General features: G+C 61.8%; 234 protein-coding genes, 2 tRNA genes and 3 pseudogenes (2 of these 239 cut by a window edge). 111 read left to right on the plus strand and 128 right to left on the minus strand.

The annotated features are described in order from the left end of the window. The 4 genes from AC1XDK_RS06415 to AC1XDK_RS06430 all read left to right on the plus strand — a co-directional run. A protein-coding gene (locus AC1XDK_RS06415) for an OBG GTPase family GTP-binding protein (protein ID WP_483348980.1) crosses the window boundary here: on the plus strand, positions 1–535 show its 3' end. The gene continues 575 nt to the left of window position 1, outside the view; the window shows 535 of its 1,110 coding nt (coding positions 576–1,110); the start codon falls outside the window, past its left edge; the stop codon is at positions 533–535. Beyond that, entirely contained in the window at positions 532–981 is a 450-nt protein-coding gene (locus tag AC1XDK_RS06420) for a TIGR04206 family protein (RefSeq protein WP_483348981.1), read from the plus strand. Before AC1XDK_RS06415 ends, AC1XDK_RS06420 begins: the two co-directional genes overlap by 4 nt. Before the next feature lie 100 nt (positions 982–1,081). Next, positions 1,082–1,846, plus strand: a complete 765-nt coding sequence (locus AC1XDK_RS06425; RefSeq protein WP_483348982.1) for a VOC family protein — start codon at positions 1,082–1,084, stop codon at positions 1,844–1,846. A gap of 479 nt (positions 1,847–2,325) precedes the next feature. Next, the gene (locus AC1XDK_RS06430; RefSeq protein ID WP_483348983.1) at positions 2,326–4,341 is read left to right on the plus strand and encodes a DUF7827 domain-containing protein; all 2,016 of its coding nucleotides are present in this window, start codon (positions 2,326–2,328) and stop codon (positions 4,339–4,341) included. A gap of 111 nt (positions 4,342–4,452) precedes the next feature. On the opposite strand, the gene dph5 is transcribed toward AC1XDK_RS06430, so the two are convergent. Beyond that, the gene (dph5, locus tag AC1XDK_RS06435) at positions 4,453–5,256 is read right to left on the minus strand and encodes a diphthine synthase (RefSeq protein WP_483348984.1); all 804 of its coding nucleotides are present in this window, start codon (positions 5,254–5,256) and stop codon (positions 4,453–4,455) included. Positions 5,257–5,337: 81 nt separating this feature from the next. Between dph5 and AC1XDK_RS06440 the strand changes: the two genes are divergently transcribed. Together AC1XDK_RS06440 and AC1XDK_RS06445 are read left to right on the plus strand one after the other, a co-directional pair. Continuing rightward, entirely contained in the window at positions 5,338–6,318 is a 981-nt protein-coding gene (locus AC1XDK_RS06440) for a class I SAM-dependent methyltransferase (RefSeq protein ID WP_483348985.1), read from the plus strand. A 94-nt stretch (positions 6,319–6,412) separates the two neighbouring features. After that, positions 6,413–6,487, plus strand: a tRNA-Thr gene (locus AC1XDK_RS06445). A 73-nt stretch (positions 6,488–6,560) separates the two neighbouring features. Here AC1XDK_RS06445 and AC1XDK_RS06450 read toward each other — a convergent pair. Next, on the minus strand, positions 6,561–7,688 hold the full coding sequence (locus tag AC1XDK_RS06450) for a GNAT family N-acetyltransferase (protein WP_483348986.1): 1,128 nt from the start codon (positions 7,686–7,688) through the stop codon (positions 6,561–6,563). A 189-nt stretch (positions 7,689–7,877) separates the two neighbouring features. Between AC1XDK_RS06450 and AC1XDK_RS06455 the strand changes: the two genes are divergently transcribed. Then, the gene (locus AC1XDK_RS06455; protein WP_483348987.1) at positions 7,878–9,443 is read left to right on the plus strand and encodes a class I adenylate-forming enzyme family protein; all 1,566 of its coding nucleotides are present in this window, start codon (positions 7,878–7,880) and stop codon (positions 9,441–9,443) included. 349 nt (positions 9,444–9,792) lie between these two features. Continuing rightward, positions 9,793–10,161: a hypothetical protein gene (locus AC1XDK_RS06460; RefSeq protein WP_483348988.1), complete on the plus strand. Its 369-nt coding sequence runs from the start codon at positions 9,793–9,795 to the stop codon at positions 10,159–10,161. Positions 10,162–10,183: 22 nt separating this feature from the next. Here AC1XDK_RS06460 and coxB (AC1XDK_RS06465) read toward each other — a convergent pair whose 3' ends face one another. After that, positions 10,184–10,978 (minus strand): cytochrome c oxidase subunit II, encoded by a 795-nt coding sequence (coxB, locus tag AC1XDK_RS06465; protein WP_483348990.1) that lies wholly within the window; start codon positions 10,976–10,978, stop codon positions 10,184–10,186. A 172-nt stretch (positions 10,979–11,150) separates the two neighbouring features. On the opposite strand from coxB (AC1XDK_RS06465), the gene AC1XDK_RS06470 reads away from it, so the two are divergent. From AC1XDK_RS06470 to AC1XDK_RS06480, 3 genes are all read left to right on the plus strand, one after another. After that, entirely contained in the window at positions 11,151–13,412 is a 2,262-nt protein-coding gene (locus AC1XDK_RS06470) for a DUF6789 family protein (RefSeq protein ID WP_483348991.1), read from the plus strand. Continuing rightward, positions 13,412–13,972, plus strand: coding sequence for a DUF7979 domain-containing protein (locus AC1XDK_RS06475; RefSeq protein ID WP_483348992.1), 561 nt, complete (start codon positions 13,412–13,414; stop codon positions 13,970–13,972). The genes AC1XDK_RS06470 and AC1XDK_RS06475 overlap by 1 nt, the downstream gene beginning before the upstream one ends. A gap of 70 nt (positions 13,973–14,042) precedes the next feature. Beyond that, on the plus strand, positions 14,043–14,462 hold the full coding sequence (locus AC1XDK_RS06480; RefSeq protein ID WP_483348993.1) for a VOC family protein: 420 nt from the start codon (positions 14,043–14,045) through the stop codon (positions 14,460–14,462). A gap of 1 nt (position 14,463) precedes the next feature. Here the strand turns inward: AC1XDK_RS06480 and AC1XDK_RS06485 are convergent, their stop codons facing one another. From AC1XDK_RS06485 to AC1XDK_RS06495, 3 genes are all read right to left on the minus strand, one after another. Then, the gene (locus AC1XDK_RS06485; RefSeq protein ID WP_483348994.1) at positions 14,464–15,297 is read right to left on the minus strand and encodes a cytochrome c oxidase subunit 3; all 834 of its coding nucleotides are present in this window, start codon (positions 15,295–15,297) and stop codon (positions 14,464–14,466) included. Positions 15,298–15,343: 46 nt separating this feature from the next. Next, positions 15,344–16,123, minus strand: a complete 780-nt coding sequence (locus AC1XDK_RS06490) for a GHMP family kinase ATP-binding protein (RefSeq protein WP_483348996.1) — start codon at positions 16,121–16,123, stop codon at positions 15,344–15,346. Positions 16,124–16,233: 110 nt separating this feature from the next. Continuing rightward, a complete protein-coding gene (locus AC1XDK_RS06495; RefSeq protein ID WP_483348997.1) occupies positions 16,234–16,575 on the minus strand; it encodes a DUF7344 domain-containing protein in 342 nt (113 codons plus the stop codon). 100 nt (positions 16,576–16,675) lie between these two features. Between AC1XDK_RS06495 and AC1XDK_RS06500 the strand changes: the two genes are divergently transcribed. The 3 genes from AC1XDK_RS06500 to AC1XDK_RS06510 all read left to right on the plus strand — a co-directional run bounded on the left by AC1XDK_RS06500 (position 16,676) and on the right by AC1XDK_RS06510 (position 18,383). Further along, positions 16,676–17,476, plus strand: a complete 801-nt coding sequence (locus AC1XDK_RS06500) for an ArsR/SmtB family transcription factor (protein WP_483348998.1) — start codon at positions 16,676–16,678, stop codon at positions 17,474–17,476. Positions 17,477–17,544: 68 nt separating this feature from the next. Then, positions 17,545–17,844: a hypothetical protein gene (locus AC1XDK_RS06505; protein WP_483348999.1), complete on the plus strand. Its 300-nt coding sequence runs from the start codon at positions 17,545–17,547 to the stop codon at positions 17,842–17,844. Between the two features lie 224 nt (positions 17,845–18,068). Next, positions 18,069–18,383, plus strand: coding sequence for a GerW family sporulation protein (locus AC1XDK_RS06510; RefSeq protein WP_483349000.1), 315 nt, complete (start codon positions 18,069–18,071; stop codon positions 18,381–18,383). Positions 18,384–18,418: 35 nt separating this feature from the next. On the opposite strand, the gene cruF is transcribed toward AC1XDK_RS06510, so the two are convergent. From cruF to AC1XDK_RS06525, 3 genes are read right to left on the minus strand one after another with little or no spacing between them, the layout of a single operon-like run. Next, positions 18,419–19,246 carry a bisanhydrobacterioruberin hydratase gene (cruF, locus tag AC1XDK_RS06515; protein WP_483349001.1) on the minus strand — a complete coding sequence of 276 codons (828 nt, stop codon included), beginning with the start codon at positions 19,244–19,246 and terminating at the stop codon, positions 18,419–18,421. Next, the gene (locus tag AC1XDK_RS06520) at positions 19,239–20,066 is read right to left on the minus strand and encodes a prenyltransferase (RefSeq protein ID WP_483349002.1); all 828 of its coding nucleotides are present in this window, start codon (positions 20,064–20,066) and stop codon (positions 19,239–19,241) included. Before AC1XDK_RS06520 ends, cruF begins: the two co-directional genes overlap by 8 nt. 8 nt (positions 20,067–20,074) lie before the next feature. Further along, entirely contained in the window at positions 20,075–21,562 is a 1,488-nt protein-coding gene (locus AC1XDK_RS06525; RefSeq protein WP_483349003.1) for a phytoene desaturase family protein, read from the minus strand. Between the two features lie 364 nt (positions 21,563–21,926). Between AC1XDK_RS06525 and AC1XDK_RS06530 the strand changes: the two genes are divergently transcribed. Then, positions 21,927–22,235, plus strand: a complete 309-nt coding sequence (locus AC1XDK_RS06530) for a hypothetical protein (protein WP_483349004.1) — start codon at positions 21,927–21,929, stop codon at positions 22,233–22,235. A 35-nt stretch (positions 22,236–22,270) separates the two neighbouring features. Here the strand turns inward: AC1XDK_RS06530 and AC1XDK_RS06535 are convergent, their stop codons facing one another. Together AC1XDK_RS06535 and btuC are read right to left on the minus strand one after the other, a co-directional pair. Next, positions 22,271–23,572 carry an ATP-binding cassette domain-containing protein gene (locus AC1XDK_RS06535; RefSeq protein ID WP_483349005.1) on the minus strand — a complete coding sequence of 434 codons (1,302 nt, stop codon included), beginning with the start codon at positions 23,570–23,572 and terminating at the stop codon, positions 22,271–22,273. After that, positions 23,569–24,678: a vitamin B12 ABC transporter permease BtuC gene (gene btuC, locus AC1XDK_RS06540; RefSeq protein ID WP_483349006.1), complete on the minus strand. Its 1,110-nt coding sequence runs from the start codon at positions 24,676–24,678 to the stop codon at positions 23,569–23,571. Before btuC ends, AC1XDK_RS06535 begins: the two co-directional genes overlap by 4 nt. Before the next feature lie 60 nt (positions 24,679–24,738). Here btuC and AC1XDK_RS06545 point away from each other — a divergent pair, with 60 nt between their 5' ends. From AC1XDK_RS06545 to AC1XDK_RS06575, 7 genes are all read left to right on the plus strand, one after another. Beyond that, complete coding sequence (locus tag AC1XDK_RS06545) at positions 24,739–25,821, plus strand: PGF-CTERM-anchored ABC transporter substrate-binding protein (protein WP_483349007.1); 1,083 nt, start codon at positions 24,739–24,741, stop codon at positions 25,819–25,821. Between the two features lie 618 nt (positions 25,822–26,439). Continuing rightward, a complete protein-coding gene (srp19, locus tag AC1XDK_RS06550) occupies positions 26,440–26,721 on the plus strand; it encodes a signal recognition particle subunit SRP19 (RefSeq protein ID WP_483349008.1) in 282 nt (93 codons plus the stop codon). Next, on the plus strand, positions 26,721–26,948 hold the full coding sequence (locus AC1XDK_RS06555; RefSeq protein WP_483349010.1) for an H/ACA ribonucleoprotein complex subunit GAR1: 228 nt from the start codon (positions 26,721–26,723) through the stop codon (positions 26,946–26,948). The genes srp19 and AC1XDK_RS06555 overlap by 1 nt, the downstream gene beginning before the upstream one ends. An 80-nt stretch (positions 26,949–27,028) precedes the next feature. Then, complete coding sequence (locus AC1XDK_RS06560) at positions 27,029–28,054, plus strand: presenilin family intramembrane aspartyl protease PSH (RefSeq protein WP_483349011.1); 1,026 nt, start codon at positions 27,029–27,031, stop codon at positions 28,052–28,054. A 73-nt stretch (positions 28,055–28,127) separates the two neighbouring features. Further along, positions 28,128–29,444 (plus strand): ATP-grasp domain-containing protein, encoded by a 1,317-nt coding sequence (locus AC1XDK_RS06565; protein WP_483349013.1) that lies wholly within the window; start codon positions 28,128–28,130, stop codon positions 29,442–29,444. A 51-nt stretch (positions 29,445–29,495) separates the two neighbouring features. Next, positions 29,496–29,756 (plus strand): hypothetical protein, encoded by a 261-nt coding sequence (locus AC1XDK_RS06570; protein WP_483349014.1) that lies wholly within the window; start codon positions 29,496–29,498, stop codon positions 29,754–29,756. Positions 29,757–29,802: 46 nt separating this feature from the next. Continuing rightward, positions 29,803–30,225, plus strand: coding sequence for a hypothetical protein (locus tag AC1XDK_RS06575; RefSeq protein ID WP_483349015.1), 423 nt, complete (start codon positions 29,803–29,805; stop codon positions 30,223–30,225). Between the two features lie 14 nt (positions 30,226–30,239). Here the strand turns inward: AC1XDK_RS06575 and AC1XDK_RS06580 are convergent, their stop codons facing one another. The 3 genes from AC1XDK_RS06580 to AC1XDK_RS06590 form a co-directional block, all read right to left on the minus strand. Continuing rightward, on the minus strand, positions 30,240–31,238 hold the full coding sequence (locus tag AC1XDK_RS06580) for an ornithine cyclodeaminase family protein (RefSeq protein WP_483349016.1): 999 nt from the start codon (positions 31,236–31,238) through the stop codon (positions 30,240–30,242). A 167-nt stretch (positions 31,239–31,405) separates the two neighbouring features. Further along, on the minus strand, positions 31,406–31,627 hold the full coding sequence (locus AC1XDK_RS06585; protein WP_483349017.1) for a DUF8015 family protein: 222 nt from the start codon (positions 31,625–31,627) through the stop codon (positions 31,406–31,408). Between the two features lie 276 nt (positions 31,628–31,903). Then, entirely contained in the window at positions 31,904–33,163 is a 1,260-nt protein-coding gene (locus tag AC1XDK_RS06590) for an OFA family MFS transporter (RefSeq protein WP_483349018.1), read from the minus strand. Between the two features lie 87 nt (positions 33,164–33,250). On the opposite strand from AC1XDK_RS06590, the gene AC1XDK_RS06595 reads away from it, so the two are divergent. Next, positions 33,251–33,892, plus strand: a complete 642-nt coding sequence (locus tag AC1XDK_RS06595; RefSeq protein ID WP_483349019.1) for an SdpI family protein — start codon at positions 33,251–33,253, stop codon at positions 33,890–33,892. 10 nt (positions 33,893–33,902) lie between these two features. On the opposite strand, the gene AC1XDK_RS06600 is transcribed toward AC1XDK_RS06595, so the two are convergent. The 3 genes from AC1XDK_RS06600 to AC1XDK_RS06610 form a co-directional block, all read right to left on the minus strand. Then, on the minus strand, positions 33,903–34,304 hold the full coding sequence (locus tag AC1XDK_RS06600) for a pyridoxamine 5'-phosphate oxidase family protein (RefSeq protein WP_483349020.1): 402 nt from the start codon (positions 34,302–34,304) through the stop codon (positions 33,903–33,905). Between the two features lie 79 nt (positions 34,305–34,383). Continuing rightward, positions 34,384–34,803: a DUF3054 domain-containing protein gene (locus AC1XDK_RS06605; RefSeq protein WP_483349021.1), complete on the minus strand. Its 420-nt coding sequence runs from the start codon at positions 34,801–34,803 to the stop codon at positions 34,384–34,386. A 23-nt stretch (positions 34,804–34,826) separates the two neighbouring features. Next, entirely contained in the window at positions 34,827–35,417 is a 591-nt protein-coding gene (locus tag AC1XDK_RS06610) for a class I SAM-dependent methyltransferase (protein WP_483349022.1), read from the minus strand. A gap of 105 nt (positions 35,418–35,522) precedes the next feature. On the opposite strand from AC1XDK_RS06610, the gene AC1XDK_RS06615 reads away from it, so the two are divergent. The 5 genes from AC1XDK_RS06615 (at position 35,523) to AC1XDK_RS06635 (ending at position 38,996) form a co-directional block, all read left to right on the plus strand. After that, positions 35,523–36,068 (plus strand): GNAT family N-acetyltransferase, encoded by a 546-nt coding sequence (locus tag AC1XDK_RS06615; RefSeq protein WP_483349023.1) that lies wholly within the window; start codon positions 35,523–35,525, stop codon positions 36,066–36,068. 112 nt (positions 36,069–36,180) lie between these two features. Next, entirely contained in the window at positions 36,181–37,263 is a 1,083-nt protein-coding gene (locus AC1XDK_RS06620; protein WP_483349024.1) for a DsbA family protein, read from the plus strand. Between the two features lie 108 nt (positions 37,264–37,371). Next, a complete protein-coding gene (gene fen, locus AC1XDK_RS06625; protein WP_483349025.1) occupies positions 37,372–38,352 on the plus strand; it encodes a flap endonuclease-1 in 981 nt (326 codons plus the stop codon). 37 nt (positions 38,353–38,389) lie between these two features. Continuing rightward, entirely contained in the window at positions 38,390–38,686 is a 297-nt protein-coding gene (locus AC1XDK_RS06630; RefSeq protein WP_483349026.1) for a hypothetical protein, read from the plus strand. Positions 38,687–38,747: 61 nt separating this feature from the next. After that, on the plus strand, positions 38,748–38,996 hold the full coding sequence (locus tag AC1XDK_RS06635) for a BolA family protein (RefSeq protein WP_483349027.1): 249 nt from the start codon (positions 38,748–38,750) through the stop codon (positions 38,994–38,996). Between the two features lie 27 nt (positions 38,997–39,023). On the opposite strand, the gene AC1XDK_RS06640 is transcribed toward AC1XDK_RS06635, so the two are convergent. From AC1XDK_RS06640 to AC1XDK_RS06655, 4 genes are all read right to left on the minus strand, one after another. Next, a complete protein-coding gene (locus tag AC1XDK_RS06640) occupies positions 39,024–40,184 on the minus strand; it encodes an ABC transporter ATP-binding protein (RefSeq protein ID WP_483349028.1) in 1,161 nt (386 codons plus the stop codon). 70 nt (positions 40,185–40,254) lie between these two features. Next, entirely contained in the window at positions 40,255–41,133 is an 879-nt protein-coding gene (locus tag AC1XDK_RS06645) for a carbohydrate ABC transporter permease (RefSeq protein WP_483349029.1), read from the minus strand. Between the two features lies 1 nt (position 41,134). Then, positions 41,135–42,121, minus strand: coding sequence for a carbohydrate ABC transporter permease (locus tag AC1XDK_RS06650; RefSeq protein ID WP_483349030.1), 987 nt, complete (start codon positions 42,119–42,121; stop codon positions 41,135–41,137). 30 nt (positions 42,122–42,151) lie between these two features. Then, complete coding sequence (locus AC1XDK_RS06655; protein ID WP_483349031.1) at positions 42,152–43,426, minus strand: ABC transporter substrate-binding protein; 1,275 nt, start codon at positions 43,424–43,426, stop codon at positions 42,152–42,154. 229 nt (positions 43,427–43,655) lie between these two features. On the opposite strand from AC1XDK_RS06655, the gene AC1XDK_RS06660 reads away from it, so the two are divergent. Then, complete coding sequence (locus AC1XDK_RS06660; protein ID WP_483349032.1) at positions 43,656–45,068, plus strand: class II fumarate hydratase; 1,413 nt, start codon at positions 43,656–43,658, stop codon at positions 45,066–45,068. A 153-nt stretch (positions 45,069–45,221) separates the two neighbouring features. On the opposite strand, the gene AC1XDK_RS06665 is transcribed toward AC1XDK_RS06660, so the two are convergent. Next, complete coding sequence (locus AC1XDK_RS06665; protein WP_483349034.1) at positions 45,222–46,145, minus strand: hypothetical protein; 924 nt, start codon at positions 46,143–46,145, stop codon at positions 45,222–45,224. A 237-nt stretch (positions 46,146–46,382) separates the two neighbouring features. Between AC1XDK_RS06665 and AC1XDK_RS06670 the strand changes: the two genes are divergently transcribed. Continuing rightward, positions 46,383–46,844 (plus strand): PH domain-containing protein, encoded by a 462-nt coding sequence (locus AC1XDK_RS06670; protein WP_483349035.1) that lies wholly within the window; start codon positions 46,383–46,385, stop codon positions 46,842–46,844. Further along, entirely contained in the window at positions 46,841–48,355 is a 1,515-nt protein-coding gene (locus tag AC1XDK_RS06675) for a PH domain-containing protein (RefSeq protein ID WP_483349036.1), read from the plus strand. The genes AC1XDK_RS06670 and AC1XDK_RS06675 overlap by 4 nt, the downstream gene beginning before the upstream one ends. Before the next feature lie 10 nt (positions 48,356–48,365). Here the strand turns inward: AC1XDK_RS06675 and AC1XDK_RS06680 are convergent, their stop codons facing one another. Further along, the gene (locus AC1XDK_RS06680; RefSeq protein ID WP_483349037.1) at positions 48,366–49,547 is read right to left on the minus strand and encodes a PAS domain-containing protein; all 1,182 of its coding nucleotides are present in this window, start codon (positions 49,545–49,547) and stop codon (positions 48,366–48,368) included. Positions 49,548–49,715: 168 nt separating this feature from the next. Between AC1XDK_RS06680 and gatE the strand changes: the two genes are divergently transcribed. Continuing rightward, a complete protein-coding gene (gatE, locus tag AC1XDK_RS06685) occupies positions 49,716–51,584 on the plus strand; it encodes a Glu-tRNA(Gln) amidotransferase subunit GatE (RefSeq protein WP_483349038.1) in 1,869 nt (622 codons plus the stop codon). 17 nt (positions 51,585–51,601) lie between these two features. Here the strand turns inward: gatE and AC1XDK_RS06690 are convergent, their stop codons facing one another. From AC1XDK_RS06690 to AC1XDK_RS06700, 3 genes are read right to left on the minus strand one after another with little or no spacing between them, the layout of a single operon-like run. Then, positions 51,602–52,492 (minus strand): ABC transporter permease, encoded by an 891-nt coding sequence (locus tag AC1XDK_RS06690; protein WP_483349039.1) that lies wholly within the window; start codon positions 52,490–52,492, stop codon positions 51,602–51,604. Position 52,493: 1 nt separating this feature from the next. Continuing rightward, positions 52,494–53,417, minus strand: a complete 924-nt coding sequence (locus tag AC1XDK_RS06695) for an ABC transporter permease (protein WP_483349040.1) — start codon at positions 53,415–53,417, stop codon at positions 52,494–52,496. 6 nt (positions 53,418–53,423) lie between these two features. Next, positions 53,424–54,593 (minus strand): ABC transporter substrate-binding protein, encoded by a 1,170-nt coding sequence (locus AC1XDK_RS06700; RefSeq protein WP_483349041.1) that lies wholly within the window; start codon positions 54,591–54,593, stop codon positions 53,424–53,426. 141 nt (positions 54,594–54,734) lie between these two features. On the opposite strand from AC1XDK_RS06700, the gene AC1XDK_RS06705 reads away from it, so the two are divergent. Further along, positions 54,735–55,799 carry an ABC transporter ATP-binding protein gene (locus AC1XDK_RS06705; RefSeq protein WP_483349043.1) on the plus strand — a complete coding sequence of 355 codons (1,065 nt, stop codon included), beginning with the start codon at positions 54,735–54,737 and terminating at the stop codon, positions 55,797–55,799. Positions 55,800–55,862: 63 nt separating this feature from the next. Here AC1XDK_RS06705 and AC1XDK_RS06710 read toward each other — a convergent pair whose 3' ends face one another. The 4 genes from AC1XDK_RS06710 to AC1XDK_RS06725 form a co-directional block, all read right to left on the minus strand. Continuing rightward, the gene (locus tag AC1XDK_RS06710; RefSeq protein ID WP_483349044.1) at positions 55,863–57,092 is read right to left on the minus strand and encodes a chloride channel protein; all 1,230 of its coding nucleotides are present in this window, start codon (positions 57,090–57,092) and stop codon (positions 55,863–55,865) included. Between the two features lie 161 nt (positions 57,093–57,253). Continuing rightward, positions 57,254–58,090: a phosphatase PAP2 family protein gene (locus AC1XDK_RS06715; RefSeq protein WP_483349046.1), complete on the minus strand. Its 837-nt coding sequence runs from the start codon at positions 58,088–58,090 to the stop codon at positions 57,254–57,256. A gap of 36 nt (positions 58,091–58,126) precedes the next feature. Then, positions 58,127–58,876, minus strand: coding sequence for an RNA methyltransferase (locus AC1XDK_RS06720; protein ID WP_483349047.1), 750 nt, complete (start codon positions 58,874–58,876; stop codon positions 58,127–58,129). After that, positions 58,873–59,397 carry a DUF8114 family protein gene (locus AC1XDK_RS06725; protein WP_483349048.1) on the minus strand — a complete coding sequence of 175 codons (525 nt, stop codon included), beginning with the start codon at positions 59,395–59,397 and terminating at the stop codon, positions 58,873–58,875. The genes AC1XDK_RS06720 and AC1XDK_RS06725 overlap by 4 nt, the downstream gene beginning before the upstream one ends. 160 nt (positions 59,398–59,557) lie before the next feature. Between AC1XDK_RS06725 and AC1XDK_RS06730 the strand changes: the two genes are divergently transcribed. The 7 genes and pseudogenes from AC1XDK_RS06730 to AC1XDK_RS06760 all read left to right on the plus strand — a co-directional run bounded on the left by AC1XDK_RS06730 (position 59,558) and on the right by AC1XDK_RS06760 (position 66,819). After that, positions 59,558–60,484 (plus strand): methyl-accepting chemotaxis protein, encoded by a 927-nt coding sequence (locus tag AC1XDK_RS06730; protein WP_483349049.1) that lies wholly within the window; start codon positions 59,558–59,560, stop codon positions 60,482–60,484. A 58-nt stretch (positions 60,485–60,542) separates the two neighbouring features. After that, entirely contained in the window at positions 60,543–61,244 is a 702-nt protein-coding gene (locus AC1XDK_RS06735; RefSeq protein ID WP_483349050.1) for a DUF7504 family protein, read from the plus strand. Between the two features lie 157 nt (positions 61,245–61,401). Further along, positions 61,402–63,498, plus strand: a complete 2,097-nt coding sequence (locus tag AC1XDK_RS06740; RefSeq protein WP_483349051.1) for a hypothetical protein — start codon at positions 61,402–61,404, stop codon at positions 63,496–63,498. Positions 63,499–63,538: 40 nt separating this feature from the next. Beyond that, positions 63,539–64,351 (plus strand): annotated as a pseudogene (gene folP, locus AC1XDK_RS06745) (dihydropteroate synthase); the annotation flags it as partial. A gap of 34 nt (positions 64,352–64,385) precedes the next feature. Further along, positions 64,386–65,078 (plus strand): 6-hydroxymethylpterin diphosphokinase MptE-like protein, encoded by a 693-nt coding sequence (locus tag AC1XDK_RS06750; RefSeq protein WP_483349053.1) that lies wholly within the window; start codon positions 64,386–64,388, stop codon positions 65,076–65,078. Between the two features lie 48 nt (positions 65,079–65,126). Beyond that, the gene (locus tag AC1XDK_RS06755; protein ID WP_483349054.1) at positions 65,127–65,456 is read left to right on the plus strand and encodes a maltose acetyltransferase domain-containing protein; all 330 of its coding nucleotides are present in this window, start codon (positions 65,127–65,129) and stop codon (positions 65,454–65,456) included. Next, on the plus strand, positions 65,410–66,819 hold the full coding sequence (locus AC1XDK_RS06760) for an FAD-binding oxidoreductase (RefSeq protein WP_483349055.1): 1,410 nt from the start codon (positions 65,410–65,412) through the stop codon (positions 66,817–66,819). Before AC1XDK_RS06755 ends, AC1XDK_RS06760 begins: the two co-directional genes overlap by 47 nt. 8 nt (positions 66,820–66,827) lie before the next feature. On the opposite strand, the gene AC1XDK_RS06765 is transcribed toward AC1XDK_RS06760, so the two are convergent. Further along, the gene (locus AC1XDK_RS06765; RefSeq protein ID WP_483349056.1) at positions 66,828–67,094 is read right to left on the minus strand and encodes a hypothetical protein; all 267 of its coding nucleotides are present in this window, start codon (positions 67,092–67,094) and stop codon (positions 66,828–66,830) included. A 111-nt stretch (positions 67,095–67,205) separates the two neighbouring features. Here AC1XDK_RS06765 and AC1XDK_RS06770 point away from each other — a divergent pair, with 111 nt between their 5' ends. Then, positions 67,206–67,919, plus strand: coding sequence for a class I SAM-dependent methyltransferase (locus AC1XDK_RS06770; protein ID WP_483349057.1), 714 nt, complete (start codon positions 67,206–67,208; stop codon positions 67,917–67,919). On the opposite strand, the gene AC1XDK_RS06775 is transcribed toward AC1XDK_RS06770, so the two are convergent. Beyond that, a complete protein-coding gene (locus tag AC1XDK_RS06775; protein ID WP_483349058.1) occupies positions 67,910–69,598 on the minus strand; it encodes a thiamine pyrophosphate-binding protein in 1,689 nt (562 codons plus the stop codon). The two genes, AC1XDK_RS06770 and AC1XDK_RS06775, sit on opposite strands and share 10 nt — an antisense overlap. A 168-nt stretch (positions 69,599–69,766) precedes the next feature. Here AC1XDK_RS06775 and AC1XDK_RS06780 point away from each other — a divergent pair, with 168 nt between their 5' ends. From AC1XDK_RS06780 to AC1XDK_RS06790, 3 genes are all read left to right on the plus strand, one after another. Further along, positions 69,767–70,756 carry a DMT family transporter gene (locus AC1XDK_RS06780; protein WP_483349060.1) on the plus strand — a complete coding sequence of 330 codons (990 nt, stop codon included), beginning with the start codon at positions 69,767–69,769 and terminating at the stop codon, positions 70,754–70,756. Between the two features lie 236 nt (positions 70,757–70,992). Continuing rightward, complete coding sequence (locus AC1XDK_RS06785) at positions 70,993–71,136, plus strand: hypothetical protein (protein ID WP_395282177.1); 144 nt, start codon at positions 70,993–70,995, stop codon at positions 71,134–71,136. Beyond that, a complete protein-coding gene (locus tag AC1XDK_RS06790; protein WP_483349061.1) occupies positions 71,136–71,366 on the plus strand; it encodes a hypothetical protein in 231 nt (76 codons plus the stop codon). Before AC1XDK_RS06785 ends, AC1XDK_RS06790 begins: the two co-directional genes overlap by 1 nt. Here the strand turns inward: AC1XDK_RS06790 and AC1XDK_RS06795 are convergent. The 4 genes from AC1XDK_RS06795 to AC1XDK_RS06810 form a co-directional block, all read right to left on the minus strand. Next, positions 71,363–71,770 (minus strand): luciferase domain-containing protein, encoded by a 408-nt coding sequence (locus AC1XDK_RS06795; RefSeq protein ID WP_483349062.1) that lies wholly within the window; start codon positions 71,768–71,770, stop codon positions 71,363–71,365. The two genes, AC1XDK_RS06790 and AC1XDK_RS06795, sit on opposite strands and share 4 nt — an antisense overlap. A 276-nt stretch (positions 71,771–72,046) precedes the next feature. Next, entirely contained in the window at positions 72,047–73,048 is a 1,002-nt protein-coding gene (locus AC1XDK_RS06800) for a TIGR04024 family LLM class F420-dependent oxidoreductase (RefSeq protein WP_483349063.1), read from the minus strand. 118 nt (positions 73,049–73,166) lie between these two features. After that, positions 73,167–73,907 carry an MFS transporter gene (locus tag AC1XDK_RS06805; RefSeq protein ID WP_483349065.1) on the minus strand — a complete coding sequence of 247 codons (741 nt, stop codon included), beginning with the start codon at positions 73,905–73,907 and terminating at the stop codon, positions 73,167–73,169. A gap of 32 nt (positions 73,908–73,939) precedes the next feature. Continuing rightward, positions 73,940–74,455, minus strand: a complete 516-nt coding sequence (locus AC1XDK_RS06810) for an MFS transporter (RefSeq protein ID WP_483349066.1) — start codon at positions 74,453–74,455, stop codon at positions 73,940–73,942. A 109-nt stretch (positions 74,456–74,564) separates the two neighbouring features. On the opposite strand from AC1XDK_RS06810, the gene AC1XDK_RS06815 reads away from it, so the two are divergent. The 5 genes and pseudogenes from AC1XDK_RS06815 to AC1XDK_RS06835 form a co-directional block, all read left to right on the plus strand. Next, a complete protein-coding gene (locus AC1XDK_RS06815; RefSeq protein WP_483349067.1) occupies positions 74,565–74,930 on the plus strand; it encodes a winged helix-turn-helix domain-containing protein in 366 nt (121 codons plus the stop codon). 107 nt (positions 74,931–75,037) lie between these two features. Continuing rightward, positions 75,038–76,222, plus strand: coding sequence for a lactate 2-monooxygenase (locus AC1XDK_RS06820; protein ID WP_483349068.1), 1,185 nt, complete (start codon positions 75,038–75,040; stop codon positions 76,220–76,222). Positions 76,223–76,276: 54 nt separating this feature from the next. Then, positions 76,277–77,260, plus strand: coding sequence for a PrsW family intramembrane metalloprotease (locus AC1XDK_RS06825; protein ID WP_483349069.1), 984 nt, complete (start codon positions 76,277–76,279; stop codon positions 77,258–77,260). Positions 77,261–77,315: 55 nt separating this feature from the next. After that, complete coding sequence (locus AC1XDK_RS06830; RefSeq protein WP_483349070.1) at positions 77,316–78,389, plus strand: YhjD/YihY/BrkB family envelope integrity protein; 1,074 nt, start codon at positions 77,316–77,318, stop codon at positions 78,387–78,389. Positions 78,390–78,436: 47 nt separating this feature from the next. Beyond that, a pseudogene (locus AC1XDK_RS06835) lies at positions 78,437–78,502 on the plus strand (plastocyanin/azurin family copper-binding protein); the annotation flags it as partial. Between the two features lie 162 nt (positions 78,503–78,664). On the opposite strand, the gene AC1XDK_RS06840 reads toward AC1XDK_RS06835, so the two are convergent. Then, a complete protein-coding gene (locus AC1XDK_RS06840; protein ID WP_483349071.1) occupies positions 78,665–80,224 on the minus strand; it encodes a long-chain-fatty-acid--CoA ligase in 1,560 nt (519 codons plus the stop codon). 139 nt (positions 80,225–80,363) lie between these two features. Here AC1XDK_RS06840 and AC1XDK_RS06845 point away from each other — a divergent pair, with 139 nt between their 5' ends. The 4 genes from AC1XDK_RS06845 to sod all read left to right on the plus strand — a co-directional run bounded on the left by AC1XDK_RS06845 (position 80,364) and on the right by sod (position 83,984). Next, positions 80,364–81,758: a cryptochrome/photolyase family protein gene (locus AC1XDK_RS06845; protein WP_483349072.1), complete on the plus strand. Its 1,395-nt coding sequence runs from the start codon at positions 80,364–80,366 to the stop codon at positions 81,756–81,758. Positions 81,759–82,074: 316 nt separating this feature from the next. Further along, on the plus strand, positions 82,075–82,440 hold the full coding sequence (locus AC1XDK_RS06850; RefSeq protein WP_483349073.1) for a hypothetical protein: 366 nt from the start codon (positions 82,075–82,077) through the stop codon (positions 82,438–82,440). Between the two features lie 212 nt (positions 82,441–82,652). Beyond that, entirely contained in the window at positions 82,653–83,252 is a 600-nt protein-coding gene (locus AC1XDK_RS06855; RefSeq protein ID WP_483349074.1) for a superoxide dismutase, read from the plus strand. 120 nt (positions 83,253–83,372) lie between these two features. Then, the gene (sod, locus tag AC1XDK_RS06860; RefSeq protein WP_483349075.1) at positions 83,373–83,984 is read left to right on the plus strand and encodes a superoxide dismutase; all 612 of its coding nucleotides are present in this window, start codon (positions 83,373–83,375) and stop codon (positions 83,982–83,984) included. Positions 83,985–84,033: 49 nt separating this feature from the next. Here sod and AC1XDK_RS06865 read toward each other — a convergent pair whose 3' ends face one another. Continuing rightward, a complete protein-coding gene (locus AC1XDK_RS06865) occupies positions 84,034–84,462 on the minus strand; it encodes a DUF7522 family protein (protein ID WP_483349076.1) in 429 nt (142 codons plus the stop codon). Positions 84,463–84,606: 144 nt separating this feature from the next. On the opposite strand from AC1XDK_RS06865, the gene AC1XDK_RS06870 reads away from it, so the two are divergent. Then, on the plus strand, positions 84,607–84,873 hold the full coding sequence (locus AC1XDK_RS06870) for a DUF5827 family protein (protein WP_483349077.1): 267 nt from the start codon (positions 84,607–84,609) through the stop codon (positions 84,871–84,873). Then, positions 84,870–85,658 (plus strand): ATPase, encoded by a 789-nt coding sequence (locus AC1XDK_RS06875; protein WP_483349078.1) that lies wholly within the window; start codon positions 84,870–84,872, stop codon positions 85,656–85,658. Before AC1XDK_RS06870 ends, AC1XDK_RS06875 begins: the two co-directional genes overlap by 4 nt. A 9-nt stretch (positions 85,659–85,667) precedes the next feature. Here AC1XDK_RS06875 and AC1XDK_RS06880 read toward each other — a convergent pair whose 3' ends face one another. Both AC1XDK_RS06880 and AC1XDK_RS06885 read right to left on the minus strand, forming a co-directional pair. After that, positions 85,668–86,246 (minus strand): MBL fold metallo-hydrolase, encoded by a 579-nt coding sequence (locus AC1XDK_RS06880; protein WP_483349079.1) that lies wholly within the window; start codon positions 86,244–86,246, stop codon positions 85,668–85,670. A gap of 67 nt (positions 86,247–86,313) precedes the next feature. After that, positions 86,314–86,799: an Lrp/AsnC family transcriptional regulator gene (locus AC1XDK_RS06885; RefSeq protein ID WP_231183929.1), complete on the minus strand. Its 486-nt coding sequence runs from the start codon at positions 86,797–86,799 to the stop codon at positions 86,314–86,316. A gap of 253 nt (positions 86,800–87,052) precedes the next feature. Here AC1XDK_RS06885 and AC1XDK_RS06890 point away from each other — a divergent pair, with 253 nt between their 5' ends. From AC1XDK_RS06890 to queC, 9 genes are all read left to right on the plus strand, one after another. Further along, the gene (locus AC1XDK_RS06890) at positions 87,053–87,952 is read left to right on the plus strand and encodes a DMT family transporter (protein ID WP_483349080.1); all 900 of its coding nucleotides are present in this window, start codon (positions 87,053–87,055) and stop codon (positions 87,950–87,952) included. Positions 87,953–88,060: 108 nt separating this feature from the next. After that, positions 88,061–91,087 carry an FAD-binding and (Fe-S)-binding domain-containing protein gene (locus AC1XDK_RS06895; RefSeq protein WP_483349081.1) on the plus strand — a complete coding sequence of 1,009 codons (3,027 nt, stop codon included), beginning with the start codon at positions 88,061–88,063 and terminating at the stop codon, positions 91,085–91,087. A gap of 79 nt (positions 91,088–91,166) precedes the next feature. Beyond that, positions 91,167–92,276 carry a ferredoxin--NADP reductase gene (locus AC1XDK_RS06900; RefSeq protein WP_483349082.1) on the plus strand — a complete coding sequence of 370 codons (1,110 nt, stop codon included), beginning with the start codon at positions 91,167–91,169 and terminating at the stop codon, positions 92,274–92,276. A 180-nt stretch (positions 92,277–92,456) separates the two neighbouring features. Further along, positions 92,457–93,608, plus strand: a complete 1,152-nt coding sequence (locus tag AC1XDK_RS06905; RefSeq protein WP_483349084.1) for a metal-dependent hydrolase family protein — start codon at positions 92,457–92,459, stop codon at positions 93,606–93,608. A 50-nt stretch (positions 93,609–93,658) separates the two neighbouring features. Beyond that, positions 93,659–94,846 (plus strand): helix-turn-helix transcriptional regulator, encoded by a 1,188-nt coding sequence (locus AC1XDK_RS06910; protein WP_483349085.1) that lies wholly within the window; start codon positions 93,659–93,661, stop codon positions 94,844–94,846. Between the two features lie 133 nt (positions 94,847–94,979). After that, a tRNA-Glu gene (locus tag AC1XDK_RS06915) sits at positions 94,980–95,054 on the plus strand. Positions 95,055–95,385: 331 nt separating this feature from the next. Further along, entirely contained in the window at positions 95,386–95,823 is a 438-nt protein-coding gene (locus tag AC1XDK_RS06920; RefSeq protein ID WP_483349086.1) for a 6-pyruvoyl trahydropterin synthase family protein, read from the plus strand. Between the two features lie 2 nt (positions 95,824–95,825). After that, entirely contained in the window at positions 95,826–96,614 is a 789-nt protein-coding gene (locus tag AC1XDK_RS06925; protein WP_483349088.1) for a 7-carboxy-7-deazaguanine synthase QueE, read from the plus strand. A 25-nt stretch (positions 96,615–96,639) separates the two neighbouring features. Further along, complete coding sequence (queC, locus tag AC1XDK_RS06930; protein ID WP_483349089.1) at positions 96,640–97,380, plus strand: 7-cyano-7-deazaguanine synthase QueC; 741 nt, start codon at positions 96,640–96,642, stop codon at positions 97,378–97,380. A 31-nt stretch (positions 97,381–97,411) separates the two neighbouring features. Here queC and AC1XDK_RS06935 read toward each other — a convergent pair whose 3' ends face one another. From AC1XDK_RS06935 to AC1XDK_RS06945, 3 genes are read right to left on the minus strand one after another with little or no spacing between them, the layout of a single operon-like run. Next, positions 97,412–98,323, minus strand: a complete 912-nt coding sequence (locus AC1XDK_RS06935) for a DMT family transporter (RefSeq protein WP_483349845.1) — start codon at positions 98,321–98,323, stop codon at positions 97,412–97,414. Next, positions 98,323–99,009: a CPBP family intramembrane glutamic endopeptidase gene (locus AC1XDK_RS06940; protein ID WP_483349090.1), complete on the minus strand. Its 687-nt coding sequence runs from the start codon at positions 99,007–99,009 to the stop codon at positions 98,323–98,325. Before AC1XDK_RS06940 ends, AC1XDK_RS06935 begins: the two co-directional genes overlap by 1 nt. Then, positions 99,006–99,296 (minus strand): DUF5789 family protein, encoded by a 291-nt coding sequence (locus AC1XDK_RS06945; protein ID WP_483349091.1) that lies wholly within the window; start codon positions 99,294–99,296, stop codon positions 99,006–99,008. The genes AC1XDK_RS06940 and AC1XDK_RS06945 overlap by 4 nt, the downstream gene beginning before the upstream one ends. A 519-nt stretch (positions 99,297–99,815) precedes the next feature. Here AC1XDK_RS06945 and AC1XDK_RS06950 point away from each other — a divergent pair. Beyond that, positions 99,816–100,628: a cell division protein CdpA domain-containing protein gene (locus AC1XDK_RS06950; protein WP_483349092.1), complete on the plus strand. Its 813-nt coding sequence runs from the start codon at positions 99,816–99,818 to the stop codon at positions 100,626–100,628. 14 nt (positions 100,629–100,642) lie between these two features. Here the strand turns inward: AC1XDK_RS06950 and AC1XDK_RS06955 are convergent, their stop codons facing one another. From AC1XDK_RS06955 to AC1XDK_RS06965, 3 genes are read right to left on the minus strand one after another with little or no spacing between them, the layout of a single operon-like run. Further along, positions 100,643–101,077, minus strand: a complete 435-nt coding sequence (locus AC1XDK_RS06955) for a Mut7-C RNAse domain-containing protein (protein ID WP_483349093.1) — start codon at positions 101,075–101,077, stop codon at positions 100,643–100,645. Further along, a complete protein-coding gene (polX, locus tag AC1XDK_RS06960) occupies positions 101,077–102,816 on the minus strand; it encodes a DNA polymerase/3'-5' exonuclease PolX (RefSeq protein ID WP_483349094.1) in 1,740 nt (579 codons plus the stop codon). The genes AC1XDK_RS06955 and polX overlap by 1 nt, the downstream gene beginning before the upstream one ends. Next, complete coding sequence (locus AC1XDK_RS06965; RefSeq protein WP_483349095.1) at positions 102,813–103,250, minus strand: DUF5788 family protein; 438 nt, start codon at positions 103,248–103,250, stop codon at positions 102,813–102,815. The genes polX and AC1XDK_RS06965 overlap by 4 nt, the downstream gene beginning before the upstream one ends. Before the next feature lie 117 nt (positions 103,251–103,367). On the opposite strand from AC1XDK_RS06965, the gene AC1XDK_RS06970 reads away from it, so the two are divergent. The 4 genes from AC1XDK_RS06970 to AC1XDK_RS06985 all read left to right on the plus strand — a co-directional run bounded on the left by AC1XDK_RS06970 (position 103,368) and on the right by AC1XDK_RS06985 (position 106,754). After that, the gene (locus AC1XDK_RS06970) at positions 103,368–104,057 is read left to right on the plus strand and encodes a class I SAM-dependent methyltransferase (RefSeq protein WP_483349096.1); all 690 of its coding nucleotides are present in this window, start codon (positions 103,368–103,370) and stop codon (positions 104,055–104,057) included. Positions 104,058–104,148: 91 nt separating this feature from the next. Beyond that, the gene (locus tag AC1XDK_RS06975) at positions 104,149–105,042 is read left to right on the plus strand and encodes a rhomboid family intramembrane serine protease (protein WP_483349097.1); all 894 of its coding nucleotides are present in this window, start codon (positions 104,149–104,151) and stop codon (positions 105,040–105,042) included. Then, complete coding sequence (locus AC1XDK_RS06980; protein ID WP_483349098.1) at positions 105,042–105,878, plus strand: endonuclease V; 837 nt, start codon at positions 105,042–105,044, stop codon at positions 105,876–105,878. Before AC1XDK_RS06975 ends, AC1XDK_RS06980 begins: the two co-directional genes overlap by 1 nt. Before the next feature lie 24 nt (positions 105,879–105,902). Further along, entirely contained in the window at positions 105,903–106,754 is an 852-nt protein-coding gene (locus tag AC1XDK_RS06985; RefSeq protein WP_483349099.1) for an SDR family oxidoreductase, read from the plus strand. 43 nt (positions 106,755–106,797) lie between these two features. Here the strand turns inward: AC1XDK_RS06985 and AC1XDK_RS06990 are convergent, their stop codons facing one another. After that, positions 106,798–107,838 carry an ArsA family ATPase gene (locus AC1XDK_RS06990; RefSeq protein ID WP_483349101.1) on the minus strand — a complete coding sequence of 347 codons (1,041 nt, stop codon included), beginning with the start codon at positions 107,836–107,838 and terminating at the stop codon, positions 106,798–106,800. A gap of 193 nt (positions 107,839–108,031) precedes the next feature. Beyond that, a complete protein-coding gene (locus tag AC1XDK_RS06995) occupies positions 108,032–109,138 on the minus strand; it encodes a pyridoxal phosphate-dependent aminotransferase (protein ID WP_483349102.1) in 1,107 nt (368 codons plus the stop codon). Positions 109,139–109,363: 225 nt separating this feature from the next. On the opposite strand from AC1XDK_RS06995, the gene AC1XDK_RS07000 reads away from it, so the two are divergent. Next, a complete protein-coding gene (locus AC1XDK_RS07000; RefSeq protein ID WP_483349103.1) occupies positions 109,364–109,867 on the plus strand; it encodes a CinA family protein in 504 nt (167 codons plus the stop codon). A gap of 52 nt (positions 109,868–109,919) precedes the next feature. Further along, positions 109,920–110,399 (plus strand): metal-dependent hydrolase, encoded by a 480-nt coding sequence (locus AC1XDK_RS07005; protein WP_483349104.1) that lies wholly within the window; start codon positions 109,920–109,922, stop codon positions 110,397–110,399. Here AC1XDK_RS07005 and AC1XDK_RS07010 read toward each other — a convergent pair. Beyond that, entirely contained in the window at positions 110,393–111,127 is a 735-nt protein-coding gene (locus tag AC1XDK_RS07010) for a PHP-associated domain-containing protein (RefSeq protein WP_483349846.1), read from the minus strand. The genes AC1XDK_RS07005 and AC1XDK_RS07010 overlap by 7 nt on opposite strands. Before the next feature lie 256 nt (positions 111,128–111,383). Here AC1XDK_RS07010 and AC1XDK_RS07015 point away from each other — a divergent pair, with 256 nt between their 5' ends. From AC1XDK_RS07015 to AC1XDK_RS07035, 5 genes are all read left to right on the plus strand, one after another. Further along, on the plus strand, positions 111,384–111,692 hold the full coding sequence (locus AC1XDK_RS07015) for a DUF7565 family protein (RefSeq protein WP_483349105.1): 309 nt from the start codon (positions 111,384–111,386) through the stop codon (positions 111,690–111,692). 58 nt (positions 111,693–111,750) lie between these two features. Next, positions 111,751–113,763: an AMP-binding protein gene (locus tag AC1XDK_RS07020; RefSeq protein WP_483349106.1), complete on the plus strand. Its 2,013-nt coding sequence runs from the start codon at positions 111,751–111,753 to the stop codon at positions 113,761–113,763. Positions 113,764–113,876: 113 nt separating this feature from the next. After that, a complete protein-coding gene (locus tag AC1XDK_RS07025; RefSeq protein WP_483349107.1) occupies positions 113,877–114,773 on the plus strand; it encodes an FAD:protein FMN transferase in 897 nt (298 codons plus the stop codon). Then, on the plus strand, positions 114,757–115,068 hold the full coding sequence (locus AC1XDK_RS07030; RefSeq protein ID WP_483349108.1) for a hypothetical protein: 312 nt from the start codon (positions 114,757–114,759) through the stop codon (positions 115,066–115,068). Before AC1XDK_RS07025 ends, AC1XDK_RS07030 begins: the two co-directional genes overlap by 17 nt. Then, the gene (locus AC1XDK_RS07035) at positions 115,065–115,604 is read left to right on the plus strand and encodes a hypothetical protein (RefSeq protein ID WP_483349109.1); all 540 of its coding nucleotides are present in this window, start codon (positions 115,065–115,067) and stop codon (positions 115,602–115,604) included. Before AC1XDK_RS07030 ends, AC1XDK_RS07035 begins: the two co-directional genes overlap by 4 nt. On the opposite strand, the gene AC1XDK_RS07040 is transcribed toward AC1XDK_RS07035, so the two are convergent. From AC1XDK_RS07040 to AC1XDK_RS07055, 4 genes are all read right to left on the minus strand, one after another. Then, positions 115,598–116,113 (minus strand): winged helix-turn-helix transcriptional regulator, encoded by a 516-nt coding sequence (locus AC1XDK_RS07040; RefSeq protein WP_483349110.1) that lies wholly within the window; start codon positions 116,111–116,113, stop codon positions 115,598–115,600. The two genes, AC1XDK_RS07035 and AC1XDK_RS07040, sit on opposite strands and share 7 nt — an antisense overlap. 1 nt (position 116,114) lies before the next feature. Beyond that, positions 116,115–116,396, minus strand: a complete 282-nt coding sequence (locus tag AC1XDK_RS07045; protein ID WP_483349111.1) for a hypothetical protein — start codon at positions 116,394–116,396, stop codon at positions 116,115–116,117. Between the two features lie 104 nt (positions 116,397–116,500). Further along, the gene (locus AC1XDK_RS07050) at positions 116,501–117,265 is read right to left on the minus strand and encodes an aldo/keto reductase (protein WP_483349112.1); all 765 of its coding nucleotides are present in this window, start codon (positions 117,263–117,265) and stop codon (positions 116,501–116,503) included. Between the two features lie 78 nt (positions 117,266–117,343). Then, positions 117,344–118,051, minus strand: coding sequence for a hypothetical protein (locus tag AC1XDK_RS07055; protein ID WP_483349113.1), 708 nt, complete (start codon positions 118,049–118,051; stop codon positions 117,344–117,346). 165 nt (positions 118,052–118,216) lie between these two features. Between AC1XDK_RS07055 and AC1XDK_RS07060 the strand changes: the two genes are divergently transcribed. Next, positions 118,217–119,659 carry a short-chain fatty acid transporter gene (locus AC1XDK_RS07060; RefSeq protein ID WP_483349115.1) on the plus strand — a complete coding sequence of 481 codons (1,443 nt, stop codon included), beginning with the start codon at positions 118,217–118,219 and terminating at the stop codon, positions 119,657–119,659. A gap of 342 nt (positions 119,660–120,001) precedes the next feature. Here the strand turns inward: AC1XDK_RS07060 and AC1XDK_RS07065 are convergent, their stop codons facing one another. From AC1XDK_RS07065 to AC1XDK_RS07085, 5 genes are all read right to left on the minus strand, one after another. Next, positions 120,002–120,676: a hypothetical protein gene (locus AC1XDK_RS07065; protein ID WP_483349116.1), complete on the minus strand. Its 675-nt coding sequence runs from the start codon at positions 120,674–120,676 to the stop codon at positions 120,002–120,004. A gap of 58 nt (positions 120,677–120,734) precedes the next feature. Then, a complete protein-coding gene (dnaJ, locus tag AC1XDK_RS07070; protein WP_483349117.1) occupies positions 120,735–121,898 on the minus strand; it encodes a molecular chaperone DnaJ in 1,164 nt (387 codons plus the stop codon). Positions 121,899–121,995: 97 nt separating this feature from the next. Continuing rightward, positions 121,996–123,900, minus strand: coding sequence for a molecular chaperone DnaK (gene dnaK / locus AC1XDK_RS07075; RefSeq protein ID WP_483349118.1), 1,905 nt, complete (start codon positions 123,898–123,900; stop codon positions 121,996–121,998). 269 nt (positions 123,901–124,169) lie between these two features. Next, positions 124,170–124,823, minus strand: a complete 654-nt coding sequence (locus AC1XDK_RS07080; protein WP_483349120.1) for a nucleotide exchange factor GrpE — start codon at positions 124,821–124,823, stop codon at positions 124,170–124,172. 33 nt (positions 124,824–124,856) lie between these two features. Further along, positions 124,857–125,204, minus strand: a complete 348-nt coding sequence (locus AC1XDK_RS07085) for a DUF7344 domain-containing protein (RefSeq protein ID WP_483349121.1) — start codon at positions 125,202–125,204, stop codon at positions 124,857–124,859. 311 nt (positions 125,205–125,515) lie between these two features. Here AC1XDK_RS07085 and AC1XDK_RS07090 point away from each other — a divergent pair, with 311 nt between their 5' ends. From AC1XDK_RS07090 to AC1XDK_RS07120, 7 genes are all read left to right on the plus strand, one after another. Further along, on the plus strand, positions 125,516–125,869 hold the full coding sequence (locus tag AC1XDK_RS07090; protein WP_483349122.1) for a hypothetical protein: 354 nt from the start codon (positions 125,516–125,518) through the stop codon (positions 125,867–125,869). 78 nt (positions 125,870–125,947) lie between these two features. Continuing rightward, positions 125,948–127,249 carry an MFS transporter gene (locus AC1XDK_RS07095; RefSeq protein WP_483349123.1) on the plus strand — a complete coding sequence of 434 codons (1,302 nt, stop codon included), beginning with the start codon at positions 125,948–125,950 and terminating at the stop codon, positions 127,247–127,249. After that, complete coding sequence (locus AC1XDK_RS07100) at positions 127,230–127,661, plus strand: DUF7541 family protein (RefSeq protein WP_483349124.1); 432 nt, start codon at positions 127,230–127,232, stop codon at positions 127,659–127,661. The genes AC1XDK_RS07095 and AC1XDK_RS07100 overlap by 20 nt, the downstream gene beginning before the upstream one ends. Before the next feature lie 66 nt (positions 127,662–127,727). Continuing rightward, positions 127,728–127,955: a DUF6684 family protein gene (locus tag AC1XDK_RS07105; RefSeq protein ID WP_483349125.1), complete on the plus strand. Its 228-nt coding sequence runs from the start codon at positions 127,728–127,730 to the stop codon at positions 127,953–127,955. A 33-nt stretch (positions 127,956–127,988) separates the two neighbouring features. Then, positions 127,989–129,767, plus strand: a complete 1,779-nt coding sequence (locus AC1XDK_RS07110; protein ID WP_483349126.1) for a cbb3-type cytochrome c oxidase subunit I — start codon at positions 127,989–127,991, stop codon at positions 129,765–129,767. A 253-nt stretch (positions 129,768–130,020) separates the two neighbouring features. Beyond that, positions 130,021–130,287, plus strand: a complete 267-nt coding sequence (locus AC1XDK_RS07115) for a DUF7520 family protein (RefSeq protein WP_483349127.1) — start codon at positions 130,021–130,023, stop codon at positions 130,285–130,287. A 24-nt stretch (positions 130,288–130,311) separates the two neighbouring features. Next, positions 130,312–130,710, plus strand: a complete 399-nt coding sequence (locus AC1XDK_RS07120) for a universal stress protein (RefSeq protein ID WP_483349128.1) — start codon at positions 130,312–130,314, stop codon at positions 130,708–130,710. Positions 130,711–130,791: 81 nt separating this feature from the next. Here the strand turns inward: AC1XDK_RS07120 and AC1XDK_RS07125 are convergent, their stop codons facing one another. The 15 genes from AC1XDK_RS07125 to AC1XDK_RS07195 form a co-directional block, all read right to left on the minus strand. Then, a complete protein-coding gene (locus tag AC1XDK_RS07125) occupies positions 130,792–131,451 on the minus strand; it encodes a thioredoxin family protein (protein ID WP_483349129.1) in 660 nt (219 codons plus the stop codon). After that, positions 131,441–132,187, minus strand: a complete 747-nt coding sequence (locus tag AC1XDK_RS07130) for an ABC transporter ATP-binding protein (protein ID WP_483349130.1) — start codon at positions 132,185–132,187, stop codon at positions 131,441–131,443. The genes AC1XDK_RS07125 and AC1XDK_RS07130 overlap by 11 nt, the downstream gene beginning before the upstream one ends. After that, positions 132,184–132,942, minus strand: a complete 759-nt coding sequence (locus AC1XDK_RS07135) for an ABC transporter ATP-binding protein (protein ID WP_483349131.1) — start codon at positions 132,940–132,942, stop codon at positions 132,184–132,186. The genes AC1XDK_RS07130 and AC1XDK_RS07135 overlap by 4 nt, the downstream gene beginning before the upstream one ends. Continuing rightward, on the minus strand, positions 132,942–134,075 hold the full coding sequence (locus AC1XDK_RS07140) for a branched-chain amino acid ABC transporter permease (RefSeq protein WP_483349132.1): 1,134 nt from the start codon (positions 134,073–134,075) through the stop codon (positions 132,942–132,944). Before AC1XDK_RS07140 ends, AC1XDK_RS07135 begins: the two co-directional genes overlap by 1 nt. Next, positions 134,072–135,034: a branched-chain amino acid ABC transporter permease gene (locus AC1XDK_RS07145; protein ID WP_483349133.1), complete on the minus strand. Its 963-nt coding sequence runs from the start codon at positions 135,032–135,034 to the stop codon at positions 134,072–134,074. The genes AC1XDK_RS07140 and AC1XDK_RS07145 overlap by 4 nt, the downstream gene beginning before the upstream one ends. A gap of 128 nt (positions 135,035–135,162) precedes the next feature. After that, positions 135,163–136,554 carry a substrate-binding protein gene (locus tag AC1XDK_RS07150; protein WP_483349134.1) on the minus strand — a complete coding sequence of 464 codons (1,392 nt, stop codon included), beginning with the start codon at positions 136,552–136,554 and terminating at the stop codon, positions 135,163–135,165. A gap of 216 nt (positions 136,555–136,770) precedes the next feature. Next, the gene (locus AC1XDK_RS07155) at positions 136,771–137,460 is read right to left on the minus strand and encodes an acetate uptake transporter (RefSeq protein WP_483349135.1); all 690 of its coding nucleotides are present in this window, start codon (positions 137,458–137,460) and stop codon (positions 136,771–136,773) included. Positions 137,461–137,604: 144 nt separating this feature from the next. After that, on the minus strand, positions 137,605–138,222 hold the full coding sequence (locus tag AC1XDK_RS07160; protein ID WP_483349136.1) for an acetate uptake transporter: 618 nt from the start codon (positions 138,220–138,222) through the stop codon (positions 137,605–137,607). A gap of 198 nt (positions 138,223–138,420) precedes the next feature. Continuing rightward, positions 138,421–140,391, minus strand: coding sequence for an acetate--CoA ligase (gene acs / locus AC1XDK_RS07165; protein WP_483349137.1), 1,971 nt, complete (start codon positions 140,389–140,391; stop codon positions 138,421–138,423). 104 nt (positions 140,392–140,495) lie between these two features. Then, on the minus strand, positions 140,496–141,323 hold the full coding sequence (locus tag AC1XDK_RS07170; protein WP_483349138.1) for a competence/damage-inducible protein A: 828 nt from the start codon (positions 141,321–141,323) through the stop codon (positions 140,496–140,498). A 60-nt stretch (positions 141,324–141,383) separates the two neighbouring features. Further along, positions 141,384–141,560, minus strand: coding sequence for a hypothetical protein (locus AC1XDK_RS07175; RefSeq protein ID WP_483349140.1), 177 nt, complete (start codon positions 141,558–141,560; stop codon positions 141,384–141,386). Between the two features lie 61 nt (positions 141,561–141,621). Then, on the minus strand, positions 141,622–143,322 hold the full coding sequence (locus tag AC1XDK_RS07180) for an acyl-CoA mutase large subunit family protein (protein WP_483349141.1): 1,701 nt from the start codon (positions 143,320–143,322) through the stop codon (positions 141,622–141,624). Between the two features lie 60 nt (positions 143,323–143,382). Beyond that, a complete protein-coding gene (locus AC1XDK_RS07185; RefSeq protein WP_483349142.1) occupies positions 143,383–143,823 on the minus strand; it encodes a DUF8009 family protein in 441 nt (146 codons plus the stop codon). A gap of 59 nt (positions 143,824–143,882) precedes the next feature. Next, on the minus strand, positions 143,883–144,710 hold the full coding sequence (locus tag AC1XDK_RS07190) for an ABC transporter permease (protein ID WP_483349143.1): 828 nt from the start codon (positions 144,708–144,710) through the stop codon (positions 143,883–143,885). Next, on the minus strand, positions 144,707–145,771 hold the full coding sequence (locus AC1XDK_RS07195; RefSeq protein WP_483349144.1) for an ABC transporter ATP-binding protein: 1,065 nt from the start codon (positions 145,769–145,771) through the stop codon (positions 144,707–144,709). Before AC1XDK_RS07195 ends, AC1XDK_RS07190 begins: the two co-directional genes overlap by 4 nt. A 102-nt stretch (positions 145,772–145,873) precedes the next feature. Here AC1XDK_RS07195 and AC1XDK_RS07200 point away from each other — a divergent pair, with 102 nt between their 5' ends. Further along, entirely contained in the window at positions 145,874–146,731 is an 858-nt protein-coding gene (locus tag AC1XDK_RS07200) for a winged helix-turn-helix domain-containing protein (RefSeq protein WP_483349145.1), read from the plus strand. A gap of 19 nt (positions 146,732–146,750) precedes the next feature. Here the strand turns inward: AC1XDK_RS07200 and AC1XDK_RS07205 are convergent, their stop codons facing one another. The 17 genes from AC1XDK_RS07205 to AC1XDK_RS07285 all read right to left on the minus strand — a co-directional run bounded on the left by AC1XDK_RS07205 (position 146,751) and on the right by AC1XDK_RS07285 (position 164,844). Next, positions 146,751–147,503, minus strand: coding sequence for a CBS pair associated ParBc domain-containing protein (locus tag AC1XDK_RS07205; protein ID WP_483349847.1), 753 nt, complete (start codon positions 147,501–147,503; stop codon positions 146,751–146,753). 144 nt (positions 147,504–147,647) lie between these two features. Continuing rightward, positions 147,648–149,129, minus strand: coding sequence for a DHH family phosphoesterase (locus AC1XDK_RS07210; RefSeq protein WP_483349146.1), 1,482 nt, complete (start codon positions 149,127–149,129; stop codon positions 147,648–147,650). A 155-nt stretch (positions 149,130–149,284) separates the two neighbouring features. After that, a complete protein-coding gene (locus tag AC1XDK_RS07215; protein WP_483349147.1) occupies positions 149,285–150,499 on the minus strand; it encodes an MFS transporter in 1,215 nt (404 codons plus the stop codon). A gap of 162 nt (positions 150,500–150,661) precedes the next feature. After that, positions 150,662–152,152, minus strand: a complete 1,491-nt coding sequence (locus AC1XDK_RS07220; protein WP_483349148.1) for an NADH-quinone oxidoreductase subunit N — start codon at positions 152,150–152,152, stop codon at positions 150,662–150,664. Continuing rightward, positions 152,152–153,693 (minus strand): complex I subunit 4 family protein, encoded by a 1,542-nt coding sequence (locus AC1XDK_RS07225; RefSeq protein ID WP_483349149.1) that lies wholly within the window; start codon positions 153,691–153,693, stop codon positions 152,152–152,154. The genes AC1XDK_RS07220 and AC1XDK_RS07225 overlap by 1 nt, the downstream gene beginning before the upstream one ends. Further along, entirely contained in the window at positions 153,694–155,739 is a 2,046-nt protein-coding gene (nuoL, locus tag AC1XDK_RS07230) for an NADH-quinone oxidoreductase subunit L (RefSeq protein ID WP_483349150.1), read from the minus strand. Positions 155,740–155,741: 2 nt separating this feature from the next. After that, entirely contained in the window at positions 155,742–156,044 is a 303-nt protein-coding gene (nuoK, locus tag AC1XDK_RS07235; protein ID WP_483349151.1) for an NADH-quinone oxidoreductase subunit NuoK, read from the minus strand. Next, positions 156,044–156,409: a proton-conducting membrane transporter gene (locus tag AC1XDK_RS07240; RefSeq protein WP_483349152.1), complete on the minus strand. Its 366-nt coding sequence runs from the start codon at positions 156,407–156,409 to the stop codon at positions 156,044–156,046. The genes nuoK and AC1XDK_RS07240 overlap by 1 nt, the downstream gene beginning before the upstream one ends. Next, entirely contained in the window at positions 156,406–156,672 is a 267-nt protein-coding gene (locus tag AC1XDK_RS07245; RefSeq protein WP_483349153.1) for an NADH-quinone oxidoreductase subunit J, read from the minus strand. Before AC1XDK_RS07245 ends, AC1XDK_RS07240 begins: the two co-directional genes overlap by 4 nt. 56 nt (positions 156,673–156,728) lie before the next feature. Continuing rightward, complete coding sequence (locus AC1XDK_RS07250; RefSeq protein WP_483349154.1) at positions 156,729–157,190, minus strand: NuoI/complex I 23 kDa subunit family protein; 462 nt, start codon at positions 157,188–157,190, stop codon at positions 156,729–156,731. Further along, positions 157,187–158,281 (minus strand): complex I subunit 1/NuoH family protein, encoded by a 1,095-nt coding sequence (locus AC1XDK_RS07255; RefSeq protein ID WP_483349155.1) that lies wholly within the window; start codon positions 158,279–158,281, stop codon positions 157,187–157,189. Before AC1XDK_RS07255 ends, AC1XDK_RS07250 begins: the two co-directional genes overlap by 4 nt. Continuing rightward, complete coding sequence (locus AC1XDK_RS07260; protein WP_483349156.1) at positions 158,278–159,933, minus strand: NADH-quinone oxidoreductase subunit D; 1,656 nt, start codon at positions 159,931–159,933, stop codon at positions 158,278–158,280. Before AC1XDK_RS07260 ends, AC1XDK_RS07255 begins: the two co-directional genes overlap by 4 nt. Then, positions 159,930–160,634 carry an NADH-quinone oxidoreductase subunit B gene (locus AC1XDK_RS07265; protein WP_483349157.1) on the minus strand — a complete coding sequence of 235 codons (705 nt, stop codon included), beginning with the start codon at positions 160,632–160,634 and terminating at the stop codon, positions 159,930–159,932. The genes AC1XDK_RS07260 and AC1XDK_RS07265 overlap by 4 nt, the downstream gene beginning before the upstream one ends. After that, positions 160,631–161,038, minus strand: a complete 408-nt coding sequence (locus AC1XDK_RS07270) for an NADH-quinone oxidoreductase subunit A (RefSeq protein WP_007978281.1) — start codon at positions 161,036–161,038, stop codon at positions 160,631–160,633. Before AC1XDK_RS07270 ends, AC1XDK_RS07265 begins: the two co-directional genes overlap by 4 nt. Positions 161,039–161,225: 187 nt before the next feature. Further along, complete coding sequence (purE, locus tag AC1XDK_RS07275) at positions 161,226–161,846, minus strand: 5-(carboxyamino)imidazole ribonucleotide mutase (RefSeq protein ID WP_483349158.1); 621 nt, start codon at positions 161,844–161,846, stop codon at positions 161,226–161,228. Further along, positions 161,843–163,009 (minus strand): 5-(carboxyamino)imidazole ribonucleotide synthase, encoded by a 1,167-nt coding sequence (locus tag AC1XDK_RS07280; RefSeq protein ID WP_483349159.1) that lies wholly within the window; start codon positions 163,007–163,009, stop codon positions 161,843–161,845. The genes purE and AC1XDK_RS07280 overlap by 4 nt, the downstream gene beginning before the upstream one ends. Before the next feature lie 71 nt (positions 163,010–163,080). Further along, positions 163,081–164,844: a flippase activity-associated protein Agl23 gene (locus AC1XDK_RS07285; RefSeq protein WP_483349160.1), complete on the minus strand. Its 1,764-nt coding sequence runs from the start codon at positions 164,842–164,844 to the stop codon at positions 163,081–163,083. Between the two features lie 81 nt (positions 164,845–164,925). On the opposite strand from AC1XDK_RS07285, the gene ribH reads away from it, so the two are divergent. Beyond that, complete coding sequence (ribH, locus tag AC1XDK_RS07290) at positions 164,926–165,330, plus strand: 6,7-dimethyl-8-ribityllumazine synthase (RefSeq protein ID WP_007978272.1); 405 nt, start codon at positions 164,926–164,928, stop codon at positions 165,328–165,330. After that, entirely contained in the window at positions 165,330–166,520 is a 1,191-nt protein-coding gene (locus AC1XDK_RS07295; RefSeq protein WP_483349848.1) for a pyridoxal phosphate-dependent aminotransferase, read from the plus strand. The genes ribH and AC1XDK_RS07295 overlap by 1 nt, the downstream gene beginning before the upstream one ends. A gap of 136 nt (positions 166,521–166,656) precedes the next feature. Here AC1XDK_RS07295 and AC1XDK_RS07300 read toward each other — a convergent pair whose 3' ends face one another. Continuing rightward, on the minus strand, positions 166,657–167,847 hold the full coding sequence (locus AC1XDK_RS07300; protein WP_483349161.1) for a threonine synthase: 1,191 nt from the start codon (positions 167,845–167,847) through the stop codon (positions 166,657–166,659). Between the two features lie 77 nt (positions 167,848–167,924). On the opposite strand from AC1XDK_RS07300, the gene AC1XDK_RS07305 reads away from it, so the two are divergent. Both AC1XDK_RS07305 and AC1XDK_RS07310 read left to right on the plus strand, forming a co-directional pair. Continuing rightward, entirely contained in the window at positions 167,925–168,560 is a 636-nt protein-coding gene (locus AC1XDK_RS07305; protein WP_483349162.1) for an NUDIX hydrolase, read from the plus strand. Between the two features lie 60 nt (positions 168,561–168,620). Then, positions 168,621–169,175 (plus strand): annotated as a pseudogene (locus tag AC1XDK_RS07310) (FAD-dependent oxidoreductase); the annotation flags it as partial. Positions 169,176–170,417: 1,242 nt separating this feature from the next. On the opposite strand, the gene AC1XDK_RS07315 reads toward AC1XDK_RS07310, so the two are convergent. From AC1XDK_RS07315 to AC1XDK_RS07350, 8 genes are all read right to left on the minus strand, one after another. After that, positions 170,418–171,530, minus strand: a complete 1,113-nt coding sequence (locus AC1XDK_RS07315) for a hypothetical protein (protein WP_483349163.1) — start codon at positions 171,528–171,530, stop codon at positions 170,418–170,420. A gap of 3 nt (positions 171,531–171,533) precedes the next feature. Further along, positions 171,534–171,827 (minus strand): hypothetical protein, encoded by a 294-nt coding sequence (locus AC1XDK_RS07320; protein WP_483349165.1) that lies wholly within the window; start codon positions 171,825–171,827, stop codon positions 171,534–171,536. 1 nt (position 171,828) lies between these two features. After that, on the minus strand, positions 171,829–172,128 hold the full coding sequence (locus tag AC1XDK_RS07325) for a hypothetical protein (protein WP_483349166.1): 300 nt from the start codon (positions 172,126–172,128) through the stop codon (positions 171,829–171,831). Positions 172,129–172,132: 4 nt separating this feature from the next. Next, positions 172,133–172,297, minus strand: a complete 165-nt coding sequence (locus tag AC1XDK_RS07330) for a hypothetical protein (RefSeq protein ID WP_483349167.1) — start codon at positions 172,295–172,297, stop codon at positions 172,133–172,135. Positions 172,298–172,508: 211 nt separating this feature from the next. Then, a complete protein-coding gene (locus AC1XDK_RS07335) occupies positions 172,509–172,715 on the minus strand; it encodes a hypothetical protein (protein ID WP_483349168.1) in 207 nt (68 codons plus the stop codon). A 915-nt stretch (positions 172,716–173,630) separates the two neighbouring features. After that, positions 173,631–173,951, minus strand: coding sequence for a hypothetical protein (locus tag AC1XDK_RS07340; protein ID WP_483349169.1), 321 nt, complete (start codon positions 173,949–173,951; stop codon positions 173,631–173,633). Between the two features lie 1,721 nt (positions 173,952–175,672). Next, positions 175,673–176,689, minus strand: coding sequence for a tyrosine-type recombinase/integrase (locus AC1XDK_RS07345; RefSeq protein WP_483349170.1), 1,017 nt, complete (start codon positions 176,687–176,689; stop codon positions 175,673–175,675). Then, on the minus strand, positions 176,686–177,177 hold the full coding sequence (locus AC1XDK_RS07350) for a hypothetical protein (RefSeq protein WP_483349171.1): 492 nt from the start codon (positions 177,175–177,177) through the stop codon (positions 176,686–176,688). Before AC1XDK_RS07350 ends, AC1XDK_RS07345 begins: the two co-directional genes overlap by 4 nt. Before the next feature lie 50 nt (positions 177,178–177,227). On the opposite strand from AC1XDK_RS07350, the gene AC1XDK_RS07355 reads away from it, so the two are divergent. After that, entirely contained in the window at positions 177,228–177,950 is a 723-nt protein-coding gene (locus tag AC1XDK_RS07355) for an FAD-dependent oxidoreductase (RefSeq protein WP_483349172.1), read from the plus strand. Positions 177,951–178,033: 83 nt separating this feature from the next. Continuing rightward, entirely contained in the window at positions 178,034–178,945 is a 912-nt protein-coding gene (locus AC1XDK_RS07360) for a diacylglycerol/lipid kinase family protein (protein ID WP_483349173.1), read from the plus strand. 111 nt (positions 178,946–179,056) lie between these two features. Here AC1XDK_RS07360 and AC1XDK_RS07365 read toward each other — a convergent pair whose 3' ends face one another. Next, complete coding sequence (locus AC1XDK_RS07365) at positions 179,057–180,271, minus strand: FAD-dependent oxidoreductase (protein WP_483349174.1); 1,215 nt, start codon at positions 180,269–180,271, stop codon at positions 179,057–179,059. 149 nt (positions 180,272–180,420) lie between these two features. Between AC1XDK_RS07365 and AC1XDK_RS07370 the strand changes: the two genes are divergently transcribed. After that, the gene (locus AC1XDK_RS07370; RefSeq protein WP_483349175.1) at positions 180,421–180,939 is read left to right on the plus strand and encodes a GbsR/MarR family transcriptional regulator; all 519 of its coding nucleotides are present in this window, start codon (positions 180,421–180,423) and stop codon (positions 180,937–180,939) included. A 120-nt stretch (positions 180,940–181,059) separates the two neighbouring features. Here AC1XDK_RS07370 and AC1XDK_RS07375 read toward each other — a convergent pair whose 3' ends face one another. Then, the gene (locus AC1XDK_RS07375) at positions 181,060–181,746 is read right to left on the minus strand and encodes a metallophosphoesterase (protein ID WP_483349176.1); all 687 of its coding nucleotides are present in this window, start codon (positions 181,744–181,746) and stop codon (positions 181,060–181,062) included. Continuing rightward, on the minus strand, positions 181,733–182,674 hold the full coding sequence (gene artA / locus AC1XDK_RS07380; protein WP_483349849.1) for an archaeosortase A: 942 nt from the start codon (positions 182,672–182,674) through the stop codon (positions 181,733–181,735). The genes AC1XDK_RS07375 and artA overlap by 14 nt, the downstream gene beginning before the upstream one ends. A 244-nt stretch (positions 182,675–182,918) precedes the next feature. Here artA and AC1XDK_RS07385 point away from each other — a divergent pair, with 244 nt between their 5' ends. Next, a complete protein-coding gene (locus AC1XDK_RS07385) occupies positions 182,919–183,701 on the plus strand; it encodes a DUF7839 domain-containing protein (protein WP_483349177.1) in 783 nt (260 codons plus the stop codon). 1 nt (position 183,702) lies between these two features. Here the strand turns inward: AC1XDK_RS07385 and AC1XDK_RS07390 are convergent, their stop codons facing one another. Then, on the minus strand, positions 183,703–184,269 hold the full coding sequence (locus tag AC1XDK_RS07390; RefSeq protein ID WP_483349178.1) for a J domain-containing protein: 567 nt from the start codon (positions 184,267–184,269) through the stop codon (positions 183,703–183,705). Between the two features lie 249 nt (positions 184,270–184,518). Here AC1XDK_RS07390 and AC1XDK_RS07395 point away from each other — a divergent pair, with 249 nt between their 5' ends. Continuing rightward, a complete protein-coding gene (locus AC1XDK_RS07395) occupies positions 184,519–185,046 on the plus strand; it encodes a DUF7344 domain-containing protein (RefSeq protein ID WP_483349179.1) in 528 nt (175 codons plus the stop codon). Between the two features lie 18 nt (positions 185,047–185,064). Here AC1XDK_RS07395 and AC1XDK_RS07400 read toward each other — a convergent pair whose 3' ends face one another. From AC1XDK_RS07400 to AC1XDK_RS07420, 5 genes are read right to left on the minus strand one after another with little or no spacing between them, the layout of a single operon-like run. Further along, positions 185,065–185,823, minus strand: coding sequence for a proteasome assembly chaperone family protein (locus tag AC1XDK_RS07400; RefSeq protein ID WP_483349180.1), 759 nt, complete (start codon positions 185,821–185,823; stop codon positions 185,065–185,067). A gap of 5 nt (positions 185,824–185,828) precedes the next feature. Next, a complete protein-coding gene (locus tag AC1XDK_RS07405; RefSeq protein ID WP_231184037.1) occupies positions 185,829–186,011 on the minus strand; it encodes an RNA-protein complex protein Nop10 in 183 nt (60 codons plus the stop codon). Next, positions 186,008–186,808, minus strand: coding sequence for a translation initiation factor IF-2 subunit alpha (locus tag AC1XDK_RS07410; RefSeq protein WP_483349181.1), 801 nt, complete (start codon positions 186,806–186,808; stop codon positions 186,008–186,010). Before AC1XDK_RS07410 ends, AC1XDK_RS07405 begins: the two co-directional genes overlap by 4 nt. After that, the gene (locus AC1XDK_RS07415) at positions 186,805–186,978 is read right to left on the minus strand and encodes a 30S ribosomal protein S27e (RefSeq protein ID WP_231184039.1); all 174 of its coding nucleotides are present in this window, start codon (positions 186,976–186,978) and stop codon (positions 186,805–186,807) included. The genes AC1XDK_RS07410 and AC1XDK_RS07415 overlap by 4 nt, the downstream gene beginning before the upstream one ends. Positions 186,979–186,982: 4 nt before the next feature. Continuing rightward, the gene (locus AC1XDK_RS07420) at positions 186,983–187,264 is read right to left on the minus strand and encodes a 50S ribosomal protein L44e (RefSeq protein ID WP_066143248.1); all 282 of its coding nucleotides are present in this window, start codon (positions 187,262–187,264) and stop codon (positions 186,983–186,985) included. A 168-nt stretch (positions 187,265–187,432) separates the two neighbouring features. Between AC1XDK_RS07420 and AC1XDK_RS07425 the strand changes: the two genes are divergently transcribed. From AC1XDK_RS07425 to AC1XDK_RS07440, 4 genes are all read left to right on the plus strand, one after another. Continuing rightward, a complete protein-coding gene (locus AC1XDK_RS07425; RefSeq protein WP_483349183.1) occupies positions 187,433–188,335 on the plus strand; it encodes a hypothetical protein in 903 nt (300 codons plus the stop codon). 73 nt (positions 188,336–188,408) lie between these two features. Beyond that, positions 188,409–188,675 carry an HAH_0734 family protein gene (locus AC1XDK_RS07430; protein WP_483349185.1) on the plus strand — a complete coding sequence of 89 codons (267 nt, stop codon included), beginning with the start codon at positions 188,409–188,411 and terminating at the stop codon, positions 188,673–188,675. Between the two features lie 348 nt (positions 188,676–189,023). Continuing rightward, positions 189,024–190,190, plus strand: a complete 1,167-nt coding sequence (locus tag AC1XDK_RS07435; protein WP_483349186.1) for a thiolase C-terminal domain-containing protein — start codon at positions 189,024–189,026, stop codon at positions 190,188–190,190. Continuing rightward, a complete protein-coding gene (locus AC1XDK_RS07440) occupies positions 190,187–190,564 on the plus strand; it encodes a Zn-ribbon domain-containing OB-fold protein (RefSeq protein WP_483349187.1) in 378 nt (125 codons plus the stop codon). The genes AC1XDK_RS07435 and AC1XDK_RS07440 overlap by 4 nt, the downstream gene beginning before the upstream one ends. Here AC1XDK_RS07440 and AC1XDK_RS07445 read toward each other — a convergent pair. The 4 genes from AC1XDK_RS07445 to AC1XDK_RS07460 all read right to left on the minus strand — a co-directional run bounded on the left by AC1XDK_RS07445 (position 190,541) and on the right by AC1XDK_RS07460 (position 193,650). Then, entirely contained in the window at positions 190,541–191,479 is a 939-nt protein-coding gene (locus AC1XDK_RS07445; RefSeq protein WP_483349188.1) for an alpha/beta fold hydrolase, read from the minus strand. The genes AC1XDK_RS07440 and AC1XDK_RS07445 overlap by 24 nt on opposite strands. 44 nt (positions 191,480–191,523) lie before the next feature. Further along, entirely contained in the window at positions 191,524–192,519 is a 996-nt protein-coding gene (gene meaB, locus AC1XDK_RS07450) for a methylmalonyl Co-A mutase-associated GTPase MeaB (protein WP_483349189.1), read from the minus strand. Then, positions 192,516–192,932, minus strand: coding sequence for a cobalamin B12-binding domain-containing protein (locus AC1XDK_RS07455; protein WP_483349190.1), 417 nt, complete (start codon positions 192,930–192,932; stop codon positions 192,516–192,518). Before AC1XDK_RS07455 ends, meaB begins: the two co-directional genes overlap by 4 nt. A gap of 124 nt (positions 192,933–193,056) precedes the next feature. Continuing rightward, on the minus strand, positions 193,057–193,650 hold the full coding sequence (locus AC1XDK_RS07460) for a hypothetical protein (RefSeq protein WP_483349191.1): 594 nt from the start codon (positions 193,648–193,650) through the stop codon (positions 193,057–193,059). Between the two features lie 166 nt (positions 193,651–193,816). Here AC1XDK_RS07460 and AC1XDK_RS07465 point away from each other — a divergent pair, with 166 nt between their 5' ends. Beyond that, entirely contained in the window at positions 193,817–194,404 is a 588-nt protein-coding gene (locus tag AC1XDK_RS07465; protein WP_483349192.1) for a DUF420 domain-containing protein, read from the plus strand. A 101-nt stretch (positions 194,405–194,505) separates the two neighbouring features. Here AC1XDK_RS07465 and AC1XDK_RS07470 read toward each other — a convergent pair whose 3' ends face one another. The 4 genes from AC1XDK_RS07470 to AC1XDK_RS07485 all read right to left on the minus strand — a co-directional run bounded on the left by AC1XDK_RS07470 (position 194,506) and on the right by AC1XDK_RS07485 (position 198,433). Continuing rightward, positions 194,506–195,267: an ABC transporter permease gene (locus AC1XDK_RS07470; protein WP_483349193.1), complete on the minus strand. Its 762-nt coding sequence runs from the start codon at positions 195,265–195,267 to the stop codon at positions 194,506–194,508. Beyond that, positions 195,264–196,202, minus strand: a complete 939-nt coding sequence (locus AC1XDK_RS07475) for an ABC transporter ATP-binding protein (RefSeq protein WP_483349194.1) — start codon at positions 196,200–196,202, stop codon at positions 195,264–195,266. Before AC1XDK_RS07475 ends, AC1XDK_RS07470 begins: the two co-directional genes overlap by 4 nt. Before the next feature lie 189 nt (positions 196,203–196,391). After that, a complete protein-coding gene (locus AC1XDK_RS07480; RefSeq protein ID WP_483349195.1) occupies positions 196,392–197,054 on the minus strand; it encodes a DUF7546 family protein in 663 nt (220 codons plus the stop codon). Next, the gene (locus AC1XDK_RS07485; RefSeq protein ID WP_483349850.1) at positions 197,051–198,433 is read right to left on the minus strand and encodes a heme o synthase; all 1,383 of its coding nucleotides are present in this window, start codon (positions 198,431–198,433) and stop codon (positions 197,051–197,053) included. Before AC1XDK_RS07485 ends, AC1XDK_RS07480 begins: the two co-directional genes overlap by 4 nt. A gap of 108 nt (positions 198,434–198,541) precedes the next feature. On the opposite strand from AC1XDK_RS07485, the gene coxB (AC1XDK_RS07490) reads away from it, so the two are divergent. The 3 genes from coxB (AC1XDK_RS07490) (at position 198,542) to AC1XDK_RS07500 (ending at position 200,690) form a co-directional block, all read left to right on the plus strand. Next, positions 198,542–199,318: a cytochrome c oxidase subunit II gene (coxB, locus tag AC1XDK_RS07490; RefSeq protein ID WP_483349196.1), complete on the plus strand. Its 777-nt coding sequence runs from the start codon at positions 198,542–198,544 to the stop codon at positions 199,316–199,318. A 106-nt stretch (positions 199,319–199,424) separates the two neighbouring features. Next, positions 199,425–200,288 carry a cytochrome c oxidase subunit 3 gene (locus AC1XDK_RS07495; protein ID WP_483349197.1) on the plus strand — a complete coding sequence of 288 codons (864 nt, stop codon included), beginning with the start codon at positions 199,425–199,427 and terminating at the stop codon, positions 200,286–200,288. A gap of 120 nt (positions 200,289–200,408) precedes the next feature. Beyond that, on the plus strand, positions 200,409–200,690 hold the full coding sequence (locus tag AC1XDK_RS07500; protein ID WP_483349198.1) for a DNA-directed RNA polymerase subunit L: 282 nt from the start codon (positions 200,409–200,411) through the stop codon (positions 200,688–200,690). A 39-nt stretch (positions 200,691–200,729) separates the two neighbouring features. On the opposite strand, the gene hisF is transcribed toward AC1XDK_RS07500, so the two are convergent. Further along, positions 200,730–201,545 (minus strand): imidazole glycerol phosphate synthase subunit HisF, encoded by an 816-nt coding sequence (hisF, locus tag AC1XDK_RS07505; protein WP_483349199.1) that lies wholly within the window; start codon positions 201,543–201,545, stop codon positions 200,730–200,732. Between hisF and AC1XDK_RS07510 the strand changes: the two genes are divergently transcribed. After that, the gene (locus tag AC1XDK_RS07510; RefSeq protein ID WP_483349200.1) at positions 201,535–201,825 is read left to right on the plus strand and encodes a hypothetical protein; all 291 of its coding nucleotides are present in this window, start codon (positions 201,535–201,537) and stop codon (positions 201,823–201,825) included. The two genes, hisF and AC1XDK_RS07510, sit on opposite strands and share 11 nt — an antisense overlap. A 157-nt stretch (positions 201,826–201,982) precedes the next feature. Then, positions 201,983–202,135: a DUF7550 family protein gene (locus AC1XDK_RS07515; RefSeq protein ID WP_231184059.1), complete on the plus strand. Its 153-nt coding sequence runs from the start codon at positions 201,983–201,985 to the stop codon at positions 202,133–202,135. Positions 202,136–202,267: 132 nt separating this feature from the next. On the opposite strand, the gene purL is transcribed toward AC1XDK_RS07515, so the two are convergent. Beyond that, on the minus strand, positions 202,268–204,385 hold the full coding sequence (gene purL / locus AC1XDK_RS07520; protein ID WP_483349201.1) for a phosphoribosylformylglycinamidine synthase subunit PurL: 2,118 nt from the start codon (positions 204,383–204,385) through the stop codon (positions 202,268–202,270). A gap of 1,048 nt (positions 204,386–205,433) precedes the next feature. After that, the gene (locus AC1XDK_RS07525; protein WP_483349202.1) at positions 205,434–205,604 is read right to left on the minus strand and encodes a hypothetical protein; all 171 of its coding nucleotides are present in this window, start codon (positions 205,602–205,604) and stop codon (positions 205,434–205,436) included. Between the two features lie 943 nt (positions 205,605–206,547). On the opposite strand from AC1XDK_RS07525, the gene AC1XDK_RS07530 reads away from it, so the two are divergent. Next, positions 206,548–207,234 carry a PHP domain-containing protein gene (locus AC1XDK_RS07530; protein ID WP_483349851.1) on the plus strand — a complete coding sequence of 229 codons (687 nt, stop codon included), beginning with the start codon at positions 206,548–206,550 and terminating at the stop codon, positions 207,232–207,234. Continuing rightward, positions 207,234–208,301 (plus strand): asparagine synthase C-terminal domain-containing protein, encoded by a 1,068-nt coding sequence (locus tag AC1XDK_RS07535; RefSeq protein ID WP_483349203.1) that lies wholly within the window; start codon positions 207,234–207,236, stop codon positions 208,299–208,301. The genes AC1XDK_RS07530 and AC1XDK_RS07535 overlap by 1 nt, the downstream gene beginning before the upstream one ends. Positions 208,302–208,676: 375 nt before the next feature. Here the strand turns inward: AC1XDK_RS07535 and AC1XDK_RS07540 are convergent, their stop codons facing one another. The 4 genes from AC1XDK_RS07540 to AC1XDK_RS07555 form a co-directional block, all read right to left on the minus strand. Continuing rightward, on the minus strand, positions 208,677–208,826 hold the full coding sequence (locus AC1XDK_RS07540; protein WP_483349204.1) for a hypothetical protein: 150 nt from the start codon (positions 208,824–208,826) through the stop codon (positions 208,677–208,679). A 40-nt stretch (positions 208,827–208,866) separates the two neighbouring features. Next, positions 208,867–209,352: an NUDIX hydrolase gene (locus AC1XDK_RS07545; RefSeq protein WP_483349205.1), complete on the minus strand. Its 486-nt coding sequence runs from the start codon at positions 209,350–209,352 to the stop codon at positions 208,867–208,869. 25 nt (positions 209,353–209,377) lie between these two features. Further along, positions 209,378–210,142 carry an SAM hydrolase/SAM-dependent halogenase family protein gene (locus AC1XDK_RS07550; RefSeq protein WP_483349206.1) on the minus strand — a complete coding sequence of 255 codons (765 nt, stop codon included), beginning with the start codon at positions 210,140–210,142 and terminating at the stop codon, positions 209,378–209,380. Between the two features lie 163 nt (positions 210,143–210,305). Next, the gene (locus AC1XDK_RS07555) at positions 210,306–210,824 is read right to left on the minus strand and encodes a nicotinamide-nucleotide adenylyltransferase (protein ID WP_483349207.1); all 519 of its coding nucleotides are present in this window, start codon (positions 210,822–210,824) and stop codon (positions 210,306–210,308) included. A gap of 236 nt (positions 210,825–211,060) precedes the next feature. Between AC1XDK_RS07555 and lonB the strand changes: the two genes are divergently transcribed. Next, positions 211,061–213,061, plus strand: a complete 2,001-nt coding sequence (gene lonB, locus AC1XDK_RS07560; protein ID WP_483349209.1) for an ATP-dependent protease LonB — start codon at positions 211,061–211,063, stop codon at positions 213,059–213,061. 122 nt (positions 213,062–213,183) lie between these two features. Continuing rightward, positions 213,184–214,158 (plus strand): CPBP family intramembrane glutamic endopeptidase, encoded by a 975-nt coding sequence (locus tag AC1XDK_RS07565; protein WP_483349210.1) that lies wholly within the window; start codon positions 213,184–213,186, stop codon positions 214,156–214,158. Here the strand turns inward: AC1XDK_RS07565 and AC1XDK_RS07570 are convergent. The 5 genes from AC1XDK_RS07570 to AC1XDK_RS07590 form a co-directional block, all read right to left on the minus strand. Then, complete coding sequence (locus AC1XDK_RS07570; RefSeq protein ID WP_483349211.1) at positions 214,131–215,924, minus strand: M3 family oligoendopeptidase; 1,794 nt, start codon at positions 215,922–215,924, stop codon at positions 214,131–214,133. The genes AC1XDK_RS07565 and AC1XDK_RS07570 overlap by 28 nt on opposite strands. A gap of 354 nt (positions 215,925–216,278) precedes the next feature. Beyond that, entirely contained in the window at positions 216,279–216,716 is a 438-nt protein-coding gene (locus AC1XDK_RS07575) for a transcription elongation factor Spt5 (RefSeq protein ID WP_007981573.1), read from the minus strand. A gap of 10 nt (positions 216,717–216,726) precedes the next feature. Further along, complete coding sequence (locus tag AC1XDK_RS07580; protein WP_483349212.1) at positions 216,727–216,903, minus strand: protein translocase SEC61 complex subunit gamma; 177 nt, start codon at positions 216,901–216,903, stop codon at positions 216,727–216,729. 67 nt (positions 216,904–216,970) lie between these two features. Further along, positions 216,971–218,116 carry a cell division protein FtsZ gene (gene ftsZ / locus AC1XDK_RS07585; protein ID WP_231184072.1) on the minus strand — a complete coding sequence of 382 codons (1,146 nt, stop codon included), beginning with the start codon at positions 218,114–218,116 and terminating at the stop codon, positions 216,971–216,973. A 116-nt stretch (positions 218,117–218,232) separates the two neighbouring features. Continuing rightward, the gene (locus tag AC1XDK_RS07590; RefSeq protein ID WP_483349213.1) at positions 218,233–219,576 is read right to left on the minus strand and encodes a D-aminoacyl-tRNA deacylase; all 1,344 of its coding nucleotides are present in this window, start codon (positions 219,574–219,576) and stop codon (positions 218,233–218,235) included. 80 nt (positions 219,577–219,656) lie between these two features. Here AC1XDK_RS07590 and AC1XDK_RS07595 point away from each other — a divergent pair, with 80 nt between their 5' ends. The 3 genes from AC1XDK_RS07595 to AC1XDK_RS07605 all read left to right on the plus strand — a co-directional run. Then, positions 219,657–220,052, plus strand: coding sequence for a universal stress protein (locus tag AC1XDK_RS07595; protein ID WP_483349214.1), 396 nt, complete (start codon positions 219,657–219,659; stop codon positions 220,050–220,052). A 78-nt stretch (positions 220,053–220,130) separates the two neighbouring features. Beyond that, positions 220,131–221,291, plus strand: a complete 1,161-nt coding sequence (locus tag AC1XDK_RS07600) for a sodium:calcium antiporter (RefSeq protein WP_483349215.1) — start codon at positions 220,131–220,133, stop codon at positions 221,289–221,291. A 52-nt stretch (positions 221,292–221,343) separates the two neighbouring features. Further along, positions 221,344–221,853 carry the 5' end (the start) of a sodium:calcium antiporter gene (locus AC1XDK_RS07605; RefSeq protein ID WP_483349216.1) on the plus strand. It continues 639 nt past the right edge of the window, so the window shows 510 of its 1,149 coding nt (coding positions 1–510); the start codon lies at positions 221,344–221,346; the stop codon falls past the right edge of the window.

Here is a 221,853-nt window from a genome sequence, read left to right on the forward strand (position 1 = left end):
GGACATCTCCGAGAACGTCATCAAGGAAGTCCTCCGCGAGCGCGGGTACGTGAACGCGAACGTCACCCTCCGCGAGAAGGTGGACATCGACCGTCTCATCGACGGTATCATGGACAACCGGGTCTACATCCCCTCGATGGTCACGGTGAACAAGGTGGACCTCATCGAACACGACTACGCGGAAACCGTCCGCGAACAACTGCGTGACCACGGCGTCGACCCCGACGAGGCCGTGTTCATCAGCGCGGAGAAGGAGAAGGGACTCGACGTGCTGAAGGAGAAGATTTGGGACGAACTCGGCCTGATGCGGATTTACATGGACAAGCCGGGGCGCGGCGTCGATTACGATGAACCGCTCGTCCTTCCGAAGGGAAGCACCATCGAGGACGCCTGTCGCTACCTCGGCGGCGAGATGCAACAGCGGTTCCGGTTCGCCCGCGTCAGCGGACCGAGCGCGAAACACGACGAACAGCAGGTCGGCGTGGGACACGAACTCGCGGACGAAGACGTACTCCGACTCATCCTTCGAAAGTGAGCCGCTCCGTTCCGCCCACACTGCTCGCTCCGGAATGGCGTCGTCGACTCGTCCTCCTCGCGCTGTTTTTCCTCCCGTGGACGGTTCTCGTCGCGTCCGGCGGCACGACGCTCGTCTTTCCGTGGGGGCTGTTGAATCCGACGACCCACCACGTCACGACGCTGCCCGACTACCTGTTCGTCCTCACATCCGGCCTCCCGCAGCAACTCCTCGCGTGGCCGTTGAGCGTGTGTCTGTACCTCCTCGCCGTCCTGAGTTCGTTCGCCGGACGGTTCGAAGACCGACGAGTGACCGGTTGGTTGCTCGTGTTCGCGGGAATCACGCACGTGAGTTTTTCGCTCCGGTTCGTTCATCGGACCGGTTACGTCGTCCCGTTCGGGCCGGTCTGTCTCTGGTCGTGTGCGTGGTGGTTCCACCGGTCCGACCTCGGAAAAATTATAGAGTAGTTCGCACGCGTGCATGCGTGAAACGCGCAAGATGACAGATTCAGTATCGAAGTTCCGCGAGCGGTACCCTTTTCGCTTCGGAGCGGGTGGTGTCGGACGTATGAGCGGGACTTTCGACCACGTGATGATGCGTGTAGAGGACTTGGACGAATCGCTCGACTGGTACGAAACACACCTCGATTACGAGGAGAAGGGCCGCTGGGAGGCGGACACATTCACGAACGTCTTTCTCGGCCCGGTGGACGTCCACGACGACGGTGCCGTCCTCGAACTCACGTACAACCACGACGACCGGTCGTACGAGACGGGCGACGCGTGGGGCCACATCGCGGTGCGCGTCCCGGAAGACGAACTCGAATCGTCGTACCAGCAACTGATGGACGAGGGCGTCGAGGACTACCGCGACCCGGAGTCCTGTGGCGGCCGGTACGCCTTCGTCAAGGACCCCGACGGACACGAGATCGAGATCGTAAAGCGCGACTACGGCGAGAAGTGGAGCATCGACCACACGATGATTCGTGTGGAAGACGCCGACGAAGCGCTCGGCTTCTGGACGCGGAAGTTCGAGTACGAACACACCGGTCGTTGGGAATCGGATTCGTTCGCGAACTACTTCATGAAGCCCGAAGGCGCCGCACAAGAGACGATGGCGGTCGAACTCACGTACAACTACGACGGCCGGTCCTACGAGATGGGAGACGCGTGGGGTCACCTCGCAGTGCGTTCGGATGACCTCCACGAGACGTGGGAGTCCCTGATGGAGCGCGAGGCGGACGACTACCGCGACCCAGAATCGTGCGACGACAGGTACGCGTTTACGAAGGACCAGGACGGCCACGAAATCGAGATAGTCGAGCAAGAGTAGGCCGTTTACCGACGATTACTGTTTCTCGTAAACTCCTGTTCTTGAGGAGAAATGACCTTGTTATCTGAAAATATAATTTGTGTTTCAATCACTGTTAGATTTCATGAACGTGCGGACTCTCCCGATTCCCCTCGATGCGGTCCGTTCTGCATACTTAAAGACTGGAATGTTGAATCGTTCCATTAATGGGGTCTTGTTTTCGTTCGGTTACAGCCGAAGCGCCAGCAACAGTCTATTCTCTTACCATTCATCGAAACCCCATTAAGGCCGCTATTGTCCGAATTCTGGACTATGAGTGGTTGTGGTTCGATTTTATACCACAAAGCATTTATAACAAGGGACTAACGTTCTTCCTGTACCCCTACCCATGGTGGCAAACGGAGTACCACTTCCTCCCGAGTCGGTTCGGGTCGGACGGAATGTCTACACGGTCGTGGGAAAGAAAATGTCGCCATACGAGAAACAACCAACGAGAAAGCATGACAGAAAATAATAACAAGATTCGCAGCATCGCGCTGACCGCGATGCTCGTGCTGTCGGTCTTCGCCGGCACCATGGCGTTCGCAGGATCGGCCGCCGCAGCGTCGCCGGACACCACCATTTCGTCTGGCACCGTTGTCTACCAAGGCCAGGTCGGGAACGTGTCTGCGAACAGTAGTAGTACAGTCACCCTCAGCAAGGGTAAAGATGGAAACGACGGGTTCGTAGACAGCTACAGTACGGGAAGCGGTTCCTTCAACATCAGCACGGACGAGCTCTCCCCCGGCTTCTACAACCTCAGTGGAGCGAGCACGGACTTCAGCTTCCAAGTCGTCGAGCAGACGTTCTCGGTCGAGGCTGACTCGACCTCCGTCAAGAACGCTGGCGACGACAGCAAGCTCACGTTCTCCATCGCGGACTCGAACCGCGAGAACTTCAACGTCTCCGTCACCTCGGACGAAATCGACGAAGACTGGTCCAAGAGCTACACGAACCTTTACGAAGAGGGCGACGGCACGCACGAATTCGTAGTTGACTTCGGTGCCATCAGCGACCTCGAGCCGGGTACCTACAACCTCACCGTCAGCGTCGACGACACGACCGCATCCCAGACCTTCGAAATCACGGTCGAAGATGCTGGTGACGTCTCGGCTCAGTTCCAGGACAGCGTCTACAGCGTCCCGCGCGGTGACATCGTCCCGATTACGGTGTCCCTCGAGAACACGAAGAACGCTCACGTCGTCATCGGTGACAAGGAAAAGGACAACTTCGAGATCAACGCAACCGTCACCGACGGTGACGACGACGGTCTCGTCACGCTCTACCTGAACACCTACCGCACGACGAACGCCACGGCCAACAACGTCCTGTACGTTTCGTCCTCGAGCGACGACTCCGCGACGGCGCACTGGAACAGCTCTGAACTCAGCTCGCCACTCGCAGTCACCTCCGGTGACTACGCGTACGAGATGACGGTCAACACGACGTCGTCCAACCCCGACGACGTTTCGTCGCTCTCGGTCAACGACCGTTCCACGGACGGTATCAACTCGTGGGTCGCACCCGAAAACGCCGACCTCGGCGACGTCTCGGAACTGACTGACGCAGTCACCCAGCGCAACAGCGTTGCAAAGGGCGACCAGCTCGTCTTCCAAGTCGACGCCACCGGTATCTACGGCGCTCTCGAGAACGAATCGAACATGGCGGAGAACGTCAGCGACGTTCCCGGCCTCTCGTTCGAAGTCACGGAGAAGAACCCCGAACCGAACAGTGTCGCGGACTCGTTCAACACCACCCAGAGCGGCGTCTCGCTGCTCTCGGACGGTGCAAACGAAACGTTCTACGTCATCGTTGACACGAAGGACGTCGACGCTGCCATCAGCAACGACGACCTCTACGGCGAGTGGACGGCCAAGTTCACGGTCGACGACGACTACCGCGTCGCACCCGACAACAGCCAGTCCGTCTCGACGACTGTTTCGGTCAACGAACCGACGCTCGAGCTGAACGAGGGCAACGACATCAGTGCCGCGCCATCGGACAACCAGTCCATCGCAGGCACGACCAACCTCGCGCCCGGCACCACGGTGACGATCCAGTCCCGTGCATCGGGTGTCTTCTTCATGGACCAGGACGTCACGGTCAACCAGGACGGCACGTTCTCGGGCATGTTCGACTTCAGCGGCTACGACAACGGAACCGAATTCAGCGTGAAAGCGATGGTGAACGGTCACACCGATTCGGTCAGCGGCACGCTGAACCAGAACTCCGACGAGCCGACCACGACCACGACGACCACGACGACGACCACGACGACGACCACGACGACTACGTCGTCCTCTGAAGAGACGACCACGTCATCCTCGGAAGAGACCACGACGTCCTCGTCCAAGACGACCACCTCGTCCTCGGAAGAGACCACGACGAACGATGAGGGTCAGCCCGGATTCGGCGTCGCTATCTCCGTCGTTGCACTCCTCGCGGCCGCGCTCCTCGCGCTCCGCCGAGAGAACTAAATCGGACACCGAGTCTGATTTCGACTGACGAAAACTACTTCATTTTTCGAGCACTCGACCCGTGAGCGGTGGCGCTATCGAACGCGTCGAAATTGAGGAAAAAGAGCCGTTCTATGCGACGTCGAGCAAGTCGCTCGGTGCGTCCGCGAGCGATTCCAACGCGTCCGCTTCGATGTGATGGAGGTCACCCGGAACGACGAGGAGGTGCAACGGGTCGCCGAAATCGCCGGTTGCGAGGTCCGAGAGTCGGTCGGCGTGAACCTGCGGGTCGGGGCTTCCCGCACGCGCGACGACGACGGCGAGTACGTCATCGTAGCCGTCGGCGAGCAGTTCCGCCGCGTGACTTGCCGTCATGTATTCGTCCTCCTGGGTTTCGTCTCCCGCTCTCGGGTTCCAGCCGACTTTGATGTCCAGGTAGACGAGCGTGTGCAGGCCCCGTTCGCGGTTGTCGTCCAGCACGTCGATCACGCTCGCCGGGAGGCCGTCCGCGCCGTGTGCGTACTCGAACGGCAGCGTGGTGGCTTTTCCGAAGCGATAGTTTTGTAGGCCGGTGAGGCCGCTGGCCGCGGATTCGGCGGTCGGCGCGTGAATCACGCGGGTGTCGATGCCGCGGTCCTCGGCGCGGAGTCTGAGGTCGACGTGCGTGGTGGAAATCATCGTGTCGCCGGCGGTGAGGAAGGCGGCGTGACCCGACTCGGCGGCGGCGAGGATGTCCTCGGGGTCCTGTTCGACGCCGGCGCGGTCTCGAACCTCGATGTCTATGTCGTGGAACGCTTCGAGGTCGGTCACGTCGGCACCGATGAGTTTGCTGGTGTAGAATTCGGCGAAGACGCCGTCGGCGTCCTCGACTGCTTCGCGGCCCTCGACGGTTATCGAACGCTCGTCGTACAGGCCGAGTCCGATGAAAGTGAGCATGCAGGGTGTTGGAATGAGGGACGTTTAAGCGGTGCGACCCGAAGCGTCAGCGTTAACGCCCGCTTCCGGCAACCATGACGTATGGAAGTACCGTGCGTGCGCGTCGAACGGAAACGGGGGGAGGAGGCGCGCCGTGAACTCGCGGAGGCAGATTTGATAGTGGACGAGGTGGAAATCGTCGTGGAAGACGGGTTGCTTTACATCCCAGTCACCGACCGCGATGCGGTTCCGGAGAAGTTCGAGGTCGTCAGTCACGACCTTCCCACGCGGACGACACAGCAGATGCCCGCCGACATCCTCGGCTTCGAACCGAGCTACGAGCGATTAGGCGAGATCGTCCTCATCGACGAGGAGGACTCCGAACGGGCGAACGAAATCGCGGCGGCGATGGTCTCCTCCGCGCTCCCGGTCGAGACGGTCCTCAACCGTGCATCGAAGGTGAAAGGCGAAACCCGCGTGCGTGACTGGGACGTGCTGGCCGGGAACGGCACCGAAACCGTCCACCGCGAGTACGGCAGTGAGTTCCTGTTGGACGTCGCGCGGGTGTACTTCTCCCCCCGACTCGCCACGGAGCGCCACCGCGTCGCCGAGCAGGTCGAACCGGACGAACGCGCTTTCGACATGTTCGCGGGCGTGGGGCCGTTCGTGGTTCCGTTCGCGAAGCGCGACGCGACGGTCGTCGGCGCGGACGTGAACGACGTCGCCATCGACTACCTCCGCGAGAATGCCCGTCGAAACGGCGTGGAAGACCGCGTGACGGCGATTTGCGGCGACGTTCGTGAGACGGCGGCGGAGTACGAAAACTGGGCTGACCGCCTCGTCATGAACCTCCCGCACAGCGCGAACGAGTTCCTCGACACGGCGGTTCGCCTCGCCGGTGACGATTGCGTCGTTCACTACTACGACATTCAGCACGAGGACGACCCGTTCGGGCCGGGCGAGGAGGCGATTCGCGCAGTGGCAGAGCCGGAGTACGACGTCTCGGTCGAGACGCGTCGATCGGTGCGGTCGTACGCGCCACACGAACTCAACGTCTGTCTGGACGTGCGATTGACGCGGTAGCGGGATGAATTAACGCCATACGGCGCGGGCGTTTCGCAACCCTTATGCACACCGTGGTGTCTACGTTGTAATGCAGTTGGAAGCCCTGTACTGCGCCGGTGTAGCTCAGACTGGCTAGAGCGATTCCTTCGTAAGGAATAGGCCGAGGGTTCAAATCCCTCCACCGGCTTACTTTTCGACGAACTACTTCGTGAGTGGCGGACTCGTTTTGGAGGAACTGAACAACGGTATGGACTCTACTTTCACCCCACTTCCAACTCACAGAACGACAAGTTCCAACTCTCCTCGTCGGCCAGTCGTCGTCCGTTGACCGTCCACTCCTCGCCCGACCCACCGACTGGACGGGCCGAGAACCAGTAGGCGGAGGTCAACCGCGAGAGCGGGAACCGGTCGGTCGGGAGAAATCCGTGCTCCGACAGTACGGTTCGGGGCAGCGTGGTCCCCGCCGCGACGATGACATCGGCGTCGCGGTACTCCGAGAGGACGTGTCCGAGGAGCGCGGTGAGAGCTCGGTCTCGCGGCGTTCCTCCGGAAACCGGGAGCACGTCAGAGATGTGAACGATGGTTTGGTCCGTCCCCTGTTGTTCGCCGACGACGATGGCGACCGGGGCGTCCTCCCCGCGATAGACGTAGGTCGTGTACTCGTAGCGGGGGTTTCGGAAGCGCCACGCGAAGAACTCCTCGTCGCGGACGGCATGGGCGAGCGCGGTTCGTTGCGTGGCGGCGATATCGGCGAGCATAGCCGGATGGTGGTCGTCGTAGCGGTCGATGACGTCGTCCGATGTGGACGAAACCAACCGGTCGCGGGCGGCGAGGTAGCCTCGAATCGCGGGGAGCGCGGCGCTCGCAACCGGTGAATTGGTCAGAGACTTGGGGTTCTGCACGCGGTAGTGTTCGGTGAAGTCCGTGAGAACGCCGTCTCGGAGGGCGAGTTTGTCGGCCAACTTCTCCAATCCCGATTTCACGGCTTCGTTCGGAAACCCGACGACGATGGATGGCTCTCGCGGGCCGTAGTGGTCGTAGACGTGTTTCGCCATCCGGGTGAACAACCCCTGTCGGCGGTGGTCCGGGTGAACCATCGGGTCCACCTGTACCAGCGCGAGTTCCCGCGTTCCGCCGACCGAGAGGGGAATCGGAAGGCTCGGTCGGGCACCGACGATGTCGCCGTTCCGCTCCGCGACGCAAATCGGGACGTGTGACAGATACGGGTTGTCCCGGAACTTCCAGTCGAACCATTCGCCGCGGCCTCGGCGGTCACCGAACACCGTCTCGTACAGCGCCAACACCTCCGAGCGGTCACCCGACTCGTACTGCCGGACGACGTACGACCCGTCGGTTCCAGTCTCGGTTGTTGCCATCTCGTCGACCATCGAGGAATGGACGACCACGGCCGACGTAAATCGAGCCGGTCGTTCAGGTATGTAGGTTCCCGCTTCGGCAACGAACGGGGGATACGGGGTTCCTGCTTTGACGGAAGAGGTAGCGTAAGTCGCCCCGCAATTGGCTCCTCGAATGAACGATACTCCGCGCTTTTCACGTGGTGTACCGGGTGTGTTCGCATGAAGGCCGACGCGTTTTCAGTCGCGGCCCGAACGGGGAACGTCGCGCGACTGTACGACGAAACCGCGGAGCGCCACCCGGAAAAGCTCGCGCTCGAAACGGACGGTGAACGGTACACGCACGCCGAACTTCGGGACCGTTCCGCGCGCTTTGCGGGTGGATTGCGCGCTCGTGGGTTTCGTCCCGGCGACCGAATCGCGCTCTTTCTCCCCAACTGCCCGGGGTTCGTCGTCGCGGCCCTCGGCGCGCTAAAGGCGGGGATGCCGTTCGTCCCGATGAATCCCCAATATCGAACGCGGGAAGTCGCGTACCGATTGGAGGACAGCGATGCGAAGGCTATCGTGGTGGACGAATCGCTCCGCGAGACTGCCTCCGACGCGATACGGCGAATCGATACCGACCCGCTCGTCATCGGGCGGCGAGCGACGGGGAACGGAGGGGATGAGAGCGAGGACATCCCCTTCGAGAAGGTGGACGACGACCCGTTCGTCGCCGAACGAACGGACGAGGACGTGGCGATGCAACCGTACACCAGCGGCACGACGGGGAGGCCGAAGGGGGTCCTACTGACCCATCGAAACCTTCGGGCGCAGTCGTTCATGGGCTTCGAGCGGACGGCCCTCGACGCCGACGAGGAGCGGTTTCTGTCGGTGCTGCCGCTGTCGCACATCGCGGGGTTCGTCAACCGGACGTGGCAACCCCTCGTGAGAGGTGCCAGCGTGTTCCTCCGCGATTCCGAGTCGTGGGACCCCGAGGATGCGATGGCGACCATCGAGGCGGAGCGAATCACGAAGTTCGGTGCCGTCGCCGCGATGTACGTCGATATCGTCCAACACGAGTCCTTCGGCGAGTACGACCTGTCTAGTTTGGCCGAGTCGATGGAGGGCGGTGCGACGATGCCGACGCCGGTACAGGAGGCGTTCGAGGACGGTGTCGGCGTAGAACTGTTCGAAGCGTACGGATTGACCGAGACGGGCGGCGGCACTCACGCCGGAATCAACGCGACGTTCGGGCCGCGTCCGGGAACCATCGGCCAGCCGTTTCGCGCGACGGACTGCCTGATAGTCGATACGGATGATGAGGAGGTTCCGCCGGGCGAGGCAGGTGAACTGCTCGTGCGGGGGCCACACGTCATGGCCGAGTATCACGAGCGCCCGGAGGCGACCGAGAAAGCGTTCACCGACGGCGGCTACTTCAAAACCGGCGATATCGTGCGCCGTGACAAGGACAACTACTACGAGGTACTCGGGCGGAAATCGGACCGCATCGTCACCGCGGGCTACAACGTCTATCCGCAGGAGGTGGAGGAGGTACTCTACGACCATCCCGGCGTGTCCGAGGTGGCCGTGGTCGGGAAACCGGACGACCGCCGCGTCGAAACCGTCGTGGCGTACGTGGTTCCGACGACAGGTGTGACGCCGGACGCGGACCGACTGCGCGAACACTGTCTGGAGACGATGGCCGCGTACAAACATCCGCGCGAAATCGAGTTCGTCGGGACGCTCCCGCGGACGACGAGCGGGAAAGTACAGCGGTTCGAACTCGGTGGACAGGCGGACGATTGAGTTCCGCGACGCCCTACCGGAAGACGGAGTGGGACGATGAACCGTCGTCGGTCAAGCGGGGTGAACGAGGGGTCGGTGACGACCCACCGGCGACAGTGAGTGCACTCCGACTTGCAGGTATCCGCTGCTTTTCGGGTAGGGCGGCCCTATACTCGGAGAACGACCTCGCTACGCCAGCACGATTTTCGCTCGTTCGAAATCGAACGCTAAAACGCTTAAAAGCCCACTACAAGGCGTTTTGACTGTTCTTTCAAACGTTTTGGCGTGTCAATGAACGACCGTGTACTCGACAGAACCGTCGCAACTATCTACGCTGTTTTTTCGGCTTGGCGACGGAGGAGGGAGTACCATGAGAGTCACACCACGGAGACTCCTCGCAACCATGTCGATAGTCGCCCTCCTCCTCAGTGCAAGCGCGGGCGTCGCACTCGCTGATGGTCAGGCTACCGACAGCACCGTCACGAAAGTAGGTGGACAGGACATCACCATCAGCGACGCCACGATAACCGTCGCGGACACGACCCTGTCCGGGCCGGGATTCCCGAACCTCGACGTCGACCAGCAACAGTACACGCTCGAGTGCTCCACGATGTCCATCGACGGCCTCCACGTCACCTTCGACGGGAAGACCTACGAAATCGGCCACGTGAACGTGACGCTGAAGAACATCGGTCTGACGCTCGAAAACGTTCACGTCTCGGACAGCGACCAAGCGTAAATCCGACCACTACGAACCCTTTTTATCCGGTCGCGTTGCCGTTCGCCGTCGCGTTGTCGTTCCGCGTCGAATTCTCGAGCCACTGGCGATACTCGTCCTTCGGGAGGACGCGGACCGTCGTTCGCATGCGGGCGTGACCGGTCCCACAGAACTCGGCGCAGTAGCCTCGGTACGTTCCGGGTTCGAAGACGCGGGTGTGAATCACCGTCGTTCGACTGGGAAACACGTCCTGTTTGACCCCGAGTTGCGGGACGAACAGGGAATGAATCACGTCCGCCGAGGTCATCCGAACGTAGACCTCGGTGTGTGCCGGAAGGACGAGTTCGTCGTGCGTCGTGACGTTCGTTCCCGGATAGCTGAACTGCCATCCCCACTGGTAGGCGAGGCCGCGGACCGTCACGGTGTCGTTCCCGTTTGCGGCGTCGGCGAGACCCACCCTCGCACCGCCGTTCGCCCCCGCGCCGCCCGACGGTTGGGTCGGCGTGATGTACGGACTCGTCAGCACGGTGAACGCGGCGACGCCGACGAACAGCAGGATGATGGCGGTCGCGATGGTCCACGTGATTTCGAGCGGCGGGTCTTCCGCCGTGGGCAACGGGTCGTCGTTGTTCCGAAACCTGAAGACGGCGTAAACCAGAATGATTTCGACGAAGAGCGTCAGCGGCAGCGCCACGTAGGCGAGTTGAAAGTTGAGTGAGTCGATGAGGCGTTTGTTGACCGACTGTGCGGCCGCTGGTTCGATGGCGGCGATTCCGGCGACGACGAACAGGCACACCAGCGTCCCCCACCGAGATGCCCCCCTGCGACGAACTCGCATCGTTCCCGAGTCAACAGACGCGTGCATATAGCTATCGTGCGTTCGATGAACTGTACGGTATGTGTCAGAAATGACGAATGCGCCCTGCGCCTTTATCGTGTTCGCCATTGACACGAGTGAGTATGCACGAGGGGAGGGGGACGAGCGAACGCTACGGGGAGTGGCTCTCACGATGAATCGGGCGCTGGTCGAGTTCACCGCGCTTTTCTTCGTCGTCGCCGGTTGTTGGCTGCTCGCGCGACGGTCACACCGACAGGCCGCGGAACCGGACGGCGGCTATCCGGCGCGGCGCGAGTTCGATTTCGACCTCGGTTCGGTGTGGCGGGCCATCACCCACTGGACGACGACGACGAACCACCGCGAAATCGGGACGCTGTACATCATCTTCGGCACGTTCGCGGCACTTTGGGGCGGCATCGAAGCCATGATGATGCGGACGGAACTGTTGACGCCCAACGCGAGCATCTGGTCCACCGAGACGTACAACGCGCTGTTCACCTCACACGGTCTCACGATGCTGTTTTTCTTCGTCACGCCGGTGTTCTTCGGCATCGCCAACTACTTTCTCCCGCTGCTCATCGGCGCGGACGACATGGCGTTCCCGCGCCTGAACGCCATCGGGTTCTGGCTCCTGCCGCCCGCGCTGCTTCTCGTTCGCGGCGGCCTTCCCGCACAGGTCGTCGGCCAGTTCCTCCGCCTGTTCGGCGTCCACGGGAACCTCTTCGATTTCTTCTGGACGCTCCGCGACCCGGAACTCGGGTGGACGCTGTACACGCCGCTTTCCACCCAGAGTACGAACCCGCAGGTCGATTTCCTGCTCCTCGGCCTGCACCTGTCCGGCATCGCCACCACCCTCGGAGCCATCAACTTCATCGTCACCATCTTCTACGAACGCGCCGACGACATCGGGTTCGACTCCCTCGACATCTTCGTCTGGAACATCCTCGTGACGAGCGGGATAATCATCTTCGCCTTCCCGCTGCTCGGCAGCGCCGCCATCATGCTCCTGTTCGACCGGGTGTTGGGAACCACGTTCTACGCGCCACAGGGCGGCGGGCCGCTCCTCTGGCAACACCTGTTCTGGTTCTTCGGCCACCCCGAAGTGTACATCATCTTCCTCCCGGCGGCGGGCCTGATGAGCTTCATCCTCCCGAAGTTCGCGGGCCGAAAACTGTTCGGGTTCAAGTTCATCGTCTACTCCACGATGGGAATCGGCGTCCTCTCGTTCGGCGTCTGGGCCCATCACATGTTCACGACGGGCATCGACCCGCGCCTTCGCGCGAGTTTCATGGCCGTCTCCATCGCCATCGCGGTGCCGAGCGCCATCAAGACGTTCAACTGGATAACGACGATTTGGTCGGGGCGGGTTCGGCTCACGGCACCGATGGTGCTCTGTATCAGCAGCATCGGCACCTTCGTCGTCGGCGGCGTGACGGGCGTCTTCCTCGCCGCCATCCCCGTCGATATCGTCTTCCACGGCACCTACTACGTCGTCGGCCACTTCCACATGATTCTCATGGGAATCATCCCGTTCATGATGGTCGCCGCGAGCTACTTCTGGTATCCCATCCTGACAGGGCGGATGTACGACCGACAACTCGCGCTGTTTCAGTCCCTGTTGCTCGTCGTCGGGTCCGTCGTCACATTTGGGACGCTCATCGTCATGGGCCTTTTGAGCCTCCCGCGACGCTACGCCGTCTATCCTCCCGAGTTCGCGCCGTTTCAGCGGATTGCCACAATCGGGGCGTATCTCATCGGCATCTCGGTGCTGTTGTGGCTCTACAACATGCTCTGGTCCTACTGGAACGGCAGGCCGGTCCAAACCGCCGACGTGTGGGGCCTGAAACGCACCCACCAGTTCACCCGCGAGTGGCAGTGGTTCGAACGCCGATTGGAGACAAAATACGGCATCGAACCGACGGAACCCGAGACGACGCGGCCCTCCTCGACGAACGTTCCCGGCGAAGGGAGTCCGAACATTCTGGTCGGCGTCGAACCGCTGGTCAACACGCTCCCGCGTATCGCCGGCGCAGCGGCCATCGGCGGGTTCGTCGGGACCATGCTCATGTCGGGCGTGTTGTTCACCGCGACGATTCTCGGCGTCTTCGACCTCTCCTCGTTTTCCGACCTCGCGGGATTCGTCGGCGAGCAGAGCGTCGTGGTCGGCTACCTCCTCTTCCTCGTCGGCGGGATGACGACGTGGGCGCTCCTGTTCGCCGTCTTTGCCGAGTACCTTCCGGGCGGTCCGCGCATCATCACCGGGTTGGCGTTCGCCACCATCATCTCCGCCGGGTTCGGACTGGCCTTCTACACCGGCCAGACCGGGCTTCACCTCCTCGCCTACGGCGTGTTCGTCCTCATCGCCCACTGGTTCTACGGCTTCGGACTGTCCGCCACGTTCGAGTACCTCGCCGAACGCTGGGGGGTAGCCTGATGAGCGACGGCGAGCGCCACGTGGAACCCATCGACGACGAGAGTCCGCTCTCCGAGACGTTGTTGACCTACGGCGCGCCGTTCTTCGGAACGCTTCTCGTCGCCGTCGGCATCGCCGGGGGGACGCTTGGAGGCTACGCAGTCGTCCAATCCCAGTTGAACCTCTGTGGGAGTCCGTCCATCGTCGTCTACTCGCCCGGCGCGACGGAACAATTGACGGCGGCGACGCAAACCGACCCGCTCCGACGGTTCGGAATCGAGGAGCTTTCGCCCGCTGAACGTCGGGCGTTCGAGGACGCGCTCGAAAATCCGCGGGACATCGGCGAGGTTCGCGGCCAATTCGTCCATCGGCAAGCGTTCGAGCGGGGCGTTCTGGTCACGTCCGGCGGGACGACCCGGTACGTGACCATCTCCTCCGCGAACCCGTGTCTCGCCGTGGACCCGCTCCTGTTCCCGCTCGGCGTGGTGTCCATCCTCCTCGGCGCGCTCGGGATTCTCACGCCGCCGCTGTACCGAAAGCTCCTCGAACGAGAGGAGCGAGCACGCGGGACCGACCAGTGATTTTCGGTCAGTTTCGGTCGGTGGTACGTGTATATCGTGGTCCCCGACGTTCGTTCACTGGGGGAGAACCATGACACAGGAATCGACCGGCCACGTTTCCCGAGTGACGCATTTCGCGCTGATAGTCGGAAATCAGGAAGAAGCCCTCGACTTCTACACCGAGACGCTCGGCTTCGAGAAGAAGGAGGACAGCGAGATGGGCGAGGACAGATGGCTCACCGTCGCGCCCGCGGGACGCGAGGGGGTCCACATCATCCTCCGGTCGCCGGAGTGGTTCGACGGACGGGACGCCGACCGATACGAACGCGTGGTCGGCCACAATCCGATGATCGGCTTGGAGGTGGACGACTGTCACGCGACCTACGAGGAGCTACGCGCTCGCGGCGTCGAGTTCGCATCGGAACCGCAGGAACGAGAGTACGGCGTCGAAGTCATCGCGCTCGACCCGGAGGGGAACGAACTCCTCTTCGTCGAACCGGCGCGGGAGTGACTCACCCGGTCACGCTCGACCCGACGTACAGCACGACGACGAGGAATATCCAGACGGCGTCCACGAAGTGCCAGTACATCGAGACGGTGCTGACCGACGTGTCTCGCTCCGAATCGTACTGGCCGCGTAACGCCCGCCCGAGGAGGACGAACAACAGAATTACCCCGAGCGTGACGTGGAGGCCGTGCAGTCCGGTCAGGCCGAAGAACGCGCTGCCGAACAACCCCGAGGTCAGGGTGAAGCCCTCGCGGACGATGAAGTCGTAGTACTCGTAGGCCTGTCCGGCGACGAACCCGACTCCGAGGACGACGGTGACGCCGAGGAGCGCGAGGAAGCGGTTTCGCTTCCCCTTTCGAAGCGCGATGTGCGAGAAGTGGAGCGTGAAACTGCTCAGGACGAGAATCGTCGTGTTGACGAGGAGGAGCGAGGTCAGCACGTCGGGAAGTTCCGTCGGCGGCCACGTTCCGGCGCGAACGAAGAAGTAGTAGGTGAACACCGCGCCGAACGTTCCGAGGTCGGTCAACAGGAACGACACCATCGTCGCCTCGTAGGAGTACTTCTTCTCCTTGCTCGTTCCCCGTTGCCAGTAGTTCCGTAGGTACGCTTGGTCGAGCCACCCCGCTAGTCCGACGACGAGGATGACGAATCCGACGATTGCGAGGGCAACACCGGCGATTTGCGGGAACACGTCCGAAACGGAACCGAGTATGGCGAGCGCGATGCCGAGGTACAGGGCACCCGCACCTGCCGCGCCGACGATGGGCCATCGACTCCGCTCGTGATGCGCGGATTCGTCGTCGTTCGCGGACGCATCGGACGCCACTGTGTCGGCCATAGCCGATAGAGACACGCCGCCGACCGGCAAAAAATCGACGGCGATTTTACAGCAGGTGTGCGCCGTCGAAGGAGACGTTCGTTCGGTTCGGAAGGGCGTCCTCGACGCCGACGGCGAAGACGGTTTCTCCGAGCATCGCCATGCTCGCCGCGCCGCCCGCCGCCTCCACGTCGGCCACGGTGTCCCGAACTCGTTCCGTCGGCAGTTCGATTGCCAGTGCGAACGACCACGCGTCCCGCGTGAGGCGTTCCAAGGACGGTTCGTGGGGAAGCGCGTTGAGCGTCTTTCCCCCGACGCGTCCGATTCGCGCCATCAGGTCGGCGTCGCCTAACGTCTCGCTGGTCGCCATTCCGCCGAACGAAACGTACTCGATGGCGTCGGTCGGTTCCCAGCGTCGGCGGCCCGACCCCTTGTTCATCAACGCGCCGCCCGCCGTCTGGATGAACACGTCGCCCAGTCCGGTTCCGGCGTTCACCTCGGCGACGTGCGACGCCTGCACGAGGTCCTCCCGCGACAGTCCGAGGTCGAACTCCTCGTTCGCCGCCAGCGCGGTGGCGAGCGTGGCCGCCCCGCTCGCGCCGAACCCACACCCGATGGGAACTTCGGGTTCGAGGTCCACGCGTGCAGTGAGTCCCAACCCGTCGAGAACGCCGCTAACGGGTTCGAACTGCGTCTTCGCGCCGTCGAGTCGTATCTCGGTTTCGTCCGCGGGTCGTACCGCCGCGACGACGCCGTCCTCGATGGCCATGCTCGCGCCTCTCGATTCGTCGGCGGACTCGGCCGGTGCGAACACCGCCGTCACGCTTCCGGGAGCGAACGCTCTCATATCCCTATCGAGGTGAAAACGGCCCTTCAATCTCCCGCCTACGGACGGTCGTGTTCGAACGTTCTTCCTCAGCGACCGAATTAGACTGCGTATAAAACGGGGGACGACGCTCACATCGCGCCGTCGTCGAATTCGAGCGTCACGTCGAGGAGGTCGGAGAGAACGTCGGGGAACGACACGACTTCCACCCGTTCTTCCTCCTCGTGAAGACGGACGATTCCGGCGTCGATGAGCCGTGGAATGTCCGTGTGGTGGAGTTCCGTGTAGATGTAGACGTGTTCCTGTCCCGAAAGGGGTTCGCCCCGTTCCGCGTCCATCCACCCCGCAACGTTGTCCGCGAGGCGGGTGACGGTGGTCTCTTCGTGTCGTCGGAGATGGTACAACGCGTACCGTCGGCGAGGTTCCGAGAGTATCTGCAACAGTACTCGTAACGAGTTATCGTCGCCGTCCATTTCTTCGCCTACCGACGCATGCGTTTTCAGCGGGCCGTAATAAAATACGTGGAACGGCTTCGTCGGGCAAAGTTATAATCCCCGCTTGGGATGGTAGGGTATGGTCGACTTCCTGCCCTCCACCGTCGATTCCGTCGCGGACGAGGACCGCGACCCGCGAGTCGTCGGCGTCGACAGCGACGAGGCGGACGCGCTGGTCGCGGCGCTCTCCTCACAGACAGGACGCGACATCCTCGCCGAACTGTACGAAGAGCCGGCGACGCCCGCGACCATCGCGGACCGCGTCGAGACGTCGCTCCAGAACGTCCAGTACCACCTCGGAAAGTTGGAAGAAGGGAACCTCGTGGAAGTCGCGGACACGGCCTACTCCAGCAAAGGTCGAGAGATGAAGATGTACGCGCCGACGGCGGAACCGCTCGTCCTCTTCGCCGGAAACGAATCGGACACTGTCGGACTGAAATCCGCCCTCTCGAACCTGTTCGGCGGCCTCGGAATCCTCGGACTGGCGAGCCTCGTCGTGCAGCGACTCGCCACGAACAAGCCGGTCATCGGCCCCATATTCCCGGATTTCGGTGGGGCCTCCAACAACGGGGACAAGGCGGCGACGACGGCCGCGCCGGATGCCGGTGCTGGCTCCGGCAACGCCGGGAACGCGGCGACAACGACCCACGCGGCGGGTGGGGACGGGGGAACGACCCACGAAGCGGCCCGGACGACCGCGGAAGCCGCGACGACGACGGCACACGACGTGTCGACGACGGCGATGCACACGACCACGACGACGACGCGAGCCATCGCCGAAAGCGCGTCGGGTGCCGGAATCCCGCCCGGTGTGCTCTTTTTCGCGGGCGGCGCGCTGATTCTAGTCCTCGCCGTCCTCGTCTGGTATCGGCGACAGTGAACGCGCGGGCAACGCTACGGACCTGGCGTCGTATCTAAGGGAATCGGCGTCGTCTCCAGGAACGGCCGATGCTCGACCGAGAAATGAGCCGCCGGGTCGGAACGGTCGCCATCGTGTTCGGAGCGGCGACGGTGGTCGTCTCGCTCCCGCTCGTCATCGTCGGCGTCGCCGGCGTTCTCGGGCGCACAGCGTCCGTTGCGGCGGCAGTGGACGTGCTGGTTCACATCGTACCGGTCGAGGCGGCACTTGGAAACCCGCGGGAGCGACTCTCGGTGGGACTTCTCGGTCTCGGAGTCGGATGCTCGTTACTCGGCGTCGGACTGTGGGTGCAGGGTCGTGCCGAACAGCATCAAAAAGCCGATGGATAGGAAGCAAGGAGATGGTGTGGCGCGGAGTGCTGGCTGTTGTGGTTGTGGTGGATGATGTTCGATATGTTACGACGACGGTAGACGCGCCACGGTTGGTGGCTGGTATCGACGGTAGAAAAGCGTCGCTATGTGTGCTATATACGACACAGTAGGTAGATGGCGGTCGAGACCGGCCGCCCGTCGACACCCGAAATCATTTGTCCCTCCTTCGTTTTCGAGGGGATATGGACGCATACGAGCGACTCGAAGCCCTGCTCCGCCAACTCCGCCGAAACGTCGGGGTCGAAGCGGTGTACGGAACCCCGATACAGGTCGGCAATCGAACCATCATCCCCATAGCGAAGATCGGCTACGGATTCGGAGGTGTCGGCAGAACGGACGGCAGTCGAGTCGGTGGCGGCGCGGGGGCAGGTCCGGTCGGCGCGCTCGAAGTTTCGCCCGACGGAACGCGATTCGTACGGTTCTCCGACTCGCGGCGAACGCTCGCGACCCTCGGCGTCGGAATCGCCCTCGGCCTCCTCGCCGGCTATCGAAACTGAACGCCTTCCCCTTCCTTCTCCCGTATCTCTCGCGCTCAGCGGGACGTTCCCGTTGGCCGGAAGACTGCGAAGTCGAACCGGTCTGTCTTCCTGAGACCGACGAACAGCAGGACGGCGATTCCCACCGGAATCCAGTTTCCGAAGTAGGCGTTCATCGCGCCCCAGAGGATGACGAAGCTCACCATGTCGTCCAGCATGAACTCACAGTCGTCGAGTCTGTCACGGAGCGCCCGCCAGTCGAAGCCGAGTTCGACCAATCCGACAGCAATCGCGCCGCTGACGACCCAGCCGAGATAGTTCATGAGCGGGACGCCGTAGTACGCGCCGCCGTCGTACGTCCAGAAACCGAGCGAGACGGCCGCCGGGTCCAACACGAGGTCGATTACCACGACGACGGAGAGTGAGGCCGCGAAGCGGGCGAACCGCGAGTCCGCTCGCGGACCGAGAAGGAGGAGACAGAGCAGGTAGCCGTTCAGCACGAGCGGGAAGAAGAACACCGGCAGGCCCGCCGGAACCGTCCCGAACAGCATCGGCCCGAGTTCGAGTACGTAGTGGAAATCGCCGTAGGGGTAGCCCGTCGTCACGCCGACGAACTCGACGAGGTAGGTGTACGCCGTGAGCAGGAGGAGTGCGATACCCGCCCGCCGGTCCACGAGCGGTGCGAACCCGGCGACGAGCGGCGAGCGCATGACGAGGGTCCCGAAGATGATGAGGAAGGGGTTTCGCGCCAGCCACGCGGGGACCCACGCCTCGTAGCCCACGACGAACAGCAGGGCACCGATGAGCGGGAAGACGACGGCGATGGTAAAGCGATTCTCGCGGACGAGCGCGGAAAACCGCGCCTCCGCCTCGCGTCTATCCACGGAGGACACCCCACAGGCCGCCCACGGTCAGCACGGCCCCGACGGCGGTGTTGATGGCCGGATACCACCAGTAGGCGCGCGCGATGTTCACGTCGCGGGCGACCCACACGACGACGAGGAGGGGATAGGCCAGCAGAAGCGCTCCGGCGCGAACGTCGAGGAGCGCGAACAGACCCGCGGCGAGAAGCCAGCAAATCGCACAGTAGGCGAGGGTTCGGGATTCGCCCAACACCGTCGCAGTCGTCCGAATTCCGGCACGACGGTCGGGGTCGATGTCGGGAATCGCGGAGAAGGTGTGCATTCCCATCGCCCAGAGCCATCCGCCGGTCACGGCGAGGAGCGGCGGTTGGCTCCCGGACAGCGCGGCGTAGGCCGCCGCACCGGGAAGGACGTACAGTCCGTTCGAGAGCGAATCGAGGAACGGCGTCGTCTTGAACCGGAGCGGCGGGGCGGAGTACTCCGCGCCGAGGAGGAGAAAGCCGACGAGCCACGGCCACGCCGCCGACGGCGTGACGAACAGGAATCCGACGCCGAGAGCGGCACAGACCGTGACCGCAATCGGAACCACCCTGTCGCCTCGATACCGCGATTCCCGCTCCGCTTTCTTCGGGTTCTCCTCGTCGATGTCGGCGTCGAACACGTCGTTGATGCCGTAGAGGAAGACGTTGGCCGGGAGGAGGAAGTAGACGAAGAGGGCGATGGAGAGGGGAGAGAGCAAATCCCCGACGGTGGACGCGCCGTAGGCGAGGCCTACTAATACCGGCCCGGCGAGATAGAGCCAGAAGCGCGGCCGCGACAGCGTGAGGAGGGAACGAATCACGGTGGGAGTTAGTAATCCTCGACTATGGCGTCTGCGGTGTGCTGGCCGCCGATGAGACACATCGGGACGCCGATGCCGGGCGTCGTGTACGACCCGGTAAAGTACAGGCCGTCGACCCTCGGCGAGCGATGGCCGGGACGCATCGGCCCGGTTTGCAGGAGCGTGTGGGCGAGTCCGAGCGCGGTTCCCTTCGTGCTGTTGTAGCGGTCGGCGAACTCCGAGACGGAGAAGGACTTCTCGAAGACGATGCGGTCGTGAAGCGAGACGCCCGTGTTCGTCTCGATGTCGTCCAACAGCTTTTCGCGGAACTTCTCGCGTATCGCCGGGCCGTCGGGGAGTCCGGGTGCGATGGGAACGAGCGCGAACAGGTTGCTATGGCCGTCGGGCGCGACCGTTTCGTCGGTTTTACTCGGCACGCAGAGGTAGTAGGCGGGGTCGTCCGGCCACGACGGGTCGTCGAATATCTCCTCGAAGTGGGCGTTCCAGTCCTCGGGCAGGACGAGCGTGTGGTGAGCGAGCGGTTCCACGTCGCCCTCGACGCCGAGATACAGGAGGAACGCCGACGGCGCGTACGTCCGTGACTCCCAGTAGTCGGCGTCGTACTGGCGGGACTCCGGCGGGAGGAGTTCCTGTTCCGTGTGAGCGTAATCCGCGTCGCTCACCACGAGGTCGGCGGCGAGTCGTTCGTCGCCGCTGTGGACGAAGAAGTCGCCCTCGTTGCCCGTGATGTCCGTCACCTCGTAGTCGGTCCGAAACTCGACGCCCAACTCCTCGGCGAGTTCGACGATGCCGTCCACGACGCCGCCGAGGCCGTCTTCGGGGTAGTAGACGCCGAGGTTGAAATCGACGTGGCTCATCAGGTTGTAAATCGCGGGCGTGTTGTTCGGCGACCCGCCGAGGAAGACCAGCGTGTACTGCATTATCTGCTGGAGTCGCGGGTTCTCGAAGTACTTCTCGACGTGGTCCTGCATCGACCCGAGGAGGTTCAGTCCGCGGGCGTTTTTCGCCACGTCCATCGAGACGTAATCCCGGAACCGTGAGCGGTCGGTGTAGACGAAGTGTTCCATCCCGACGCCGTAGTTCCGTTCGGATTGGTCGAGATACCGTTGCAACGCCTCGCCAGCGCCCGGTTCGATGGACTCGAACACCGCCTTGTTCTTCTCTAGCTCGGGGAGAATATCGACGGCGTCGGTTCCCTCATCGTCGGTTTTGAAGAAAATGCGATAGTACGGGTCGAGTCGTTCGAGTCGGTAGTAGTCGCCCGGCGTGCGGTCGAAGTGCCCGAAAAACCGCTCGAACACGTCGGGCATGAGGTACCACGAGGGTCCCATGTCGAACCGAAACCCGTCCGCTTCCAACCTGCTCGCGCGCCCGCCTAACTGTTCGTTCTTTTCGAGGACCGTCACGTCCGCCCCCGAATCGGCGAGATAACACGCAGTCGAAAGCCCACCGAAGCCACTCCCGACGACGACCACGGTGCTGTCCGCGAGATTCATACCGGATGTCCGGGTTCGAGTCAGATAAAAACGACTCCCGTACGTGTTGGGTTTCACGCGAATATAGTCGGATTTTCGGCCGTTTAGCCGGCGTATAACAAAGGTGGCGTGTGTCCTACGGTAGGATGCGCCCCTTCCTGACTCGGGCGCGTTCAGTGTGTCAGTGTGAACGTGAATCTCGGCGGCGCCGGAGGCTCTGGCGGGAGGTTGGCTTCCTCCCAAAGTGTCACCAATCCTCCCACGAAAGTTCTCATCCCGAGAGAACGTAGACCCACACGGCACTCTCTCCCTTGCTTTCTATGAAAACCTTCGATAGGCTTATGTGTCGACGGCCCGCCATGAGTATCAACAGGGTCAATCCCACGTGGAGTTAGACGCATTCTTTCTGTTGCTGGGTGTCGCCGCGCTCTCGTTTCTCGCCGTCGTTTCGCTGTACGTCGTCTGGTCACGAATCGTCGGTTTGGACCCGACGGTCGCACAGTCGTTCGCCTCGCTCAGCGGCGTCAAGCGGTTTTTCACGGCGCTCCTCTCGGGTGCCCTCCTCGGAACCGCGGCGGTCGTCGCGCCGTCCGTTCCGGTCGGCATCGCGGCCATCGTCATGCTTGCCGCGAGCGTCTTCGCCGCCCTGATGCTGTTCGAACTGGTGCAGCGACGCCACGCGAATCGGACCTGACTCCCGACGCGAGCGTCCCGTTCGGCCACAGCGGGTCACATCGCGTCGGAAACCGCGGAGAGCAAATCGTCCGGGGAGACGACCGTTCCCCGTTCACGGAGCGCCCGGTATCGCACCGCCGCGTCGCTCCCGGCGTAGTTTCGCTCCTCGAAGGGACGTTCCTCCACGACGACGACGGACTCGGCGTCGGCAACGGCTTCCAGATTCGCCACGTTGCCCGCCCCGATTTCCACGTCTGCGAGGACGGTCACGTCGGCCGAACGAATCCGTCGTTCGACGGCGGCCCGCGCGTCCGTTCCGATGGGTGCGAAAGGCTCTTCCGTCACCGCATCGAGGCCGAGTAATCGTGCGGTTTCGAGGTCCGAATCGCCCTCGTTCAGCACGCCGACGGACACGTCGTATCCCGCCGCGAAAAGCAGATAGAGGAGACGCGAGACAGTTCCGCCGCCCCCGACGACGTGAACTCGGCCGTTGCCGACGCCCGTGCCGTCGTCACCGTTGCTTCCGGCCGGTCGCTCGGGCAGTGCCGTCACGTACGTCGAACCGGTGACGGGGTGTCGGGAGACGACTGCGCGGGCGTCGAACGCTTCGCGGAGGGTTTCCTCTTCGAGGACGGTTGTAGGTGGCCCATTAGCGAGTACCGACCCGCTCGAGAGGAGCAGGAGTTCGTCGCAGTAGTGGGCGGCGAGGTTCAAATCGTGAATCGCGACGACGACGGTTTTTCCGTCCGCGACGAGTTCGCGGACGAGTTCGAACGTCCGGACTTGGTGGTTGATGTCGAGACTGGCCGTCGGTTCGTCCAACAGGAGGACCGGGGTGTCCTGTGCGAGCGCTCGCGCCAGCAACACGCGCTGGCGCTCGCCGCCGCTGACCTCGGTGATGGACCGGTCGGCGAACGAGGACACCTCGGTTCGGTCCATCGCGCGTTTCACGATGTCCGTCTCCGTTTCCCCGTCCGTTCCCGTTTCCCTGTCCGTTCCGTCGTTTCGGGTCCCCTCTACCCTGATTTCGCTTCCGAAGCGCGTTCGGTACGGGTTTCGACCCATTGCCACCACGTCGCGTACGTCGAAGTCGAACGAGAGCGAGGTGTCCTGTGGCACCGTCGCCACGCGGCGACTTGCGGCCTTCGAGGAGAGGGAACCGATGGCCTCGCCGTCCACGAGGACGCGTCCCGAGTCGGGGGACAGAACGCCGTTCATGGCGCGGAGGAGCGTCGTTTTTCCAGCACCGTTCGGTCCGACGAGGCCGACGAACCGTCCGTCGTCGACGTCGGACGACACGCCGTCGAGGATTTCGGTGCCGCCGAGCGTTATCGAGAGGTCCTCGATTCGAATCACAGCGAGCGCACCTCGCGTTTTCGGAGCAGATAGAGGAAGAAGGGCGCGCCGAGGAAGGCGGTGACGATGCCGACGGGGAGTTCCGCCGCGCCGACGGCCGACCGGGCGACGGTGTCGGTCGCGACGAGAAAGACGGCCCCGGCGAGCGCGCTGGTGGGGAGCAGGATTCGGTGGTCCGGGCCGACCAACAGGCGCATGACGTGCGGGACGACGAGGCCGACGAAGCCGATTACGCCCGACACCGCGACGGCGGCGGCGGTGACGACGCTGGCGACGGTCAACAGCAGGCGCTTCGTCCGCTCGACTTCGACGCCGAGGTTGTGGGCGTCCTCCTCGCCGAGTAGGAGGACGTTGAGGTCGCTGGCGAACGCGAGGAGGACGACGAAGCCGAGGACGGCGACGGGGAGTGCTATCCAGACTTTCGTCCACGAGGCGTTGTGGAGGTGGCCCATCAGCCACAACACGGCTTCGCGGAGGCTTCGACCGCTTCGCAGGAGGAGGAAGGAGACGACGGCACCGAGGAGGGTTTGTACGGCGATACCGGCGAGGAGCAGGGTGGCGACTGGCGTTCGCCCGTTCTGCGTCGCCAGCAGGTACACTGCGAAGGCGGCGACGATTGCGCCGCCGAACGAGAACAGGGGGAGCGCGAAGGGTATCGAAATCGAGAGCGCGATGGTCGCAACCGCACCGACGGCCGCTCCGGAGGAGACGCCGATAATCGACGGGTCGGCCATGGGATTGCGGAAGAACCCCTGCATCACGACGCCCGCGGTAGCGAGGGCGAACCCGACGACACCGGCGAGGGCGATTCGTGGCAGTCGAAGCCGAACGACGATAATTTCGGCGGTGTGTGGGGCCGCAAAGGAGAAGAGGTGACTGTATCGGAAGTCGAACGTGGGGACGCCGATGGTCAACCCACCGGGCACGACGAGCGCCCGCGTTCCGAATCGAAGACCGGTCGGTACCGCGACTGCATTGAGAATGGCCTTCCCGACGACGACGGGCGAGAGCGACGTCGGACCGATGGCCGCGCTCACTAACACGACGGCGACGAGCGTCGCCGCCAATCCCGCACACCACGTCGTCACGCGCGTCCCGTATCGCATCTGTTTGAAAGTGAAGTTGCTTTAGGTAAATATTTATTGAATACGCTCGACGCCCGATGTATGCGACACCTACTGCTGTCCGCACTGGTGCTCCTCGCCGCGACCGTCGGCTCCCTCGGAGTCGGCGTCGGCGCGGGCGTCGCCGGTGCGCAGGAAACCTGCTCGTTCCCGGTCACGAAGACCGACGCGATGGGCACGAAAGTCACGATAGAGGAGGAACCGAACCGAATCGTCACGCTCTCGCCGAGCGCGGCCCAGACGATGTGGAAGATCGGCGGGAAGGACAAGGTCGTCGGCGTCTCGAAATACTCCGCGTACCTCGACGGGGCGAGCGCGAAAGCGAACGTCTCGGGTGCAGGGATGACGGCGGTCGTTCCCGAGAAGGTCGTCTCGCTGAACCCTGACCTCGTTCTCGCGCCGAACGTCATCTCCGACGAGACGGTGAAAAAGCTCCGGAGTGCCGGGCTGACGGTGTACAAGTTCCGCGAGTCGAAGTCCATCGACGACATCTACGCGAAGACCGAACGCATCGGCCGACTCACCGGCGAGTGCGGCGGTGCGAAGGAAACCGTCTCGTGGATGAAAAACCGCATCGACACCGTCCATCAGGCCGTCGAGGGCGAGGACAGCCCCAAAGTCATGTACGTGATGAGTGGCGGATTCACCGCCGGGAAGGGCACGTTCATGGACACCATCATCACGCAGGCAGGCGGGACTAACGTCGCCGCGGAAGCCGGAATCGAGGGATATCAGCAGATAAGTAGCGAAGTCGTCGTCGAACAGCAACCCGAGTGGTTCATCGTTTCGGCTGGTGCGAAGGTTCCCGAGGATTACAGCGACACCCCGGCCGCGAAGGGGAACGACACAATCGCGCTGAACCCGAACTACGTGAGCCAACCCGCCCCGCAAATCGTCACGCCGATTACGAAATTGGCGAAGACGCTCCACCCGGAAGCGTACGCACAGGCCAACGTCACCACGACGACGGCGGACACGTCGGAGACGTCCACGGACGCGGACTCGAAGACGACCACGACCACGAACGCCGCCACGACGACGCAGTCCTCCGGTCAACCCGGTTTCGGCGTTCCCGTGGCAATCGTCGCCGTCGCGCTGGTCGGACTGCTGACGCGGCGCGACTGAGGATTAGGGTTCGTCTAAATTTTCGACGTCGGTTTTGCACGCCCCAACGATGCCCTCGAAAGCCCGTTTCTCGAACCACTACTCGTTGGCTACCTTGCACTCGGTTTATCGAACCACATGGCGCGCGCTGGCACAACCCCGAGGACACGCCGTCCGAAGGGTTGTGCTGACAGCGTGTGAGGGATGACCGAGCGAATGCGAAGGAATCGGTTGGGGAGGATGTGGCGTGCGAGGTTTCTTCGAAACCTCGAAAGCGAGCGGTGAAATTGCCGAGCAACGCTCGGCAGTCAGCCAGACGGAGTCTGGCGAAACCGCGAGCACGCGGTGTGGTGCCGGGAGGACTTCTGAAAGACTTCGTCTTTCAACCCCCCGCTCGTTCCTCGCGGGGACGAAAGGGGCCGACCGCTTGCGCTTTCGTGGTTGCTTCAGCGGCCTCTCTCGATGAGGCGCGCGGTTTTGGGCCGAATCGAGATGTCTCTGAACAGCCACAAGAATGTCGGGGGCTTTCTGGGAATTCATCGTAGAAAAACCATCAACACCAAAACCGTCTCGTCGCGTCGATTTCCGAGTCGGCGTGACACGAAAAGGCGTTTAACGCGGGACTGTGGAGAGGTAGGTATGGTCGAGATAGTCATCTGGCCCGCCTACATCGACGCGGCGTTGACCCGCAGCGAAGGGCGGCGGGTGCCCCAGCGGTCCGCCGTCGAGGACCCGACGGTGGACGAGATTGCCCGAGCGGTGCAACAAGTCGGTTACGACACGGTCATCGAACGCGACAAGGCCTACTCCCGCGAGGGGTGGGAAGCGCGTGGTCGCGTCTTGGTGCAGAACGCCGACGACTCCTCCAAGAACGACCTCATTCAGGCCGTCGCCGCGTACGTCACGGCCATGCGCAACTGATGCAGCGACTTGGACAGGTCGTTCGGACGTCACAGGGACTCGCCATCGTACAGTCGCCGAGCGAGGAGTATCCGAACATCGGAACGACGGTGGTGGACGAGGGACTGTCGACGGTCGGCCGGGTCGTCGACGTGTTCGGCCCCGTTTCGCGGCCGTACGTGGCGGTGTCGCCGGACGAGGAGACGCAACTCGCGACCCTCGTCGGGTCGAAACTCTACGCCCGCTAGCGGTTTCGTGTACGGTTCGTGACCTACCAGTCGTCCGACGAACCCAAAACCGCAAAGAGGGGGCACTTCCTTCTCCGCGTATGGATACTCGAACGCGGGAGTTCGTCGCCTCCGGATTCACCGTCGCCATCTTTTTGACGGTGCAACTCGGCGCGTTGGCGCTGGTAGAGCCGTTCAAATCGGCCGGCTACCAGACGGTGGAGGACCCGTCGAACCCGACGAACAGCCTCGTCTACATCGGCGTTATCCTCGTCTTCACGGCGGGGATGTTGCTGGTCATCAAACTCGGCGTGGAGTGGATTCTCCGAGCCATCATCATCGTCACGAGCGGGATGCTCTCGCTCTACGTGTTCAGCGTGGTGATTCCGGACGTCGTGACCGTAACGCTCGGCGGAACGGCGTTCAACGTCCTCGCTTGGGGCGTCGCCGCGCTCGTTTCGGTCGCCCTTCTGTTCTATCCGGAGTGGTACGTCATCGACTCGGCGGGCGTCGTGATGGGGGCCGGGTCGGCAGGCCTGTTCGGCATCAGTTTCGGTTTGCTCCCTGCGATTCTCCTGCTCGCGGTACTCGCGGTGTACGACGCCATCAGCGTCTACGGGACGGAACACATGTTGACGCTCGCCTCGGGCGTGATGGACCTGAAGATACCCGTCATCCTCGTGATTCCCCTGTCGCTTTCCTACTCCTTTATCGAAGACACGGTACAGGCCACGAGCGAAGGAGCGGTGAACGAGGACGAACTGGACGAATCGGCCGACGAACAGGCGGTGAGCGGCGGCGAGAACGCCGAGGGCGGAGCGGTCGCCGAAGACCACAGTCGGGACGCCTTCTTCATCGGACTCGGCGACGCCGTCATGCCGACGGTGATGGTCGCCAGCGCGGCCTTCTTCTCCCCCGCCAAATCGCTCGTTTCGGGTGTCGCGCTCAACCTGCCCGCCCTGACCGCGATGGTCGGGACGCTCCTCGGACTGGTCGTCCTCCTCTGGATGGTGATGAAAGGCCGGGCACACGCCGGACTGCCCCTCCTGAACGGCGGCGCTATCGGCGGCTACCTCCTCGGCGCGCTGGCGAGCGGAATTCCGCTGTTGAAAGCGCTCGGGCTATAATAGGACCGTTTTCGGACTTCTCACGTTTTCCGACCGACGAAACGGACAGGCTCACACCGTTCCTAGGTCGTCTATGACACGCACGCTCGACACCACGGTTCGGGTCGGCGTCCTGAGTTTTCACAACAGCAAGGAGACGAAGGCGATTTTGAACGCGGTGGAGGACCTCGGACACAGCCCCGTCTGGCTTCGAAAGCGAAACACCCGGATTCAGGTAATCGACGACGAGCCGCGACTCGACCCGGACGTGGACGTCGTCGTCAATCGACTGCTGTTGACGACCGCGGAGCACCCGCTCGAACACCTCGAAATCGCCAACGCGGTCGCCGGACTTCGCCCGATGGTCAATCGACCGGACGCCGTGCTGACCGCGATTCACAAATACGCGACCGCGGTCAGACTGTCGAACTACGGCGTCAAAACGCCGGATTCGTACCTCGGCCTGTCCGCGGCCACGTTCGCTGAGGGGAGTCGCTACGTCGACGGACCGATGCTACAGAAGGCCGGTATCGGCACACACGGCGAAACCGCGTGGAAGATGGAGAGGAGCAAGCACCCGACGCCCGTAGTCGGCAACAGACACACGTTCCTCCAGCGCTTTCTCGACCAGGATGGGAGACAGTCCGACGTTCGGGTGTACGTCATCGGCGACGAAATCGTCGGCGCGATGCGTCGGTCGGCCCCGAACGGCGACTGGCGAACGAACGTCGCGCGAGGCGGGACGCCCGAGGACGTGACGAACGACATTCCGGAGAAAGTTCGGTCCATCGCTCGGGACGCGACGCGCATCCTCGACCTCGACGTCGCCGGCGTTGACGTGATGGAGTGGAACGGGGACTGGTACGTCCTCGAGGTCAACCCGACAGCGGGGTTTACCGGACTCTTCCGCGCGACCGGTAAAAGCGCGGCCCCGTTCATCGCCCGCTACGCAATCGAGTGGGCCGGCGGTGACGTTTCGTCCGAGCGGGTCGACGAGGTTTCGCGGACGCTGGACGACTCGATTCCCGGTTGCAAGCCCGACGATTCGAACGCGTCCGACGGACGGCGGACGGTCGGCTACACGGAGTGGGTGACGGTCAACGGAACCCGCGATGCGGAGTCTACCATCGCCAAGGCGGACACCGGCGCGACCCGAACGAGCATCGGCATCGACCTCGCGTCGCGGGTCGGCGCGGGTCCCATCAAGAGCAGCGCCGCCGTGAAGTTCGGAAGCGCGAAGACGCGCCGAACGCGGCCGTTGGTCGACGTCGACATCGGAATCGGCGGGCACTGGCACCGGGTCACGGCCAGCGTCGAGGACCGAAGTCACATGCGACACCACCTCATTCTCGGGCGTGACGTGCTCGCCGACTATCGCGTCGATATCCGTCGCCGCGCGAAGGAGGAGTGAGTTCGTTTCCGGCCAAAGGAGGTTTCCGTTCACTCGCCTCACGAACGAACGATGCCAGACACAGGGACGGCGACCATCGTTTACGACGACCCGAACGGTGAGGTAATCGAACGAGAAGTCGAGAACGACGACATCGTCTACTTCGACGACCATTGGCTCCTCAAGGTCGGCGAAAACGACGAGGGCGACGACGTCGTTCGACGGGTTCCGCGCGAGCGGGTCCACTACGTCGAACGCTCCATCGACGAACTCGAAAAGAAGGTCGAAAGCGCGGTCGAGAAGGCGAAAGAGCAGTTCGGGTGGTCGGTCTAACCCCCTGCCACCACAGCTATCCACGCGGCCCTCGTGGGTTTGTAGTATGCTTCCGAGCGTAAAAAACGGGTTCGTAGGTGGACTTTTCAGCACCGTCGTCATGACGGCGTTTCGGGAATCGATTTCCCTGTCGTATCCACCGACGGGGAAGTTCCTCGCGAACTATCTCGGCGGCGAACCGAAGGACCACACGACCGGCGCGATAGCGCTCCACCTGCTGTACGGTGGTCTCGCCGGATGTCTCTTCTCGATACCGTTCGGCGAAGGGTCGAACTCGGCACTCGACACCGAGACGGAGGGACTCATAGCTGGCCTCGGCTACGGACTCCTTCTCTCGGTGTTCGGCGAGCGAGTCATGCTCGGCCGGTTGGTGGGCATCTCGCTCGAAGAGGACGAGTCCACGATATTTCACGCCGGGCACGCGATGTACGGCCTCGCGCTCGGTGCGTGGGTCGGCTCACGGTCGTGAACTGAACCGTTCCACTACTCACCGGTCAGTGCTTCGCTCGCGGGTGAGAGCGAAATCGTCGAACCGAGTCCCTTCTCGCGGGCTTTTTCGTAGAGCATGTAGGCGGACGCGACGGTTTCGATGCCGGTTCCGCCGCTGTCGAAGACGGTGATATCGTCTTCGGATTCTCGGCCCGGTTTCTCCCCCGCGACCACCTCCCCGAGTTCGGCGTGAATGTGGTCTTCGTCCACCGCGCCGTCTTCCACCGCGGCGAGGAACGACCCGGCGTCCTGCGTCGCTCGCTCGCGGAGGTCGGGGACGTACGTGGCGCGTTCGATAGTCTTCGCGTCGAGTTCGCGCTTTTCCGGGTGATATTGGCCCATCGCGGTGACGTGCGTTCCGTCTTCGAGGATGTCCCCGTCGAACACCGGTTCGCTGGCCGTGGTCGCGGTGATGACGATGTCGGAATCCTCGACGGCCGCGGCGCTGCTGGCGACGGCGGCGACGGACGCCGAGAGCGCCTCGTTCATCTCGGCCGCGAACGATTCGCGGTTTTCCTTCGTCGGCGAGAAGACGGAGACTGTTTCGACGTCGCGGACGGTCACGGCGGCCTTGAGTTGTCCGCGTGCCTGTGCGCCGCTGCCGATGATGGCGAGGGACGTCGCGTCCTCGCGGGCGAGGGCGTCGAGTCCGACTGCCCCCGCCGCGCCCGTCTTGAAGGGGTTCATGCTCGCCCCGTCGATGAGCGCGAGTGGCCGGCCGCTCTCGGAGTCGAACAGCGGTGTCATGAACCACGCGTCGCCCGCACCGAACCCGGCGGAGTACATGTAACCGCCCATCGCACCGGTTTCCGGGAGAATCGCGGAGTAGCCGGTCAACATCCCTGCCGGGTCGTCGTTCACTAACGTCGTCCGGGGCTTCGCGGGTGCGCCTACTCCTCGCTGGCGATAGCCGTCACGGACGGCATCGACGAATTCGTCCATTTCGGCCAATCCAGCGACGTCGTCGCTCGTCAGAACCAGCGTCTCGGTCATGGCTCCCACAACGAATGCCAGCGACAAAACCGTTGAGGGAAACGGAACGGAATGGAGAGTAAGTGAAGGTCGGAAGTAATAAACGGACCGGACGGTAGCGAGGGAAGTATCGAAAGAAGGGAAAGAAGAGGAAAGGGAGAGAGGGATAAAACTGAGAGGAAGCCGAATTAGTCAGCGGAGTTGACTGGCGTGGACGACTGTGGGTTCGGTGCGGGCGCTTTATCGACGGGGCCGTTAACGAACAGTGCGTGTCCGATGAGGAGGACCGAAACGGTCGCTCCGAGCGGAACTGCGGTGGTCAGTGCGAGTCCGGCCACGCTGAACGCTCCGGTTACGCCGACGAGTGCGAGTGGGATCAGTCCAAGAATGAGGTCGTAGTATCCAGTCATAATGTATTCTATAATATGCGGGGTAGGTATATAACTGTTTCCCATAGGAAAAGCAGCTGTTTCCTGTATGACTTGGGAATGCTCTCAGGAATCTACGGATAAAGCATCCATAACTTATAAGGATTCATTCGGAATACAGAGGCTGAAACGCACGAATACGCCACAGTAATCGGCCAACGAAATGCTCAGTAGTAATCATCCACTCCGGCAAAATCGTGTTAACCGTAACCACGATGTCGATTGGTTGAATATTTCGGAGCAAACCGTCTTGAATAATTAGGCGCTCGCGTCCGACGGCGGGCGGAGGAACAGCGCGCCGACGGCTGCCACGATAGCGAGAACGCCGCCGACGAGGAAGGCGAGCGTCCAACTCGTCGCCGTGATGAGAAAGCCCGCCACCGCCCCACCGAACAGCCCTCCCCACATCTTGCCGGAGTAGAGAAGCGCGTAGTTCGCCGAGGAGTGTTCCCGGCCGTAGTAGTCGCCCACGACGCTCGGGAACAGCGTGTACTGCGGACTCCAGAAGAAGGTGGCGACGATTACGGCGAAGATGAACCCGACGTTCGACCGCGCGCGTGCGAACCAGACGACCGCGAACAGGCCGATTCCACAGAGGAAAAAGGACGCCGCCATCGCCTTCTCGCGGTCGAGGCGGTCGGAGGCGTCCCCGACGAGCAGGCGACCGACGCCACCCGCGACCGGCAACACCGTCGCGGAGACCGTCGCAATTATCGCGGCCAAACCGAGGTTTTCGGCGAACGAGACGACCTTCGCGGTCAACATCAGTCCCGCCCCGCTGGCGCAGACGAACATGACGTACATCACCCAGAACTGCCACGTCCCGGCCATCTCGCGCCACGTGTACTGCTTTCCGGCGGTCACGTCCGACTTCGAATCCTCGTCGCCGCCGTCAGTGGTTGCTTCGAGCCATCCCTTCGGCGGGTCCCGAAGCACCACCGCGCCGACGAGAATCCCGATGCCGATGAGCAGGCCCATGTTCCGGAGGACGCCGGAGTAACTCGACGCAGTCGCGTTCGCTCGGACGTACGGAACGACCAACGCGCTCCCGCCCGCGAAGGCCATCGTTCCGAGTCCGGTCGTCAGACCGCGGCGGTCCGGAAACCACTTGAGTGCCGTGTTGACCGCGACGGTGTAGACGATGCCGACGCCTATCGCGCCCAACGAATAGAGGACGTACAACTGCCAGACGCTCGTCGCACGCGACAGGCCGAGATACCCCCCACCGGCGAGGATACCGGCGAGCAACGTCAACGCGCGCGGCCCGTGTCTATCGCGCCACCACCCGACCGGGAACTGTGACCCCGCCTGAAAGATGACGAAGAGGGTGAACACCGCGCCGAGCGCCCCCGGGTCGATGGCGAGGTGGTCTGCCATCGGCGAGCGGATGGACGACCAGACGTACTGGTAGGGACTGACGAGTCCCATCATCACGACGGCGGCGGCGACCTGCCACCATCTGGAGAACCCGAGCACGTCCTTTGCACGTGCAGAATAATCGATATCGGTAGTACTCATGGCGAAACGGACCGACCGGAGGTCAATCAGGGTTGTGTTTGAGGAAACCCGCGTAGGTTTATAATAGAATACGAACAATTATCGAATATGGAGGCGAGAAAATCGTATTTCGTGGCAGTCGCGCTCGTCCTCGTTTCGTTCTGCCTCAGCGCGTACTACTACCCTCGGATGCCCGGACAGATGGCGACCCACTGGAACGCGAACGGCGTCGCCGACGGGACGATGCCGAAACTGTGGGGCCTGCTGTTTCTCCCGACGTTGACCGCGGGCCTCCTCGTCCTGTTCGCCGCGATTCCGCGAATCGACCCGCTCCGAGAGAACGTCGCGGCGTTCCGTGAGTACTACGACCTGTTCGTCGTCCTGTTCACGGCCTTCATGCTGTACGTCCACCTGTTGGTCATCCTGTGGAACCTCGGCTACCGGTTCGACTTCACGATGGTCCTCTCGCCAGCCATCGGCGTGCTGTTTTACTTCGTCGGCGCGCTGATGAGTCGCGTCGAACGCAACTGGTTCATCGGCGTCAAAACTCCGTGGACGCTCTCGAACGACGACGTGTGGAAGAGAACCCACAGGCGTGCTGGACCGCTGTTCAAACTGGCGGGCGTCATCGCCGTCCTCGCCGTCTTCGTCCCGCGCTACGCCATCTACCTGATGGTCGGGCCGGTTCTCCTCATTTCCGTCTACCTCACGCTGTACTCCTACGTCGAGTATCGGCGCGTCACCGCCTGAACGCGACTCCTCAGTCCCCGCCGTGAGCGATGACCTCGTCGGGCCGGATTTTGAGGAGGACACGCGCCGTTTGAATTTCGGGTTGATACTCCTCGCCGGTGTATCGTTGCGAGAGTTCGTCGATGTGTTCGCGGGCACCGTCCTCGGTTATCTCGTCCACCTCGCCGAGAACGGAGAGCGCCCGGTAGCGGTTGTCGGGGTCCGTCATCCCCATTCCGACCTTCGGATTCTCCTGCACGTTTCGCTCCTTCCGCCGACCGCGCTCGGTGTTGACCAACACCCTGTCCTCGTCGGCGTCGTAATCGACCCACACTGGAGTCACGTGCGGAAGGCCCTCCGCCGTGAGCGTGGCGAAGTACGCGAACACCGGTTTCTCGAACAACTCCCGAAACTCCGCTGGGATGGATGACATCACGGAATCCACAGTCGGGAGTCACTTCACGCTACGGGCCACGGGGGGAGGGTTCGCTCGCAGAACAGCGGAGTCCGGGTTACAGCGCGTTCGACGCGACGCCCGCCACGAGTCGCCAGACGGTCATAAAGACGAGTCCGAAGCCGAGCATGACGAGGACGAAGGTGAGCGGCGAATCGCCGTGGAAGAACGACGTCGCGCGAAGGCCCGCCCCGATGAGGGCGGCGATGACCCACGTTCCGTCCGCGAACAGCACCGAACTGCGAACGGACCGGCGCGCACGCGAACTGTACAGTCCGACGACGAGCGACGCGATTATCCACCCGATGAGGAACGGAGCGACGGTCCCAACGAAGTGGACCGGACTCGCGAGGATGTTCTCGTTGTGTCGCATCGCTCCGATTCCGAGGAGGACCACCAACACGACCACGTCGCCGATGACCAGTCCTGCCGTGGTTGACGAGCGGTCGAACCGCCGGGTGCCGAAGGCACTGCTCATGCCCCCGAGTTGGACCGCCGGGGTTATGGCGTTCCCGATGTGCGCTTCACGCCGGCCACGGTGTAATCGAATCCGCGGTTCCGGACTCGAGGGACGAGGCCTGCCGCGTCCAACTTTCGTACCAGCGTCTCGGGCATGAAGAACGTCGAATCCATTCCCAGCAAGTGTTCACCGCGGACGACGAACCACCCGCGAACCGTCGCTGGATTGTATTCGCGGACGACGACCACGCCGCCCGGACGGAGGATTCGCTCGACTTCCGCGAACGTCGCGTCCGGGTCGCTGATGTGATGCAGGGCGTCGGAGACGACGGCGGCATCGACGGACTCGCTCGCCAGCGGCAGTCGCGTTGCGTCGCCGCGTACGCAGGTCAGACCGCGCGCATGGGCCTGTGCGAGCATGCCCGCCGACGCATCGACCACGAACCCCTCGTCCACGTCGAACGCTCGAACGGCGCGCCCCGTGCCACCCGCGATATCGGCGACTCGCTCTATCGGACGTTCCGCCTGTTCGAGACCCTCGCGGAGAACGTCGGAGTCGGAGTCCGGCGAGAAGTAGTCGTAAAACCGTGCTATTCGGTCGAAGTGTTCGATGTCGCCGTCGGTGGAGGACATACCGGACGGACGCGCGCTACCGCATAAAATCCGGCGGAGGACCGACACCTGTTCACCCGCGACCGGCCCGATGGATGGATGTGTGTCGCGTCGAAACGACGGGACATGGAGTACGCGGTACTGGGCTGGCCGGCCGACGGGCCGAAACTGCGCCTCGATTACGAACGGTTCAGCTACGCTGGTAAGTTCGTGATGTCGAACACGGGAAAGGCCGTCGCCCGCGCGTCCCGGGAGGAGGAACGCCTGTCGGTCGGCTTCGGCGACGAATCGGTCGTCGCCGCCATCGCGTTCAACGAGGACCGCACCGACGACGGGACGGTGTGGCTTCGCTACGTGACGGTCCATGCCGACCGACGCGGCGAAGGAATCGGGTCCGAACTCGCCCGATTCACGACGGAGCGCGTTCACGACCGGGGGTTTTCTCGGGTGAAGATAGCGGTAAACAATCCCTACGCGTATCAGGCGCTCTATCGTGCGGGGTTCGGCTTTACCGGCGAGGAAACCGGATTGGCAGAACTCGTCTTGGAACATCCGAAACCGGACGAAGAGCGCTATCAAGACGGGTTGGACCGCTACCGGGAACGTGACCTCTCGCCGGGAGAAGAGGCGTTTTTAGCGTCGAAGGAAAACGACCGTCCACCACGGGCCTGAATTCGGTAGACTGTGCCTGATTCGACCGTTCTCAGTTCTCACGCCCCTTGGCGCGTTCATTCAGTCGTTAACGACCAATTAACGAAGATAGTGTATCCCTTCTCGTATCGCAGTGAGAGACGATAGAAGACGAGTGCTCGGCGTCATCGGGGCGGGTCTGTCGGTCGGAATCGCCGGCTGTTCGGCGTTCTCCAAGGACGACGGTTCCCCGAAGTCGACGAGTGAACGAAACGGTGGTGAACAGGGGACGACTACGGACACCTTTGCCCCGACGACTTCGACCGAAGACGAGGGTGAAAACGGGACGGAGACCGAGAAGAGTCCCCCCGAGAAGGTAGAACCGTCGCCCGAGGCGTATCGGTCCGTTCCGCTTCCGAGCAAGCCGAGCGAACACGCGTACGCGACGATGGGGACCGACGACGCCCCGGTGACGGCGAAGTTTTACGGCGCGTGGAAATGCCCGTACACGCACGATTTCGTCCTGCACATCCTGCCGACCCTCATCGAGGAGTACGTCGAACCCGGCGACGTCGCCATCGAGTTCCGCGCCGTCGCATACGAGGACGGCGAGGGATTCCACGGCCCGGACGAACCGCGCGCCGCGCGCGCCGGACTGGCCATCTGGAACGAGGACCCGAAGGCGTACTGGGCGTTCTTCGGCACCATGTTCGAAAACCAGAACAGTTCGCCGGGATGGGCGACGATGGAGACGCTCGCCCGTATCGCAAAGAAGTCGGATGTGAGCAATCTCTCCGAAATCGCCTCGAAGGTCGAGGCGGGAGACTACCAGTCCCAAATCGAGAAGACGATGGAGCAGGTCCACGACATCCCGATTTCACGCGTCCCGCGCATCGTCGTCGGCGACACGGTGACGGCACCGACCGTCGAACCGAAGAAGACGAAATCACAACTCGACGACGCGCTCGGAAAGGGGTCGGATTCGGACTCCGGAACGACCACGACGACCACTGAGACGACGGACGGCGAGTCCGAAACCACGACGGGCAAGTCCGGAACGACTTCCACAACGAGCGACGACGGCGGTTCCGATACGACGACCAGTACAACGACAGACGGAACCACCTCGACGACTACGAGCGACGGTGGAAGTACGACGACGAGCAACGAGACAACCACGACAAGCGACGGAACGACGAACGACACAACGACCACGACGACGGGTTCTGACAGCTAGTCGAAACGGATTCCGTCCCACCGATTTCATCACGTTCGTCCCGTTTTATCCGCGCTCCACGGCGTCGAAGACGGGAGCTTAAACCCTCTCCTCCCGTAGCATCGGCAAATGGGAAACTCCGCACTTCGACAGCTGGCATCCCTCGAAGAGATCAGCTTCGACGACATCGAGGGGTCGCTCGTTGCCATCGACGCGCACAACTGGCTCTATCGGTACCTCACGACGACGGTCAAATGGACCCGCGACGAGGTGTACACCACCGAGGACGGCACCGAAGTCGCCAACTTGGTCGGCGTCGTCCAAGGCCTTCCGAAGTTCTTCGAACACGATTTGACGCCGGTGTTCGTTTTCGACGGACACGTCACCGACCTCAAGAGCGACGAAATCGAGGACCGGCGCGAACAGCGAGAGAAGTTAGAGGAGCGATTGGAGGAGGCGCGCGAGGAGGGCGACGCCGTCGAAGTCGCACGTCTCGACGCACACACCCAGCGACTCACGCCGGTCATTCAGGAGACGACGCGGGAACTCCTCGACCTGCTCGACGTCCCGGTCATCGAGGCACCGGCGGAGGGTGAGGCGCAGGCGGCACACATGGCTCGGACGGGGGCCGTCGATTACGCCGGAACGGAGGATTACGACGCGCTCCTACTGGGCGCACCGCTCACGCTCCGGCAACTGACCAGCAAGGGCGACCCCGAACTGATGGACTTCGAGGCGACGCTCGAAGGACACGACGTCACGTGGGAGCAGTTGGTCGACATCGCCATCCTCTGTGGCACCGACTTCAACGAGGGCGTCTCGGGCGTCGGCCCGAAGACAGCGCTCAAAGGCGTCAAGGAACATGGGGACCTCTTCGGCGTCCTCGAAGAGCGGGACGCGTACATCGAGAACGTGGACGTCATCCGCGGCATGTTCCTCGACCCCGACGTGACCGACGAGTACGAGTTCGACCCGGAGATGGACCCGGACATCGACGCGGCGCGCGAGTACGTCACCGAGGAGTGGAAGGTCCACGAGGAGGAGGTAGAACGCGGATTCGAACGAATCGAGGAGAGCATCACCCAGACCGGCCTCGACCAGTGGACGTAGGGCCAGTACGTTCAGGGAGTTCGAGAGGGTACGGTCGATGATGGCCGACAGGACGCTCGAACCGAACGAGATAGCGGAAGGAATGGTAGTCACGTTCGACTGGTCTCCGGAAAAATTGGGAAGCGGTGGGACCGTCGAAGGGGAGATAACGCGCGTGTGGCGACCGGAAGACGACGTTCAGGAGTTCACGGTCGAGGAAGACGACGAAACGGTGTGGAACGTCTACACGGAATACCGCCGGCCGCCGGTCGAACGCATCGACCTATCGGGCGACGGCGACACGGAACCGGACGCCGAGACGGTCGGACGACTGGACGAAATCGTCCGCGCCTGAGTCGAACTCCGGTCGCCCTCGAACCCCTCGTCTTTTGGTCGCGCACGGGAAACGGGTTCCCATGAACGCGAACGAAGTCGCCGAACTCATCGAATCCGGACTGGACGACGCCGACGTGACTGTGAGCCATCCGCGCGGCGTTCACGACGAGGACCACCTCGCCGCGACCGTCGTCTCGCCCGCGTTCGACGGCAAGACGCTGGTCGAACAACACCAGATGGTGTACGACACGCTCGGCGATCACATGACGACGGACATCCACGCGCTCGAACTGAAGACCTACACGCCGGAAGAGTACGACGAGCGGTAGGTCACTCGTTCACGAATCGGTTCGAACTCACCGATTCGGAATCGTCGCCTCTTGGTCCAGACGCCGGTTACGAAGCGCCGCTCCCGTGTCGGTATCGAACAGATGTATCGCCTCCTCGGGAATCCGGGCGACGACTTCCTGTCCTTCCTCGATGGTCCGCATCCCGCTGAGCGTGGCGACGAAGGTTTCACGCTCCTCCATCGTCTTCGACTCGTCGCCGCCCGCGAACCGAAGGTACACGTTGTTCTCGTTGCCCATCGGTTCGACGACGTCCACGACGGTTTCGAACTCGTGTTCGCCACCGCCGGTGGCGACGAGTTCCACGTCTTCGGGGCGGACGCCGAGCGTCACGCGCTCCGCGTCGCCGAGTTGGTCCGCCGTCTCCGGCGACAGTGAATAGTCGAACCACTCGCCGAGAAGCGAGTCGCCGTCCCGCTGCATCTCGAAGAAGTTCATCGACGGTTCGCCGATGAACCCCGCGACGAATCGGTTTGCCGGTTGGTGGTATGCCTCTATCGGCGTGGCGACCTGCTGGAGTTTTCCGTCGTCGAGGATGGCGATTTTGTCGCCCATCGTCATCGCCTCCGTCTGGTCGTGGGTGACGTACACCGTTGTCACGCCGAGGTCCTCCTGCAACCGCTGGAGTTCGGTGCGCATCTGCGACCGAAGCTTCGCGTCGAGGTTCGACAGCGGTTCGTCCATCAGGAATACCTCCGGGTCGCGGACGATGGCCCGGCCGAGCGCGACGCGCTGTTGTTGCCCGCCGGAGAGTTCGCCGGGTTTGCGCTCGAGGAGGTCAGACATTCCGAGCATCTCGGCCGTCTCCTCGACTATCGAGTTCATCTCCCCCTTGTCCATGCTGGTGGACTCCTCCAAACCGAAGCGCATGTTCTCGCGCACGGTCATGTGGGGGTAGAGTGCGTAGGACTGAAACACCATGGCGATGTCCCGTTCGCCCGGTTTCTTGTCGTTGAGGGATTCCTCTCCGAGCCGAATCTCGCCGCTGGTTATCGACTCCAATCCGGCGATGGTTCGAAGCGTCGTCGATTTCCCGCAGCCGGATGGCCCGACGAGGACCAGAAATTCGCCGTCGTCTATACTCACCGTGAAATCGGAAACCGCGACGATCTCGCCGCCGCCACCCTCACGGAACACCTTGGTTACGCCGTCCATTTCGAGTTGCGTCATTGTGTTGTCACCCTGTTGTGTGAATCGTCGTTTGTCGGTCGAACGTTCGAAACTCCCGGTCGTGGGGCGCTCATGTCGCAACCCCCTCGGCGAACTGGTCGCCGAACATGACGTACACCAGCAACGTCGGGAAGGCGGCGATGAACGCGCCCGCCATTCGGATGCCGAACCCGACGTTCGAGAGGCTTGCACCGAGTTGTGCCAACGGAATCGTCACCGGCGCACCCGGTCCGGGACCCATCACGACCAGCGCGAACAGGAGGTCGTTCCAGACCTGCGTGAACTGGTAGATGAGTGTCACCGCGAACATGGGGCCGGACAGTGGCAGGATGATACGACGGTAGATGCCAAAAGCGCTCGCGCCGTCGAGTTCCGCCGCCTCCAACATTTCCGTCGGGATGTCCTTGTAGTAGGTCCTGAACAGGAGTACCGTGATGGGAATCCCGTACGCGACGTGCGAGATTATCAGTTCGAGCAACTGCCCGTACGTCCCGAACAGCTGGTGAATCGGGAAGTAGACCGCCCAGAACTTCGAAAGCGGAATCAACACCGCCTGATACGGGATGAAAATCCCGGCGATGAACAGCGCGAGAATCAGCGTCTTACGCCGCCACGACAGGTTCGTCAACCCGTATGCCGCGACGCTGCCGATGAACGCCGATATCACCGTCGCGGGAATCGCCAGAATGAAGCTGTTGATGAGCCCCGAGACGAGTTGGGAGAACGCGCCCTGCCAGTGGACGAGCGTGAATCCCGACGGCCCCGGCGGGAAGTACGGAAGCGACCCGAGCGGACTCGATTTGAGCGACGTCACGAGTCCGGTTTCTATCGGGATGAGATAGAGCACCACCAGCGCGAGAATCGACGCGTAGAGGAGGAGACGGGAGTATCCCATGCTCGATAGGTTGCTGACGTCGAACACCGAACTATCGCTTGAATCGGTTGCCATCTTAGAGTTCACCTCGTTTGTACTGGAACGTGAGATATGGTGCGATGACGACGAGGGCGAGCAGGAACAGCATGATACCGATGGACGCCGCGTATGCGGTGTTGTTCGGCGAGCCGAACGCCTGCCGTACCATCATCGTTGCCAGAATGTCCGACCCCTTCGGCGGATAGTACGACCCCGTCAGCGAGTAGAGGAAGTCGAACGCTTTCAGCGCGAACACCATCAGCACGACGGACGCGCTGATGGTCGCACCCTTCAGTTGCGGGACGATGACTCGTCGATAGAGTCGGTACGTCGAAGCGCCATCGACTCGCGCGGCTTCGAAGTGGTCGTTCGGAATCGCGCGCAATCCGGCGAGATAGACGACCATCGCGTAGCCGCTGAACTGCCAGATGAGCGCCAAAATCACCGACCCGAGAACGATGCTCGGGTCGCTGATCCAGTGTGGCGGGTTCTTCACGCCCAATCCGCGTATGATGACGTTGATGGGGCCGTCGGTGTAGTTGTACATCCACAGCCAGAACTGCGCGGTGACGACGAACGACAGACTCATCGGGAGGAGATAGATGGTTCGGAACGTGTTCTCGAACCGTATCTTCTGGTCGATGAGTAACGCGAGCACGAGTCCGACGAGGAGGCAAACGACGGTGAACACGATGAGCAGGACGAACGTGTTCCGCGCCGCCATGATGAACGTCGAGTCGCCGAACGCCCGCGTGTACATCTCGAAGTCGAGGTTCGTGTAGCTCGGCGGGACAAAGCTGTTGTAGTCCGTCAACGAGACGAGGAAGTTCCAGCCGATGGCTCCGTATACGAAAAATCCCATCACCAGAAACGGCGGGAGCCAGAACGGGAGCGATCGGAGGAAATCCGGCCCCATATCGAACCGACTGGACGAACCTCCGGTCGTGGTGGTCCCACCGTCCGTCCGAACGTCGTCGCTCGTTCCGGTGAGTGTTTGGTACGTATCTCTTATCCTTTCTATCATAATAACAACATCAATGGGGAAGGTCGGTTTTCAGTTCGACGAGGACGAAACCGCGTCCTTCCACTTCTGTGCGACTTGTTCGGCCGCCTTGTCACTGTACGACGAGAAGTTCTGTGAGACGGCGGTCTCCAGTTTCGCCTGTGTCTCCGGCTTGACCGCGAGTCCGTGTGCGATGGATGGCGGTTGTGCCTCCGAATTTTTGAAGTCGTTGAACTGGTCCGTTTGGAACTGCGGGAACTCCTTCATCGACACGTCGGTTCGTGGCGGAATCGACCCTTTCTTGGTGTTGAACCGGATCTGTGCGTCCTTCGTTCCGGCGTACCGCAGCCACTTCTTCGCGGCGTCAGGGGCGGGCGTGTTCTTCGGGTACACCCACGAGTCCATGTTCAGGGAGTAGTACTTCTCGGTTCCTGGGAAGGCGATGTAGTCCCAGTCCTTCTTGTACTCGAAGCCGTCGTCGGCGGCGTACATGCCGGCCACCCAATCACCTTGCTGGATGAACGCCGCATTCCCGTTCATCACCTTCTTGTTGCCCTCCTTGAAACCGATGGTGCCCGCGTCGTCCGTGAAGTGCTTGCTGTAAGCGGCGAGGGTCTTGAACGCCTTCGCGATGGGTTCCGTGCCGATGGAGCCGTCCATGAACTTCTGGTAGCCGTCCCAGCCCTGCTGGCCGAGGAAAACCGCTCCCCAGAGTTGAAGGGTCGTCCACGGACTCTTGGTCGATTGGGCCATCCCGGTGGCGTTCGTGTTCTTCTCGACTTTCGCCATCGCGTCGGTCAGGTCCTTCGGACTGGAGATGCTGCTCGGGTCCACGTTCGCCTGCTTGAGGACCTTCTTGTTGTAGAAGACGTTGTTCATCCGGTGGATGTTCGTCGGAACGCAGATGAACGTGCCATCCGGCTTTCCGGCCTGTTTAGGTCCCTCCGCATAGGCCTTCTTCATGTTGTTCTTGCTCCACACGGAGTCGCCGATGTCGCCGAGAATCTTGCCTCCCTCGGACTGGAACTGGAGCAGGTTCTTGCCCGGCCAGTCGGCCCAACTTCCCGGTGGGTTCTGGTTCTTCAGCCGCTTGTTGAGGACCGAGTTGAGCGTCGTGTTCCCGCCGCCGCCGATGCCTCGGAGTTTCGAATCCACGTCCGGGTACTCCTCTTTGAACCCGTCGTACATGTTTTGGATAGCGTCGCCTCCGTCTCCGGGACTCCAACCGTGCATCAGCACCAGTTGGCTACTGCCGCCACCCATGAAGCTCGAGCAGCCCGAAAGGCTGGCCAGACCGGCCGCACCGGTCACTCCGGCCGCTTTCATATAACTACGCCGCGACAGATTATTTGATTCTGAACCTTTCATACTTAACTATCATCCACGCCTACAATTACCATTTGTCACGGGGTACTTAACCATTTTTCTATTACTTCTTTACCGAGTGAATATTCCAGAGTGTGAGTGTCTACATTAATCTCGCTTCGATGAAACGAGGCGAAATCAGCCCCGTTTCGATGGGTTTTACGCCCGCCCACATCCACCCTCCACACGCATGAGCGACGAGGATTATCGAGTCGAGGAGGACAGCCTCGGGGAGATGCAAGTACCGGCCGACGCCTACTGGGGCGCACAGACCCAGCGCGCGGTCGAGAACTTCCCCATCTCGGGGATCACGTTCGGGCGGCGGTTCATCCGCGCGCTCGGAATCGTGAAGAAGGCCGCCGCGCAGGCGAACGAGGAACTCGGGATGATAGAGGAGGACGAGGCAGCGGCCATCGTCGAGGCGGCGGACGAGGTCATCGCGGGCGAACACGACGACCAGTTCCCGGTGGACATCTTCCAAACGGGGTCCGGCACCTCCTCGAACATGAACGCGAACGAGGTCATCGCCAACCGTGCCGCCGAGATTTACGGGGCAGAAATCGGGGACCGCGTCATCCACCCGAACGACCACGTCAACTTCGGGCAGTCGAGCAACGACGTGATTCCGACCGCGATGCACGTCTCGGCGCTCGAAGCAGTCGAGAAGGACGTACTCCCCGCGCTCGACACCCTCCGCGAAGCGCTCGCGGAGAAAGAAGAGGAGTACGACGGCGTGGTGAAGACGGGTCGCACGCACCTACAGGACGCGACCCCCGTCCGCGTCGGGCAGGAGTTCGGCGGCTACCGCTCCCAAGTCGAGAAGGGTCTCGCGCGCGTCGATTACGTCCGAGAACACCTGAGCGAACTCGCGCTGGGCGGCACGGCAGTCGGAACGGGACTGAACACCCATCCCGACTTCCCCGCGCTCGCCGCCGACTACATCAGCGATGAGACGGGCATCGAGTTCCGCGAGGCGGACAATCACTTCGAGGCGCAGGCCGCCCACGACGCGATGGCGGAAGCACACGGCGCGCTCCGCACCATCGCGGGGTCGCTCAACAAGATTGCGAACGACCTTCGCCTGTTAGCGTCGGGGCCGCGTAACGGACTCGGAGAAATCGACCAACCCGAAAACCAGCCCGGCAGTTCCATCATGCCCGGCAAAATCAATCCCGTCGTCGCCGAAGCCGTCAATCAGGTCCACAAGCAGGTCGTCGGCAACGACACCACCGTGGAGTACGGCGCGGCCGAAGGTCAAATCGATCTCAACCTGTACAAACCCGTCCTCGCGCACAACTTCCTCGAATCGGCGGAACTCATCTCGAACGTCAGCGAGACGTTCGCGAACAAGTTCGTGCGGAAACTCGACGTGGACGCGGAACACTGCGAGGAGCAGGTCGAACAGAGCATGGCGCTCGCCACGGCGCTCAACCCGCACATCGGCTACGACAAGGCGTCGAAAGCGGCGAAGGAAGCGCTCAAGGAGGGCAAAACCGTTCGACAGGTCGTCATCGAGAAGGGCTATCTCGACGAGGAAGAAGCGAACGAAATCATCGACCCCGAAGCGATGACGCACCGCGGTATCCTCGGACAAGACGAGTAAGCCTTCGACCGTTTTTATTCCGACGTAAACGACGATTCCGAGGACGGTTACGTGGCGTGGCCGACGGCACCGACGACGTCCGAACGACGCGAGTGCAGTCGCTCGGTGTGGACTCACGCGACGAATCCTCGGTCCGAAAAACGTCGAACCGCGTTAGAACAGACTGGTGAAAAAGGACACGACGCCTTCGATGAGGGAGATGAACCCGCTCCAGAGCTTTCCGAAGAAGCCTTGGCTCCCGCTGGAAGGTGGAGTCGTCGTCGTCGTTTCCTTCATCGAGGTGGTCGTTTGCCCCTTCCCTTCGGTCGTCTGCTGGGTGGTCTGTGTCGTCGTCTCCGGTTGGCACCCTTTCGAGGTGATGGTGACGGCCTTGTTCATGTTCAGTTTCGTCCGCGTCGGGTTGTTCACGTCACCCGACAACACCTCCCATTTCTCGATCTTGCCGTCGTACACGCCACCTTCACCCGACAACACCGCTTGTTCGTTGAACTGCGGGTTGATATTGATCTTGAAATCCTTTCCTAGACCGCGATAGACGGCACCGTCGGCGCGTCCCTCCTGCCACGTCCAACTGACGTTCGCGCTAGCGGTTTCCTTGCCGTTCCAGTTGCGGTGTTTCGAGTAGTCGAACGTGTCCCGGTTCGTGGAGGCGTCGTACGAGTCGTCCTTGATGACGAACTTCCCATTGACGGGGAGGCTGGTCATCCGGAACGTCACCGCGCCACCCGCACCAGCGTCGATCTTGTCGTGAATCATCACGAGACTCAGCCCCTGCGGTCCCTGATAGAGGAAGAGGATGCTGGTGTCCTTTCGCTGGAGGTTTTGGGTCCCGAAGGAGGCGTACTTGTACGACGACGGGTCCGTCTCGGGCGTTCGGTAGTCGTAGAACTCCTCGACAGGGAGTCCCGACATCGAGAGCGGTTCGATGGGGATGCACTTGCCGTCCTGTTCGATAGAGAACTGGGCGTTGCTCCCGGATTGTGCATCTGCCGACGAGACGCCTCCGAGTATGGCGGTCGAGGCGACGGTCGCCTGAACGAATCGGCGACGGTTGATAGTGGGCGAGTTCTCGGTCATGCTGTCCACGAAAGGTACGATTTCCCGGCACCTTTGTTCCACGCCGACTGACTGAAATCAGCGCCAACCGAACGAAACGGTAGGACGACCATACTTCCCCAGTAAGGGTGTTATTCGGACACAGTAGGGTAGTCATTCTCTGACGAGGGGCGAACCCAGTCGGGGCGTGCGTTCGTCCGGCAAGTCGGCCGATACCCCACGCCTACTTTTATACCACGTCCTCCCCGTCGTGTACGTATGGAGACACTCAACCCCCGAGTTCGCGTCGTCTGGTTCGTGAGCGTCCTCGTCGTCGCGGCACTCGTCGGCGGCACACTCGCCGGGGTTCGTCGGTTTCTCGTCGAGTTCGCGCTCGCCTTCGTCGTCGTCGGCATCCTCGTCGCCGTACTCCTCGGTATCGTGTACGTCGCGTTCAGATTCCGAGCGTGGCGGTTCGAAATCCGGGACGACGACCTCTACCTCGAACGCGGCGTCTTCACCCGTGTCACGACTGTCGTCCCCTTCGTTCGGGTGCAGCACGTCGATACTCAACGCGGCCCCATCGAGCGACTCCTCGGCCTCGGAAGCGTCGTCGTCTACACCGCGGGGTCACGCGGGGCGGACGTGACGATTCCCGGACTCACGCCGGAACGGGCGAGCGAACTACAGGGTCGTCTTCGGAACCTCGCGGTCGAAAGCGAGTACGAGGACGCGGTATGAAGTTACACCCGCTCTCGCTCCCGTATCGAATGGTGGTTCGCGGGGGACGCGTCGTTTCCACCGTCCTGTTCGCCGGGTTCGCGGCCGTCGGCGCGATAGAGTGGTTGACGCTCGAAGTCTTCGCGGTCCTTCTCCTCGTCGTTCTGCTCGCCGTGATAGGATGGGAGTTCGCCTACCACCGACGGTTCGAGTACGAACTCACCGATTCGTCGCTCGACATCGAGTCGGGGGTCGTCTCGCGGCGACGGCGGGAGATTCCGCTCCGGCGGATTCAGAACGTGGACATCCACCGGAATCTCGTCCAACGCGTCGCCGGTATCGCCTCCCTCGGACTGGAGACGGCGGGCGGCGGCGAAACCGAAGCGAATCTCGAATACGTCGCCTACGAGGAGGCGCGACGACTCCAACGGGAGATTCAACGCCGAAAGAACGGTGGGTCGGCATCGACGGAAACGGAAGACGAGTCCGAAACGCTCGACGAAGAGGTGTTGTACGAGATCGGTTCGGAGGAACTGCTGTTGCTTTCGGCCGTTTCGGTCGAACCGCGTGCCATCGGGTTGGTGTTCCTCGTCGTCCCGTTCGTCATGGGCACGACGGACCTCGCCAGCGCGACGTTCCTCATCGGGCTTACGCGCGTCGTGTTCTCCGCCCTCGTCCTCTGGGTGAGCAGCGGGATGATAACCTTCGCGCGCCACTACGGATTTCGGCTGACGCGCGTCGGCGACGAACTGCGGTACGAACGCGGTCTGCTCCAGCGCTACGACGGGAGCATCCCCCTCGACAAGATACAGACGCTCACGGTCCGGGAGAACCCCGCCATGCGATTCGCGGGCTACGCCTCGCTCTCCGTCGAGACGGCGGGCTATGCCCCCGGACAGGGTCCTTCGGGCGGGTCTGAGGCGGCGGTTCCCCTCGCGGTTCGAAGCCGCGTCCGCTCGCTCGCCCACTCGCTCGAACCGTTCGACGACCCGACGTTCGAGCGTCCGCCCCGGCGAGCGCGACGCCGCTACGTCATCCGCTACGCTCTCGTGGTCGTCGTTCTCACGGGCGTCGCCTACGGCGTGGACCGGTTCACGGGATTCGTCGATTTCTGGTACGCGCCGCTCGCGCTCTTGCTCCTCGCGCCCGTGGCGGGACAGTATCGGTGGAAACACCGCGGCTATCACGTCGGCGACGACCACGTCACGACGCGAAACGGGTTTTGGCGACGGACGACACGCATCGTCCCTTACTACCGAGTCCAGACGGTCATCCACCGCGAAACGCTCTTCCAACGTCGGTGGTCGTTGGCGACGGTCATCGTCGATACCGCGAGCTCTACTGGCCTTCGAAGTACGGACGGCCACGCCGCGGACGTGGACGGGAAGGACGCGGACGAACTCCGGGAACTGGTGGCCCGTCGGCTCGGCAGGCAGGTCAAACGCAGACGGAGCGAGCGGCGTCGAGGAACCGAACGAGGACGAGCAGAATCGACGGCGGACGGCATGGAATCGCGTTCCGAAAACGACTGAAGACGGTTCGCTATCGGTCGATGTCTCCCCCCGAGTCGGTCAAGTCTTCGACGATGAAGACGATACGTTCCACGTCACCGTCCGCGGCGTTGACGGGTGCTCCGTTGACCGAGAGACGACGCCACTCACCCGTCGGTGTTCGGTACCGCATTCGAACACCTCGAACGGTCGTTTCGTCCTCGAAGACGGCCGTCAGCGGGTGTCCGTTCTCTCCAAGAGGAGTGCCGTTCTCGTCCGTCACCGTCCATTCTCGGGAATCGTAGCTTCGTCCCGTGATTTCTTCCTCCGAAAGTCCCAACATATCGACCATCCGCTCGTTGACCCGTTCGATGTTCCCGCCGGTGTCGAGGATGAGGACGCCGACGGGACTCGTTTCAAACACGCGTTCGAGCAGTTCGTGCTCGCGACGGTGTTCTTCCCGAAGCCGGTTTTCGTCGGTGACGTCGCGGAAGTACACCGACAGGCCTTCGGTCGAGGGGTAGGCGTGTACTTCGAACAGCGTTTCGAGCGGGTCGAAGTAGGCTTCGAACGTCGTCGGCTCCTGTTTCTCCATCGCTTCCCGATACTCCGATTCGAACGTCGAGTTGACCGATTCGGGGAACTCCTCCCAGACGACGTTTCCGAGGAGGTCCGCTTCCGGGCGGTCGAGGAGTTCCTCGCCCCGAGCGTTGACGAACGTGAACCGCCAGTCGGTGTCTAGCGCGAAAAACGCGTCCGTCACTCGGTCGTAAACGGCGCTCATGTGTTGCCGATACGCTTCCGTCTCCCGCTCGGCGCGATAGCGGTCGACGACGTTCTCGATGCGGTTAGCCAGTACGGCGTACCTGTCGGGTCCGCCTTTCTGGAGGTATTCGGTCACGCCCGCGGAGATGGCTTCGCTCGCTATCTCCTCGCTTCCCTTTCCGGTGAAGAGGATGAACGGCAACTCCGGCGAGCGGTCCCGGACCGCTTCGAGGAATTCGAGTCCGTCCATCGAACCCATGTCGAAGTCGCTGACGATACAATCGACCGTGATGTCATCGAGACGCTCGATGGCATCCGTGGGTGCCGTCTCGGTATGGATGACGATATCGGGAATGTGTTCGGACAACAACGGGTCCGACAGGCGCAACCGTGCCGGGTCGTCATCGACGTGGAGGATACGGATCGGTGTGTCCTCTCCGGAATTCCTCGACGCGAGGAAATCGTTCATACAGTCGATACTGTCATTATCATTTTTATATCTATGGACCAGCGAACCGTGTTGGATTACACGTTCGCAAAACCCGTCGGTGAAACCGAACGACGGACCCCTCTGCCGGAGGGGCAAACTCGCCCGAACTGGTCGGTTTTTTACCCCTCCACCTCCCATGTCCGACCAATGAGTGAGTACGACTACGAGGACCTCGGTCTCGTGGCGGGGCTGGAGATACACCAGCAACTCGACACCGAGGAGAAGTTGTTCTGTGGCTGTCCGACCGAACTGCGCGACCCCGAGGAGTCGTCCCGAACGTTCACCCGCTATCTCCATCCGACGCGAAGCGAACTCGGCGAAATCGACGACGCGGCGCTCGAAGAGAGCCAAATCGACCGCGAGTTCGAGTATCTCGCCTACGACACCACCTGTCTCGTGGAGGCCGACGACGAACCGCCGCACCGACTCGACACGGGGGCCAAACAGGTCGTCCTCGAAATCGCACAACTCCTCGACATGACCGTCGTGGACCAAGCCAACGTCATGCGGAAAATCGTCGTGGACGGGTCGAACACGTCGGGTTTCCAGCGTTCCACGCTCGTTGCAACCAGCGGGGAAATCCAAACTAGCGACGGTCCGGTCGGCGTCGAGGACCTGATGCTCGAAGAGGAGAGCGCCCAACGTGTCGAGGAGCGCGAGGACGGCGTCACCTTCAGCCTCGACCGTCTCGGCATCCCGTTGGTCGAAATCGGCACCAGCCCGGACATCAGTTCGCCGGAACAGGCCCGCGAGGCCGCCGAACGCATCGGGATGCTCCTCCGTTCGACCGGCCACGTCAAACGCGGTCTCGGTACCATCCGACAGGACGTGAACGTCTCCATCGCGGACGGCGCACGCGTGGAGATGAAGGGCGTTCAGAGCTTGGACGACATCGACGACCTCGTTCGGTTCGAGGTCGGTCGGCAGGTCGAACTCCTCGACATCCGCGACGAACTCCAGTCGCGCGACGCGGACGTCGGCGAGGTACAGGACGTGACGGACGTGTTCGAGGGAACCGAGAGCGGCGTCATCGAGGGCGCGCTCGACAGCGGTGGGAAAGTCACCGCCGTCCCGCTGTTCGGCTTCGACGGCCTCGTCGGCCGGGAGATTCAACCCGATCGTCGCCTCGGCACGGAACTCTCCGACCACGCCAAGCGCCACGGCGCGGGCGGCATCTTTCACACCGACGAACTGCCCGCATACGGCGTCACCGAGGAGGAAGTCGATACGCTCCGGGACGCGGTCGAGGCGGGCGACGAGGACGCGGTCGCCATCGTCGCCGCTGATCCCGAAGTCGCGGACGGGGCCATCGAGGCCGCCGCGAAACGTGCGGCGGTCGCAATCGAGGAGGTCCCCGAGGAGACCCGCGGTGCGAACGAGGACGGTACCTCCGGCTACCTCCGTCCGCTCCCGGGTGCGGCGCGGATGTATCCCGAAACCGACGTGCCGCCGGTCGATTTGGACCCGACGGAGGTCGAAACGCCCGAACTGCTGACTGAGAAGGTCGAACGCTACCAGTCCGAGTTCTCGCTCGGCGCGGGACTCGCCGAACAGGTCGCCTACGGCCGCCGGATGCCGTTGTTCGAGCGCGCCGTCGAAACCGGTGCCGACCCGACGTTCGTCGCCGGATTGGTCGAGAGCACGGTGACGGAACTCCGCCGCGACGACGTGCCGGTCGGAAATATCGACGACGAACACTTCCTCGGTGTCATCGCGCTCGTCACCGACGGGGAGTTGGCGAAGGAGGGAGTCAACGACGTGATGACCCTGCTCGCCGAGAATCCCGACCTGTCCGCCGAGGAGGCCGTCGAAGAGGCGGGACTGTCCGGTGTGGACGACGAGGAGGTCCGCGAAGCGGTGGTCGAAGTCGTCGAACGGAACGACGAACAGGTCGAGGAGGAGGGCATGGGTGCCTTCTCCGGCCTGATGGGCGAGTGCATGGGAAGCCTTCGCGGGAAGGCCGACGGTGACCTCGTGAGTCAGCTTCTACGCGAGGAAATCCAAAAGCGCGCCTGAAAAAAGAAATCGGGTGGCTACTCCTCTTCTTCTCCGCCGCCCGTCCCGGCCACGTAGCCGGTGACGTTGCCGACGTTCATCGCCACCGCCAGCGCGACGGCGATGACGAAGACGATGAACGTCGAGATGGCGTTCATCTTCGGCGCGGTTCCGTACTTTATCATCGAGTACATCGACACGGTTATCACGTTCATCGTTCCGCCGACGAAGTGCGCCCGGATGAAGTCCTCGAACGACCGAATCCACGCGAACAGGAATCCGGCACCGATGGCGGGTGCGACGATGGGGAGCGTCACGTCCCAGAACGTCGTGAGCGGGTCGGCCCCCAAATCGCGGGCCGCGTCCTCCAGCGACCTGTCGAAGGTGTAGAGGCGGGCCGACACCATCAGCAGGACGAACGGGAAGCCGTAGATGCTGTGGGTGAGGATGAGCGTGACGGGTCCCATGGTCATCCCGAGGACCGTCTGGAAGTAGATGATGAGCGCGATGCCCAACACCACGCCCGGAATGACCATCGGGAGGATGCCGAACGTCCGGTACAGTTCCTTGAACGGGAAGTCGTAGCGGGCGAGCGCGAAACTCGCCAATACGCCGAGAACCGTCGCGATGAGCGCCGAGAACGTCGCCACTTGGACGCTGTTCAACAGCGCGGTCATCAGCGACCCGTCGGCGAACGTCGCCGAGTAGTGGGCGAACGTGAATCCCTGAAACGGGAAGAACGTGCTGGAGTTGACCGCGAACGAGAGGAACATCATGGCGACCAGCGGTATCCAGAGGAACACCAACAACACCCCCACGATGACGTACAGGCCGCGGCGGAGCAGTTGCTGTCTCTGCTCGTGTCCGAACGTCGGCGACTCGCTCGGTTCGTCCGCTCGCTCCGTCGTGGTTCCGGTTTCGGTCGCCATCTCAGACACCTCCCAACTCTTCGATGCTGACGTAACGGAACGCGAGCGCGAAGGCGATAACGATGGAGACGACGATGAACATCGACGCCGCACTTCCGTAGTCGATGGCGTACTGTCCCGTGATTCGTCCCTCGATGAGCTGTCCGACCATCAACACCTTCCCCTGTCCGAGGAACCGCGGCGTGATGAACGCGCCGAGTGCGGGAACGAACACGAACAATCCGCCGCTGATGATTCCCGGCAGGGTCATCGGCAGGATGACGTCACGAAGGGTTCCCGTCCGGGACGCTCCCAAATCGCGCGCCGCCTCGACGAGCGAGAAGTCCAACCCCTCCATGCTCGCGTACAGCGAGAGGAGCATGTAGGGGAAATAGGCGTGTGTAAGCCCGACGATGATGGCCGGAACGCCGTAACTGAACAGGCCCACCGGGCCGTTCACGATACCGATTTTCATCAACGTTCGGTTGATGACGCCGCTGGGGCCGAACATGAGGTACCACGAGTAGGCCCGCACGAGGTACATCGTGAAGAACGGCAACAGCACGAGGAAGATGACCACTTTGAACGTCCGGCCGCCGCGCCGGGCGAGGAAGTACGCGAGCGGGAACGCCATCGCCAAACAGAGGATAGTGGTGACGCCCGCAATCGCGTACGAGAGCAGGAGCGAGTGGAAGAACGGCGTCTCCCAGAACGGACCGGGACCGGCGAACAGCCCCGAGTAGTTGGTCATCGTCGGTTTCCAGACGATTTCGTAGGCGTCGTTGACGCTCATGAAGCTGATGACGACCATGAACGTCAGCGGTGCCATCAGCAGGAGCAACAGCCAGAGGAGGCTGGGAGTGAGCGTGAAGCCGAGCGTGGCCCCACGCGATGCGAACGCACCCACGATGGCTCGCCGAGTCGACCCTGAGGTATCGGAAGACATCGTGAATCAGGCCGTTTTCACTTGGTCCCACGCGTTCTGCCAGGCGTCCTCGTTCTCGACTGCCTTGAACGGGATGAAGTCCTGCAGGCGCGACGGTTTGATGGACCCGTACATGTCGTTTTGCTCCTTCGAGAGGTGTTTCTGGGTCTTCGGGTTACAACTGGGCGAATAGCCCGCCTTGGCGAGGTCCGCGCCGAGTTTCGGCGCGATGAACTCGTTTACCACCTTCCACGCGAGGTCCTTGTTCTCGGACTTCTTCGAGACGACGGCGGACTCGAACCACGCGAGCGAACCCTCCTTCGGCGTCGCCATCTTCGGCCAGTCGGTGCCGTTCGCCCACATCTCGACGATTTCGTTGCGGCCGGACTGCCCGACGAGGAAGTTGCCCTGTTTGAACGACTTGATGTACGTCGGGTCGGCGGCGATGTATCCCTGAAGGTTCGGCTTCTGCTTGATGAGCGTCTCCTTCACCTTCTTGATCTGTTTCTCCGAGAGCGAGACTTTGTCGCCCTCGAAGGCCTTCTCGTACCCGAGATACAACGCCGTCGCGCTCATCGCTTTGAAGTGGTTGTCGTACATGATGACCTTCCCCTTCAGGTTGGTTCCCTTGTACTTGTCGCTGAACAGTATCTCGTAGCTCTGCTCGTGGTTCTCCGGAATCTTGCGCGAATCGTAGGAGTAGCCGTACCAGCCGAACCGGATGGGGACGCCGTACTGCTTGCCGTCCTTCGTGAACTGGTTCTTGCTGAACTGTTTGAACGTGTCGTAGATGTCGCTCTGGTTCGTCACGATGTCGTCGGGCACCGGCTCCACGAGACCCGCGTCCATCATCTTCGGAACGTAGTTGTTGTTCGGAATGGCGATGTCGAACTGCTTGTCCTTGCCGGATTTCCACCCGGTGAACATGTTCGAGGAGGACGTGGACTTGGTGAATTTGACGGTCACGTCCAGTCGCTTCTCTATCTGCTTTTTCAGGTCGGCGTATTCCTCCCACGTGAGGATGTTGATGGTCTTGCTCCCGCCGCCGCTGCCGCCGCCACCGCCGCTGAACAGACATCCCGAAAACCCCGTCATTCCGACCGCACCGGCGGTTCCGGCGGCCTTCAGAAACGTTCTGCGACTGTCTCCCGTGCGATATTTACTCATGTCTCCGCTACCCATGTCTTTGTCATCCATACACATGAGAAAGTCACGAAGCCATATGATATTAAATCTTTGGCGGAATACCGTTACTCCGTCGGCACTAATTAATACTACTCCTGAAAATACCTAAATTTCTCCAGTACATTTATACTAAGTGCTGAGAGTACGTATCTCATGGTAGACGATAGCGATGTTCTCATCGATTTACACGGGGTCAGAAAGGAGTACGACGAGGTGACGGCGGTCGATAGCGTCGACTTTTCCATCCGGCGCGGGGAGTTCTTTTCGCTCGTCGGCCCGTCGGGATGTGGCAAGACGACGACGCTCCGCATGATTAGCGGGTTCGAGACGCCGACGAAGGGAACCGTCTCGCTCAACGGCGAGAACATGGCCGGCGTCCCGCCGAACGCGCGCGACACCAACCTGGTCTTCCAGCACCTCTCGCTGTTTCCCCACATGACCGTCGGGGAGAACGTGGCGTACGGCTTGAAGAAGTCGGGCGTCGATTCGTCGACGCGGGAACGGAAAGTGAGCGAGTACCTCGAATTAGTGGATTTGGGTGGCTACGAGGAGCGCCGTCCGGACGAACTGTCCGGCGGGCAGCAACAGCGCGTCGCCCTCGCCCGCGCGCTGGTCAACGAACCCAGCGTCCTCCTGTTCGACGAACCCCTGTCGAGTCTCGACCGAAAGCTTCGCAAGCAGATGCAGGTCGAACTCAGGAAGATTCACGAGAAGACCCAAGGCTCGTTTTTCTACGTCACTCACGACCAGGAAGTCGCCATGACCCTCTCCGACCGGATGGCCGTGATGAACGACGGCCACATCGAACAGGTCGGCAAACCCGAGGACATCTATCGCAATCCGGCGAGTCCCTTCGTCGCCGACTTCATCGGCGACACCAACCTCTTCAACGGACAGGCGCGAACGGAAAACGGCGCGACGACGGTCGATATCGACCGGACCTTCTCGTTCGTGGCCGACGGAGAGGTCCGCGATGGGTCCGTCACTGTCTCCATTCGCCCCGAGGAGTTCGTCCTCGCGAACGGGAGCGGGTCCGTCGAGGGTGAAATAGTCGAACGCTACTTCCAGGGCGACCAGACGAACTACATCGTCGAACCCGACTCGGACTCCCTGTCGGACGTTCGCGTCGTGATGCAGGGCCGCGAATCGCCGGTGTCTCGCGGTGAACGAGTGTCCTTCGACGTTCGGGACGGCGCGCCGGTCGTCTTCGAAGCCTAACCGCGGTCGTTTCTCCATCCTTTTCGTCATCGAAGGTTTCGACGCGTCGTGACGAGGTTCGTTTCAGTCCCGAACGTGGAACGACGGCGGTTCGGTCCGCGCGGCGGTTGTCTCGATGAAACGTATCAGTGGACTGGCGACGAAGGCAGTCAGACTCGCTAAGAAGACGGGAACGATGCTGGCTCCATCGGTCAACGCGATGGCGATGAGCGCCGAAGAGAGGGGCGTTCCGGTCACCGCGGCGTTGAACGCCGCCATCCCGGTGAGCATGGCGAGAACGGGACCGACGCCGGGAATCACCGTTGCGACGGCCCGCCCGACGAGCGCGCCCATGAACATCTGGGGGACGATGAGTCCCCCCTGCCAGTTGCCGTTTATCGTGATGGCTGCGGCGAGCATCTTCCCGAACAGTGCGAGGATGAGAACCCAGAACGGGAACGAACCGGTCAACACGTCGTTGATGTGTTTTCCGCCGTAGAAGTAGGTGAGCGGGAGCGCGTAGCCGAGGAGGCCGATTCCCAGTCCCGCGACGGTCGTTCGGACGTACACCCGTGGAGACCAACGATTGAACAGCGCACCGACGAGAGCGAACAACCGCGTGTACACGGCGGCAAAAAGGACACAAACGAGACCGACCCCCAGTGCGATGACGAGATGTCGGGTGGTGAACTCACCGATGGCGCTCGCGTGCCACGCCGGGAAGAAGGATATTCCGCCGAGACTCACCATCGTGAGATAGCCGGCAAAGCTGGCGACGAGGGTCGGAACGATGGCTTCGTAGTACTCCATCCCTCGTTCGTGCGGCAGTTCTAGCCAGAGCAGACCGCCGCCGATGGGCGCGCCGAGTATCGCACCGAATCCCGCCCCCATCCCCGCCAGCGTGAGGATTTTCTCCGCGTTCCGTTCGCCGGATGCGTGGGCGATTCTCGTCCCGAGGGACCCTCCGACGGCGCTCATCACCCCTTCCGGCCCGGCGCTCTGCCCCGCGAGCAGGCCGATGAATCCGGACGGAATGATGGGGAGGTTCTCGGACAACGGAACCGACCCGTCACGATGAAACCGTCGAATCAGCGTCGAGAGCGTACCGGGGTAGAAGGTCAAGTAGAGAATCGTCCCGATAGCGACGCCTGCCGCTGTGCTGATGACGATTCGGTGATACCCGGCGGTGAAGGTTCCCCAGAGGTGGTGGAAAGCGAACTTCCACGCGACACGAAACCCCGCCGCGAAGAGACCGACTGTCGCCCCGAGAAAGACGGCGACGACCAGCAACCGGTTGAACCGTCGTTGTTCCATGACTGCTGGGCGCTAGGAGCGCCCACGAGGTGATGATTTTCGTTTCGCGCCGTCCCTTTCAGCCGTCACCGGTCACGTCTTCGAACTACCTATCGTGTACGTCTCTCCCGATTCCGCCGTTCTCCCGGAGGTCAGTCGACGATAGTGGCCCGCGTGAGTCGTTATCGGTTGGACGCTCGGCGAACCGCCGCCATCGCTTCCTTCGAGACGACCGACCAGCGCGGTTCGCTGAACTGGCGCGAAAGCGTGTATGCACAGGCGACGAGGACGAGGGCGAACGCCGCGTCGGTCAACCAGTGGACGCCCAGATAGAGCGTGGACACGACGATTGCGCCCGAGAGGACCGCCATGGTGTACGCGTAAGCCGTGTCCGCTTTTCGGGCATAGAGCGCCGCGAGTACCGACAGGCCGGTGTGGAGACTTGGGAAGGCCTTCACCAGCGTGTCCGTCGAGAAGATGCCGTACTGGATGGCGGGGCTGAGTTGGTACATCAGCGGTTGGACGGAGGTGAGATACAGCGACGACACCTTCACCGGGAAGAGGACGAAGAACGGAACCGCCAGCGTGACGAGGATGACGTACGCCAGCGCGTAGCGATGGGCCTCCTCCTCGTCGTGTGCCTTCAGTTTGAAGTACGTGAACAGCACGGCGAACGGGAACCCGACGAGGTAGACCGCGGTAAACGCGAGCGTCAACGGTTGCGAAGCGACCCCTTGGAACGTGGCGACGGTCGCGCCTTCGATGGCGTAGACGAACCCGGTGAAGGTCCGGCCGACGTGGAAGTGGAGGGCGACGCTGTTGACGACTTGGGTGACGACCCACGCGACGCCGAGGTACTTCCAATCAGTCTTGAGGAAATCCTTGAGGAGTGCCGTGAGTCGCTCCTCCGGCAGGAACACCTGCTTTCCGACGAACATCACGAAGACGCTCGGGACGGCGACGAGGAGGGTAAACTGCGTCCCAAGCGGGAGGGAATGAAATTGGAGGGCAGGAAGCATCGCTACACCGTAGTTAAGCAACAGAATATAAAGAAGTTACTTATCGTTTCGCGCAGGTTCGCACGTGTTCGACCGCGACGCGCGTTCGTTCGCCCGTCGAACGATACCTCGCAACGTTGCGATTTCCCGTCCGGTGGGATGTGCACGGCCGAACACCCGTCGAACCATTCGCATGTTCTTGTCGTGTTTCTCGGACGGTTGGCCGACGGTATCGAGCAGGTCGGCGAACGCGCCGTAGAACCCCTCGATTTCCGTTTCGTCCGCACGCTCGCGCGAGACGTCCGGCAGTTGGGACTCCTCGACCGTGAGCGTCCGGAGTTCGTAGAGGGTGACGGTCGCCGCCTGTCCGAGATTCAGCGCCGGGTACGCCGCGCTGGCGGGAATCGAACACACCTCGTCGATACGGGAGAGCTCTTCGTTCGTCAATCCGTTCGCCTCGCGTCCGAAGATGAGGACCGTCTCGGTCTTCACGTCCCGCAAGCTCTCCGCGAGTTCTCGCGGCGTCGTGAACGGAAACCGGACGTGATGGCTCGCGTCCTCGTTCGTCGTCGCCGTCATCCCGACGGTGTGGTAGTTCTCGACCAACTCCTCGAACGTCACCTCGTCGTAGTTCGGCAGCACGTCCTTGCGGGCCTGTCCAGCGAAGCCGTAGGCCTCGCTGTCCCGGTCGAAATCCGGGGGGTCGACGAGTTTCAGGTCGTCCATCCCGAAGTTCTTCATCGCCCGCGCGATGGTCCCGATGTTGCCGGGCGTCTTCGGTTCGACGATGGCGACGGCGGGTTTCATGAAGGGTACTCTCGGGACATATCGACGTCCCGCAAGTCGATGCGGTCCTGTTCGTCCTCGGGGAGTTCCACGTTCAGTTCGCTCGGGTCGGACTCGGGTGGTTTCGGGAGGTCGTCCGGGTCGGTATCGACGTGTTCCATTCCGGCGTAGCCCTCGGGAGCGCGCCCGCCGTCGGCGAACCATTCGAGGAACTCGTCCTGTAGTCGCTCCTCGCCGCGGAATCGGTCGCCGCCTTCCTCGAAATACCAGTAGAGAAAGTCCGTCTCGTGCTCCGAACAGATGCCGACCTCCGCCAGCGGTTCGCCGTACACGACGTCCATCTCGTTGCACATGACGATGTTCTCGTCGCCGTGAATCAACCAGCAGGCGTGACACGGGGACCCGACGAGCGCCGACAGGCGAAAGAGCCGCGTTTGCGTGTCGTCGTCCATCTCGTCCATCGGTCGGTACTCACCGTCGTCGGTGAACACCTCCTCTTCGTCGAATCGCCACCCGCGAAGTCCGATGCTCACTTTTCCCATCACGTTCCCGTAGCGACCGGAAGGACAAAAAGAGCGTGTCTGCGGTCGTGTGTGAGAAGTAGTCTCCCCAACTACACTATCCGTAGTTATTTATATCTTATATGACTATATCGATAATATATCTGATAACTTATATATGTGTTTGGTCATATGGTCGACCATGGAAAAGGTAGCGGGGAACGAAGCGGACGTCAGTTTGGACGAAGACATCGAAGAGGAGCTCCTCGAAACGGCGGACGAAGAGGGAGCGAACGAGGCACGGGAGGGGCTGTTGGAACTGTACGAATCGTCCGAGGAAATCGCCGAAAGTATCGGTGAAATCGCGGCGCTTTCGGACGAACAGTCGAGCGGAATGCGAACCGTTGCGACGGAAGTGTCGGAACTGAGCGCCGCGATTCAGGAGGTCGCCGCGTCGGCGGAACAGGTATCCGCAGCGAGCGCACAGGCGCGACAGCAGGCGAACGACGGCCAATCCTCGGCGGGCGAGGTCGTCGCGGCGATGGAGTCGATACAGGAACTGACCACGAACATCACCGACGATATGTACACGATTCGGAGGGAAATCGAGGAGATTGGCGAAGTGACCGAAATCATCAACAACATCGCCGACCAGACGAACCTGTTGGCGCTGAACGCGTCCATCGAGGCCGCTCGGGCCGGTGAGGCCGGAAGCGGGTTCGCGGTAGTCGCCGACGAAATCAAGGAGTTGGCGACGCAGTCACAGAAGCAAGCGGGGGACATCGAGGGGATGGTGTCCGACATCCAGGCGGACGCCGAAAACGCCGTCGAGCGCTTGGACGAGGGCGAAGAGCGGATTGAGTCCGGTCTCGAACGGGTCGGAACCGCGATGGAGAGCCTAGACGAGATCAGCGAAGCGGTCGAGGAAGCGACGTTCGGCATCGAGGAGGTCGCGGACGCGACCGACGAGCAAGCGGCGACCGCCGAGGAGGTGGCGTCGATGGTCGACCAGACCGCACAGAACGCAAGTACCATTGGGGACGAAACGGGGGAGGTCGCTGCGGCCGTCGAGGAGCAAACGATGGCGATTCGAGACGTAAGCGAGGCGATGGACGAAATGGCCGAGTGACCTGACCACAGAGCCATCAGAATTTTTATCATCATTCGCAGAAATCATGCATCAAACAATGCGTTCTGCAGGGATTTCGTTCCGGGGCGGGGGGTGCTCGCCGACGTTCCACGACGTTCTCTCCGATTTCAAGCGGCGAGGCTGTAACATCCTCGTCACGGGGCGAGTCTCCGAGACGACGACGAACAGAACGACGATGCAGCTTTTGGGTGCGTCCACCGAGGAGCGAAAGCGCATCCTCGTCCTCAGCGATACGATAGCCAGATACGCGAACTCGAAACTACCCGGCGGGACGAACGCCGACGACCCGGACGTGTGGGTCATCGACTGGGGCGACGACGAGCGTGCCGTTTCACGCTCGGCGGCAGCGCCATCGAAACCGGGCGAATTCGCTTCCCCCGAGGGGTCGCTTCGAGCGCTCCGAAGCGATATCGTCACCGCCGTCAGTTTCTTCGACGAATGGGCGGACGGGCTTTCCCCGTCGGAACTGCGTCTGTCGTTCGACTCGCTCATCAAGCCGCTCGAACACTGTGAACGGGAAGCCGTCGAACGATTTCTCAGAAGCGTTCTCGCACTCGTTCGCGGTGTGTCCGGGATGGCACACTACCACCTTCCGGTTCCGGACTCGACCCCCGTCGTACAAGAGTTGACGTCGCTGTTCGACGCGCGCGTCGAACTTCGACAGACGAACGGGTTGGTCCCGGAACAGCGCTGGCACGTCCCGGAGTACGAGCAGACGACGAACTGGGTTCGGCTATGAGAACGCACATATCGCGGCGGCATATTTCGACTACGTACGGTCGTTTTTTGTACTCCACTTCGTAGCGCCTGTATGCAATCTCTTTCGCCAATGGAATCCGATGTACGTCCCGTGATACACTTTCGATTCGACTCCTCCGTCGCGAGCGGGGTATTAAATGCCCCGTAACGACACCATCCCGGACGAGAAACCGTCCGTCCCGACGTTCGAACGACTCCCCGACGGGCGCGGCGTTCGAATCTGGGACCCCATCGAGAAGGTCAGCTTTACGTTTCGGACGCCGTCGCGAGTCGAACCGCGACGGAGTTCGACGGAGGGGTTTCCCTTCCCCATCGATACGGCGGTCGAATTTCGAACGGACCGGCTGGAAATCCCGTGTGGGACCGTGTTCAATGCCTGGGACGACGCGGGGACGGTCCTCGAATCGATTCACCTGGACGAGGGGGAGTGGACATCGCCGCAGTCGGTCGGATTTCTCGAAGTCGCAAGCGCGCCGATACGATTGTATATCGCCATCGGTCGTCCCGTAACGACCCGTACCGACGGGGTATCGGCGAGCGTCCAGTTGGCCGGTGAGACCGCGGTCCGTCTCGGTGTCCGGTCGCATCACGAAGCCCCTCCGGGGTCGATTACGGTTACGGACGGCATCGAAGATGTGATGCGCGCCGTCTCCGTGTTCGGATCCGCGTTGAAGACGTTCTCCCCGGAGCGGTCGTTTCCCACCCTTCGTGGTCATCCGCCGCTGATCGAACGCGGCGAGGAGTTCTCCCTGCCATCCACCCTCGAACGCCCGGACACCGACGTTCGGTTGGTGGTGCCTCCCGAACGAAAATACGTCTACCCCGTGGCACCGCTAGCGTACTATCTCGGTGCCGAGGTGGTTCCGGGACGCACACCACGGCTCGAAACGCCGAACTCCGAACACTCGCTCGACGGGTCTGCCGGGTTCGAGCGGACCGTCTCCGAACACCTCCAGCACGTGTTCTTCTGTGACTGTTTACTTCGCGAGGAGGGATTTTACCCTGCGCCGCTCCACGTCCGTTCCGAAGTCGAACCGCTGGTCGATTTCGACTTCGCCACCCTCTACGACCGGACGTTGTCGGAGCAACTCGAAGCCTATCTCTCGGTCCCGTTCGACCGCCTCGAACCCTACCGTCCCGTATGGTATCTCATGGCGGACATCGACCCCACGAGACGGAACGCCGAAGCGCTTCCGTACGTTTCGAGCGACCTCGCGCTCGTTCGATGTCCCGAGGTCAGCGTACGGACGCCGACGAGCGGGCCGCCGCAGGAAATCGCCGATTTCTGTCGTAGTGGGGCGGTTTCGGCGCGGAACCCTCCGGAAACGTTCGTGAGTCCCGAGGAGTCGGAGACGCTCCATCACGAGTGGCTGGGCGACGGCGTTCCGGTCGGTAGCAACAAGGTGACGCTCGACTCGTATCGCCGCCGTATCGAAGATACCGGGTCGGAGTCCTCGACCATCGACGTCAGAATCGTCTGCAACGACCCCAAAATGGCGGCCGAGGGGCGTGTGACGGAGTTGTACGAGTTCCGCGAAACGACTGACCACGACATCGACATCCGCTACGACCTCTCGGTCGATGAACTCCGGTCCTTGTTCGCGGCGGATATCGATTTCCTCCACTACATCGGACACGTCGACGGCCACGGTATCGAATGTCGTGACGGTGTCTTGGATACGACTACGCTGGACGAGGTTCGCGTGAGGTCGTTTCTCCTCAACGCCTGCCGGTCGTACCACCAGAGTATGGCCCTCATCGAGAAGGGGAGCAGGGGCGGAATCGCGACCTTGTCCGACGTCTCGAACGGTCCCGCGACCGAGATCGGGTCGTGGCTCGCTCGGCTACTCGGACGGGGATACTCGCTTCGAAACGCGCTTTCGGTCGCACGCACGTCCACGCTCGGCGGTGACCAGTACGTCGTTCTCGGGGACGGGGAGACGACCCTCTGCCAGACGTTCGTCATCACCAACATCGCAATCAAAGTGGGCCAACCCGTCGAGGGGACGTATCCGGTCAGCATCAGGATAAACATCAACAAGTCACAGGTCGGGTCGTGCGCACAACCGACGCAGGACGAAAGCGGTTATCATTACTTGGTTCCGGGAACCGATGCGACGCTCCACCTGACGGCGGACGAACTCGACGAACTGTTCGAACTGGAACCCGCCCCGGTCGAATACGAGGGTGAACTGTACTGGAATACTGAAATTACCGCCGCGGACCTGCACTGAAAGGGCCGATTTTTATCCCTTCGCTCTCCCAGTTTCGGATATGCAGAACGTTGTCGCCGCGGGACTTGGCATCGGGCCGGAACACCCACCACGAATCATGGGTGTGTTGAACGTCAGCGAGGAGTCGCCGTACAACCCGAGCGTGTACGATGACCCCACGGACGCCGCGGAATACGTGGACGAAGAACTCGTCGCCGAAGGTGCGGACATCGTGGATATCGGGCTGGAATCGGCGAACAAACGCTTCGACGTCCTCTCCGCCGAGGAGGAACTCGACCGATTAGGCACCGCCCTCGAAACGATAGAGCACGTCGAAGGGGACCCCGTGTTCTCCATCGAAACGCGCTATGCCGACGTGGCGGACGAAGCGCTGTCGGGGGGTTTCGACATGGTAAACGACATCTGTGGCTTCGCGGACCCGAAGATGGCCGCGGTCTGTGAGCGCCACGACGCCGCCGTCGTGAAGATGGCGAGTCCGCCGGATTTGACCCGTCCCGGCGCGATAGAACGCGTGGGCGATATCTACGACGCGCTGGCGTCCGAACCGTTGACGGACAAGACCATCCTCGACCCGGCGTTCGGCGGGTGGAGCGAGGAGAAGACGCTCGCGGACGACCGTGAGACGTTCCACCGGCTCGGCGAGTTCCGGGAATTAGAGCGGCCCATCCTGGTCTCCATCAACCGGAAGAACTTCCTCGGCGACGTGGTGGGACGCGACACCGAGGACCGCCTTCCCGCCAGTCTCGCCGCGACGTCGCTGGCGGTCGAACGCGGAGCGGACGTGATTCGAACGCACGACGTGGCGGAGACGCGCGACGCCGCCATCATCGGCCACGCCTTCGAGCGGGAGCGGCAATGACGGGACGGCTTCCGTTCGGAGGGTCCTCGTGAACTTCGACGAGTGGGAACCCGCCTACTGCGCCATCCTCTCGGATTTCGGATTTCCGCGGGAAGACGACGAGCGCGCCCGCGACGTGCTCGCCGACATCGCCGTTCCGTTCGACCACGCTCGTCTCGACCCGATTGCGGGAAGCACAGTCGCCATCGCGGGTGCAGGTCCGTCACTTTCGGAGGAACTGGACCTCGCACGAGAGGCGGAGTTCGTCCTCGCCGCCTCGATGGCCGCCGACGTCCTCCTCGACGCCGGAATCGACGTGGACTGCATGGTCACCGACCTCGACAAGAACCCGGAAACGGCCCGCGAGTTGAGCAAGCGGGGAACCCCGGTTGTGGCACACGCACACGGGGACAACATCCCGGCGATTCGGGCGTACGTCGCCACGTTCGACGCGGAGTACGTGTTAGCGACGACGCAAGCGGAACCCCGCGGAGCGGTCGAGAACTTCGGCGGATTCACCGACGGCGACCGGGCGGCGTTCCTCGCGGACCACTTCGGCGCGAACGAACTGGTCTTCCCCGGATGGGACTTCGACGACACGACTGTCGGTTCGATGAAGGCGAAGAAACTCGACTGGGCCGAGCGCCTCCTCCACTGGTTGGAACGGCGGCGCGACGAGCGGTTTTCGGTTCTCGACGGTCGGCGAGATAGTTTCGACACCGACGCGTCGTGGTTCGGATAACCGCTCCGTCCGATGCTTTTTGCCTTCTGCCGGGAAACCGAACCCACGATGGTTTCCGAGAAGGAGAACATGCTGGCCGGTGAACTGTACGACCCATCCGACCCGGAACTCGCGGAGGAGCGACGGCGGGCGAGGGAGTACACCCGACGGTTCAACCGGACGGACGAAACGGGACCGAAGGTGCGACGGTCGCTGCTGGACGAACTGTTCGGTTCGACGGGTGAAGACCCGCACGTCGAACGACCGTCATCAAAGAATTGGACGACTGAACACGCCTTTCCCTCGCGGCGACTCGAACAGGTTTATTTCACAGTACGACGAGTGCTACCGCATGACGCACGATTGTTCGTTTCTCCGCGACCTGTCGCTCCCCGATGATCGATACTCCTTCGGTGATTCCCACCGTGCCGGGCACGCGGGCGATTGGGGGACACGGGAAGCGGAGGAAGTGGAACCGGACGCCGTCGTCTGGCCGGAATCGACGGACGAAGTGTCGGCAGTGCTCGCGGCGGCGGACGAGCGCGGGGTCCCGGTAACGCCCTACGCCGCCGGGACGGGATTGGAGGGCAACGCGGCACCGACTCGCGGCGGCATCAGCCTCGATATGACGCGGATGGACGGCGTGCTCGACGTTCGACCCGACGACTTTCAGGTCGACGTCGAACCGGGAATACTGGGGGCGGCAGTGGACGAAGCGGTCGCCAAACACGGGTTGTTCTTCCCGCCGCTCCCGTCGTCGGGCGACATCTCCACTGTCGGCGGGATGATAGCCAACGACGCGAGCGGGATGCAGACAGTGAAGTACGGCGAGATTCGCGACTGGGTTCTCGAACTGGAAGCCGTCCTCGCGGACGGGTCGGTCATCACGGCGGGGAGCAAGGCGGTCAAGACGTCGAGCGGGTACAACCTGAAGGACCTCATCGTGGGGAGCGAAGGAACCCTCGCGGTCGTCACCCGTGCGACCCTCGAACTCGCCGGGCGGCCCGAACAGATTCGCGGCGGGCGCGCCATATTCGACTCCCTCTCCGACGCGGTGGACGCGATTTCCGACGCGGTTCGGTCGGGCGTGGACGTAGCAAAGATAGAACTCGTGGACGAGACGAGCGCGACGATGGCGAACGCGTACACGGGGTCGTCGTTGCCCGACGTACCCATGGTGTTCCTCGAATTCCACGCGAATCACGGCATCGAGGACGAAATCGAGTTCTGCCGCTCGGTGTTCGAGGCACACGACGTGACTCGGTTCGAGGTCGCCGACGGAAACGAGATGGACGAACTCTGGCGAATCCGGCGGGAGATGGCCTTCGCGGTGGACGCCTACGACCCCGACCTCTCGCCGCTCCACCTCGGCGACGTGACGATTCCCATCAGCACGTATCCCGACATGGTTCGCCTCGTCCGACGACTCGCCGACGAACTCGACCTGCTGATTCCCTGCTTCGGTCACGCCGGGGACGGAAACCTCCACTACTCCGTGTTAGTGGACGAATCCGACGAGGAACACATCGAACGCGCACGTGAGGCACAGACCGAAATCGTCCACACCGCTATCGAGTGGGGTGGTACCTGCACGGGCGAACACGGAATCGGACGGGGAAAACGGGAGTATCTCGAATTGGAACACGGAACCGAAAGCGTCGAAACGATGCGGCGGATAAAGCGTGCGCTCGACCCGAACGACACGCTCAATCCGGGAAAGATGTTCCCCGAAACGGTCGGTGGCGGGCGAATCGATGACTGAACGTCGGATTAGGGTTCGAGGTCGAGGTCGCGTTTCGGCACTTCGCGGTAGCGTTCACGCCCCACGGGCGTTCGCGTTCGCACGAGGTACGTCTCCTCGGTGAGGTCGTACACCGTCTCCGTACGTTCCGCCGCGCTTCGCTCCGTCACGCGCGAAACGTCGGTAGAGTTCGAGAGGTGGTCGCCGAGATGCCAACTGATTGCAGTTCCGCGCGCCGCGGAGGAGGACGCTTCGGGTGAGTGTGCGCCGTTGTGCCATTCCCCACGCAAATCCATATCACATCGAATGATAGTAGGTGATAAAACGATATCGGCATCGAATCGGTAAAAGAGTCGAGCGCATTCGGAACGACAGGGAGTTTATGGGTGGACCACATAGGGAGATAGATGGACCCAAACAGCGTCCGAAAACAGTGGGAAGAACGGTCGGGAGAGTACTCGCCGGACTACTACGCCTACTACGGACCCAACGAGACGAGCGAACTGCTCCGCGCTCGCCTCGATTCCGCCGTCGCGTCGGACGCGTCGATTCTCGAACTCGGATGTAGTTCGGGTCGGCATCTCGCCCACCTCCACGAGGCAGGCTACGAGAACCTCCACGGCATCGAAATCAACGACGAAGCGCTCTCCGTGATGGAGGAGACGTACCCGGACCTCGCCGAGGAGGGAACGTTCCACATGGACGCCATCGAGGAGACCGTTCCCGAATTCGACGACGGTCAGTTCGACGTGGTGTTTTCGGTCGAAACGCTCCAGCACCTCCACCCGGACGACGGGCGGGTGTTCGACGAGTTGGCCCGGATAACCGGCGAACGCCTGATAACCGTCGAAAACGAGCGAAGTGGCGACGGGGGAGCCGATGTCGACGGGGAAGTCGATGAAGAACGCGACGAGACGGAGGGAGGCACGACTGGGGAGGTAGACGGGTCGGACGTGAACTACGTCCGCGACGAGTTCCCGCTGTACTACCGAAACTGGAACAGAATCTTCACCGAACGGGGGTTCGCCGAAATCGACTCGGAAGCGCTCGACCGGGATACGTTTCGGGTGTTTCGACCGGTCGAGTCCGCTGAGGCCGCCGATTCCGCGTCTCAGTCGTGAACCAACACGTCCACGACGCTCGGCCCGTCCTCCGTCAAGGCCCCCTCTAACGTCTCTGCGATGCCGTCGGGTGACTCCACGAGATAGCCGGACGCGCCGTGACTCTCCGCGTTCTTCGGAATGTCGACCGGCGGTTCGAAGTCCATTCCGACGTACTCGTGGTCCTCGTCCTCGCCGCCGAACAGTTTCAGCGTGTTGTCCTTCAGGATTCGGTAGTTGCGGTTGTCCGGAACGACGACGGTCACGTCCACGTCGTACCGCGCCGCCGAGTAGAGCGTGTGGGGATAGTAGAGATACGACCCGTCGCCGACGAATCCGACGACCTGTCGCGGGTCGTCCGTCTCCGCTTCGGCCATCGCGGCACCGACCGCGGCGGGGAGGCCGTAGCCGAGGCCGCCGCCCTTGTTCGAGATGTAGGACTCGCGTTCGAAGGGCCAGCGCAGGAGCATGACGTACTTCGAGGTGATGCCCTCGTCGACGATGTACGGCGCGGACAGCGTCTCGCGGAGGGTATCCACGAGTTCGGCTTTCGACACCCGCGGGTCCTCATCGTCCCCTTCGCCCATCGACGCCATCTGCTGTCGGGCGAACTCCTTGAACTGCCGGACCCGTTCCAACCGCCCCGCGAGTTCGTCGTCTTCGATTTCGACTGCATCGGCGAGTCCGTCCATCACGAGGCCCAAATCACCGGTCACGGCCACGTCGGCGGGCGTGTTCTTGCCGACCTGCCACGGTTCGTCGTTCAGGTCGATGACCGTGGCGGAATCGGGCACGAGGTCACGGTCGTGACGCATGAGCGTCGTATTGGTCGAACAGCCCGCAAATACGACGGTATCGCTGTTCATCGTCGCGGCGGCGATGTCCTCGTCCGGCGGGACGTGCGACACCCATTGGTCGTGACTGCCGGGGAAGGGCACCTCACAGGACAGGATTTCGGCGTGGACGCGCACACCGGTCGCCTCTGCCAGTCTCACCGCCGCGTCCAGCGAGTCGACGTCGGAGTACGCGTTGTGTCGTGGGACGTGGTCGCCGATGACGAGAACCGGGTCGTCGGCCTCGGCGAGCAGGTCCGCGGCACGGTCGATTGCCGCCGGGTCGCCCGCACCTGGATTCTGAATATGGCCGAGTCGCTCCGGTTCGGCGTCGGTTTCCGCCATCATCACGTCGAGCGGGAGCGAGAGGAAGACGGGGCCAGTGGGCGGCGTCCGCGCCACGCGAAACGCTCGCCGGAGCATCGCCGGAAGCGCTTCGACGTCGGTGACTTCCGCGCTCCACTTCGTGAACTGGTCGGTCATGGCGAGGACGTCGCCCGAGAGAATCGGCTCCTCGTGGCGGAAATCGAGGCTGTGTGCCCCCGCCGTGACGACGAGCGGCGCACCCGTCACCGACGCACCGTAGAGGTTTCCGAGGCCGTGGGCCACGCCCGGCGCGACGTGGAGGTTGACGACGCCGACCGGACTGCCGTCCTCGCCGGCGTGGTAGTTCTTCGTGCTGGCGTATCCGGCCGCCATCCCCACCGCGATGTCCTCGTGGGGTGCGAGGACGTACTCCAACTCGCTCCCTCCCAGCGCTTCCATGACCGGGAGTTCGGTCGTTCCGGGGTTGCCGAACACGTGCCGAACGCCGTAGGATTCGAGCGCGTCGGTGAACAACTCGGCTCCCGTCCGTGATTCTGCCATGGCGGTGACTGGTTGCGAGCCACCAAAGGAGTTCTGGAAGTATGTAACTATTTTTTTACTATTCGGCGCGAGCCCCTGTGTGACATGGTATCGTCTCTTCGAGAATTTTCAAGTGTGAGGGCCTACTACCGCCATCACCAACTGAACACAGGTGTTCGAGAAGTTACCATGATTCCATCACGATATCGAAATGCGGTGCTGTTCGCTCTGCTCGCGGTAGTCTGGGGTTCGTCGTTCGTCGCCATCGAAACCGGGTTGCAGACGCTTCCCCCGGTCCTGTTCGCGGCGCTTCGGTACGACATCGCTGGTGCGGTGTTGTTGGCCGTCGTCGCCGTCCTCGGACTCCGCCGAGACGACTTCCAGTGGCGGCCAGCCACGCGAACCGACTGGACGCTCGTCGGCGTCGGCGGCGTCTTCATGTTCGGCCTCTACCTCGCGCTCGTCTTCACCGGACAGGGGTACGTCACGAGCGGCGTGAGTGCCGTCGTCCTCAGCCTGAAACCGGTCGCCACGCCGGTGTTCGCGTTAGCGCTCCTGCCGAACGAACGGTTCGACGCGCTCGAACTCGCGGGCATCCTGCTGGCGCTCCTCGGCGTGGTCGTCGTCGCCGACCCGACGTCGCTCGGCGGGTCCACCGTCGGCATCGGGTTGCTGCTCGTCGGTGCCTTCATCTTCGCGTTCGCGTCGGTGGTGACCCAACGCCTGCGGACGACGCTCCCGGCGCTCTCCCAGCAGGCGTGGATGATGGCCGTCGGCGCGCTCGTCCTGCACGCGACGAGCGCCGCGATTCACGGCTGGCCGAGCGTCTCGCTCACGCGTCCCGCCGTCGTTTCGCTGGTGTACCTCGCCGTCGTCGTCAGCATCGGGGGCTACATCATCTACTTCGACCTGCTCGACCGAATCGGTGCGAACGAGGTCAATCTCGTGAACTACGCCGTTCCGGTGGTCGCCACGCTGTTCGGGGCGCTCCTGCTCGGCGAACCGATTACGGACGCCACGGTTTCCGGCTTCCTCGTCATCGTCGCCGGGTTTGTCCTGCTGAAATGGGTGGCGCTCAAACGCGGGGTCGTCGCGGCACGCCGCCCGTCGCGTTCGCCCCCCGGCGCGACGTCTCCCGAAACGGTCGTCGTCTCTGGGAACGTCTACTATCGAGGATAACTGGGCGGTGTAATCGGGAGTGTTTTTTCGATATTTTGAATCCGCTCGGTATTCACGATGACGTTGGGGCAACCCGGAGGGAAGCGAGGCTTCGAAGGAACCCCGAAAGTGAGCGATGAAACCGCGAACCGGCGGTCGCCCCTCATCGTTCGTTCCCCGACACCGGACCATTTATAAAAACGCATACAATTCAACGCGCCCGAACGTACAAGTCGAACGCCGTCGTGCCCCGTTGCATGGCGATTTGTCCATACTGCGAGGAAGATATCACCGACTGGGCACAGCGCCTCGAACGGGGGGCCGCCGCGAGTACGCCGAAAGTCTGGACGTGCCCCGACTGTGACCGCGTCCTCGGCATCACGGACTGGGGGGCCGCGTAGTGGCCCTCGAAGGCTGGCGTCGTCGGGAGGATTTGGAGGGCGGCAAACAGATCCGAATCTGGCTAAGCGACGACGAGGACCGGGAACTGTACGTGGAGAATCTGACCTACCGCGATTCGGGGTACGCCGTCTACGCCTACGACGTGGCCGAGGACGAGTGGGACACCGTCACCGAAACCGACTCGCGGGCCGAGGCGGTCGAAGCGGCGACGGAGTGGGCGACGGGTTAGCGGAGCGCCCGTAGTTCGTCGCTCGGTTCGAGCGTGTCGAATTCCGCGTCCACATCGAGCGACGAGAGGGCTTCCGCTTCGTCGGTTTTCGACATCGCCGTCGCGTGAAAGAGGTAGGACAGTCGCAAGAGCCAGAGCGCCTCGTCCACGTCGTTCGGCCCCTCCACGTGAAAGGTCGTCCACCCCGATTCGGGATAGATGTGATGGGGGCCGGTTTTTCCCTCGGCGACGAGTTCGTTGCGCACCGGGCGCGGGAACGCGATGTCGAGGATACCCCATCGATGGACGTGACCGATTTCACGCTGTCCGAGGATGAACTCCGTCCCCCCGTACCGGTGTTCCCCCGCGTTCACGCCGTCCCACTCCGATACCTCCGTCACGATTGCGTCGATTGCGTCAGTCATCGTTTCCCCCGTACCGTCGCGTTTCCGACCGTAATCGCAAACGCTCGGCATACCGGATGGTAGGGCTCTCTTCGATTTGCTCCTTTCGGGAGGAGGGTCGCCGAAACGCGGGCACGTCGGCAGTATAAGGGGTCGGTTTGGGCAATACAGGGATGGCCCATGGCAGGCCATCCTGCTGTGGTTGCAGTCTATGAGGCACGTCTGGGACGCCGGGATTCGTCCCAGCAACCGATTGTTACGCGAACGAAAAGCTACTGTCCCCCAACCAGTTCGGGCTCAGGGAGCCAACGCGGCCATCGTCTCGCGCGCCTCTTCGACCGTCGCACCGCGGGGAAAGCCGACCGCGATTGCATCGACGCCGTCGATGTCGGCGAACTTCCGGAACTCCTCGCGTGCGCGTTCGGGCGTTCCCGAAGCCCCGAGTCGGTCCAAGAGGTCGTCGTTCACCAGTTCGGTCGCCCGCTCCTTGTCGCCGTTCGCCCACGCGGACGAGATGTCGTAGGCGACCTCCTCGTGGCCCTGTCGAGCCAACGAATCCCGGTAGTACGTTCCCATGCCGCCGATGTAGAACGCCGCGTGCTGGCGGGCGAGGGTTCGGGCGCGTTCGCCGTCGTCCAACGCACAGCAGGTCAGCGAGAGCGTCACTTCTACGTCGTCCACGTTGCGGTTCCCGAGGTCCGCGCCCCTACGCAGGTCGGCGAGTCGGTCCTCCATGCCGTCCGGCGTGAACAGCGTCGCGTGCCATCCGTCGGCGAATCGACCCGCGAGTTCGACCGATTTCGGTCCCATTCCCGCGGCGTCTATCGGCGGCGGCGTCTCCGGCGGGTCACATCGCAGTCGGAAGCCACCTAACGTGAAGCAGTCGCCGTCGTAGTTCACCGTCTCGCCCGACAGCACTTTCCGAACGATGTCGATGGTTTCGCGGGTGCGCCGAAGGGGACGGTCGAACTCCTCGCCGTGCCACCCTTGGATGACGACCGGGCCGCTCGGGCCGATGCCGACGCGAAACCGCCCGTCGGACACCTCTTGGAGCGTGGCGGCGGTTTGCCCGATGAGCGCGGGCGACCGCGAGTAGACGTTCACGATGGACGGCCCGAGGCCGATTTCGTCCGTCCCGAGCGCCATCGCCGTCAGGCTCGTCACCGCGTCGCGGCCCCACGTCTCGGGAAGCCACGCGTGGTCGTAGCCCAACTCCTCTGCCTTCTGTGTCAGGTCCACGAGCGTCTCAACGCTCGGTTGCGCCGCGACCGGGAGATGAACCGTTCTCGTTGCAGCCATTCTGTACGAATGATTCGTGTGGACACCTATCAGTGTCGATGTTCACGATTCGGGAGTTTCCGGGAGTTGAACGCGCGGTTTTGCGAAACCCGTTCATCCACCGGGAGCGCCGACCGATTCACGCGCCGAAGGAGTTCGGTTCCATGCCGGTAACGGGGGGGAACCCGCGGAGCGAGGGAATCGCCAACCAGTAGACCGCGAGCAGACAGTACCCCAAGCCGGACAGTCCAATGACGATGGGGCTTCCGACGGTGTCTCCGAGATAGCCGCCGAGGAGGTAGCCGACCGGACCGACGACGGCGATGAGGCTACCGATGGTCGAACTCACGCGAGCGAGCAGGTCGTTCGGGACGCCGGTCTGAATCGTCGCGCTGACGAGGACGTTGTAGATGCCGAGCGGAACCGCGGCGACGCCGTAGACGAGGAGTACCGCAGGAAGCCATCCGGTACTGACGGCAGCGACCCGTCCGACCGTTGCGACGAGGAATCCGACGACCGTGACGTGCCCGAACCGGACGGACTCGAACCGCGACGCGACGAGCGACCCGAGGAGGAGTCCGACGGTCGAAGACGCGATGAGGAGTCCGTACGTCTCCGCCCCGCCGAACGTGTCGGCGAACGCGGGGAGGACCGACGCCGACATGCCGGTGAACGCGGTCGCGATACCCGCCGCGACGACCATGTGGCCGACGACGGACCTTCGAATCAGGTCGAACCCCTCGCGGATATCTGCCGCGTACTCCCCCGCCGACGGGGACGTGCCCGTCTTCTCCGTGGTCGGGACGGTGAGGAGGACGAAAAAGAGTCCGCCGACGGCGAACGTCGTCGCGTCGAAGACGAACAGCGCGACGGAACCCAACGCGGCGATGAGAGCACCCGAGAGCGCCTGTGCTAACGCACCGAGCGTCTGCTGTGTCGCCGAGTCGACAAGTTCGCTCGGGGAAGCAGTTCGTCGTCCACGAGACGCGGGAGGGCGGCCTGTTCCGCCGGTGCGTTGACCCGTCCGAGGAGGGAGAGGAGCGCCACGACGGCGAGGACGAGGGGGACGCTCATCGCCCCCACGTGGGACGCGAGCGGAACGGCGAGGACGACGACGCCTTGGGCCGCCGCGACGAGGACGAGCAGGCGGGAGAGGCGCGAGCGGTCCACGAGCGGGCCGAAGAGGAACCCGACGATTTGCGGGAGTCGGGTGAGGAATCCAGCGACGCCAGTGTACAGCGTCGAACCGGTCAACTGGTACACCAACCACATCGCGGCGATGAAGTACAGTTCGTCGCCGACGCCGCTGACCGTGCGGGCGAGATACAGCCGTCGGAATCCCGTATTGGCGAGAAGCGTCCCGGTTTTCGACGCGCCGAACCGGCCGCGCCATCCCGCCGATTCGGCCGACGAGTCGATTTCAGCCATACACACCGTCCCAGCGCGAGGGTGATGAGGGTTCGGTGAACGCCAGTTCTGTAAGTACGGAAATACGTTTTCGGGGGATTGATGGGCGATCCCATCGAACGTCACCGACATGACGAACGGGACGGAACCCTCGATGGACGCGCTCTCCGTGCTGGGCAACGAGATTCGGATGTCCATCCTGCGGGAACTCGCCGACGCCTCGGAGACGCTCTCCTTCACCGAACTCCGCGAGCGGGTCGGGGTGCGCGACACGGGCAAGTTCAACTACCACCTGACGAAGCTCTGTGAGTACTTCGTCAGGCAGACCGAGTCGGGGTACGAATTGGGCCACGCCGGAACGCGAGTCATCTCGGCGGCGACGCCCGTAGCGAAAGACGAGTTCGATGTGCGCGAGGAGGACGATTCGTGCCCGGTCTGCGGCGAGCAGGACTGTGAAAAGTTGTTCCACGTCCATCTGACGCCGGACCGGTTCTGACGATACGCCTCGCTCGCCGACGACGCGGGGTTCGAATCCGTGCGGTCCGACACCGCCGCCGTGCCGTTCGGAACAAAGTATAATCCCTCACGGTCTGTCAGTTCCGTATGGACGAATCTTCGAAACCATTCGGACCGGACCGCCAGCGAGAGGTGTACGCGGGCGGAATGCTCGCCGACCAGACGCCGGACCTCCCGACCTCTCCCGACGAACTCGCGGACCTCGCACGGGAGAACCTCCCCCCGGAAGCCCACGCCTACGTCGCGGGTTCTGCCGGGTCGGAGAGCACGAAGGAGGAGAACCGCCGCGCCTTCGACCGCTGGCGAATCGTGCCGCGGATGCTCCGCGACGTGTCGGAGCGCGACCTGTCGGTCGAAATTCTGGGGCAGACGCTTCCCGTCCCGGTCATGCTCGCGCCCATCGGCGTCCAGTCCATCATCCACGAGGAGGGCGAACTCGCAACCGCGCGGGCCGCCGCCGAACTCGACGTGCCGCTCGTGTTGAGTTCGGCGTCGTCGGAGACGATGGAGGACGTGGCCGAGGCGTTGGGCGACACGCTCGGTTGGTTCCAACTCTACTGGAGCGCCGACCGGGACGTGACCGCGAGCTTCGTTTCGCGGGCCGAAGACGCGGGCTACGAGGCCGTCGTCGTTACGCTCGACACGCCGATGATGGGGTGGCGCGAACGCGACGTGGACCACGCGTACCTCCCGTTCCTCGACGGCGAGGGCGTGGCGAACTACCTCTCGGACCCGGCGTTCCGCGACGCGCTCGACTCGCCGCCCGAGGAGGACACGAGTTCCGCGCTCTGGCGGTTCACCGAGACCTTCGGGGACCCGTCGCTGTCGTGGGACGACCTCGATTTCCTCCGGGAACACACCGACCTTCCGATACTGTTGAAGGGAATCCTCCACCCCGACGACGCCCGCGAAGCGGTCGAACGCGGCGTCGACGGTCTCGTCGTCTCGAACCACGGCGGGCGACAGGTGGACGGCGCAATCGGCGCGCTCGACGCACTTCCCGGGGTTGTGGATGCCGTCGGCGACGACGTACCCGTCCTCTTCGACAGCGGGGTCCGCCGCGGGGCGGACGCGTTCCGCGCAATCGCGCTCGGTGCCGATGCGGTCCTGTTCGGGCGACCCTACGTCTACGGCCTCGCAATCGCGGGACGCGAGGGCGTGCGGGACGTGTTGCAGAACTTCCTCGCGGACCTCGATTTGACGTTGGCGCTGTCGGGACACGTCTCGTTCGAAGACGTGTCCCGTGCGACCCTGCGCGAAAGCGAACGCTGACGGTTCGGTGGCCGAGGAAACCCTTTGAGGGTCGCACCCGTAGCCATTACGGGTATGGGGGAAAACGACCGGGAGAGAACGGCCGACGGAGGGACACAAACGATGGTGAGGGGAGAGGATTCGTACGACATCGAGTCGTGGGAGCCGAGAACGCGGGTAGACAGGCTTTCGGTTCGGCTATACCACGTCCTCTCCGAGGCGACCCGCGGCGTCACGCTCCTGCTCGCCCTGACGTTCGTCTTCATCGAACTCGGGTTGGTGTCGACGACGCTCGCGCGACGCCCACTTCTCGGGTTGCTCTCGTTCTTCTCCATCGTGCCCGCACTGCTCCTCGCGGTGTACATCTGGCGTGCCGACCCGACCGAACGCGAACCGATTCCGACGCTCGTCGCCACCTTCCTCCTCGGGTTGGTGTTCGCCGCGTTCGCCGCCATAATCAACACCGTCGGAATGGGCGTGTTGTCCGGTGTCGGCGTGGAGACCCTCGCCATCGTGCCGTTCTTCTTCCTCGTCGTCGGGCCGGTCGAGGAGACGGTGAAATGGCTCGCGGTTCGGTTCCACGCCTATCGGACGCCGCACTTCCAGACGGCGGTGGACGGTGCCGTCTACGGCGCGATGGCCGGATTGGGCTTTGCGACCATCGAGAACCTGACCTACGTCGTCGGGTCGGTCGGCATCCACGGTGGCACCGCCGTCACCGTCTCCGGCGTCGCGGTGACGCGCGCCATCGTCGGCCCGAATCACGTCCTCTGGGCGGCCATTTCGGGCTACTACCTCGGATTGGCGAAAATCGCCCCCGCGAACCGCGGCCCGATAATCGTCAAGGGAATCGCCCTTCCGGCGTTCCTGCACGGATTCTACAACTCGACCGCCGGGTTCGTGACGAACGTCCTCTCCGCCGTCTTCGGCGGCGACGTGTTGCTCTGGTTGTTGGTGTACGTCCTCGTCTTTTCGGGGTTGGTAGCCACCTACCTGTTCCGGAAGATTCGGCGCGCACGGGAGTACTACGAGGGACAAGTGCGGTTGGGATGGTTGTAGCAGGAGACGTGTCATCGGCCGCACCGCTCTTTACCGTCATCGTGTTCCATCATCCATGGTCAGCCTCGGCAGAATAACGGGAACCGGAAAGCGGGTCGCCTCGGACTTTTCGGAGAAGAACGTGACGCTCATGGCAGCGGGTATCGCCTACAACGCGTTCGTCTCGCTCGCACCGATACTCCTCTTGCTCCTCATCGTCGTCGGCGTCGTCGGCGGAGGACTCCAGGACAGAATCATCGAACTCTCAGGGGGTTCGCTTCCCGGACCCATCGCCGACGTCATCGAACAGGTGTTTCGGTCCAACGCGTCCGCGGGCGGTGCGTCGCTCATCGGACTCGTCGTCCTCGTGTGGGGGTCGCTGAAGATATTCCGCGGTCTCGACACCGCATTCTCGGAGATTTATGATACCGAGGGCGAGAACTCCTTCGTCGACCAAGTGAAAGACGCGTTCGTCGTCCTCGTCGCACTCACGGTCGCTATCGTCGCAACCGTGCTCGTCAGCGCGGTGTTCGGTGCGTTCGCGGACACCGTGCCGTACCTCGGACTCCTCACGCCGTTGGTACTCGTCGCCGGTCTGATTCTCGCGTTCTTTCCGATGTACTACGTCTTCCCGGACGCCGAACTGGAGTGGCGACAGGTCCTGCCGGGAACGGTCTTCGCGGCGGTCGGGTGGGCCGCGCTCCAAGCGCTCTTTCAGGTGTATTTAGCGTCCAAGGGCGATAGCTCCGCCAGCCTGTTCGGCGGCGTCATCGTCGTCATCACGTGGCTGTACTTCTCGGGACTCGTCCTCCTGCTCGGTGCGGTCATCAACGCCGTCCTCGGCGGGTACTCCGATACGGTCGAGGATGTCGACGACGGGACCGAACGCGAAGCGTCGTTGACCCGCGACGAACTCGCGGACTACCTCCGTGACCTCCGCGAGGGGGTCACCGGGCGCTACGAGCGGATGCGTCCGGCCGCAACCGACGACCGGAGGGAATTCACCCGGCCGACGGGCCACATCGACGTGACCGAGGGGGAGGTTTCCACGGACGACGGAACGGAGCGGTTCGTGACGCTCCGCTGGCACGTCCCGGCGGAAGAAGCGGACGACGAACCCGTCGCGCCGAAAGGTGACACCTCCTCGTAGCCGTATCGGGCTATCGCTACCACTACACGTTCGAGGTTCCGGGGACGTACCGCTACTGGTATCAACCGTACGAGGCGATGGGGATGGTCGCCGATATCGTCGTCGAGAGATAGGTCGCATCAGAGGAACGGGTCGCCGAGGCGAGGAGCGGACCCGCTTTCTGAAACCATGAACAACGAAACCGTTCGTCCGTGAACGGTCACGATAGGGCTGGTGAACGCCAGCCATCCGAACTATCCGATCCCAATACTATCAAATTTTCTATCAGTACTTCGCTACTGTTGTTGCAGTTCGAACTTCTGGACCTTCCCCGTGGTCGTGCGCGGCAGTTCGTCTACGAACGCGACTTCGCGCGGATGTTTGTACGCCGCGAGTCGTTCGAGACAGTACTCCTGAATCTCGTCCTCGGTCACGTCCGCGTCCGGCGTGAGGACGACGAAGGCTTTGATCGTCTCGTTCCGGCGCTCGTCCGGGATGCCGACGACGGCGGCGTCCGCGACGGCGGGATGTTCGAAGAGGAGTTCCTCGACTTCGCGTGGGTAAACGTTGTAGCCCGCCGTGTTTATCATGTGTTTCTTGCGGTCCACGACGTAGAAAAAGCCGTCCTCGTCCCAGTAGCCGATGTCGCCCGTGTGGAACCAGCGCTCCCCGTCCTTCTCGGTGAACGCCGCCGCCGTCGCGTCCGGGAGACCGGCGTAGCCAGCCATCACGTTCGGTCCGGCAATGACGATTTCGCCGGTCACGTCGTCCAGTTCGGCGTCGTCCTCCGCGAGCGGTCCCTTCTCCACCGGCGGCAACTCCTCGAAGTCGTCGGTCACGATTTTGGCGCTGACGCCGTCGATGGTCGTCCCGATACTGCCGACCCGGCGACCCTTATCGGGCGTGTTGAAGTGCGTGACGGGACTCGTCTCGGTCAGGCCGTAGCCCTCGTATATCTTCGCGTCGTACAGTTCCTCGAACCGTCGGAGCACTTCGATGGGAATGCCGCCGCCGCCCACACCGGCGAGTCGGAGGGACGAGAGGTCGAAGTCGGCGGCGTTCGGTTGATTGATGATGTCGTTGTACATCGCGGGGACGCCGTGCATCAGCGTCAGTTCCTCCTCTTCGATGAGCGACAGGGCCTGCTGGGCGTCCCACGTCGGAAGTGGGTAGAAGGCACCGCCACTGAACAGGGTCCCGTTCATACAGACCGTCATTCCGTAGATGTGAAAGAGCGGGAGGACGCCCAAGAGGGAGTCGTCCGAACCGATTCCACCCGGCGCGAGGGCCGCGGACCCGTGCGCGTTGGAGGTGAGGTTGTGATGTGTCAGTTCCACCCCTTTCGGCGTTCCCGTCGTCCCACTGGTGTAGGGTTGGACGGCGAGGTCATCGTCGTCTCGTGGTACGATTTCGCCGTCACCCTCGCCGAGGAAGTCGCCGAAGAACGTCACGCCCTCCTCGTCGCTTTCGCCGACGGAGACGACGTACTCCACGTCAGTATCCGCGCGGACCGCCTCCACGACGGGAACGAGGTCCGGAAGGGTGACGACCACCTTCGCGCCGCTGTCGGAGAGGAGATGGCTGATTTCTCGCGTCCGATACTGCGGGTTCATCGGGACGACGACGCCGCCCGCCGCGAGCGTCCCGTGGAACGTCAGGACGAACTCGGGGACGTTGGGTAGATAGACTGCAACCCGGTCGTCGACGCCGACTCCTCGCTCCTCCAACCCGGCGGCGAAACCGCTGACCTGCTCCCAGAGGTCCTCGTACGTCAGCGTTTGCGTCTCTGTGACGATGGCCGGGGAGTCCGCGTAGTCGGAAACCGTGTCCGCAACCGATGCGCTAAGATTTACCATGGTTGTGTATAACGAGGACGCTCATTATAAAACATCACCGAAAGGCCGTGTTCGGAGCTTGAAATGTTCGCCCCACGCCGGAACACAAACCCCACAGAGTGGGTTCGACGGTTAAGTGAACTCACCCCATCCGTCCGGTATGTACGTTCACTGGCATCGCCGCGACCTCCGGGTCGAAGACAACCGCTCTCTCTCTTCGAGCGACCCCGTGCTTCCGGTGTTCGTCTTCGACGAGGCGGTCATTTCCCACGCGGCCCCGCCTCGGGTGTCGTTCATGCTGTCCGCGCTCGAATCGCTCCGTGACGATTACCGGGAACGTGGCGGGGACCTCCTGCTCCTCCGGGGCGACCCGCGCGAAGAGATACCCCGAATCGCGGCGGCGTGCGACGCCGATGCCGTCGTCTGGAACCGGGATTACTCCGGGTTGGCGAAAGCGCGCGACGCCGACGTTCGGGACGCGCTCTCCGAGGCAGGAATCGAACGGCAGGCGTTCCACGACGCGCTGTTACACACCCCCGGAAGCATCACGACGAATCGAGGCGACTACTACTCCGTCTACACTTACTTCTGGAAGAAGTGGCGCGACCGGGAGAAGGACGCGCCGTTCGACGCGCCCGACGAAATCGTCGTTCCGGACGAAGTCGCGGAAAACGGAATCGAAATTCCGACGCTCGCCGACCTCGGGTTCGAGGAACCGGAAGGGACGATTCCACCCGCCGGGACCGAGGCGGCACGCGACCTGCTCTCGAAATTCTGCGAGCGCGACGTGTATCGGTACGACGAGGCGCGCGATTACCCCACCCGCGAAGCGACGTCCCGACTCTCGCCGCACTGCAAGTTCGGCACCGTGGGTATCCGAGAGGTGTGGGAGACGACCGAGCGGGCGAGAAACGACGCCGGGAGCGAGGACGAGGCCGAGTCCGTCGAGGAGTTTCAGGGCCAACTCGCGTGGCGGGAGTTCTACGCGCACGTCCTCGACGATACCCCGTCCGTGGTCGCGGGGAACTACAAGGATTACCAGTACGACATCGCGTGGCGCGACGACCACGACGGCGTGCAGGCGTGGAAGGACGGCGAAACAGGCTATCCCATCGTGGACGCCGGGATGCGCCAACTCCGCGAGGAGGCGTGGGTGCACAACCGCGTTCGCATGATAGTCGCCTCCTTCCTGACGAAGGACCTGCTCGTGGACTGGCGCGAGGGCTACGACTGGTATCGGCGGAAACTCGTGGACCACGACACCGCGAACGACAACGGCGGATGGCAGTGGGCGGGGTCCACCGGCACGGACGCCCAACCGTACTTCCGCATCTTCAACCCCATGACGCAGGGCGAACGCTTCGATTCCGACGCCGAGTACATCAAACGGTTCGTCCCCGAACTGTCGGACGTTCCCCCGGAGAAAGTTCACGAGTGGAACGAACTCGACCCGGACGAACGGGAGAATCTCGCACCCGAGTATCCCGACCCTATCGTGGACCACTCGGAGCGCCGCGAGATGGCCATCACGATGTTCGAGAACGCGAGAGGGTGAATCGGGTAAGCGTCGTATGACTACGGTAGCGTTCACAACTGTACGGAACACGCTTTGAACGGTGGTGAAGCGTTTCCGTTTACCCGCAAACACACAGTATCATGATACTGTCCGGTATCGAGCGTGAAGCGGCGCGCGGTTGTTGCGGGCGGGATAATCCTCGCTACTCACGAATTAATCGAGAAAACGGCCATCGGCGGTTGCCGGACTTCACACAACGGTGGTCGGGATTGAAGTAGGAATTCCCCGACAGGCGACGATAGGGTCACACCCGCTTCGTGCAGTGGGAGGTGGGGCACGTGCCCAGGAGATTACAATGAAAAAGACCATCAAAATCCTGCTCACACTGGCGGTCGTGGGTAGCCTGTTCGCGGTCGGTTTCGCGGGGAACGCCGCGGCGGATTCACAGGATAGCGATCAAGTCGCAGTTTCACACGTAGACCAAGACCAAGGTGTCCTGCAGTACAACAGCAACCACCAGGACGACAACGTCGCCTTCTCGGGTGCGTTTAGCGCGAGTCCGCGGGACGGTCAGCCGATGGACTCCGCCGTTAACGGTCGTAACAGTGGCGCTGAGTCCGGCGACGCGGTCGCCATCCAAGCGAGCGCACAGAGCAACCAGAACTCGCAGTTCGCGTGGTCGAACGCCGAGAACGAAAACGAGCAGGAAGTCGAGGACTAAATCGGACTGGCGATTCGTTCGATCTACCTGACGACACCTATTTTTCACGGCGACGTTCGACGATAGCATGTCATCGAACGAGCGCGCTCATTCGCGTCTCACGTCCGTCATATCGTGTGTTGTTACCGGAATCGCCGAAACCTTCGACGAACGTCTATCCTTCGCCTCAACACTTAACACGACGACCGTTGACCACCTTCCGGGGGTTATCAATGGCAACCTACGAACTACCGGACCTGCCGTATAGCTACGACGCATTGGAACCGAGCATCGACGCACGCATCATGGAACTGCACCACGACAAACACCATCAGGGCTACGTCAACGGTGCGAACGCGGCGCTGGACACGCTCGAAGGGATGCGCGAAAACGACGAGTGGGGGGACGTCAAGGGTGTCGAACGCAACCTCGCGTTCAATCTCTCCGGCCACATCAATCACTCCGTCTTCTGGGAGAACATGTCCCCGGACGGGGGCGGCGAACCCGGCGGCAACCTCGCCGACGCCCTCGACGACCAGTTCGGGTCGTTCGAGGAGTTCAAGACGCACTTCTCGGAGGCCGCGAAGGGCGTCGAAGGGTCGGGATGGGGGATGTTGCTCTACGACCACGTCGCCGACATACCCATCGTGAGCATGGCCGAGAACCACCAGAACCAGTCGCCGTTGGCGACTCCGCTGTTGGTCCTCGACGTGTGGGAACACGCGTATTACCTCCAGTACGAGAACAACCGCGGCGAGTACGTGGACAACTTCTGGGACGTCGTCAACTGGGACGACGTGGAGGAACGCTACGACGAAGCGAGCGGGATGTAAGGGCCGAGAAGACGCCCGAAATCGGAATATTTTGCCGATTTATCGTGCCATATGTTAGCGAATTTCTCCTCAAGGTTTAACAGGCCGAGGAGAGATATAGTTAGTGGAGGTAATACATATATGGCAGAAAAATCGAACGCGGAACTACCACCGCTCCCGTATGACTACGACGCGCTGGAACCGCACATCTCCGAGCAGGTTCTCACGTGGCACCACGACACGCACCACCAGGGCTACGTAAACGGCCTCAACAGTGCCGAAGAGACCCTCGCGGAGAACCGCGAGTCCGGCGACTACTCCGGCACGGCGGGTGCGCTGGGTAACGTGACCCACAACGGCTGTGGTCACTACCTCCACACCCTCTTCTGGGAGAACATGGACCCGAACGGCGGCGGCGAACCCGAGGGAGACCTCGCCGACCGTATCGAGGAGGACTTCGGTTCCTACGAGGGCTGGAAGGGCGAGTTCGAGGCCGCCGCGAGCGCCGCAGGTGGCTGGGCACTCCTCGTGTACGACCCAGTTGCCAAACAGCTTCGCAACGTCAAAGTCGACAAGCACGACCAGGGCGCACTCTGGGGTAGCCACCCGATTCTCGCGGTGGACGTGTGGGAACACTCCTACTACTACGACTACGGGCCGGACCGCGGTGACTTCGTGGAGAACGTCTTCGAAGTCATCGACTGGGACAACGTCGCAGAACAGTACGACAACGTCGTGTCGCGGTTCGAATAAGCCCGAACCCACCGATTTTCTTTCGAGTAAACGACCCTAACAGCGGACGCTATTCCGTTTGCGACACGATCTCGGGGACCGTGTAGCCGGATGCGATATCCGTGACGTGTCTGTACAGCGATTGGTAATCGTATCCGTTGGATTGCTGGTCGAGGCTGGCGAACACGCCGACGTGTCGGTCGTCGTCGTCGAAGAACATCCGAAACTGCTCGAAGTCGCCGAACCCTCTGACGGTGTACTGGTAGGAGGCGTAGTACAGTTGGTCGTAGGTGTCCTGCGTGATGAACCCGAACCGCTCGTTATCGATGAACTTCGCCACGTCCACTTCTTCGAGTTTCTCCGCGACATCCTCCCTGAGAAATAACATCTCGTAGTCAGATTGGTCGAACAGCCAAATATCACGGAGGGAGTTCCCGCCGAATTCAGCGAAGGCGGAGACGAGGGCTTCTTTTGTCTCGCTTCCCGATTCCTCGTGCATGTCATTTTCTATCTTGAACGCTCTATTATAAAAACTCGGTTATAATTTTCGTTCGTTATATTTAATACGTTTAGCGAAGAACACATCGCGGGCACCGGCGGACGAGTCGGGAGGTTTTACGCCCGGTCGGACGTACGTTGAACCATGCCGAAGCCAAAGGACGAGTTCGAGCAGTTGTACCCGTGTGACTTCTACGAACCGGAGGAACTGCTCGACGAAGATACGATGTACTCGGTCTACGAAATCGCACGCCTCCTTCAGGGACTCGACGCGGACGCCGAAATCGACGTCGAAACGGAGGACATCCTGCTCGATTGGGCGATTCCGTGGGTGATGCGAAACTCCGAAGAACTCGTGGTCGCCGAACCGCCGAGCGACGAGGAACCGGGCTACTACGGTCTGAAGACATGACGCTCCTCGTGGCCGGCGGGGACCGCGTGGACGCCGGAAAGACGACTTTCACGGTCGGCCTCCTCTCGTACATCGACGGAATCGGGTTCAAACCCCGCGCAGGCAACGACTTCTGGTTCGACCACGACGACGCCACCGGTGCGCTCCGTGACGGGCGACTGTACGGCAAGGACGCGAAGCGACTCGCGTGCGCGAGCGGGGGAGACGCGACACCCGAAGCGCTCAACCCGGTGCATCGACTTTGGCGGCCCGCGCCCGGCAAGGGAAAGGGCCTCCTCGGTCAGTCCGGACGCGAGTTCCTCGTGGACCGCGTCGGAGACGGGTTCGTCGTCAATGGAACCGTCTCGCTCCCCGACGTCGTACGGGAGAATCTTCCGCTCTCGGACGCCGTGGTCGTCGATTCCCTCGCGGAACTGAACGACCAAACCGAGCGTCGGTACCTCCCGCACTTTCGAGCGGTCGCCGAACGCATCCGAAGCGAGGACCGCGCGGTCGTGGAGTCCTACAGCGACATCGCCCGTCCGATTCAGGGTGTCGAGTTCGACACCGTGGCCGTGGTCGAACCCCGCCGCGTTCGGGTGTACGACGGCGCGCGCTACGCGAGGGCGTGCGACGTCGCCGACAACAGCGTCCACGACGGGACGATGGAAAAGCGCGTGGGGGACGTGGTGAACTTCCTCGACCCCGCGGAAACGACGACGCTCGAACCGCTGTCGAAGGCGGAGCGTGACGACCCCGAAAAGATAGCCGACGTGTACGGAGACGCCTACGGGACGTTGCTGTAGCGCCGACGGTTATCGCATCCGAGCGGCTTGCGACGCCAGTTCGACGTCGTTGTAGGGGTCCGTCGTCACGCTCGCCCCGTGGCCGACGTGCATCTCGCGCAGGTCCTCGTCCACGGCGTCCAAGACGTGGTCGATGCTCTCGATGAGCGCCGACCGGTCCCCTTCTTCGAGGTCGGTTCTGCCGAACCCGCCGTTCTGAAAGACGAGGTCGCCGGCGAAGAGGACGTCCACCGATTCCGAGTAGAAACAGAGGTGGTCGTTCTTGTGACCCGGCGTGTGAAGCGCGCGGTAGTCGTCGTCGCCGATGGTCACGACTTCCCCGTCCTCGATTGCGACGTCGATGCCGGGTTGGGACGTATCGAAGCCGAACGCTTCGACGTCGAAGGCGTCTTTGACCGTTTCCAGATTGCCGATGTGGTCGGGGTGGGTGTGCGTGACGATGACCGCATCGAGGTCGTCAACCGCCTCTTCGACCCGCGCCACGGCGTCGAAGTTCGACCCGGTGTCCACGAGGACGGTCCGGTCGCCGTCCACGAGGAACGCGTTACTGGTGAACGCCTGCACGCCCGCAGCGATGTTTCGAATCATATCGCGGCGTAGGAGTGGCAGGGGTTTCGTGCTTTCGTTCGGCGAAAGGCCACAGCGCGTCGTCGACTCACTCCTCGGCGAGTTCGTCGAGGAGCGTGTCCAGACTGTAGCTTTGGAGGACGCGATGGGAGTCACGGAGCGTGGAGATGACGAACGTGGAGTTCGTCCTGTCCACCTCCTCGATGCTCTCGAAGTCGCCGATGAGCCGTTCGACCATCTCGCGTCCGGTGAGGTGTGCGACGACGATGAAGTCGGTTTCCCCCATCGTGAAGTACGCCTGCGTGACGCCCTCGATGTCGAGTATCTTCTCGCCGAAATCGCGGTAGGACCCCGTGTAGTCGGCGAACACCTCCACGACGACGGTGACGCCGAGGCCGAACTCCTCCAAGTCGATGTCGTAGAGATCGTTTTCGATGACGCCCGCCTCCCTGAGGTTGTTCAGGCGGTAGTGGATGGTCGAGACGGGGATGTCCGTCTCCTCGTGTAGTTTCTCGGGACTGCCGGTTTCCAGGTCCGAAATCGCCTTGAGCAGGGTAACGTCGCGTTCGTCCATTGATTTCGAACTATACGTCGGTCATACTTAACGGCTGGAGTTCGCCGAACGTCTGGTTCCTCCCTCGTTCGAAAGGAAAGTCCTTAACGATTCAATAATAGGAATTGTGTCTAACTTTTCCTCGATTGGTGGTGTGTGATTCAGTATCGGTGGAGATGCTTGTAGAAGGATTTAACAGTGTGCACCTGATACAGTTGGATAGAAATCTATGACTCCGACGAAACTTGGTAGATACCTACCGATGAACGGTGTGATGTTTGCATTATTGGCGCTGTTTTGGGGCGGCTCGTTCGTCTCCATCGACGTGGGACTCCATCACTTCCCACCGCTCCTGTTCGCCGCGGTTCGCTACGACGTGGCCGGCCTCCTCATCCTCGGCTACGCGGCCGCCACGACGGACCGCTGGAAACCGCAGCGCAAAGGCGACGTACTCGCGGTCCTCACCATCGGTGCGTTCGTCATCGCCGGCCACCACAGCCTCCTCTATCTCGGGCAGGAACACGTCCCCGGCGCGCTCGCCGCGGTCATCGTCAGTCTCTCTCCGGTTCTGACCGCAGTCTTCGCGAGCGCCCTCTTCGCCGACGAACACGTCTCCCCCCTCAGTGCTGTCGGCCTGCTCTGTGGCGTCGTGGGCGTCGCCATCGTCGCCAACCCGACCCCCGCGAATCTCCTCTCGACCGACGCGGTCGGTATCGCCCTCGTCTTCCTTGCGGCCGCGAGTTTCGCTCTCGGGTCGGTGCTTAGCCAACCGTTCGAAACCGGCATCTCGGTGCCCGCACTGCAGGGCTGGTCCATGCTGTTCGGTTCCGTCCTGATACACGCGGTCAGTCTCGGTTCGGGCGAGTCCCCCGCCGCAATCGATTGGTCGCTGCCCGCCGTCGCGTCCCTGACGTACTTGGTACTCGTCTCGGGCGTCGTCGCGTTCCTCATCTACTTCCACCTGCTGGACACCATCGGCGCGACCGAACTCAGCCTCGTCGGCTACCTCGAACCGGTCGTCGCGACGCTCCTCAGCTGGTTGGTTCTCGGCGAAATCGTCGCCAGCACGACGGTCATCGGCTTCGCCGCCATCTTCACCGGCTTCGCGTTACTGAAACGCGACGTCCTCTTCGACTTCGTTCGCACGTCGTCGCCGAACGTCGGGCGGGCGTAAGGAAGCCGGACGGTCGCGCGACATCGCGATATTCGCGTGTCGAATGTTACCCCCTTTCGTTGCCCCGACCCCACATGACTTTTCGGTCCCCCTTCCTTACGTCATCCTATGGCAACACGTGACGCGGGTGACCCGGCCCGCGACGAGCGCGCGAACTACGACTATCACTCCGATTCCGATACCGTAGCGCGCACAGGATTGGTCTCCGACCTCGTGACGCTGATCGACGGCGAGGTCCGCTTCGACGAATACTCCCGACAGTTGTACGCGACGGACGCGAGCGCCTACGAGGTGACGCCCATCGGCGTCGTCTTTCCGACGTCGACCGACGACGTGGCGGCGGTGATGGAGTACTGTGCCGACCGCGAGATTCCCGTCCTCCCGCGCGGCGGGGGAACCAGCCTCGCCGGACAGTCCGTCAACGAGGCCGTCGTATTGGATTTCACTCGGCACATGGACGCGCTGCTCGATTTCGACCCGGACGGGAAGACCGCCCGCGCCCAATCCGGAATCGTTCTCGGGGAGTTGAACCGCGCGCTGGCCGACCGCGATTTGAAGTTCGCGCCCGACCCGGCGTGGCGCGACAAGAGCGCTCTCGGCGGGGCTATCGGGAACAACTCCACTGGGTCACACTCGCTGAAATACGGGAAGACGGACGCCTACGTCGAGGAATGCGAGGTCGTCCTCGCGGACGGTACCGTGACGACGTTCGGCGACGTGACGCTGGACGAACTCCGCGAGGGTGCCGGGGACGATTCGCTCGAAGGTCGCATTTACGCCGAAGTACTTCGCATCGTGGAGGACGAGGCGGACGCCATCGATGAGGTGTTTCCGCAACTGAAGCGCAACGTCTCGGGATACAACCTCGACAGACTCGCGGAGGAAGCCGAGGAAGGGCACGTCAACCTCGCGCGTCTGCTCGCCGGAAGCGAGGGGACCCTCGCCATCGTCACGGAGGCGACGGTCAGTCTCGAACCCATCCCCGAGACCAAGGCCATGGCGCTGTTGACCTACGGAAGCCTGAACGACGCGATGGAGGACGTCGCGCCGATTCTCGACCACGACCCGTCGGCCGTCGAAGTGCTCGACAACGTCCTCATCTCGCTCGCCGAGGACACGGAGGAGTTCAACGACGTGGTATCGATGCTTCCCGACGGGACCGATTCGGTCCTCCTCGTGGAGTTCTACGCGACGGACGACGAGGACGGCCGGGAAAAAGTCTCGAAGCTTCGGGCGGACCGCGAGGGGGTTCGGGCGCTCAACGCGATGGAAGCCCACGACGAAGAAGAGCGCGCTCGTTTCTGGAAACTGCGGAAATCAGGCCTGCCGATTCTGCTGTCGCGGACGACCGACGCGAAGCACATCTCGTTCATCGAGGACAGCGCGGTTCCGCCGGAGAACCTTCCGGAGTACGTCGCCGACTTCCAGCAGGTGTTGGAGGACAACGACACCTTCGCCAGCGTCTACGCCCACGCCGGACCGGGATGTCTGCACGTTCGCCCGCTCGTCAACACCAAGAGTCCCGCCGGAGTGAACCAGATGGAGGCCATCGCGGACGCCGTAACCGACCTCGTGGTCGAGTACGGCGGGAGCGTCTCGGGCGAACACGGCGACGGCCGCGCCCGCACTCAGTGGAACCACAAACTGTACGGCGACCACGTGTGGAACGTCTTCCGCGACTTGAAGTCGGCCTTCGACCCCGATTGGCTCCTCAACCCCGGACAGGTCTGTGGGGACGTGGACATGACCGAAAACCTCCGGTTCGACCCCGACTACGGGTTCGATTCCGGCTTCGACCCCGTCCTCAACTGGGAGAACGAGAACGGCTTCGAGGGGATGGTCGAACTCTGTCACGGCTGTGGCGGCTGTCGCGGCGGGCAGGAAACCACCGGCGGCGTGATGTGTCCGACCTACCGCGCGGCGGACGAGGAGATAACGAGTACCCGGGGTCGGGCGAACATGCTTCGACAGGCAATGAGCGGGGATTTGGAGGAGGAAGAGCAGTTCGACGTGGAGTTCATGCACGAGGTGATGGACCTCTGTATCGGCTGTAAGGGCTGTGCGAAGGACTGTCCGTCGGAGGTGGACATGGCGAAACTCAAAGCCGAGGTCGAACACGAGTATCAAAAGCGACACGGAAAAACCGTCCGCGACCGCATCTTCGGCAACATCGACCGCCTCTCCTCGCTCGGTAGCGCCTTTGCCCCCGTCTCGAACTGGGCGACGGAACTCCCCGGCGCGAGGTTCTTCGCGGAGGAACTGCTCGGCATCGCGAGCGAACGAACGCTGCCGACTTTCCACCGCGAAACCCTCGAAGACTGGTTCGAGGAGCGGGGCACCCGCGTTTCGGAGGAGGATGCGACCCGACGCGTCATCCTGTTTCCCGACACCTACACGAACCACAATCACCCGGAGGCCGGGAAGGCGGCGATTCGAGTCCTCGAAGCGGCGAACGTTCACGTTCGAATCCCGAACGATGTGGCCGGAAGCGGACGACCGGCTCATTCGAAGGGAATGCTCGATACGGCCCGCAAACAGGCCGAGACGAACGTGAGCGCGCTCTCCTCGTTCGTCCGGGACGGCTGGGACGTCGTGGTGGTCGAACCGTCCGATGCGGTGATGTTCCAATCGGATTACCTCGACTTGCTTCCCGTGAACGAGGAGTCCGGGTCGTCGAGCGGCCAGTACACCGAACCGCGCTCCGCCGACCCCGAGGCCGGCGGACTCCGTACCGAAGCCGAACGGCTGGCCGCGAACACCTTCGGAATCTGCGAGTACTTCGATGCGTTCGGCCTCGACCTGGCGCTGTCCGGCGAGGGGTCGCTGACCTACCACGGCCACTGTCACCAAAAGGCGACGAAGAAGGACGGTCACGCCGTGAACCTCCTCCGAGCGGCGGGATACGAGGTCGACGCTCTCGACAGCGGCTGTTGCGGCATGGCGGGCAGTTTCGGCTACGAGGCCGAACACTACTCGATGAGCAAGGCCGTCGGGTCGATTCTGTTCGAACAGGTCGAAGAAAGCGAGGGAGCGGAAGTCGTCGCGCCCGGCGCGTCCTGTCGCACACAACTCGGCGACTGGCAGGGCGAGGAACCGCCACATCCCATCCAGAAGGTCGACGAGGCGCTTCGGTAGTCGCCGAGTGCGCCGGGGGAACGGGCACGGCGTTCCGAACCATGAACGCGACACACCGAGATGTGGACGCGGCGCGCGAATGCTTTCACCGGACTTCGGAACGGCGAGAAGCGTTTTATCGCTCGCACGTGTCACCGTACACAGTGCGGCCATGCAAATCCCATCACAGCATTCACAACACAGACGGGCCGAAGAGCTTCCGTTAGTGACGGATTCCGCGAGGGTGGCGGACATTCTGCCCCTCGACGAGGACCGAACCGAACGCGTGGTCGAGCGTGCCGCAGAACTCCTCGACGTCCACGGACGAGAGGAGTGGGCGGGGAGAGTCGAATCCGAGAACGCCGACTGGGACGAACTGATATCCGTGATAGAGGACGAAGAGCGCGGCCACGGGAACCTGTTGACGGAACTCTCGTCGTTGAAGGACCGCTACCAACGACCCTTTTCCTCGCTGATGAGCGTCGTCGTCGAGATGGACGAGGAGTTCGACTTCGTTCCCGGCCAGTACGCCACGATGCGCTACGAACACACGCCCAGACCCTACTCCATCGCCAGTTCGCCGAACGCGGAGGGAATCGAACTCTGCGTCCGGCGGGTTCCACACGGACGACTCACGTCGAAACTGTTCGAGGACCTCTCGGAAGGCGACCGGGTGACGGTTCGCGGACCGAACGGCGACTTCGTCCTCGAAGAGCCCTCCGGTCGGGACATGGCGTTTCTCGCCACTGGGACGGGCGTTGCGCCACTCCGGAGCATGATACAGTACACCTTCGAGGAGGGACGCGACGAGTACGCGGGCGAACGACGCGACTTGTGGCTCTTTTTGGGCGCGTCGTGGAAGGACGACTTGGCCTACCGCGAGGAGTTCCAGAAGTTGGACGACGAACACGAGAACTTCCACTTCGTTCCCACATGCTCGCGCGAGGAGTACCTCACCGACTGGGAAGGGGAAACCGATTACGTCCAGCAGACGCTCGTGAAGTACCTGGTCGAGGAGGCCGAGGACAACCTCTCGTACGACCTCGCGAAGTACACCACGGAACCGGCCAACGATATCGACGCGCGAATCGACCCGGGAAACCTCGAAGTGTACGCCTGCGGCGTCAACGCGATGGTGTCGATGCTCGCCAGTGCGGCGAAGGACCTCGGCGTTCCCGAGGACCACGTGCAGTACGAAGGGTACGGATAGCCAAAACGTCCAAACCACGAATACGGCCGTAGAATCCCGAGAGCGTGTCCCGGCAATAGACATCGATTTCGCTGAGCGTCGAGTTCTCCTGTCCCGCCGCGAACACGATAGCGTCGATGGCTTACGTCTCACCCTGCCGCGACCCGGAGGGTTATCACGGCAGCGCGTCTCACACCGCTCATGCTGGTACTTCGCGGTGCAGATGTCGTAGACGCGGCCGGAATCCGGGAGGCGGACGTTGCAATCGAGGAAGGGGAAATCGTCTCGGTGGGTGACGTTTCCGACGCGGACGAAGAAATCGACGTGAGCGGGAAGTTCGTCGCACCGGGCCTCGTCGACTCGCACATCCACGCCTCGATGGATGGGCGGCCGGACGTGACCTCGTTGAACGATGACAGCGAGATGATGCTGTCCTATCGTGCGACGGCGAACCTCCGTGATGCGCTCCACGCTGGAGTGACGACCGTTCGTGACCTCGGCTCACCGACGACGCTCGCGCTCGACGCCGCGCGCGCTGTCGAAGCGGGGCTCATCGAGGGACCGCGAATCGTCGCCTGCGGACAGAACGTCGTGATGACCGGCGGTCACGGCCACTGGTTCGGACGCGAAGCGGACGGCGAAGCGGAGGTGAAAAAGGCGGTGCGGGAACAACTCAAGCGCGGTGCGGGAGTCATCAAGTGTATGGCGACCGGTGGCGTCCTCACCGAGGGTGCGGTCACTGGCTCCCCGGAGTTGGACGGAGACGAGTTGAACACGCTCGTCGAAACCGCCGCCGCGAAACACACTCCGACGGCCGCTCACGCACACGGAACGGAAGGTATCAAGAACGCCGTCCGAGCAGGCATCTCGAGTATCGAGCACGGAACGTTCATGGACCGCGAAGCGGCGGAGATGATGGTCGAACGGGGGACGTACTGGGTTCCCACCGCGAAGGCGCTCCACGGTATCGTCGAACAGGGAACGGAGGCCGGAATCCCACCCTACGCGGTCGAAAAGGCAGAGGAGGCAGCTATCGCCTTCGAGAACGCCTTCGAGTACGCGCTCGATGCAGGCGTGACGATTGCGATGGGAACCGACGCCGGAACGCCGTTCAACTTCCACGCCGACATCCCCGAGGAACTCGAACTGATGGCCGAGTACGGGCTCTCCCCGGAGAAAGCGCTGGAGGCGGGAACGGTCAATGCGGCCGACCTCCTCGGCCTGTCGAACATCGGACTGGTCGAGGAAGGATATCGTGCCGACCTCGTCGTCCTCGGTTCCGACCCTCGTGAGGACGTGACGACGTGGCAATCACCCGAACACACCGTGTCCAATGGTAACATAGTTCGTTGACGGCCTCACGTCACAAGGTCTTTTATATCCGGCCATGGACGATATGGTACATGAGACGGCTCCTGGCTGTCGGCCTCATCACGGTGCTGCTCATCGCGTCGTTTCCCGCGTTCGGAACGGCACAGAGCAATGCTCCGACGACTCCGCAGAAGATCACTACCTCCCAGGAGTTCGATGACGTCGAATTCATCATTCTCGTTAACAGTGACGGTGACGCTCTCTGGACGTTCCGTTACGAGAAGACGTTGGAAACAAAACAGGAACACGAGCAATTCAAGGAGTTTGCAAATAGTTTCAACAGTTCAGATACGGAATTGTATACGAATTTCAGGGAAAATGCCGTCAAACTGACATCGACGGCGAACAACCAGACGAAACGAAAGATGACCGCTAGTAACTTCTCCAAACGAGCCTTCGTCGACCACCCCGGGATGACGGACGATACGAAACGCGGCGTGGTCGAGATGTCGTTTCGTTGGAGCGCGTTCGCGTACGGCAGCGGCAACACCACCGTAATGGGCGACGTGTTCAAAGGCGGTCTCTATCTCGGGAACAACCAGAAACTCGTCATCAAACCGGCCGACGGGATGTCCTTCAAATCCGCACAGCCGGTGAAAGGGCGGAGTATAGCGGGCAGTACGCTCGCCGAAAGCGATTCCGTTTCGTGGTCCGGGGAACGGGAGTTCAACGACCAACGACCGATGGTGACGTTCTCCTCACCACCGCAGTCCAGTTCCACGACGAACGCCCCCTCGTCGACCACCGATAATGCGAGCGCACCGCCGGGCAATGGTGGCGAAAAGTCGGGTTCGAACTCGCCCACGATGCTGTTCGTCGCCGCCGTCGTCCTCCTCATCGGTTTGGCCGCGGTGTTCGTCTGGCGACAGGGAAGCCTCGGGTCGCTTTCGTCCGGCCGGAGTACCCCCGGTGGCGGAGGCGGTGGCAGCAGCGGGTCCGCCGCCACGGAATCGCCGACCAGTCCCGCCGAACCGGCGGTCAGCGACGAGGAGTTGCTCACCGACGAGGCGCGGGTGAAAAAACTCCTCCGCGAGAACGGCGGTCGAATGAAACAAGTCAACATCGTGGACGAAACCGGTTGGTCGAAATCCAAGGTCAGCATGCTCCTCTCGGAGATGGAAGAGGACGGCGAAATCAGCAAACTTCGCGTCGGCCGTGAGAACATCATCAGCCTCGACGGTCACGAACCGGACGCTGCCGGGTCTCCGCTGGACAGATAATTCCGCCATCCTTTTGCTGATAGCCAGAATGAAAAGCCATGCCTGTTTGCGTTTCCGAATGTGTGAGCCCCCGCCACAGCGCCATCGAAACGCAACTGTTAAACGGTCCGTGCGATTACGAAAGAGTACACACGCTCCGTTGGTGTAGTCCGGCCAATCATCTTGCCCTCTCACGGCAAGGACCAGGGTTCGAATCCCTGACGGAGCACTCTTTTGAGGAACGAAGTGACGGAAAAGCAGCGCACGGAAGGGATTCGAGCAGGCGAGTCGCACGCCCGGAACGGCGCTCCGCGCCGCATGCCCGGACCGTCTCGGCGAGTTCGATATTCCTGACGGAGCATTCTTCTTCACACCGTCTTCCGATTTTGAGCCTACAGCACGAGGCGCACTGAGCGACCATCACGGGTCCGATTTTTGTTTCTCTACTCATCACGTAACACGCTTATTGTCCATACAACCGGTACCCCTTCCATGTCATCCTCTGACGGTGGTCACTCCGGAGGGATTCATTTTAAGTATTCGCTCGATAATCTTCGAGTATGCCTGAGTCGTTACTCGAATCATCTCCGGAACGGACGCTTCACATCGGGCGTGACCGCCCGATTCGCATCAGCGCGGGACATCGTCTGTTGCACCACGACGGGAAATGTAGCCGCCCGCACGGCCACAATTACGAAATCGAGGTAACCGTCACCGGCGAACTCACCGAGGAAGGGTGGGTCGTAGACAAAGGAGATATTACTACGATACTCTCCGAGTGGGACCACATGTTCCTCTTGGAGGAAGGGGACCCGCTCGTGGAGGCGTTCGAGGAGAGCGGCGATGGGTCGGCGGTCGTCCTCTTCGAGGACCCACCGACGGCGGAAGTGATGAGCCTCGAACTCGAACGCCGATTTCGCGAAGAACTGCCGGACAACGTCTCCGCGGTGGCGGTCGAAGTGAGCGAGACCGCGGAACTCTGTGGCGGCCACGTCTAACCATGCCCGTGAACGCGACCGAACCGAGCGAGGGAGAACGCGACGACGAGTACGAGGGGTCTGACTCCGAACCGTCGCTTCCCATCAACGAGTTGTTCTACTCGCTACAGGGGGAGGGGACGCTCTCGGGAACGCCGAGCGTGTTCGTGCGGACGAGCGGCTGTAACCTGCGATGTTGGTTCTGTGATTCGTATCACACGTCGTGGGAACCAACACACGCCGGTATGACGGTGGACGAAATCGTCGCAGAGGTCGAATCCTACGACGCGAACCACGTCGTACTCACCGGCGGCGAACCACTGGTGCACGAGGAATCCGTCACCCTGCTCGACCGCCTCTCGGAGATGGGCTATCACACGACCGTCGAGACCAACGGGACGATTTTCCGCGACGCCGCCATCGATTTGGCGAGCGTCAGTCCGAAACTGGCCTCCTCGACCCCGACGCCCGAAAACGACCCGAAGGGCGATGGCGAGTGGGAGGAGCGCCACGAGGAGCGACGAATCGACGTGAAGACGTTGGGGTGTCTCGTGGACGCCTACGACACCCAGATGAAGTTCGTCGTCACCGACGAGGCGGACCTCGAAGAGATAGAGGGGTTGGTTTCCGAGATTCGGACGGCCGCCACGAAATCCCTCTCGGACACCGACGTGCTGTTGATGCCGGAGGGAGCCACCCGCGAGCAATTGGACGAAAGTCGCGAGCGAGTCGCGGAGCTGGCGATGGAGTACGGCTACCGCTACACACCGCGACTGCACGTGGACCTGTGGAACGACGCACCGGGAACCTGAACATCGAACGCTAACGAACACCGACATGACACGAAACGACGCATCCGACGAAGCGAACGAAAGCGCGATGACTGACGACGGATCGACCGAGAAGCGCGCCGTCATCCTCGCCTCCGGCGGGATGGACAGCGCCACCGCCGCCTACGAAGCGCGCGAGCGAGGGTACGAACCCTTCTTCCTGCACACCTCGTACGGCCAGCGAACCGAGAGCAAGGAGTTCGACTGTGCCAAACGGCAGGCCGAGGAACTCGATGCCGGGTTCCTCCACGTCGAGACGAGCCACCTCGCCACGATCGGGGGGTCCAGCCTCACCGACGACGCGATGGACGTGGAGGACGCCGACTTGGAGAGCGACGAAGTGCCGGACACCTACGTCCCGTTCCGGAACTCGAACCTGCTCTCGATGGCGGTTTCCTGTGCCGAAGCGAACGACTGCGACGCCGTATTCATCGGCGCACACAGCGAAGATTTCTCAGGATATCCCGACTGCCGCCCACAGTTCTTCGAGGCGTTTCAGGCCGTCGTCGACACCGGAACGAAGGACGACACGAACATCGAACTCGTCGCGCCGTTCGTCGAGTTCAGCAAGACCGACATCGCAGAACGCGGCGTCGAACTCGACGTTCCGTACGAACTGACGTGGAGCTGTTACCGCGCTGAAGAACCAGCCTGTGGCACCTGTGACTCCTGTGCGCTCCGCCTGCAGGCGTTCGGCAACGTCGGCGTACGCGACCCCATCGAGTACGAGGAGCGGCCCAGCTACTGATCGTCCGTCGGATTATTGATTCGCTGTCGACTTACTGACTGTCCCGTCCGGTCGAAGCGACGTAGATGCCGCCGAGAACGACGGCACCGCCGACTATCGTCGCGGCTCCCGGTACCTGTCCGAGAATGGCCACCGCAAGAATCGTGCTACCGACGGGTTCGCCGAGGAGCGAGACGCTCACGACGCTCGACTCGACGTACTTCAGCGCCCAGTTGATGACGGTGTGGCCGAAGATTCCGGGGCCGACTGCCATTCCGAGGAACAGAAGCCACTCCGTCGGACCGTACGCGGCGGGGGAAACCGTCGCGTCGCTCACCAGCGCGGCACCGAACAGAACGACCGTGGAGACGCCGTACACGACTGTCACGTAGGGAATAAGGGACACCCGCTGTCGGAGCGACCGACCGGCGAGGACGTATCCCGCCGCCGCAATCGCGCCGACGACGGCGAGCGCGTTTCCGTAGAGCGCGTGGTTCCCGGCGGCCGCGTTCGTGAGAAGGTCGCCGAACGACATGGCGACCATCCCGAGCAGTGCGATGAAGATGCCGACCATCGTTTTTCTGGAGACTCGTTCGTCCAACAGCGCCCACGCGCCGAACGCGACGAAGAGGGGTTGTGACTGCACGAGCGTCACCGACGCGGCGACCGATGTCCAGTCTAAACTCTCGAACCACGCGATGAAATGTCCGGCGAGGGCACACCCGGTAACGACCGCGATGGCCAAGTCACGGGGTGAGAACGTTCGAAGGTCGTCCCGATAGCGCGTAACGGCGAGCGGCGCGAGCAACAGCGTCGTGAACAGCGACCGGTACAGCGCCTTGATGATACTCGGGGCGCTGCTGAGTTCGATGAGGATGGCGCTCGTACTCACCGCGACGATGGCGACGGTGAGCGCCGTCATCGGTGACACCTCCTCTTCGACCCGTTCGACCACTTCGAACATCACAGGTGTACCGGGAGCCACGCCAGCCAGTGCAACACCGTTTCCGGCGGGATGAGCGGGTCGTGGAGCACCAACCAATCGAGGAGCATGAGACCGATACCGTGGGCCACGACGGACGGCAGAATCGAATCACAGTTGTAATCCACTGCCCCGAACAGCACGTCGGTCGGCCCCGAGAGGATGACCTCGACGGGCGGTTTGCCCAAGTGGTGAAACGCATAGATTATCGGGCTCACGAACACGCTCTTGAAGCCGATTTTCCGTACGCCGACACAGAGAAAGCCCCGATAGTACGTTTCGGCGGCGAGAACGACGATGAACTGCTTTACCGCGTGCGGGAGGAAGTTTCCGAGCGCGGCGTTGGTCTCCCACATCGGATAGTAGGTCCGAATCGTCGGGAGCGACGACCCGACGACGTAAATCGGAACGACGAAGGCCGCGAGAACGAGCGTGTTGCGTATCGCTTTCCGGTCCACCCGATAGCCGAGATGGCGGCCGTGCGTCACCGCGAGCGCGCCGGGGATGACCATGTACAGGGTCACGTCGCGGAAAACGCGGAGGTTCAGACTACCGCCGGTACTCGGCCAGTACGACCATGCGGCCGCGATGAGCGCCCCGACGAGGAGCGACAACTGTACCCACGTTAAGCCGAACGTCCGTTCTTCGACGCTCCGGGAGAGGCTCACGAATCGTCGGCGGTCGGAATCGGACCCGTTCCGACTGCGTCCTCGACGGCGTTGGTGAACTCCTGTTCGCTCTGGAAGTACGTGCTTTCTACCTCGTCGAGCACGGACGCGAGTTCACGGGGTCCGTCGGGGGTTCGAATCGTCTCTTCGCCCTCTTTTCGTGCGACTTCGCTCTTCTGGATGGGCCAGAACAACCGCGAGGAGACTCGTGCGAGCGGTGCGCCATCGACGGGCTCGCGGTCGCCGAGTTCCACAGCAGGCCCTTCGTCTTCGGTATCGTCAGCCATACTGGGGCGTTTGGCAGGGTGGGGATTAGGTTTTTCGAACCCACCTTTTGCCGCGGTCGGGAGCCGAATCCGGCGCGATCCGCGCCGGATTCGGCCTATCTCCCTTGCAAAAGCTGGACCAAAAGCCGTCGTCACCCCCTTTTGCGCGTCAAAGACGCACAAGAGGGGGTTCCTTGGCCAGGAAAATCTCCGATTTTCCGGAGGGTGACAGGTTTCCGGTGGTTGTGTCTCCGGTGGATTTCGGCAGTTGTGTCACCGGCGGACTCCTCGTGCCTGTGAAAATTGTGGATTTTGACGGTTGTGTCACCGGCCTATCGCTCCCTTCGGTCGCTGCCATGATATCCGCCGAATGTCACATCTGGCACTGTCACGTCTGGCGTTTGTCGGAAATAGTTCGATTCGAGTATGTTATTAACCTCGCCTATGCACGCGACTTTTGCCGTTTTCGTGGCCGAAATCAAACGGTAGTGATGTCTGTCTGACGCAGTAGTTTAGTACCCGCGATACAATGGCAGACACATGACAAGCCTCGGGGAAACGTACGAAGGGCACGGCGGCGTGAAAAAACGCCCACGACGCCTCTATCTCGGCGTCGGCCTGTTTCTCGTCGGGTCGTTGCTCGTCGTCGTGGGTATCCTCGCGGCGACGACGAACAGTTTCGCGGCAATGGGATTGGGCGAGTACGGTTCGTACAAAATCGCGGGTATCACCGCCGGTTTGGGCGTTCCCGCCGTCTTCGTCGGCGTGTTCGCCGTCCTCCCCGCGACGAGCGACCGCGTTCGAGCGGCGACGGCCATCGGGTCGAGCATCACGATTCTCGGCCTCGCCATGTTCTGGTACGCCTACCCGCAACACTGGCGCGGACACGGCGAACACCTCACGCTCCCCGTCGTCGCGGTGTACTTCGTCGGCCTCATCACGACTTTCTGGTGTCTGTTCACCGCCGTCGTGAACTTCAAGACCCGAAACGACCCCGGCGGGACGGTGACGATGGAAGTCACGCGCAAGGGCGAGACGAAAATCATCGAAGTCGAGAAACCGCGCGGGTTCGGCGGCATCGGCATCTTCGGCGACGAACCGACCGGCATGGAACGAACCGTCACCGAACCCCTCGGCGACGGCGGCGCGGCGGCCGACGACATCACCTCGCCGCTGGACACCGAGGAGACTGCTGCCGCGCCTCCCACACCGGCGCAAACGGACGCCTACTGTGGCAACTGCACGCACTTCGATTACGTCCGCACCGACTCGGGAATGACCCCGTACTGCGGCTTGCACGACGAGCGGATGACCGACATGGACGCCTGCGACCAGTGGCAGTCGAACCGGTAAGGCCCGATTCCGTTCTACAGCCCCGAAAGTGTCGTTTCGACCGACTCCCAGTGGCTCCCCTTCCAGAATCGTTTTCCACAATCGCTACAGCGCCAGAACCGTTTGCCGTCCGGCGCGTGGTCGGGGGCCGGTCCGTCGTCCCGAACGAGTTTCCCGTTACAATCGGAACAGCGTGCGGGTTCCGAAAGCGAGAGTTCCACCCCGACGCTCCGGAGTTCGCGGAGCTGGTCGCGCACGTCGAGCGATTCGATGAGGAGAGCGTCGTCGGCGCGTTCGGAAAGCTGCACGTCCCGCGTCACTAACGTTCTGTCCTCCGATTCGGCCAGTTCGAGAATCGCGTCGTCCGCCTCGACCCCCCTGTCGAGCGCGTAGGCAGTATCGTATCCGCACATACGGAGATACGTCGAGAGCCGACCCAACATCACGTCGAGGAAGAACCGGCGGCCCATCAGTGAAGGAACTCGCGGACGCCCGCCGCGTCGCGGGCGTTGAGCACGTCCGCCGCTTCCGCCCATCCCCGTCGCGCCGTATGCACTCCGTATCTGACGTTTCGGTACTCGCCGGGACTGTGGGCGTCGGTGTCGATAGCGATGGTCGCCCCCTCCTCGATTGCGACCTGTACCGCCGCACCCCAGAGGTCGAGTCGGTGGGGATTGCTGTTTATCTCCAACGCGACACCGTTGTCCGCTGCGGCGCGCGCCACCTCGCGCACGTCGAAATCGTGGCCGGGACGCCGGTTGATCAGTCGGCCGCTCGGGTGGCCCAAGATATCGACGCTCGGATGTTCTATCGCTCGAATCAGGCGTTCGGTCGCGTCGCCGTCGAGACCGCTGTGTGGCGAGGCGACGACGATGTCCAAATCGTCGAGGACGTCGTCGCCGACGCTGATTCCCCCGTCCGGGTCGATGTTCGCCTCGACGCCGGTGAACACGTCTATCGGGGCGTCCTCGGCGACGGCCCGAACCTCGTCCATCTGCGCTTCGAGTTCGTCGTCGTCCAACCCGACGCCGCCGACCATTCCTGACCCCGTCGCGTGGTCGGAGATGACGATGTAGTCGTGGCCGAAGTCGGCCGCCCCCTCGACCATCTCCTCGATGGTGTTGTTCCCGTCCGACCAGTTCGTGTGCAGGTGCAGGTCGCCGCGGACGTCGCCCACCTCGATGAGGTCCGGCAGGTCTCCGGCGAGCGCGGCGTCTATTTCGCCGTTGTCCTCGCGCATTTCGGGGGCGATGAGCGGCAGGCCGAGCGCCTCGTACATGCTGGCTTCCGTTTCGCCCGCGACCCGCTCGCCGACTCGTTGTCCCGCGTCGGGGTCCTCGACGTCGGACACATCGAACACGCCGTACTCGTTCACCTTGTATCCCTGCTCGATTGCGTAGTTCCGGAGGGTGATGTTGTGGTTCTTGCTCCCGGTGAAATACTGGAGGGCGCTCCCGAACTCCTCGGAAACGACGACCCGAAGGTCGATGCGCATGTCGGAGACGCGAATGGACGCTTTGTCGCTTCCCGCTTCGATGACCTCCGTCACCCGTTCCCAGTCGGTGAAGGCGTCGATGACCGCCTCCTTCTCCTCGCTTTCCGCGAGGATGTCGATGTCACCGATGGTTTCTCGCCAGCGACGGAGCGACCCGGCGAGTTCGTGGCGGCCGACGGTCGGTACGTCGTCGAAGAAGGCGAGCACCTGCTCGCCGACCGGGCGAGCGTCGCCGAGCAGTTCCCGTCCGCGGACGGTTCGAGCGAACTCGATACCGTCGAGGATGTTTTCCTCGGATTTGGGGCCGTAGCCCTTTATCTCCTGAATCTGCCCATCACGGGCGGCCTCCTCCAAATCGTCCAGCGTCTGCACGCCGAGTTCCTCGTAGAGGTCGCCGACCGTCTTCGGGCCGACGCCCTCGACTCGCGTCAGTTCCATCATCTGCACGGGGAGGTTCGCCCGCTCCTCTTCGAGTTCCTCGATTTCGCCCGTCTCGAAGTATTCGACAACCTTGCTCGCTATCGATTCTCCCACCTGTGGAATCCGTCCGACGGCGTCCGGTCCCTCCGCGGCCAACTCCTCTATTGCTTCGGGGTAGTCGCGGATGTTGTCCGCGGCCCGACGGTAGGCCTGCGGCTTGTACTGGACGTCCTGCGCTTCGACCAAATCGGCGTACTCCTCGAACAACTCCGCTATTTCGGCGTTTCTGCTCATAGTCGTGACCGTTTTCCGGCGCTCTCCTTTCCGAGTGCTTTCTGGAGGAACGACACCCACCGTTTCTGGTCGGCGGCCTCCTTCGCCTGTTCTTCCACTTCGAGGTTCGTCGAGCCGAGACCTTCGAGCGCGTTCAGCGCCCGGTCGATGCCGATGACGCTCTCGACCAACCGCTCGCCCTCCTCGAAGCTGATGTCCGCCTCTTCGAGGCGTTCTTTTCGCTGGAGTCGTTCGCGGCGCAGATTCGTCTTCGCCTGCTCCACGCGGTCCCGTTCTCCGGCGGGAACAGTGTCACGCCGCTTGATTTCGAAGACGAACTCCCGAAGGTCGATGTCCCGTCCCTGCACCGAAATCGTCTCGGGAATCGATTCGCCGACCGTCGCACCCTCCCGCTCGACCCGTTCCAGCAGTCCTTTGCGTTCGTACTCCTTCACACTCCATACTCCTCGTCCTGAGGGCAAAAACCTCATGCCCTATGCGTTTCGGTCATAATTCGCCTCCTTTGGATGAGGCCAGAAAAAGCATTACTCGGGCCGCCGAGTACTGGTGGCATGAAAAAGCCCGGCGAAGTGTTTGCGGATTCTCGTCTCTACGACCCCGGTATCGAAGCCATCGTCCCGCGGTACGACGAGCTTCACGACGCGATTTTGAACTCGCCGCCGCAGGACCGGACCGACGAGATTCGCGTCCTCGAACTCGGTGCGGGGACGGGCGAACTCACGACGAAACTACTGACCCGCTTTCCGGAGAGCACGGTCCTCGCGGTGGACCACAGCGAGGGAATGCTCGCCGAAGCCGAGCGTAAACTGGAAACGTTCGGAAACCGCGCCGACATCGTGCAGGGAACCTTCCCAGACGACTATCCGACGGCGACCGACGAGTTCGACCTCGCCATCTCCTCGCTCGCGGTCCACCACCTCCCGTCGGACGAAAAGCGCCGTCTCTTCGACTCGCTCGCCGACGCCCTCGTCCCCGGCGGATGGTTCGTCAACGGCGACGTGATTCGATTCGATGCGCCCCACCTCGAAACGCTGGGCTCCGCGATGATCGAGAACTGGGTGCGTTCGAAGGGATGGGAGGAAGAGGAGTTCATGAACCGCTGGCAGGCCAGCGACGAGTACGACGAACCGGACACGCTGACCGACCAACTCCTTTGGCTTCGGGAGGCCGGATTCGAATCGGTGACGTCGGTGTGGCAGTACTACAACTTCGCCGTCTACGGCGCGCGAAACCCCGCGTGATTCCCGATTTCGACCGTCGAATTGGTCGCACTGATTGTCGCGTGTCAGTTCACCCAAACCCATTTGGCCTATCGGTTCAAATCATGCAACAATGGCGCAATGCGACGTGTGTGGGCAGGACGAGAACATGCCGTACCAGTGTCGAATGTGCGGCGGGACGTTCTGCGCCGAACACCGACTGCCGGAGAACCACTCCTGTCCGGGGTTGAACAAGTGGAACGACCCGGAGGGAGTGTTCGACAGCGGCTTTGACGATAGCGCGAACAATCAGGGCGGTGGCCGGTTCAGCGTGGACACGAGTCCCGGTGGTCCGCTGAGCTACTTCCGCGGGAACATGACGTTCGTGTTCCTCGCGCTGATGGTGGGGACGTTCGTCGCGGAGTTCGTCGTCCTCAACGTCATGGGCGACGCCCAGTTGTTCTCCGAACTGTTCGTCCTCCAATCGACGCACATCGGGCGGGTCTGGACGTGGGTCACGTCCATCTTCGCGCACAATCCGACCGGCTTCACGCACATCCTCTTCAACGGTATCGCACTGTACTTCTTCGGCCCCGTGCTGGAACGGCGCATCGGGAGCAGGAAGTTCACGGCCCTGTTCCTCGTAAGCGGTATCCTCGCCGGGTTGGCACAGGTCGGTATCGTCGCGATGATGGGCAGTACTTCCGCCGTTCTCGGCGCGAGCGGCGCTATCATGGCTGTCATGGGCGTGCTCACGGTGCTGAACCCGAACATGAAGATTCTCATCTACTTCATCATCCCGATGCCACTCTGGCTCGCGACGGCCCTCTTCGCCGTCTACTCCGGGTTCGCGAGCGTTTTCGGCGGCGCAGGTGCGGGCGGGGTCGCGCAACTGGCCCACCTCACCGGGCTGGGAATCGGCCTGCTGTACGGCGCGAAACTGAAGAAGGAAGGAAAACGCGGCCCCTCGGAACTGGACATCGGCGGGCGACGGGGCGGCGGCATGGGCGGGCGTAGACGGTTCTAATGCACCTCGCCCATCCCGAATTCGCGCCGGACGCTTCGCTGTCACGCGAGGAGATGGAGGAACTGCAGTACGAGGTGGCCGACGCAGCGATTTTCGAGGACGCGTTCGATTTCGACCCCGAGAGCGTCCGCGCCGAACCGACGGACGACGCACAGACTCATCTCCCAACGGGCGAGGACGGGGACGATTCGAACACCGCCGCGTCTATCGACTCTTCCGAACCTCCCGTCGTCGTCGGCGTGGACCAAGCGTTCCTCGGCGACCTCGCGGTGAGCGCACTCGTGGCGTCGCGGGACGGCGAAGTCATCGAGCGTGCCCACGCCGCCGTCGAGACGGAGATTCCGTACATCCCCGGCCTGCTGTCGTTCCGGGAGGGGACGGCTATTTTGCGCGCCTTCGAGGAACTGACTGTCGAACCCGACCTCGCCATCGTGGACGGAAGCGGACGAATCCACTTCCGGGAGGCCGGAATCGCCACGCACATCGGCGTGATGCTCGATATTCCCGCCATCGGCGTCGCCAAAAACCTCCTCTGCGGCGACCTCCGTGACCCGCCACAGGGACATCTGTCCGAAGGGGAGCGCGTTCCCGTGGTAGCGAACTCGCGGGTCAGCGCGCCGGACGGGACCGTCATTGGTTACGCGCTCCAGTCACGCCAGTATCCGAACCCCGAGAAACGCCACGTTAACCCGCTGTACGTCAGTCCCGGCCATCGCGTGAGCGCCGAAGCGGCCGCGGACCTGGTCTGGCAACTGTGTGCTGGCTACAAGCTTCCCGAACCGACCCGGCGGGCTGATGCGTACGCCGATGAAGTAAAGGAAACCGTTGATACTTAGCCACCCCCGTCCGAAGGAAACCCCATGGATGAGACTGTGCTGATAACCGGCTGTTCGTCGGGAATCGGACGGGAAACCGCCCTGTCGTTCCTCGCGGACGGCTGGGTGGTGTACGCGACTGCCCGAAATCCCGCCGACATCGAGACGCTCGGGGAGAAGGGATGTCACATCTCGACGCTCGACGTCACCGACGACGACCACGTGGAACGCGTCATCGACGAAATCATCGACGAACACGGCCATCTCGACTGCCTCGTCAACAACGCGGGCTACGCACAACCGGGACCGGTCGAGGACGTTCCGATAGAGCAGGTTCACGCGCAGTTCGACGTGAACGTCTACGGGCCGCTTCGGTTGGCGCGGGCCGCGCTGTCCCACATGCGGGAGCGCGGAAAGGGGAACATCATCAACGTCTCCAGCGCCGTCGGCCGCGTGGCCGTCCCCGGCATGGGAATCTACAGCGGGTCGAAGTTCGCCCTCGAAGGGGTTTCGGACTCCCTCCGAGGCGAAGTCGAGGAGTACGACGTCGACGTCGTGCTGGTCGAACCCGGTCCGGTTGACACCGAGTTCTACGACCGAGCCAGCGACGAAGTCGAAGGCGTCGAGCGTTCGGGCGGTTACGAACGCTTCTATCAGATGTACGGCGACCGGCAGGCCATCGACGGCGGCATGCCGGGTGCGGTCCACCCCAAGGAGGTCGCCGACACAATCCTGGACGCCGCGAACGTCCAACATCCGGACGCCCGGTATCCGGTCGGAACGGTCGCTCACCTGACCGACTACGCGCGAATCCTCCCCGCGGAATGGCTCGACAAACTGTACGGGGCGGTTTCGGAACTCTCCACCAACGACTGGGTGAAGAAGTTCTTCGACTGATTTCGAACCGATTCGATTCGAAGCGAACTCCGCGCGAAGTAGGTTAGTCCAAGCAAGCGGCGACGACGCGCAGCATCTCCTCGCCGCGAACCTCGTCGGCGAACAGCGGGACCCGCTTGATGGTGTGGCCACGGAACACGTCCTGTGCTTCACGAAGCGCGCCCTGCTGGACCTCCCATCGCTGTTTACAGAACTCACAATCGTCCAGGTTCGGCGTCGCAAACCGACTCGAATCGACGGACTCCGTCACGTCGGCGAGGTTCTCCATCACGCGGTTCACGATAACCGTCCCGACGGGAATCCCGAACTCGTCGAGTTGTGTGAGGAGACGTTTCGATTCGAACACGCTCATCTCCTCTGGAATCATGACGACGCGGAAGTCAGTCTTCGACGGGTCCCGAAGCGTCCGCCGGAGTTCCTGAATCCGTTCCTTGAACGCGTCCAAGTCGTCCATTCCCTCCTCGGGGTCGCCGGTTTCGCCGCCGAACATCCCCTTTACGCCGTCCATCATGCCTTGGAACCGTTGTCTGAGGCTCATCATCCGGCCGACCATCGTGTCCATCAGTTCGGGGAGTTCGAGCAGTCGAAGCGTGTGGCCCGTCGGCGCGGTGTCCACCACGACCCTATCGAACCGCTCGTCGTCCAGGAACTCCAGCAACTTCTGCATCGCCGCGGCCTCGTCCGCGCCGGGCATCGCACCGCCCAAGAGCGAGGCCATCGGGCCGTCGTCCTCGTCGCCGAGCATTCCGCCGAGGGGGTTCTCCCCGCCGAGCATCCCGGCCTGTTCTTCGAGCGCGGCGTCCGGGTCGATTTCGGCGGCGTACAGCGGAACGTCCTCACGAATCCGCGTCGCCGCCGCCGGAATATCGCGCTCGAACGTGTCCGAAAGCGAGTGTGCCGGGTCGGTCGAGACGACCAACGTTCTGGTTCCGTCGCGCGCGCTCGCCAGCGCGGTCGCGGCGGCCATCGTCGTCTTCCCCACGCCGCCTTTCCCGCCGTAGAGAACGTACTCGGGTGCGTCGATACCCGTTGGAACGACATCCTCCTCGATTCGCTCGACGGGTTCGACGTCGATTTCAGCCATACCCGGAGCTATCGGGTGAGGGTTTACGTACCTTCTGTTGTCCGCGTACCGGTTCGAACGTTCCCGCCTCGCTCACGAGGATTTAAATACGAACCCGAAACCAACCCCGATGGACGGTTTCGGGTTTCGAAGTTCCGACCGGTTCGCAACCCACAGTCTGCCTAACCCAACACGGGTGCGCCAATCGGACGGGTCAGCGGTCGCTGAAGTAGTCCGCGAGTCGCTCGGCCGCCTCCCCCACGCGCGGCGTGACGAGCGCGAACCGAACCCAGTCCTCACGCGAGGAGCCAAAGGCTTCGCCGGGCATGCCAGCTACGCCTCCCTCGTCGATGAGTCGCTCGACGTTCGAGAGCGTGCCGGGGAAGTCGGGGAACCGCGCCATGACGTAGAAGGCTCCGTCCGGCGTGGTGTAGTCCGCGCCCGCCGCGTCGAGGGCGTCGGTGAACGTCTCGACACGCGATTCGAGGAGCGTTCGGTTCTCCTCGTAGTACTCCCGCGTCGTCTCGCGGAGCGCGTGGAGAACCGCGTATTGGGATGGCCTACTTCCAGCCACGTTCGTCAGCATGTGACGCGTCTTCGCCACGTCCACGAGGTCAGGCGGGAAGACGGCGTAGCCGACGCGGAACCCGGTGATGGCCAGCGACTTGGAAAACGAGTTCGTGACGATCCGGTGGTCGGAATCGAACGTCAGCGCGCTGGTGAACTTCCCGGAGAAGTCGAAGTGGTCGTACACCTCGTCGCTCACGAGGAGCGCGTCGTACTCTTTCGCGATTTCCACGAGTTCTCGTATCGTCTCCTCGTCGTACACCGCCCCGGTCGGATTGTTCGGTGAGTTGACGACGATTCCGGCGGTGTCCTCGCTCGCCGCTTCCCGAACGTCGTCGGGGTCAAGCGTTCCGTCCTCGGCGGTGGCGACGAAGCGCTGTTTCGCATCGAGCATGGTCGTCTTGCCGGGGTAGTACGGATACACCGGGTCGGTCAGGATGAACTCGTCGCCCGCTTCGCGTTCCATCGCCCGCGCCATGGCGAGGTAGTTGGCTTCGCCACCGCCAGCGGTCACGACCACTTGCGAGATATCGACGTCGCGCCGCGCAGCGATCTCCTCGCGGAGTTCGAGCAGTCCTTCGCTCGGCGGATACTGGAAATCCGCTCCGCCGAGGTCGGCATACTCGTGCAGTCCGTCGGCGATACCGGGCGGCGATCCCCAGTCCGGATTCCCACTCACCATGTCGATGACGTCGTGGTCCGCGTCCGTCGCATACGTCATCACGTGAAAGAACAGGGGTGTGTCGTAGTCCATATCCCAAGGTCGCAGCACTGGCAAGTCTTTCTTTCGCCTGAATCGAGTGATGTTCCGAGAGTATTTCTCGGAACGACCGCGATCAAGATACTGTGTGACATTGTCACACCATAATTTATGTTGGAATGTTGGAGGAGATTCCGACTCGGTAGGACCCGTGAATTCGGTATCGGCCCGTTCTCTCCGACCCGCACTTTCTTTCTCGTCCGACCCGTCCACTCCGTCATGAACACAGACGAGGAAGCCATCGAAAAGCGAGTCGGAGACGTGCTCCGGGAGTCGGACGCGACTGTCGCAACCGCCGAGTCCTGTACCGGCGGCCTCATCGGGTCGCTGCTGACCGACGTGTCGGGGTCGAGCGACTACTTCGACAGGGGACTCGTCACCTACTCCTACGACGCAAAAATGGAACACGTCGGCGTCACGCGCGAGGCGTTGGACGAACACGGTGCCGTGAGCGAACCCGTCGCCCGCCAGATGGCTCGCGGCGTGCGTGACGTTGCCGGAACGACGTGGGGCGTCGCCACGACGGGCATCGCTGGGCCGAGCGGTGGCACCGAGGAGAAACCGGTCGGAACCGTCTTCATCGGCGTCGCCTACGCCGACGAATGGGCGAGCGGCAAAAGCTATTCGGTGGTCGCGCGCCACGAATTCGATGGTTCGAGACAGGAAATAAAAGCACAAATTGCTCGACAGGCGTTGTCGAATCTCTTGGACGAACTACAGTGAATCGGGGAAGAAAAGGAAAACCTTGATACTGCAGGGTGGGACCTGCAATCGAATGAATCGCAAGGAACACGTCATGAACGCGGCACTTCTCGGTATCGGGCTCGGATACGTCCTGCACCCGACGGGGGATACGACCACGTTCTACACCATCGTGGAGGTCGGCGTGCCGGTCATTCTCGGCGCGCTCTTTCCCGACGTGGACACCGCGTTCGGCAAGCATCGGAAGACGCTGCACAACCTTCCGGTACTCGCGCTGTTCTACGTCTTTCCCATGGTGTTCGGGAACTTGCAGTTCGTCTGGATCGGTATTCTGACGCATTACGCCCTCGACATGCTCGGAAGCAAGCGCGGCCTCGCACTGTTTTACCCGTACGAGAGGGAGTTCGGCGCGCCGTTCGGCGTCCCCGTTAGCAGCAACTATGCGACGATGGTCACGCTCGGCGTGACGGCCTTCGAACTGGCGGTCGCGGCGCTCTTCGTCAATCGGCAGTTCCTCGTCCACGCCGGACTAACGGCCGTCGGGATTCAGTAAACGCTGATGTCGTCGAACTGCCCGTCGTAGGCGTCGTGGTCGGGGTGTGTCGGTTCCATTCCCGAGAGAACGAGACGGTCGATTTTTCCCCACGAGTTCTCCCACCCGAGATGTGCGAACTCCATCCGTCGTCGGAGTTCGTGACGTCTTCCCGTGCGGTGAACGACGCGCGTCACGTCCCCCGCCCGGAGTCGTTCGACCAACTCGGATTCGGTTTCGATGGGTGTGTCGAATGCCGTCCAGACCTCCCCGATGGTTCCCCGGAGGTGTGCGTACGACGACCCGAACGCTTGTTTGTTCGTGCTTTCGACGATGGCCTTCGCCCGGCGGTTGTGTCGGTCCCAGTGTTTCGGATTGTACGTCTCGACGGCGTGAATCACGTCGCCGTGAACGCGGATGTCGGCCTCCGTGACGCCCACGTTCAAGAATTCCGGGTGGGGAATCAGGACGGCGGCGTCCTGCCGGTCGAACTCCGCCATCGCCCCCGTGAGCGAGACGAAATCCGGAATCGGTTCGTCGAGTCCAATGACGAGGACGTGCTTTCGGTTCCGCCACGTTCCAGTGAACACCTCGCGGGCAGGGACGACGAGGAGATCATCGTCTGAGAACCGTTCGGCCCGGCGACGAACCTCCGGAAGGCGGACGAAGTGCGGTGCGTACACCAGCGCGTCGAGGCCGCGTTGCTTCGCCCGGCGGACGACCTTTTCGTCCAGCACTTTGACGTGCATGTCTACCCTGAACTCCTCGCGGTCGGTCACGCTCGTTTCTTTCGTGGGTCCGACGATAGTGGTTCTGGTTTCGGAAGTTCGTGATTAATAGAATGAACGATTATGTTCGATACTCGTGAGATAGTTCGACAATCCTGACCAGCGTTTCCGGAACGGGCGGACGTGTGTGTCCAATCGCTTTCGGCGGTTCGACCCGCACTCGCTTGGCGAGCAAGAAACAGTTATATCATCGGAATTAGAGAATTCACACACGACTATGAGCGCTTGGGAATGTGATATCGATGGCTGCGGCGAACGGTTCGGAAGCGTCGAAGACGCCATCGTCCACCAGACCGCAGAGCACGAACGCCGCGAGTGCAAAGTCTGTGGGGCGGTCGTCCCGGACGGCTACTTCGCCATCCGCCATGCCTTCGAGGAGCACTCCCGCGCCGAGTACGTGCGCGCCTACGACGCGAATTCGAGCGACGTTCGCACGCGCGAACGAATCCGCGACGAAATCGAGGAGTCCGCGGACCTCAAGGGCGTCGTCTCCCGCCTCGACCTGACGGGAAGCGAACTGCCCTAGAAATGTAATAAACTATTTTGAGGCGGGTGCGCAACGTTTGCCACACGGAGATCATACTATGGATACGCTTGCTGATGTAGACGAAATCGTCCACGAACCGACCCGAGAGTTCGTGGAATCGACGAACGTCTGGGAGTTCATGCAGGAACACGGTATCGACGATTACGAGGAACTCATCGAACGAACGTGCAATGAAGTGGATTGGTTCTGGGACGAGATGGTCGAGTACCTCGATATCGACTTCTACGAGGAGTACGATACGGTTCGGGACGACAGCGAAGGGCCACAGTTCTCCGACTGGTATCCCGGCGGGAAAATCAACATCGCCCACAACACCCTCGACCGGCACGCACGGGTCGATAGCCCGAACCGAAACCGCGTCGCCTGCATCTGGGAGGGCGAACCCGGCGACGTGCGCGAAATCACGTACCACGAACTGTATCGCGAGGCGAACCAGGTCGCCAACGCGCTCGAAGAACGCGGCATCGAGACGGGTGATACGGTGGGCCTGTACATGCCCATGGTTCCAGAAGTCATCTCGATTCTGTACGGCATCCTCAAGGTCGGCGGAATCGCGGTCCCCATCTTCTCCGGGTTCGGCACCGACGCCACCGCGACCCGAATCGAGGATTCGGAGTGTTCCGTGCTGTTCACCGGTGACGGCTTTTACCGCCGCGGAAGCGAAGTCGTGTTGAAGGACACGGCGGACGAGGCTATCGAGGAGGCGGGCCACGTCGAACACACCATCGTCTACGACCGACTCGGCGGCGACGTCCCCACGAGCGAAGCGAACGGGGATTCGTCGGACTCGTCCGACGGTATTCCGTGGGACGACGAACGGGACGAGAAGTGGACCGAGGCCGTCCTCGAACAGGACGACGAGTACGAGACGAAGGAATTGGATTCGAGCGACGAGGCCATGCTCCTCTACTCTTCCGGGACGACGGGCAAACCGAAAGGAATCGTCCACACGCACGCCGGGCAGTTGATGCAGTGTGCGAAGGAGATTTACTTCGGCTTCGACCACAAGGATGCGGACCGCTTCTTCTGGGTGTCCGACATCGGGTGGATGATGGGACCGTGGACGCTCATCGGCAACCACGCCTTCGGCGGGACCGTCTTCATGTACGAAGGCGCGCCGGACTACCCCGACCCCGACCGCTTCTGGGACATGATCGACCGTCACGGCCTGACCGTCTTCGGCATCTCGCCCACCGCGATTCGGGCGCTCCGGCAGTACGGCGACGAGTGGTTGGACGATTACGACCTCTCCTCGCTCCGTCTGCTCGGTTCGACCGGCGAACCGTGGGACCCCGAATCGTGGCACTGGTTCTACGAGAACGTCGGTGGGAGCGAGGCACCCATCATCAATATCTCGGGAGGCACCGAAATCTGCGGGTGTTTCCTCATGCCGATGCCGATTCAGTCGCTCAAGCCCTGCACGCTGGGCGGGCCGGGACTCGGCATGAACATCGACATCGTGAACGCGAAGGGAGAGTCCATCGCCGACGCGCACGAACGCGGCTATCTCGTCGCACGCGACTCCTGCCCGTCGATGACGAAGTCGCTCTGGTCGGGCGACGAACGTTATCTGGACACCTACTGGTCGCGGTTCGAGAACATGTGGAATCACGGCGACTGGGCACAGAAGGACGAGGACGGCTTCTGGTTCCTGCACGGCCGCTCCGACGACGCAATCAACGTCGCCGGACGGAAAGTCGGACCCGCCGAAGTCGAAGGCGCGCTGATGGACCACGAGGCGGTGAATCAGGCCGCCGCGGTTGGCGTCCCGGATGACACGACCGGACAGGCCGTCGTCGCCTACGTCATTCTCGAACCGGACGTCGAGGTGTCGGACGGTCTCCGCGCCGAACTCCGCGAGCAGGTCGGCGAGGAACTCGGTAAGCCGTTCCGCCCGCGTGAAGTCCTCTTCGTGGATGACTTCCCGAAAACCCAGTCGGGGAAAATCATCCGCCGGGCCATCGAGGCGGCGTACACTGGCGAGGAGTTGGGCGACATGTCCAGCATCGAGAACCCGGACGCGCTCGACAGACTCGAAGACGCGAACTGATACCCCTCGAACCCGCGGTAGGCTCGATTCCGAGCAGTGACCATTCGACGAATGAACGAACATTCGACGGATGGACGCGAATCCCTATTCTATCGGCCTTTGAACTCATTCTCATGCACCGCCCTCCGAAACTACCGGGATCCGACGTCTCGAAACGCACCGGCAGATTGTACGCCGCAGTCGGCGAAGCCAGCACGTCGTTCCGCTGTTGTGATACGACGTTTCGGATACGTGCTGAGGGCGTGCGGGCGCAGGCGGCGTGCGAGCGGGCGAAAGACACCGCGTTTCGCTTGGAGCGGCAACTCGATACGTTCGACGAATCGAGTCAGGTCGCTCGACTAAATCGGTCGGGGTGCGTCACGAACCCTCACATCGCACGAATCGTTCGGCGAGGATTGGAGTACTACGACCGCACCGACGGCGTCTTCGATATCCACCACGGCACCGTCGAACACGAACTGAAGGCGTACATCCGTGGCGAGCGTTCGACCGTCTCCGAGACGTTCGAACCGTCGGCGGTTACGGTCGACGGCGACACCGTGATTACCGACGGACCGCTCGACTGCAACGACCTCGCTAAGGGATACATCGTAGACAGGGCGCAAGCCGACCTCTCCGGCGTCGGCCGACGCGGGTTCGTCGATGGCGGCGGCGACATCGCTCACCCGACGGAACCGGTGGGAATCGAAAGCCCATACGGCACCGAGACGAACCTTCGAGTACTCTCGACGCCGTGGAACGTTGCCACGTCCGGCGGGTACCGCCGCAATCGCGCCGGAACGGAACACATCTACAATCCGAAGGAGTCGCGCATATGCGCACACAACGACCTCGTGACGGTGGTCGCGCGGCGGGACTGCATGGAGGCAGACGCGCTTGCAACCACACTTGCTGCGCTCCGACCCGCGGACGCGATTCGACTCGCCGAGGAGTGGGACGGGTTGGAGGCGTTAGTCGTCCATCAGGGCGTCTTTCGCGAAACGGAGGGGTTCGATGAGCACGTCCGATAAGCGCCGTCGGACGCTAGTCGCACTGGTCATCGTTGTTCTCGCGCTCGTCTTCGCGAGCGGGGTCATGGCCTATCGAACGGCACAGCGGGGGGCACAAGACACCCCGAGCGTCACGCACTCGCCTCAAGCAACCAATCCACAGCGGTATGAAAGGCGCGACGGGGAGTGGTGGGACGTATTCGACTACCACGAGAACGAGCACGGTGGAGACGATGACCACGGCGGCAGGTCGAACACCGCCGGAACCTGTTCGAACGGTTGTGGTACTGTCGTGACGACGACCCACGCGTCATGAACGAAGTCGCCACCCTTGCGCTCTGGTATCTCGACCGGGCGTCGGCCGTGGTACTTTATCCGGCCCTCTGGCTCACCGTACTGACCGGGGTGTTCTTCGGGGATCGACGGTTCGGCGTGGTACATCGTCTCTCCGTTCGAATCCATATCGAACTCGCAGTCTTCGCGGTCGGCGTGATGGCGCTTCACGCCGCCGTCGGGACTATCGACGCGTGGCTGGTCGTGGACGGCATCGCGCCCGCGCCGAACTATCCCTTTTACCTGTTCGTCGCCGGAGTCGGCGTAGGTGGCGTTGCGCTCGTGTTGGTCATCGTCGCCGTCCTCGGCTTTCTCGAACCCCGCCGATTCGAACACCCGAGGGCGATTCACGCGCTGGCATACGGGGGATTCGCGTTCGCAACTGTCCACGCCGTCGCCGTCGGAAGCGACGCGAACGAGCTTCTCGGACAGCTCATCGTCGCCTCCGTCGGATTCGTGGGTATCGCGCTCGTCACGAAGCTCCTCGGCGGAGCCCGCGTCCTCCGCCCGACTCAGTAGGCGTCCCACAGTTCCAGAACTTTGTCGAGGAGTCGGTCGCGGAAACTCGCCTGATACGTCGCATAGAGGCGCATCACCTGTGAAGGGTTTCGAAGGGAGTACAGTACGGCGCGCCCGTCGCGTTCCTTCTCGACGATTCCCTCGTCGTGAAGGCGGGAGAGGTGCCACGAGACGGTCGAACGGGACTTTCCGACGCGTTCGCTTAGCGTCGCGGTGCTGAGTTCGTCCTCCGAGGCGAGGTGGGCGATGATGCGGCGGGAGTACGTCCTGCGGAGCGCGTTCATCGTCGTCTTGTCCGTCGTCTCGAACGAGTGGGCCGGATAGTAGCGCGTGAAGGTCCCGTCATCGGACAATTCGACCAGGCCTTCCTCTTCCAGCCATCGGAGGTGGTACTGCACCGTTCCCTGCGCGAACTCGTATCGACGGAGGAGTTCGCGAAAGTGGATCCCCGGCGTCGAGCGAATTTCACCGAAGAGGACGCGCCGTGATTCGAGTTGGGGTTCGTCCATTTCAGTCCCGTGTGATAGCCACGAAGAACAACAGGAGGCCGAGCAGGACGAACACCGATGAGAGGTGGTCGATGAGCTCGGGCCGAACGGATTCGAGGAACGTCTCTTCGAGGACGACGGCGAGGCCCCGAAGCGCGAACAGAACGTACGCGACGGTGACGACGAACAATCGCCGCTCTCGTTCGCGTCTCCAGGTCAGGAACGTCAACGTACCCAACACGAGGCTACAGAGGAGTATTCCGAAGCTAACGACCAACTCGATATCGCTCGCGTGTACCGCCATCTCCACCGAAGTCGATTCCGAGCATCGAGAAAAGCGTTCTCGTACAGTCGTCTAACCGTCGCGTCCGAGCGGTATCGCTCGAGTCGGGTCGGAGAAACGTTCCATTACTCGAACAGCTTCTCCTCGCGCTCGATGGCGTCGATCCGTTCGACTTCCTCGGCGGCGAGTCGGACGTCCGTGGCCGCGAGGTTTTCCCGTAGATGACCCTCGCTCGCGGAGCGCGGAATCGGCACCGAACCCTTCTCGATAAGCCACGCGAGCGCGATTTGGGCTTCCGTTGTGCCGTGGTCTTCCGCGAGGTCGTTCAGGACGGGCAGGTCGAACACCTCTCCTTGCGCTATCGGCGAGTACGCGACGAGGTGCGTGTCGTTCTCCCGAGCGTCCGCCAGGAGTTCGGTCTGGCCGTAGAGCGGGTGCATCTCGACCTGATGGGCGAAAACAGGTGCGTCGAGGATGTCGCGTGCGGTGGCGATTTCGTCGGCCGTGAAGTTGCTCACGCCGACGTGCCGGATTCGCCCCTCGTCGCGTAGTTCGTCGAAGGCCGGAAGCGTCTCCTCGGGGTCGTAAGCCTCTATCGGACGGTGGACGTAGAGCAGGTCCACAGCGTCGAGCCCTAATTCGTCGAGGCTTCCCGCGGTCGTTTCGAGTACGTCGCCGGGTGCGAGGCTATCGGCCCACACCTTCGTGGCGACGAACAGCTCCGAACGGGGGACGTCAGCGCGTTCGATGGCCTCGCCGACCACTTCCTCGTTATCGTAAATCTGTGCGGTGTCGAGGTGGCGATACCCCATCTCGATTGCGGCGGCGATTCGGTCGGGGTCGTCGATTCCCATCGTCCCCAAACCGATGGGCGGAAACTCGTCGGTCACGGCCGTTCGTTTGCGGGCCGGGAACCTAACCGGTGTGGTTGCGGCGGTCCGGAAGGAAGCGGTCCCGGTATCGAACGGTTACAGGGGGACCTCGTCCGGAGAGAGAACGGACGGTTCGGGTGCGGCGGAATCGGAGACGGCGAAGTCGGCGGTTCGGTCGGCATCGAGGACGATTTCGGCACCCACGAGAAGCGGCGCGACGAGTCCAGCGGCGACCGTTCCCGGGTTCGCGAGCGGCGCGCGAACCGCGACCGAATCCCCGGGTTCGAGGCCCCATTCGGATGCAACCGCGTTTCCGGCGTCGAGGAGGTCGGCGTGCGATATCTCTCGGTCGTCGGAACGGGAGAGGGCGGCCGTTTCGGGGGGGAGCGACGTCTCCGGGAACACCGGGTTCTCGCTCCAGACGTCCGTTTCGAAGTGCGAGACGGTCGGGTCCGGGACGGCGTCGCCGTAGGAAACGTACTGCCCGCCCGGCGGGAGTTCGTACTCCTCGACCGATTCCCCGGAGGCGAGGAGTACCCGCGCGTCGATTTCCGTCGGCGGGTCGAATCGAACGCTCGCCCCGAGCAGCACCGCACCGAAGAACCCGAGGACGGGTTGCGCGGCGGGCGAGGGGTTGATGGCTACCGTCACGCCCTCCCGAACACCGAGGTGTCGAAAGAAGTTCCCCGTCTTCCACGCCGTCGTACACAGTCGGTGGTAGTCGTACCCCCGCGAGTCCGGAACGGAAAGCGCCGGGTCGTCACTTCGCCGTTTTCGGGCAACGAGGTCGCCCAGAGTGTTCATACCGGTTCTCCTCTCGGTGCGTGCAAAAGCCCGCCGATTCGAACGGTCTGAGATTTTATGATCGCTGAAAATCCATAGAATCCATCATGAATCTCGGCGACAGTTCACCACTGCCGCGTCTGACGAACGTTTATAATTGTTTACTAGACATGCACAATCGTAATCATGGCAAACGTAATCAGGCGGATGGCGGAGGGCAGTTCACGACTCGTGGAACGCTACCTTCCGGACGCGTTTCTGTTCGCAATCATCCTCTCGTTCGTGGCGTTCGGGTTGGCACTCGCGTTCGTCACCCCACAGGGCGGAACGGTGACACACGCGGAAAACATCCTCGTCGATGGCTGGTACGGCGGCTTTTGGGGACTCCTCTCCTTTGCGATGCAGATGACGCTCATCCTAATGACGGGGTACGCCCTCGCGCAGTCGGCCGTCGTCGATAGGTTCCTCTCGCGCATGGCGTCGATTCCGTCGAGCGAACGGAGCGCGGCCGCGTTGGTTCCGGTCGTCGCCGCCGTCGCCTCGTTCGTTCACTGGGGTCTCGGCCTCGTGGTCGGTGCCATCTTCGCGCGGAAAATCGCGGAGGAGATCCGAACCATCGACTTCCCCATCATCGTCGCCGGGGCGTACTCCGGGTTCGTGGTGTGGCACGGCGGCCTCGCCGGGTCGATTCCGTTGGTCCTCAACTCGTCCGGGGAGGACAACTTCCTGCTCGCGAGCGGCGTGTTGAACTCCACGATTTCGACCGGCCAGACCATCTTCACGGTCGCCAACATCGTCGTCTTCGTCCTCGTCGGTCTCGTGTTCCTCCCGCTTCTGTTCCTGCTGATGTACCCCGAGAGCGACGAGAAGAAACGCCCCATCGACCCCGCGAAACTCGACGCCGCGACCGACGGCGGGACGGAAGCCGACTCCGCCGTCACGCCGTCGCCCACGTCCGACGAGATGACGTTCGCGGAGCGAATCGAACACTCCTCGTTCGTCGCGTACGCCATCGGTTTTTCGGGACTGTTGGCCGTCGCAGGCTACTTCGGTCGGGGAATCGCGGACGGAACGATGCCGTGGAACAACCTCAACCTGAACATCGTCAACTTCACCTTCCTCTTCCTCGGTATCACGCTCCACGGAACCCCTTCGGCGTACATCGGTGCGATGAAGGAGGGCGTGGAGAACGTCTGGGGAATCATCCTCCAGTTCCCCTTCTACGCGGGCATCATGGGCATCATGGGCTACGCGCCGGAGGGTTCGACCAGCCTCGCCACTCAAATCGCACAGGGCATGGTTCACCTCTCGCCCGACGGAACGCTTCCGGTCGTCGCGTTCCTCACGGCGGGCATCGTCAACGTCTTCGTCCCCAGCGGCGGTGGCGAGTGGGCGGTCGTCGGTGAAACCCTCGTCAAGGCCGCCCATTCGAGCGGCGCGAGCGTCCCCCGCGTCGCCATGGCCGCCGCGTGGGGCGACGCGTGGACGAACATGATTCAGCCCTTCTGGGCCATCCCGCTCCTCGCCATCAGCGGTCTCTCGGTCCGCGACATCATGGGTTACTGCGTGTTGGTTCTCATCGGAAGCGGTCTCATCATCGGCGCTGGATTGCTGTTCCTGCCGATGTAGAACCTTTTACGACGGTCAGAAGTCAGCGTCGCGTGCCGCAGCGCTCGCGCGCTGACAGTCTTTTTCACGGCGAAGCCGTGAAGGAACGAGGGAGCTTCGCTCCCTCGCATTCCCTGTAAAAGGTTCATCAAAAGCACTCCTCCTTCACTTCGCTTCGGAAGGCGCTCCGCGCCTTCCTTGCTCTCGTTCACACGGGAAAACAAACCGCGTCTTCCCTGCCCTCGTTCGTTTCACTCACGAGGATTTCACTCACGAGAACTCCGCTCCGTTCAGTCGTCGGCCCGGAAAATCGGAGATTTTCCGGTGATTTGCTAGAACTCCAACCGTCGTGTCCCGTGCGCGTCACTCGTTTCGATGGATGAGGTAGCCGAGACTGGCGATGCTTCCGAGCGCCGCCAGCCATCCGAATCCGGGCAGGTCGCCGCCGTCCGTGGTCGATGTGGTCTCCTCGCCCGTCGAACCGTTCGTTCCCGTCGTCTCCGTAGTTTCGGAGGTGGCCGAAGTCGTCGTCGTCTTCGTCGAACTCGTCGTCGTTTTCCCGGTCGTCGTCCCCGTGACGGTTCCGTTAGTCGCGCTGGAATTATTCGCGGTCCCGGTCCCGGTCGTCGTCGGTTGGACGATTTCGATTTGCCCGCGCATCGTCTCCGGGTCGAACTCCGAAAAGTAGGTCTTCATCTCCCGGGTCGCCGTGAATTCGAGCGTCTGGGTCGTCCCCGTCGTCTCCACGACTTCGGTCCGTTCGAGAACGTTGCCCTCCCCGTCGCCGATGGCGACGTTGTGCGAGTGGCCGTCCATGTTCTCCCACGCGATGACGTAGTCCTTTCCGGCTATCATCTGGAGGGTCGGGTTCGTGTTCCCCTCGATGGGCGGGGGTGATTGTCCCACCCATCCGGATACCTGTCCGCTGAGCTCGAACGTCGCGGCCTGCCCGCGTGCGGGGGCGGCAAACGCGACGAACGCGGTGGTTCCGAGGAGTGCCTGCGCGAACTGCCGACGGGAGAGTTTCGGGCCAGTCATTCGAGTACGTGTTACCTATATATCAGCACAAAACGGCTTAGCTTGTTCGGCTAGCCGCTCAGAAACTGCTCTTGATCCGCTCGAAAAAGCCCTTCTCGACGTTCACCTCTTCGCCGCCCGCTTCCGCGAACTCCTGCAGCGCCTCGCGTTGCTCCGCGTTCAGCGAATCCGGGGTGACGACCTGCACCTTGACGAACAGGTCGCCGTTGCCCCGCCGGCGAAGGCGCGGCATTCCCTTGCCGCGCAGGCGGAACGTCTCGCCGCTCTGGGTCCCCTCCGGGACGTCCATCTCGACCGACCCGGCGAGCGTTGACACCTCTATCTTGTCGCCGAACACGACCTGCGGGAACGAAAGTGCGGTCCGGTAGAAGAGGTCGGCACCGTCGCGCTCGAAGTCGGGGTGTTCGCGCACCGAAACCTCGATGAGGAGGTCACCGTTCGGGCCGCCGTTCTCGCCCGGCGCACCCTCGCGTTCCATCTGTAGCGTCTGTCCGTCGGCGATACCCGCCGGAACGTCCACCTTCAGCGTCGCCTCACGCTGGACGATGCCGTCGCCGCCACACTGGTCACACGTCTCCGAATACTGTTGCCCGTCGCCGTTACAGCGCGGACAGGTCTGTGACTGTTGAACGCGTCCGAACGGCGTCTGTTGGACCTGCGTGACCTGCCCCTGCCCGTTACACTCGGGGCAGGTGTTCACGTCCGCACCCGGCGGGTGGCCGTCGCCGTCGCAGGCGTCACAACGCTCGGGACGGCGCACCGTAATCTGCTTTTGCGCGCCCTCGTAGGCCTCTTCGAGGTCGATTTCCATGCCCGTCCGGAGGTTCGACCCCTGTCGCGGGCGGTTCGGGTTGCGACGCCCGCCGCCACCGCCGAAGAACTCGTTGAAGATGTCGCCCATACCGCCCATGCCGCCACCACCACCGCCGCCGAACGGATTTCCTCGTCCGGCACCGCCAGCGCCACCGGCCCCGCCGTCGAACCCGCCGCGTTTCTCGGCCTGTTCGAACCGGTCGTGACCCATCTGGTCGTAGGCTTGGCGCTTCTCGTCGTCCGAGAGCACCTCCTTTGCCTTTTTCACCTTCTTGAACTTCTCCTCGGCGTCCGGTTCATCGCTCACGTCCGGGTGATACTCGGCGGCTTTCTTGCGATACGCCCTCTTGATTTCGTCCTCGTCGGCGTCTCGACTTACACCGAGTACGTCGTAGAAGTCCTCGCTCATCAGTTATCGTTTCTAATGTCGGATGGTATTTGAATCGTCCGTCTATCGCCCGTCACGCCCGAAAACGACGGACGTACGGGAGTTCGACGCGTTTGCCTTAGTCTTCGTCTTCGTCGTCGACATCCTCGAAGTCGGCGTCGACGTACTCGTCCGCGTCGTCGGCACCGGCCTCCGCACCAGCGCCGGGGTTCGGGCCGCCGCCCATGCCGCCACCCATTCCGCCGGGACCTGCGGCACCGGCCTGCTGGGCTTGCTCCTGTTGCTGGTACATCTGTTTGCCGATCTCCTGCAGCGACTTGCTCAGGCTTTCGGTCGCGTCTTCGAGGTCGTCCTTCGACGCGTCGTCGTCTTCGAGCGTCTCCTGAACGGTCTCGATTTCGTCGCGGATGTCGTCTTCGAGGTCGTCGTCGATGTTTTCCTCGTTCTCTTCGAGGAGCGTTTCGGCGCGCTGGATGGACCCTTCGGCGGCGTTGCGCGCCTCGATGAGTTCACGCCGCTCTTTGTCCTCCTCGGCGTGCTGTTCTGCTTCGTCCTGCATCTTCTCGATTTCCTCGTCCGAGAGGCCGGCACCGCCTTCGATGGTGATCTCCTCGCTGTTGCCGGAGCCATGGTCCTCGGCGGAGACGTTGACGATGCCGTTCTCGTCGATGTTGAACGACACCTCGATCTGCGGGGTTCCGGCGGGTGCCGGCGGGATACCCGCGAGGTGGAACTCGCCGAGGAGTTCGTTCTGATTCGCGATTTCGCGCTCACCTTGGAAGACACGGACCTGCACCGAAGTCTGGTTGGCCGCCGCCGTGGTGAACACCTTCGACTCCTCGGTCGGGATGGTCGTGTTCTTGTCGATGAGGCGTTCGAACAGGCCACCCTTCACCTCGATACCGAGCGAGAGCGGCGTCACGTCGAGCAACACGATGTCGTCCACGTCGCCGGAGAGAACGCCACCCTGAATCGCCGCGCCGAGCGCGACGGCCTCGTCGGGGTTGACGTTCTTCTTCGGTTCCTGGTCGGTCAGTTCCTCGACCTTTTCGGAGACCTGCGGCATGCGAGTGGACCCACCGACGAGGATTACCTCGTCGATGTCGCTCTTCCCGTAGCCCGCGTCCGAGAGGGCCTGTTCGGTCGGTTCGACCGTGCGGTCGATGAGGTCGCTGGTCAGGGACTCGAACTTGGCGCGGGTCAGGCTGTTCTCCAAGTGGACCGGGCCGGTGTCGGTCGCCGTGATGAACGGGAGGTTGATGTCCGTCTCCTTTCGGCTCGACAGTTCGATTTTCGCCTCCTCGGCCGCGTCCTTTAGACGCTGGAGCGCCTGCCGGTCCTCGCGGAGGTCGATGCCGTGATTCGACTCGAAGTCGTCGGCGAGGTAGTCGATGATGGCGTGGTCCCAGTCGTCGCCACCGAGGTCGTTGTCCCCGTTCGTGGCGACCACTTCGTAGACGCCGCCCCCGAGATCGAGGATGGAAACGTCGAACGTTCCGCCACCGAGGTCGTACACGAGGACGGTCTGGTCCGTATCGTCGTCCAGTCCGTACGCCATGGACGCCGCCGTCGGTTCGTTGACGATGCGCTCCACGTCGAAGCCGGCGATTTCACCGGCGTCCTTCGTCGCTTGCCGCTGTCTGTCGTTGAAGTACGCGGGCACGGTGATGACCGCCTTGGCGATGTCGTCACCGAGGTACTCCTCCGCGTCGCGCTTGATCTTCTGGAGGATCATCGCCGAGATCTGTTCCGGCGTGTACTCCTCGTCCTCGATTTCGACGGTGTAGTCGTCGTCGCCCATGTGCCGCTTGATGGACTGAATCGTCTTTTCGGGGTTCTGGACCGCCTGGTTTTTCGCCGGTTTCCCGACCAGACGCTCACCGTCGTCGGAGAACGCGACGATGGACGGCGTGGTCCGGTCCCCTTCGCCGTTGACGATGATTTCCGGGTCGCCACCTTCCATAACCGCGAACGCGCTGTTCGTGGTACCGAGGTCGATGCCCAGTATCTTGTTGCTCGTCATTGTTGGGCCAACCTACCCGTTTGCGCCGGTTAAAGGTTACTAGACGCTCCGAGGATGTGCGGAAACTCATCCCAACGCAGTCATGCGATTTGGGTTTTCATCGCCTCTCCGCTTCGGGGCCTTTATATCGAACCGATACACCACCTGCCGCGCACATCCGATGCCGTGGCCCGTCGTGAATCGACTTTGCGGTCGTCCATGGCTCACGCTCGTCGTTTCGGCCGCAAGTCGTCTACCGTGCCGGGAGAATCGTCCAGAACTGCTCCGAGTTACTCGTCTCCGCTACCGTCGCTCACCGTCACCTGCGCGGCTTGCAGGACCTTGTCGGCCATCTCGTAGCCGGGTTGGTACACGTCGGCGATGGTGTCCTCGGGGTGGTCGCTCTCGACGCGGAGCATCACTTCGTGGCGTTGCGGGTCCACTTCGTCACCCGATTCGGGGTGGATTTGCGAGACGTTTTCGTCCTCGAACACGCGGTCGAGTTCGCGCAAGGTGATTTCCACGCCGTCGCGCAGGCTCTCGACGTCCTCGTGTTCGGCTTCCACTGCTCGGCGGAGATTGTCCCGAACGTCGATGAGGCGCTCGATGAGGTCCTCGGTGGCGCGCTTTTCGAGCTGCTGCTGGCGCTTTTTCGCTCGCTTCTTGTAGTTCTTGAAGTCCGCGCGGTTCCGTCGCAGTCGCGCTTTGAGGTCGTCCACTTCCGCGTCTAATTCCTGCCGTTCCGATTCGATGGCGGCGAGGCGCTCCTCCACGTCGGCGGCGAGGACCTCGTCCTCGGTGGCGACGCGCGCGACGAGGTCGGTTGCCTCCGGTCCAAGGAGGTCCTCGTTCGGGGCCTCTTCCGCTGTCGCGTCCCCTTCGGCCGGGGATTCCTGGTCGGCTGGTGCTTCGTCTACCGCTTGGGCGGCCTCCTCCTCGGTCATATACGTCGTAAGTCCTTGCTCGCGTTTAAGGGTTCAGAAACGGGACGGGAGTTCGACGCGGGCCAGCCAATCGAGGAGGGTGTTCGCCGGTGCGGAGTAGGCGGGACGCCCGACCAGTCCGCTCAGCGGGTCGAACTCGACTAAACCACGATAGGAGAGCGTGGGCAATCGCGTCTGTGTGAGGTCTTCGAGCGCCGTTTCGAATGCACGGTCGGAAACGGCATTTGGGGTTTCCTCGCGCTCCCACGCCGCGACATCCCTGGCGAGCACTTCGAGTTCGACCGGCGCGGTTTCGGCGTGTTGGGCGAGCGAGTAGAGAACGAGTCGGTTGCGACGCTCGGGCAGGCTGGCGAGTATCGAACCGAGTGTTCCCCGAGACATCTACTCGCTTGCAGTATCGAGGGCAATGAATCTCAAGCCCGCCAACCGTTTCCATCGTTCAGACGGCGTAACGGGTACCCAGCACGGGGTTGGCGGGAGTTCTCTTCGGTTGTTTTCAGTTCCGAGTCGGGGTGTGACCCTTTCACCGACTGCGACCCCACGGTAACGACGGATTCCGGCGGATAAGCATCCGTTCGCCGCGTTCGACGCGAGACTTCGGGGTTCGTCCTCGAACGGTGAGAGGACTCTCCGGGTGGCGGGACGTTCCACGGGACACAACCCTTTTCGGGCGTGCGGAAGAACGGGTGGGTATGGCAGACGAGGAAGCCAACGATAACGGAGACGAGGAGGAAAAGACGTTCCAAGAGCGCGTCGAGGAAATCCGAGAGAAACGCGCGCAAGAGGGCGATGAAGACCGAGAAGAGCGATTGAAGGAAGCCATGGGCGGCGGCGGTGGCGGTCCCGGTGGAATGGGCGGCAATCCGTTTGCACAGATGATGGGCGGCATGATGGGCGGCGGTCCCGGCGCCGGCGGCATGGGCGGCGGCCGCGGAAGCGAGCAGGGCGGCGACGAGGACCTCGTTCGCGAAGTGCGGCAACTTCGGGACGAAGTTCGAGACGCCACCCGACAACTCCAGCGCATCGCGGACGCGCTCGAAGAGTAATCGTCGTCTAATCTTTCGGCAATTCACCGAACGAAGGCAGAGATTCTTATACCTCCCTCACTATTTCGATTCGTAACCGTGTCGGGAGAGACGAGTAGCGGGGCGCGCCGCCTCTATCGGAACCGCGAGTTCATCGCCTTGGCGAGCACCGCGTTCGCCCGGAGTCAGGCGTACTCGACGATTCTCATCGCGCTGGCGATGTACGCCAACATGTTCCACACGTCGAGCACCATGGAGGGCATGTTCGGGACCGCGTTCGCGGTGGTTCAACTCCTCATCGTCCTCCCGCTCGGACGCTACATCGATATCCGTAACTCGAAACGGGTCCTGCTGTTCGGACTGTTTCTCAACGTCCTCGTCTTCGTCGGCTTCGGCTTCGTCGAGACGGTCAATCAAGTCATCTTGATGCGCGTGTTTCAGGGCACCGCCGCGAGCATCCTGTGGCTCACCGGAACGACCGTCGTCGGCGAGATCAGCGACGACGACTCCCGTGGACTGTGGATAGGGTCGTACAATCAGGTGGGCGCGTTCTCCAGCCTGTTCGGCGACATCTTCGGCGGACTGCTGTTGTACCTGTACGGGTTCGAAATCACCTATGCCGCCCTGAGTCTCATCACCATCGGCGCGTTTCTCGCCGTGTTCTTCTTCCTCCGGAACAACCCCGGCGGGCGGAAGGACCCCGAGGAGTCGAGCAGTCGCGAGACGTTCGAGACCCTCCTCGGTCGCTCGGCCATCAAAGCGCTCGTGTTCTTTCGCCTCTCGTTCAGCGTCGGGAAGATGGCCGTCATCACGTTCCTGCCGATTTACGCCCATACCGTGTTCGACATCAACGTCTTCGTCGTCGGCGGTATCATGGCGGGCGGGAAGCTGACGAAGTCGCTCACGCAGGGGAAAGTCGGCGACTGGACAGACCGCGTCGGCAAGAAGTACTACTTCATTCTCGCGGGCGCGCTCGTGTACGCGCTCGGGACGGCGCTGATTCCGGTCGCAGGATTGGCCCGCGACTTCATTCCGGGGATGACCGTCGCCGCCTTCGGCGCGGAGATGGCGCTCCCGCCGGCGTTCTTCGTCCTCTTCGCGGCGTACGCCGTGTTGGGCGTCGGCGACAGCCTCCGTCTCCCCGCGAGCATGGCGCTGTTCGTCGAGGAGGGCGAACAGTTCGACGCCGTCGCGTCCAGCCTCTCGCTTCGCTCCATCGCGTGGAAAATCGGGCAGGTCGGCGGCCCGGTGTTCATCGGCGCGATTTGGGACGCGACGAGCGTGTTCGTCGCGTTCTGGACGGCGTCGGGGTTCATCGTCGTCTCGTCGGCCGTCTTCGCCCTGCTCTACAGCACCGACCCCGCACCCGGCGAGCGCGTCGATGCGGTCGGCGGGGACTGACGAGGAAGACGCAACCGTGAAAGCACTGAAGCCCGAAGTCCCGTGCATGGACGAGCAACCGGGACTTTCCGATCAGTACCGAAAATCCAGTCCGTGGCCGCTGTTCGTCGCGTTCGGTCTCGCGCTGTTCGAGACCGGTATCGTGATGGCGGACTTTCTCTTTCCCATCGCCGTCGGCGGCATGTTGATGTTCGTCGGCAGTATCGTCGGTATCCTTCGTGAATCCGAGTACATAAGCGACCCGTGGAAGGGACTCGTCGCCGCCGCCGTAGTTTCGTTCGCCGTCGGAGGTCTCATCTGGGCCACGACGCAGGGCTCCATCCGGCTCCGCGGAACGGCGATTCTCGTCGGAGGAGCCGTCCTCCTCGTCGGCGGCGTCGCCGGTTCGCTCTGGCAACCGAAACCCATCTGAAACCGGTCTCCGACCGAGCGCGAACCACTAACCTATTTTACCTCGTGTTCGCTACGTTCACGTATCATGGCAGAAAGCGTCTTCGACAAAGAAACACTCCTCGACCTCACCGTCAACATCATCCCGCTCGGGATAATGGGGTTCTTTCTGATCCTCTTCGTCGGGTTCGGTGCATGGGGCGGTAGCACCCTCATCGAAGTGATCAGCTGGGGACTCGTCGTCGTCCCGTTCGTCGCCCTCGCTCTGTTAACGTATATCGCGGCACTGAAAATCGAGGCCACGACCGGAACCTAACCTTTCTTTACCTTGTAGTTCACACCCTCTTCCATGGCAGCTACTGGGCAGATAGCTCTCACCGTAGTCATGGGAGTGTTTTTGCTGGCGGTCGCTTCGTTCCTCGCACGGATCGAGGACTGGCGGTCTTATACACCTCTCAGCGGCGGGGGCTACGGGTATGCAGAATCGACCGGGCAGGCGCACAACGAGAAGCCTGCCGGAATCATTCGGTGGTTCACGACGGTGGACCACAAGGACATCGGGATACTATACGGGACGTTCGGTCTCCTTTCCTTCGCGTGGGGTGGCATCGCGGTACTCATCATGCGCACGGAACTGTTGACGCCGGGCACGAACCTGTTTAATGCGAATATATACAACAGCCTGCTGACGACACACGGCATTACGATGCTCTTCCTGTTCGGGACGCCCGTCATCGCGGCGTTCTCGAACTACTTCATTCCGCTCCTCATCGGCGCGGACGACATGGCGTTCCCGCGCATCAACGCCATCGCCTTCTGGTTGTTGCCACCTGCGGCAATCCTCATCTGGATCGGCTTCCCGCTATTCATGTTCGCCGGCATCGAACCGGCACAGACGAGCTGGACGATGTACGCGCCGCTATCGGCGTGTGGCCGAGCCGTCGAAACGGCCAGTTACAGTTGTCAGGCGCAGGTCAGCCCCGCGGTCGACATGATGCTCCTCGGCCTGCACCTCTCCGGTGTCAGCGCCACGATGGGTGCCATCAACTTCATCGCGACCATCTTCACCGAACGCGGTGACGACGTCGGATGGCCGGACCTCGACATCTTCTCGTGGACCATCCTCACGCAGTCGGGACTCATCCTGTTCGCGTTCCCGCTCCTCGGCAGCGCGCTCATCATGCTCCTGCTGGACCGGAACTTCGGGACGACGTTCTTCGCGGCGAGCGGTGGCGGACCGGTGATGTGGCAACACCTGTTCTGGTTCTTCGGTCACCCCGAGGTGTACATCCTCGTCCTTCCGCCGATGGGACTCGTCAGTCTCATCCTCCCGCGCTTCGCGGGTCGGAAGCTGTTCGGGTTCAAGTTCGTCGTGTATTCGACGCTCGCAATCGGTGTGCTCTCCTTCGGTGTGTGGGCCCACCACATGTTCGCTACCGGTATCGACCCGCGCCTTCGCGCGAGTTTCATGGCGGTGTCGATGGCGATCGCGATACCGAGCGCCGTCAAGACGTTCAACTGGATAACGACGATGTGGAACGGTCGGCTACGGCTGACCGCGCCGATGCTGTTCTGTATCGGCTTCGTCTCCAACTTCATCATCGGCGGCGTGACGGGCGTGTTCCTCGCGTCGATTCCGGTGGACCTCGTGCTCCACGACACCTACTACGTCGTCGGCCACTTCCACTACATCGTGATGGGTGCCATCGCCGTGGCTGCCTTCGCCGGCTTCTACTACTGGTTCCCCATCTACACCGGGAAGATGTACCAAAAGTCGCTCGCACACGCCCACTTCTGGCTCACGATGATCGGGACGAACGTGACGTTCTTCGCCATGCTGTTCCTCGGCTACGGCGGCATGCCGCGCCGGTATGCGACCTACCAGTTCAACGTCGCGGACATCACCCTCATCACCACGTGGCATCAGGTCGCCACGCTCGGTGCGTTCATCATCGGCATCGGCCAGTTCATCTTCGTCTGGAACGTCGTCCAGTCGTGGCTCGAAGGCCCACCGGCCCCCGCCGACCCGTGGAAACTCGGCGAGGACGGTATGCTCTCGAAGGAGTGGTCCTGGTTCGCGAAGAAGCAGGAAACCGCGCTTACGGACGGCGGCGAGGAATCGGAGTAATTTCGAACCTCGGAAGACTCCTCTCTTCCGTTGACGAACGACTTTCGGAAGAACGGTAACGAGAACTGATTCGAACGACGTTTTTTCGGTTACGGTACTCGGTCGCTTACGTCGATGCGAGTACGATACCCATTACGAACATCAGTACGACGATGCCGGAGAGGACGAGCAGGAGCAGTTCTTTTTCGGACATACTCGGACTTAGCGCGTCTGGATGAAAAGGCTAATCCTTGCCCTGTCGAAACGGTTTCTCGTGTCCTCTCGACTTCAGGGTCGCTCGCTCGTCGTCGGCTTATACGTCCTCATCGTCTCGTTCGCGGGGTTCGTGGGCGTTCTCCTCGGTGCCTTCGGGCCGGACGACCTGCGCGCGGTCAAACTGCTCGGCGTCATCCAACTGCAACCCACACCGGTCGGACTCGCGATTTTCGGGATGGTGACCATCGGTCTGTTGCTCGGCGTCCTCCTCTCGTTGGTCGTGTTCGTCTCCGAGCGGTACGATGAGGCTCACCCGAAGGGATAAGACGGTTGACTTTGATTTGTTACCATGTATCACGTCCTACTCGCGGTGGACGAAACCGAATCGCGCGCGGTGGCGCAGGCGAACGCTATCATCGACCTCTCCGAGGCGAAGGCCGAGGTAGAGGTCACGCTTCTCCACTCCTTCACCGACAATCCGAGCGGTGCCTCCGCACCGCAGGTAACGGGCGTCCGACGGGCGAAGGATGCCCTCGAAACCGCTGGAATCGAGGCGGGCATCGTCGAGGCGAGCGGAAACCCGGCGGATACCATCCTCGATGTCGCCGATGAGCGTGATGTCGATTGTATCTGCGTCGGCGGGCGCAAACGTTCGCCAGCAGGAAAAGCCCTTTTCGGCAGCGTCGCCCAGTCGGTCATCCTGACCGCAAAGCGTCCCGTGCTCGTCGCGGGCGAGGGTCAGCAGTAGACGGGGGTGCGCCGTTACGAAAACAGAGGAATGGTCGAGACGGGTGTGTCGGAGACGACCAGCGTTTGGAGCGGTAAACCCTTAGTCGTACACTCCCCGAAACGACTCCACCAACGCGTCGATTTCGACGCTTCCCGTCACCGTCTCCCGGCACTCTCCGTCGCGGAAACAGAGGAACGACGGGGCCGCCGTCACCTCGAATTCGCGTCGGAACGCCACGACGTCGTCACCGTCGATACCGGCGAACGCCACGTCGTCGGGGATACCCGCCCGGAGTTCGGACAGTTTGGCGGCAATGGCCTCACACGGTTCGCAGTCACGTTTCCACACCGAGACGATGCAGTCGGGATGCGCTGCCAGAAACTCCCGATACGTCTCGTCGGAGAGGATGTCCACGTCGTCGGGGACCGGCGACGATGGGCCGACTTCGGCGACCATGTCGGCCATCAGTCCCAGTTCCGTCCGAGTGTATTCGTCCTCCAAATGCGCACGGAGCGCGAGGTAGTAGCTGAACCCAGCACGGGTTACGTCGCTGTTACGAGCCTCATCACGTGAGATACGGAACGTCTCGGCGACGCTCTCCTCGAACGCGTCGGGCGTGATGCTCGCGTAGGTGTCGTAATATATCGACCAGCGATGTTCGAAGTCGTCCGCGAGCGCGATGGTGCCGTTCTCCGTAACGACCCCCTCGTCGAGCAGGGCGTCGAACAGCGCATCCGGATCACCGGTTTCAGACGCCAAGGTATCGCTCCCTCGTTTCGCCGTCGTCACGGAGTTCGTCCGCGGTTCCGTCGAAGACGATTTTCCCTTGGTCTACGACGTAGCATCGGTCGGCGAGTTTGATAGCGGCCGCCGCGTTCTGTTCGACCAGCAGGATGGTCGTTCCGGTCTCGCTGATGCGGCGAATCGCATCCTCCACGTTGGCGATTATCTGTGGCGCCAACCCTTCGTACGGTTCGTCCAACATCAACAGGTCGGTGTTCTGTTTCAGCGCCCTCGCGATGGCGAGCATCTGCTGTTCGCCGCCGGACAACGTTCCGGCTTTCTGGGTTTTCCGCTCCCGGAGGCGCTCGAACTCGTCGTACACGTCCTCGGTCGTCATACCGACGTGTTCGACCTGCGGTATCGACCGTCCGACCGTGTTCGACTTGTTGTGAACGACCTCCGCGAGGTGGAGGTTCTCCTCGACGGTGAGATTGGGGAAGACGCGACGTTCCTCGGGAACGAGCGAGATGCCTCGCGTGGAGATGTCCTCGGGTTCCATCGCGGTGATGTCTTCATCCCTGAATCGAACCGACCCGCTGCGCACGTCCGGCGGCCGTGCGCCAGCGATACTCCGGAGCGTCGTCGTCTTGCCCGCGCCGTTGCGTCCGAGGAGCGCACACACCTCGCCTTCCTCCACGCGCATCGTCACGTCACGCAAGATGTGGCTTTCCCCGTAGTAGGCGTCCACGTCTTCGAGGCCGAGCAGACTCATAGCTCTACACCTCCGAGATACGCCTCCTGAACCTCCGGGTGGCCCTGAACCTCGTCCGGCGTTCCTGCCGTGATGACGCGTCCACGATTCAGCACGACGATGCGGTCGGAGACGTTGAACACGATTTCCATGTCGTGTTCGACCAGCAGGATGGTGAGACCGAGTTCCTCCTTGACGCGCTCGATGAGGTCCACGGTGGCATGTGTCTCCTCCGGTGACATCCCGGCCGTGGGTTCGTCCATCAACAGCAGGTCGGGTTCGCTCGCCAGCGCGATTCCGATTTCGAGGCGGCGTTTATCCCCGTACGGCAGGTCGACGGCGGGTGTCTCTCGCTGGCCGAGTAACCCGACCGAATCCAGCGTCTGTCGGGTCAGCGTGTCCACCTCGGAATACCGTCGCTGATGCCGCAGGAAGTTGAACCTGAACGACCCGTGTTCGGCGGCGAGCGCGGCGATACGGGCGTTCTCCTCGACGGTCAGGTCGGGGAAGATTGACGCGGTTTGGAACGATTTGCTGATTCCGGACTGGACGACGTCGTGGGGTTCGAGGCCCGTTATCGACTCGCCCTTGAATCGAATATCGCCCCCCGTCGGGTCGAGCATCCGCGTGATGAGGTTGATGAGCGTGGACTTCCCGGCCCCGTTCGGGCCGATGACGCTGACGCTCTCGTTTTCGTGAATTTCGAGGTCCACGTCGTCGACGGCGACGAGACCCCCGAACTCCTTGGTGAGTCCGTCGGTATTCAAGAGCGCCATCAGTCACCACCCTCCCCTTCGGCGTCGGTCGCGGGCCGCGAAATCACTTCACGGACCCGTCCCACGATTCCCCAGATTCCCTCCGGGAAGAGGGCGATGACCGCGACGAAGATGAGTCCGAGGATGAGGTGCCAGTACGGCTGGATCGCCTCATTGGCGGCGACGACGTTCTCCACATAGAGATAGAGACCGGCACCGAGCATCGGCCCGACCATCGACCCGACGCCGCCGAGGACGGTCATGACGACGACTTCACCGCTGGTGGTCCAGTACAACGATTCGACGGGAACGTACGAGCCGTGAACGACGTAGAGGCTCCCGGCGACACCGGCGAACGTGCCCGAGAGGATGAACGCCATCAGTTTGTACCGCCAGACGTTCAATCCGACGAACGATGCGCGTTGCTTGTTCTCCCGAATCGCTTTGAACACCAACCCGTACGGCGAATGGAGGATTCGAACGACGGCGGCGACGCAGAGGACGGTGATGGCCCCGACGAACACGTAGAGCCAGTCGCCGACTAATGGAATCGGCGTATCGAGTGGAATCGACTCGAACGCCGCGAACGCGTCGAGGAAGCCGAAGAGGTTCCCCACGTTCACGTCGGTGAAGCCGTTCTCCCCGTTCGTCAATCCCTGGAGGGGAGAGAGGGCGAGGTAGTACGCCATCTGGCCGAACGCGAGCGTCAGGATGGAGAAATAGATGCCGCCGCGCCGCAGCGAGACGAACCCGAGTATCCACGCCAACAGCACGGCAAACAGGGTTCCGAACAGTACGACGAGTATCGGACTGCCGTTCACGCTGGCGCTGAAGATTCCGGCGGCGTACGCCGCGCCGCCCCAAAAGGCGGCGTGACCGAACGACAGCAGTCCCGTGTAACCGAGGAGCAGGTTGAACCCGAGCGCGAAGATACCCCAGATGAGGATGAGCGACGCCAGCGACTGATAGCCCCGAAGGAAGCCGCTGATGACCGGCGCACGGACGAACAACCACGGGAAAACGGCGACGGCGAGCACGGTGAGGCCGACGATAGAGCGTTCGCTGCTGCCGAACCGATCCCACGTCGAAGCGACGTCCGATTCGATCAGCGAGGGGCCGTCTTCGGTCGTCCGCTCGGACGTTTCGTCGTTCATGGAGCAACCTCCTCGTTGCCGAGCAGGCCCTGTGGCCGCGCCAGCAGGATGATGGCGGCGAGAACGTAGATGCCGACCTGTGACCACTGTGGTGCGACCGCGACCAGCGACGAGAGAGTGAGTCCGATGAGAATTCCGCCGACGACCGCACCTCGGATGCTTCCCACGCCGCCGATGACGACGACGAGGAAGGACGGAACGAGTACCTCCATCCCGATGTTCGGATTCACCGCATAGAGCGTCCCGCCGACGACGCCGGCGACGCCCGCGAGCGCCGCGCCGACCCCGAACACCATGAGGTACGGTCGGGTGATTTTCACGCCGAGCAGGCGAACCATCTCGGCGTCACGGGTCCCGGCGCGCACGACGAGTCCGAAGTCGGTGTACTCGATGAGCAAGTACACGAGCGCGACCAGTACGGCGGTGATGGCGATGACGTAGAGACGCCAGATTCCGATGGTCCCCACCAGCGGTAGGCCGATAGGACCGCTCAACTGGAGTTCGAGGGGACCCAAACTGGTCCGGGCGGGGCGAGCGAAGTTGTAGCTCTGACCGCCGAACAGGATTTTGAACGCCTCTTGCACGACGATGGCGAGGCCGAACGTGAGCAGGATTTGGTCGGTGTCGGGGCGGTCGTAGAACGGTCTGGCGACGAACCGTTCCATGAGGAGACCAACTCCGAAGACGACTATCGGAACGATAACGAGCGCCGGGAGGAATCCCAAATCGAGACCGACCTGTCCGAACCCCCATTCGGCGAGTTTTCCGTCGGAGATGTTGATGTTGAGCGTGATGAGGAGCCCGAGATACGTCCCGATGAGGTACAACGCCCCGTGAGCGAAGTTGACGAACTTGAGCGTCCCCAAGATTATCGACAGGCCGATGGCGACCAGTACGTAGATGGCTCCTTGCTGAAGACCGTTCAGCAGTATCGTCGCCAATTCCGAAACGATGCTCACGACTGCCCCTCCCGCTGATGCGTAGCTATCATGTGTCTGTAGTTTTTGTCATCAATGTTAGTCATACTCTACCAAATTAGTCACGCGTTACCAAATATAAGCGTCGGTGTGCATCGTGACCGAGTCGATTATTTGTAGGAACCGAGGTCACACTTCGAGGCCGGACCCTGTCCGCACTCGTAACCGAGTTTGTCGCGGGAGGTGACTTGGACGATTTCGAAGAACTTCCCGGACTTCTGCTCCGACTTCGGCAGTCCCTTCACGACCGGTACTGCGCGCTGAGCTTGGTGGTCACACTTGCGCATCGTCTCTTGGTCCATCCCGAGGTTGCTGTACTCGTATCCTTCGAGTTGTTTGATGACCTCTGGGGGATAGAACGTCTCGGCTCGCTCGGCCGCCGCCGCGTACTGGAGCGTTTGGGAATAGGCGAGCTGTGCCGGTCCCGACGGAACCCGTCCGTTGTACTCCTCCCCGAAGAACTTCGTGAACGAGTTCGAGGGTTCGTTGTCGATTTGTGAGTCCCACGCGACGGTACCGTAGATGCCGTCGATTGCACCGCCCGCGGCTTGCGCCATCGGGCGGTTGTAGAGAGGCATCACGATTTCCATGTCCTGATCCATTCCTGCTTCGATAGCCCCCTTCAGGGAGTTCGCACCGTCCAGCCCGTAGTGATTCAAGAACAAGGCGTCGGCTCCGGAGTTGGCCGCTTCGGAGAGGTACGAGGAGAAGTCCTTGGTTCCCAGCGGCGTGGCTACGCTCTTGACCTGTGACCATCCCGCCTCCTCGAAGAACTTCTTCATCGAGGCCTGTTGGGTCTTCCCCCAACTGTAGTCGGCGTACAGCTGGTAGAACTTGAGGTCTTTCCCGTACTCCTCCGTCACCACGGGTGCGAGTGCCTGTCCCGTCATGTACGCGTTGAACATTTCACGGAAACCGTATCGCGCACAATCCTTTCCGGTCGTATCGTTGGAGTGGGTGAGGCAGGCCATGAACATCACCTTCTCCTTCTGGCAGAGGCCTTGGACGGCGATAGCCACCGCACTCGACGAGCCACCGGAGATCATCATGACGTCGTCACGGCTTATCATTCGCGATGCTTGCTTGCGGGCTTGGTCGGCGTCGGTTCCGGTGTCGCCGGTCACGTGATCGACTTGCTTGCCGAGAACGCCGTCACCAGACAAGTCGTCCCAGCTATCGACCCAACCGCCGCCGTTGTTCAAGTGCTTTACCGCCAACTTGTACGCCCGCAGTTCGTCCTTTCCTTCCGACGCGTACGGACCGGACTGTGGAACGTTGAACCCGAGCGTTACTTTGTCACCCTCGACGGGATAGTTGCCGAGCGACGGGTAATCCTCGTTACCACCACCGTCACCGCCGTCACCGCCGCCACCGCCGTCACCGCCACCGCTACCTCCGTCGTCGCTCAAACAGCCGGTCAATCCCACGATACCAGTTGTGCCGGCCGCTCCCGCGGCCTTTACGACATCTCGACGAGTTAGCCTGTCTTTGACGTGTGCCATACTAACACCCACCAATCAGTCCGTAATAATAGTTAACGTATTATTTCAGGTTCCATGAATGGTATAATAAATGCCACAACGAGAAGAGTACATATCTCCGTCATTTCAAGAGGACTTGCAACCGGTGATTGTCGGTACCGAGACACCGTTCGAAACTCGATACTTCGGATATCGCTCTTCGGCGTCTTCCGGGCGTCAAAAACGGTTTCGGGACCCTCAGTCCGCGGGGTGTGTCTGTTGACTCGAACTCGATTCGATGGGTGCACTCCCTAGCGGAACGACTTCCCTGTCGAAACACCAGTTGGTCACCTCGGCGAAACTGACGTACATCGCGTCCAGTCCAGTGAGGATGCCGACCCAACCACCGGCGACGGTGAGCCAACCGATGCCGAAGAAATCCCCGAGGCCGAGGAGGAAGAACGTGACCGCCAACAGGAGGAAGACGCTCCAGAGCGCCCAGTTGAGTTTGAACGTTCCGACCCACATGTAGGCGGTGAAGACGCCCCACATGATGAGCGCAATTCCGAGTGCGCTCGAACTCACCGGGTCGATGAGGCCGTTCGACTCGAAGAGGACGAGGAGCGCGAACCACCACCAGAACGCGCCGTAACTGGTGAACGCGACGGTTCCGAAGGTGTTTCCTTCACGATACTCCAACAGTCCGGCGAACAGCTGTATCGTTCCGCCGTACGCGATTGCCATCGGAATCACTGCCATCTCCAGACTGGAACCGAAGATACTGGCGTTGACGAGGCTCAAGAGAACCGTCGTCAGGCCGAAGCCGACGAGTCCGAGCGGCGCCGGATTGCCGGTTTTCGTTTCAGCAGGCATCGGGTTCTCCCCCCGTGTTTCGGTTTCGGGAACCGTTCCCGCGACGATGTGCCCCCACTTCCGCGTCGATGCCATTCTGTGCCATGGTGCGTAAAAGCACACCATTCGACTCTGCATAACTGTTGCCCGATTGTTGAATCGAGTCGGTCGGATGACGCAGGAAGTTTGGCAAGTAAGTACAACAAAAATGGCGACCGTTTCGATTTCGAGGTGTGGTAGTCAGTCCGCCGGTTGCGTCTTTGGACCCGATTTCGACTTGAGCGGCGAGCTTCCGAGCGGGATGACTTCCCTGTCGTACGCCCAATTTGCTACCTCGGCGAAGCTGACGAACATCGCGTCCAGTCCGGTGAGGATGCCGACCCAACCGCCGGCGACGCCCAGCCAGCCGATACCGAGGAAGTCCCCGAGGCCGAGCAGATAGAACGTCACCGAAAGCAGGAGGAAGACGCTCCAGAGCGCCCAGTTGAGTTTGAACGTGGCGACCCACATGTACGTAGTGAAGACGCCCCAGAGTATGAGTGCCACTCCGAGGGTCGTCGTCGCGCCTTCCAAGCTTATCCAGCCGTTGCCGCTGAAAATGAGGAGCAGGCCGAACCACCACCAGAACGCGCCGTAACTGGTGAACGCGACGGTACCGAAGGTGTTACCTTCGCGGTATTCGAGCATTCCCGCCAGCAATTGAATCGTTCCGCCGAACGCCAGCGCGAGCGGAATGACGACGACTTCCCCCGCCGCTGGAAGCAGTTCCGCGTTTATCATGCTCAACAGCACGGTCGTCAGGCCGAAGCCGACGAGTCCGAGCGGCGCCGGATTGCCGGTTTTCGTATTCGCGGGCATCTATTTTACCCCCCGCAGCGCGCCTACTCCACGTAATCGCCCATCGACTTCCCCATTGACCGTTGCCTGTGTCCGATTTTCAATTGACATCCGTTATACTCTCCTCGTGGTTGTTACCGTCTTTCCACATATAGTATTTATTCATGCGACAAAATATTACCACAAGAGATAGGAAAAATTCTGAAAATATATCTGTTTTTACTCCTTCTTGACCTTCCCCTGAATGTCCTCGACGACGTCCGGATTACGGAGCGTGGAGGTGTCGCCCAGTTCCTCTTCGTTAGCGATATCCTCCAACAGACGCCGCATGATCTTTCCGGACCGCGTCTTCGGCAGTTCCGGCGTGAAGACGATTTCCTCGGGACGAGCGATGGGTCCGATACCGTCCTCGACGCCTTCCACGATGCGGTCGTGGAGGTCTTCGTCGCCGTCGTAGCCTTCCTCGGTGATGACGTAGGCGTAAACCGCTTCGCCTTTCACGTCGTGGTGTCCGCCGACGACGGCCGCCTCCGCGACACCCTTCACGCCGACGATGGCGCTTTCGATTTCCATCGTTCCGAGGCGGTGCCCGGAGACGTTGAGAACGTCGTCCACGCGGCCGAGAACGGTGATGTAGCCGTCCTCGTCCAGTTTCGCGCCGTCCTCAGGGAAGTACACCCACTCGTCCGCGTCGGGGTCGGAGTACTCCTGCCAGTACTCGCTGATGTAGCGGTCGTCGTTCTTGTAGACGGTGCGGAGCATCCCCGGCCACGGTTTCTGTACCGTGAGATAGCCCGCGCGACCTGCACCTACCGGTTCGCCCTTCGTGTCCACGATTTGAGCGTCGATGCCCGGAAGCGGCGGCCCGGCGCTGCCGGGTTTCATCGTGCCGATGGCCGGAAGCGTCGTGACCATCATACCACCCGTCTCGGTCTGCCACCACGTGTCCACGATGGGGCAGTCCTCGTGGCCGATATGCTTGTAGTACCACTTCCACGCACGCGGGTTGATGGGTTCGCCCACCGTTCCGAGCAGTCGAAGGCTGGAAAGGTCGTGTGCCTCGGGGTGTTCGCTCCCCCACTTCATGTACGCCCGAATCGCCGTCGGCGCGGTGTAGTAGACGTCCACCCCGTAGTCCTCGACGATCTCCCAGAGGCGGTCCTTCCCGGGGTAGTCGGGCGTTCCTTCGTACATCACGCTGGTCGTGCCGAGCGAGAGCGGCCCGTAGACGATGTACGAGTGGCCGGTGATCCATCCGATGTCGGCCGCACACCAGTAGGTGTCTTCGGGTTTGATGTCGAGGACGGCGTGTGACGTCCACGATACGTAGGACAGATAGCCCGCCGTCGTGTGTTTGACACCCTTCGGTTCGCCCGTCGTCCCGGAGGTGTACATCAGGAACAGCATGTCCTCCGCGTCGCGCTCGACGGGTTCGACCTCGGCACCTTCCTGTTCGGCCACGATGTCAGCGTAATCGTACTCGTCGTCGCCCGTCGGGTGGTCGTACTCGTCGCCGAGTCGATCCACGACGACCGTTTCCACGTCGTGGTCCACCTGCGAGAGACCCTTGTCCGCCTTCTCCTTGTGGTGAAGCGGGTCGCCGCGCCGGTAGTAGCCGTCACAGGTGATGAGGTACTCGGACGCCGCACTCTCCATTCGGGTCGCGAGCGCGTCGGCGGAGAAGCCGGCGAATACGACGCTGTGGGGTGCGCCGATTCGCGCGCAGGCCAACATGGCGATGGGGAGTTCCGGAATCATCGGCATGTACATCGTCACCACGTCGTCCTCGCCGACGCCCATCTCCCTGAGTCCCGCCGCGAACTCGTTCACCTTGCGGTGGAGTTCTTCGTACGTGAACGTTCGCGTCTCGCCGAGTTCACCGATCCATTCGATAGCGACTTCGTCCCCTCTGTCGTCGAGGTGTCGGTCCAGACAGTTATACGAGGCGTTCAGCGACCCACCCGTGAACCATTTATAAAACGGCGCGTCGTCGTCCTCCAATATCGTGTCGTAGTCGTCGTACCAATCGAGCAGGTCGGCCGCGCGCTCCCAGCACTCCGGCCAGTTCTCCTCGAACTCGTCGTAAATCTCCGGGTCCGAGACGTTCGCCTGCTCGACGAACGATTCCGGTGGCTCAAACGATTCTGCCTCTTCGAGCCGAGCTTCGAGTTCCACGGTATCGTCTGTCATATATCCATGCTAGCATGCTTTAACGAGGTGCATAAAGATATGCTATGTCCGCCGACCATTTCGGGAATCGAAGTTCTGTTCTGCTTCGATGGTCGGGGTCAAAATTAGGCATCCTTTGACTCGGTCGTCTCCCTCGATTCTTCTTCGCTTTCCGCACTCGCTTCAGGACGCTCATTCGGAATGTCATCCCGCTTCACGACCGATGTCTCTTCTTCGACATTCTCGCGCAGCCACGCCGTCGCGGCAGCGACCTCGTTTGCGTCAGTGGACGTGACCTTCAATCGACCGGGGTCGTCCCCTCGACCCGGGTAGCTTCCGACGGCGACGTCGAACCGCTCCCTGAGCTCCCGGAGAACGCTGCCGAGTGCCCCTTCCGGCGCCGGCGTGTATATCGTCTCGGAGACGACTTCGCCGCCGAACTCGTCGGCGACGAGCCCGAACATGGCCTTCATCTCCCGCGGGATTCCGGGGAGGACGTAGACGTTTTCGACCGCACAGCCCGGTGCCCATCCCGCGTCCGTGAGGAGGGGTCTCCCTCTAACGGGCAGCGTTGCCGCCTCGTCGAGATCCAAATCGAGGTCGTACTCGTCGGTCAATTCGGGGTTCTCCTCCGCGAACTGGCGCGCCTTCGCTTCCAGACGCTCCCGAACCTCGGTATCGACAGCCTGTGGTACGTCAAGCGCCGTCGCTACCGCGTCCATCGTCACGTCGTCCGGCGTTCCACCGAGCCCGCCTGTCACGATGACGGCGTCGAACGAGTCGTTCCACTCCCGAACCCGACGTGCAATGACGTCCTCTACGTCGGGAACGGTCATGATTCGCCGAACCGACCCGCCTCGGTCGTGGATTTCCGTCGCCAACCACGTCGCGTTCGTGTTCACTGTGTCGCCCGCGAGGATTTCGTCACCGACGGTGAGGATAGCCACTTCCATGGATTCGAGCAATCGCGCCGGACGAATAAAGGCGCTCCGACGGATTGCCTTCGGAGGCTACTACGTGTCCGTCTCCTTCGGAGCGACGGCCCACCCGACGGTAAACAGCGTTCCGACGGCAACGAGGGGAAAGAAGAGAAGTACCCACGACGTGTGTGGAAAGGCTATCACGAGAAAGACGGCGAGCAGCGTACACTGCAGTCCGATAATCGGCGCTCGAAGCTCATCTGCGCTCATACTTCACACGCGGCGGTTGGCAAAATAAAGACCGTGAATTCGGCTCCAGCGACTCCACTCGTCAGGCCAGTCCGACCTTCTCCTGATACGCGCCGTGTTCGGCCTCGAACACGTCCATGATTTCGCCCATCGTCGTGTAGGCTTTCACCGCGTCCACGATGGCTGGCATGACGTTCTCGTCGTCGTCGATTGCGGTTTGCAGGTCGGAGAGTGCCGCTTCGACCGCCTCGTCGTCGCGTTCCTCCTTGACCTCTTCCAATCGGGCGAGCTGGCGGTTCTGCGTCTCCTCGTCCACCTTCAGGATTTCCGGCTTCGTGTCCTCCTCGATGTCGTACTTGTTGACGCCGACGACGATTTCCTCGCCATCCTCGACGCGCTCTTGGTACTCGTAGGAGGCCTCCTGAATCTCTCGGTGGAAGTAGCCGCGGTCGATACCTTCGAGGACGCCGTCGCGCACCGAACCGTCGCCCATCTCCTTTATCTCCTCGATGTACGCCATCGTCTTTTCCTCGACTTCCTCCGTCAGCGACTCGACGGCGAAACTACCGCCGAGCGGGTCGATGATGTCCGCCGCGCCGCTCTCCTCGGCGATTATCTGTTGGGTTCGCAGGGCGACGCGAACGGACTGCTCGCTCGGAAGGGCAAGCGCCTCGTCGAAGCTGTTAGTGTGGAGGCTCTGGGTGCCGCCGAGGACGCCCGCCAACGCTTGAATCGTCACGCGGACGATGTTGTTGAGCGGCTGTTGTGCGGTGAGCGACTGCCCGGCCGTCTGGGTGTGGAACTTGAGCTGTTTTGACTTCTCGGACTCCGCGTCGTACCACTCGTCCATTACGGTGGCGTAGATGCGGCGGGCGGCCCGGAACTTCGCCACCTCCTCGAAGAGGGAGTTGTGCGAGTTGAAGAAAAAGGAGAGTTGGGGTGCGAAGTCGTCCACATCCAGTCCCCGCTCCATGGCGTCCTCGACGTAGGCGAAGCCGTCGGCGAGGGTGAACGCGAGTTCCTGTACCGCCGTCGAACCCGCTTCGCGGATGTGGTAGCCCGAAATCGAGATGGGCTTGATGTTCGGCGTCTCCTCCACCGCGAACTCCACGGTGTCGGTGACGGTGTGAAGCGACGGTTCGGGTGGGATGACCCACTCCTTCTGTGCGATGAACTCCTTCAGCATGTCGTTCTGGAAGGTGCCGCGGATTTCGTCGCGGGGGACGCCCTGCTGGTCCGCTAACGCGACGTACATCGCGAAGATGACGGGCGCGCTCGGGTTGATGGTGAAACTGGTCGAAACCTCGTCCAAATCGATGCCGTCGAAGAGGATTTCCATGTCGCGGAGGGTGTCCACCGCCACGCCCTCCTTGCCGACTTCACCGTCCGACAGCGGGTCGTCGGAGTCCTTGCCCATCAGGCTCGGCATGTCGAACGCCGTCGAGAGGCCCGTCTGCCCGTTGTCGATGAGGTAGTGGAACCGCTCGTTGGTCTCCTCGGCCGTCCCGAACCCGGCGAACTGCCGCATCGTCCACGTTCGACCGCGGTACATCGTCGGGTAGACGCCGCGGGTGTAGGGGTCCTCGCCCGGATAACCGAGGTCCTCCTCGTAGTCCACGTCGGCCACGTCCGTCGGGTCGTACAGGTCCTCGACTTCCAGGTTGGAAACGGTCGCAAAGCGGTCCTTCCGCTCCCCGAATCGCTCCAAAACGGGCGAGTGGGTTTCCGCCTCCCACTCCTCTCTGGCCTGCCGAATCTCCTGCAGGTCGTCCTCGTCGTACATGACAGTAGTTTCTGCCGGACAATCCATTAAGGATTCGATGAGCGATTTTTGCCGCGTCCCTCAACCGAGAACGGAGACGGCAACCCGGTGCGGCCCCGCCGTCGTATCGAGTTCGACCGAATCGACGACGCTGTCGCGAACCCCGTCGCGCCACGCCGTCACCGTCGCCGTGTGACGCTCGTGATGGGCCTCCACGTCGTAGGTCCCCGTCGAATCGGTCGCGCTCGGGTCGGTCTCGTCGACCCGTGGATAGGCAGGAACCCCCTCGGCGACGAGGTCCCGCGGCGGAATCCGAATCGGAGCGGGACCGCCGCGTCCGTCGTCGGCCGGCTCGGTCGTCTGCACCGCGTGGAGGCGCGCGCGTACTCGCCCGGCGAACGGGGCCGTGATTCGAAGCACGACGTTCCCACCTCGTTCGCTGGCTTCGAGCGCGGTCACCACTTCGTTCGTGTGGACCACGACGACGCGGATGACCGTCGGGTCGCTGCTCTCGCCCGGCATGGATTCCGGTGGGTGGCGGAGCGAGTTGTAGATATCGGCGGTGAGAGAGAAGCTGACGGTCAGTAGTGGCCTAACACGCCCATCCGTCGGGCACGCCGGGCGGCACGCTGGAACACGTAAAACCCGAGCAGGCAGTAGCCGACGGCGGTCACGACGAGTACGGCGAGGTCGCTCGCTGGGAACTGCCACAGGCGAACGCCGCCCTGCATCGCCCGCTGGAGCATCGAACTTCCCTGCACCAACGGGAGATAGCGGAGCGGTTCGGAGTCGGCGATGGGGGCCGCGATGAGGCCGATGAGGACGAACTGCATCAACTGCGAGAGGTTCTCGATGCGCTTGTACAACAGCGCGAGACCGGCGAAAACGAACCCGATGCCGACGACGGGAAGGAGCGTCAGCACGACTATCAGGCCGACCGTCAGCAGGTCCACGGCGAGGGACTGGCCGGTCGTCACGAGCATCAGTGGGAGAATGATTGCCCCCCACAGCATGCTCTCCAGCAGATACGCGACGACGCTCGCGGCCATGACCGACCCGAACCCGTAGGGAGACATGTACAACTGCTCCAACGTCCCCCACTGCGCCTCTCGCGTGACGCTCGATGCGAGGCTGAAGTACGCCGCGAGCGCCATCGTCCAGAGGAACCATCCGACGATGAGGCCGCCGAACGTGTCCGAAAGCGCCGCAGCGCCGCCGACGCTCCCGGCGGCCGCCTTCCCGCCGAAGAAGATGACGGCGAAAAAGAGGTAGACCGTCACTATTTGCGCGAGCGTGTTCATGGGGTAGCGAGCCAGCAGATACACCCGCTTGCGGAGAACGGCCGCAAAGAGCGTCGTCGCTCCGGCCATCTCCGACCGTGCGGTCGAATCCTCGGACCGATAGCTCATCGGCCGTCACCGTCCTCCACGCCCTCAGTGGTATCGTCCGTAATGTCGAGGAACACCTCCTCCAAATCCGGTTCGACGGAGGTTATCGACGCGAGGGAGAGGTCGTTTGTACGGAGGAAGTCGGTCAACTCGTAGAATTCGTCGCCGGTCACGGAGACGATGAACTGTTCCCGGTCGGCACGCTGCTCGAAGTCCGTGGCGTCGAACCGCCGTTCGAGGTCCTGCCGCGATTCGGGCAGTATATCGCCCGCGACCTGCACGCTGTAGGCTTGCGTTCGAAACAGGTCGAGGAGGTTGTCCAGACTGTCGTCGGCGACGATATGGCCGTCGCTCATGATGATGACGCGGTCGCAGATGTCCTCGATGACGTCCATGTCGTGGCTCGACAGGAGGACCGTCGTTCCCGTCTCGTCCGCCAACGTTCGGAGTTCTGCCCGCAACTCCAGCGAACTCTCCACGTCCAACCCGAGGGTCGGTTCGTCGAGGAAGACGACGTCCACGTCACGCGCCAGCGTGCAGGCCAGCGACACCTTCCCTTTCATTCCGCGGGACAGTTCCCGAACCGGCGTGTCGGCCTTGTCCGCGAGGCCGAACTGTTCGAGGAGTTCGTCGTGACGTCCGCGGGTCGCAGCGGGACGCTGCCCGGCCAGTGCCGCAAAAAATTCGAGATTCTCACGGACGGTCAACCGCCAGTAGACGTTCCGCGCGCCCTCCAACATCGCGCCGACGTGCCGGTAGGCGCGCTTCGTGTCGGTGTGAACGTCGATGCCGTCGATTATCACTTGCCCATCCGTGGGCAGTATCAGACCGAGAATCGACTTGATGGTCGTCGTCTTTCCCGCCCCGTTCGGGCCGAGCAGTCCGACGACCGACCCGCGGTCCACGTCAAACGACACGCCGTCGACGGCGGTCACTCCATCCGACTCGCCTCCGTATCGCTTCCGGAGGTTTTGAACGCGGAGGATGGTGTCCGCGTTCCCCTTCGTTCCTGTCCGTCCTTTCGTCTCCGCTTCCGTCCCCTCGTCGGTTCTCGACTCGGGACGGGGAGGTTCGACGCTCATACTCCTATCTGTTCGATAGAAGCCATAACGGTTTCCAGAACGACCGTTCAGTTTCGTTATTGACACGAAAGCGTTATGCGACGATACCGGAAATCGACAAGCGTGACCGACGACGATTCGACTTCACTCCCTCCATCCGAGGCGTTCGCGCTGTTCGCCGACGAGACGCGCGTCGCAATCGTCGAGGCGCTCGCCGAACGGACGACCGCCGAGGGGACCGATGGACTCTCGTTCGCCGACCTCAGGCGGGCAGTCGGCGTCCGCGACGCGGGACAGTTCAACTACCACCTCTCGAAACTATGCGACCGATTCGTCGTGAAACGCGACGGGAAATACCACGCGCGATGGTCCGCGCTCAAACTCGTCGGTGCGATTCGTGCGGGAACGTTCACGGAATCGCCGGGGTCGCGAACCGCCGCACTCGAACACGACTGCCCCTCGTGCGAACGGAGCCTGACCGGTGCCTTCGACCACGGTCTGGTGTGGATGGAGTGCGACGAGCACGGCAAACTGTTTCAAACGAGCGTCGCACCGCAAGCCGCCGCGAATCGGTCGATTCCGGAACTCGTCGCGTTCGCCAACGCGGAGACGCAACACGACATCGAACGGGCTGTTTCCGGGACCTGTTCGATGTGTAGCGGGCCGATGCAGGTGAGCAAACCGCATCGGCCGGACCACGGCACGCTAATCGTCGAGTTCGAGTGTGAGTCCTGTTGGATGCGGATAGAACTCCCCGTCGCGCTTACTGTCGTCCGCCACCCCGTTGTCGTCACGCACTTCCACGAACTCGGAACCGACGTTCGGGAGAAACCGTTCACTTCGTTCGAGTTCGTCCGGGATGACTCCCTGACTTCGGTGATTTCCGAGGACCCCTACAGGGTTCAAGTTTCTCTCGGTTCCGACGAAGACGCGCCGACGCTGACGCTCGATACGGAACTGAACGTCGTGAACGTGGAGTAACCGTGAGAATGAGGATAGACTACTGCAACCGCTTCGTCGTCTCCATCAGCGGATGGCGAGCGTAATCCACGACTTGAATGTCGTCGATGGTTTCGAGGCCCTCCTTGCGCGCCGTCTCGGCCATCCCCAGTTCGACCCGGTGGTCGGTGATGATGATGTACGCGTCCATCTCCTCGATGTCGAGCCTGTCGGCCGCTTTCGCGCGGTGGTGGCCGTCAGCCAACAGGAGGGTGTTACCGTTCTCGATGACGACCAACGGTTCGGCCAGTCCGCGCTCCATCTCGTACACCCGACCCTCCAGTTCGTCGGCGTAGACTTTGCCCTGTGTCGGCACGAGGTCGGCGAGCCGAACCTTTCGGCGGCTCTGTGTGACCTCCGTGTCGTGGATGGATTCGAGGGTCCGCATGAGTTTGCCCACCTTCTCCGGCGTCACTCGCTCGATTTGGCTCCGGATGAAGTCCGTGTTGGTGATGATGCCGACGAGGTTACCCGCATCGTCCACGACCGGCAGTTTCTGGATGCCGGACCGGAGGATGACGCGCGCGGCGTCGTTGACCACCATGTCCGGGTGGGCGACGATGAGTTCCTGCGTCATCACCTTGAAAATCGGTTCGTGGTCGTCCGCGAGCAGAAGGTCGCGCGCGCTGACGAAGCCCTCGACCCGTCGGCCGTCACACACCGGAAATCCGTTGTGTCCGTCGCTTTCGGCGATTCGTCGGGCGACCTCTTCGACAGTTGCATCGGGGGAAACCGTCGCCACGTCGCGAGTCATGTACTCCTTGACCTTCGCTTTGATACCCTCGGTTCCGCCGTCGGAAGCGATGCGAACGCGCGACGCCGCACTTCGGTCCGCTTCCTCCTCGCCCTCGTCCATGCAAAGTACCGATGCCCCCGTAGGAGAAAAAGTTCCCGCCTGTCACTCGTCGTCCGCTAATTGGATGTCGAACGCCGCGACCCGCTCACGCTCCGCGTCGAAATCGTTGGGGCCCGGACGCGACCGAACCGTCTCGAAGAACCGGTCGGTGATGATCTCCCCCACGATGGTCGAAAGCGATTCTTCCTCGTCGTCCTCGACTTCGCCGAGGAGACCTAACGGAATCTGCGCCCCCGCCATGTCGGCGTGTCCCCCCGCGCTCCCGATCTGTCCGAACGCGGCGCGCATCGTCTCCCCGAGGTCCACGTCGGTGCCGCGTGCGCGCGCGGAAACGTACACCGTTCCGTCCATGAATCCGAACACGAGCGTGACGGTCACGCCGTCTATATTGAGCAACCGGTCTGCGGCCTGTGCGAGCGCATCGCGGTCAGTGAGTGCCCCGACACAGCTCGCGAGTACCGTCCCGTCGAGTTCCCGGTTTCGAATCGCCCGGGAAATCGTCTCGAACGTGTCGGCGCTGATGGAGGGCGTCTCCACGCGTTCCAAGGTGCTCGTATCGGCGTGGGGAAGCAGGAACGACGCCGCCTCGAAGTCCGCGACCGAGACTTCGCGGGTGAAATCCTTCGTATCGACGCGAATGCCGTACAGCAACCCGGTCGCAACCCGTTCGTCGGGGCAGATACCGAGTCGTTCCAAGTGGCCCGCGAGCAACGAGCTCGTCGCCCCCACACCGCTTCGAAGGTCGACGAACCGCGCTTCGACCGGATGGTTCGGCGGGTGGTGGTCGATGACGACGTCGACCGGAATCTCCTCGGGAAGTTGGTCGTTGACGCCCGGACAGGAGTGGTCCACCAGCGCGAGTCCGCCGAACTCCGATAGGTCGGCACCCTCGTCGAAGTTTCGGAGGTTCAAATCGAGGAGGTTGACGAACGCGCGGTTTTCCTGATGCGAAATCGCTCCGAAGTAGCAGGTCTCGGCCTCGGTGCCGACCGATTCCGCCATACCCTCCAACGCGACCGCGCTGGCGATGGCGTCCGGGTCGGGGTTGTCGTGCATGAAAATGCCGAGTTTCCCGTCGATGTCGCGAAGGGTTCGTTGGAGTTCGTGTGTCCGAAATGCGGTGTCTCCGGCCGTCAACGGTAGCAAGTGGTCGACGAGCGCCGCACCGGGGTCGATCAACTCGTCCGCGATGTCGGCGAGGTTCTCACGTTTCTCCCTCGACGGTTCCTCGCCCGTATAGACGAGGAGATACGCATCGGGGTGGACTTCCCGTACCGCACGTGCGGCGTGCCAGTTTCGCTCGGGGTCGTTCCCGCAAACGAAGGCGAGATCGACTTCGGGTCGTTGCGCGACTACGTCCGGGTCCGTGGGGTCGCCCTGCGTCGCCGAGACGCCCTCCGTACGGAGCGTTTCGACTCTATTTTCGCTCTCGTCGACGACGACGAGACCCCCGGACCAGTCGGCCACCGATTCAACGATGGCATGCCCGACGGAACCACAGCCGAGCATGAGCCGCGAAACCATCTTACCCCCGATTCATAGTCGGACACCTAAAACTTGTTGGGAATCCGTTTCCGACGCGAGGACGTAAAAATCAGCTCCACTAGCAGGTCTCCGTGGAGATTTCGCAGCGTGGTGACGGGCGTTCGACACGCTAAATCGGTGGGTGAACGACCGGACTATCCGTCCACCGCACTGCCATCGTCCGCATTCGATGCGACGACCGGAGAGGACCACAATCGAATACCGACGGCACCCCCGAGAAATATCACGCCGAGCGCCGCGAGGGCGAGTACGGGACTCGTCCCATCCGCGATTCGACCGGTCGCCAACTCGATTGGGATTCGAACCAGCGCGTAGACCATCGCGACGGCGCTCAGGACCGTCGCCCGGCCGCGCGACTCGATACGGTGGTTGATGTAGCCGCTCGCGATCGGATTCACGAGGGTTCGAGTCCCTCGCATGAGGAAGAACACGGGGAGTGCTAACAACGGAAGTGCGAGGGGAAGCAGGAACGCCACGGCCGTCACCAACGGGAACGCGATGACGGCGACCCGTGTCGTCAACCGCGTCTCGATTCGACCGGCGTACGAACTGGCCACCGCCCCGACGACCGCGAACCCCGCATACAGGGGTCCGAGACTCGACGCGGACACCGACAACCGGGTCACCGCTATCGGCTGGACGAAGTTTTCGGCGGTCATCGAGATACCGACGAAAACGCCCATGTAGAGGACGAACGACCGGAGCGACGGCGAGAGGAGTTGCTCACGGATGACCGGCAACGCGTCGACGACGGTGAACGGTTCGACATCGGCAGGACGGGAATCCCCGCCCGGAAAGGAAAGGAGGACCGGAACCCCGAATCCGACGAGCATCGCACTGGCGAGAAATGGATAGCTCGTGTCGATGGCGTACAGTCCGCCCGCGGCGAGCGACGTTCCGGCCATCGTCCACAGATTGACCGCACCGCCCCTGCCGTGGACGTGCGTGTACAGGTCTCCGTCTCCGCGCGCGTCGAGCATGTCGTAGAGCCACGCGTCCCCGTTGCCCGACTGGAACACGTTCGAAAACGACCAGAGGGTCCAGACGACGGCGAACGCCGCGAACGAGTCCGCGATAACGAAACCGATGCAGGCGGCACACAGGAGGAGGGAACTGGTCAGCAGACTGTTTCGATGGCCGATTCGGTCCCCGACGTATCCCGCCGGAAGTTCGCCGACGAGCGTCACGACCATGGCGACAGTGTTCAGGAGTGCTATCCGTGCGAACGAGAGTCCCCCCTCTCGAAGGAACAGGACGAGAATCGGCCAAATAAACCCGAACGTGACGGTAGCACGATAGAAATAATATTTGAACACGAACCACGGTGGCAGTCCGTTCCGCCAGTTCATAGCGCCCGCGCTCTCACTGTCGTTGCCGATTCGTGGGGCGAGGAGGGGTTCATGGCCCGCATTTCGAGGAACCGGATAAATGTCTTCCGCTGTCGCTCGACAGGGGGCGTGGAGAAACGTCGAAACGCGAAAAACGAGACCGAAAACGAATTTCTGTGGTGTTCAGGCGAACAGCGCGGCGGCGGCGTTGTACGCCGTGTCCGCCACGGGCCCGAACGCGAACAGCAACGCGACCGTCATGACCGCGGCCGCGACGACGGCCACGTAGAGGCCGGTCGGCGTGCTTCGAATCGTAAACTCGCCCTCCGGGTCCTCTATCCACATCGCCTTCACGACGCGACTGTAGTAGAACAGCGACAGCGCGCTGTTGATGGCGCCGACCGCTGCGAGCCACCAGAATCCGGCGCCGACCGCGGCACCGAACAGGATGTACTTGCTCATGAACCCTGCACCGACCGGGAGACCGGCGAGGTTGAACAGGAAGACGGTCATGGCGAGGCAAGCGATGGGAGCCTTCTCCGACAGTCCGTTGTAGTCTTCGAACGTCTTGCCGACGCCCCAGTTTTCGACCAGCGCGATGAACAGGAACGCACCCGTGTTCATGAAGCCGTAGACGAGCAGGTGGAGCATCGCACCGCCCATCACCCAGTCGTTGTTACCGCCCGTGAGCGCGGCGAGTCCGATGAGCACGTAGCCCGCGTGTCCGATGGACGAGTACGCGAGCATCCGTTTCACCTTGTCCTGCGTGGCTGCCGCGAAGTTCCCGAGCGTCATCGTGACGATGGCGAGAATCTGGAAGGCCAACACCCAGTCGATGGTGGAGCCAACCTCGCCGATCGGGAACGCGGTGACGAAGACTCGGAAGGCGACAGCGAACCCGGCGGCCTTCGAGGCCGACGAAAGGAAGCCCGAAATCGGTGCGGGCGCGCCTTCGTAGGCTTCCGGTGCCCAGAAGTGGAACGGCACGGAGGCCGTCTTGAACGCGAAGCCACCGAGCACCATCAGCACGCCGATACCGAGCACGCCGCCTAGACCTTCGAAACCGCTTCCGAGCGCGGACGCGATGAGGTCCAGTTGCAGGTGTCCGGTGACGCCGTACACGAGACTGATACCGTAGGCGAAGATGGCCGACGAGAGCGCACCGATGAGGAAGTACTTGAGACCCGCCTCGACGCTTCCGCGGTTCTTCTTCAGCACCGCGACGAGCGCGTAGGACGGGAGGCTGGCCAGTTCGAGGCTGATGAACACCGTGGCGAGACTGTTCGAACTCGCCATCAGCGTCATCCCTGTCGCCGCGAGGACGACCAGCGTGTAGTACTCCGCCTGATACGAGTTGCCCTTCAGGTAATCGTAGCTCGCGACGCTGACCAGCGCCGTGACGCTGGTGAAGATGAGCACGAAGAACAGGCTCATCGTGTCGACGACCATCGCGCTCCCGTAGAGCGAGATGGGGTTCTCGCCCGTACCGGAGGCGAGGAACCACGCCGCCAGACCGCCAGCGACGACCGCGCCGAGCGTCGAGATACCCGCGAGAATCGGGTTGTCCCGCGTGTGCGGGTAGATACTGTCCACGACCAACAACAGCAGCGCCGTCAGGCCGAGGACGATGGCGGGCGCGAGTGCGGCCCAGTCGGGCCACGCGAGTGCCGCCATCAGGCACCACCTCCGGCGAGGAGCGCCATTTCACCCACGGCGTCCTGAATCATGTGGTAGAAGATGTTCGGTTGAACACCCAACAGGATGACCAGCAGGATGAGGACCACGAGGGGCGCGACGTCGTGGAACGCCGCGCGGCCGACCTCGTAGTCGGTTTCGAGCCGGAACGGCCCGAACAGCGTTCTCTGCATGGCGAACAGCAGGTAGCCCGCCACGATGACGATGCCGAACATCGCTGCCGCCGTGAACAGCGCGAGCGCGTTGCCCGCGAGCACGGTCGAATGGAAGGCGCCGACGAAGATGAAGAACTCCGCCGCGAAGCCGGCCATCAGCGGCAGGCCCATGTAGCCGAACGCGCCCGCGACGAACACCGCGACCGTCACCGGCATTTTGTCCGCGAGTCCGGACATGTCCGAGACCATCCGGGTGTGGGTGGTGTTGTAGATGACGCCGACCGCCATGAACATCAGTCCCGAGATGAGACCGTGGGCGACCATCTGGAAGGTCGCACCGCCGACGCCGTACATGTTGAACGCGACGAGTCCGAGGATGACGTACCCCATCGAGGAAACCGAGGAGTACGCCACGATACGCTTCAGATCGGACTGAGCCAACGCGAGGAGCGCACCGTAGATGACGCTCACGACCGCCACGAGGGCGATGATGAACGCGTAGTCCTTCGCCACGCCGGGAAGCATGGTGAAGTTGAATCGGAGCAGCGCGTAGGTACCCATCTTCAGCATGACGCCCGCCAGCATGATGGACACCGGCGTCGGTGCCTCGACGTGGGCGTCCGGCAGCCACGTGTGGAACGGAACTATCGGGACCTTCACGCCGAATCCGATGAACATCGCGAAGAACGCGAGGACTTTCAGCGTGCCCGCGTCGATGCCGCCGAGGCTTCCCAACTGCCCGCTGTTCAACGCCTGTGCGATGGCGGGCATATCGAGTGAGGTGATGGAATCACCCAGTCCGAAGACGAGGCCGATGAACCCGATGAACATCAGCAGCGAGGCGACGTTGGTGTACACGAAGAACTTGATCGCCGCGTACTTGCGCCGCGGGCCGCCCCAGATGCCGATGAGGAAGTACATCGGAACCAGCACCATCTCCCAGAAGACGAACCAGATGAAGAAGTCGAGCGCCGAGAAGACGCCGAGGAGGCTCATCTCCATGAAGAGCATCAGACCGAAGAACTGGCTCTGGCGCGACTGAATCGGCGTCCACGCCGCCAGAATCGCGAGCGGCGTGAGCACCGTCGTCAACACCAACAACGGCATGCTGATGCCGTCGAGTCCGACGTGCCAGTTCAGCGCGTAGGGACCGAACGAGGCCCACTTGAACGTCTCTTCGAAGGCGAGGGTTCCGCCCGACAAGAGGGCGTTCCCGCTGCCGTCGAAGGCACTGTACATCCAGATGCTCCCGGCCGCGGGGAGCAGGCTCAGCACGAACGCGAGTTTCCCTGCGATTTTGTCCGGCGCAAGGAACACCGCGAACGCGCTCACCAAGGTTACCGCGAGAAGTGCTTCGACTATCATCTAGAACCAACCTCCCGTGAATCCGAGGACGAGAAGCAGGACGACGAACGACAGCGTGAGCAACAGCGCGTAGTTCGTCACGACACCGCTCTGGATGCGCTTCACTCGGCTTCCGCCGAACAGGCTCACGCTGGAGACGCCGTTGACCACGCCGTCGATGACGCCTTGGTCGAACTTGTCCGCCGCGCGCGAGATGGGGAGCGTGACCCCGTTCGCGAGCCAGACCTGATACTCGTCCTGGTAGTAGTTGTTGAACAGGAGCGTCTTCGCGCTGCCCAACTTGTCCGTGTGTTCGACGGGTTCCGGGACGTTGTACAGCGCCCACGCCAACCCGAGACCGGCGAGTGCGAACGCGAGCGACACGCCGCCGGAGACTAGCGCCGAGAACGCCTGTGCTTCGCCGTAGGACCCGACGACGAGTTCCTCGTAGTGGTGTGCAGCGGTTTCGGTAATCGGACCGTTGAGCCACATGTGGAGGAACTCGATGTTTTCGATGTGGAGCGCCTCCGCCAGGACGGTCATGTTGGTGAATCCGATGACGGTGGCGAGGATACCGAGGACGACGAGCGGGAACTTCACGTTCCAGTGCACGCCGTGTGGTTTCCGTGCCGTGTCGCTCCGGGGTTCACCGTGGAAGGTCAGGAAGACCATCCGGAAGGTGTAAAAGCCGGTGAAGAACACGGCGATGAGACCCATCGCGTAGGCGACCAGCAGGGCCGGATTACCGCCAAGCCCGTGACTGAGCGCCGCGTAGAGCACCTCGTCCTTCGACCAGAACCCGGCGAACGGGAAGATACCCGCGAGCGCGAGCGACCCGGCGAGGAACGTCCAGTAGGTCACGGGCATCCGGTCCTTGAGACCGCCCATGTCCCACATGTCCTCGTTGTGGTGCATGGCGATGATGACCGACCCCGCTCCGAGGAACAGGAGCGCCTTGAAGAAGGCGTGGGTCATCAGGTGGAAGGTCGCCGCGACGTAGCCACCCGACCCGAGCGCGAGCATCATGTACCCGTACTGGGAGATGGTGGAGTACGCGAGCACCTGTTTGATTTCGCGTTTGACGACGCCCATCGTCGCCGCGAACAGCGCGGTGAAGCCGCCGATGAGCGCGATGATGGTGAGCACCTGCGGGAGCAGGGCGTAGAAGCCGTACATCCGCGCGACGAGGTAGACACCCGCGGCAACCATGGTCGCCGCGTGAATCAGTGCGGAGACGGGTGTCGGACCTTCCATCGCGTCGGGGAGCCACGTGTGAAGCGGGAACTGCGCCGATTTCCCGATAACGCCGCCCAACACGAGCAGGCCGACGATGTTGAACCACATCTCGGGTTCGAGACCGAAGAGAGTCGTTACTTCGCCCGCACTGCCCGCACCGCCCTCGCCGTGACCGAGGGCCTGTCCCGCCATGTGAACGAACGAGTGGTCGCCCGCGAACTGTGCCGTGCCGAAGGTTGCGAACACGGCCACCACGCCGACGAGGAAGAAGTAGTCACCGAACCGGGTGACGAGGAACGCCTTCTTCGCGGCGCTCGGTGGGCCCGGTTCGCGGAACCAGAACCCGATGAGCAGGTACGAACACAGGCCGACGAGTTCGAAGAACATGAACGCCATCAGCAGGTTGTCCGAGAAGACGAACGCGAGCATGCTGAAGGTGAACAGGCCGAGACCGGCGTAATACCGCGGCAGGCCGGTTTCGCCCTCGTCGTTCATGTATCCGAGGCTGAAGATGTGCACGAGACACGCGACCAGCGAGACGATGACGAGCATCATCGCCGACAGCGGGTCGAGGAAGATTCCGAAGTGCAGGTTGAAGGTTTCGAGGCCTTCGACCCACACGATGGTCTCGTGGTAGGATTCGCCACCCGACACCGTGAGGAAGACCCACAGCGACAGGAGGAGCGACCCGGCAGTCGCGACGATGCCCGGAATCGCGCCACCCTTGGGTAGCATCTTGCGGGCGTACTCGCCGCCGAACAGTGCGATCAGGAACGATACGAACGGCAGGAGTGCGATTACCGGTGCCAGTTGGAATGCTGTTGCCGCCATTGTTACCACCTCATAGTCGTCGCTTGGGACACGTCCACGTCGTTGAAGTTACGATACAGCACGAGGATGATACCGATTCCCACTGCGACTTCCGCGGCGGCGAGCGCCAGCGTGAACAGACTGAACGTCTGTCCGGTCAGGTTGCCGTGATAGCTGGAGAACGCGACCAGGTTGATGTTCGCCGCGTTCAGCATCAGCTCGACGCTGATGAGGAACATCAGCGCGTTCTTTCGGGTCAGGATACCGAACAGCCCCGAACAGAACACGGCGGCGGAGAGCAACAGGTAGTATTGGACAGGCACCATTACTCCTCGTCACCTCCCGTGTTTCGACCGCCGTCGGCGAGGACCGCCGACGAAGACTCGCTGCTATCGTCGTCGTCGCGGGTGGCGAGCATCACCGCACCCACCAGCGCCGCGACGAGCACGAGGTCGATAATCTCGAACGCGACGAGGAATCCCTCGCTTTGGACGAGCGCGTCACCGCCGACGTTTCCGATGTTGAACATCGCATAGCCGATGCTCGCCGTGATGTTGGCTCCGTTCGCGAAGCCGCTTGCGTCGCCGAACGACGCGCCGAGGAACACCACAGCGAGGATGGCGAACAGCGCCACCGCGACGACGCCGGGAAGCATCGTGCTTGGGTCACGCATTCGTGGCCGTGATGTCATGCGTTAGTCACCTCCTCTGTACTTGAATGACGTGTGAGCATGACGGCGAACGTTATCAGGATGAGAACCCCGCCCACGTAGACGAGGATCTGCATCGCCGCAACGAATTCCGCCTGTAACATAACGTAATGGATGGCGAAGCTCAGCAACGAAAGGCCGAGCAACAACGCCGAATGCCACACGTCCCGCACCAGGACGGCGCCCACGCTACTCGCCACCGTTAGGATGGCGAACAACGCGAACGCGATCATTTCATATGCCATTTCAGTCACCTTTGGGTTTGGGTAAACGCCCTTTCAAGATTTCGAGACGGGCGTGATTACTGGTAATCGACTGCTCCTTCGCCCTCTCCTATCCACGCGCTACGGTCCGGTTCACGCGATTCGAGTGGGTCGATGTCTTTGTACCAGGGGACGTTCTTCAACTGTTCTTTGTTGTACACCAAGTCGTCCTTCGTGTCACCCGTGAACTCGAAGTTCTGGGTGAGCAGAATGGCGTCGACCGGGCACACTTCCTCACAGAGTCGGCAGTAAATGCACTGACCGACGTGGAGGTTGTACTGCTCGCCGTTGCGCTGGTCGTCCTGAACGATCTGGATCGTATCGTTCGGACAGACGTTCTCACACTGGCGACACCAGATACAGCGCTCTTGGCTGAACTTGTGAATCCCACGGAAGCGTGGGCTTACTTCGGGCGCGACGTCCGGGTATTCGACCGTGAACGTCGAGCCGTCCAGTGCGTGCTTCATCGTCGTTGCCATCGATTTGAGTAGTCCGATCATAGCACCACCCCCACGATGATGGCCGTGAGAACCAGGTTGGCGAACGAGAGCACCAGCATGCCCTTCCAACCGATTTCGATGAGTTGGTCGATGCGAACACGCGGGAGCGCCGAACGCGCCCACTGCGTGAACAGGAACACCGCCCAGATCTTCACCGTGAACCAGACGAATCCGATGGACCCCGATGCGGGACCGGACGGACCGCCGAGGAACAGCGTGGCGATTATCGCACCGCCGAGGAAGATGTGGATGAACTCGCCGAGGTAGAACAGCACGAAGTACACGCTGGAGTACTCCGTCTGGTATCCGGCGACGATTTCCGTCGGCGCTTCCGGCGTGTCGAACGGGTTACGCCCGACTTCCGCGAGGTTCGCCGCGAGGAACAGCACGAACGCGAACGGGTTCACGAACGCGTACCACGACGGAATCGCGATGCCGCCGATGGAGATGAGCGTCTCCTGCTGTTGGGCGACGATTTGGCTCATCTGGAGCGTCCCCGTGAAGAGGACGACCGATGCGGCCGTCACGACGAGCGGAATCTCGTACGCGATGTTCTGTGCCACCGCGCGGAGGCCGCCGAGGAGCGAGAATTTGTTGTTCGACGCGTAGCCGCCCATCGCCAATCCGAGCGTGGCGATGGAGGCGACGGCGAACACGTACGCTAACCCCGTCTCGGGGTCAGCGAGTTGCAGATTGATGCCGAAAAGGGAACCCATCGGAATGACCGCAAAACCGAGCAGCGCCGAACCCGCCATGACGACGGGCGCGAGGTCGAATGCCGGACGGTCTGCACCCTCCGGGATGATGAGTTCCTTCGACAGCAATCGCACCGCGTCGGCCACGATGATGAACAGGCCGAACGGCCCGACACGATTGACCGCGATACGGTCCGTGAACGCCGCGGTGATCTTCCGTTTCGCCCACGGTCCCGCGAACGCCGTCATCGTCAGCATGATGGTGCCGATGACGGCCGCCGCGATGAGCGCCGAGAGGAGCTCTATCGGCGCGCTGGGGTTGTTGCCGCCCAACACCCGTGCGATCTGTTCGGGCAGGAGGACCGGACTCGACCCCTGTAACGGGACCGGATTCATCGGTCGACCTCCCCGAGAATCACGTCGAGGCTGCCGAGCGTGGCGACGAGGTCGGGGATGTACTCCCCGTTGGACATCTCGCCGAGCGCCGCGAGGTTACAGAAACACGGGCTTCGAATCTTGAATCGGCCGGGCTTGTCCGTCCCGTCCGAGCGGATGTAGATGCCGAGTTCCCCTTTCGCGCCCTCCACAGCGCGGTACGTTTCCGTGTCCGCCTCCGGTTTGAGGGTCCGGGGGACGTTCGACTGAATCTCGCGTTCGTCCTCGGGCCAGTCCTCGAGCAGTTCCACACACTGTTCGATTATCTTCGCCGACTCCTCGACTTCGCGCATCCGAACGAGGAGGCGCGCGTAGTTGTCACAGCCGTCTTCCGTGACGACGTTCCAATCGAGTTGGTCGTAGTAGCCGTACGGGTCGTCGCGGCGCAGGTCGTAGTCGATGCCCGATGCGCGGGCGACGGGACCGGTGACGCCGTACTGTTTAGCGACTTCCGGGGCCAGTTCCCCGGTGCCGATGGTTCGGATTTGGAACAGTTCGTTGCCCGTGATGAGGTCGTGGTACTCCTCCAAGGCCTCCGGGAGGCCGTCGAGGAAGTCCCGAACCTTGTCGAAGAACTCCGCCCGCGGTTCCGGGATGTCCCAGACGACGCCGCCGAGGCGGAAGTAGTTGAACATCATGCGCTGGCCGGTCAAGTCCTCCAGAAGGTTCTGGACGATTTCGCGGTCGCGCATCGCGTACATGAAGATAGCAGTGAAGTCGCCGTAGATGTCGAGACAGAACGTCCCGAGCGCAAGCATGTGCGACGCGATACGGCAGAGTTCGGCCCCCATCGTCCGGATTATCTGTGCGTATTCCGGCACGTCGAGGTCGTTTAGGTCCTCCGCCACGCGTGCGTAGGCCCACTCGTTGAGCAGGCCAGCGGACGCGTAGTCCCATCGGTCGGGGTACGGCATGATTTGATGCCGGTAGGTTCCGTTCTGGGCCATCTGCTCCTCACAGCGGTGGAGGTAGCCGATGTCGGGGTCCACGTCCGCGACTTGCTCGCCGTCGAGCGTCGTCTTCAGGTGCAACACACCGTGTGTCGCCGGGTGGTGTGGGCCGATGTTGAGGAACATCGTGTCCGATTCTTGGTCGTAGTGGTCGTCCTGAATCGGGTTCTCGTACTCGTTGAACGAGACGATCTGTGGCCTGTCTTGGTCGTAGTTCTGCGCCAAGGGGTGTCCCTGCCACGTCTCGGGGAGGAGAATACGACGAAGGTCGGGATGCCCCTCGTAGTCGATGCCGACGAGGTCGTACGCTTCCCGCTCGTGCCAGTCGGCGGCCCGGTAGACGGGTTCAGCCGACTGGTTTGCTGGGGCACCTCGCGGCGACGGGACGACGACGCTGACTTCCTGCGTCGGGTCGTCGTACTTCTTCAGATGGTAGATGCTCTCGTAGCGGTCCTCGTAGTCCTGTGCCGTGACCATCGAGAGGTGGTCGAATCCGGCCTCGTCGCGCAGGATGGTCAGTGCGTCCTGCACTTCGTCGGGTCGAACGACGAATCCGGGCGCATTGAGATGCTCGTCGCGACCGATGACGCGGTCGCCGAGCAGGGCGGCGAGTTGGTCGCCGTCGAGTTCCTGCGCCGCCGGCACTTCGTGTTGCGAACTCATGGTGAATCAGCCCAGTTGTAGCGCATGACCAGCGAGTCCTCGTCGATCTGGTCCGCGAGCGTGTCCACCAACTCGTCCTGTTCCAAGTCCTTGAACTGTTCCAGTTCGTAGGGCTTGACCGTTACCGGACTGGTCTCGCCGTTGGCGATGCGCTCTTGGAGCTTGACGACGCCGTAGACGAGTGCTTCCGGTCGCGGCGGGCATCCCGGGACGTGAATGTCGATTGGGATGACCTCTTCCGCGCCCTTGATGACGTTGTACCCTTCCTGGAACGGGCCACCGCTGATGGCACACGACCCCATGTTCACGACGAACTTGGGTTCGGGCATCTGGTCGTAGACGCGCTTCATCCGCGGCGCGAACTTCGAGACGACCGTCCCGGGGACGATCATCACGTCGGCCTGTCGCGGCGACGCGCGCGGGACACCCGACCCGAAGCGGTCCAAATCGTGTTTGACCGCGTAGGTGTGCATCATCTCGATGCTACAGCAAGCGATACCGAACTGCAGCATGAACATCGACGACCCCCGCACCCAGTTCATGAACTTGTCGAACTTCGTGAGGATGAACGGCGACGCGCCGAACGCCTCCCGAAGTTTCGAGTTGAAGCGGTCATCGACACCCTCGCCCATCCGAGCCTCGCGGGTCTTCGTCTGGGGTGCTGTACTACCGTGTATGTATTCCCGTGGTTCGTTGCTCATTGTTCCATACTCCGTTGCGTTCCGCGGGGGCTACGAACCCACCGCACCGCTCCGTTACGCCAAGCCCACGCGAGGCCGACGACGAGAACCGCGATGAAGACCAACATCGGGACGAGCACCGTCGCAAGGCTGACACCGCTGTCGATAGCGTTGCGATAGATGACGGTCCAAGGGAAGATGAGGACCGTCTCGATGTCGAAGACGACGAACAGCAGCGCAACCATGTAGTATTGGATGTTGAACCGAATGCGCGTCGTCCCGGTTGGAATTTCACCGCTCTCGTAGGTGGCGGATTTTCCCTGTTCAGGCACGCTCGGTCTGAGGAGACTCGACACAGCCATCATACTGAATGGTATGGCGAGTCCCACGAGCACTAGCGCGCCAATGGCTACCCATGGATTCATTACCGATTTTCTCCTAGCAGGCGGTGTTTTGTGAGCGCACCCCTATAAGCGTTGATTCTTGAGATTATAGCCGGACAGCGCCGCTCTTGCCCGCATTCGGGTAACTAACGCTTTCTATTCAGTAACGCCCCCTTTCTCCCCGATGAAACGACTGTTCAGAAGAGCGGAGTGAACGGGAAAATATCGGTTAGTCGTCGTCGCGGAACGCAGGCGTTCCCGCCTCGTGAAGGCGGCGTGAGACGGTCCCCACGTCCGTCTGTAAGTCGTCGTGATATGAAACGAGTCGCTCCTGAAGGTCGTCGTGTTCGCGCGCGAGGATTTGCACGGCCGAGAGCGCGGCGTTGAACGACTTGCCCGCGTCCACGGCGACGATGGGCGCGCCGGTCGGCATCCCGATAACCGACGAGACGGATTTCTCCTGCACGGGAACGCCGATGACGGGGAGCGGGTACGCGAGCGATGCGGTCATGTTCGGCAGGTCCGCCGACTTGCCGCCCGCACCGGCGATGATGACATCTAAGCCGCGCGCCTCGGCCGTCTTCGCGTAACTGTACATCAACTCGGGGGTCCGGTGGGCCGAGACGACGTAGGTCTCGAACGTGAACCGCGCGTCCGGCGGATTCTCGTCGTCGGTCACTTCCTCGAAGCCGAGTTCGGTGAGCGCGTCGTAGGCCCCCGACATCACGTTCAAGTCGGAGTCGCTTCCCATGACGATGCCGACTTCGGGCGTCTCCTCCGTCGGTCGGTCGCGGTTCGCTTCGGCTTCGAACTGTTCGATGAGCGTGGTGACGGATTCTGCGGTGGTCATTGGAACGTGAGTGAGTCGGTGAGTTCGCGCGCCTCTTCGAGCAAGTCGGTGAGCGTCGCTTCGTCGGCAGTATCGAAGCCGTCGCCGACGAGCGTGACGTGACCCATCTTTCGGAGCGGGCGAACCTCGCGTTTGCCGTACCAGTGGAACGCCGCGCAGTCGGTCGAAAGCACGCCTTCGACCCCCGAGAGGTCGGCGGATTCGGGTTCGTCGACGTCGCCGAGGATGTTCGAACTCACGACCGGACTGCGGAGGTCCGTCGCCCCGAGCGGATAGCCGAGAACGCCGCGGGCGTGCTGTTCGAACTGCGAGGTCAGCGCACCCTCGATGGTGTAGTGACCGGAGTTGTGCGGCCGCGGTGCGATTTCGTTGACCGAAATCTCACCGTCTTCCCCTTCGAACAACTCGATACCGTACGTTCCGCGTCCCGACAAAGCGGACAACACCTCGCGGGCGACGTCCTCGGCGCGTTCCCGAACCTCGTCGGAGGCCCGAGCGGGAACGATGGTCTGCCGGAGGATTTCCTCCTCGTGAACGTTTTCCCCGACGGGGAACGTCGCCACCTCGTCGTCGCCCTTGACGGCGATGACCGAGAGTTCGCGCTCGAAGGGGACGAACTCCTCGACCATCAACTCGCCCGAGACCTGCGAGAGCGCGTTGTCCACGTCGTCCTCGTCCTCGACGGGGACGTTGCCCCGCCCGTCGTAGCCGCCGCGGCGGGCTTTCAACATCATCGGGTAGCCGAACTCCTCTCCCGCTTCGAGGAGGTCCTCGCGGGAGTCGACGGGTCGGAAGTCGGGCACCGGAATCCCGCGGTCCTGCAGCGCACGCTTCTGGACGAGTTTGTCCTGAATGGTCCGGAGCGTCGCCGGGTCGGGATGAACCGGTACGTCGAACTCCTCGCCGACCGCTTCGAGGACGTCGGGGTCCGCGAGTTCGATTTCGAAGGTCAACGCGTCGCTTCGCTCGGCCAGTTCTCGAATCGCCTCCTCGTCGTCGAAGTCGCCGACTATCTGGTCGCGGGCGACCGGTGACGCCGGACAGTCGGGTGTCGGGTCGAGGACGACCAGTTCGACGCCGAGCGGCGATGCCGCCTCCGCGAGCATTCGACCGAGTTGCCCGCCGCCGACGACACCGAGGGTGAGCGGTGATGCCGTAACCATATCACCCGAAGCCTATCCCCGTGGGTGCATAAGATTTGCCAACTACGACGAAGGATGAACACGAACGTGTATCAGTTTGCGGGCAGCGCGGCTCGGTTCGCCTTCCGAAGCGCACTGTCTTTGATGTATATCGTCGTGGGCGCACCCCAGAGCGTGAGATGGTGGTCGTAGACGCGGTAACCGTCGAGGTACTTCCCGACGTCCCCCTTGCGCGACGTGCGGGTGATGACGACCGGTGGTTGGCGGGCTTGGAGGGTTTCGTTCTTCAACGTGCTGTCCACGTTCGCGTCCACCATCTCGGTGTACCACGGGAGCGGGAGGCGGTTGTACCAACTGTTGGACGGGGGCCAGCGGTCGTTGTTCGCCTCGTTCGGGACGTAGAAAACGTACGAACTGTCCTCGTTCAGATAGCCGTAGTACAGCACGTCGGTTCCTTCCCGGTTCGCCTGCGAGACGCGCTGGACCTTCTCCAACGTCGGCTTGATGCCGTCGGCGGGTTGCCCCCACTGCACGATGTCGTTGTGACGTTGGCCGCCGAACAGTTTGGGGGCGTTCGCATCCTGCGGATGGAGATAGACGACGGTTATCGCCGGAAATACGACCTGTACGACGAAGAAGAGCGCGATGATACCCGCGGCACCCGTCGAAAACGTGTCGTCGTCCGCGTACGCTTCCCGACCCCAGTCGTAGATGACGCCCGCGCCGACCGCCGCGGGAATCGCCAGCGGGACGATGGCGTGAACGGTCACCCACCCGGCCTGAATGTCGGTCACGAGCGGGTAGCCGAGGATGCTCACCGCACCCCAGTAGAACGCGAACGAAACGAGGTCGCGCGGCCGGTTATCGACGTACCGTGCCGCGATGAAGCCGAGAACGGAGAGGACGACGACGACGAGCGCACCCTGTTCAAGGACGGTGATGAAGTGTTCGAGGTAGGGGAGGTAGGCGTGACCCTGGCTCTTGACCCACTGGCCGGTGAACTCGTTCCACGTTCCGAGCGTCGCCTCCGAAATCACCGCGCCGAACATTCCCGGATTCGAGAACGCCTTCCACAGTCCCGGGCCGCTGGTGCCGTTCGCCCGCGGGGCGTAGAAGAGGACGATGACCGCGAAGAACTCCACCACGCAAAGGGCGATGTGGGGGGCGAACCGAAGGACTCCCCGCCCCGTCTCGGAGACGGTGTCGGCGAACGTTTCCGTCCATTCCCGGTCGTGATTGCGTGCGAGGAGTAATCGGTGGTCGAACAGCAGAACGGCGGCCCCGACCCACGAAGCGACGTAGAGCAGGGCGTTCTCCTTCGTCGTAAAGCCGAGCGCCAGCGTCAGCGTTCCGGCGTACAGGTATCGCGCTTTTCCACTCGCCTGCGCACGGAGGAAAAACCCGAGTGCGAACACCATGAACGCCGCGAGGAGGACGTCGTATCGCATGACCCGCGAGTAGTAGAGGACGACCGGATTGACGGCGAGGATGAGGGCAAGTGCCACCATTTCGGAGTCCCGGAGATGGTCGCGATACAACCACGCCGAGAGCGGAAGCAGTCCGGTGATGACCGCGACGGGCAATCGGGCCACGAAATCGCTCGCGCCGAACAGTTCGAAGAGGACGCTGTTCACCTGCGGGAAAAACGGCCCGTGGATGGTGGCGTGATAGCTCCAGATGCCGTTCTCCTGATACCGGAGAATCCAGTAGCCGACGCGGGCTTCGTCCCAGTGGGCGAATCGCTCGCCGAGGGCGAACAGGCGGAGCGCCAACGCCAGAACCGTGACGACGCAAACGGAAGCGAAACCCCGATTTCGGGTCGTCCACCCTGAAATCGGGTGTTCGCTCGAACTCATTGTTTCCCCTCAAGACGCAGCGGGGATACAAGCCTTGCGGAGAGCGGTAGTTCTTTTAGCCGTGCTGGCCTCCCGCCACACATGGTAACGCTCGGACTCGTCGTCGCGGAGTTTAACGCGCCGATAACGGAGCAGATGGAGGAGTCGGCGCGCGAGGCTGCCGCCGAGCGAGGTGCGGAAATCGTCGAAACGCTACACGTACCCGGTGCGTACGATTCGCCGCTCGCGGCGGACCGCCTCGCCCGCCGGGACGACATCGACGGGGTTGCGGTTCTCGGTGCCGTCATCACCGGCGACACCGACCACGACCACGTTATCACGACCGCAACGACGCAGAAGCTCACCGACGTCAGCCTGAACCGGGACACGCCGGTCGCACTCGGTATCACCGGTCCCGGCATGTCCGCGGCGGAAGCACGCGAGCGTACCGACTACGGTGCACGGGCGGTCGAAGGTGCACTCGACTTAGTGGAGGAACTACAATGATGGACTTCTCGGACAGGATTCAACGTGTCGAACCGAGCGCGACGCTGGCTATCAGCAGCCTCGCGTCGGAACTGAAAGCGGATGGCGCGGACGTCATCGACCTGAGCGTCGGCGAACCCGACTTCCCGACGCCGGCGAACGTCGTGGAAGCGTGTGAAACCGCGATGGAGGAAGGGCATACCGGGTATCCGTCGTCGAAGGGCGTCCCCGAACTCCGCGAGGCCATCGCGGAGAAACTGCAGGGGGACGGCCTCCCGTACGAGGCTGACAACGTCATCGTCACCCCCGGCGCGAAGCAGGCGCTCTACGAGACCGTACAGACCGTCGTCGACGATGGGGACGAGGTCGTCCTCCTCGACCCGGCGTGGGTGTCCTACGAGGCGATGGTCAAACTCGCGGGCGGCGACCTGAACCGCGTGGACCTCGCGCCGCACGACTTCAAACTCGAACCGGGCCTCGACGACCTCGCCGAGGCCGTCTCGGACGACACCGAGTTGCTCATCGTCAACTCGCCGTCGAACCCGACCGGGGCGGTCTACTCCGACGCCGCGCTGGAAGGCGTCCGCGACTTGGCGGTCGAACACGACATCACCGTCATCAGCGACGAGATTTACGAGCGGATCACCTACGGCGCGGAGTTTACCAGCCTCGGAACCCTCGACGGCATGTTCGAGCGCACGATAACGGTGAACGGCTTCTCCAAGGCGTACTCCATGACCGGTTGGCGACTCGGCTACCTCGCCGCGCCGGAGGAGTTCGTCTCGGAGGCGGCGAAACTGCACTCACACTCCGTCTCCGCGGCGACGAACTTCGTCCAGCACGCGGGTCTCGAAGCGCTGGCGAACACCGAGGACGACGTGAGCGAGATGGTCGAGGCGTTCCACGAGCGCCGTGACCGCCTCGTCGCCCTGCTGAAACAGCACGGCGTGGACGCCGGAACGCCCGACGGGGCGTTCTATCTCATGATTCCGGTGGGCGAGGCGCAACGGGCCTCGGATGCGAGGGGGGAGCAAAGCGACCCGCGAGCGGACGACCAGCAGTGGTGCGAGGATGCGCTGGAGCAGGCCCACGTCGCCACGGTTCCGGGCAGCGCCTTCGGCGCGCCCGGCTACGCACGTATCTCCTACGCGGCGAGTCTCGACAGAATCGAGGAAGCCGTCGAGCGGTTGGTCGAGAGCGACCTTCTCTGAACGGGTCGGAATCGGATTCGAGGAACGCTCGTATCGAAACTCAAGCGGTCGTTCTCTGCCCTTTCTTTCCACATCCGAGCCGTACTGGCTTCGGCTTCTGATATAAACTTTTGGTCGAAAACGAGGGGGGCCTGTCTTAGACGCCCATTCCCATCAGGTGACTGCGGAGCACGTCGTCGTCCTTGTTACCTTCGCCGGTGTTGAGGATGACGACGGTGTCGTCCTCGTCGAACTCCCCTTGCTGGGCGAGTTCCCACGCGCCGCTGGCGGCGGCGGCGCAGGTCGCCCCCATCTCCAAACCTTCCTTCTGTGCGACCGCGACCGCCGAGTCGAGGATGTCCTCGTCGCTGGTCGCCACCGCGCCGCCGTCGCTCTCGCGGAGCGCATCCAGAATCATGGGACTCGCGCCGGGGTCGGGAATCTCGATGCCGCCGCAGATGGTGTCCGGCGTTTCCCACGCCTCGTGAACGTCCTTGCCCTCTTCCCACGCCTTCACGATGGGCGCACACCCCGTCGCTTGGGCGGCGTACATCGCCGGGAGGTCGTCGGTGAGTCCCAAATCGCGGAACTCCTTTGCGGCCTTGTGCATGCCGACAAGACCGACGCCACCGCCGGTCGGGTAGACGATGGCGTCGGGGACCTCCCAGTCCATCTGCTCGGCTATCTCGTAGAACATCGTCTTCTTGCCCTCGTGGCGGTAGGGCGTGACGAACGTCTGCACCGAGAACCAGTCCTCGTCTTCCATCGCGTCCGCGTAGGCCGCACCGGCGTCGCCGATGCGGCCTTCGACGACGGTCATGTCGCCGCCGTGGACGTTCACCATCGCCTTGTTGGTGAATCCGGAGCGGGTCGGGAGGAAGACGTGCGATTCGATGTCGGCGCGAGCGGCGTACGCCGCGGCGGCCTGTCCGGCGTTTCCGGCCGAGGCGAGCGCGATGTCCGACGCACCGTGTTGGGCCGCCGCCGTCACGGCCATCGTCTGGCCGCGGTCCTTGAACGTCCCCGTCGGGTTTCGCCCCTCGTCCTTGAACAGGACGCGTTCGACGCCCATCTCCTCGGCGAGGTTCGGACACTCCACGAGCGCGGTCGCGCCCTCGTCCATCGTCACCGCCGATTCGCGGGTGAACGGAAGCAGTTCCGCGTATTTCCACATCGTCTCGAACGGTCGGGATTCGAAGTCCGCACGCGACACGTCGATTTCGTCGTAGTCGTAGTCCGGGTCGAGGATGCCGTCGCAGTCGGGACAGCGGTGTGTCCCCACCTCGGCGTCGAACGTCTCGCCGCAGTCTACGCACGTCAGGCCGATGAATGCGTCCGTCGTCTCCATGTCCGATGGTGGGCAGGCGGGACACTAAGCCCTGTTCATCCCCCGCCCCTTTTGCCCCCTGCACGCAACTGTCGGGCATGCAACCGGATGGGGTTCAGTCCGTTCTCGACGCGCGCGTCGAAGTTCTCCGGGAATCGCTGACGGAACGCTGGGGTGACGCACCTCACCGTGTGCGCCCCACGATGGACGTTCCGGAGTACGACGCGCCGACGACGCCGGACGACGTCTTTCCGTGGGTCGCGGTCTGTTTCGTCGTCGAGGACGGACGGGTGCTGTTGGTGCAGGACTCCGGTCACTCGTCGGCGTGGGAACCACCGGGAGGGAAGGGGGAGGTGCGTAGCACCTCGAAGACAGCGAGCGGTGGATACCGCGAGCAGGGCGAAGCGCTACGCACTTCGGAAATAGCGAACGGAGAATACAGCGAACTGGAAGAAGACGAATCGGTCGCCGAAACCGCCGAGCGGGAAACACACGAGGAGACCGGAATCGAGTGCGAGGTGACCGACCTGCTGTTCACCGAAACGCTTCGCTTCGACTACGGAAACGGCGTGCCGATGTCGGTGTTGCAGGCGGGATTCGTCGCCCGTCGGGTCGGCGGCGAGATTCGCCCGACTGCGGCGGCCATCGAGAACGTCTCGTGGTTCGCACCGGAGGAGATACCGGACGGAACGCAGTTCGCGGAGAAGATTCGTTCGTTGAACGTCGAACGGTAGCACCACCACCCCAACCAGATCGGCCGAGAAACGTTTAGGACCGACGACCGACCAGTTCGTATGACCACGGTTATCGTCGCCGGGGCGGGACTCGCGGGACTCGTGGCCGCCCGACGTCTCGCCCGATTGGGACTCGACGTACAGGTGTTCGAACGCGAGGACGAAGTGGGGGGTCGAGTCCGAAGCCGACGAGAAAACGGATTCATCCTCGACCGCGGGTTTCAGGTGCTCTTCACCGCCTACCCGGCGGCACGGCGGGAACTCGACTACGACGACCTCGATTTGCGCCGCTTCGCGCCGGGTGCGGTACTCGCCCGTCCCGGCGAACGGTCGGTTTTGGCGGACCCTGTCCGCGACCCGAGTACGGCGTTCGGTTCGATGGCGAACCGCGAGGTTCGTCTCGGCGACAAACTGCGGACCCTGCGACTCCGCCGCGAACTGGCCCGGAAGCCGAACCGCGAAATCTTCTCGGGGGAGGACGAGTCCATCGAGGGGTACCTCCGCGAACGAGGATTTTCCGACGCGTTCCGAGAGAACTTCGCGGGGCCGTTCTACGGCGGCATCACCCTCGACCGGTCGCTTTCGACCTCGAAGAAGGTGTTCGTGTTTTCTTACGGGTTACGACGTATTACCATCAATCGGCAAGGAACTTAAAGCTATCTTCTCTCCCACAACCAACTCGCCTCGAAGCAAGTGAGATTTCGAGCAAAAGAATTTTTCATCGAAGAAATCGAAGAATAGAATTCTTTATATAGAAATCTGACAGTTGTGCCCACCAACCACCCCCCGCTCAATCGAGAGAATCCTGTGTGAGCGTAGAGTATTTGCCCTTTGTTAATGAGTACCACTCCCCCCCCTTGAGCTATGAGTATATTATCCAGTCTACTCCAAAAAAATATGAGTGAGTAGATTTTGCCCAGAATAAGGAGAAAAAGACAGCTATCTAATAAGAATATTAATAAGCCGTTTGCAGACGCTCATCAACATCTAACCCCTACCCCCTTGAGCAAACTGTTTGCCCTTGCACGGGGTTAGTGCGGAAAATTACGGTTCGTGAATCCGTTAACCACCGAAAATGAAGGTCGCCGTGATTATTGAGTCGGATTCCCACCGGGGCCACCAGTGCCCCCATCATCATCACTCGATTGATGGTTGTAATTCCCGGCACTCGACACGGCTGTCTGGCTATTCGTGTTGCTCTGCACGGACACTTGCACACCGCCGTAATTGTGCGATTGGTGATTACCGTTCCATTGACTCACAACCTGCGTGTGGCTCACTGATGATTTCGCAAAGTGATGCGGTCGTGCCGCCACTGGGTCGGCAGCTACCGCACCTATCATCAGAAGTGTCAGTACCACCGCGAGGATTCTAATGTGTCTCATGCATCGTCACCACTGGTTGGCGGCGGAGTTGGTGGGCCGTTACTGCCACCGCCTCCTCGATGCCACCAATTACTGGCGTGAGATACCGCCTTTTGCTTATTGTAGTTCTTCTGCACCGATATCTGCACGCCGTTGTAGTTGTGCGATTGAGAACTACTGCTTTGTTGGTCTACGACTTGCGTTTGGCTCACTGACGAACTCGCCGACTGGTGTGACGTTGCTGCCACTGGTGCAATTCCCACTCCACCTACCATAAGGAGCGTTAACAGCACAGCTATTGGTTTTACGTACCTCATCCGTTTCTCCTCCCGCAATTGTAGGTAGTTCATGCAATTATATAAGGATGATTGAAAGTGAATGTTCAGGTCATCAACCAGAACGCTTTGGCTACGTCAGTAAGGCTCAATCAAGGAGGATTTGCTTGTGAGATGAAGCTAACACACGGCGCGGCTAAGGAAACCGTCAGGCTTTCTCACGAAGAAATAGTACCTGCAAGATGGATTTTAGTTACCCATCCACCACTGTTTGATACCCTATGCTCAATACCTTCTACAAGATATTCCGTACCTGACATTTCCTCTGGCAAACGGATACCTTGATTTACTGCAATATCACTCCGACCAACCACCGTTATATCTCCTTGTCCTGCTTGTCGGATGAGTTTCGTAATCAGTCGGTTGGCAACTGCTTCGGCTTGCTTTGAGGTCTTAATGTCCTTCGACTTATGGACATAGGTTGGTTCCTTTAGCAGGCCTTTCTCTACGCCGAAATCCATTCTGGCCTTAGAGTGTTCAGCTTCGGAGACTCCTGCCGCTTGTGCATAGTTATCAATCGACCGAACGGCCTTCGCAGTCTCCTTAGACACCATATTACGACCTTCCCAGCCTTCGGCAGACACTACGTTGTCTCCTACGACTTTCACTGAAGCGTAGGCAGGTGTCGCTTTGCCCTTACTCCAGTCTGTGACGAAAGTAACGTCGTCTACGTAGATGTTTTCAGGTTTTCCTACCTGTAAGATACCGTCTTCGTCACACCACCAAGTCGCGTTAACAAGGCTGCAAATATCCTCCATTACCTTGTCTCCCGGTGCATTCGTCCTATCCATTACGAGAGGAGAATCTACGCAAGACTCAAACTGGAGGTCATTCCCTGAAGCGTTTGAAAGCTTGCGTGCAAGTCGAGACTCTACAGGAGAGGCAAAATCTACGTTGTAGTCCTCGATTCCTGCTTGAGGAAATACGTGGTTTTCGAGGAGGTCGCTGGCTGGAGTAAGAGAGTCTACGCTAATGTCTACTCTCGCAGTTTTCAGACGATGAATCGCGTTATACAGCTTAATGTCATACGACCCATTGCTGTTGTCCTTCGAGTCACCGACGAATCCCGTATAAATCTTCTCTCCTCCGAGGTAGACAGTCGCCGTATTGCCTTCTGCTGGTTCAAACAGGTGGCCCTTCGGCAGGACTGTTGCCTCTACGAGGTCTACCTCGTTGAAGTTGGTAATCTTACTGTTAAGGTCGGTCGTTAGGTAGTCCATCCCTCCAATGATTAGACTACACTCTACTTCTGCCGATACAAACTCGGTCATTCTCTATTGGAATCGACCGGAGGAGTCGCGTTCCTTGTCCTCGTCAGATTCGACGTTTTGGATACCGCCTGCAATTGTGACGAAAATCTCTCCGTCTGGGTCATCCACTTCAACAATCCCGTCACGGACGGCCTTTTCCGCTACAGCCTCCATAAGCCACAGTTTGACAGTATTGTTACTGCCAACCATCTTCGAGTACTTCTCTTGAAGTTCATCTAATTCGCCGTTTTGACGCATACGAGTTAACTCTGCATTGAGTGAATTAGGTACGGTAACGTCCTTCTTGCGTCCCTGCATTCTACTTTCCTCCGTTAAACATCTTCGAGGCAACTTCAGCTTGCTTAGAAGCCACCTCACTGTCGTCTGAAGTGGATTCCTTCGAGGAAGTGGTGTCGCCGTTACCGAAGGACTCTGCTAAGTCCTCCTGCTTTGCTTCAATGGCCTCTCGTGTCTCCATCAACTCCGCGACTTCTTCACTGACGAGTTGGTCGATTGTTTCCTGAAATGAAACTTCCTGTCCGTCGTACTTCTCGTCTCTGATTATTCGTAGTTGGTTGCGTGTCTTTTCGTCTAATGCGATTGTGATTTTTCCTTTCATGTCTCTATTTCTCCTTGTCTTCTTCTTCAAATTCTGATAATTGTACTGCTGTGCGTCTATCCTCTTCGAGTCGTGCGATTGACTGCCGTATCCCATCGAGGAGATGAGGTAAATTCCCAGAGTCTGACAACTCTACCTCTAACTCTCGGAGGTCGTCAAGATAGGTCATAGCTGCCTCTCCATTTCCGCGTAAAATAGAGGGATAACGTTGTCCGGAGGGTCGCGAAAGACTGACCCAAGTGTCACTTTCTCGCCATCTTCCAACTCTACGGAAAGTGAAACCCCGCTTTCTGTGGGGCTAACACACGACGCGACAATTGAACGACCGTCAATGTCCTTTTTCAGAATCTTGACAGTTTCCTGTATTTGCAGGGTGTTACTCATTCGTCATAACCCTCTGCCGTGTCCTCATAGTCGTCCAGTGTTTCGGTGATTATCTTGTTGAAGTACCAGCTGTAATCCCGATAGTTGCCATACTCGTCATAGCCGCCTTTGCCTTCGTGCTGGTCGATGTAATCTTCCAGTTTTCCTACATTCTCTCCTTCAATCTCAACGGATACCCGGATTCGTCGGTTTGGTTTACTCATTCTTTCCTCCTTGAAGGACGAGAATCATAGTCGCCTCACCCTTCGCCCGGTCGGAGAGGCCTTTCTTCTCGATTTGTTTCTTAATAATTTCATCCTCTTCGTCTGTAAACCAAGTTACTTTATTTCTTTCTCTCATGATTGTGTATATATGATGTATGAAAAGGGAGACTGACCTTTGATAACCAGCCTCCTAAGTGGTAGGCTTTTTTGAGGCACCTCACCATGTCCCCAGCAGGTGTCGGGGATACCTGCCAAATCCTAATTGAGGGAGTTAGCTTTCGTAACAGAAGTGGTGCTAACAAAACCACTCACCAACTCTTTACGGGGTTGGTATCCGTTAACGAATAAAGAAGTCTTGTAACCAAATTGAATCGCTTCGAACCTGTTAAACTTCTATTCACCGAACCTATTGGATTATACAATGGCTTGCACTTATTTGAAGACGTTCGGTCAGGTCATTGTAGACCTGTGCGTCAAGCCGTTACATTATGCAGATTACGCATAAACGCAATCTGTCGTTAGTCCGACATAGTGTCGGGTGACAACAGATACTTACATTTCTCTGTTGTCACGTCGATAGTAATATGACCCTCCTATATAAGGAAGTATATAAACCCCCATATATGCACCACATTCGTTTGGCGAAATAAAGACATCTCCGCCGACTGTACCTGCCATCGGAGATTGTAGACACTATATACAGAAACCCTTTAAATACCTCTGTTTGAATAATCTCCAACTTAGAGTTTTGCAATTTGGATACTTTCCAATCATACTATGTATTCTTGGATATTATGGCAACCTTCTACAGAGGCCCTTTATAAGTCGAAAGGCCAACCGTGAGAAGGCATATTTCTGACAACCCCTGTCTACCTTCTCGTTAGTTTTGCCCCAGCTATCGGAGGAGACTGTCTTCTATTTCTCGTAAGTCTTACTGCATTCGAGGCATGCATACATCTCGTCCGAGTACGGTACATCGACTTTCACTGAATCTGTGCTGTTGCATTTAGGACAACCTTCATCCGAAGGACTACCTTCTTCTTTGTCCTCGATTTCTGTTTCAGGCACAGTTATCATGTCGCTGGTTTCATCCGAAGGACTACTTTCAATCGAGAAATCCTCTCTTTGGAAATTGAAGGTTTTTCCCGAGTTAGGCACAGTTATCATGTCGGCCTCCTCGGTCGAAGGACTACTTTCAGTAGAGAAATCCTCTCGCTGGAAGTTGAATCGTGCCATACAAATAGTTACGCAATAAGTATTTCTGTGTATTATATAGGATTAACTCGACCTCCAACACAGGCAGCTGCCGCAAACTCGAATCTACGAATCATCAGATATTCATTGGATACTCTGAGAATCCTTAGATGGCGTCTTCTATCTGAATAGTTTTCAACTATATCGTGATATAGCTGACTAACCATCTGCCTACTCCGTATTCAGTCCACTATCTAAAGACATACAATGGGTGAAAACTATGGATTATCAGAGTGGCTATTATAGTCAGAGTAATCGTTATCTGGTAATCATTGCTGAGTCTGTCGATTACCGCCTATACTTTCTTCATAGTCCTTACAACCTTCTTTGGGAATACTCTTACTGTAGCGGACTGTGTTAGCTGCTGTACTCGGCAATATAAGGTTTCTACTTTATACAGAATAGGGTTGCTGTGTCTAAAGCAGCAACTGTGTTGTAAATACGAGGAAGGTTGGGAGGTATAAACCTACTTTATCCCTATTCTACCAACCTTATCTATAGAGACAGCAATCCTCTCTCCCAACCCTATATTCCCTTCCCTCTCTCCTTGTCAATCGGTGACACGAACCGGTGGATTTATGAACCATGTTGGGAAAACGAGAATCATTTGGGTACCAGCGTCAAATCTGAGGGCCAACAGCAGGGGCACAGCGGGTTTTTATGGTCGAGTAATGGTATGGGTCATAAAAATCTCTCAGACGCTTCTCTCGGCCTCTCAGAAGCTTCTGGTAAAAGGCCCTAAAATTGTTATTTTGGCTACTTCCACTATATACTTACACGCACGCGAGGCAAAATCCAGCTTCTACACAAGAACCATCATATCTAATGATTGTCGGTATATCTCCCAATTATCTTTAATATCCTCAATCAGACGTTCCATTTCAATCTCGGTTGTGAAAGAATATTTATACTTCATTAGTGGCAGTACTATAACAGAGACGGTAAAATCATGCCACGAGATTATTTTCGTCTCCCTCGAAGGCCCAAACTTCTCCTAAGTGACTCCTGTCCCTTACTGGTACCTCGAAGGAGGTCGCAGCAGTTGCACCAACTTCGGAGAGGATTTCCTGAAAGTCTCCCTTGGTATATCCAACTGCCTTAGCCTGTAGCCATACCTCTTGTTTCGATACAGTCTCTCCTGATTCTTTCCCGAGGTAGCCTGCTGTCTCACAGACGAGTTGTGAGAGGCGAGAGGCGGATTCTACTTTGAAGGTATAAGACCACTCACAAGAGACGGGAACCTCTCACGACGAGAATATAGCGACTCTATGAGGTCGTAGGAAGGGAAGTGATATGCATGTGCCGCACAACACATGGTGCGGGTTTCTGGAAAGGACTTTCCCGGAAATCGACGGGCCGTCATATCAAAAATTTGATGTATGACGTATCTGGAAAACGACCTCATGGAGATATTCGATTCTTTACATACAGACTTCCTACCTCTCGTTTTAGGGGGGCAACCTTTGGGTCGATTATCGACTGTCTGTAAACCCCTAATCTGTACCGTGAGGCTCAAACAATCCAGTGAGCGGAGAGTACGGGGACATGATGTTTAGAATCGTTAAGGATTATGGTAGATAGTTACTGCTTTGGGGACTAAAACCCGTTTAGCGAACGTTCCGATACGTCTCTACCGCAAATCCTGTTTTAGAAAATTCCAGTTTCCCCCGAGCGCCGCGTGTGTTTGCCTCGTGCGACGAACCCTAATCCCCCTCGTAGGTAGATGGCCCTCTTCTCTCGAAGTTTGTCATTACTCTCTTCTCGTCTTCGTGGAGGTACTTTTCTGTCACTTCAACACTGTGATGGCCTAAAGCGTCCTTCAACACGTAGAGATTCCAACCGTTTTCGATTGCCGCCATTGCGAAGGAATGCCGTAGGACGTGTGCGTGAATTGCCACTCTCTCCCGACCATCCTTGATTGTCGATTTCACTTCTTGAATTCCGGCATTCTCGGCGGCTTTACCGACTACTCGGTTAAACTGAAGGCCGGATAGTTTCTCGGAGTAATTCGTTGGAAAGAGGTATTCACTGTCGGCATACGTGACACTCTTTCTGTAGACGCTTACCCACTGATTCATCAAGAAATCGAGGTTTGCCTGATAACCGACAACTCGACTTCTGCCATTCTTGGCATTCTCTTCCCGTACAACGACCCTCCGGGAGTCAAAGTCTACATCATCCAGCTTGAGGCCACATAATTCCTTTCTACGGAGGCCCGTCTGAAAGGCAAGCCGTATGAGTAGTTCGTTACGGACGGACGGCTTCGGCGCATTCTTAGCGAGTGTGTCAATTTCTTTTGGAGTGAGGTACGGTACGTCGTCCTTCGAGTCGTACTGCTTTTCCTTCTCCTGTTTACTGATTTCCTGCCATTTACCGAGGGATACCCTGTCGGTCGGATTCTCGTCAATCTCTACGGAGAGACGACGATTGTCCAACCCTAAGGCTTCCTCGAAAAACTCGGAGATGGCGGCACGACGAATACGGACGGAGGAGGCAGAATACCCTTCATCCAGCATGTAGGCTATGTTGTCCTCAATGTCGGCACTGGTAGCCTTGAAGATGGATTCCTTTGTGAAATCCGCCTCATCCGTCAACCAATCGCGGAAATTACGACAGTGCCTTTCGTACTCCGTAAAGGTGGATTCCCCTTTTTTCCGCTTCAATCGCTTAATCACGTACCTCTCCTCCTGCGAAGGCCACTTGCTTTCGAGGACGGTCATTCTTTCTTCCACCACCGTTCGGTGCCATCAACGACTTCGTGCTGAATCTGTCCGGTGATTGATAGAAGGTCGAGAAGGGCTTCCTCTACATCCTCCTGTGGTTCCTCAAGGTTGCTGGCAAGGCCTTCTACGCTGGCACCTTCCTTCGGACTGTCAACCCCTTCAGGCAACATGCTGAAAACCATCGTCTGAAGGTCTTTGTTTTGGGTGGCAGTCTTCTCCTTCTCAATCGCGGATAGGCGTTCCTGTACGCCCTCTACAGAGTCTCGAAGCTTCGATAGACCCTCTACCACTTCTCCGAGTTGCTTGCTGTCTGTAGACGACTGTACGGCCTTCTCGGGAGATTCGTGTCCTCCGTGAATCTCTTTGTTTACCGAAAGCCGAATCAGATGGGAAACTGACTCTACTTCGGGATTTCCTTCGACGTGCTTTTCCCATTCTTCTTTTACTTGCGACCCTACTTTGAGGGAGACGACTTTCTTTGACATAGGTGGGTTGTGCCGTAATACGATGTAAGATGTAATAAAACACCAAGAAGGTGTTCGAGTTCACGTTCAAGATGCTCTCGACGGGCGACATCGCGGTGCCCGCGAACGGCATGGGCGAAATAGCCGACCAGTTGGCGCGGAAGGCGCGACTCGCCGGTGCGACGATTCGGGTCGGGGACGGCGTCTCCGCGGTCGAATCGAACGGCGACGAGGTGCACGTCGAAGTCGGCGGCGAAATCCTCACTGCCGACGCCGCGGTCGTCGCGACCGACCCGAAGTCCGCCCGCGAGTTGTCGGGCGTGGAGTCGATTCCGGCAGATGCTCACGGTTGTGTCACCCAGTACTTCTCCCACACCGAACCGCTCGACGTCGGAAACCGACTCCTGCTCAACGTCGGCGACGATGCGCCGAACGAAGTCGTTCCGCTGTCGTCCGTCGCACCGGAATACGCTCCCGACGACCGGGAACTCCTCTCGGCGACGTTTCTCGGGACGCCCGTGGAATCCGACGAGGAACTGGCGGGGAAGGTGGAAGGGACGCTCCGCGAGTGGTATCCCGAGCGGGCGTTCCCGAACCTCGAACACGTTCACAGCGACCGTATCGAGTTCGCGCAGTTCGCCCAACCGCCGGGAATTTTCGACCGATTGCCCGGCAACCGAACGCGCGATGAGTCGGTGTACCTCGCCGGAGACTACACCGAGGCCTCCTCGCTCAACGCGGCGATGGAGAGTGGACGAAAAGCCGCGCTAGCCGTGTACGACGACCTTCGATAGCGGTCACGGTCACGTTTCGATAGCGGTCGGTTCAGGTCGAAACGGGCAATAGGTCTTTGACGACCCTCCGCCGAAATAAAAACGTGACCACGGACGGTACGGCGGTTCTCGTTCGAAATCCGAACGGCGGCGACCGAAAGAGGAGCGTCAAAGCCCGCGACATCGCGCTTCGCCGCGGATACGACGTTCGGGACAGCACTGCCCGCGGCGAAGCCGTGAGGCTCGCCGAGGAGGCGGCGAGGGAAGGTGCGTCGGTCATCGCGGCCTGCGGCGGCGACGGAACGCTCAACGAAGTCGTCAGAGGTGTCGATGCCGCCGGTGCACTCGACCGAATCCGTTTCGGCGTGATACCGACCGGAACCGGCAACGACTTCGCGGACAACGTCGGGATTCGGAGCGTCGCCCACGCCTTCGAGGTGCTCGAATCGGGCGAAGAGCGACGTCTCGACCTCGGAACCGCGGACGGTCGTCCCTTCGTCAACTCCTGCGTCGGCGGGTTGACCGCCGAAGCGAGCGCCCGTACGACGCCGGAGATGAAGCGCCGACTCGGTTCCGTCGCGTACGTTCTGAGCACGTTCCACGAGGTACGCGACTTCGGCGGCTTGCGACTCGACATCCGCGCGGGACCACGAACCGACCCGATATGGTCGGGCGAGGCGGTCATGCTCCTCATCGGAAACGGGCGGCGGTTCCCCAGCGAGCGAGAGCGACGCGCGAACGTGGAGGACGGCCTGTTGAACGTGGTCGTCATCGAACGTGTGCCGTCGATCGACTACCTCGCTACCGGGGCCGCCGACGTTCTCTTGCGGCGGGACTCGGAGTACGTGAACCGCATGAAGGTCCCGCGACTGCACCTCCGGCACGACGGCGAACCGGTCCAGTTCAGCCTCGACGGGGAGATGATTCGACGCGCCGAACTCGACGTCCGCTGTCGTCCGAAAGCGATGCGGTTCGCGGTCGGGGAGGGGTACGACCCGAACCCGAGTGAGAGATAGAGCGATTATCCGTCCTTCCGGTGTCCGTGCGAGAGACCCCGACGGCACGATATTTTCATCCAATTTATGAAAACGGGAATTCCGTTTGAGGAGATCGCATGGCGAGCGAGTCTACTTCGTCGAGATGACGCTATCAGTTCCCGCGACGACGGGGCGAAGGAGCCAGTACATTCCAGGAAGTCGGGAGAGGTTGAGCACGACATCCCGAATTTTGACGTGCCACTTCGTAGGGGGAATGAGAAAACTCGCAGTTCGTCTCCCATATGCCTGCTTTATCTCGATCTCTGGTTTTATCCTGGCCTCGTATCGAGCCAATCCCTCTTCGATAACGGAGGCTTCTCGCAGCGCACGAGCGAGAACGTATGCGCCACCCATCGCCATGGATGCCCCTTGTCCCGCGAGGAGTGAAACGGCGTAACAGGCGTCACCGACTAACGTCACTCGTCCCCGCGACCAGTGATCCATCTCGATCTGTACAACCTGATCGTAGTAGATACTGTTCACGTCCTCGCAATGATCGAGCGCATCGGGTACGATCCATCCGATGTCCCCGAACGTCCGTCGCAGCTCGTCGCAGGGAGAAGACGGTGATTTCGCATCCGGCGCATCGTGAGCGAACCAGGTGGCGACTTTTCCATCCCGTATCGGGTAGAACCCAGCGGTTCGGTTCTCCACCGTGATATTCCGAAATCCGCCGTCCAACGTCCGCCTAAATTCATCATCCTCGAAAATGTACGCTGCGGTCTGATATCCGAGGTAGCGACGGTACCGTTCCTCGTCTCCAAACGCGAGTTCGCGCACGCGGGAATGAATGCCATCGGCACCGATCAGTAGATCCACTCGTTCCTGTGTTCCATCGGTGAGATCGACAGTGACGCCGCGTCCATTCTGCTCGATCTCGGCCACGGTGAGATCGTAGCGAATTTCGACGTCATTCGACAGTGAATCGTACAGCACGCGCTCCAGATCACCACGCATGAGTGACAGAAGCTCTCCGTCCTTCAGACGCCTGAACAACTCGTAATCGATCGTAGAGACGGTTTCCCCGTCCGAATCGACGTTGATGATCTCCGAAACCGGGTATTGGACCGCTTCGAGTCGTGGGAGGATGCCCATTCGCTTCGCCACATCGTAACCGGAACCGAGGAAATCTATCATATATCCTTCCTCGCGTAATCCTGCCGCCTTCTCGATCAGCAAGACCTCCCATCCATCCCGATCTAACCACCACGCGACGGTCAGCCCAGCGATTCCCGCCCCGCAGATGAGAACCTTGTTCCGGTTCGTTTGGGATCGACCTTCGCCTCTATTTCCTATATTCGGCATATACCGAATAAAGTGATTTAGAAGCGCATAACTTTTTCTATACTATCGCATTCCGTGGGTGCCGTCTCTGCCCCGAAGCAGGATACGTAGTGCCGTGGGGTCTCGGGAACCGTTTTGTATTTTTACTATGTACCGATTATAACGAACGTATGGACGACGACATCGATCCGGTAAACGAGGCTCGAAAGGAAGTTATCGAAGCGTTAGAACATAGCGCTGAAGTGTATGGGTTCAATCGGAGTTACGGACGGCTGTACGGAATACTGTTTTTTGAAAATCGACCGGTCTCGCTCGATGAGATCGTCGAAAAGAGTGGCTATGCGAAATCCACGGTGAGCACGGCGATGAAACGCCTGGAGCAATTTCACGTCGTGCACCGTCGCTCGATACCCGGAGAAGGGAAAAAGGCGTTTTATGAGGCTGAAACGGATCTTTGGCGCATCGTTCAGGAATTCCTACGACGTGAAGTTCAACGCGAACTCGACATTATGACTCACGCACTCGAATCCGCCGAGGGCCGTCTCGAAGGGGTGGATGATGAGCGTGCGGAGGAGGATCTCGAACGGATTCGGTCGTTCAAGAAAACCTACAAGCGAGGACAAAAATTCGTGGATATCTTCGTATCTGTGTCGGATAATCGGTTGACAAAATTTATCGAAAACATATGATATTCTGCGCCAATCGACGGACATTGCCCGGCGTTTGAGTTCCGAATCGACGCGTACTGGATGCACTTCGATGCGAAACACCACGGAATAGCTTACTCAGCAATCCTCCTTCCGCGAGGGTTACAGCAGTTTTCGAAACTCCGCGAGCGGCGGGAAGCGGTAGGTTTCGTCGGTCTCTTCATCGCGGACGATGGGACAGAGCGGGTCCGTGCTGGTGACGAGGGGGGACTGAAAATCGTTCCCACGCAGGTCGTTCACGACCATTCCGCTCGCGAGGCGGGTGAACGCGGGGAGCACGAGCAGTTCCGAATTCCGGTACGCGCTCGGTCTGTGGAGATAGCAGGGTCGCCGCTTCCCCTCGATTTCGATGGCCGGGTGGTCGTGGCCGATGACGTACCGCGACGCACTCCCGTCGGGTTCCTCGTGGCCGTGGCAGACCAACGTGTCGTCCGCGAGTCGGTACTCCGCGTGCGCGTCTGTCAGTTCGCCCACCCTCGTGTCGTGATTGCCACGGACGACGACGAGGGTCGCTTCCGCGTCGCCCGCGAGCGCCTCGAGGTCGGCGAACGTATCGTGGACCTCCTCCGGAAGTCGGTCGAAGGCGTGGAGAACGTCTCCGGCGAGGATGATTTCGGTCGGTGAAAATCGCTCGAGAAGGGCCGAAAATCGCGCCGTCAAATCGAGCCCTTCGCCGAGCGGAAACGAGACGTTCGACGTCGCGTCACGACCGATGTGGAGGTCGGCGAGAACGAGCGCGTCTGCGGAGGGAAGGTAGGCCGCTCGATCCGCGAACTCAACGCCCGCCATCGGCCCGGATGCTCCGTTGGAAGTCGTACTCGCGGCCGGTGACGAGGTAGACGACGTCCTCGATGACCGTCAGCAGTTCCGGGAGGTCACGGACGACCAACCAGAGGATGAAGACGAGTGCGACCACGGCGAGCAGTTGACTCAGCACTCGGTCCGCGATGAAGAACGAGACCATGCGCGGGTCGGTGTAGCCGGTGAGCGAGGTGACGGGACCGACGAACAGTTGGAACCACTGGTTTCCGAACGCGACGGAGATGAACACGTTGCGGATGACGTTCAGCACCCAGATGATGGAGATCGCCAGCGCGAACGCCCGGAGCTTTCGCCGAAGCGGTGCCTTGACGGCGGCGATGAGGCCGCCGAAGATGCTCATGCTGCCGATTCCCGTGCAGGCCAAAACGAGGTAGGTGTAGTACTGATGGCCCGCGCCGTCGGTGAAGATAAAGGCGCTGTGATAGCCGTTCTGTTCCGCAATCGTGAACACCGGGTCGTATCCCAGAAGCTGGATGACGGCGTGCGTCTGTGCGCTCACGAGTTCCACCAACCACTCGCGGAGCGGTTCGATGGTCAAAAACGGGACGTAGATGAGCCCCATCGCGGCGACGCCGCGAGAGAGGACGAACAGCGAATCCCGTCCCGAGTAGAGTTGGTAGCCCGCGTAGACACACAGCGGAACGGCGAGGAGGCTGAGCCCCCCTTCGATGAAGCTCCGCATCTCGAACGCGAATCGGGGGAAGAGAACGCCCCAAAAGACGCCGAAGAGCACCCATGCGCCCGCGCCGACGGTCCGGGCTATCCCGCGGTCGTACCGTTCGAGCGCGGCGGTGGCGACGAACGCGGCGATGACCACCCACACGAGGTAATCGGGGAAGGTCGTCGTCAACCACGGGAGGGGGCCGGGAAGGGCGGCGGGGATGACTTCGATCACGCTTCGTCGGTTGTTCTCGGAAAATATAGAGTTGACGCTCTCCCGATAGACGTACACGGAGCCGTTCCGCGCGAACTTCCGTGACGAGGCGCTCCCCAAGACATACTCGAGGTGACATCCGTCCATCGACCGTTCGAGCCTCGATTGCCGGTCCCGAGTTGGGTTCCCCCTCGAACGGGAAACCGGACGACGGTTCCACCGGTCGACCGCTGGTATTTTTATCGTCCCACCCGAGGATTCGGGCATGGCCGACGTGTTGGAGGACAAACGAACCGCAACCCGGTTTCGCATCCTCGCCGAAATCGCGGACCGGCAACCGGCGGTGAGCCAAGGCGAAATCGCCGAAGCCGTCGGTGTCACGAGTCAGGCCGTCAGCGAGTACATTCGCGGCCTCGTGGACGACGGCCTCGTGACGAAGGAGGGACGGTCGCGCTATCGAGCGACGAAGGAGGGCGTCGATTGGCTACTCCAGTCCGCGACGGACGTTCGCCGGTTTGCGGACCACGTGACGGACGACATACTCGGCAACGTCGGGGAGGATGCGGCTATCGCACGTACCGATATCGAGGCGGGAACGACCGTCTCGCTCTCGCTCGAAGGCGGCCTCCTCCACGCGACGCCGGGGGATGCGGGACCCGCGACGGGAATCGCCACGACCGACGCGGAAGAGGGAACGGACGTCGGCGTCACCGAGTTCGAGGGCATCATCGACCTCGAACCGGGTCGGGTGACGGTGTATCAGGTACCGCCGGTCCGTTCCGGCGGCAGTCGGACGGTGGACCCGGACGCACTGGCATCCGCGTGTGAGGAGAGCCCTGTACTTGCCGCGACGGGTGTCGAAGCCGTCGTGGCCCTCCGGTCCGCCGGGTTGGACCCCGACACGACGTTCGCTCCGGGGGAAGTCGCCGCCGAGGCGGCGGAACGCGGCTTGGACGTCGTCATCGTCGCAACCTCGGACAGTGTAGGGCGCGTCACCGACGCCCTGCGGGACGTCGGCGTCGCCTACGAAGTGGCGAACGTCGAGTGACTCAACTACAGTGGTTTTTCGCGGTCGTGTACGCTTCCCGTACCCGTTGGAACTCCTCTCGTGAGCCACCGTGGTCGGGATGGACGTTCTTCACCTTCTCGCGGTAGGCCGTTTTGACTTCCGAGAGCGTCGCACCTGTCGGCACGCCGAGGATGGCGAACGCGGCCTGTTTCGTATCCACGTCCTCTTCCTGTTCCAACGTCGGCGTTTCGAAGGGGAGTCGGTCACCGAGGTGATAGCCCGGCATCTCGTGTTCTACGAGGACGGCGTAGGTCGGCGACTTCTCGATGCGGAAGAAAGCGCGGGCGTCGAACGTGATGGCCACGTCCCGTTCGGGAAGGTAAAACGCGACGTGTTGTCCCTCGACGAAGTGATCCTCCGCGAAGTTCTCACCGATGGCACGGAGGTACTGACGGATTTCGAGACGTCGCCGTCCCTCCCCGAAGATGTAGGTGGCGTTCGTGGATTGGGGCGTCGGAAACAGTCGGACGCCGACGACGAAGATGCCGGTGATGACGACTGCGGCGGCTAGCGTCAGCCACAATCCGAGGACCAACCACCCGGGCATGCTCTCCCTATAGGGCGCGAACGGTAATCAAATCCCCGCCGGGAAACGTGGGAGATGCCTCGGGAGAGATCGGCCTCGAATCCGGGGAAGTGACGGTTATGACTACGAATCACAAATCGAATGCCGACGACATATTTCATATAAAAACAAGTTGAAATAAAAACCCGACGAGTGGCAAACTTAATACCCTTGGTTATAATATATGGGTGTGTACCGGATGCAGGGATAACTCATGTTTGCCTTCAAGCAATGAAACTGACCGAACCGGAGACGGGAGGGGAGCTCGACGAGAGCCAGATCCACAACGTCTTGCGGAACGAACGACGGCGTGAGACGATTCGCTACCTCCGTCAATCGGGGGATTCGTTAGGGGTCGACGACCTCGCCGAACACATCGCTACCGTCGAAACCGGTGAGTCACCGCCCCCGCGAAACGTCAGAAAGAGCGTCTACGTCTCGCTTCATCAAACCCATCTCCCGAAGCTCGACGACCTCGGCATCGTGGAGTACGACCAGCGGTCGAAGGAGTTGACGCTCGAAGACCAAGCGCGGCAGGTCGAGGTGTATATGGAAGTCGTTCCGGAACACGACGTTTCGTGGGCGACGTATTATCTCGGTCTCGGCGTGTTAGAGTTCGTCGTCCTGTTCGCGGCGAAACTCGACCTCTTTTCGATACACATGCTCGATTTCGAGTTCTGGACGTGGTTCTTCCTCACGTTCTTCCTCGTTTCGGCAGTGTATCACATCTACAACGGACAGGAGCGCTCGCTGTTCTGACCGCAAAACGCGGCCCGCCTAGCCGATGTACCGAAGGTCGTCGTCGGACGCCATCGGCGTCTGCTGAGACTCCATTTCCTCTATCTTGTTGACGACCTCTTCCATCTCCTCGGCGCGCTCTTCGAGCGAACTGAAATCCACCTCGAAGTCGAGAACGTTCTGTAGGACTTCGAGCACCGCCTGTGCGCTTTTCGGGTCCACGAGGTAACCGCTCGTCTCGCCCATCAGGCACGTCGCCTCGATTCCGCGTCGGCCGCCGAGACCGAGGAGCAGACCGCTGGTCCCGACGATGCCGCCCGCCGGTTCGTCCTCGCGGAACTCGACGCCCGCCTCTTCGAGTTCGTCCACGAAATCGGTCGTCGCCGCCGCGCCCAAGACTGCGTACTCCTCGATGAGTTCGCCGGTCGGAACGCCGCCGAGTGCGAAGACCTGTTTTACGCCGAACTCCTCCGCCACGTCGAGGAACGCGTTCGTCAGCCGATAGTGGCCGACGTTGTCCTGTGCCTGATAGTCCCCCGTCAGGACGAGGACGTCCTGTTCGTCGAGCGTCAGGGCGTGGAGTTCGATGCAGACGAGCGAAGCGGTGCCGTCGTCATTGACGCTCACTTGCGGCGGAAGGAATTCGGAGTACACCCGTCGAACGAGTTCGCTCTCCTTCTCTTCGAGCAGGTGCTCGGCGACGAGTTTACCGACGTGACCGACGCCCGGTAATCCCTCGATGAGGACGGGGGATTCCAAATCCGGGTTGGCGACGATTTCGATGTCGATTTCGTCCATGTTCCTTATTCGTGGGCGCGCCGCTTAAGTGCGCGTCGGTACTCCCCGTACGGGTCGTTCGGGTCGAACGGCGCGGGCGCACTGTTTACGGCCTTCGCTCCACAGTCGGGACACGTCGCAGAAAGGGTGTACACCGGGCGGTCGTGTTCCGCCTTCCACGCGGAACACACCCGGATGTCCGATTTCATTCGTCGTCGGTGTGGCGCTCGCGGTGGAAGTCCGCGCTTCCGTCGGTGCCTTCCATTACGACCTCCGCACGACGGACGCTCTCTTCGAGCTGTGCTTCCGCCGTCTTGTAGTTCGGTGCCTTGACGCGAACCCGATATTCGGGCGCACCGACGTAGGTCACGTCGAGTTCCACTTCGTCGGGAATATCGCCGTTGCCTTCCGCGGCTTTGAGCGCGTCCTTGATGCCGTCGACGCCGTCTTTCCCCGGATTACGGAGGTCGACGTAGCCGGTGACGGTGACGTAGGGAACCGAGACGTTCTCGCGGGCGGTTTCGACCAACTGCTCGACCTCGTCGTCTTCGAGGTCGGTACTGTCGAGCGCTTCAGGACCGTGAATCGCCGCCTGCTCGAAGCCGTCGTAGATGCTGCCGAACTCGGCGAGGAGTTCGTTTGCGACGTGAGTGTACTGTTCGTCGCCCATGTCTTCGCCAAAGGCGAGCGACATCCACTTGTCGGCCTTCTGCTCGTTCTTCCAGTCCTGAATCTTGTCGCTGTGCTGGTGTTCGTTGACGTCCTTGATGGAAAGGTCTATCTGCTGTGACCCCTCGTCGACGTCGAGAACCTTACAGACGACGGTCTGTCCGGTGTTGACGTGGTCGCGGACGTTCTTGATCCAGCCACTGGCGACCTCGCTGACGTGGACGAGCCCACGCTTGTCCTCGTACTCTTCGAGGTCGATGAAGACCCCGAAGTCCTCTATCTCGTCGACTTTACCGACGACGAGTTCGCCAGTGTCGGGCCAGCCACTGTATTTCATCGGGATGCTATTGTTTCGACGACGTCGCCGTCGATTTCGGCCTTGCCGCCGGTCGGCGTGGCGAGCTTGTGACCGCAGACGACGCAGTTGACTTCGCTTGCCGCCTTTCCGAAGACGGTCTGTTCGTTCTCACAGTCCGGACACTGCACTTTGTAAAAGTTTCCTGCCATGGGTTTACTCCTGGAATTCGAGTCGGCCTGCACGCCATCCGGGACGGAGGTGTGCTTTGCCACACTCGCTGCAACGGTATTTCAAGTCGGTCTTCTTCGTCGGCTTGTCCCCACCGGGAACCTTCGAGAAACCACCAGCGTTACCGATGACGGCTTTGCCGCGTTTCTGCTGGCGAGCGTCCCACTTCATGCCGGTTCGTCGGCCAGTGCGGACCTTCTCGACTTCGTGTTCGTGGTGTGAGTGACAGTGCGGGCAGTACGTGTTAAATCGACGTGGCATCTGCATAGATATCGACCTTACGGAGAAATTGCGCACGAGGACTTAAAACCCGTTTGGTTTCCACTTCGGCCGGGGCGAGGGGGGATATATAGTGCCACCTATGAGAATATTATATTCAATTACTAAAATAAAAAATTTGAAGTTGGATAGATTTGAATCATATTATGGAGAACCATGACAAACATCCATCGACGACGATTTCTCGAAGGAAGCGCCGCGGCGGCGACCGGACTCACGATTCTCGGTACTGGAACGGCGGGCGCGGAGCGGTACGGAATCCCCATCGTTTCGACGCGAGGCCACTTCAACGACGACGGTAGCCTCACCGCGGGACACACGCAGACGGGCTACGACACGACGGGCGACGTGCCGGGCGTCGATACCACGTGCGTGGACGAACTGACCGTCTTCATCCACGGGTGGCACAAATCCGGGGACACGCCCGAACAGAACGCGAAGGACAAGTTCCTCTCGGCGAAGAACAACCTCGAAGCCGCGGGCTACGATGGGGCGCTCGTCGGCTATTCGTGGGACAACGACGCGGGCGGCGGTGCGGACTTCGGATGGGGCGAAGCCCAGACCGTCGCACAGAACAACGGCGTCAAACTCGCGCAGTTCGCCGTGGATCTCAAATACTACTGCCCGAACGTGACGCTTCGGTTCGCCAGCCACTCGCTCGGCGCGCAGGTACTTCTGAGTTCGCTCCGCTCGCTCGACGTGACCTCGTGGTGGAACGACAGGGGTTACGCCGTGGATTCCGTTCACATGCTCGGTGCGGCGACGGACAACGAAGCGCCGACCACGGAGTGGATGGACACCTACAACGCCATCACGAACCAGACGACGGCCACGTTCAACTATCACAACACAGCCGACGACGTGCTCCAGTGGGTGTACAACACCATCGAGTTCGACCAAGCGCTCGGCGAGACGGGATACGAGGACGGCAACACGCCGGCCCCGAACTACGTGGAGTACGATGCGACGTCCCAAGTCGGCGACGACCACTCGAACTACCTCGACACGCTCGGCGACGAGATGGTCTATCACATGGACAACGTCTCGTACTACGTCTAACGGGAGCTGACACGGAGCGAGGCGAAAAGGCGGTTGCGAAGCGCTTAATTGACCGCCTTACAAATCGCCACGTATGAAGCGGCTCATCATCCACGGGGACCCCGGCATCCGGAAGAACGCCATCATCGACTACGACGACGAGGAGCAGGTCTGCTTCTCCATCAGCCGTCAGGGCGACTGGCACGGCCCGGACGAACCCCAACTCTGGTGTGTCATCGGCAGCGAGGAGGAGCGCGGCGACTTCGAACGCCGAAACTACGTCCCCCACTGGCTCGACACCGAATCCATCGACGCCGGAGCGGTCGACGTCGTCAAGCATGCCGACGACCTCGCCGTCTGAGCTGCACCATCTCGAATTCTCCCGTCCGTCTCTCGTACCCGGTAAGTCTCACCTCCCGAGGACGTTCCACCGACGCCTCGTCCGACTCCGAAAATCGCCCGCCGAAATCGTGAAAAGTGCAGGACGGTACCGATGTGCAAGTGCGAATGTGCAAGTGCGAACGTGTCACGGCTGTACGAACTGCCGATTTCCCGCCGAACCCGTTGCTTTTGAAAAATAATTACGAATACTGCGGGGTGAACTGCCCGTTCGTTCAGAAGTTCGGGAAACAACCGGTTGAAATTTCCTCTAATCGGCTCGAAACCGAAAGGAGTGACTTTCTTAACCGCACCGCTCGTACGTTCTCCCATGACAGGCGTTCGGATTGCGGGAGTCGGACTGACTCACTTCGGGAAGCATCCCGAGCGGACCGGCAGGGACCTCTTCGCCGAAGCGAGCGATGGCGCGTTCGCCGACGCGGAGGTCCCCCGTGAGGACGTAGAAGCGCTCCACTACGGGAATTTCATGGGAGAATTGGCCGAGCATCAAGGCCACCAAGGACCGCTCATGGCCGAAGCAGCGGGCGTTCTCGCACCCGCGACGCGGTACGAGAGCGCGTGTGCATCCAGCGGCGTCGCGATTCGACAGGCGGTCAAGGACGTTCGGAACGGCGAGGCGGACGTCCTCCTCGTCGGCGGCGCGGAGCGCATGAACAACCTCGGAACGGCGAGGACGACGGAAGCCCTCGCCATCGCGGCGGACGACCTCTACGAAGTCCGTGCCGGGATGACGTTCCCCGGCGCGTACGCGCTGATGGCGCGAGCCTACTTCGAGGGGTACGGCGGGTCGCGCGAGGATTTGGCCCACATCGCGGTCAAGAACCACGAGAACGCCGTGCCGAACGAGCACGCCCAGTTCCAGGAGGAAATCGAAATCGAACAGGTGGTCGACGCACCGATGATAGCCGAACCGCTCGGCTTGTTCGACGCGTGTCCGATTACGGACGGAGCGGCCGCGCTCGTCCTCGTCAGCGACGAGTACGCCGAGGAGAACGACCTGTCCGCACCGGTTTCGGTGATGGGAACCGGACAGGGCGGCGACCGGATGGCGCTCCAAGGGCGCGAGTACCTCGCCCGTTCACCGGCGGCCGAGGAGGCCGCCGAAGAGGCGTACGCCGATGCGGGAATCGACGCCAATGACGTGGACGTCGCGGAGGTCCACGACTGTTTCACCATCGCGGAGGTGCTGGCGCTCGAAGCGCTCGACTTCTACGCACCCGGCGAAGGTATCGGCGCGGCGAGACGCGGCGAGACGACGCGGGACGGGGATCGCCCGGTCAACCTCTCCGGCGGCCTGAAGGCCAAGGGCCACCCGGTCGGGGCGACGGGTGCCAGTCAAATGGTCGAGATGACACGCATCCTGCGCGGCGACCACCCCAACAGCGACGCCGTGCCGGACGCGAACGTCGGTGTGGCGCACAACGCGGGTGGCACGGTCGCGAGCGCGACGGTTCACGTTCTGGAGGTCGGACAATGAGCGAAAACGACCACGGCAACACCGGCTACGACGAGTGGTTGGACGCCATCGAGGAGGGCGACGCGTACTACCTCGAATGTGCAAACGGACACGGGTCGCTCCCGCCGAGCCGAATCTGTCCCGAATGCGGCGACACCCACCTCGAAGAAACGCCGCTTCCCGAAGCCGGAGAAATCGACACGTACACGGTCGTTCACGTCGCGGCACCCTCGTTCACGGACGACGCGCCGTACACGACAGCCATCGCCGACTTCGGACCGGTTCGCGTGACCGCGATGGCCCCCGACGGTGTCGAAGTCGGGGACTCGGTGTCGTTAGCGATCGGCGAATCGAAAACGAGCGGCGACCGACTACTGCAGTTCGAGCGGCTCTAGTTCGTCGAACAGCACTTCGAGGAACGGACCGGGATGTTCGACGTGCGGAAGCAGTCGCGCCTCGTCGAACACGATGAGGCGCGTATCCCCTTCGTCCGCGAGTTCTTGTCCGCCTTCGAGCGGCGTGACCTTCGCTTCACGTCCCCAGACGAGCGTCACGGGAACGTCAACGTGAGCGATTTCCTCGCCGAGGTCCGCTTCGGGGTTGAGATACCCCGAGACGAACGACGCCGGAGCGAAGCGAGCGCCCGGCTGATGGGCCGTCTGCCACTCGAACTCCACGTCCTTCTCCGTGTACGACGCCTCGCTGTAGTAGCCGTCGCGCTCGTTGAACCGTCGAATCGAGCGCTTGCTGGCGAGCGCGTTGAACAGCGCCGTTCCGACGAGCGGCGAGCGAAGCAGCGTGCGGAGCCACGTCCGCCGCTTTCCGGCGTCGTCGGTGGGGCAGATGAGTTCCAACCGCGAGAACGCTCCCGTTTCCACCTGTGCGAGCACGGCGTAGGACCCCGTGAGCGAGGAGGCGAGACAGATGGCCTCGTCGGTCATGTCGTCCGCGAAGTCGACGACGAAGGACGTGTAGAGTTCGGCGGTGTACACGACCGGCGGACGTGACGACCGACCGAATCCGGGCAGGTCGGGTGCGACGACGTGGTACTTCTGTGCGAGTTGCTGGAAAACCTGCTGGAACTCCTTGTTCGACGCGGCGGCGTGGACGCCGTGGAGAAGGAGCACGTCGGGGTTTTCCGGGTCGCCCGCCTCGGTGTAGGCGACGTCGAACCCACGCCAGCGGTAGGTCCCCTGAAAGCCCTCCAACGGTGGGCCGAGCGGTTCTGCACGTTCCGCGAGTGTTCTATTTACCAGTGCGGCGAGTCCGACCCCACTTGCCGTCGCTGTGGCGAGCCGTCGAAGTTTCATACGTAGGATGGCGACCCGAATTGGTTTATCGGTTATGCCAGAAATCAATCGTGAAGGCAGTCCTCGATGGGGGTAATTACCTCGTCGGCGACCGAATACGGGTCGGTCTCCCGCTCGAAGACGGCTTCGACCAACTCCTCGATGCCGCCACGGGATTCGATTTCGGACGCGACGAGACGGTTTGCGTCCTCGCGGAGGAGCGCCCGTATCTCCTCGGCGTATCTCGTTCGGGCTTTCGCGTCGAGCATGCCCGTGGTTTCGAGGACATCACGGTGTTCGTCGAGGACGTCGATGAACTCGGCGACGCCCTCGCCGTCCTTCGCCACCGTCTCGACGATTTTCGGTTCCCAGTCGTAGTCCACCTCGTCGCCGAATTCGGGCGTCGGTTGCCCGTCGCGCATGTGGACCATCTCGGTGAGTTCCGTGACCGTCCGGTTCGCGCCGGGGAGGTCGGCCTTGTTCACAACGAACACGTCGGCGATTTCGAGGATACCCGCCTTCAACATCTGTACGTTGTCGCCGCTTTCAGGCGGCATCAACACCGCGACCGTGTCGGCGGTCTTCACGATGTCTATCTCGTTTTGGCCCGCGCCGACCGTCTCGACGATGATTTTGTCCTTACCGAACGCGTCGAGGGCCTTCACGGCGTCGGACGTGGCCGTCGAGAGGCCGCCGAGACTGCCGCGTGCGCTCATCGACCGGAAGAACACGTCCATGTCGCCGACGTTGCTCGCCATGCGGATGCGGTCGCCGAGAACGGCCCCGCCGGTGAACGGCGAGGAGGGGTCGATGGCGATGACGCCGACCGTCTCGCCGCGTTCGCGGTAGTAGTTCGCCACCTTGTCAACGAGCGTCGATTTTCCCGCGCCGGGACTGCCCGTGATGCCGATAACTTCGGCGTCACCCGTGTAGGAATGCAGTTCCGAGACGAGTTCCCGATAGCCGGGGTCGCGGTTCTCGATTTTCGTGATGACTCGTGCCAGCGCCCGGTGCTTCCCGTCGAGGAGGTCGGCGAGCAGGTCCGCGTGCGTCGCGCTCATCGTTCGGGCGCGTTTTCACGGACGAACTGGATAGTCTCTTCCATCGGCGTGCCCGGACCGAACACCTCCGCGACGCCGAGTTCCTTGAGTTCGGCCTTGTCGTCGTCGGGAACGACGCCGCCGACGAGGATGAGGGTGTCGTCGAACGCGTCGTACTCCTTGAGTCCCTCGATGATTTTGGGAACGAGGGTGTCGTGTGCGCCCGAGAGAATGGAGATACCGAGGACGTTCACGTCCTCCTGCACGGCCGCCTGCACGATTTCGTCGGGGGCGTTGTGCAGTCCCGAGTAGACGACTTCGAATCCGGCGTCGCGGAAGGCCCGCGCGATGACGTGTGCGCCGCGGTCGTGGCCGTCGAGTCCGACCTTCGCGACGAGGCAGCGAATCGATTGCTGTTCCTGATCTGCGCTCATACACCACCCTTCCCCGCGTTCGGGTTTCACTTTAACGGAAATACATGTGAAAAACGAGTTGTGAAAGAACAAGTCCGATTGTTGTACGCGGGCGGCAGTCCCAATGTGGGTCGGTGGAATCGGGTCACTCCTCTCCCAACGCCGATTCCTCCGCTCGACCCTGGAGGAGGGAGACGACTTTCGCCCCCACGGCCAGCGCGATGGGCCAAACGAAATCCAGCGGGTCGGAGCGGAGCGCCTCCTCGATGTTCGCTATCGTGTGGAACCCCGAGGCGTCGAAAAACACGACTGCCCCCACTGCGATGAGGGCAACGATGAGCACCGATTCCGTGTCGGGGAGCGCGGATTTCGGGTCGTCCCAGAAGTCCGTATCCGTGGGCGTCGTTTCCGTTTTCGTGGGATAGTTCGGACTGGACCATTCATCGCGTCTGAACGTGGTCGCCCGAATCGCGATTCCACTCACGATGATGGCGAGGTTCACGTACAGGTTGGAGAACACGCCATCACCGACGAGTTCGAGGTAGAGGCCGATAGTGCAGGAAAAACCGATGACGAAGTGTACAGCGAGTTCCGACCGGGACCGTGCTTCGCGAGCAGCGCTGAGCGCGAACACCACGCCAGCGAGCGGGATGAACACGCGGAGGAGTTTCCGGGCTGCGTCGCTGTCGGTGAGACCGGCGAGCGTTGCAAGGACGAGCGTCCCCATGAACAGGACCAACAACAGGACACGAGGGGGAGGGAATCCTATCGAGAGCAGACATTGATATTCGCTGATATTACTCGCGATACAATAATTCCATCGGAGCGCCGAAACTCCCGTCACCAATCCCACGAGGTGAGAACGAAGCGAAGCCACCTTACCCCGGCGGTCCCAATCGCCCGTCATGGCTACGGCGAACGCGCGACAACGTGCGCGGGAGAGTCCGGCGAAAGTGACGGCAGTCCTCTCGGTTATCGGGTACGTACTCGTCCTCGGGACGTTCGCGGGCATCCTGCCGATTTATCCGTCCATCGGCCGGGGAACCGTCAACCTGCTCTCCGACGCCATCGCGGTCGTGAACACCGTCGCGACCGTCTCGCTCGCACTCGGTTGGTACTGGATTCGCAACGGAGAGGTCGAGAAACACCGCGCGGCGATGATAACCTCGTTCTGTCTCATCCTCGTCTTCCTCGCGCTCTACCTCACGAAGGTCGGCGGGAGCGGCGGCGAGAAACACATCCTCGTGGAGGGATTCGTCTACTACGCCTATCTCATCATGCTCGCCATACACATCGTCCTCTCGGTCGTTTCCGTCCCGGTCGTGCTGTACGCACTCGTACTCGGACTCACTCACACACCCGCCGAACTCCGCGACACGGCACACGCGAAGGTCGGCAGAATCGCGGCCTCGGCGTGGATTCTCTCGCTCTCGCTCGGCGTCGTCACCTACGTCATGCTGAATCACATCTACGGCTGGACGATTCCAGCGTAACGCTCACGCCTTTTTACCGACCTGTTTTCGGGGAAACAGTGAGGTTCCTGCTGAACGACACTACTCGTTCCGATAGTGAAGGATTTCTAACGAAGTCCCGTTCAATCAGTCTCGGGAATCGCGTACGCCCCGGCGAGGAAGAACGCCACCGCGAGCACCGCGAGTATCACCAAGTCGCCGCCGCTCGACCCGCCGGAGTAGGTGAGTATCCGCACGCCGCGTGCGAAGTAGGTGAGCGGCGAGAGGTTCATCACCGGTTGGAACCACGACGGCAGGAGGTCCGGCGTGACGAACGTGTCCGAGAGGAAGAGGAGCGGCAGGGCGATGGCGTTGCTTGCGGCGATGACCCCGTCAGCCGACCCGGCGAAACTGCCGAGGAGCGCCCCGAGACCGCAGAACAACCCGACGGCGAGCGCGATGAACACCGCGACGAGGGGCAACGCGCCGAACGAGACGCCCGCGTTCGTCACGAGCGCCATCAGCGCGAGGATGATGACGCCCGCCAACCCGATGATGACGACGTTGACGAGCGTGTGCGCGAGCAACCACTCGGCGCGGGTGAGAGGCGTCGTCGCCAGTTTCTCGAAGCGGTTGGACTCGCGGTGGCGGGACACCGAACTCCCCACGCGCGACAGCGGCGTGAACAGCACGACGACGGCGAGATAGCCCGGAAGGTAGTACGCCGCCGGTTTCGAGAACAGGCCGCCCGAACCACCGGACCCCGGGTTCGTCTGCACTAACACCGCGAAGATGAGGATGAGGATGACCGGGAAGAAGAACGTGAAGAACACCGCGGTCCGGCGGCGGAGGAACGACCGCCACGCCGCACCGGCCTCCGACCGAACGCGACCGGCCGTCGTCATCGGTCACCCTCGGCGATTGCGGCCTCACCGGCGCGTCGCGTCGTCTCGGGTCCGATCGATGCCCCCGTCAGTCGGAGGTACACGTCTTCCAAGTCGGGTTCGCTCCACGTCAGCGCCTCGTACTCCACGCCGCGCGAGTTCAAATCCGCGACGACGTCGCCGATGTCGGCGGGCGTCACGCCGTCGAAGACCAACCCAGACTCGGTCTCCTCGACCGTGTAGCCTATCTCGACGGAGGCGCGAGGCGTCGCCGTCTCCACGACGAGTCGACTCTCGCCGCCGTGTTCGCCGATGAGCGCGTCGGGCGTCCCCACGGCGACGATGCCGCCGTCCGCGAGGAGGCCGACCCGGTCGGCTAATCGCTCGGCCTCGGCCATGTAGTGGGTCGTCAGGAACACGGTCGTTCCGCCCGCCGCGAGGTCCTCGACGAGCGACCAGAGCGCGCGGCGTCCCGCCGGGTCGATACCCGTCGTCGGTTCGTCCAGAAACAGGACCTCGGGGTCGTTGACCAGCGTCGCGGCCACGCACACGCGACGTTGCTGTCCTCCCGAGAGGTTCTCGTACCACGTGTCGCCGGTGTCGGAAAGTCCCACGTCCGCGAGCGCTTCGTCCGGGTCGCGGGCACCGTCGTACAGTCCCGCGTAGTACGCGACGAGTTCCCGCGCCGAGAGGCGGGCCGGTGGGTCGAACGACTGCGGAAGCAGGCCGACCCGTGATTTATCCACGTTACCGGGCGGGACACCGAGGACGGAGACGGTCCCGCCGTCTGGAGTCGTCGTCCCGGTCAGTGACCGGATGAGTGTTGTCTTGCCCGCACCGTTCGGCCCGATGAGCGCGAACACCTCGCCCGCGCCGACCGAGAGTGAGACACCGTCCAATGCGACGGTATCGCCGTACTCCTTCCGAACGTTCTCGGCGACGAGTGCGTCGGACATGCCCGAAACTTCTCGCCGTGCCTAGGTAAGAGGTTCGATTCAACCACCACGAACGATGTGACGGGATGTCGAATCGAGGCGGATGACGACGAATATACGAGCGCCATCCGCAGTTGGAGATTTCTGCCGGGGACCCGGTCCATTCGTCGGAAAATATTCAGGGATGTGGCATGGGCCTTGCCGTCTTCGTCATCGAATCGTCGGCCGCCAGTACAACAGCGCGACGGTGACGACGAAGACGACGGTTGAGATGTCGTAGGACCCGGACGAAACCGTCGCGGCGAGCCCCGACCCGGCGCCCGCGACGCCGGTAACGAGCGACGCTACGATTGGCCACGAACAGCTCACACACGAGAACAGGCCGAGGAGACCGGAGATGGCGGACCCCGCCGCGTCGAGGATGGTCGCGTAGACGAGGTACGCGAGCGCCAGGTAGCCGACCACCTTGAACGGCATGAGCGATACCCGAACGATGTCGTTGTGAAAGAGGAGCGCCGGCCCCCATCCGGGCGGGAGCCATGCGATTCGGAGACCGCTCGCGGGCATGCCGGCCATCGAGTGGGCGGGACCGAACAGGCCGCCGAAGTAGGCGACCAGTAGGAAGTATCCCGACGCGATGACGAGTCCGAGTAGCCTATCGCGGTCGTTCCGAGCGATGGGTTTCGTCTTCACCACCGCGAGGAGGGCGACGTTTATCCAGACGAACGGGTAGAGCAGGTAGCGCAGTTCGCCGCCGGAGTAGTTCGAGATGGCGAAGTAGAGCAACAGCGCGAACAGTTCCGCGTTCAGCACGACGGCTCCCCACAGCAGCGATTCGCCGGTCGGTCGGTATCGTGCGAAACCAGTACTCATAGTACGAGTGCATCGACGACGATGGCGACGAGGAGCGCGCCGAGATAGGCGTTCGACGCGTGGAACGAGCGGAACGCCGCTGTATCGTCGCGTTCGCGGTGCAGTTTCACGACGGCCACGAGGAAGACCGCACCGAAGACGACGGTCGTGACGGCGTACAGCCATCCGAGCGTCGTCACCGTGGCGAGCGCGCCCGCCGCGAGCAGCGTCGCGCCGAGCCAGAGCAGGATGTGTTTGCGCGTTTCGGCCTCGCCGCGGACGACGGGCATCATCGGGAACCCGCCGCGTGCGTAGTCGTCCTTGTACGCCAGCGCGAGGTTGTAGAAGTGGGCGGGCGTCCACAGGAAGATAACTCCGGCCAACACCAACGCGGGCAGGCCGACGCCGTCCGTGACGGCGGCCCAGCCGATGAGCGCCGGAAGCGACCCCGCCAAGCCGCCGATGACGGTGTTCTGTACCGTGTTCGGCTTCAGGATAAGCGTGTAAATCACGCTGTAGAACACGATGGCGAACAGGCCGAAGACGGCGACGAGCAGGTTCACCGAGAGGAAGACGGCCAGCGACGCGACGGCCAACAGGACGCCGAAAGCGATGGCGTTCCGGACGGGAATCTGTGCCGTCGCGGCCGGGCGGTCGGCGGTGCGGTTCATCCGCTGGTCCACGTCGCGTTCGAGGACGTGGTTGAACGTCCCGCTCGCGCCGATGGAGAGGACGCCGCCCGTGAGCGTCGCGACGACGGTTCCGACTTCGAGGTTCGGTCCCGCCGCGAGCGCCATTCCGGCGGAGGCGACGAGACAGAGCAGCCACATCAGCCGCGGCTTCATCAGACGGAAGTAGGCGTAGGCCGTCGCCCGGAGTCCCGAGATGTCACCGGTCGTGCCCGACGTGTCGGCGGGTTCCGGGTCGGTAAAGCTCATGCCGACCGGACCGCTGCTCGCTTCGGGTTCGAGCGTCCACGCGAGGGCCAGGACGACACCGACGAAGATGGCCATTCCGACGATGAGGTGGATAGCGGCGAACGAAGTCGTCGTCGCCGTCGTCGCCGCAAATGCACCCAACACGACCTGCACCGGATAGAGGACGGCGGCGAAGCCAACGGCGGCCTTCACGCGCGGTCGTAAATCTCCGAGGAGCGCTAACGCGGCCGTCGCGAGCAGACACAGGCCGACGACGAGCGCGACGGCGCGGTGGGTCCACGCGATGAGGAGTTTCGGGTCGCTGAGCGGAACGAGCCAATGGCCGTTGCAGGCGGGCCACGTCGAACACGCCGACGCGGCGTTGACGAGCGAAGTCGTCGCACCGACGACGACCAGTAGGTACACGCCGACTGCGGTCGCTGTCAGTGTACGTTCGAACCGTCCTGATGAGGAGTCCTGCAATGGCACCGTTGTTTGACGATTTGTGTGCCCGCGTACTTAGACCATCCGACTTTCGGTGACGACGAAGACAGCACATATTTATGGGTCACTTCCGAAGCCTAGGTCAATATGGATTCCAAGCGGATAGCGTTCGTCGCGGCGCTCGGCGCGACACTCCTCGCGGTCGCCGTCGACCCTGTGGCGGCGTACAGCTCGACGACTGAACGCCTGATTCAAACGCTGAACGGACAGTTGCTGTACGCAGGGATACCCATCGCGGTGCTCGTTGAGGGAATCCTCATCTACACCGTGCTGAAGTTCCGCAACAACGACGACCCCCTCCCCACGAAGGAGAACCGACGCCTCGAAATCACGTGGACGGTCGCCACCGCAATCGTCCTCCTTTTCGTCGGATATGCCTCCTACGGTGTGATGGCGAACCAGTACATCACGACGACGCCACAGGACGCGATGAACCAGGAAGCGAACGCCGTCAACGTGGAAGTCGTCGGGCAACGCTACGTCTGGTCCTACAACTATCCCGACCAGAACATCACGGGGTCCTCTGAACTCGTCGTTCCGACGGGAAGACCGGTGTACTTCAACGTAACGTCGAAGGACTGGATTCACTCGTTCCACGTCCCCGAACTCGGGTTGAAACAGGACGCCATCCCGAACCAGCACCACACCATCAAGACGAAGCTCACCGAGACGGGTACCTATCAGGTCTACTGTGCGGAGTACTGTGGTGTCGGTCACTCCAACATGCTGAGCAAGATCAAGGTCGTCTCCAACGAGGAGTACAAGAAGTGGGTGAAACAGCAGCAAAAGGAGAACTCGTCGGGCGGCAGTTCGAACGGCACGTCGGGTAACAGCACATCGGGCGGCAACAGCACGTCAGCCTGAAAACGCTCTTTTCTCGTTACAATACCTCCCTAGCGAAGTCTCTCTTCCGCTTTCCGCCGAGCGCCTTTGGGTGCATTTTTAGTAGTCGGGCCGTAACCGTCTCTGTATGACGGTAACGGACGATTCGACAGAGGAGCACGGCCATCACCTCCCGGCCGTCGAAGACTGGCCGAAAGGTTTCGGCGAGGCGTCGTGGTGGCCCTTCATCACCGCGATAGGCGGGGCAGGGTTCTACGTCGGTGCCGCATTGTTCATCCTTGGACGCGGCGACGAAGCGCTCGTCGGGCCGACCATCGGTCCCGCGGTGTTCATCGCCAGCGCCTTGGTCTTCCTGACCGGCTTGTACGGCTGGCTGTATCACGCATTCGTCAAACACTTCTGGAGCAGAAACACGCACGAGGCGGGTTCGAACGCGCTCCGCTGGGGGATGATTTCGTTCCTCGGGTCCGAGATAGCGACGTTCGGGGCCGGGTTCGTTTACTACTTCTTCATCCGCGCGGGGACGTGGCCCCCGACGGGTGCAGAAATACCCGACCTCGTCGGTTCGCTCGTCATCGCCAACACGGTGTTGCTGGTCGCGAGCAGTATCACGCTCCACTGGGCGCACATCGAACTGCGGAAGAACAACCGCAGTCGCTTCATCGCCGGCCTCGGCGCGACGCTCCTCCTCGGAGTCGTGTTCATCGGCGGGCAGGTACTCGAATACTACGAGTTCATCGTCCACGAAGGGTTCACCTTCACGGGCGGCGTGTTCAACAGCGCGTTCTTCGGCCTGACGGGTCTGCACGGCCTGCACGTCTCGATGGGTGCGGTACTCATCGGCATCGTCTTCGTTCGTTCGCTCACCGGACAGTACTCGGCGGACCGCCACGTCTCCGTGTCGACCGTCTCGATGTACTGGCACTTCGTGGACGCGGTCTGGATCTTCCTCGTCGTCGTGCTGTACGTCGGCGCGAAGATGCAGTTCTGACCGCGAATCCGTTACGTTCGCTTTTTTATCCCACCTCCGAGTGATCTCCTCGGCTATCCCTGCGAACACGAAAACGCGCGCTTCGCAAGATTGAAACGCGACAATGGAGAATTCCATGGTATGGAACTGCGGGTTATCGAGAAGAGCGATACGGAACTCCGAATCGAAATCGGGGGCGAAGACCACACCTTCATGAACGTGCTGAAGGGTGCACTCCTCGAAACCGAGGGCGTCGCCGCTGCGACGTACGACCTGAACCCCGAACAGTCCGGGGGACAGACGGACCCACTCCTCACCATCAAAACAGAGGACGGTGTCGACCCCATCGACACGTTGGAGGCCGGAGCACAGAACGTCAAAGACAAGACGAGCGCCTTCCACGAGGCGTTCACGACCGCCTGAAGTTCTTCTTTCGTCTCGAATTTCGACCGACCGCGAACGCTACAATCGCACGGGTACGTCCCGCTCCGCGAGGTACTCCTTTACCTCCCGAATCGAATACTCGCCGAAGTGGAAGATGGACGCCGCGAGCGCCGCGTCCGCGTTCGCGTCGGCGAACACCTCGTAGGCGTCTTCCGGTCCGCCACACCCCGACGAGGCGATGACCGGCGTCGAAACCGAGTCGCAGACGGCCTTCGTCAGCGGGATGTCGTAGCCGTCCTTCGTCCCGTCGGCGTCGATGGAGTTGACGAACAGTTCGCCCGCGCCGCGTGATTCGGCCTCCTTCGCCCATTCGACCACGTCGATGCCGGTCCCCTCGCGGCCGCCCTTGACCGTGCACTCGAACCAGCAGGACTCGCCGTCCACTTCCGCGTAGTGTTCGCCCTCCTCGTCGAAGCGCCGTTGGGCGTCCACGCTGATGACGATGCACTGGTTGCCGAACGCCGTCGCGCCCTCGGTGACGAGTTCGGGGCGTTCCAGCGCGGCGGTGTTGATTGACACCTTGTCCGCCCCCGCTCGGAGGGTTTCCTTGATGTCCTCTCGCGTCCGAATCCCGCCGCCGACGGTGAGCGGGATGAACACCTCGTCGGCCACCTCGGAGACGACGTTTAACATCGTCTCGCGGCCGTCGGCGCTGGCCGTGATGTCGAGGAAGACGAACTCGTCCGCGCCCGCCTCGTTGTACTGTCGCGCCATCTCCACCGGGTCGCCGGTGTACTTCAGGTCCTCGAAGTTGACACCCGTGTACACCGCCGGGTTCCCGTCGTCGTCCAAATCCACGTCGATGCACGGGATTATCCGCTTCGTGAGCGTCATTGGGTGTGGGTTGGGAACCGGGTGGCAAAAGGAGTCGGGTTACGGGAAACCGTTGCGAGTAAACGGCGAGACGGTCCGAGAGGCATTGCGGATTCGAGTGTTTCACTGTGGCGCGCGCTGGCGAGGCGGTTCGGCCAGTATTCGGCCGAACCGCCTCGATGAGGCGTGCGAGGTCGTCGGGAGTGACGACGGAACGAGCGAACGGTTCGTCAGAGCGTGCTCTGACGGTGGACGACCGGAGGAGCGAAGCGGGGGAGGGAGTCGGTTGGGGAGGGTGTGACTGTCGCGGTGCGGTCGTGTGACGTCTGTCCTCGTCGGAGAGAACGCACGACCAACGTATCCGGAGCGTGGCGGAGGTTTCGAAAAACAACGTTGGACCGTATCATATCGCTCCCAACACCGATACATCGAAGTACCGCGCACGCAGACCTGAAACCATGCAAGAAGACACCGACCCGGTGCAGCACACGGACGGAATGTCGCGACTGACCTCGCCGATGCAGGAGTTCACGATGGGACAGGTGACGACCGGATTCGTCGTCCTCGTCATCGGCCTCGCCGTCGTGGTCGGCGTTCCACTGTTGCTCTGAGACATCGGACTCCGTTTTCGAGGCTATTCGATGGACGAGCGATGAGCACCTCCAACGGACAGTAACGCGAGACACTCATCCCATACCGTTCCGCTTCCGAATCGAAAACGGCGACCGAGCGACCCCGATTCCTTATTCGAGTTCCCGAACGAGGACGTCGCGGAGCGCTGCGATTTCGCTCGCCGTGTAGCGAAGTCCCTCGCCGTCGAGGTCGATTTGGAGCGTTCCCGAGCCGTTCGCCTCGCCGAGTTCAGTGACGGGGGCGACGCCGTCGAACGCTTCGACCACCGCGTCCGGGTCGTTCGTCTCGACCACCGCCCGGCCGGGGAGTTCGCTGAACAGCGATTCGGCGGCGTCGGCGTCTCCGAGAGAGACGGCCGCGCCCGCGTCCTCCGAAACCATCTCGGCGAGCGTCACCGCGAGGCCGCCGTCGCTCACGTCGTGGACCGCGAGCGTGCCGTCCTGCGTGGCGACCGCTCGGAGTCCTCCGAGGAGTTCCACGGCGTTCTCCGGAAGCGCCGGGAAGCGGTCGGTACCGCCGACCTGTGCGAGGTACTCGGAACCGCCGAGTTCGGCGGCGGGTTCGCCGACGAGAAGGAGGGCTCCTTCACCCGCGAGTTCCGTCGGGGGTGCGTCGTACTCCTCCGTCGTGCCCGTCATCGCCAGCGTCGGCGTCGGCGGAATCGGGCCGCTCGGCGAGTCGTTGTACAGCGAGACGTTCCCGCCGACGACGGGAACGCCGAGGGTCGAACACATGTCGGCGAGGCCGTCCACGATGCCCTTGAAACCGCCGTACACGTCGGGTTTCTCGGGGTTACCGCCGTTCAGGCAATCGACCGCGGCGAGCGGCGTCGCGCCCTTGGCGGCGAGGTTCGTCGCGTTTTCGAGTGCGACCGCGCGAGCACCGTCGTAGGGTGCCGTCGTCGTCCAGTTCGGGTTCGCGCCCGAGGAGAAGGCGAGACCGAGTTCCGCCCGCCGAACCGCGAGGACGGCCGAGTCGTCGCCGGGCAGGACCGACGTTCGCGTTTGGACTTCGTGGTCGTACTGGCGGTACACCCACGACTTGCTTGCGCAGTTGGGCGACCCGACGACCGCTTCGAACGCCTCGCGGACGTCCGACTCCGGCAGGTCGCGGTCGGGTTGGGTCGGCGTTTCCGACGGGAGGTCGTTCATCGGCGCACCGTCACCTATGAACTCGGCGGGCACGTCCACGACGACTTCGCCGTCGAACTCACAGACGTAGTTGCCGTCGGTCACGTCGCCGATGACGGTGCATCCGAGGTCGTACTTCTCGGCGATATCGGCCACGGCATCCACGTTCTCGGGGCGAACTTCGTAGACCATACGCTCCTGCGATTCCGCGAGGAGGATTTCCAGCGCGTTCATGTTCGGTTCGCGCTGGTGGACGCGGTCGAGTTCGATGTCGGCCCCGAGGTCTCCCTTGGCCACTAATTCGCTCGACGCGCCGCCGAGTCCCGCCGCACCGAGGTCGCGGGCCGATTCGACGAGTCCGCCGTCCACGAGTTCCTCGTTCGCCTCGATGAGGAGTTTCTCGGTGTACGGGTCGCCGACCTGTACCGCCGGGCGGTCCTCCGTCTCCGCGTCCTCGGCGAGGTCCTCGCTGGCGAAACTCGCGCCGCCCAACCCGTCCCGACCCGTCGAGTTCCCGACGAGGAGTAGTTTGTTGCCCGGCGTCTGCGCTTCGGCCGTGATGAGGCGGTCCGCGGGAAGCAGTCCGACACACGCGACGTTGACCAGCGGGTTGCCCTCGTAGTCCGGGTGGAACTGCGTGCTTCCGGTCACGGTCGGAACGCCGATGGAGTTGCCGTAATCGGCGATGCCCTCCACGACGCCTTCCAGCAGGTAGCGAGAGTGTTCGCGGTCGAAGCCACCGAAGTAGAGGCTATCGGCGAGCGCGATGGGGTACGCCCCCATCGACAACGTGTCGCGGACGATGCCGCCGACGCCCGTCGCCGCGCCGTCGTACGGGTCCACGTAGGAGGGGTGATTGTGGCTCTCGATACCCATCGTGATGTAGGTGGAACTATCCAACGCAACGACGGCGGCGTCGTCACCCGGCCCGATGACGACCTCCTCGCTCTCGGATTCGAACGCGGACAATAGGGGCCGCGACGACCGATACGCACAGTGTTCACTCCAGAGGTTCTCGAACAGCGCTTCCTCGGCCGGTGTCGGGTCACGGCCGAGTTCTGCCACGACCAACTCTCGGTCGGACTCGGACAAACTCATTCACTGTTCTGTACAAACAGGGCGGATTAATGCCTTTCCATATGCACGAACGTGGTGGGTTTCGTGCACTCCACAGAAATCCCATGTATAACACGATTCCGAGCGGATACCAACGTCTGTGAGGACAAAGTCGGAAAACGACCGCCTCTCGCCAGAAACGACTGATAGCTTTGAAACGGCGGAACCCGCACTGCGGCGAATACACTCGTTCCGTGCCGATTCGCCCCTATGCACCCCGACCTATCGATCACGTCGTTCGGCACCTCGCCTCTTACGCGCTATACCGGTAGTACACCTGCGGCAGGACCATGTCGAAGAGAATGCAGATGGTATAGGAAAATATCTGATAAGAATCCATAGAGGCAGACTGGTTGTACTGGCTGTGTCCGCCAAGAAGTTATAAACAAGCTACGTTGGTCTTTCTCGTTTTGGGCTCCGTTACTAAGATGGGAAACAGATAGCTCCCCGACTTGCAACTACATGACTCAGTAAGCGGGGAGCCGTTGTCGAAGGAACGCGGATGTGTGGGCACTTCCCTTCGACATAGCGAAGTAGAAATGGGAAGGTGGAGAGTGCACTGCTTGAATATTCAAGCCTCATGAATACCACCTCGCCATCGACGCGCTGCTATGGGGAAAACAAATCACCGAACTGCAGTCGAAACGTGAGAGTCAGGTGGGTGTCGTCATTGGCATCTCACGTTTGTCGGGAAGGCTACTGCAATCACACGGATGTTACCCCCGACGAGTTACGTTATCCGGGTAATTTTAATTACTTTTTTGGCCGAAATATATGTGGCTGAAACTGATTGTCGGTATCTGTGTCACTCCCTTGGTCACGAGGTTACTCTTCACCAGTCGCTCGGCCATATCGATTATTCCGACTCACGGTGGGAGACGTGGCACGGAATACTTTCGAAGCGACACAAATGTCAGAGGCGAAGGGGTTTTGCGGATGTGTAGAACACTGCCCCCTCGACGTACTGTCATAGGAATAGACGAGGTGTGAATGTGGTGCTTGCTTATTCAACCCTCACGAGTACACACCGTTACAGCGGTTCACGCCAGTCGTGTGCAACCCAATGACTCGCGGCCGTAAACCGACCTTTGAACAGGAGGCCAGTCGCGACGAGCATAACGACGAGCGGCGTCACTGCGAACGTGAGTGCCGTCAATATGATTCTCTCGGCGAAAGTCTCGTGTCCTATCTTGTTCGGCATATAACTACTTGGTGAGCACATTTCGGTAAAAGCTTTCTGCAAACTCCTTTCACACAGCCATTCGGACCTAACACAATAAAGATAGATATCGGCACAGATGGCGTTCCTCCTCTGTCGGTCACACCATCGGCGTGAAAATGTCGATGGTACACTCCACACGTCCTCACGACGAGGAAAGGGACACGGCCATGCCGTCACGGGAAATAAATCACCATTCCTCTCACATGGCTTCGTATCGAATAGGAATGGTCGTCGGAGATGAACGGTGGTAGGTGCGTCCTCCTCCGACGGCTTTTTTTGGAACTCTCCGGTGGTAGAGTATCCGCTTGCGGACGCACGTTTTTATCACGAGGCGTCCGTGACCGACTCCGTGCCGTCCTCGTCGACCTCAGATAAGACCGCGCGATAGCAATCACGCGCGGATGGTTTCGAGAAAGACCGACACGAAGCGCAGTGGAATCTTGTGGATGTTCAGTTTTGAACTGTATTCTACTCCATCTTTTCTCATCTTTGCGCTTTCAAAATCTGTCTGCCTTCTTTAGTGGCTCATTCCACCACAATATCTAAATACTTCGCTGACCATGTTATGAACTGCCATGAAACGTCCAGAAGGAGGGGAACGATAAGAAACGAACTGTCCGCCGACTAAAATCAATGCCTATGATTGCATGAAACGCGAGTGACCGTTTTCACCCACCCACCACCCACTCGACGGGCGATGTTGCCTCCATCGCCCGTATTCATGCGCCGAAACCGTACTCGTTAGCTACCCAGTCGTTATCAAAAACTGTTCATTCCGGTCCACTACCTCCATTTATTCGAAGAGAGACCAGTGAGAATATCCGCCCTGACAACTACCGGACAACCAACTGCCACTATGGCGAACGCCGACTCTCGTCTGCGGACCGAGTTGCTTTTCCCGGCGTACTGCCAACGTTCGCCCGTGCTATCGGTCGAGTTGCATTGTCATTCCGCACTTTCCCACGATGGCCGTGACCCCATCGAACTGCTACTGGAGCAAGCCAAAGCAGTCGATTTGGACGCCATCGCCGTTACCGACCACGACGAGATCGACGCGAGCCTGGAGGCCGCGAAACTCGCCCCCGAATACGGACTGGTGGGCATTCCCGGCATGGAAATCACGTCCCGCGCGGGGCACGTCCTCGGATTAGGTATCGAAGAGCGCATCCCGCCGGGCCTCTCGTTCGGCGAGACGCTCGACAAGATTCGGGAGCAAGGCGGCGTCGCCATCGTTCCCCATCCGTTCCAGAAATCGCGCAGCGGCGTCGCCGCGAACATCTCCGGGAAAAAGCTCGCGGAAGCCGACGCTATCGAGGTGTACAACTCACGCCTGCTGACGGGGCGCGGAAACCGGAAAGCGAGGACGTTCGCCAGCGATCACGACGTCCCAATGACGGCCGGAAGTGACGCCCACATCAGCGAGATGGTCGGACAGGCGGTAACGAAAATCGACGTGAAAAACCCCGACAAGCGAGCCATCCTCGGCGCCATCGTCGATGGCCGAACGGAGGTCAACGGGAAACGAACGCCGTGGCGAATCAGTTTCCGACAGGCCGCGGGCGGGGCGAAACGCCGCGTCGTCAACCGTGTCGGACAGTACTTCGGCTGATGCAGGGGCTGTCACCCGCGGACGTTCGGCGCGCCGTCGAAACGAACGACCCGCTACCGGGCGGTTCGGGATTCGCCGGCGAACTCGACGGGACGCTCGTCCGCGACGTGCTGGGTCGCTATCCGCTGTTCTCCGAGGAGACCGACGCGAGGACGTGGAGTCACGACCCCACCGAACTCGATGCCCCCGTCCCGGTTCCTGCAGGGTACGGTCGAACCGAGGAGGGCGAGGAACGACTGTGGACGCTCCCCGACCCGTCGCCGTTCGAAAACGAGGAAAGGGCGGTTTCGGCGGTTCGAACGGCCATCGAAGCCAGTCTGGAGTCGGTACCCGCGGACGGTCTCGCCGTCGCATTCTCCGGCGGCGTCGATTCCGCTGTGGTCGGGAGCGCCTTCGACTGTCCGCTGTACGTCGCCGGGTACGCCGGTAGTCACGACGTGGACGCCGCGCGAACCGCCGCCGAACTCATGGACCGTGACCTTCGCGTCGTCGAGATAACACACGGGGATATCGAACGCGCGGTCCCCGAAGTCGCTCGCGCTATCGGCCGAACGAACGCGATGGACGTGCAAATCGCGCTTCCGCTCTACCTGACCGCCGAGCGGGCACGTGCGGACGGCTACGACCGACTCGCGGTGGGGCAAGGCGCGGACGAACTGTTCGGCGGCTACGAGAAAGTCGCCCGTACGGACCACCGCGTGGAAGCGGAAACGGTACGCGGTGCGGCCCGTGAGACGATTCGCACGCTCCCCGAGCAGTTGCCGCGGGACGTGTTGACTCTCCGGTCCGCCGGGGTCGAACCGGTCGCCCCCCTCCTCGACGACCGAGTCGTGCGGGCGGCGCTCCGCCTTCCGGGTTCGATGCTCGTCTCGGAGGGCGTTCGGAAATCGACGTTCAGGAATGCGGCGCGGGAATTAGTCCCCGATGAGGTAGCGATGCGGGACAAGAAGGCGGTGCAGTACGGCAGTCTCGTGGCACGGGAACTCGACCGACTCGCGCGACAGGCGGGATATAAACGCCGGATGGACGACCACGTGACCAAGTACGTTCGCTCTCGATTGGGCTGACTTCGAGTCGTCCAGTCGCTTTTTGCGACGGTGCGTCTTCGCGCGTTCAGCGCCGTCGCTTTCTCGACGCCTGTAGGAAAAGTCCCCGTCGAAGCCACGACTCGCTATACCCGATGCAGTGACCGCCGCACTCGATACACACCTGACGGTCGAGTTCGTACGACGCACCGCACGATTTACACTCGAACCGTGTCGAGCCCACGTGCCCTAATTTCAGACTGACTCGGCTGACAAATCCCATTCTCGAACTGTTAGAACAACAGTGCAGACATTATTATACGCCACCTAACCGCCGAAAATCACCGATAGAGAGATTCTGTGCTCTGTCACTTTTCTCTCATTCTGAAAGAATGGCTGCGAAAGGGAACTGCTGTGTCATCGTGAACGAGGCGAGACGACCTGCTCGCTGCCACAGTCCGGACAGGGTTTTCGCTCGCCGTCGAATGCCTTGCCACACCCGGTACAGACGAAGGTCGGTCGAGGGTCTTCGTCGTCGGTACCGAACAGGCGGTCGATGATGCTCATGAACGACAAAAATCACCGGATAGGCCTTATTATACACCTGCTAACCCCGGTTTCGTCGCTCGGATCGGACGCGCTCGATGGCCTCGATACCGAGCGTGACCACCTCCTCGGTCAGACCGTCGCGTGTTCGGAAGTCATCGAGTGAAAACCAGCGCCAACGGTCGGTCGCGCGTTCGCCGTCGTCGGGCGCGAGTGTTCGGTCCGCCGCCTCGCCGTAGTAGACGAAGTCGATGTGTTGGTGGGCGACCGCTCCGTCGAGAGCGTCGACGTCGTAGAGCATGGTGTGTTCTGCGGGTGGCAGTTCCCGGCCGAAATCGGCGGTGACGCTCGTCTCCGGTTCGAGGAGCGTCACGTCGAGACCCGTCTCCTCGCGGACTTCGCGCAGGGCGGCCTCACGAGGGAGTTCGTCCCGGTCGAGGTGGCCGCCCGGCGGGAGGAGCATGTCTAATCGGTCGTGGTCGTGAAGCAAACACTCGCCGTCGTGGACGACGTACGTCGTCGCGGTGAAGTGGCGGGTCGTCTCCATGGAAGAGAGGACGACCGAATCGGATTCACCGTTTCGGTCGGCTATCGAGACGGACTTCGTCGCCGACTGCGACGTCGAACGCCTCGTCGCCACGGTCCTGATTGACCGCGAGTTCGACGTTGCCGTGACTGCCGACCGTCACGAGTCGTTCGCCCGGGTCGACATGGGCGTAGGACGGTTCGACGGGGCCGAGAATGCCGTTTATCTCGACCTCGTCCGCCTCGTTCAGGAACTCGCCCGGAACGTTCGTGATGGCGTTCCCGAAATCGTCCACCGCGAGGAGTTCGCCGGTCGCGGACCCACCCTGAACGGTCGGGTCGGGAAAGCGGAGGTCCTCGAACTCGTCCGTCGGGACGACACCGTCGAGCGTTTCGAGCGCGTCCACGCCCGCTTCGTGGACGCGGGCGGCGGCGGGCGCGAACACGTCTCGCCCGTGGAACGTCGCGCTGTCCGGGTCTTCGACCGCGATTCGGAACACTTCGGGGTCGGTGTCGCCTAATTCGCGGGCGACGGGCAGCAGGACGCCGTTGTCCGGTCCGACGAGGACGTGGTCGCCCGCACGAACCACGAGGGCCGCGCGGTCGGTGCCGACGCCGGGGTCCACCACGACGAGGTGGACGGCGGGCGGGAAGTACGGAAACACCTCGCGGAGCCAAAAGGCGGTCGTTCGAACGTCCTGTCGCGGGAAGTCGTGGCCGATGTCGACGAGACGGGCGTCGGTGTGCTGGAGCAACACGCCCTTCATCGCCGCCGGGTATGGCGTCCCGAAATCTGAAGTGAGCGTTATCATATGGCAACTCTCCTGCGGAGATAGGGATAGTTCGCAACTGAATTGATGTATGTTTTCTGTATTCTCAGGAAACGCTATATAAAGTAATCCGAACTATCGACGATGGAGAAGACGGTTCGAAGTACGTGTCCATCGGTTGGGCCTCTACGCGGCCGAGTCGGGACTAAATTCCGTTCGAATCCGAGTCGCTGACCTGTTGAATGCGGTCGATACCGTCTATTTCCTCGACCACTTCGACGACCGGGTCCGGAACGAGTTTTCGCCAGTCGCCGCCGTCGACCATCCGGTCGCGGACTTCGGTTCCCTCCAACACGTCGCGGTTGAACATCGGGGACTGTCGTACCTCGACGCCTGCCTCCTCGAACAGACGAATGACGAGGGGGTTGTTCGAGTAGGCCACGTCGAAGTCGGGGCTCATGCTCTGGACGTGACTCACCCACACGGAGTTCCGGTCCAAGTCCTCGATGGGGACGGCGTACGTCACGAGGTCGTAATCCACGAGGGATTTGGTTATCATCATGATGCGTTCGCCAGCCGTGAATGGGTCGTGACGGCTGTGTGAGTCGCCCGCGCTTCCGATGCCGAGGACGAGTTCGTCGACTTCCTCGGCGATGTTGTCGACCACGTTGTGGTGGCCGTTGTGGTAGGGTTGGAAGCGCCCGATGTAGAACCCGCGGGTCATGGTGAATCCGTCGGGTAGCGATTTTATAAGAGTGACGAGTCGTCCGTCCGAGCGGTCCATCCTCGCCGAAAAGCGGGTCGAACTATTTCGAAGCCGGTGTGCGACACCGGGAGCGATACGGCTATATCCCTTCAATTCCACAGTTTGACGGCCTGAAATGGAGTGTGCGGGGTCGAGCGTAGGGAGAAAGTATATCAGTTCGCCAGCCATGTTTTCAACTACACAGAACGAATTCTATGAGTAACGACACCGAAGCTTCACCATCGGAGCAGGAAGCCGAGAAAGAGATGGACGTCGATAGCCTTGGGAGCGAGGTGGACGCCAAGGTCGCCGACGACATCTCCGAAGACGACCTGCTGGGTGGGTTGGAGATAGAAAGTACGGAAGAAGTCGAAATCCCCGACCGACTGGTCGATCAGGTCATCGGACAGGATCACGCCCGTGACATCATCCTCAAGGCGGCGAAACAGCGCCGTCACGTGATGATGATCGGGTCCCCCGGGACAGGGAAATCGATGCTGGCGAAGGCGATGAGTCAACTCCTCCCCAAAGAGGACTTGCAAGACGTCCTCGTCTATCACAACCCCGACGACGGGAACGAACCGAAGGTTCGGACGGTCCCCGCCGGAAAGGGCGAACAAATCATCGAGGCACACAAGGAGGAAGCCCGAAAGCGCAACCAGATGCGCTCCTTTTTGATGTGGGTCATCATCGCCATCGTGGTGGGATACGCGCTCCTCCTCGCCGGAAAGCCGCTCCTCGGAATCCTCGCGGCCGGTGTCATCTACCTCGCGTTCCGCTACGGGTCGCGTGGCTCCGACGCGATGATTCCGAACCTGTTGGTCAACAACAGCGACGTCACCAGCGCCCCCTTCGAGGACGCGACGGGTGCCCACGCGGGTGCGATGCTCGGCGACGTGCGCCACGACCCGTTCCAGTCCGGTGGAATGGAAACGCCGAGCCACGACCGGGTAGAACCCGGTGCCATCCACAAGGCGAACAAGGGCGTGTTGTTCATCGATGAAATCAACACCCTCGACATCCGCAGTCAGCAGAAGCTGATGACGGCGATTCAGGAGGGCGAGTTCTCCATCACCGGTCAGTCCGAGCGCTCCTCGGGCGCGATGGTGCACACCGAACCCGTTCCGACCGACTTCGTCATGGTCGCGGCGGGGAACCTCGACGCCATGGAGAACATGCACCCGGCACTCCGTTCGCGTATCAAGGGATACGGGTACGAGGTCTACATGGACGACACCATCGACGATACGCCGGAGATGCGCCGCAAGTACGCGCGCTTCGTCGCCCAAGAGGTCGAAAAAGACGGTCGACTTCCGCACTTCACGGACACGGCCGTCGAAGAGGTCATCCTCGAAGCCCAGCGCCGTGCGATGCGCAAGGACCACCTCACGCTGAAACTGCGTGACCTCGGTGGACTGGTGCGCGTTGCAGGCGACATCGCTCGCGCGGAAGACGCCGAGAACACCACGCGCGACCACGTGTTGCAGGCGAAACAGCGCTCGCGCTCCATCGAACAACAGATCGCGGACGACTACATCGAGCGCCGGAAGGACTACGACCTCACGATCTCCGCCGGCGACGTGGTCGGCCGCGTGAACGGTCTGGCCGTCATGGGCGAGGACAGCGGTATCGTCATGCCCGTCATGGCCGAAGTCGCGCCGTCGCAGGGTCCCGGTCAGGTCATCGCCACCGGGAAACTGCAGGACATCGCCGAGGAGGCGGTCCAGAACGTCAGCGCCATCATCAAGAAGTTCAGCGACGAGGACATCTCGGAGAAGGACATCCACATCCAGTACGTGCAGGCGTACGAGGGTGTCCAAGGTGACTCCGCGTCGGTGACGATGGCAACGGCGGTCATCAGCGCGCTGGAGAACATCCCCATCGACCAGAGTATCGCCATGACCGGCTCCCTGTCGGTCCGCGGCGACGTGCTCCCGGTCGGCGGCGTCACGCACAAAATCGAGGCCGCCGCGAAGGCGGGCGTCGAGACTGTCATCATCCCGAAGGCCAACGAGCAGGACGTGATGATAGAAGAAGAGTACGAGGAGATGATCGAAATCATCCCCGTCTCGCACATCAGCGAAGTCCTCGAAGTCGCGCTTACGGGAGAATCCGAGAAGGACAGCCTCATCAACCGGCTGAAGGACATCACCGGCCACGCCCTCGACCGCAAGGTCGGCGGCACCAAGCCCGGTAGCAGTCCGAGTCCGCAGTAAGCGTTCGGCAACGAGAATTCGTTTTTTCTTCGGTTTCAGCTCCGGAGCGACGGCCATCGCCCGTCCAGCCCCACCGACACAGTAGACAGCTTTTCACGGTCAGCGTCCGAATTGGAATCCGAATGCCCTCGCCGAACTGGAACGCGTTCGCCGCCGTCACGCTAATCGTTCTCCTCCTTCTCATCGCGCTCGCTCGCGCCTCGCAGGGGATGTTCGTCGGGGAGGACGAAATGGACGACGTGAGTCCGACGGCAGACGGTCACGATTCGGCGATTCGACCCGAGACGACCGGACCGCTCACGAACGGATACGGGGTCGGTCACGGAGAGGGCTCCGAATCCACCACGGACGAGAGAAGCGCGGGTGACGAGACGACACCCGCGCTCGACTCCGGACCCGCGGTCTCTTCGGATTCGAACTCGCGAGACGACGAAACGCCGACTGCGAGCGTCGAACCTGCAACCGCGAACGTCGAGTTCACCCACGAGACGACGCCCGAAACCGCCGCAGACGAGGAGTTCACGCCGGGAATGCTTCTAATCAACGTCGCGTTCAGCCAAGGTCTGTTCGGCGTGGTCCTCGTCGTGGCGGCCGTACTCGCCGCGATTCCCGCCGTCGCGCTCGGCCTGGGGAGCGTGACCGTCACCCAACTCGGCATCGGCGCCCTCCTCGGCGTGGCGCTGTACGTCGGAAACGAACTCGGCCAGCGCGTCGCGGACGCGCTCGGTATCGACTACGAGGACGGCCTTCGAGAACTCCTCACCCCCGACTCGCTCGACGGGTGGGTCGTCCTGCTCGTCCTCGTCCTGCCGACAATCGCCGGGTTCGAGGAACTGCTGTTTCGCTCCTCGCTGGTCGGCGTATTCGCCGCCGGGTTCGGCATCTCGCCGTGGTTCCTCGTCGCTGCGTCGTCGATTGCCTTCGCGACGGGTCACGGCGCGCAAGGCCCGGCGGGCGTACTCGTCACCGGGACGCTCGGCGCGGTACTCGCCAGCGCGTTCGTCCTGACGGGAAGCTTGGTCGTGGTCGTCGTCGCCCACTACCTCGTCAACGCGCTGGAGTTCGTCGTTCACGCCCACGGCGACCGGTCCACGTAGTCCTCGAACACGGATGCCGCGCGCTCGTACGGGTCGTCGGTGCGAACGTCGATATCGAGGTCAGCGAACGTCTCGACCGCCCGCTTTCGGCCGCCGGTGCGGAGGAAGTCGCGGTACTCTTCGGGCGACAGCGTGCCGTCCGTGAGTCGGTCGAAGACGACGGTGGCACCCACCACGCCGAGGACGTACTGGTAGAAGTGGTACGGTTCCCGCGCGTGACTGCCGGTGAGCCACCCAGATGCGGTGTACTCGTCGGGGACGACCGGCGCGTTGAACTCCTCGTGGAGGTCGGCGTAGATGTCGTCGAGGCGCTCCGCGGTGAGGGTGCCACCACTTTCGACCACGTCGTACGCTTCGTGGGTGAACGCGGACCACATCCCCGCACCGAAGAGGTTGCCGCCGATGGTATCGAGGAGGCGGTCGAAGACGTGATTCCGGTACCGTCCGGTCTCGATGAGATGCCGCGCGAGGAGCAGTTCGTGAAGCAGGCTCGGCACCTCCTCGACGGGGCGCGGAGTGGTCGCGTACAGCGGTCGGCACGCCTCGCGCAGATACGACGTGTTCATCGCGTGGCCGAGTTCGTGGGCCAGAACGAACAGCGACCGCACGTCGTCGTCGTAGTTCGCCAGAACGTACGCGCCGGTATCGTACGACGACGGGCAGTACGCGGTGATGTCGGAGCGTTTTTCCTCGGTTTCGTACACGTCGATTCGACCGTCGTCCAAAAATCCCGCCAAGCGGTTCCGGTACTCCTCGCCCAACGGCTCGGCTGCGGCGAGGAGGTGGTCACGCGCTTCGTCGTACGGAATCTCCGGCCCCTCTTCGTCGGCGAGCGGAACGTCCGTGTCCCACGGGCGTACCTCTTCCACGCCGAGACGGTTACGACGGAGGCGGAGATAGCGGTGGTGCGGGCCGAGGTTCGACCGGAGCGCATCGAGGAGCGCGTCGTGTGCGTCCGTCGGGAAGTCGATTCGAAGCCCCGTCTCCGGGTAGCTCTGCTTGTTGAAGCTCCGTTCGCGGACGGAGCCGAAGTTCCGTACCGTCGCGCGGTTCGATTGCGCTTTCACCTTCTCCGCGTACGCCGTCGCAATCGCGTGCTTGGACGCGGTCAATTCCCCGCGGAACGCCTCGTACACGCGGCGTCTGAACTCCCTGTCCGCCGATGCGAGCTGTTTCGCCCGCTTGTTTCGCGTCATCCGAACGGGGTCCCCGTCCGGTCCGTCCACGGTCGGCGGTTCGAAGTCCCGGTTGACGAGGGCTCGAAACACTTCCTCGGGCGTGTCGTGGTGCAGCGTCGTGAGGACCTCCTCGACTTCGGGCGAGCGAACGTGGCAGTCCATTCGTACGGCGTCGTCGAGATAGCGCTGAAACGCCGCGAGGTCGTCGTTCTCGCGTCTCATCCCTTTGACTCGCTCGGGAGAGAGCGACCGAAGCCGACGCCGAACCGCCGTCTTCGTTCGGTCGACGTCGTCCGACACCGACCGGAACTCGGTGCGTCGCTCCTCGCGTTCGGGGTCCCCCGTGTCCTCGTTGCATCGAAGTTGGACGTAGAGGTCGAGCCGTTGTTCCCGTCGAACGAGGGTTTCGAGGTCCGTGAGGGTGTCGAGAAAGTCGTCCAGGCTCCTCGGGTCCCGCTCGCGGAGCGATTCGGCGAGCGATTCGGTTTCGGCGAGCGTTGCGCTCCACTCGTCGGGCGATTCGAAGATGGTCGAGAGGTCCCACTTGTACTCCTGTGCGATTTCGTCTCTGGTCGGTATCGAATTCATGACGTCTGTCGTGTGCGGTCGCTGTCGCTGATGGTAGTCGAACGGCGGTACGAGGCCCGAAATCGAGCGTCGAATCAGAAGGAGGTAAAGCGGGTCATCGTGCTACCTAGTTAGAAAACAGTCGTTTACGAGGGGTAAAAAACGTACGGGTCGCTCGAAACGACGTGGTTTGTCTTACGGAGTAGGGGGGTCAGAAGAGCTACCGCTCTTCGCTGGCTCGCGGTTTCGCCAGACTCCGTCTGGCTGACTGCCGAGCAACGCTCGGCAATTTCACCGCTCGCCTGTTCCGAGGAGCGGTGCGCTTCGCTTACCGCTCTTCGCTATTCTCGTGAGTAGAACGAACGAGAGTTAGAGCTACCGCTCCTCGCTATCGAGCACGCGAATCTGGTCGCCGCGCACGGTGACGGGAATCGGGACGGTCGCCTCGTACAGTTCGACCGTCACCTGGTCTTTGCCCTCGTCGATACGCTGGACCTGCGCCTTCTCGCCTTTGAACGGTCCGGCGATGAGTTCCACGATGTCGCCCTCCGCGATACCTTCGACGTCCGGCGTCGGGGAGAGGAAGTGCTCCACTTCGGAGATGTTGCTCTCGCCGGGGACCATGCTCCGCGCGTGTGGAATCTCCTCCAAGACGCGGTTGATTACCCGGTGGTCGTCGGCTTCGACCATGACGTAACTCGTCAGCGAGTCGGGCGCGAGGACGGCGTGAATCTCCGGTTCCTCGCGGTTGATGATCATGTCCGCGACGGTGCGTTCCTGGCTTGCCGTGGTCTTTACTGCGTAAATTGGCATATAGATTCACCTAGACGGGGGCAGCGGTGATGAAACTCATGACGGCGAAAATCGTGAACCCGAGCAGTCCGACGAGCAAGATGCCGGCACCAGCGATCTGTGCGATCTTCGAGAACTCGTTCCACGACGGCGTACTCGCTAATTTGAGTACGCGCATGTACGACGCGAGGTCTAGCTTGACGTCCATTGTTGGTGATGCTTGGCTATCGGGCTTTTTCTATCTTACTACAAAGGGACGGGAGAGAAGCGCTCGATTACTCGACGTAGTCGATGTCTTCCGCCTGCTGTTGTTTCGCCTGTGCCTGTTCGGCCTCGTTGCGGCCGTAAATCTGGGGCGACTGAACGCCCGTGACGACGATCATGGTTCGCATCGTACCGTCGAGACTCTCGTCGATGGAGGTACCCCAGATGATGCGGGCGTCGGGATCGATGCGGTCGTAAATCTGTTCGACCACGCCCTCGGCTTCCTCGATGGACATGTCGTTGCCACCGGTGACGTTGACGAGCGCGGACTTCGCGCCGCTGATGTCCACGTCGAGGAGGGGCGAGCGCAGAGCGCTCTTCACGGAGTCCTGTGCCTTCTGGTCCGAGTCGCTCTCGCCGAGTCCGATCATGGCAACGCCACCCTTCTCCATGACGGTACGAACGTCGGCGAAGTCGAGGTTGACGAGACCGGGTTTCGTGATGAGTTCCGTGATACCTTTCACCGAGCGCATGAGAACCTCGTCGGCGACCTTGAACGCCTGTTTGACGGGCAGTTTGCCGACGGAGTCGAGCAGGCGGTCGTTCGGGACGACGATGACCGTGTCGCTCACGTCGCGGAGGCGTTCCAATCCGGCCTCGGCGTTGGTGCGCCGGACCTCACCCTCCGCCGTGAACGGCGTCGTGACGATGGCGATGGTGAGTGCGCCGGCCTCGCGGGCCGCCTTGGCGACCACGGGGGCGCTTCCGGTGCCGGTGCCGCCGCCGAGTCCGGCGGTGACGAACACCATGTCCGAGCCCTGAATCGCGTCGTAAATCTCCTCCTGACTTTCGAGGGCGGCCTCCTCGCCGACCTGCGGGAGCGACCCCGCACCGCGGCCGCTCGTCTTCTGTTCTCCCATCAGAATCTTCGTATCCGCCTCGATCTCGACGAGGTGCTGAACGTCCGTGTTCGCGGCGACCAGCGACGCCCCGTGAATTCCCTCTTCGGCCATTCGATTGACCGTGTTTCCACCGCCACCGCCACACCCGACGACGGTGATGTTGGTCTGGAGTTCTTTGAGTACGTCCTGCAGTTCCTCGTCGGTCATCGTCCCCGAAAGGCCGGTGTCCTGCGAGGCACCTCCGATTTCTGATTGGGGGGCACCCTGTTGTTGCCCTTCCGCCTCCTCAATAGCGTCTTCAACGATTGAATCCATCCTTGAAGCTTCTTTTACGAACGCACATTAATTATCTTTCCCCTCTAGTCGACGTCGTCTGACTCATATCACACCATCGTGAAAAAAAGTTATATGCTCGATTCGTCCCCGGCCATTCACTCCACGGGGAAGACATGTGTTCGCTCCGTCCGGACCTTCTCGGGCGGAATCGTTCGCCCGTCGACGGTCACCGAAACCCCGGAGGACAGTTTGCCGAAGGCGGGTCCCTCGGACACGCCCAACGTGCGCGCCTTTTCCGGGTCGAAGGTGACTTCGCGTACGACGACTTCGTCGTCCCGGCGCGCGACGGTTTCGTACTTCCGGTCGAGCAACGCGACCAATTCGTCGAGAATCGCCCCGTAGTCGGCCTGCGTGCGGACCGCCGCGCGCCCACAAACCAGCGTGCCGCCTTCCTCGGTTTCGAAGGCGACCGTCCGCTCGGACACGACGTCGAAGACGGCCTCCCGGTCCACGCCCGCCGCCGCCGCGAGCAACTCCTCGGGGAACGCTCGAACGGAAAACCGCCACTCGTCCGGGTCCTCCGGTACGTCGGCCGCTCGCTCGCCGAACCGGAGCCCCGAATCGACGGACGAGAGGTCCGACTCCATCGCCTCGGCGAGGGAGAGGGGAACCCCTGACACCTCTCGAACCCACGTCTCGCTCACGACGCGGTAGCCGAGGTCGGCGATGACGTCCGCGATGTCCTCCGTGTCGCCCTCACAGACGGCGTGGGTCGCCCCGCTCCGCTCGAACGCCTGTCGAATCACGTCGGGATGTGCCTCCGGAAGCCCCAGCGTATCGAGGTTCCAGTCCGACGCAATGTGGCCCACCGCCCAGTCCGTCTCCCCGATGATTCGCTCGAAGCGTGGGGCGTAGTGACCCCCACCGAACCCGACGAGTTGGCGCTCCCGATGGGGGGAAACGCCGCGCAGGTCGAGAATGGCGCGCGCGACGGCACGGGCGGCGTCCGGGTCACCCCACTGGTCGTCGCCGCTGCCGAGTTCGGCGAACATCGACGGAACCCCGACCTCGCTCGGACCGTGGTGGGTACATTCCATTCCGACTTCGTACCCCTCGGGCGCGTGGTCGTCGAACGCCCGGAGCAACCGCGCGTGGGCGTTCGGACAGGTCTCGGCGAGGGTCCTGTCCTCGCCGCCGTACTCGGCCGGGCCGAAGTTTCCGGTGAAGTGGGCGGTCAACAGCGGCCCGGTGTCGCCCGAGTGACGCGAGGCGAACACGAGCATGCTGGGGTCGGAAAACGCCTCGGCGACGTTCTCGATGTCGAGGTGGAGTGCGTCGAACTCGCGGAGTTCGAACCCGTCCGTCCGGTAGTACTCCCCGCCACCCTCCGCGTCCGGTCGCGTTTCGTCTTCGTGTGTACTCCACTCCGTCTCGGCGAGGAGGCACTCGCCGATGTGTTCGGAGGCGTAGTCTGCCCTACTGACGACGACGGCAATCACGAACGGTTCTCCGCACGGACGGCGAAAAAGTCCGTCGAATCCCGGAAACGGTTAAGAAGCGGGGCGGAGTCTTGACATGTATGAAGGTTCTCGTTCCGGTGGACGGCTCCGACTGCAGCATGCGGGCGCTCGATTTCGCCATCGAGTTCGCGAGGCGGTACGACGCGGACATCGATATCGTCCACTTCACGGACGTACGAGGTGAGGACACGAAGGCCCTGATGGACCGGGTGGAAGCGGAACTCGACGAAACCGATATCGAGAGCGACCCCACCGTGGCGGTGGACGTCCATCTGGCGAGTTTCAAGGCGTCGAACCGCATCGGCAACAACATCGTCTCGATGGTCGAGGAGGACGGCTACGACCACGTCATCATGGGCCATCATGGCACGGGACGGGTAGGTACGTTCATTCTCGGCAGTGCGGCGAAGACGGTGGTAAAATCGGCAGACGTGCCCGTGACGACCGTTCCGTGAGTAGTTTTACAGGGACGAAAACATTTCCAGTTCCAGATAGAACCGCTTAATTAGGCCGCTTTTGAAGGTGCCCGTAGTATGAATCCGATGCTTGCTACACCGATGGCGATTTTGCCACGGGTGTGGGAAAACTCGTTACTGCTCCTCTCATCGTTCTTCTTGCTCCTTTTGGGGGCGGAAGTGTTCACGAACGCCGTCGAATGGTTGGGTCACCATCTCGGCGTGAGCGAAAGCGCGACCGGGAGTATCCTCGCCGCCGTGGGAACCGCCCTCCCCGAGACGACGATTCCGATAATCGCCATCTTCGGGAGTAGCGGCGGGACGAAGGCCGCGGAGGAAGTCGGTGTGGGGGCCATTCTCGGTGCACCGTTCATGCTCGCTACCATCGCCATGTTCCTCGTCGGCGCGAGCGTCTACTACTTCGGGTCGCGCCGTACGCACGGACGGGAAATGCATTTCAACAGCGAGTCCACCCGCCGTGACCTCTCCTTTTTCCTCGTCGGCTACACCCTCGCGTTCAGCGCCGCGCTGATTCACAGCGACCTGATTTCCCACGGCATCGCCGCACTGCTCGTCCTGCTCTACCTGTTCTACCTCTACCGCTCGCTCAAGAGCGGCGAACTGGTCGAAGGCGAGGACTTGGAGGACCTCCACCTCGGACTGATGATAGAGGGCGTCATCTCCCGCTTCCCGGGCATGAACGCGGACGAGAACCACTCGGGCAATCCACATTCGATTTTAGTGGCGATTCAAACGCTCATCGCGCTCGGCTTCATCATCGGCGGGGCACAGGTGTTCGTCTCCCAGACCCAGTGGGTTTCGGAGGAGGTACTCGGCATCCCGACGGCCATCGTCGCACTCCTCATCGCACCGCTCGCCACCGAACTCCCCGAGAAGTTCAACAGCATCATCTGGATTTCCCGCGACAAGGACACCCTCGCGCTCGGCAACATCTCGGGTGCGATGGCGTTTCAGGGCACCCTTCCCGTCACCCTCGGCATCATGTTCACCTCGTGGGACCTCTCGTTCCAGTGGGGAACGTCCGGCTTCCTGAACGGTCTGTCGGCCATCCTCGCCATCATCAGCGGGTGCATACTCTATCTCCGCGCGCGCCGCGTCGACGGCGGAAACATGTCGCCCCGACCGTTCCTCATCGGTGGACTGTTCTACCTCATCTTCCTCGCGGTGGTCGTCTATCACGTCGTCGTCCTCGACGTCGGCGGCGTCGCCGGTCACTGAGTCCGCTCGTCGGATGGAATCGCTTACTTGACTGCCGCGGGAAGTACGGGATATGTCGCTTCCAGTCGCGGCCGCGGTGCGGCCGCTCGCACTGTCGAAATCGTCGACGAAAGGACTCTTACTTCTCGCATCCTTCGGCTTTCTCCTCGTCGGAGCGGAGGTGTTCACCAACGGCGTAGAATGGCTCGGCCACCGCCTCGGAATCTCCGAGAGCGCCACCGGGAGCATCCTCGCCGCGATGGGAACCGCCCTCCCCGAGACGACGATTCCAGTCATCGCCATCCTGAAGGGCGGGTCGGCGGCGTCCGACATCGGCGTCGGCGCGATTCTCGGCGCGCCGTTCATGCTCGCCACCATCGCCATGTTCCTCGTCGGCGCGAGCGTCTACTACTTCGCCGACCGTCGCGCGAACGACGCCCATTTGCAGTTCAACGAGGGCGCGACGACGCGCGACCTCTCCTTTTTCCTCGTCGGCTACACCCTCGCGTTCGCCGCCGCACTCGTCCCGGATGGGACCAGCGTCGCGGGAATTCCGATTCGGGTCGTCATCGCCGTCGTCCTC

It is taken from the genome of Haladaptatus sp. HS23 (genome assembly GCF_056892285.1).

What these genes read in the sequence shown, in the direction of transcription:
- AC1XDK_RS06425 (WP_483348982.1), top strand. Translation starts at nt 1,082, where the DNA reads ATGAGCGGGACTTTCGACCACGTGATGATGCGTGTAGAGGACTTGGAC.
- AC1XDK_RS06430 (WP_483348983.1), top strand. Translation starts at nt 2,326, where the DNA reads ATGACAGAAAATAATAACAAGATTCGCAGCATCGCGCTGACCGCGATG.
- dph5 (WP_483348984.1), bottom strand. Translation starts at nt 5,256, where the DNA reads ATGCTCACTTTCATCGGACTCGGCCTGTACGACGAGCGTTCGATAACC.
- AC1XDK_RS06440 (WP_483348985.1), top strand. Translation starts at nt 5,338, where the DNA reads ATGGAAGTACCGTGCGTGCGCGTCGAACGGAAACGGGGGGAGGAGGCG.
- AC1XDK_RS06450 (WP_483348986.1), bottom strand. Translation starts at nt 7,688, where the DNA reads ATGGTCGACGAGATGGCAACAACCGAGACTGGAACCGACGGGTCGTAC.
- AC1XDK_RS06455 (WP_483348987.1), top strand. Translation starts at nt 7,878, where the DNA reads ATGAAGGCCGACGCGTTTTCAGTCGCGGCCCGAACGGGGAACGTCGCG.
- AC1XDK_RS06460 (WP_483348988.1), top strand. Translation starts at nt 9,793, where the DNA reads ATGAGAGTCACACCACGGAGACTCCTCGCAACCATGTCGATAGTCGCC.
- coxB (WP_483348990.1), bottom strand. Translation starts at nt 10,978, where the DNA reads ATGCGAGTTCGTCGCAGGGGGGCATCTCGGTGGGGGACGCTGGTGTGC.
- AC1XDK_RS06470 (WP_483348991.1), top strand. Translation starts at nt 11,151, where the DNA reads ATGAATCGGGCGCTGGTCGAGTTCACCGCGCTTTTCTTCGTCGTCGCC.
- AC1XDK_RS06475 (WP_483348992.1), top strand. Translation starts at nt 13,412, where the DNA reads ATGAGCGACGGCGAGCGCCACGTGGAACCCATCGACGACGAGAGTCCG.
- AC1XDK_RS06480 (WP_483348993.1), top strand. Translation starts at nt 14,043, where the DNA reads ATGACACAGGAATCGACCGGCCACGTTTCCCGAGTGACGCATTTCGCG.
- AC1XDK_RS06485 (WP_483348994.1), bottom strand. Translation starts at nt 15,297, where the DNA reads ATGGCCGACACAGTGGCGTCCGATGCGTCCGCGAACGACGACGAATCC.
- AC1XDK_RS06490 (WP_483348996.1), bottom strand. Translation starts at nt 16,123, where the DNA reads ATGAGAGCGTTCGCTCCCGGAAGCGTGACGGCGGTGTTCGCACCGGCC.
- AC1XDK_RS06495 (WP_483348997.1), bottom strand. Translation starts at nt 16,575, where the DNA reads ATGGACGGCGACGATAACTCGTTACGAGTACTGTTGCAGATACTCTCG.
- AC1XDK_RS06500 (WP_483348998.1), top strand. Translation starts at nt 16,676, where the DNA reads ATGGTCGACTTCCTGCCCTCCACCGTCGATTCCGTCGCGGACGAGGAC.
- AC1XDK_RS06505 (WP_483348999.1), top strand. Translation starts at nt 17,545, where the DNA reads ATGCTCGACCGAGAAATGAGCCGCCGGGTCGGAACGGTCGCCATCGTG.
- AC1XDK_RS06510 (WP_483349000.1), top strand. Translation starts at nt 18,069, where the DNA reads ATGGACGCATACGAGCGACTCGAAGCCCTGCTCCGCCAACTCCGCCGA.
- AC1XDK_RS06525 (WP_483349003.1), bottom strand. Translation starts at nt 21,562, where the DNA reads ATGAATCTCGCGGACAGCACCGTGGTCGTCGTCGGGAGTGGCTTCGGT.
- btuC (WP_483349006.1), bottom strand. Translation starts at nt 24,678, where the DNA reads ATGCGATACGGGACGCGCGTGACGACGTGGTGTGCGGGATTGGCGGCG.
- AC1XDK_RS06545 (WP_483349007.1), top strand. Translation starts at nt 24,739, where the DNA reads ATGCGACACCTACTGCTGTCCGCACTGGTGCTCCTCGCCGCGACCGTC.
- srp19 (WP_483349008.1), top strand. Translation starts at nt 26,440, where the DNA reads ATGGTCGAGATAGTCATCTGGCCCGCCTACATCGACGCGGCGTTGACC.
- AC1XDK_RS06555 (WP_483349010.1), top strand. Translation starts at nt 26,721, where the DNA reads ATGCAGCGACTTGGACAGGTCGTTCGGACGTCACAGGGACTCGCCATC.
- AC1XDK_RS06560 (WP_483349011.1), top strand. Translation starts at nt 27,029, where the DNA reads ATGGATACTCGAACGCGGGAGTTCGTCGCCTCCGGATTCACCGTCGCC.
- AC1XDK_RS06565 (WP_483349013.1), top strand. Translation starts at nt 28,128, where the DNA reads ATGACACGCACGCTCGACACCACGGTTCGGGTCGGCGTCCTGAGTTTT.
- AC1XDK_RS06570 (WP_483349014.1), top strand. Translation starts at nt 29,496, where the DNA reads ATGCCAGACACAGGGACGGCGACCATCGTTTACGACGACCCGAACGGT.
- AC1XDK_RS06575 (WP_483349015.1), top strand. Translation starts at nt 29,803, where the DNA reads ATGCTTCCGAGCGTAAAAAACGGGTTCGTAGGTGGACTTTTCAGCACC.
- AC1XDK_RS06580 (WP_483349016.1), bottom strand. Translation starts at nt 31,238, where the DNA reads ATGACCGAGACGCTGGTTCTGACGAGCGACGACGTCGCTGGATTGGCC.
- AC1XDK_RS06585 (WP_483349017.1), bottom strand. Translation starts at nt 31,627, where the DNA reads ATGACTGGATACTACGACCTCATTCTTGGACTGATCCCACTCGCACTC.
- AC1XDK_RS06590 (WP_483349018.1), bottom strand. Translation starts at nt 33,163, where the DNA reads ATGAGTACTACCGATATCGATTATTCTGCACGTGCAAAGGACGTGCTC.
- AC1XDK_RS06595 (WP_483349019.1), top strand. Translation starts at nt 33,251, where the DNA reads ATGGAGGCGAGAAAATCGTATTTCGTGGCAGTCGCGCTCGTCCTCGTT.
- AC1XDK_RS06600 (WP_483349020.1), bottom strand. Translation starts at nt 34,304, where the DNA reads ATGTCATCCATCCCAGCGGAGTTTCGGGAGTTGTTCGAGAAACCGGTG.
- AC1XDK_RS06605 (WP_483349021.1), bottom strand. Translation starts at nt 34,803, where the DNA reads ATGAGCAGTGCCTTCGGCACCCGGCGGTTCGACCGCTCGTCAACCACG.
- AC1XDK_RS06610 (WP_483349022.1), bottom strand. Translation starts at nt 35,417, where the DNA reads ATGTCCTCCACCGACGGCGACATCGAACACTTCGACCGAATAGCACGG.
- AC1XDK_RS06615 (WP_483349023.1), top strand. Translation starts at nt 35,523, where the DNA reads ATGGAGTACGCGGTACTGGGCTGGCCGGCCGACGGGCCGAAACTGCGC.
- fen (WP_483349025.1), top strand. Translation starts at nt 37,372, where the DNA reads ATGGGAAACTCCGCACTTCGACAGCTGGCATCCCTCGAAGAGATCAGC.
- AC1XDK_RS06630 (WP_483349026.1), top strand. Translation starts at nt 38,390, where the DNA reads ATGATGGCCGACAGGACGCTCGAACCGAACGAGATAGCGGAAGGAATG.
- AC1XDK_RS06635 (WP_483349027.1), top strand. Translation starts at nt 38,748, where the DNA reads ATGAACGCGAACGAAGTCGCCGAACTCATCGAATCCGGACTGGACGAC.
- AC1XDK_RS06640 (WP_483349028.1), bottom strand. Translation starts at nt 40,184, where the DNA reads ATGACGCAACTCGAAATGGACGGCGTAACCAAGGTGTTCCGTGAGGGT.
- AC1XDK_RS06645 (WP_483349029.1), bottom strand. Translation starts at nt 41,133, where the DNA reads ATGGCAACCGATTCAAGCGATAGTTCGGTGTTCGACGTCAGCAACCTA.
- AC1XDK_RS06650 (WP_483349030.1), bottom strand. Translation starts at nt 42,121, where the DNA reads ATGATAGAAAGGATAAGAGATACGTACCAAACACTCACCGGAACGAGC.
- AC1XDK_RS06655 (WP_483349031.1), bottom strand. Translation starts at nt 43,426, where the DNA reads ATGAAAGCGGCCGGAGTGACCGGTGCGGCCGGTCTGGCCAGCCTTTCG.
- AC1XDK_RS06660 (WP_483349032.1), top strand. Translation starts at nt 43,656, where the DNA reads ATGAGCGACGAGGATTATCGAGTCGAGGAGGACAGCCTCGGGGAGATG.
- AC1XDK_RS06665 (WP_483349034.1), bottom strand. Translation starts at nt 46,145, where the DNA reads ATGACCGAGAACTCGCCCACTATCAACCGTCGCCGATTCGTTCAGGCG.
- AC1XDK_RS06670 (WP_483349035.1), top strand. Translation starts at nt 46,383, where the DNA reads ATGGAGACACTCAACCCCCGAGTTCGCGTCGTCTGGTTCGTGAGCGTC.
- AC1XDK_RS06675 (WP_483349036.1), top strand. Translation starts at nt 46,841, where the DNA reads ATGAAGTTACACCCGCTCTCGCTCCCGTATCGAATGGTGGTTCGCGGG.
- AC1XDK_RS06680 (WP_483349037.1), bottom strand. Translation starts at nt 49,547, where the DNA reads ATGAACGATTTCCTCGCGTCGAGGAATTCCGGAGAGGACACACCGATC.
- gatE (WP_483349038.1), top strand. Translation starts at nt 49,716, where the DNA reads ATGAGTGAGTACGACTACGAGGACCTCGGTCTCGTGGCGGGGCTGGAG.
- AC1XDK_RS06690 (WP_483349039.1), bottom strand. Translation starts at nt 52,492, where the DNA reads ATGGCGACCGAAACCGGAACCACGACGGAGCGAGCGGACGAACCGAGC.
- AC1XDK_RS06695 (WP_483349040.1), bottom strand. Translation starts at nt 53,417, where the DNA reads ATGTCTTCCGATACCTCAGGGTCGACTCGGCGAGCCATCGTGGGTGCG.
- AC1XDK_RS06700 (WP_483349041.1), bottom strand. Translation starts at nt 54,593, where the DNA reads ATGGATGACAAAGACATGGGTAGCGGAGACATGAGTAAATATCGCACG.
- AC1XDK_RS06705 (WP_483349043.1), top strand. Translation starts at nt 54,735, where the DNA reads ATGGTAGACGATAGCGATGTTCTCATCGATTTACACGGGGTCAGAAAG.
- AC1XDK_RS06710 (WP_483349044.1), bottom strand. Translation starts at nt 57,092, where the DNA reads ATGGAACAACGACGGTTCAACCGGTTGCTGGTCGTCGCCGTCTTTCTC.
- AC1XDK_RS06715 (WP_483349046.1), bottom strand. Translation starts at nt 58,090, where the DNA reads ATGCTTCCTGCCCTCCAATTTCATTCCCTCCCGCTTGGGACGCAGTTT.
- AC1XDK_RS06720 (WP_483349047.1), bottom strand. Translation starts at nt 58,876, where the DNA reads ATGAAACCCGCCGTCGCCATCGTCGAACCGAAGACGCCCGGCAACATC.
- AC1XDK_RS06725 (WP_483349048.1), bottom strand. Translation starts at nt 59,397, where the DNA reads ATGGGAAAAGTGAGCATCGGACTTCGCGGGTGGCGATTCGACGAAGAG.
- AC1XDK_RS06730 (WP_483349049.1), top strand. Translation starts at nt 59,558, where the DNA reads ATGGAAAAGGTAGCGGGGAACGAAGCGGACGTCAGTTTGGACGAAGAC.
- AC1XDK_RS06735 (WP_483349050.1), top strand. Translation starts at nt 60,543, where the DNA reads ATGCGTTCTGCAGGGATTTCGTTCCGGGGCGGGGGGTGCTCGCCGACG.
- AC1XDK_RS06740 (WP_483349051.1), top strand. Translation starts at nt 61,402, where the DNA reads ATGCCCCGTAACGACACCATCCCGGACGAGAAACCGTCCGTCCCGACG.
- AC1XDK_RS06755 (WP_483349054.1), top strand. Translation starts at nt 65,127, where the DNA reads ATGGTTTCCGAGAAGGAGAACATGCTGGCCGGTGAACTGTACGACCCA.
- AC1XDK_RS06760 (WP_483349055.1), top strand. Translation starts at nt 65,410, where the DNA reads ATGACGCACGATTGTTCGTTTCTCCGCGACCTGTCGCTCCCCGATGAT.
- AC1XDK_RS06765 (WP_483349056.1), bottom strand. Translation starts at nt 67,094, where the DNA reads ATGGATTTGCGTGGGGAATGGCACAACGGCGCACACTCACCCGAAGCG.
- AC1XDK_RS06770 (WP_483349057.1), top strand. Translation starts at nt 67,206, where the DNA reads ATGGACCCAAACAGCGTCCGAAAACAGTGGGAAGAACGGTCGGGAGAG.
- AC1XDK_RS06775 (WP_483349058.1), bottom strand. Translation starts at nt 69,598, where the DNA reads ATGGCAGAATCACGGACGGGAGCCGAGTTGTTCACCGACGCGCTCGAA.
- AC1XDK_RS06780 (WP_483349060.1), top strand. Translation starts at nt 69,767, where the DNA reads ATGATTCCATCACGATATCGAAATGCGGTGCTGTTCGCTCTGCTCGCG.
- AC1XDK_RS06785 (WP_395282177.1), top strand. Translation starts at nt 70,993, where the DNA reads ATGGCGATTTGTCCATACTGCGAGGAAGATATCACCGACTGGGCACAG.
- AC1XDK_RS06795 (WP_483349062.1), bottom strand. Translation starts at nt 71,770, where the DNA reads ATGACTGACGCAATCGACGCAATCGTGACGGAGGTATCGGAGTGGGAC.
- AC1XDK_RS06800 (WP_483349063.1), bottom strand. Translation starts at nt 73,048, where the DNA reads ATGGCTGCAACGAGAACGGTTCATCTCCCGGTCGCGGCGCAACCGAGC.
- AC1XDK_RS06810 (WP_483349066.1), bottom strand. Translation starts at nt 74,455, where the DNA reads ATGGCTGAAATCGACTCGTCGGCCGAATCGGCGGGATGGCGCGGCCGG.
- AC1XDK_RS06815 (WP_483349067.1), top strand. Translation starts at nt 74,565, where the DNA reads ATGACGAACGGGACGGAACCCTCGATGGACGCGCTCTCCGTGCTGGGC.
- AC1XDK_RS06820 (WP_483349068.1), top strand. Translation starts at nt 75,038, where the DNA reads ATGGACGAATCTTCGAAACCATTCGGACCGGACCGCCAGCGAGAGGTG.
- AC1XDK_RS06825 (WP_483349069.1), top strand. Translation starts at nt 76,277, where the DNA reads ATGGGGGAAAACGACCGGGAGAGAACGGCCGACGGAGGGACACAAACG.
- AC1XDK_RS06830 (WP_483349070.1), top strand. Translation starts at nt 77,316, where the DNA reads ATGGTCAGCCTCGGCAGAATAACGGGAACCGGAAAGCGGGTCGCCTCG.
- AC1XDK_RS06840 (WP_483349071.1), bottom strand. Translation starts at nt 80,224, where the DNA reads ATGGTAAATCTTAGCGCATCGGTTGCGGACACGGTTTCCGACTACGCG.
- AC1XDK_RS06845 (WP_483349072.1), top strand. Translation starts at nt 80,364, where the DNA reads ATGTACGTTCACTGGCATCGCCGCGACCTCCGGGTCGAAGACAACCGC.
- AC1XDK_RS06850 (WP_483349073.1), top strand. Translation starts at nt 82,075, where the DNA reads ATGAAAAAGACCATCAAAATCCTGCTCACACTGGCGGTCGTGGGTAGC.
- AC1XDK_RS06855 (WP_483349074.1), top strand. Translation starts at nt 82,653, where the DNA reads ATGGCAACCTACGAACTACCGGACCTGCCGTATAGCTACGACGCATTG.
- sod (WP_483349075.1), top strand. Translation starts at nt 83,373, where the DNA reads ATGGCAGAAAAATCGAACGCGGAACTACCACCGCTCCCGTATGACTAC.
- AC1XDK_RS06865 (WP_483349076.1), bottom strand. Translation starts at nt 84,462, where the DNA reads ATGCACGAGGAATCGGGAAGCGAGACAAAAGAAGCCCTCGTCTCCGCC.
- AC1XDK_RS06870 (WP_483349077.1), top strand. Translation starts at nt 84,607, where the DNA reads ATGCCGAAGCCAAAGGACGAGTTCGAGCAGTTGTACCCGTGTGACTTC.
- AC1XDK_RS06875 (WP_483349078.1), top strand. Translation starts at nt 84,870, where the DNA reads ATGACGCTCCTCGTGGCCGGCGGGGACCGCGTGGACGCCGGAAAGACG.
- AC1XDK_RS06880 (WP_483349079.1), bottom strand. Translation starts at nt 86,246, where the DNA reads ATGATTCGAAACATCGCTGCGGGCGTGCAGGCGTTCACCAGTAACGCG.
- AC1XDK_RS06885 (WP_231183929.1), bottom strand. Translation starts at nt 86,799, where the DNA reads ATGGACGAACGCGACGTTACCCTGCTCAAGGCGATTTCGGACCTGGAA.
- AC1XDK_RS06890 (WP_483349080.1), top strand. Translation starts at nt 87,053, where the DNA reads ATGTTTGCATTATTGGCGCTGTTTTGGGGCGGCTCGTTCGTCTCCATC.
- AC1XDK_RS06895 (WP_483349081.1), top strand. Translation starts at nt 88,061, where the DNA reads ATGGCAACACGTGACGCGGGTGACCCGGCCCGCGACGAGCGCGCGAAC.
- AC1XDK_RS06900 (WP_483349082.1), top strand. Translation starts at nt 91,167, where the DNA reads ATGCTTTCACCGGACTTCGGAACGGCGAGAAGCGTTTTATCGCTCGCA.
- AC1XDK_RS06905 (WP_483349084.1), top strand. Translation starts at nt 92,457, where the DNA reads ATGCTGGTACTTCGCGGTGCAGATGTCGTAGACGCGGCCGGAATCCGG.
- AC1XDK_RS06910 (WP_483349085.1), top strand. Translation starts at nt 93,659, where the DNA reads ATGAGACGGCTCCTGGCTGTCGGCCTCATCACGGTGCTGCTCATCGCG.
- AC1XDK_RS06920 (WP_483349086.1), top strand. Translation starts at nt 95,386, where the DNA reads ATGCCTGAGTCGTTACTCGAATCATCTCCGGAACGGACGCTTCACATC.
- AC1XDK_RS06925 (WP_483349088.1), top strand. Translation starts at nt 95,826, where the DNA reads ATGCCCGTGAACGCGACCGAACCGAGCGAGGGAGAACGCGACGACGAG.
- queC (WP_483349089.1), top strand. Translation starts at nt 96,640, where the DNA reads ATGACACGAAACGACGCATCCGACGAAGCGAACGAAAGCGCGATGACT.
- AC1XDK_RS06935 (WP_483349845.1), bottom strand. Translation starts at nt 98,323, where the DNA reads ATGTTCGAAGTGGTCGAACGGGTCGAAGAGGAGGTGTCACCGATGACG.
- AC1XDK_RS06945 (WP_483349091.1), bottom strand. Translation starts at nt 99,296, where the DNA reads ATGGCTGACGATACCGAAGACGAAGGGCCTGCTGTGGAACTCGGCGAC.
- AC1XDK_RS06950 (WP_483349092.1), top strand. Translation starts at nt 99,816, where the DNA reads ATGACAAGCCTCGGGGAAACGTACGAAGGGCACGGCGGCGTGAAAAAA.
- AC1XDK_RS06955 (WP_483349093.1), bottom strand. Translation starts at nt 101,077, where the DNA reads ATGGGCCGCCGGTTCTTCCTCGACGTGATGTTGGGTCGGCTCTCGACG.
- polX (WP_483349094.1), bottom strand. Translation starts at nt 102,816, where the DNA reads ATGAGCAGAAACGCCGAAATAGCGGAGTTGTTCGAGGAGTACGCCGAT.
- AC1XDK_RS06970 (WP_483349096.1), top strand. Translation starts at nt 103,368, where the DNA reads ATGAAAAAGCCCGGCGAAGTGTTTGCGGATTCTCGTCTCTACGACCCC.
- AC1XDK_RS06975 (WP_483349097.1), top strand. Translation starts at nt 104,149, where the DNA reads ATGGCGCAATGCGACGTGTGTGGGCAGGACGAGAACATGCCGTACCAG.
- AC1XDK_RS06980 (WP_483349098.1), top strand. Translation starts at nt 105,042, where the DNA reads ATGCACCTCGCCCATCCCGAATTCGCGCCGGACGCTTCGCTGTCACGC.
- AC1XDK_RS06985 (WP_483349099.1), top strand. Translation starts at nt 105,903, where the DNA reads ATGGATGAGACTGTGCTGATAACCGGCTGTTCGTCGGGAATCGGACGG.
- AC1XDK_RS06990 (WP_483349101.1), bottom strand. Translation starts at nt 107,838, where the DNA reads ATGGCTGAAATCGACGTCGAACCCGTCGAGCGAATCGAGGAGGATGTC.
- AC1XDK_RS06995 (WP_483349102.1), bottom strand. Translation starts at nt 109,138, where the DNA reads ATGGACTACGACACACCCCTGTTCTTTCACGTGATGACGTATGCGACG.
- AC1XDK_RS07000 (WP_483349103.1), top strand. Translation starts at nt 109,364, where the DNA reads ATGAACACAGACGAGGAAGCCATCGAAAAGCGAGTCGGAGACGTGCTC.
- AC1XDK_RS07005 (WP_483349104.1), top strand. Translation starts at nt 109,920, where the DNA reads ATGAATCGCAAGGAACACGTCATGAACGCGGCACTTCTCGGTATCGGG.
- AC1XDK_RS07010 (WP_483349846.1), bottom strand. Translation starts at nt 111,127, where the DNA reads ATGCACGTCAAAGTGCTGGACGAAAAGGTCGTCCGCCGGGCGAAGCAA.
- AC1XDK_RS07015 (WP_483349105.1), top strand. Translation starts at nt 111,384, where the DNA reads ATGAGCGCTTGGGAATGTGATATCGATGGCTGCGGCGAACGGTTCGGA.
- AC1XDK_RS07020 (WP_483349106.1), top strand. Translation starts at nt 111,751, where the DNA reads ATGGATACGCTTGCTGATGTAGACGAAATCGTCCACGAACCGACCCGA.
- AC1XDK_RS07025 (WP_483349107.1), top strand. Translation starts at nt 113,877, where the DNA reads ATGCACCGCCCTCCGAAACTACCGGGATCCGACGTCTCGAAACGCACC.
- AC1XDK_RS07030 (WP_483349108.1), top strand. Translation starts at nt 114,757, where the DNA reads ATGAGCACGTCCGATAAGCGCCGTCGGACGCTAGTCGCACTGGTCATC.
- AC1XDK_RS07035 (WP_483349109.1), top strand. Translation starts at nt 115,065, where the DNA reads ATGAACGAAGTCGCCACCCTTGCGCTCTGGTATCTCGACCGGGCGTCG.
- AC1XDK_RS07040 (WP_483349110.1), bottom strand. Translation starts at nt 116,113, where the DNA reads ATGGACGAACCCCAACTCGAATCACGGCGCGTCCTCTTCGGTGAAATT.
- AC1XDK_RS07045 (WP_483349111.1), bottom strand. Translation starts at nt 116,396, where the DNA reads ATGGCGGTACACGCGAGCGATATCGAGTTGGTCGTTAGCTTCGGAATA.
- AC1XDK_RS07055 (WP_483349113.1), bottom strand. Translation starts at nt 118,051, where the DNA reads ATGAACACTCTGGGCGACCTCGTTGCCCGAAAACGGCGAAGTGACGAC.
- AC1XDK_RS07060 (WP_483349115.1), top strand. Translation starts at nt 118,217, where the DNA reads ATGGCAAACGTAATCAGGCGGATGGCGGAGGGCAGTTCACGACTCGTG.
- AC1XDK_RS07065 (WP_483349116.1), bottom strand. Translation starts at nt 120,676, where the DNA reads ATGACTGGCCCGAAACTCTCCCGTCGGCAGTTCGCGCAGGCACTCCTC.
- dnaJ (WP_483349117.1), bottom strand. Translation starts at nt 121,898, where the DNA reads ATGAGCGAGGACTTCTACGACGTACTCGGTGTAAGTCGAGACGCCGAC.
- dnaK (WP_483349118.1), bottom strand. Translation starts at nt 123,900, where the DNA reads ATGACGAGCAACAAGATACTGGGCATCGACCTCGGTACCACGAACAGC.
- AC1XDK_RS07080 (WP_483349120.1), bottom strand. Translation starts at nt 124,823, where the DNA reads ATGACCGAGGAGGAGGCCGCCCAAGCGGTAGACGAAGCACCAGCCGAC.
- AC1XDK_RS07085 (WP_483349121.1), bottom strand. Translation starts at nt 125,204, where the DNA reads ATGTCTCGGGGAACACTCGGTTCGATACTCGCCAGCCTGCCCGAGCGT.
- AC1XDK_RS07090 (WP_483349122.1), top strand. Translation starts at nt 125,516, where the DNA reads ATGGCAGACGAGGAAGCCAACGATAACGGAGACGAGGAGGAAAAGACG.
- AC1XDK_RS07100 (WP_483349124.1), top strand. Translation starts at nt 127,230, where the DNA reads ATGCGGTCGGCGGGGACTGACGAGGAAGACGCAACCGTGAAAGCACTG.
- AC1XDK_RS07105 (WP_483349125.1), top strand. Translation starts at nt 127,728, where the DNA reads ATGGCAGAAAGCGTCTTCGACAAAGAAACACTCCTCGACCTCACCGTC.
- AC1XDK_RS07110 (WP_483349126.1), top strand. Translation starts at nt 127,989, where the DNA reads ATGGCAGCTACTGGGCAGATAGCTCTCACCGTAGTCATGGGAGTGTTT.
- AC1XDK_RS07120 (WP_483349128.1), top strand. Translation starts at nt 130,312, where the DNA reads ATGTATCACGTCCTACTCGCGGTGGACGAAACCGAATCGCGCGCGGTG.
- AC1XDK_RS07130 (WP_483349130.1), bottom strand. Translation starts at nt 132,187, where the DNA reads ATGAGTCTGCTCGGCCTCGAAGACGTGGACGCCTACTACGGGGAAAGC.
- AC1XDK_RS07135 (WP_483349131.1), bottom strand. Translation starts at nt 132,942, where the DNA reads ATGGCGCTCTTGAATACCGACGGACTCACCAAGGAGTTCGGGGGTCTC.
- AC1XDK_RS07140 (WP_483349132.1), bottom strand. Translation starts at nt 134,075, where the DNA reads ATGAACGACGAAACGTCCGAGCGGACGACCGAAGACGGCCCCTCGCTG.
- AC1XDK_RS07150 (WP_483349134.1), bottom strand. Translation starts at nt 136,554, where the DNA reads ATGGCACACGTCAAAGACAGGCTAACTCGTCGAGATGTCGTAAAGGCC.
- AC1XDK_RS07155 (WP_483349135.1), bottom strand. Translation starts at nt 137,460, where the DNA reads ATGGCATCGACGCGGAAGTGGGGGCACATCGTCGCGGGAACGGTTCCC.
- AC1XDK_RS07160 (WP_483349136.1), bottom strand. Translation starts at nt 138,222, where the DNA reads ATGCCCGCGAATACGAAAACCGGCAATCCGGCGCCGCTCGGACTCGTC.
- acs (WP_483349137.1), bottom strand. Translation starts at nt 140,391, where the DNA reads ATGACAGACGATACCGTGGAACTCGAAGCTCGGCTCGAAGAGGCAGAA.
- AC1XDK_RS07170 (WP_483349138.1), bottom strand. Translation starts at nt 141,323, where the DNA reads ATGGAAGTGGCTATCCTCACCGTCGGTGACGAAATCCTCGCGGGCGAC.
- AC1XDK_RS07175 (WP_483349140.1), bottom strand. Translation starts at nt 141,560, where the DNA reads ATGAGCGCAGATGAGCTTCGAGCGCCGATTATCGGACTGCAGTGTACG.
- AC1XDK_RS07180 (WP_483349141.1), bottom strand. Translation starts at nt 143,322, where the DNA reads ATGTACGACGAGGACGACCTGCAGGAGATTCGGCAGGCCAGAGAGGAG.
- AC1XDK_RS07185 (WP_483349142.1), bottom strand. Translation starts at nt 143,823, where the DNA reads ATGCCGGGCGAGAGCAGCGACCCGACGGTCATCCGCGTCGTCGTGGTC.
- AC1XDK_RS07190 (WP_483349143.1), bottom strand. Translation starts at nt 144,710, where the DNA reads ATGAGCTATCGGTCCGAGGATTCGACCGCACGGTCGGAGATGGCCGGA.
- AC1XDK_RS07195 (WP_483349144.1), bottom strand. Translation starts at nt 145,771, where the DNA reads ATGAGCGTCGAACCTCCCCGTCCCGAGTCGAGAACCGACGAGGGGACG.
- AC1XDK_RS07205 (WP_483349847.1), bottom strand. Translation starts at nt 147,503, where the DNA reads ATGACTCGCGACGTGGCGACGGTTTCCCCCGATGCAACTGTCGAAGAG.
- AC1XDK_RS07210 (WP_483349146.1), bottom strand. Translation starts at nt 149,129, where the DNA reads ATGGTTTCGCGGCTCATGCTCGGCTGTGGTTCCGTCGGGCATGCCATC.
- AC1XDK_RS07215 (WP_483349147.1), bottom strand. Translation starts at nt 150,499, where the DNA reads ATGAACTGGCGGAACGGACTGCCACCGTGGTTCGTGTTCAAATATTAT.
- AC1XDK_RS07220 (WP_483349148.1), bottom strand. Translation starts at nt 152,152, where the DNA reads ATGGCGGCACTCGCGTGGCCCGACTGGGCCGCACTCGCGCCCGCCATC.
- AC1XDK_RS07225 (WP_483349149.1), bottom strand. Translation starts at nt 153,693, where the DNA reads ATGATAGTCGAAGCACTTCTCGCGGTAACCTTGGTGAGCGCGTTCGCG.
- nuoL (WP_483349150.1), bottom strand. Translation starts at nt 155,739, where the DNA reads ATGGCGGCAACAGCATTCCAACTGGCACCGGTAATCGCACTCCTGCCG.
- nuoK (WP_483349151.1), bottom strand. Translation starts at nt 156,044, where the DNA reads ATGGTGCCTGTCCAATACTACCTGTTGCTCTCCGCCGCCGTGTTCTGT.
- AC1XDK_RS07240 (WP_483349152.1), bottom strand. Translation starts at nt 156,409, where the DNA reads ATGACATCACGGCCACGAATGCGTGACCCAAGCACGATGCTTCCCGGC.
- AC1XDK_RS07245 (WP_483349153.1), bottom strand. Translation starts at nt 156,672, where the DNA reads ATGGCATATGAAATGATCGCGTTCGCGTTGTTCGCCATCCTAACGGTG.
- AC1XDK_RS07250 (WP_483349154.1), bottom strand. Translation starts at nt 157,190, where the DNA reads ATGATCGGACTACTCAAATCGATGGCAACGACGATGAAGCACGCACTG.
- AC1XDK_RS07255 (WP_483349155.1), bottom strand. Translation starts at nt 158,281, where the DNA reads ATGAATCCGGTCCCGTTACAGGGGTCGAGTCCGGTCCTCCTGCCCGAA.
- AC1XDK_RS07260 (WP_483349156.1), bottom strand. Translation starts at nt 159,933, where the DNA reads ATGAGTTCGCAACACGAAGTGCCGGCGGCGCAGGAACTCGACGGCGAC.
- AC1XDK_RS07265 (WP_483349157.1), bottom strand. Translation starts at nt 160,634, where the DNA reads ATGAGCAACGAACCACGGGAATACATACACGGTAGTACAGCACCCCAG.
- AC1XDK_RS07270 (WP_007978281.1), bottom strand. Translation starts at nt 161,038, where the DNA reads ATGAATCCATGGGTAGCCATTGGCGCGCTAGTGCTCGTGGGACTCGCC.
- purE (WP_483349158.1), bottom strand. Translation starts at nt 161,846, where the DNA reads ATGACCACCGCAGAATCCGTCACCACGCTCATCGAACAGTTCGAAGCC.
- AC1XDK_RS07280 (WP_483349159.1), bottom strand. Translation starts at nt 163,009, where the DNA reads ATGGTTACGGCATCACCGCTCACCCTCGGTGTCGTCGGCGGCGGGCAA.
- AC1XDK_RS07285 (WP_483349160.1), bottom strand. Translation starts at nt 164,844, where the DNA reads ATGAGTTCGAGCGAACACCCGATTTCAGGGTGGACGACCCGAAATCGG.
- ribH (WP_007978272.1), top strand. Translation starts at nt 164,926, where the DNA reads ATGGTAACGCTCGGACTCGTCGTCGCGGAGTTTAACGCGCCGATAACG.
- AC1XDK_RS07295 (WP_483349848.1), top strand. Translation starts at nt 165,330, where the DNA reads ATGGACTTCTCGGACAGGATTCAACGTGTCGAACCGAGCGCGACGCTG.
- AC1XDK_RS07300 (WP_483349161.1), bottom strand. Translation starts at nt 167,847, where the DNA reads ATGGAGACGACGGACGCATTCATCGGCCTGACGTGCGTAGACTGCGGC.
- AC1XDK_RS07305 (WP_483349162.1), top strand. Translation starts at nt 167,925, where the DNA reads ATGCAACCGGATGGGGTTCAGTCCGTTCTCGACGCGCGCGTCGAAGTT.
- AC1XDK_RS07315 (WP_483349163.1), bottom strand. Translation starts at nt 171,530, where the DNA reads ATGACCGAGTTTGTATCGGCAGAAGTAGAGTGTAGTCTAATCATTGGA.
- AC1XDK_RS07320 (WP_483349165.1), bottom strand. Translation starts at nt 171,827, where the DNA reads ATGCAGGGACGCAAGAAGGACGTTACCGTACCTAATTCACTCAATGCA.
- AC1XDK_RS07325 (WP_483349166.1), bottom strand. Translation starts at nt 172,128, where the DNA reads ATGAAAGGAAAAATCACAATCGCATTAGACGAAAAGACACGCAACCAA.
- AC1XDK_RS07330 (WP_483349167.1), bottom strand. Translation starts at nt 172,297, where the DNA reads ATGACCTATCTTGACGACCTCCGAGAGTTAGAGGTAGAGTTGTCAGAC.
- AC1XDK_RS07335 (WP_483349168.1), bottom strand. Translation starts at nt 172,715, where the DNA reads ATGAGTAAACCAAACCGACGAATCCGGGTATCCGTTGAGATTGAAGGA.
- AC1XDK_RS07340 (WP_483349169.1), bottom strand. Translation starts at nt 173,951, where the DNA reads ATGGCACGATTCAACTTCCAGCGAGAGGATTTCTCTACTGAAAGTAGT.
- AC1XDK_RS07345 (WP_483349170.1), bottom strand. Translation starts at nt 176,689, where the DNA reads ATGACCGTCCTCGAAAGCAAGTGGCCTTCGCAGGAGGAGAGGTACGTG.
- AC1XDK_RS07350 (WP_483349171.1), bottom strand. Translation starts at nt 177,177, where the DNA reads ATGTCAAAGAAAGTCGTCTCCCTCAAAGTAGGGTCGCAAGTAAAAGAA.
- AC1XDK_RS07365 (WP_483349174.1), bottom strand. Translation starts at nt 180,271, where the DNA reads ATGCCGAATATAGGAAATAGAGGCGAAGGTCGATCCCAAACGAACCGG.
- AC1XDK_RS07370 (WP_483349175.1), top strand. Translation starts at nt 180,421, where the DNA reads ATGGACGACGACATCGATCCGGTAAACGAGGCTCGAAAGGAAGTTATC.
- AC1XDK_RS07375 (WP_483349176.1), bottom strand. Translation starts at nt 181,746, where the DNA reads ATGGCGGGCGTTGAGTTCGCGGATCGAGCGGCCTACCTTCCCTCCGCA.
- AC1XDK_RS07385 (WP_483349177.1), top strand. Translation starts at nt 182,919, where the DNA reads ATGGCCGACGTGTTGGAGGACAAACGAACCGCAACCCGGTTTCGCATC.
- AC1XDK_RS07390 (WP_483349178.1), bottom strand. Translation starts at nt 184,269, where the DNA reads ATGCCCGGGTGGTTGGTCCTCGGATTGTGGCTGACGCTAGCCGCCGCA.
- AC1XDK_RS07395 (WP_483349179.1), top strand. Translation starts at nt 184,519, where the DNA reads ATGAAACTGACCGAACCGGAGACGGGAGGGGAGCTCGACGAGAGCCAG.
- AC1XDK_RS07400 (WP_483349180.1), bottom strand. Translation starts at nt 185,823, where the DNA reads ATGGACGAAATCGACATCGAAATCGTCGCCAACCCGGATTTGGAATCC.
- AC1XDK_RS07405 (WP_231184037.1), bottom strand. Translation starts at nt 186,011, where the DNA reads ATGAAATCGGACATCCGGGTGTGTTCCGCGTGGAAGGCGGAACACGAC.
- AC1XDK_RS07410 (WP_483349181.1), bottom strand. Translation starts at nt 186,808, where the DNA reads ATGAAATACAGTGGCTGGCCCGACACTGGCGAACTCGTCGTCGGTAAA.
- AC1XDK_RS07415 (WP_231184039.1), bottom strand. Translation starts at nt 186,978, where the DNA reads ATGGCAGGAAACTTTTACAAAGTGCAGTGTCCGGACTGTGAGAACGAA.
- AC1XDK_RS07420 (WP_066143248.1), bottom strand. Translation starts at nt 187,264, where the DNA reads ATGCAGATGCCACGTCGATTTAACACGTACTGCCCGCACTGTCACTCA.
- AC1XDK_RS07425 (WP_483349183.1), top strand. Translation starts at nt 187,433, where the DNA reads ATGACAAACATCCATCGACGACGATTTCTCGAAGGAAGCGCCGCGGCG.
- AC1XDK_RS07430 (WP_483349185.1), top strand. Translation starts at nt 188,409, where the DNA reads ATGAAGCGGCTCATCATCCACGGGGACCCCGGCATCCGGAAGAACGCC.
- AC1XDK_RS07435 (WP_483349186.1), top strand. Translation starts at nt 189,024, where the DNA reads ATGACAGGCGTTCGGATTGCGGGAGTCGGACTGACTCACTTCGGGAAG.
- AC1XDK_RS07440 (WP_483349187.1), top strand. Translation starts at nt 190,187, where the DNA reads ATGAGCGAAAACGACCACGGCAACACCGGCTACGACGAGTGGTTGGAC.
- AC1XDK_RS07445 (WP_483349188.1), bottom strand. Translation starts at nt 191,479, where the DNA reads ATGAAACTTCGACGGCTCGCCACAGCGACGGCAAGTGGGGTCGGACTC.
- meaB (WP_483349189.1), bottom strand. Translation starts at nt 192,519, where the DNA reads ATGAGCGCGACGCACGCGGACCTGCTCGCCGACCTCCTCGACGGGAAG.
- AC1XDK_RS07455 (WP_483349190.1), bottom strand. Translation starts at nt 192,932, where the DNA reads ATGAGCGCAGATCAGGAACAGCAATCGATTCGCTGCCTCGTCGCGAAG.
- AC1XDK_RS07465 (WP_483349192.1), top strand. Translation starts at nt 193,817, where the DNA reads ATGGCTACGGCGAACGCGCGACAACGTGCGCGGGAGAGTCCGGCGAAA.
- AC1XDK_RS07470 (WP_483349193.1), bottom strand. Translation starts at nt 195,267, where the DNA reads ATGACGACGGCCGGTCGCGTTCGGTCGGAGGCCGGTGCGGCGTGGCGG.
- AC1XDK_RS07475 (WP_483349194.1), bottom strand. Translation starts at nt 196,202, where the DNA reads ATGTCCGACGCACTCGTCGCCGAGAACGTTCGGAAGGAGTACGGCGAT.
- AC1XDK_RS07480 (WP_483349195.1), bottom strand. Translation starts at nt 197,054, where the DNA reads ATGAGTACTGGTTTCGCACGATACCGACCGACCGGCGAATCGCTGCTG.
- coxB (WP_483349196.1), top strand. Translation starts at nt 198,542, where the DNA reads ATGGATTCCAAGCGGATAGCGTTCGTCGCGGCGCTCGGCGCGACACTC.
- AC1XDK_RS07495 (WP_483349197.1), top strand. Translation starts at nt 199,425, where the DNA reads ATGACGGTAACGGACGATTCGACAGAGGAGCACGGCCATCACCTCCCG.
- AC1XDK_RS07500 (WP_483349198.1), top strand. Translation starts at nt 200,409, where the DNA reads ATGGAACTGCGGGTTATCGAGAAGAGCGATACGGAACTCCGAATCGAA.
- hisF (WP_483349199.1), bottom strand. Translation starts at nt 201,545, where the DNA reads ATGACGCTCACGAAGCGGATAATCCCGTGCATCGACGTGGATTTGGAC.
- AC1XDK_RS07515 (WP_231184059.1), top strand. Translation starts at nt 201,983, where the DNA reads ATGCAAGAAGACACCGACCCGGTGCAGCACACGGACGGAATGTCGCGA.
- purL (WP_483349201.1), bottom strand. Translation starts at nt 204,385, where the DNA reads ATGAGTTTGTCCGAGTCCGACCGAGAGTTGGTCGTGGCAGAACTCGGC.
- AC1XDK_RS07525 (WP_483349202.1), bottom strand. Translation starts at nt 205,604, where the DNA reads ATGCCGAACAAGATAGGACACGAGACTTTCGCCGAGAGAATCATATTG.
- AC1XDK_RS07535 (WP_483349203.1), top strand. Translation starts at nt 207,234, where the DNA reads ATGCAGGGGCTGTCACCCGCGGACGTTCGGCGCGCCGTCGAAACGAAC.
- AC1XDK_RS07540 (WP_483349204.1), bottom strand. Translation starts at nt 208,826, where the DNA reads ATGAGCATCATCGACCGCCTGTTCGGTACCGACGACGAAGACCCTCGA.
- AC1XDK_RS07545 (WP_483349205.1), bottom strand. Translation starts at nt 209,352, where the DNA reads ATGGAGACGACCCGCCACTTCACCGCGACGACGTACGTCGTCCACGAC.
- AC1XDK_RS07550 (WP_483349206.1), bottom strand. Translation starts at nt 210,142, where the DNA reads ATGATAACGCTCACTTCAGATTTCGGGACGCCATACCCGGCGGCGATG.
- AC1XDK_RS07555 (WP_483349207.1), bottom strand. Translation starts at nt 210,824, where the DNA reads ATGACCCGCGGGTTCTACATCGGGCGCTTCCAACCCTACCACAACGGC.
- lonB (WP_483349209.1), top strand. Translation starts at nt 211,061, where the DNA reads ATGAGTAACGACACCGAAGCTTCACCATCGGAGCAGGAAGCCGAGAAA.
- AC1XDK_RS07565 (WP_483349210.1), top strand. Translation starts at nt 213,184, where the DNA reads ATGCCCTCGCCGAACTGGAACGCGTTCGCCGCCGTCACGCTAATCGTT.
- AC1XDK_RS07570 (WP_483349211.1), bottom strand. Translation starts at nt 215,924, where the DNA reads ATGAATTCGATACCGACCAGAGACGAAATCGCACAGGAGTACAAGTGG.
- AC1XDK_RS07575 (WP_007981573.1), bottom strand. Translation starts at nt 216,716, where the DNA reads ATGCCAATTTACGCAGTAAAGACCACGGCAAGCCAGGAACGCACCGTC.
- AC1XDK_RS07580 (WP_483349212.1), bottom strand. Translation starts at nt 216,903, where the DNA reads ATGGACGTCAAGCTAGACCTCGCGTCGTACATGCGCGTACTCAAATTA.
- ftsZ (WP_231184072.1), bottom strand. Translation starts at nt 218,116, where the DNA reads ATGGATTCAATCGTTGAAGACGCTATTGAGGAGGCGGAAGGGCAACAA.
- AC1XDK_RS07595 (WP_483349214.1), top strand. Translation starts at nt 219,657, where the DNA reads ATGAAGGTTCTCGTTCCGGTGGACGGCTCCGACTGCAGCATGCGGGCG.
- AC1XDK_RS07600 (WP_483349215.1), top strand. Translation starts at nt 220,131, where the DNA reads ATGAATCCGATGCTTGCTACACCGATGGCGATTTTGCCACGGGTGTGG.